General features: G+C 51.2%; 154 protein-coding genes, 1 pseudogene and 1 riboswitch (1 of these 156 running past the window's edge). Of the genes and pseudogenes, 130 read left to right on the top strand and 25 right to left on the bottom strand.

Going from position 1 to position 202,366, the window contains the following annotated elements:
• The first annotated feature begins 828 nt into the window (after positions 1 to 828).
• The 8 genes from AC3WT9_RS16535 (at position 829) to AC3WT9_RS16500 (ending at position 11,133) form a co-directional block, all read left to right on the top strand.
• Positions 829 to 2,580, top strand: coding sequence for a cache domain-containing sensor histidine kinase (locus AC3WT9_RS16535; RefSeq protein WP_341091031.1), 1,752 nt, complete (start codon positions 829 to 831; stop codon positions 2,578 to 2,580).
• On the top strand, positions 2,573 to 4,189 hold the full coding sequence (locus AC3WT9_RS16530) for a response regulator (protein ID WP_341377747.1): 1,617 nt from the start codon (positions 2,573 to 2,575) through the stop codon (positions 4,187 to 4,189). Before AC3WT9_RS16535 ends, AC3WT9_RS16530 begins: the two co-directional genes overlap by 8 nt.
• Positions 4,190 to 4,349: 160 nt before the next feature.
• Entirely contained in the window at positions 4,350 to 5,768 is a 1,419-nt protein-coding gene (locus AC3WT9_RS16525) for an ABC transporter substrate-binding protein (RefSeq protein ID WP_341377748.1), read from the top strand.
• A gap of 71 nt (positions 5,769 to 5,839) precedes the next feature.
• A complete protein-coding gene (locus AC3WT9_RS16520) occupies positions 5,840 to 6,739 on the top strand; it encodes a carbohydrate ABC transporter permease (protein ID WP_341091035.1) in 900 nt (299 codons plus the stop codon).
• A gap of 13 nt (positions 6,740 to 6,752) precedes the next feature.
• Positions 6,753 to 7,622 carry a carbohydrate ABC transporter permease gene (locus tag AC3WT9_RS16515; RefSeq protein WP_341091038.1) on the top strand — a complete coding sequence of 290 codons (870 nt, stop codon included), beginning with the start codon at positions 6,753 to 6,755 and terminating at the stop codon, positions 7,620 to 7,622.
• Between the two features lie 109 nt (positions 7,623 to 7,731).
• Positions 7,732 to 8,745, top strand: coding sequence for a glycoside hydrolase family 130 protein (locus AC3WT9_RS16510; RefSeq protein WP_341091040.1), 1,014 nt, complete (start codon positions 7,732 to 7,734; stop codon positions 8,743 to 8,745).
• A 28-nt stretch (positions 8,746 to 8,773) separates the two neighbouring features.
• On the top strand, positions 8,774 to 10,159 hold the full coding sequence (locus tag AC3WT9_RS16505; RefSeq protein ID WP_445935303.1) for an FAD-dependent oxidoreductase: 1,386 nt from the start codon (positions 8,774 to 8,776) through the stop codon (positions 10,157 to 10,159).
• The gene (locus AC3WT9_RS16500; RefSeq protein WP_341377750.1) at positions 10,156 to 11,133 is read left to right on the top strand and encodes an SGNH/GDSL hydrolase family protein; all 978 of its coding nucleotides are present in this window, start codon (positions 10,156 to 10,158) and stop codon (positions 11,131 to 11,133) included. The genes AC3WT9_RS16505 and AC3WT9_RS16500 overlap by 4 nt, the downstream gene beginning before the upstream one ends.
• A 428-nt stretch (positions 11,134 to 11,561) precedes the next feature.
• On the opposite strand, the gene AC3WT9_RS16495 is transcribed toward AC3WT9_RS16500, so the two are convergent.
• Positions 11,562 to 12,374, bottom strand: coding sequence for an ABC transporter permease subunit (locus AC3WT9_RS16495; protein WP_341091045.1), 813 nt, complete (start codon positions 12,372 to 12,374; stop codon positions 11,562 to 11,564).
• Positions 12,371 to 13,258, bottom strand: a complete 888-nt coding sequence (locus AC3WT9_RS16490; RefSeq protein WP_341091047.1) for an ABC transporter ATP-binding protein — start codon at positions 13,256 to 13,258, stop codon at positions 12,371 to 12,373. The genes AC3WT9_RS16495 and AC3WT9_RS16490 overlap by 4 nt, the downstream gene beginning before the upstream one ends.
• A gap of 162 nt (positions 13,259 to 13,420) precedes the next feature.
• Here AC3WT9_RS16490 and AC3WT9_RS16485 point away from each other — a divergent pair, with 162 nt between their 5' ends.
• Positions 13,421 to 14,026, top strand: coding sequence for a TetR/AcrR family transcriptional regulator (locus AC3WT9_RS16485; RefSeq protein WP_341091048.1), 606 nt, complete (start codon positions 13,421 to 13,423; stop codon positions 14,024 to 14,026).
• A 74-nt stretch (positions 14,027 to 14,100) separates the two neighbouring features.
• On the opposite strand, the gene AC3WT9_RS16480 is transcribed toward AC3WT9_RS16485, so the two are convergent.
• Positions 14,101 to 14,556, bottom strand: coding sequence for a CBS domain-containing protein (locus AC3WT9_RS16480; RefSeq protein WP_341091050.1), 456 nt, complete (start codon positions 14,554 to 14,556; stop codon positions 14,101 to 14,103).
• 174 nt (positions 14,557 to 14,730) lie between these two features.
• On the opposite strand from AC3WT9_RS16480, the gene AC3WT9_RS16475 reads away from it, so the two are divergent.
• The 6 genes from AC3WT9_RS16475 (at position 14,731) to tyrS (ending at position 19,987) form a co-directional block, all read left to right on the top strand.
• Positions 14,731 to 15,162, top strand: a complete 432-nt coding sequence (locus AC3WT9_RS16475; protein ID WP_492407751.1) for a MarR family winged helix-turn-helix transcriptional regulator — start codon at positions 14,731 to 14,733, stop codon at positions 15,160 to 15,162.
• Positions 15,163 to 15,193: 31 nt separating this feature from the next.
• Positions 15,194 to 15,706 carry a MarR family winged helix-turn-helix transcriptional regulator gene (locus AC3WT9_RS16470; RefSeq protein WP_341377751.1) on the top strand — a complete coding sequence of 171 codons (513 nt, stop codon included), beginning with the start codon at positions 15,194 to 15,196 and terminating at the stop codon, positions 15,704 to 15,706.
• Positions 15,707 to 15,863: 157 nt separating this feature from the next.
• On the top strand, positions 15,864 to 16,130 hold the full coding sequence (locus tag AC3WT9_RS16465) for an autorepressor SdpR family transcription factor (protein WP_341091055.1): 267 nt from the start codon (positions 15,864 to 15,866) through the stop codon (positions 16,128 to 16,130).
• A gap of 2 nt (positions 16,131 to 16,132) precedes the next feature.
• Positions 16,133 to 16,807 (top strand): SdpI family protein, encoded by a 675-nt coding sequence (locus AC3WT9_RS16460; RefSeq protein ID WP_341091056.1) that lies wholly within the window; start codon positions 16,133 to 16,135, stop codon positions 16,805 to 16,807.
• Between the two features lie 66 nt (positions 16,808 to 16,873).
• Positions 16,874 to 18,244, top strand: coding sequence for an FAD-dependent oxidoreductase (locus AC3WT9_RS16455; protein WP_341091057.1), 1,371 nt, complete (start codon positions 16,874 to 16,876; stop codon positions 18,242 to 18,244).
• A gap of 483 nt (positions 18,245 to 18,727) precedes the next feature.
• Positions 18,728 to 19,987: a tyrosine--tRNA ligase gene (gene tyrS / locus AC3WT9_RS16450; protein ID WP_341380339.1), complete on the top strand. Its 1,260-nt coding sequence runs from the start codon at positions 18,728 to 18,730 to the stop codon at positions 19,985 to 19,987.
• Positions 19,988 to 20,117: 130 nt separating this feature from the next.
• On the opposite strand, the gene AC3WT9_RS16445 is transcribed toward tyrS, so the two are convergent.
• Positions 20,118 to 20,411 carry a hypothetical protein gene (locus AC3WT9_RS16445; RefSeq protein ID WP_341377752.1) on the bottom strand — a complete coding sequence of 98 codons (294 nt, stop codon included), beginning with the start codon at positions 20,409 to 20,411 and terminating at the stop codon, positions 20,118 to 20,120.
• Positions 20,412 to 20,659: 248 nt separating this feature from the next.
• Here AC3WT9_RS16445 and AC3WT9_RS16440 point away from each other — a divergent pair, with 248 nt between their 5' ends.
• Positions 20,660 to 21,691, top strand: a complete 1,032-nt coding sequence (locus AC3WT9_RS16440) for an FIST signal transduction protein (protein WP_341377753.1) — start codon at positions 20,660 to 20,662, stop codon at positions 21,689 to 21,691.
• A 12-nt stretch (positions 21,692 to 21,703) separates the two neighbouring features.
• Positions 21,704 to 22,768: a methyl-accepting chemotaxis protein gene (locus tag AC3WT9_RS16435; protein WP_341091064.1), complete on the top strand. Its 1,065-nt coding sequence runs from the start codon at positions 21,704 to 21,706 to the stop codon at positions 22,766 to 22,768.
• Between the two features lie 155 nt (positions 22,769 to 22,923).
• Here AC3WT9_RS16435 and AC3WT9_RS16430 read toward each other — a convergent pair whose 3' ends face one another.
• Positions 22,924 to 23,103 carry a hypothetical protein gene (locus AC3WT9_RS16430; protein ID WP_038588023.1) on the bottom strand — a complete coding sequence of 60 codons (180 nt, stop codon included), beginning with the start codon at positions 23,101 to 23,103 and terminating at the stop codon, positions 22,924 to 22,926.
• Positions 23,104 to 23,338: 235 nt separating this feature from the next.
• On the opposite strand from AC3WT9_RS16430, the gene AC3WT9_RS16425 reads away from it, so the two are divergent.
• The 13 genes and pseudogenes from AC3WT9_RS16425 to AC3WT9_RS16365 all read left to right on the top strand — a co-directional run bounded on the left by AC3WT9_RS16425 (position 23,339) and on the right by AC3WT9_RS16365 (position 40,530).
• Positions 23,339 to 24,061, top strand: coding sequence for a GntR family transcriptional regulator (locus AC3WT9_RS16425; protein WP_038588026.1), 723 nt, complete (start codon positions 23,339 to 23,341; stop codon positions 24,059 to 24,061).
• A gap of 266 nt (positions 24,062 to 24,327) precedes the next feature.
• On the top strand, positions 24,328 to 26,712 hold the full coding sequence (locus tag AC3WT9_RS16420) for a phosphoketolase family protein (protein ID WP_341091067.1): 2,385 nt from the start codon (positions 24,328 to 24,330) through the stop codon (positions 26,710 to 26,712).
• Between the two features lie 179 nt (positions 26,713 to 26,891).
• Complete coding sequence (locus tag AC3WT9_RS16415) at positions 26,892 to 27,890, top strand: LacI family DNA-binding transcriptional regulator (RefSeq protein ID WP_341091068.1); 999 nt, start codon at positions 26,892 to 26,894, stop codon at positions 27,888 to 27,890.
• 121 nt (positions 27,891 to 28,011) lie between these two features.
• Positions 28,012 to 29,505 (top strand): glycoside hydrolase family 32 protein, encoded by a 1,494-nt coding sequence (locus tag AC3WT9_RS16410; RefSeq protein ID WP_341380340.1) that lies wholly within the window; start codon positions 28,012 to 28,014, stop codon positions 29,503 to 29,505.
• A gap of 4 nt (positions 29,506 to 29,509) precedes the next feature.
• Positions 29,510 to 31,531, top strand: coding sequence for a sucrose-specific PTS transporter subunit IIBC (locus AC3WT9_RS16405; protein ID WP_341377755.1), 2,022 nt, complete (start codon positions 29,510 to 29,512; stop codon positions 31,529 to 31,531).
• Positions 31,532 to 31,729: 198 nt separating this feature from the next.
• Entirely contained in the window at positions 31,730 to 33,346 is a 1,617-nt protein-coding gene (locus tag AC3WT9_RS16400; RefSeq protein WP_341377757.1) for an ABC transporter substrate-binding protein, read from the top strand.
• Positions 33,343 to 34,332, top strand: coding sequence for an ABC transporter permease (locus AC3WT9_RS16395; protein WP_341091075.1), 990 nt, complete (start codon positions 33,343 to 33,345; stop codon positions 34,330 to 34,332). The genes AC3WT9_RS16400 and AC3WT9_RS16395 overlap by 4 nt, the downstream gene beginning before the upstream one ends.
• Entirely contained in the window at positions 34,329 to 35,195 is an 867-nt protein-coding gene (locus AC3WT9_RS16390) for an ABC transporter permease (RefSeq protein ID WP_492407750.1), read from the top strand. Before AC3WT9_RS16395 ends, AC3WT9_RS16390 begins: the two co-directional genes overlap by 4 nt.
• Positions 35,192 to 35,959 (top strand): ABC transporter ATP-binding protein, encoded by a 768-nt coding sequence (locus AC3WT9_RS16385; protein ID WP_341091076.1) that lies wholly within the window; start codon positions 35,192 to 35,194, stop codon positions 35,957 to 35,959. Before AC3WT9_RS16390 ends, AC3WT9_RS16385 begins: the two co-directional genes overlap by 4 nt.
• Positions 35,960 to 36,039: 80 nt before the next feature.
• Positions 36,040 to 36,735 (top strand): annotated as a pseudogene (locus tag AC3WT9_RS16380) (ATP-binding cassette domain-containing protein); the annotation flags it as partial.
• Positions 36,719 to 37,789: an aminotransferase class V-fold PLP-dependent enzyme gene (locus AC3WT9_RS16375; protein ID WP_341377759.1), complete on the top strand. Its 1,071-nt coding sequence runs from the start codon at positions 36,719 to 36,721 to the stop codon at positions 37,787 to 37,789. The pseudogene AC3WT9_RS16380 and the gene AC3WT9_RS16375, both read left to right, overlap by 17 nt.
• Complete coding sequence (locus tag AC3WT9_RS16370; protein WP_341091080.1) at positions 37,779 to 38,939, top strand: amidohydrolase family protein; 1,161 nt, start codon at positions 37,779 to 37,781, stop codon at positions 38,937 to 38,939. Before AC3WT9_RS16375 ends, AC3WT9_RS16370 begins: the two co-directional genes overlap by 11 nt.
• Positions 38,940 to 39,144: 205 nt before the next feature.
• Positions 39,145 to 40,530 (top strand): MATE family efflux transporter, encoded by a 1,386-nt coding sequence (locus AC3WT9_RS16365; RefSeq protein ID WP_341097594.1) that lies wholly within the window; start codon positions 39,145 to 39,147, stop codon positions 40,528 to 40,530.
• A 235-nt stretch (positions 40,531 to 40,765) separates the two neighbouring features.
• Here AC3WT9_RS16365 and AC3WT9_RS16360 read toward each other — a convergent pair whose 3' ends face one another.
• The 4 genes from AC3WT9_RS16360 to AC3WT9_RS16345 all read right to left on the bottom strand — a co-directional run bounded on the left by AC3WT9_RS16360 (position 40,766) and on the right by AC3WT9_RS16345 (position 44,454).
• On the bottom strand, positions 40,766 to 41,086 hold the full coding sequence (locus AC3WT9_RS16360; RefSeq protein WP_341377760.1) for a DMT family transporter: 321 nt from the start codon (positions 41,084 to 41,086) through the stop codon (positions 40,766 to 40,768).
• Between the two features lie 2 nt (positions 41,087 to 41,088).
• Positions 41,089 to 41,664 (bottom strand): TetR/AcrR family transcriptional regulator, encoded by a 576-nt coding sequence (locus AC3WT9_RS16355; RefSeq protein WP_341091082.1) that lies wholly within the window; start codon positions 41,662 to 41,664, stop codon positions 41,089 to 41,091.
• 17 nt (positions 41,665 to 41,681) lie between these two features.
• Positions 41,682 to 42,107 (bottom strand): DUF5360 family protein, encoded by a 426-nt coding sequence (locus AC3WT9_RS16350; RefSeq protein ID WP_341091083.1) that lies wholly within the window; start codon positions 42,105 to 42,107, stop codon positions 41,682 to 41,684.
• A 361-nt stretch (positions 42,108 to 42,468) separates the two neighbouring features.
• Positions 42,469 to 44,454, bottom strand: coding sequence for an alpha-amylase family protein (locus tag AC3WT9_RS16345; protein WP_341377761.1), 1,986 nt, complete (start codon positions 44,452 to 44,454; stop codon positions 42,469 to 42,471).
• A gap of 132 nt (positions 44,455 to 44,586) precedes the next feature.
• Between AC3WT9_RS16345 and AC3WT9_RS16340 the strand changes: the two genes are divergently transcribed.
• Positions 44,587 to 45,498: an AraC family transcriptional regulator gene (locus tag AC3WT9_RS16340; RefSeq protein ID WP_341377762.1), complete on the top strand. Its 912-nt coding sequence runs from the start codon at positions 44,587 to 44,589 to the stop codon at positions 45,496 to 45,498.
• Positions 45,499 to 45,510: 12 nt separating this feature from the next.
• On the opposite strand, the gene AC3WT9_RS16335 is transcribed toward AC3WT9_RS16340, so the two are convergent.
• Positions 45,511 to 46,377: a helix-turn-helix domain-containing protein gene (locus tag AC3WT9_RS16335; protein ID WP_341091087.1), complete on the bottom strand. Its 867-nt coding sequence runs from the start codon at positions 46,375 to 46,377 to the stop codon at positions 45,511 to 45,513.
• A 130-nt stretch (positions 46,378 to 46,507) separates the two neighbouring features.
• Between AC3WT9_RS16335 and AC3WT9_RS16330 the strand changes: the two genes are divergently transcribed.
• From AC3WT9_RS16330 to AC3WT9_RS16315, 4 genes are all read left to right on the top strand, one after another.
• Complete coding sequence (locus tag AC3WT9_RS16330) at positions 46,508 to 47,239, top strand: GDSL-type esterase/lipase family protein (RefSeq protein ID WP_341377763.1); 732 nt, start codon at positions 46,508 to 46,510, stop codon at positions 47,237 to 47,239.
• A gap of 226 nt (positions 47,240 to 47,465) precedes the next feature.
• Positions 47,466 to 48,146, top strand: coding sequence for a hypothetical protein (locus AC3WT9_RS16325; protein WP_341091090.1), 681 nt, complete (start codon positions 47,466 to 47,468; stop codon positions 48,144 to 48,146).
• Complete coding sequence (locus AC3WT9_RS16320) at positions 48,139 to 52,320, top strand: glycoside hydrolase family 2 TIM barrel-domain containing protein (RefSeq protein ID WP_341377764.1); 4,182 nt, start codon at positions 48,139 to 48,141, stop codon at positions 52,318 to 52,320. Before AC3WT9_RS16325 ends, AC3WT9_RS16320 begins: the two co-directional genes overlap by 8 nt.
• Positions 52,321 to 52,360: 40 nt before the next feature.
• Complete coding sequence (locus tag AC3WT9_RS16315) at positions 52,361 to 54,829, top strand: GH36-type glycosyl hydrolase domain-containing protein (RefSeq protein ID WP_341377765.1); 2,469 nt, start codon at positions 52,361 to 52,363, stop codon at positions 54,827 to 54,829.
• Between the two features lie 461 nt (positions 54,830 to 55,290).
• On the opposite strand, the gene AC3WT9_RS16310 is transcribed toward AC3WT9_RS16315, so the two are convergent.
• On the bottom strand, positions 55,291 to 56,151 hold the full coding sequence (locus AC3WT9_RS16310; protein WP_341377766.1) for an AraC family transcriptional regulator: 861 nt from the start codon (positions 56,149 to 56,151) through the stop codon (positions 55,291 to 55,293).
• Between the two features lie 192 nt (positions 56,152 to 56,343).
• Positions 56,344 to 57,474 (bottom strand): glycoside hydrolase family 88 protein, encoded by a 1,131-nt coding sequence (locus AC3WT9_RS16305; protein ID WP_341377767.1) that lies wholly within the window; start codon positions 57,472 to 57,474, stop codon positions 56,344 to 56,346.
• Positions 57,475 to 57,734: 260 nt separating this feature from the next.
• Between AC3WT9_RS16305 and AC3WT9_RS16300 the strand changes: the two genes are divergently transcribed.
• The 23 genes from AC3WT9_RS16300 (at position 57,735) to AC3WT9_RS16190 (ending at position 95,368) form a co-directional block, all read left to right on the top strand.
• Positions 57,735 to 61,691, top strand: a complete 3,957-nt coding sequence (locus AC3WT9_RS16300) for an endo-1,4-beta-xylanase (RefSeq protein ID WP_341377768.1) — start codon at positions 57,735 to 57,737, stop codon at positions 61,689 to 61,691.
• 151 nt (positions 61,692 to 61,842) lie between these two features.
• Complete coding sequence (locus AC3WT9_RS16295; protein ID WP_492407749.1) at positions 61,843 to 63,471, top strand: S-layer homology domain-containing protein; 1,629 nt, start codon at positions 61,843 to 61,845, stop codon at positions 63,469 to 63,471.
• A 127-nt stretch (positions 63,472 to 63,598) separates the two neighbouring features.
• Positions 63,599 to 64,642 carry a LacI family DNA-binding transcriptional regulator gene (locus tag AC3WT9_RS16290; protein ID WP_341091102.1) on the top strand — a complete coding sequence of 348 codons (1,044 nt, stop codon included), beginning with the start codon at positions 63,599 to 63,601 and terminating at the stop codon, positions 64,640 to 64,642.
• A gap of 79 nt (positions 64,643 to 64,721) precedes the next feature.
• The gene (locus AC3WT9_RS16285; RefSeq protein WP_492407748.1) at positions 64,722 to 67,136 is read left to right on the top strand and encodes a hypothetical protein; all 2,415 of its coding nucleotides are present in this window, start codon (positions 64,722 to 64,724) and stop codon (positions 67,134 to 67,136) included.
• Between the two features lie 175 nt (positions 67,137 to 67,311).
• The gene (locus AC3WT9_RS16280) at positions 67,312 to 68,721 is read left to right on the top strand and encodes an extracellular solute-binding protein (RefSeq protein ID WP_341091106.1); all 1,410 of its coding nucleotides are present in this window, start codon (positions 67,312 to 67,314) and stop codon (positions 68,719 to 68,721) included.
• 34 nt (positions 68,722 to 68,755) lie between these two features.
• Positions 68,756 to 69,733, top strand: coding sequence for a carbohydrate ABC transporter permease (locus tag AC3WT9_RS16275; RefSeq protein ID WP_492407747.1), 978 nt, complete (start codon positions 68,756 to 68,758; stop codon positions 69,731 to 69,733).
• Positions 69,733 to 70,611 carry a carbohydrate ABC transporter permease gene (locus tag AC3WT9_RS16270; protein ID WP_492407746.1) on the top strand — a complete coding sequence of 293 codons (879 nt, stop codon included), beginning with the start codon at positions 69,733 to 69,735 and terminating at the stop codon, positions 70,609 to 70,611. Before AC3WT9_RS16275 ends, AC3WT9_RS16270 begins: the two co-directional genes overlap by 1 nt.
• A 20-nt stretch (positions 70,612 to 70,631) precedes the next feature.
• Complete coding sequence (locus AC3WT9_RS16265; RefSeq protein ID WP_492407745.1) at positions 70,632 to 77,045, top strand: S-layer homology domain-containing protein; 6,414 nt, start codon at positions 70,632 to 70,634, stop codon at positions 77,043 to 77,045.
• A gap of 544 nt (positions 77,046 to 77,589) precedes the next feature.
• Positions 77,590 to 77,868 carry a hypothetical protein gene (locus AC3WT9_RS16260; RefSeq protein WP_341091108.1) on the top strand — a complete coding sequence of 93 codons (279 nt, stop codon included), beginning with the start codon at positions 77,590 to 77,592 and terminating at the stop codon, positions 77,866 to 77,868.
• A 571-nt stretch (positions 77,869 to 78,439) separates the two neighbouring features.
• The gene (locus tag AC3WT9_RS16255) at positions 78,440 to 78,877 is read left to right on the top strand and encodes a GNAT family N-acetyltransferase (RefSeq protein WP_492407744.1); all 438 of its coding nucleotides are present in this window, start codon (positions 78,440 to 78,442) and stop codon (positions 78,875 to 78,877) included.
• 463 nt (positions 78,878 to 79,340) lie between these two features.
• The gene (alaS, locus tag AC3WT9_RS16250) at positions 79,341 to 81,974 is read left to right on the top strand and encodes an alanine--tRNA ligase (protein WP_341091113.1); all 2,634 of its coding nucleotides are present in this window, start codon (positions 79,341 to 79,343) and stop codon (positions 81,972 to 81,974) included.
• A gap of 394 nt (positions 81,975 to 82,368) precedes the next feature.
• Positions 82,369 to 82,644, top strand: coding sequence for an IreB family regulatory phosphoprotein (locus AC3WT9_RS16245; protein ID WP_036696603.1), 276 nt, complete (start codon positions 82,369 to 82,371; stop codon positions 82,642 to 82,644).
• Positions 82,641 to 83,057: a Holliday junction resolvase RuvX gene (gene ruvX / locus AC3WT9_RS16240; RefSeq protein ID WP_038588101.1), complete on the top strand. Its 417-nt coding sequence runs from the start codon at positions 82,641 to 82,643 to the stop codon at positions 83,055 to 83,057. The genes AC3WT9_RS16245 and ruvX overlap by 4 nt, the downstream gene beginning before the upstream one ends.
• A 13-nt stretch (positions 83,058 to 83,070) precedes the next feature.
• On the top strand, positions 83,071 to 83,379 hold the full coding sequence (locus AC3WT9_RS16235; protein ID WP_038588104.1) for a DUF1292 domain-containing protein: 309 nt from the start codon (positions 83,071 to 83,073) through the stop codon (positions 83,377 to 83,379).
• The gene (locus AC3WT9_RS16230) at positions 83,372 to 83,680 is read left to right on the top strand and encodes a DUF1292 domain-containing protein (RefSeq protein ID WP_341091115.1); all 309 of its coding nucleotides are present in this window, start codon (positions 83,372 to 83,374) and stop codon (positions 83,678 to 83,680) included. Before AC3WT9_RS16235 ends, AC3WT9_RS16230 begins: the two co-directional genes overlap by 8 nt.
• Before the next feature lie 172 nt (positions 83,681 to 83,852).
• A complete protein-coding gene (gene mltG / locus AC3WT9_RS16225) occupies positions 83,853 to 84,899 on the top strand; it encodes an endolytic transglycosylase MltG (protein ID WP_341091117.1) in 1,047 nt (348 codons plus the stop codon).
• Between the two features lie 75 nt (positions 84,900 to 84,974).
• Positions 84,975 to 85,907, top strand: a complete 933-nt coding sequence (locus AC3WT9_RS16220; RefSeq protein ID WP_341091118.1) for a peptidase U32 family protein — start codon at positions 84,975 to 84,977, stop codon at positions 85,905 to 85,907.
• Positions 85,908 to 86,176: 269 nt separating this feature from the next.
• Positions 86,177 to 87,508, top strand: coding sequence for a peptidase U32 family protein (locus AC3WT9_RS16215; protein WP_341377773.1), 1,332 nt, complete (start codon positions 86,177 to 86,179; stop codon positions 87,506 to 87,508).
• A 257-nt stretch (positions 87,509 to 87,765) separates the two neighbouring features.
• Positions 87,766 to 89,985: a methyl-accepting chemotaxis protein gene (locus AC3WT9_RS16210; protein ID WP_341091120.1), complete on the top strand. Its 2,220-nt coding sequence runs from the start codon at positions 87,766 to 87,768 to the stop codon at positions 89,983 to 89,985.
• Positions 89,986 to 90,234: 249 nt separating this feature from the next.
• A complete protein-coding gene (locus AC3WT9_RS16205) occupies positions 90,235 to 92,118 on the top strand; it encodes a sensor histidine kinase (protein ID WP_341091121.1) in 1,884 nt (627 codons plus the stop codon).
• Between the two features lie 16 nt (positions 92,119 to 92,134).
• Positions 92,135 to 93,442: an ABC transporter substrate-binding protein gene (locus AC3WT9_RS16200; RefSeq protein WP_492407743.1), complete on the top strand. Its 1,308-nt coding sequence runs from the start codon at positions 92,135 to 92,137 to the stop codon at positions 93,440 to 93,442.
• A gap of 46 nt (positions 93,443 to 93,488) precedes the next feature.
• Positions 93,489 to 94,553, top strand: coding sequence for a LacI family DNA-binding transcriptional regulator (locus AC3WT9_RS16195; protein WP_492407742.1), 1,065 nt, complete (start codon positions 93,489 to 93,491; stop codon positions 94,551 to 94,553).
• A gap of 29 nt (positions 94,554 to 94,582) precedes the next feature.
• Positions 94,583 to 95,368 (top strand): class I SAM-dependent methyltransferase, encoded by a 786-nt coding sequence (locus tag AC3WT9_RS16190; protein ID WP_341091124.1) that lies wholly within the window; start codon positions 94,583 to 94,585, stop codon positions 95,366 to 95,368.
• 483 nt (positions 95,369 to 95,851) lie between these two features.
• Here AC3WT9_RS16190 and AC3WT9_RS16185 read toward each other — a convergent pair whose 3' ends face one another.
• Genes AC3WT9_RS16185 through AC3WT9_RS16175 form a run of 3 tightly spaced genes read right to left on the bottom strand, consistent with a single transcriptional unit; the run spans position 95,852 to position 99,210 of the window.
• Complete coding sequence (locus AC3WT9_RS16185) at positions 95,852 to 97,024, bottom strand: glycoside hydrolase family 130 protein (protein WP_341091125.1); 1,173 nt, start codon at positions 97,022 to 97,024, stop codon at positions 95,852 to 95,854.
• The gene (locus AC3WT9_RS16180) at positions 97,024 to 98,238 is read right to left on the bottom strand and encodes an AGE family epimerase/isomerase (protein ID WP_342481380.1); all 1,215 of its coding nucleotides are present in this window, start codon (positions 98,236 to 98,238) and stop codon (positions 97,024 to 97,026) included. The genes AC3WT9_RS16185 and AC3WT9_RS16180 overlap by 1 nt, the downstream gene beginning before the upstream one ends.
• Positions 98,239 to 98,259: 21 nt before the next feature.
• Entirely contained in the window at positions 98,260 to 99,210 is a 951-nt protein-coding gene (locus tag AC3WT9_RS16175; RefSeq protein ID WP_342481381.1) for a glycoside hydrolase family 113, read from the bottom strand.
• A gap of 275 nt (positions 99,211 to 99,485) precedes the next feature.
• On the opposite strand from AC3WT9_RS16175, the gene AC3WT9_RS16170 reads away from it, so the two are divergent.
• The 8 genes from AC3WT9_RS16170 to AC3WT9_RS16135 all read left to right on the top strand — a co-directional run bounded on the left by AC3WT9_RS16170 (position 99,486) and on the right by AC3WT9_RS16135 (position 110,119).
• On the top strand, positions 99,486 to 100,259 hold the full coding sequence (locus AC3WT9_RS16170) for a response regulator transcription factor (RefSeq protein ID WP_341091129.1): 774 nt from the start codon (positions 99,486 to 99,488) through the stop codon (positions 100,257 to 100,259).
• A 332-nt stretch (positions 100,260 to 100,591) separates the two neighbouring features.
• Positions 100,592 to 101,962 carry an extracellular solute-binding protein gene (locus tag AC3WT9_RS16165; protein ID WP_341091130.1) on the top strand — a complete coding sequence of 457 codons (1,371 nt, stop codon included), beginning with the start codon at positions 100,592 to 100,594 and terminating at the stop codon, positions 101,960 to 101,962.
• Between the two features lie 157 nt (positions 101,963 to 102,119).
• On the top strand, positions 102,120 to 103,001 hold the full coding sequence (locus AC3WT9_RS16160; protein ID WP_341091131.1) for a carbohydrate ABC transporter permease: 882 nt from the start codon (positions 102,120 to 102,122) through the stop codon (positions 102,999 to 103,001).
• A gap of 5 nt (positions 103,002 to 103,006) precedes the next feature.
• Positions 103,007 to 103,840 (top strand): carbohydrate ABC transporter permease, encoded by an 834-nt coding sequence (locus AC3WT9_RS16155; RefSeq protein ID WP_341091132.1) that lies wholly within the window; start codon positions 103,007 to 103,009, stop codon positions 103,838 to 103,840.
• 75 nt (positions 103,841 to 103,915) lie between these two features.
• Positions 103,916 to 104,938 carry a glycoside hydrolase family 130 protein gene (locus AC3WT9_RS16150; protein WP_341091133.1) on the top strand — a complete coding sequence of 341 codons (1,023 nt, stop codon included), beginning with the start codon at positions 103,916 to 103,918 and terminating at the stop codon, positions 104,936 to 104,938.
• A gap of 123 nt (positions 104,939 to 105,061) precedes the next feature.
• The gene (locus AC3WT9_RS16145) at positions 105,062 to 106,024 is read left to right on the top strand and encodes an acetylxylan esterase (RefSeq protein ID WP_341091134.1); all 963 of its coding nucleotides are present in this window, start codon (positions 105,062 to 105,064) and stop codon (positions 106,022 to 106,024) included.
• Positions 106,025 to 106,071: 47 nt separating this feature from the next.
• Positions 106,072 to 108,141, top strand: a complete 2,070-nt coding sequence (locus AC3WT9_RS16140) for a methyl-accepting chemotaxis protein (RefSeq protein WP_341091136.1) — start codon at positions 106,072 to 106,074, stop codon at positions 108,139 to 108,141.
• Positions 108,142 to 108,313: 172 nt separating this feature from the next.
• On the top strand, positions 108,314 to 110,119 hold the full coding sequence (locus tag AC3WT9_RS16135) for a peptidoglycan D,D-transpeptidase FtsI family protein (protein WP_492407741.1): 1,806 nt from the start codon (positions 108,314 to 108,316) through the stop codon (positions 110,117 to 110,119).
• Here AC3WT9_RS16135 and AC3WT9_RS16130 read toward each other — a convergent pair.
• Positions 110,080 to 111,273, bottom strand: a complete 1,194-nt coding sequence (locus AC3WT9_RS16130; protein WP_492407740.1) for an AI-2E family transporter — start codon at positions 111,271 to 111,273, stop codon at positions 110,080 to 110,082. The two genes, AC3WT9_RS16135 and AC3WT9_RS16130, sit on opposite strands and share 40 nt — an antisense overlap.
• Before the next feature lie 256 nt (positions 111,274 to 111,529).
• Here AC3WT9_RS16130 and AC3WT9_RS16125 point away from each other — a divergent pair, with 256 nt between their 5' ends.
• Positions 111,530 to 112,909, top strand: a complete 1,380-nt coding sequence (locus tag AC3WT9_RS16125) for a polysaccharide deacetylase family protein (RefSeq protein WP_341091140.1) — start codon at positions 111,530 to 111,532, stop codon at positions 112,907 to 112,909.
• Between the two features lie 173 nt (positions 112,910 to 113,082).
• A complete protein-coding gene (locus AC3WT9_RS16120; protein ID WP_341377779.1) occupies positions 113,083 to 113,913 on the top strand; it encodes a methyltransferase domain-containing protein in 831 nt (276 codons plus the stop codon).
• A gap of 129 nt (positions 113,914 to 114,042) precedes the next feature.
• Here the strand turns inward: AC3WT9_RS16120 and AC3WT9_RS16115 are convergent, their stop codons facing one another.
• Positions 114,043 to 116,571 carry an Ig-like domain-containing protein gene (locus tag AC3WT9_RS16115; protein WP_341091142.1) on the bottom strand — a complete coding sequence of 843 codons (2,529 nt, stop codon included), beginning with the start codon at positions 116,569 to 116,571 and terminating at the stop codon, positions 114,043 to 114,045.
• A gap of 292 nt (positions 116,572 to 116,863) precedes the next feature.
• Between AC3WT9_RS16115 and AC3WT9_RS16110 the strand changes: the two genes are divergently transcribed.
• A complete protein-coding gene (locus AC3WT9_RS16110; protein WP_492407739.1) occupies positions 116,864 to 117,646 on the top strand; it encodes a helix-turn-helix domain-containing protein in 783 nt (260 codons plus the stop codon).
• 160 nt (positions 117,647 to 117,806) lie between these two features.
• Positions 117,807 to 118,190, top strand: a complete 384-nt coding sequence (locus tag AC3WT9_RS16105; protein ID WP_492407738.1) for a hypothetical protein — start codon at positions 117,807 to 117,809, stop codon at positions 118,188 to 118,190.
• A gap of 236 nt (positions 118,191 to 118,426) precedes the next feature.
• Here the strand turns inward: AC3WT9_RS16105 and ilvD are convergent, their stop codons facing one another.
• Entirely contained in the window at positions 118,427 to 120,112 is a 1,686-nt protein-coding gene (ilvD, locus tag AC3WT9_RS16100; protein WP_341091145.1) for a dihydroxy-acid dehydratase, read from the bottom strand.
• Positions 120,113 to 120,661: 549 nt separating this feature from the next.
• On the opposite strand from ilvD, the gene AC3WT9_RS16095 reads away from it, so the two are divergent.
• The 8 genes from AC3WT9_RS16095 to AC3WT9_RS16060 all read left to right on the top strand — a co-directional run bounded on the left by AC3WT9_RS16095 (position 120,662) and on the right by AC3WT9_RS16060 (position 131,746).
• Positions 120,662 to 121,615 (top strand): glycoside hydrolase family 43 protein, encoded by a 954-nt coding sequence (locus AC3WT9_RS16095; RefSeq protein ID WP_341091146.1) that lies wholly within the window; start codon positions 120,662 to 120,664, stop codon positions 121,613 to 121,615.
• Between the two features lie 444 nt (positions 121,616 to 122,059).
• A complete protein-coding gene (locus AC3WT9_RS16090; protein ID WP_341091147.1) occupies positions 122,060 to 123,805 on the top strand; it encodes an extracellular solute-binding protein in 1,746 nt (581 codons plus the stop codon).
• Between the two features lie 11 nt (positions 123,806 to 123,816).
• A complete protein-coding gene (locus AC3WT9_RS16085; protein WP_038588178.1) occupies positions 123,817 to 124,716 on the top strand; it encodes an ABC transporter permease in 900 nt (299 codons plus the stop codon).
• Positions 124,717 to 124,731: 15 nt separating this feature from the next.
• Complete coding sequence (locus AC3WT9_RS16080) at positions 124,732 to 125,667, top strand: carbohydrate ABC transporter permease (RefSeq protein WP_341377783.1); 936 nt, start codon at positions 124,732 to 124,734, stop codon at positions 125,665 to 125,667.
• Between the two features lie 55 nt (positions 125,668 to 125,722).
• A complete protein-coding gene (locus AC3WT9_RS16075) occupies positions 125,723 to 127,510 on the top strand; it encodes a glycoside hydrolase family 2 protein (RefSeq protein WP_341377784.1) in 1,788 nt (595 codons plus the stop codon).
• A 23-nt stretch (positions 127,511 to 127,533) separates the two neighbouring features.
• A complete protein-coding gene (locus tag AC3WT9_RS16070) occupies positions 127,534 to 129,282 on the top strand; it encodes a glycoside hydrolase family 2 protein (RefSeq protein ID WP_341377785.1) in 1,749 nt (582 codons plus the stop codon).
• Between the two features lie 37 nt (positions 129,283 to 129,319).
• Positions 129,320 to 130,717: a family 43 glycosylhydrolase gene (locus tag AC3WT9_RS16065; RefSeq protein WP_341377786.1), complete on the top strand. Its 1,398-nt coding sequence runs from the start codon at positions 129,320 to 129,322 to the stop codon at positions 130,715 to 130,717.
• An 81-nt stretch (positions 130,718 to 130,798) separates the two neighbouring features.
• Positions 130,799 to 131,746, top strand: a complete 948-nt coding sequence (locus tag AC3WT9_RS16060) for an ArsR/SmtB family transcription factor (protein WP_341377787.1) — start codon at positions 130,799 to 130,801, stop codon at positions 131,744 to 131,746.
• A 200-nt stretch (positions 131,747 to 131,946) separates the two neighbouring features.
• Here AC3WT9_RS16060 and AC3WT9_RS16055 read toward each other — a convergent pair whose 3' ends face one another.
• Positions 131,947 to 132,987, bottom strand: coding sequence for an acyltransferase family protein (locus tag AC3WT9_RS16055; RefSeq protein WP_341091153.1), 1,041 nt, complete (start codon positions 132,985 to 132,987; stop codon positions 131,947 to 131,949).
• A 193-nt stretch (positions 132,988 to 133,180) separates the two neighbouring features.
• On the opposite strand from AC3WT9_RS16055, the gene AC3WT9_RS16050 reads away from it, so the two are divergent.
• The 4 genes from AC3WT9_RS16050 (at position 133,181) to mgrA (ending at position 136,635) form a co-directional block, all read left to right on the top strand.
• The gene (locus tag AC3WT9_RS16050; protein ID WP_341091154.1) at positions 133,181 to 133,921 is read left to right on the top strand and encodes an alpha/beta fold hydrolase; all 741 of its coding nucleotides are present in this window, start codon (positions 133,181 to 133,183) and stop codon (positions 133,919 to 133,921) included.
• 41 nt (positions 133,922 to 133,962) lie between these two features.
• Positions 133,963 to 134,730 (top strand): HAD family hydrolase, encoded by a 768-nt coding sequence (locus AC3WT9_RS16045; RefSeq protein WP_341377788.1) that lies wholly within the window; start codon positions 133,963 to 133,965, stop codon positions 134,728 to 134,730.
• A 34-nt stretch (positions 134,731 to 134,764) separates the two neighbouring features.
• On the top strand, positions 134,765 to 135,502 hold the full coding sequence (locus AC3WT9_RS16040; RefSeq protein ID WP_341377790.1) for an NAD-dependent protein deacylase: 738 nt from the start codon (positions 134,765 to 134,767) through the stop codon (positions 135,500 to 135,502).
• A gap of 128 nt (positions 135,503 to 135,630) precedes the next feature.
• Positions 135,631 to 136,635: an L-glyceraldehyde 3-phosphate reductase gene (gene mgrA / locus AC3WT9_RS16035; RefSeq protein WP_341377791.1), complete on the top strand. Its 1,005-nt coding sequence runs from the start codon at positions 135,631 to 135,633 to the stop codon at positions 136,633 to 136,635.
• Positions 136,636 to 137,222: 587 nt separating this feature from the next.
• On the opposite strand, the gene AC3WT9_RS16030 is transcribed toward mgrA, so the two are convergent.
• Positions 137,223 to 138,089, bottom strand: a complete 867-nt coding sequence (locus AC3WT9_RS16030; protein ID WP_341377792.1) for an AraC family transcriptional regulator — start codon at positions 138,087 to 138,089, stop codon at positions 137,223 to 137,225.
• A 222-nt stretch (positions 138,090 to 138,311) separates the two neighbouring features.
• Between AC3WT9_RS16030 and AC3WT9_RS16025 the strand changes: the two genes are divergently transcribed.
• The 13 genes from AC3WT9_RS16025 to pulA all read left to right on the top strand — a co-directional run bounded on the left by AC3WT9_RS16025 (position 138,312) and on the right by pulA (position 156,369).
• On the top strand, positions 138,312 to 139,490 hold the full coding sequence (locus tag AC3WT9_RS16025) for a galactokinase (RefSeq protein WP_341091161.1): 1,179 nt from the start codon (positions 138,312 to 138,314) through the stop codon (positions 139,488 to 139,490).
• A gap of 1 nt (position 139,491) precedes the next feature.
• Positions 139,492 to 140,481, top strand: a complete 990-nt coding sequence (gene galE, locus AC3WT9_RS16020) for a UDP-glucose 4-epimerase GalE (RefSeq protein WP_076111435.1) — start codon at positions 139,492 to 139,494, stop codon at positions 140,479 to 140,481.
• A 98-nt stretch (positions 140,482 to 140,579) separates the two neighbouring features.
• Positions 140,580 to 142,160, top strand: coding sequence for a UDP-glucose--hexose-1-phosphate uridylyltransferase (locus tag AC3WT9_RS16015; protein WP_341091162.1), 1,581 nt, complete (start codon positions 140,580 to 140,582; stop codon positions 142,158 to 142,160).
• A 170-nt stretch (positions 142,161 to 142,330) separates the two neighbouring features.
• On the top strand, positions 142,331 to 143,494 hold the full coding sequence (locus AC3WT9_RS16010; protein WP_341377794.1) for an iron-containing alcohol dehydrogenase: 1,164 nt from the start codon (positions 142,331 to 142,333) through the stop codon (positions 143,492 to 143,494).
• Positions 143,495 to 143,725: 231 nt separating this feature from the next.
• On the top strand, positions 143,726 to 144,262 hold the full coding sequence (locus AC3WT9_RS16005) for an NfeD family membrane protein (protein ID WP_341091164.1): 537 nt from the start codon (positions 143,726 to 143,728) through the stop codon (positions 144,260 to 144,262).
• Complete coding sequence (floT, locus tag AC3WT9_RS16000; protein ID WP_341091165.1) at positions 144,262 to 145,821, top strand: flotillin lipid rafts scaffold protein FloT; 1,560 nt, start codon at positions 144,262 to 144,264, stop codon at positions 145,819 to 145,821. Before AC3WT9_RS16005 ends, floT begins: the two co-directional genes overlap by 1 nt.
• Positions 145,822 to 145,896: 75 nt before the next feature.
• A complete protein-coding gene (locus AC3WT9_RS15995; protein ID WP_341091167.1) occupies positions 145,897 to 146,607 on the top strand; it encodes an ABC transporter ATP-binding protein in 711 nt (236 codons plus the stop codon).
• Positions 146,600 to 148,213, top strand: a complete 1,614-nt coding sequence (locus tag AC3WT9_RS15990; RefSeq protein WP_341377796.1) for a hypothetical protein — start codon at positions 146,600 to 146,602, stop codon at positions 148,211 to 148,213. Before AC3WT9_RS15995 ends, AC3WT9_RS15990 begins: the two co-directional genes overlap by 8 nt.
• Before the next feature lie 124 nt (positions 148,214 to 148,337).
• Entirely contained in the window at positions 148,338 to 149,210 is an 873-nt protein-coding gene (gene glcT / locus AC3WT9_RS15985) for a glucose PTS transporter transcription antiterminator GlcT (RefSeq protein WP_340893829.1), read from the top strand.
• 249 nt (positions 149,211 to 149,459) lie between these two features.
• On the top strand, positions 149,460 to 151,520 hold the full coding sequence (gene ptsG / locus AC3WT9_RS15980; protein WP_341091169.1) for a glucose-specific PTS transporter subunit IIBC: 2,061 nt from the start codon (positions 149,460 to 149,462) through the stop codon (positions 151,518 to 151,520).
• Positions 151,521 to 151,617: 97 nt separating this feature from the next.
• A complete protein-coding gene (locus tag AC3WT9_RS15975) occupies positions 151,618 to 151,893 on the top strand; it encodes an HPr family phosphocarrier protein (RefSeq protein WP_038599075.1) in 276 nt (91 codons plus the stop codon).
• On the top strand, positions 151,886 to 153,598 hold the full coding sequence (gene ptsP / locus AC3WT9_RS15970; protein WP_341377798.1) for a phosphoenolpyruvate--protein phosphotransferase: 1,713 nt from the start codon (positions 151,886 to 151,888) through the stop codon (positions 153,596 to 153,598). The genes AC3WT9_RS15975 and ptsP overlap by 8 nt, the downstream gene beginning before the upstream one ends.
• A 377-nt stretch (positions 153,599 to 153,975) precedes the next feature.
• Complete coding sequence (gene pulA, locus AC3WT9_RS15965) at positions 153,976 to 156,369, top strand: type I pullulanase (protein WP_342481403.1); 2,394 nt, start codon at positions 153,976 to 153,978, stop codon at positions 156,367 to 156,369.
• A 108-nt stretch (positions 156,370 to 156,477) separates the two neighbouring features.
• On the opposite strand, the gene AC3WT9_RS15960 is transcribed toward pulA, so the two are convergent.
• On the bottom strand, positions 156,478 to 158,079 hold the full coding sequence (locus AC3WT9_RS15960; RefSeq protein WP_341377800.1) for a diguanylate cyclase domain-containing protein: 1,602 nt from the start codon (positions 158,077 to 158,079) through the stop codon (positions 156,478 to 156,480).
• 899 nt (positions 158,080 to 158,978) lie between these two features.
• On the opposite strand from AC3WT9_RS15960, the gene pheS reads away from it, so the two are divergent.
• The 3 genes from pheS (at position 158,979) to AC3WT9_RS15945 (ending at position 164,891) form a co-directional block, all read left to right on the top strand.
• Positions 158,979 to 160,013, top strand: a complete 1,035-nt coding sequence (pheS, locus tag AC3WT9_RS15955) for a phenylalanine--tRNA ligase subunit alpha (RefSeq protein ID WP_341091174.1) — start codon at positions 158,979 to 158,981, stop codon at positions 160,011 to 160,013.
• 60 nt (positions 160,014 to 160,073) lie between these two features.
• Entirely contained in the window at positions 160,074 to 162,518 is a 2,445-nt protein-coding gene (pheT, locus tag AC3WT9_RS15950) for a phenylalanine--tRNA ligase subunit beta (RefSeq protein WP_341377801.1), read from the top strand.
• Between the two features lie 207 nt (positions 162,519 to 162,725).
• Positions 162,726 to 164,891: a cell division protein ZapA gene (locus AC3WT9_RS15945; protein WP_445935381.1), complete on the top strand. Its 2,166-nt coding sequence runs from the start codon at positions 162,726 to 162,728 to the stop codon at positions 164,889 to 164,891.
• 96 nt (positions 164,892 to 164,987) lie between these two features.
• Here AC3WT9_RS15945 and AC3WT9_RS15940 read toward each other — a convergent pair whose 3' ends face one another.
• Entirely contained in the window at positions 164,988 to 165,380 is a 393-nt protein-coding gene (locus AC3WT9_RS15940; protein WP_341091178.1) for a cupredoxin domain-containing protein, read from the bottom strand.
• Positions 165,381 to 165,605: 225 nt separating this feature from the next.
• Here AC3WT9_RS15940 and AC3WT9_RS15935 point away from each other — a divergent pair, with 225 nt between their 5' ends.
• On the top strand, positions 165,606 to 166,748 hold the full coding sequence (locus AC3WT9_RS15935) for a GGDEF domain-containing protein (RefSeq protein WP_341377803.1): 1,143 nt from the start codon (positions 165,606 to 165,608) through the stop codon (positions 166,746 to 166,748).
• An 82-nt stretch (positions 166,749 to 166,830) separates the two neighbouring features.
• Here AC3WT9_RS15935 and AC3WT9_RS15930 read toward each other — a convergent pair whose 3' ends face one another.
• Entirely contained in the window at positions 166,831 to 167,178 is a 348-nt protein-coding gene (locus tag AC3WT9_RS15930) for a phage holin family protein (protein WP_341091181.1), read from the bottom strand.
• A gap of 140 nt (positions 167,179 to 167,318) precedes the next feature.
• Here AC3WT9_RS15930 and AC3WT9_RS15925 point away from each other — a divergent pair, with 140 nt between their 5' ends.
• From AC3WT9_RS15925 to AC3WT9_RS15870, 12 genes are all read left to right on the top strand, one after another.
• Complete coding sequence (locus tag AC3WT9_RS15925) at positions 167,319 to 169,688, top strand: endonuclease MutS2 (protein WP_341377804.1); 2,370 nt, start codon at positions 167,319 to 167,321, stop codon at positions 169,686 to 169,688.
• 30 nt (positions 169,689 to 169,718) lie between these two features.
• Positions 169,719 to 170,138 carry a DUF350 domain-containing protein gene (locus AC3WT9_RS15920; protein WP_038588259.1) on the top strand — a complete coding sequence of 140 codons (420 nt, stop codon included), beginning with the start codon at positions 169,719 to 169,721 and terminating at the stop codon, positions 170,136 to 170,138.
• A gap of 133 nt (positions 170,139 to 170,271) precedes the next feature.
• Positions 170,272 to 170,814 carry a hypothetical protein gene (locus AC3WT9_RS15915; protein ID WP_341091183.1) on the top strand — a complete coding sequence of 181 codons (543 nt, stop codon included), beginning with the start codon at positions 170,272 to 170,274 and terminating at the stop codon, positions 170,812 to 170,814.
• Between the two features lie 72 nt (positions 170,815 to 170,886).
• Entirely contained in the window at positions 170,887 to 172,095 is a 1,209-nt protein-coding gene (locus AC3WT9_RS15910; protein ID WP_341091184.1) for an MFS transporter, read from the top strand.
• Positions 172,096 to 172,132: 37 nt separating this feature from the next.
• On the top strand, positions 172,133 to 173,737 hold the full coding sequence (dcuS, locus tag AC3WT9_RS15905; protein WP_341377805.1) for a DcuS/MalK family sensor histidine kinase: 1,605 nt from the start codon (positions 172,133 to 172,135) through the stop codon (positions 173,735 to 173,737).
• 46 nt (positions 173,738 to 173,783) lie between these two features.
• Entirely contained in the window at positions 173,784 to 175,742 is a 1,959-nt protein-coding gene (locus tag AC3WT9_RS15900; RefSeq protein ID WP_341377806.1) for an AraC family transcriptional regulator, read from the top strand.
• A gap of 271 nt (positions 175,743 to 176,013) precedes the next feature.
• A complete protein-coding gene (locus AC3WT9_RS15895; protein WP_341377807.1) occupies positions 176,014 to 176,730 on the top strand; it encodes a response regulator in 717 nt (238 codons plus the stop codon).
• Positions 176,731 to 176,989: 259 nt separating this feature from the next.
• The gene (locus AC3WT9_RS15890; protein ID WP_492407734.1) at positions 176,990 to 178,582 is read left to right on the top strand and encodes a M14 family zinc carboxypeptidase; all 1,593 of its coding nucleotides are present in this window, start codon (positions 176,990 to 176,992) and stop codon (positions 178,580 to 178,582) included.
• Positions 178,583 to 178,802: 220 nt separating this feature from the next.
• Positions 178,803 to 180,323 carry a serine hydrolase domain-containing protein gene (locus AC3WT9_RS15885; protein WP_341377809.1) on the top strand — a complete coding sequence of 507 codons (1,521 nt, stop codon included), beginning with the start codon at positions 178,803 to 178,805 and terminating at the stop codon, positions 180,321 to 180,323.
• A gap of 473 nt (positions 180,324 to 180,796) precedes the next feature.
• Positions 180,797 to 181,354, top strand: coding sequence for an RNA polymerase sigma factor (locus AC3WT9_RS15880; RefSeq protein ID WP_341377810.1), 558 nt, complete (start codon positions 180,797 to 180,799; stop codon positions 181,352 to 181,354).
• Complete coding sequence (locus AC3WT9_RS15875; RefSeq protein ID WP_341377811.1) at positions 181,336 to 182,493, top strand: DUF4367 domain-containing protein; 1,158 nt, start codon at positions 181,336 to 181,338, stop codon at positions 182,491 to 182,493. Before AC3WT9_RS15880 ends, AC3WT9_RS15875 begins: the two co-directional genes overlap by 19 nt.
• 242 nt (positions 182,494 to 182,735) lie before the next feature.
• The gene (locus tag AC3WT9_RS15870) at positions 182,736 to 184,286 is read left to right on the top strand and encodes a flavocytochrome c (RefSeq protein WP_341091195.1); all 1,551 of its coding nucleotides are present in this window, start codon (positions 182,736 to 182,738) and stop codon (positions 184,284 to 184,286) included.
• 70 nt (positions 184,287 to 184,356) lie between these two features.
• Here AC3WT9_RS15870 and AC3WT9_RS15865 read toward each other — a convergent pair whose 3' ends face one another.
• Positions 184,357 to 185,595, bottom strand: coding sequence for an NAD(P)/FAD-dependent oxidoreductase (locus tag AC3WT9_RS15865; RefSeq protein ID WP_341091196.1), 1,239 nt, complete (start codon positions 185,593 to 185,595; stop codon positions 184,357 to 184,359).
• A gap of 182 nt (positions 185,596 to 185,777) precedes the next feature.
• Here AC3WT9_RS15865 and AC3WT9_RS15860 point away from each other — a divergent pair, with 182 nt between their 5' ends.
• The 13 genes from AC3WT9_RS15860 (at position 185,778) to AC3WT9_RS15800 (ending at position 195,899) form a co-directional block, all read left to right on the top strand.
• On the top strand, positions 185,778 to 186,011 hold the full coding sequence (locus tag AC3WT9_RS15860; protein WP_076111483.1) for a hypothetical protein: 234 nt from the start codon (positions 185,778 to 185,780) through the stop codon (positions 186,009 to 186,011).
• Positions 186,012 to 186,071: 60 nt separating this feature from the next.
• Positions 186,072 to 186,458 (top strand): spore coat protein, encoded by a 387-nt coding sequence (locus AC3WT9_RS15855; RefSeq protein WP_492407733.1) that lies wholly within the window; start codon positions 186,072 to 186,074, stop codon positions 186,456 to 186,458.
• Between the two features lie 274 nt (positions 186,459 to 186,732).
• Positions 186,733 to 187,233, top strand: a complete 501-nt coding sequence (locus AC3WT9_RS15850; protein ID WP_038588292.1) for an Lrp/AsnC family transcriptional regulator — start codon at positions 186,733 to 186,735, stop codon at positions 187,231 to 187,233.
• 13 nt (positions 187,234 to 187,246) lie between these two features.
• Positions 187,247 to 188,467, top strand: coding sequence for an aminotransferase class I/II-fold pyridoxal phosphate-dependent enzyme (locus AC3WT9_RS15845; RefSeq protein ID WP_341091198.1), 1,221 nt, complete (start codon positions 187,247 to 187,249; stop codon positions 188,465 to 188,467).
• Positions 188,468 to 188,498: 31 nt separating this feature from the next.
• The gene (locus tag AC3WT9_RS15840) at positions 188,499 to 188,750 is read left to right on the top strand and encodes an aspartyl-phosphate phosphatase Spo0E family protein (protein WP_341091199.1); all 252 of its coding nucleotides are present in this window, start codon (positions 188,499 to 188,501) and stop codon (positions 188,748 to 188,750) included.
• Between the two features lie 135 nt (positions 188,751 to 188,885).
• A complete protein-coding gene (locus AC3WT9_RS15835; RefSeq protein ID WP_341091201.1) occupies positions 188,886 to 189,512 on the top strand; it encodes a TetR/AcrR family transcriptional regulator in 627 nt (208 codons plus the stop codon).
• Between the two features lie 36 nt (positions 189,513 to 189,548).
• Positions 189,549 to 190,445: an alpha/beta fold hydrolase gene (locus AC3WT9_RS15830; protein WP_341091203.1), complete on the top strand. Its 897-nt coding sequence runs from the start codon at positions 189,549 to 189,551 to the stop codon at positions 190,443 to 190,445.
• Between the two features lie 174 nt (positions 190,446 to 190,619).
• Positions 190,620 to 191,183 carry a cob(I)yrinic acid a,c-diamide adenosyltransferase gene (locus AC3WT9_RS15825; protein WP_038588302.1) on the top strand — a complete coding sequence of 188 codons (564 nt, stop codon included), beginning with the start codon at positions 190,620 to 190,622 and terminating at the stop codon, positions 191,181 to 191,183.
• A gap of 1 nt (position 191,184) precedes the next feature.
• Positions 191,185 to 192,171, top strand: a complete 987-nt coding sequence (locus AC3WT9_RS15820) for an RluA family pseudouridine synthase (protein WP_341091205.1) — start codon at positions 191,185 to 191,187, stop codon at positions 192,169 to 192,171.
• A gap of 416 nt (positions 192,172 to 192,587) precedes the next feature.
• The gene (locus tag AC3WT9_RS15815; RefSeq protein ID WP_341091207.1) at positions 192,588 to 192,953 is read left to right on the top strand and encodes a Spx/MgsR family RNA polymerase-binding regulatory protein; all 366 of its coding nucleotides are present in this window, start codon (positions 192,588 to 192,590) and stop codon (positions 192,951 to 192,953) included.
• A 28-nt stretch (positions 192,954 to 192,981) separates the two neighbouring features.
• Positions 192,982 to 193,908: a 5'-3' exonuclease gene (locus AC3WT9_RS15810; protein WP_341377815.1), complete on the top strand. Its 927-nt coding sequence runs from the start codon at positions 192,982 to 192,984 to the stop codon at positions 193,906 to 193,908.
• Positions 193,909 to 194,114: 206 nt separating this feature from the next.
• Positions 194,115 to 195,611 carry an alpha-N-arabinofuranosidase gene (locus tag AC3WT9_RS15805; RefSeq protein WP_341091211.1) on the top strand — a complete coding sequence of 499 codons (1,497 nt, stop codon included), beginning with the start codon at positions 194,115 to 194,117 and terminating at the stop codon, positions 195,609 to 195,611.
• A 12-nt stretch (positions 195,612 to 195,623) separates the two neighbouring features.
• Complete coding sequence (locus AC3WT9_RS15800) at positions 195,624 to 195,899, top strand: DUF6171 family protein (protein ID WP_341091212.1); 276 nt, start codon at positions 195,624 to 195,626, stop codon at positions 195,897 to 195,899.
• 203 nt (positions 195,900 to 196,102) lie between these two features.
• On the opposite strand, the gene AC3WT9_RS15795 is transcribed toward AC3WT9_RS15800, so the two are convergent.
• Positions 196,103 to 197,080, bottom strand: a complete 978-nt coding sequence (locus AC3WT9_RS15795) for an ArsR/SmtB family transcription factor (protein WP_341091214.1) — start codon at positions 197,078 to 197,080, stop codon at positions 196,103 to 196,105.
• A 163-nt stretch (positions 197,081 to 197,243) separates the two neighbouring features.
• A riboswitch (cobalamin riboswitch) is annotated at positions 197,244 to 197,432 on the top strand.
• 263 nt (positions 197,433 to 197,695) lie between these two features.
• Here AC3WT9_RS15795 and AC3WT9_RS15790 point away from each other — a divergent pair.
• The 6 genes from AC3WT9_RS15790 to AC3WT9_RS15765 form a co-directional block, all read left to right on the top strand.
• Positions 197,696 to 198,460: an energy-coupling factor ABC transporter permease gene (locus AC3WT9_RS15790; RefSeq protein WP_492407732.1), complete on the top strand. Its 765-nt coding sequence runs from the start codon at positions 197,696 to 197,698 to the stop codon at positions 198,458 to 198,460.
• Positions 198,460 to 198,756 carry an energy-coupling factor ABC transporter substrate-binding protein gene (locus AC3WT9_RS15785; protein WP_038588318.1) on the top strand — a complete coding sequence of 99 codons (297 nt, stop codon included), beginning with the start codon at positions 198,460 to 198,462 and terminating at the stop codon, positions 198,754 to 198,756. Before AC3WT9_RS15790 ends, AC3WT9_RS15785 begins: the two co-directional genes overlap by 1 nt.
• Entirely contained in the window at positions 198,740 to 199,531 is a 792-nt protein-coding gene (gene cbiQ / locus AC3WT9_RS15780) for a cobalt ECF transporter T component CbiQ (protein ID WP_492407731.1), read from the top strand. The genes AC3WT9_RS15785 and cbiQ overlap by 17 nt, the downstream gene beginning before the upstream one ends.
• 69 nt (positions 199,532 to 199,600) lie before the next feature.
• Entirely contained in the window at positions 199,601 to 200,443 is an 843-nt protein-coding gene (locus AC3WT9_RS15775) for an energy-coupling factor ABC transporter ATP-binding protein (RefSeq protein ID WP_341091218.1), read from the top strand.
• Positions 200,444 to 200,569: 126 nt separating this feature from the next.
• On the top strand, positions 200,570 to 202,156 hold the full coding sequence (gene cobJ, locus AC3WT9_RS15770; protein ID WP_492407730.1) for a precorrin-3B C(17)-methyltransferase: 1,587 nt from the start codon (positions 200,570 to 200,572) through the stop codon (positions 202,154 to 202,156).
• Positions 202,153 to 202,366, top strand: partial view of a sirohydrochlorin chelatase gene (locus AC3WT9_RS15765; RefSeq protein ID WP_341091221.1) — the 5' portion only. The gene runs 1,097 nt beyond the window's last position; 214 of the gene's 1,311 nt are visible here — the first part of the coding sequence; its start codon is at positions 202,153 to 202,155; its stop codon lies off the right edge, out of view. The genes cobJ and AC3WT9_RS15765 overlap by 4 nt, the downstream gene beginning before the upstream one ends.

The raw sequence follows: 202,366 nt of genomic DNA, 5'->3' as shown, positions 1-202,366 counted from the left end.
CAACTGATTCAGCTGCAGCTTCCCCGGTGAAGGTAGACCAATTGATTCAGCTGTAGGTTCCCCGGTGAAGGTAGACCAACTGATTCAGCTGTAGCTCCCCCGGTGAAGGTAGACCAACTGATTCAGCTGCAGCTTCCCCGGTGAAGGTAGACCAATTGATTCAGCTGTAGGTTCCCCGGTGAAGGTAGACCAATTGATTCAGCTGTAGGTTCCCCTTAATCCTCTAATGATTTCTACTGCGACTACTTTAGTAATCTGATGAGGCCTGCGGGATCGCACCGAATTGGCTTTTGGCTCCTGACTTCTGGCCTCTGACGCCTGGTTCCCGGCGGTATAATAGGTAGTAAGAGCTAACGGGAAATACGCCCGCTGATTTTACGCCGATCACACAACGGGAGTAATTATAGGGAAATGCACCCGCTAAATCTGGCATTAGAAGAATAAAAGCTAATTCGCCAAAAATTAGAGGGATAATTTCCTCTTAATGGTATATTAGCACTGGATTAGAGTGATTTACCGGGTGTAATTCCCGCTGCTGAAATGTTGCTTACCAGACTTTCGCAGATGCAACACAGATGCAACACAGATGCAACACAGATGATCGCCTATAACCGCCTATAACAACAACACAGCCAGCAGGAAACCGCGTTTCACGCGTTCCTGCTGGCTTTTTGTGCACCTTTTTGCGAGGGCGGTCAACCTATTGTGGACAGGCGGTAAAGTCACTATTCTAACGGCCGGTCATTGTCGGATTAGGGCCCCGGGTGACATAATCAAAGCATACAGAAACAACTCTGGCAACGAATCTACAGGAAGGCGTGAGGACATTTGGAAGTTTTCCGCAAGCAATCATTCCGCAGCAAGCTCAAAACTGCATTTCTGGCTGTAATCCTGCTGTCGGTGCTGATGACCGGAGGGCTGTCCTATTCCATATCGGCGGCGATTCTGGAGAAAAATGCGCTTAAGCTTACCCAGGATACCGTGGTCAAGTCGGCGCAGATTGTCGACGAGAAGCTGAACAAGCTGATGCTCATTATGATGACGTTTATGATCAGCCAGCCTTTTCATGACATGATGAAGGATGTTGTGGCCGGGGACAGCAGCAGGTACTACACGCATTTGAATGATCTTGATAACGTTTTCTCGCAGGCGAGGATTGCTGAACCGCTGATCCAGTCGATCTTTGTCTCTACGCCGGTCGGCGATTTCTACCCGCTCTCGATGAACCGTAACCGGCTTACCGCTTTTCAGGACACCTTCCTCTATGAAAGCATCGAACAGGAGAAAAAGAACCTGTGGGTGGAGGGCCATGAGGACATGCTGTTCTCCGGCAAGGACCGTGTGCTGTCTCTGATTCTGGAGCCGATCTTTGATACACCGGTCAGCGGCGTCTATATTGTGGTCAATATCCGTGAGGACGGGTTCCGCAAGCTGGTCCGGGGGGATAGCGGGGGCGGTGCGGAGAGCTTCCTGCTGAACGCTGAGGGTCTGCCCGTATACTCCGTGAAGGACCCGCTGATCAAGAAGGCGGTGGAGAGCGGCCATCTGACGGAAATGCTGGAGCGCAGCACGGCTGATCATGATTCTTTTGAGATCGGAGGTGAATCCTATCTGCTCAATTATGCCCATTTGGGAATCACGGATTGGACGATGACTACGATCCAGTCCAAAGCCGCTGTGCTGAAGGATATGATCTATGTCAAATGGATGCTGGTCTTCGTTGCGCTGGCGGTGTTCACAGTAACGCTGTTTATCTCCGGCGCGTTTACACGGTATCTGCTGGGGCCGCTCCAGGGACTTATGAAGGTAATGAAAAAAGTGGAGAGCAACGACCTGTCTGCACGGTTTGAGAGCGGAAGCGGGGATGAGCTGGCCCAGGTCGGCTTCCGCTTCAACCGGATGCTGGAGCAGATCGTAGTGCTGATTCAGGAGGTAACCGAAGCCGAGGAGAACAAGCGGGCTGCGGAAATCAAAGCGTTGTCGGCGCAGATGGACCCGCATTTTCTGTACAATACGCTGAACACGATCTATTGGAAGCTGAATCTGAAGCAGGTGGAGCCCTCGCAGAAGATGGTGCTGGCCTTGTCCCGGCTGTTTCAGCTGGGGCTGAACAAGGGGCAGGAAATCACAACACTGTCCAAGGAGCTGGAGCATGTGCGGCAATATCTGGAGCTTCAATCGAGCTGCTACGAGGGCCAATTTTCATACGAGATTGATATCGGTGAACCAGCATTGACAGCGCTTCCGATACCGCGGATCATTTTGCAGCCGCTGGTGGAGAACAGCATCCTTCACGGTTTTCAGGATATGGAGAGCGGCGGAAGGATCGGAATTGCGGTCAGAGATGAGGGAGAGCGCTGGAGTCTTGAGGTGCGTGATAACGGAAGCGGGATGGAAGAGGCTGCGCTTCGTGCGCTCTTTTGGCGGGAATCGGAGAAGGGGTATGCCGTGTACAACCTGATCCGCCGGCTGCAGCTTTACTACGGCGGCAGCGCGCAGTTCAATGTGGAGAGCGCACCGGGGCGCGGGACGGCAGTGATCCTTTCATTGCCCAAGAAAGGGGAGCAAATAGATGTATAATCACGACAGTGTCAGCCTGTGTATTATTGACGATATCAAAAGCGTAGTGGATGGGCTTAAGGGGATGAACTGGGCGGAGCATGGCATTCGTATGGCCGGTGTAGCCTCCAATGGAGAGGATGGACTTCGGCTGATCTCCGGGGAGACGCCGGATCTTGTGATCACGGATATCCGCATGCCGCGGATGGACGGTCTGGCGATGCTGCGGGCAGTGCTTGAACAGAACCGGGACTGCAAAATGATTCTGATCAGCGGCTATGCCGATTTCGAATATGCGCAGCAGGCGGTGCAGCTTGGGGCTTTCGATTTTGTCGTCAAGCCATTTTCGGAGCAGGAGATCATGGCGGCCGTACTGCGGGCCAAGGCGGAAATATTGGAGCAGCGGTCCAAACTGCTGAACCTGCGGGAGATGGAGAACAAGCTGCGCGAGAGCCTGCCGATTCTGCGCCAGGAGTACTTCGCGCTGCTGGTCAGCCACCGTACCCCTTGGGAGCAGGCAGCAGAGCGCTGGGAATTCCTGGACATCAATCTGAATCCGCAGGGGTTCATTGTTATGCTGATTGAAATCGACCGGTTTCAGGAACAGGCTGCCGAAATGTCGATCCGCGAGGTGGAGCTGGTCCGGTTCTCCCTGCTTAATATTACGCAGGAGACGATTTCGGAGCATACCCCTTGTGTCGTATTCAGAGCCCGCCATAACCGGTACCTGGCCGTAATGGGGGACGCGGCGGCCGCCAGTCCGGTCGAAATTGCCGAGCAGTGCTGCCGCAATATTGAACGGTATACCAAGTTCACCGTCTCGGTCGGCGTTGGCGGCCGGGTGGAGCAGACCAGCGAGCTGCCGGAATCCTACCGTCAGGCGAACCGCGCGCTGGCCTATCATCTGTTCACGGAGGGCAATGCGGCGATTATGTATGACGATCTTCTTCAGGCAGGGAGCCAGGAGCCGCTGACGCTGGAGTATAAGGATGAGCTGCTGCTGGCGCTCCGTTCCGGCAATGCCGGGCGGACCTCGGTAATCCTCTCGGCGATCTCTGCCACGCTTGAGCGTCAGGGCTCCCGCCATAACCCTGATTATTTGCTTAGCCTCTACGACGAACTCGCAGCTTCTGCGATACGGACCTTTTATGAGCTTGTGCCGTTTGCCGACATTCAGCCGCTGGTGCTGAGATTCAAGGCTGTCCAGGGAACTGCGGGGCTGCCGCTGGCCTCCCTGCAGCGGCAGCTGCTGGCGCTCTGCATGGAGGGAGCGGAACTAGTGCGCCTAAACAGCCTGTCCGAAGGGCAGAAGGTTATCTATGAATCGCTGGATTATATCAAAAGCCGGCTGTCCGAGGATCTTACCGTCGGGGAATGTGCTGCCCATGTCCATCTCAGCGCCAGCTATTTCTCAAGTCTGTTCAAGAAGGTGACCGGAATGACCGTAACCCAGTTCATCACCGCTGAAAGAATCCAGAAGGCTAAGGCTTTATTGGTTGAAGGCATGCCTGTGCAGGAAGTGGCCTCAGCTGTCGGCTACGAGGAACGCCGGTATTTCAGCGATATGTTCAAGAAGATCACCGGCCAGACCCCGTCGGAGTTCCGGGCGAGCTATCATCCGGAGCTGTAAGCAGCTTGTTCCGGACGCTGCAGAGACAATTGTTCAGGACGTTGCAGAGACAATAGAATTCTATCCCTGGAGAGTAAGGCTGCCCCACTCCCATCTGGCAGGGCCGGATTTATAATCAATATGAGCTCACAATACATTATCAATTAAAGGGGTAGAAGGTATGCGTAAACAATGGATGGGTCTTGGCCTCAGCCTGGTGCTGGCGCTGGGTATCGCCGGCTGCGGAAATAACAGCGGCAACAACGGCAGCACGAACGGGGCTGCTGAACCCGATGCTCCGGCCGGAACAGCTGAAGCTGGCGGCAATACAGCAGCTAAAGGCGAAGCGGTACAGCTGAAGTACTGGACCGATGACCGGCATGATCAGGAATATATTAAAGGACTGATCAATACATTCAACGAGACCAACAAAGACAATATTCAGGTAGAGCTGACTGTTCTGTCCGAGAATTATGCGCAGAGCGTCGACATCGCGTTCTCCAGTAACCAGGCTCCGGATGTGCTCCGACTCAAGAGCGCCAACACCTCCGAGTTTGTAAAAAAAGGTTACCTGGCCCCGATTGATTCCTATCTGGATGAGGGCATGAACCAAAAGTTCGGCAGTCTGATGATCGACAACGTCAACCGGTTCGACGGCAAGGTCTATTCGCTGCCCAATACGGGGCTGACCATGCGCCTTGTCTATAATAAAGATATTTTCACCAAAGCAGGCATCCAGAATCCGCCGGTCTCGCTGCAGGAAATGGTGGACGATGCCAAAAAAATCACCGAAGCCGGCAAATCTGAAGGCATTTACGGCTTCGCGCTGAACTTCAAAAATCCGAAGCAGGCGTTTGACCGTTCCATCCGGGAAATTCTCTCTCTGAGCGGCTATCAAGGTCTTGGCTATGATCTTAAGACCGGCCAGTTCGATTTCGCTCCATATGCCCAGGTAATTGAATATTTCAAGCAAATGTATAAAGACGGCAGTATTCTTCCGGGTGCCGAGTCGCTGGATATCGACCCGCTGCGTGCCCAGTTTGCCGCAGGCAAGATCGGGATGTATCTTTCCTTCTCGACAGAGCCGGGAGTGTACAAGGATCAGTTCCCGACAGAGATCAACTGGGCGGGTGCCCTGGCACCAACACTTGATGGCCAGATTAAAGGAACCTCGGAAATCGTATCCGCCGGCACATGGCTCGGGATCAACGCCAAATCCGCCCATCAGGAAGCGGCCTGGAAGTTCATGCAATACATGTACGGCGACGACATTCTGAAGACCTATCACGAGAAAGGCTTCGGCATCGCTGTAGTTCCAAGCATTGTCGAGAAGGCGCAAAATCCGGACATTAAAGGAATGGAAGGGTTCCTTGTCGGTGAGCATGACTCACTCTGGCCGGCTGCGCCGGGTGTCACTCCGGAAGGGGCAACCTATGCCGACGCCTTCTTCAAATACATGCTGTCCGGCGGGGATGCCAAGGCGATTGCTGAGGATCTGAACAGCAGATATAACGCTGCTCTGACCAAGGCGGTTGAGAAGGGCGAGGTTATGGTTACACCGGACCCGGCGTTCAATCCAAGCAAGCCGCAAGGAGAATAACAGGCAAGGATGGGGCGTTTGCGGACTTCCAGCGAAACGCCCCTTTTCTTTCCCCGAAGGAGGAATGAATCATGAACTTTAAATGGAGACGGCTCGGGGAAAATTCCCTGTTTCTGCTGCCAAGCATCATCCTTACACTGACACTCGGCATCTATCCTTTGATTTGGATGCTGCGCTATATGTTCTACGATTACGCCGGATATGGAGAAGCAGTGTTCACCGGGCTTGAGAACTTCCGCAGGCTGGCGCGTGACAGCCTGTTCTGGGAATCGGTAGGCAATACGTTCATTTTTGCCGGGGGTAAACTGCTGCTGACGCTCCCGCTGTCTCTGCTGCTGGCGGTAATCCTGAACGGCAAGCTGCGGGGGAGTAACCTGCTGCGCGGGATTTATTTTATGCCGACGGTAATCAGTACCGCAGTCATTTCTGTCGTTTTCTATAACATCTTTAATTCCTATAACGGGATGGTTAACACAGTTCTGATGAAGCTGCATCTCGTTTCCCAGCCTATCGACTGGCTAGGTCCCAAGCATGCCATGCTGACCGTTATTCTGGTGGCGGTGTGGGGAGCGGTCGGCAACTACATGCTGCTGTTCCTGGCCGGACTGCAGAGCATTCCGCAGGACCTGTACGAGAGCGCGGCCATTGACGGCGCGAACGCCGGAAAACGGTTCTGGCATATTACGCTTCCGATGCTGGCCCCGGTTGCCCAGATGGTCATAATGCTGGCGATTATCGCCTCTCTGAAGGGGTATGAGAGCATCATGGTTATTACGGAGGGCGGGCCAATCGGCAAAACCGAAGTTATGTACCTCTATCTGTACAAACTGCTCTTCCCGGTATCTACCGGTTCTCCGGTGGCGCAGCAGCTCGGCTATGGCAGTGCCGTGGGTTTTGCGACCGCTGTGATTGTCGGGACGATTACGGGACTCTATTTCTTTTTCAGCCGAAAAATGAACAAGGTTTATTAGGAGGTCTATCAAGATGAACGAACATGCGGTATCCAAACAGCCTGCCGGCAACGCTGGCAGAATAGTGGCCCGGACGGTCATGTGGCTGTTTTTGCTGGCAACGGCGATCCTGACCTTGTTTCCACTGGCAATGACACTCTCCGGTTCGCTGAAGACCGGCGCCGAGATGATGACCGGCGGCAGCCTGCTGCCGGCCAAACTGCAGTTTGCCAACTATGCGGAAGCGTGGAAGCAAGCCAACTTTGCCCGCTATACGTGGAACAGTGCGTTTGTCTCCATCATGGTTACGGTAGGTACGCTGCTGGTGGCCTCGATGGCGGCCTATGTGGTCGACCGGCGTGATTTTCCCGGCAAATCGCTGTATGTGACGGTTCAGGCATCGATGATGTTTATCTCCGTCGGAGCGATTGTGCTGCGCCCTCAGTTCGATCTGATGGTCGCCCTGCACCTGAATACCACGCTGTGGGGAGTCATTCTGATCCTGATCAGCGCCCATTCCAGCACTTTTTTCATGCTTCAGGGTTTCTTCAAGGCGATTCCCCGGGAGCTGGATGAAGCGGCAATGGTCGACGGCTCCGGATTTATCCGTACCTTCTTCCGGATTATACTGCCGCTGCTGACCCCGGGATTGGGTGTGGCCGGACTGTTCGCCTTCCGCCATTCGTGGAACGAATACATTCTGCCGCTCGTCTTCACAATGACCAATCCGAAGCTGCAGACACTGACCGTCGGGCTGGCGAACCTCCGCTACGGCTCTTCTGCGGCGATGCAGATCCATCTGATGATGGCGGGCGCCTGCCTGTCGATACTGCCGATGCTGCTCGCTTATATTGTGGCGAACAAGACCTTTATCCAGGTTACGGCCGGTTCGGTGAAAGGTTAGCTGCCCGCGGCTGGAGCAGGCTGAGGCAAGGAATGAGTCTGCATCCGCCGTTTTTCCAGACTACAGCTTGTAAAGGAAGCAATACACACCCGTAAAGGAGATTACACATATGAGTGAATTTATAATAGGGCTGCTGAGCTCAAGCCCGTTGATTTCGCGCCATCCCTTGAACCCCATCCTGTCGCCCGGCGATGTGCCTTACGGCCCGGCCATGGTATTCAATGCGGGCGTTACCAAGTTTAAAGGCAAATACGTGATGGTGTTCCGCAATGACTACGGCGATGAAGCGAAGCAGCTTGTCGCTCCCCATCACACAACGAACCTGGGCCTGGCCTTCAGCGACGACGGGATCAAGTGGGGAGTGCAGCCGGAACCTTGCTGGTCGTGGCAGGATGAAGAAGTGACCCGGGTGTATGATCCCCGGTTAACGGTCATCGGGGAGCGCTGCTATATGTGCTTTGCCGTGGATACGAAGCACGGTCTGCGCGGCGGCATCGCCGTCACCGACGATTTCCGCTCCTTCGAGGTGCTCAGCCTGTCACTGCCGGATAACCGCAACATGGTGCTGTTCCCGGAGCAGATCGGCGGCAAATACATCCGGCTGGAGCGTCCGCTGCCAGTGTACAGCCGCGGTGGCATTGACCGCTTCGACATGTGGATGAGCGATTCACCGGATCTGAAGTACTGGGGGAACTCGCGGCTGCTGCTGGCGGTTGAAGATGTGGCATATGCCAATGACAAGGTCGGCCCGGGGGCGCCGCCTATCAAGACGGACAAAGGCTGGCTTACCACGTTCCATGCGGTGGATCTTGACCGCAGCCGGGGTAAAAACGGCTGGGAAGACAGCTGGAAGAAGCGTTACACCGCGGGCATTATGCTGCTGGACCTGCAGGACCCCGGGAAGATTATCGGCCGCGCTGCCGCCCCGCTGCTGTCACCGGAGGCCTCTTACGAAATCAGCGGGGGATTCCGCAACAACGTCATTTTCCCCGGCGGCATGATCCTGGAGGATAATGGCGAGGTCAAAATTTATTATGGTGCCGCCGATACGGTAGAATGCCTGGCAACCGCTCATGTGGATGATCTGCTCCGTCTTTGTCTCGAAGGGACGAAGACCCCATAAACTAGTGTACTTTCAAGGAGGATTCATGATGAACTACGACCATATTACACTGCCGTCTGCCGACATTCCGGTGTCACGTGAGGTGGATGTGCTGGTGATCGGCGGGGGCGCCTCCGGCATTGCCGCCGCGATTGCCGCCGCACAGGGTGGCGCGAGCACGCTGATCGTGGAGCAGCGGGGATTTCTCGGCGGAATGGGCACACTTGCGCTTGTCCCGGCCTTCTGTCCGTTTACCGACAAGGAGAAGCCAATTATCCGCGGCCTCGGGCTGAAGCTGATGGACCGGATGAAGGAAGCCTGCGATCCCGGCTACCGCGGGGAATACCGGGAGCTGCTGGACTGGGTGCCGATAGATCCCGAGGTGCTGAAGCGCGTCTATGACGATGCCATACTGGAAAGCGGGGTCATACCGCTTTTCCATACCTTTGTCTACGATGTTGTGCTGTCGCAGGACCGCAGGAAGGTCGAGGGCGTCATCATCGTCAACAAAACCGGCCGTTCCTTCATCCGCTGCCGTTATATCATTGACTGCACGGGTGACGGGGACATTGCTGCCTTGTCCGGCGTGCCGTTCCAGAAGGGCGGCGAAGCGGGCGAGCTGCAGCCAGGCAGCATGTGCTACTTGCTGGCCAATGTCGACCGTCCGAAGTTCAATGCTTTCCTTGCGGAGACGGGAGATACCGGGCAATTGCACCGGACGGTAGAGAAGGCGATGGCTGAAGGCGCGCTGCCGGAAGGCCGCAAGTCGATCTCTGGCCTAGCCTGGATCAGTGACTATCTGGTCGGCGTCAACTTTGGCCATGTGTTCGGCGTGGACGGGACGAAAGCCGAGGAATTGACGCGGGGCGCGATCGAAGGCCGCCGGACGGCGGAGCGCCAGCTGCAGTTCTTCCGTAGTTATGTGCCGGGCTTCGAGCATGCGCATCTGGTGGCCAGCGGCGAGCAGCTTGGCATCCGGGAGACGCGGCGGATTCAGGGGGACTACATGCTGACTGTGGATGATTTCATTGCTGCACGCAGCTTCCCGGATGACATTGCCCGCAATGCTTATTATATTGACATCCACCTTGCCACCAGCAAAAGCGACATGACCTTCAACCATCTGCCGCCAGGCGTATCCCACGGTGTGCCGTATCGGATCATGCTGCCTGTGGGCATCAATAATCTCTGGGTGGCCGGACGCTCCGTGTCCTCGGACCGGGCAGTTCAGGGCTCGCTGCGGGTGATGCCAAACTGCTTCTCGATGGGCCAGGCCTGCGGAACGGCAGCGGCGCTGGCACTGCGCGACGGGGGAGATTCGCGCAGCATCTCCATTCCCGAGCTGCAGCACCGGCTTCTGGCACAGGATGTGTGGCTGGGGGAGAATTTCACACCAGCGGATGATGCAAGTGTGATGGAGGGGGAGCGGCTGTGAAGCAGCTTCCCTTAATGGACGCTTGGTTTCACGGCGCGGTGTCGCTGGAGCACCGGCAGGAGGGGATTAAGCCCTGGCGGATTCCTTACGCCGACTACGCGCTGTACCCGCCGGACGGCATTGAGGGCAAGGCGGAAATTTGCGCCGGGGTCCGGCTGCGGCTGCACACCGACTCCTCCGCGCTGACCTTGTCGTTCACCCCGCTGCCCGAGCCAGCGGCAATGGATTGCCTCATAGACGGGCAGCTGTTCCTGTCGCTACGTCTCCCTGCAGGAGAGATATCCGTCGTCTTCGGCAATCTTCCCGCAGGGTGCGAGATACTGGAGATCTACCTGTCGCAGAACATAGGCCTGACAGTGACCGGCCTATGGATTGATGATGCCGCAGCCGCGCGTCCGCTGCCGGATACCCGGCCGAGGTGGGTCACCTACGGCAGCTCCATCACCCAGTGCGTGGCGGCCTCCAGCCCTTCGCGCACCTGGCCGGCCATCGCCGCAGCGCGCAGCGGCTACAACCTGACCTGCCTTGGCTTCTCCGGCAACTGCCAGCTGGAGCCGATGGCGGGACGGCTGATCGCCAGCCTTCCCGCCGACCTGATCACGCTCTGTGTCGGCGTGAACGTCTACGGCGCCGCCACGCTGAGCCCGCGTGTCTTCGCCCCGGCGCTCATCGGCATGCTGCTGTCGATTCGCGAACGGCATCCGCTCACTCCGCTGTTCGTGATCTCGCCGATCTACGGCTCGGAGCGCGAGACCGAGCCGAACAAGCTGGGCTTCACGCTCCCGAGGATGCGTGAAGAAATAGCCCGGACCGTCGAAGTGTTCCGGGCCCGGGGGGACAGCCGTATGCACTACCGCGACGGCCTGTCCTGGTTCGGCGCGTCCGACAGCGAACGCCTGCCGGACGGCCTGCATCCCGACGCCGAGGGCTATGAGCTGCTCGGCGCCCGGTTTGCGGAGCGGATTCTGCGGTAATCCGCATAGCAGCAAAGGGCATCCTTGCCGGCAGGATAATCTGCGGGGATGCCCTTTTTGCCGTCCTTTGCTAAGGACGGTAACTTCTTATTTGTATAGAGCTGATGCAATGTAAAAAATTGCAGCGCTCTCGCAAACTTGATGACACGAAGGTGCGGACTCTCACTGAGCGTGTACAAGTATCAGGAATCCGCACGCAAAAGTGCAGTTGATTTCACCATCCACGGTCTATTCGGTGGAATGAAGTGTAAAAGTACCTTTGAATTCCCCCATCCACGGTCTATTTGGTGGAATGAAGTGTAATAGTACCTTTGAATTCCCCATCCACGGTCTATTCGGTAGAATGAAGTGCAAAAGTGCCTTTGAATTCCCCCATCCACGGTCTATTTGGTGGAATGAAGTGTAAAAGTACCTTTGATCCCCCTGGCTTACAACGGCAGGTCGCGCTGCCGGAAAATCTGGATGCCTGCGGCGAAGGCCAGCAGCCCGGTCAGCAGCAGCCAGAAGGAAATCCAGGCGACATCCGTCGTGCCTTGCACGATATCGCCGGGGCGGTAGAAGCTGAACAACGTGAAGTAGCGCAGCACATCCAGCTTATCTGTGATTTTCGCGAGAATGTCGATTGTGAAGAAACCGAAGGTGATGCCTCCGGAAATCCCGAACGCTTTCTTCTCGTCATTACATATACAGGAGACCAGAAAGACAAGGCCGCCAATGGCAAAAAACAGCAGGAACGCAACGGTGTTAAGCTGGGTAAACCGGCCCATGCCGAATTCATATTCCGTACCAAGAAACCAGAGCTTGCCGGCGAATCCGGCCAGTGTGGTTACAGCCATAATAATGAACAGTGAAGTGATCAGCACGAGTGCCTGCGTAAAAGCGACCTTGCGGCGTGTGGTCGGCGTGGACAGCAGATAGGCCATCGAGCCGCGGTCCACTAACCTTGCTACCAGCTGGGTAGACATCTGCACACAAACGATGGACAGGATCAGCACCAGGATGAGCCCGTAATATTCTCCCGCAATGAAGGCTTCGGCATTGGCGAAGCCGTTGCTTAGTCCAAAGGCGTTGCTGACCCCCTCGGGCATGGCTTTTACAAGATCATCAATGGCTTTCGTATTGTCCGCAAGTCCCGGATACAGCCAGATCATAAACACGATATAAAAGGCGGAACCAAAGGCGTAATTCATAATGCCCTTCAAATTGACCCGCATCATTTCTTTATAGAGTGGAAGATTCATTGGACACCCGCCTCACGATCATAATAATTCATGAAAATATCTTCCAGGTTCTGCGTCGATACATCCAGACTCCGGATCCGGAAATTGGCGACCTCCCGGGTGAATTCATTGTAATTGCCCTGTACGGCAATCCGCACCAGGTTTCCTTCACGGGTAAGCACCTGCAGGCCGGAGGGGGCGAAACGCTCCGCTTCTTCGGCCGTTTCAAAAATGATGTCGAACAGCTTGCGCTGCATCGACTGCAGCTCATGAATATTTTTGACGGCGATGATCTTCCCGTCCTTGATAATTGCTGCCCGGTCACAGGTGCGTTCGATCTCCTGGAAGCTGTGGGAAGACATCAGGAAGGTGGCTCCCGCTGCTTTTTCCTCCAGCACGAGTTCAATAAATACCTTCTGCATCAGCGGGTCCAGGCCTGAGGTTGGTTCATCGAGAATAATAACGTCGGGGCTGTGCATGAAGGCGGCAACAATTCCAACCTTCTGCTTCATACCCTTTGACATCTTGCGGATTGGGGTAGCGGCATCAAATTGCAGCCGGTCGATCAGCTGTTCACGTTTGGCGGAGTTTTTCACACCCTGCATCGAAGCCATGAAATCAAGAAAACCTTTGCCGGTCATGCCGTCAATAAAGTTGATCTCACCGGGCAAATACCCGGTGTGCCTCTGCACCGTTCCCTGTCCCTTCCAGACATCCAGCCCGTTAATCGTGACAGAACCCCGGTCGGGCTTCATGAATCCCATAATATGCCGGATCGTTGTCGATTTCCCTGCTCCGTTAGGCCCCAGGAAACCGAACACCTCGCCTCTCGCTACCGTGAACGATACTTCTTCAATCCCTCTGCCGTTTGAAAACCGTTTGGTTAAGCCCTCTACCTTCAGCATGCTGCACCCCCGCCGTAATAATGAAATATTAGTGACTGTATATTTCATATGTTATAATAGTCCCAGGAATTACCTAAGTCAATATAAATATGAACTCATATGAAAATTATATTTCATTATTTTTCTGACTGTACACTAAATCGTCAAGTTAGGGTGAAGGACATGAACGGCTTCGAGAAGAGAAAGGCAATGATCAAGGGGAATATTATGAAGACAACCATGGTCATGCTGAGGACCTGGGAGCCGAAGCGGCTGCGGATTGCCGATATTGCCAAGGAGGCGGAAGTCTCGCAGGTCACGATTTATAATTATTTTGGCAGCAAGGAGGAGCTGCTTAAGGAGTCTTTCAAGGATTTTATTCAGCGGGCCATCCGTGAATTCGAGGAAGAAATGCTGAAGCAACAGTCGCTGAGGGAACTGATCAGCTACACGATTTTCAAGGAGAAAGAAACGTATTACAACCTGTCCCCGGCGCTGATCAAGGAGGTCCTGTTTGATGATCCCGAGATGTATGCGTTCATTCAGGAGCAGTATGATACCAACATACTTCCACTGATGGTCAAAATGTTGGAGGACGGAAAAGCGAGCGGTGAAATTTCGGATAAGGTCTCTGTAGAGGCGTTCCTGATGATAATTCAAGTCTACATGAAGAGTTCCGAGGAAATGCTTGGGGCGATGGAAAAACACAAGGATAAGACTGCTTTTCTGGATGAGCTGCTGCATCTTATATTTTATGGGCTTTGCGGGCAGGAGCTTCCCGAGGTATAAGCGGCTGTCCTGTCACCTGTTCGCAACTGGGGAGGACAGCCGGAAGATGTCTATCTTTTCGAAGCGATGCGCGGCTAGAGCAGGGATTTGAAGGAATGGCGGATGACGTCGCCGCGGCTGATAATGCCTACGAGCACACGTCCGCGTTCAACCGGAACCTTTTTGATCTGTTTTTTACCCAGAATGGCGGCGATCCGTTCGATGTCTTCGTCCCAGGAAACCGTGATGACTTTCTTTTTGGCGATTGCCATCACATTAAGATTCAGCAGCTTCCGGGTCCGTTCTTCGTACTCATCCTCATCGCCTTTAATCACATTCAATTGGAAAAAGGAATCAACGATGATATCATCATGTTTGCCGATATAGCGCATAATGTCTCCATCGCTTAAATAAGCGACGATTTCGTTTCTGTCGTTGATGACCGGCATGCCGCTGATCCGATGCTGAATACATTTCTCAATAAAGGTCCGAACGGTATCATATTCTTTGACCTTGTAGACCTGAGTGATCATAAATTCATGAGCTTTCATAAAGTTCCCCCAGTAACAATTCACTAGCTTTTATAAGAATAACTTGTATAATGAAAGTATATACTTGTATTATACAAGTTGCCATGGTGATGTCAATAATCATCCGTGTATTCCTATGAAAATTACTTGTATCACTATCATATGCTTGAGCTGAAAGAGAGGTCACAACCTGCCATGGAGAAACGTCCGATAGAAACCATAGAACTGGAAATGTCAATTCTCAGCCGCCGTTTGACATCAATGAGCACGTATAAAAAACTCGGCATGCTGGACTTCTCAGCTTATCTGCTGCTGCGTCAAATCGCCACGCACGGCTCGGCCGGTGTAAAGGCGCTGTCTGAGGAATTCCGGCTGGATATCTCTACGATCAGCAGACAGGCATCAACGCTGGAGCAGAAGGGTTATCTGTTCCGTGAACCAGACCCGCAGGACGGAAGGGCTTATACGCTGCAGATTTCTGAACTTGGACTTAACATGTTGAAACAGAATATGGATATCCGCCAGGACAAGGTCGGCAAAATGCTGGAGGACTGGAGCGAAGAGGAACGGGAGAATTTCGGGCAGCTGCTGCAGAAGCTGAACGACGCTATTTTTCGAGAAATGTAAGGGTGTGACCTACTATAACCGGAGGTGTCTTATGAATCCCCAGGATAGTCAAGAAGAAAAGCTGCTAATGGTTTTTGAGAACCTCAAACGCTTGACCACCCGCACCAAATGGAATGATTCGATTCCCCACGGGGAATTTCTTATGATGTCCGCCATCAATGTCATGATGAAGAAAGAGAGTAGAGAACCGGAGGCGCCGGAATGTCCGGGAGTCATGATCTCCAAATTAAGCGAGCTGCTGCAAATCAGCAGACCGACCGCCTCGCAGGTTGTCAGCTCTCTGGAAGAGAAGGGGTATATTGAACGCGCCATGTCTGTAACAGACCGCAGAGTGATCTACATCAGCCTTACGGAACAGGGACAGACAGAATTCAACAAGAAGATGGAGCGGTATTCCTGCGTCATGAACGAGATTATTGAGAAGGTGGGCCGGGAAGAAGTCAACCAGCTGATTGAAACTTGTGAACGCCTGCGGAATGTGGTGGATGAGGTGAGAGAGCAGCTGGTGTCCAGTCAGGGTATGTTTGAGGAAATAATAGTTTAGAAAATAGAAATAAAGGGCCTTGGATCATCTTCCAAGGCTTATTCTACGTTCATGGATAATCGGGAGCTCCCCAATTGTAATTTTAGTGAAAATGGAATATCCTACATATAGAAATATTTCGAAATGATTTTTATCTAATTGTTAACGGGAGGTGCGCATGGGAATTAAGGATACTTTCAAAGCTCTGTCGGATGAATACCGCAGAGAGATGCTCGAAATGCTGAAGGGCGGAAGGATGACTGCAGGAAGCATCGGCGAACGCTTTGAGATGACGCAGGCGACCGTGTCGCATCATCTGTCCATACTCCGGGAGGCCGATCTGGTCCGCACCGAGCGGGACGGGAAGTATATTTATTATGAACTGAACACCAGTGTATTTGATGATGTAATGAAGTGGATTCTAGCGTTCAAAGAGGAGGAATGAAGATGCTCAAATTCAAGATGACCAGCATCATTGCCCTGCTTGTTGCCTTAATTCCAATGGGTTTATATCTCTATCTGTACCCGCAAATGCCGGACATGGTGCCGATGCACTTCGACATTAAAGGGAATGCCGACCGCTTTGTGCCCAAATCCAGCCCGGAGGTACCCTTTCTGGCCGCTTTAGGCCTGATGGGGTTCATATTCTTTAAGCTGATCTTCTTTTTCATTATTCGAAGCGCCGCACAAAAAGGCGAAGACAACGCAAGATCCATCGCCAAAATATTGGATATTACCACCCTATGCAGCACCATGCTGTTTGCGGGAATATCGGTTCAGGCATTATTTGTGCAAGCAGACAGTATCGCCTTCTCGGGAATGGATCTTGTGCGGATTGCTGCAGGGATGCTCGGACTGATTATGCTGCTTACCGGCAACCGGATGCCTAAGCTGAGACGGAATTCCCTAGCAGGCCTGCGGACCAAAGAGACGATGAGAGATGAACAGGCATGGTTCAGGGCTCAGCGCTTCGCTGGAAAATGGTATGTCGCCGGGGGTGCGGCAATGGTATTGGGCTGCTTGCTGCCGGGCTGGTGGGCGCTATATGCGGCAATTGCGATTTTCGCAGTGGTGAATATAGTGCCAATCGTTTATGTGAAAGCAAAAATGAAACTAAAGTGAAAGTAAAGTAAAGCTTTATGGGGTTATATAATATTAGTGAAAGGATAGAACATAGGAGGGTTTGCAATGACTAAGATAATTCTGCCAGCCGATCAGATTGAGGTAAGCCGTGAAGTGGATGTACTTGTGGTGGGGGGCGGGCCAGCAGGGATCGCGGCGGCTTTGGCGGCGGCCAGAAACGGAGCTTCCACGCTGCTCGTAGAGCAAAGAGGCTATTTGGGCGGAATGGGAACAGCTGCGCTGGTTCCCGCTTTCTGCCCTTATACGGACCACGAAAAACCGGTCGTCCGGGGCATTGGGCTGGAGCTGCTGGAGAGCATGAAGCGCAGCTGCAGGCCAGGATTTATCGCTGAGTACGGCGACCGCCTGGACTGGGTGCCGATCGATGCGGAGGTATTGAAACGGGTTTATGAGCAAGCGGTAATTGAAAGCGGTACCGAAGTGTTATATCATACCTTTGTTCCTCAGGCTATTCTGGGCGATGACTCCGCAACTGTGGATGGAGTGGTCATTGTCAACAAAACGGGTCGCTCCTATATCAAATGCCGCTATATCATAGACGCTACAGGCGATGCGGATATTGCCGCTCTGGCGGGTGCAGAGTTTCAAAAGGGCGGAGAACAGGGTGAGCTTCAGCCAGGCACTATGTGCTATCTGCTCAGTGATGTGAACCGCTCCCGGTTCAAAGCATATTTACGCGAAAGCGGCGATACGGGGCAGATTTCCGCACTCGTCCAGAAGGCGCAGGCTGCCGGTGACCTTCCTCTTGGAAGAAAGGAAGTGTCGGGCTTTTCCTGGGTTTCCGATACCCGGGTCGGGGTGAATTTCGGGCATATTTTCGGCATTGACGGGACCAAGGCTGAGGATCTGACACGAGGCGCCATTGAGGGCCGTAAGGGCATCCAGGTGCAGGTCGAGTTTCTCCGCAATTATGTTCCGGGTTTCGAGAACGCGCATTTGGCCGCTTCCGGGGAGCAGATCGGCATTCGTGAAACACGCCGGATTGTTGGAGATTATGTTCTGGTCCAGGAGGACTTCTTGAATATGGCTTCTTTCCACGACGACATCGCCCGCAATTCGTACTTTATTGACATCCATCTGACCACCTCCAAGGATGCAATGGAGATCAAGCATTTGCCGAACGGCAGATCCCACGGTGTTCCGTATCGGGCGCTGCTGCCCAAAGGCATCAATAACCTGTGGGTGGCCGGACGCGCCGTATCCTCTGACCGTATCGTGCAGGGCTCGCTGCGCGTTATGCCAAACTGCTTCGCCATGGGCCAGGCGGCGGGCACAGCGGCGTATCTCGCAAGCTCAATGTCCGGCAGTTCGCGGGATGTTCCGGTAGACCGGCTGCAGGAGCTGCTGATCGGGCAGGGAGCCTGGCTTGGGGATGAAGCGGAGCGGAAGGAAGCAGTAAAGAGTTTGGCACAATAGGCTAATTATTATCAATCTCAATAGAGCAGCCGGTTTCAAATAGGTGCTGTAAATAAGGTATTAGACGCAGATCAGGTTTACACACAGCCGCTGCATTGACAACAAATTTGGAATTGGCTATACTTTCTGTAATCTTATAGTTGGTATACGTTGAACGAGACAGTAGCAGCCCTTGTCCCTGTCACAGAAAGCCGGGGGGGATGGAACCCGGCACACACATGGACTGCGAATTACACTCCGGAGTATCTTGGGTAACGCCAAGCGGAAGGAAGCGAACGATAACTCGCTGAAAGTGGTACGGACACAGCTGTTAAGTGTTCGTGCAATTTGGGTGGTAACACGGTTAATTATAGTCGTCCCTGAGTCTTCATAGACAAGGGGGCGATTTTTTTGTTGGCCAAATCCTCCGAAACCCAGCCGCTGTGCTTGCTTCAACGTAAATCCAAAGAATACGAATAATTACACAAAAGGGGCTGTATCATGTTGAACATTATTGATGAACTGGAATGGCGCGATGCGATTAATCAGCAGACGGATGCGGAAGGGTTGCGGGAACTAACGAATACGAAGGCGATTTCGCTCTATTGCGGCGTGGACCCTACAGGCGACAGCATGCATATCGGCCATTTGATTCCCTTTATGATGCTGAAGCGTTTCCAGCTCGCCGGACACCGTCCGGTAATTCTCATCGGCGGGGCAACCGGCACAATCGGCGATCCAAGCGGCCGCCAGAGTGAGCGTTCGCTGCAGACGATGGAGCAGGTGCAGGAGAATGTTGCAGCGCTGACTGCTCAAATGAAGCGATTGTTTGTTACTGACGGTGATAACCAGGTGCGTATGGTCAACAACTATGACTGGACAAAGAACATTAACGTGATCGAGTTCCTGCGGGACTACGGCAAAAACTTCAGCATCAATACGATGCTGGCCAAAGATGTCGTTTCCAGCCGGCTCGACAGCGGGATTTCGTTCACCGAATTCTCCTACCAGATTCTGCAGTCGATTGATTACCTGCATCTGTACCAGCATGAGGATGTGCAGCTGCAGATCGGCGGCTCTGACCAATGGGGCAATATCACGAGCGGACTGGATCTTATCCGTAAAAAAGAAGGCAGCGAAGCCAAGGTGTTTGGTCTTACCATCCCGCTGATGCTCAAATCGGATGGCACCAAATTCGGCAAAACCGCCGGGGGTGCCGTGTGGCTTGATCCTAAGAAAACGACGCCGTATGAGTTCTACCAGTTCTGGGCCAACACCGATGACCGCGATGTGGTGAAATACCTCAAATACTTCACGTTCCTGAGTAAGACGGAAATCGAAGCACTTGCCGAAAAAGTACAAACCGAACCGCATAAACGGGAAGCTCAGAAAGCACTGGCCGAAGAGATGACACGGTTTGTTCATGGCGAAGAGCTGCTGGAGCAGGCAAAACGCATCACCGCTGCCCTGTTCAGCGGGGATATCCGCTCCCTGACCGCAGACGAAATTGAGGAAGGCTTCAAGGAAATGCCGACCTATACTGCAGCCGCTGAATCAAAAAATATCGTGGATTGGCTGGTGGACTTAGGGGTTGAGCCGTCCAAACGCCAGGCGCGTGAGGATATCACCAAAGGAGCAATCTCCATTAACGGTGAGCGTGTGAGTGAGCTTGAAGTGGAGATTACAGCTGATCACGCTATCGGCGGAAGATTCATCATCATCCGCAAGGGCAAGAAAAATTACAGTCTGGTGAAACTGACCTAATAGCGTACTACGCGATGACCCGCATGCGGCAAAGCCGCCGAACCCTGAGAGGTTCGGCGGCTTTTTGTAAATATAAGTTTTACATGCTTCACGCTATAAATTATCCGTTTCCACTTGGCTGATCAGATATTCATTCATCCTCAAGCTTCGCAAGCTCATCCTCAAGTCCGGCGAGACTTGTGCGGATAGCTTCGGCTAAGGCTTGTTGTCTGGCTGCCTGCTCCAGCAGCTTCTCCTCCTCGGAGGCATCAGCCGCCGGGTCATACGCAGGAGAGGTTCTTAACCGGTTCAAATCTGCCTCACAAGCTTTTCTGGCATGTTCAGCTTGCTTCAATTCTTCCCCGGCAATGCCAATCTGGTACTCCAGATACGTGAAGTCAGATGAGGCTGCGCTGTGGGTTGAACGCTGTGAATAAGTCATCATGCACCTTCTTTCCTGTCCTTTCGGGTAACTGTACGTTCATCATACAGGCTTTCGGGCATGCGCTCAACTGACCTATAGGCGTATGCCTTTTCAGCCTTGGAATTGTGATTCTTCAAGCTGCCTGCGACATTGCTCACAGACAACAATCCCCATTCTTGTTTTACCATTAGAGAATTGAAAATAAAAGCTAAATTTTTCAATAACAGTTTACAAGGGAAGCTTCCCGCGAAAGAAGGTTGTTATACATAATGAAAGCTTTATCTTTTGACACATTGGACGAAGTCAAACGTTATCTGGGGGAAAAGCCAAGCAGCCGTGGTCTCGTGCTGTTCGCCTCCGCTGGTGCAGTCAGGGAACTGTCCCCGCACGCACCTGCAAATGCCGTGTTATGTTCGACCAAAGGTGAATATACCCCGAAGGGTTACCGGAACGGCGTGGTTTCGGGGTTTGAATACGATGCGGATATCGCCGATATTGTGGAGATTCTGCACCCGCCCGTGCTCAGCGGCGATAACCTCAAGGCCTCGTACCATAAAGTAAAAGACAATGTGGATGCGTTTCTGCTGCTGCTGTGCGACGGAAGGGCTGCAATGGAGGAGACGATTCTCTCCTCGCTTTATTTTATCGATCAAGAGTTCAAGGTGCTTGGCGGAAGCGCAGCGGATGATGAGAGCGGAGAGACCTATCTTTTTATCGGAAGCCGCCGGGTGCGCAACCTGGGAATCTTTTTCAACTTGACCGCCCGTACCGCATTGATCAAAGAAAACATATACGTTCCGACCGGAATGAAACTGCTGGTAACAGAAGCGGATGTGTTTCGACGAACGGTATATTCGTTTAACGGCCGCCCGGCGGCGGAAGAATATGCGCGTGTGCTGGATGTGAAGGAAGACCTGTTAGCCGGACATTTCCTGAGCAACCCGCTGGGCAAAAGATACGAAGACGATCTGATTATTGCATCTCCGATGGTCATCAATCCGGACAAGTCTATTACCTTCTACAGCCAATTGATGCCGAGCACTTATCTGGAGGTGCTTAGCGCGGCTGACCCGCTTGTGGTGCTGGAGCAGACGCTGCGTGAGATTCCGTTTAAGCCTGCTTTTGTACTCAACATCAATTGTACGCTGCGCGACAGGCTGTTCCTCCGGGATGGCTTGTGGGCAGGATTTGACGACAAGATGATCGGGTTCTGCGGGAACACCGCCGGCTTCATCAGCTACGGGGAGCAATATTACACAAAGCATGCCAACCAGACAATGGTATTACTGCTGGTCGGCTAAGGGGGACTCACTATGCAATGGATCAACAAGCTGCGTGCTTCATGGGGGAAAAGCAGCCGTGACGCGGATATAGAAACTCATGGCAGCGTCATCCAGACAGAAAAGGACAGTATGCCCGGCCAATCAAGCACCTGTAATGATTTGAATCCCGTCTCCAAGCCATTATCCTATGGCATTCATGCCTATTCCTTGGCGGAGCAGATCAGCCGCGAAACCGGGTTCATCCTCCAGGAAGAGGGACGGATGGTAGAGGATTTTGCAGCTCTGCGCGCGGGAAGCGGAGAGATGATCAGCCAGATCGGCGGAACTCAGCGGCTGCTGGAGCATTTGAAAGCCAACAGCGAGCAAACTGAAAGGCTTATCAATGAAATGTATGGCAGTCTCGCGTTTTCCTCAAACAAAATTGAATATGCGAAGGAAGCCAACGTACAGATATCTGCTGAAATGCAAAAAGCCTCGGCGATATTCACCCAGTTTGTGTCTTTAAATCAAGAGCTAAACCAGCATTTTCAGAGTATTGGGCAGCTGGCAGGCATTATTACGGAAATCGCTGAGCAGACCAATCTGCTGTCCCTGAACGCAGCCATCGAGGCGGCAAGGGCTGGTGAGCATGGACGGGGGTTCGCGGTCGTTTCTTCAGAAATCCGCAATCTTGCCGACCGGACCCGCAGCCATGTGGAAGAAATTATGGGTTCGCTGTCGGGGATGACAGGCGTGATAGAACAGCTGCACAACAAGTCCAGTGATGGAACACGGGCCATGGCAGAGACGAACGAGCGGATCGGCCAATCGACCGTTTATATGAACGAGATCGTCGAAGCGGAGGAAGAGGTATTCCAGCATCTGGAGAAAATACAGGTTTCCCAGGACAGCAGCCTTGAAAATGTGGAACGCATCAATGCCGATCTGCTGCATGTCATAGAGAAATCAGGACAGGATTCCGAACAGTTTGAGATGCTTGTCCTTACGATTCAGAAAAAAGCTGATCATTTTCAGCAGATGCTGAATCACTTGCATCAGATAGCGGAGCTAAGGCAGCTTGATGAAGAGGGAGATACAGCCGCCCGGCGTGAATAAGGCCCGTTTGTAAAGAGCGGTTTTAATGGTAAGTAAAAAGGTCCGCCGCGTGAAATAAGTCAATAAAACAACCCGCAGTAAGGATTATTCCCTTGCTGCGGGTTGCTTGCGTTCTTGTCTAAGTCAGTGTGTATGTAATATAGATAGACAGACGTTTAGTTTTTATCAATAAGTTCAAGTTTTTCAAGGATCTTTATTGTTGTTAAGGCGGATAACTGAACGGCCAATTCAACGCTTTCTTTCTGAATTCCATCCTTCTCAATAGCATCCTTGTTCTCTGAGAAGACTTCTTCAGTTACTTGGCTGATCAGACTTTTGACGATTTCAATATGCATAATAAACTCCCCCTCTCCGGAAAAATAGCCACATTCTTATATTTCGGCAGATCATCAGGTTTTTCTTTGAAATAAAACTTCCTCATTTAGCAGAAATCGGGTGGAGAAAAGTATAAACCATCTCATTATTATGATATAGTTAATATTGATTTTTAATCCATACCCTTTCGTTAGTACAGAAGAGGTTGTTTGAATACATATCAATTGTTACAGAAGACCTGAGAGGGAGTACTCCATGACACAATTTGTCTACAAGCAAATAATTGATGACCTTAAAATGAAAATCTTTGCTGGACAGTTTGCGGATATGCGATTACCCGATGAACGCAGTCTTAGCGAAACGTATCAGGTTAGCCGCAGCTCCATCAAGCGCGCATTAACCAAAATGGAAAGCGTCGGAATCATTTTCAAAAAACGAGGTTCAGGCACGTTTATTAACCCCTTATACATAAAAAACGAATCCATCTTCAATTACGAAGGTTCCAATCTGGGTGTCACCGACAATTTCCAGATGCATGGCAAGAAACCTAAAGTCAAAGTATTGAATTTCGAAGTCATTCCGCCAACCAAAGAATTGCAGCGGGATTTGTTCCTGGGGCCCCATGATTTTGTATACAAAATCGTCCGCTTGCGCCTGTTCGATGATGATCCCTTTATGATAGAGACGGGGTATATCCCGATAAAAATCGTCCAGGATTTAAACCAGACGATTATCGAGGGCTCCATTTTTAATTATCTGGAAGACTCGCGGAACCTGGCCGTAACCAAATCATTTTTATCTATTTTTGCCGAGCCGTCCTTGTCCACGGATCAGGAGCTGCTGCACTTGAAAGAAAATGAACCTGTTGGCATTATGGAGGGGATTTTCTTTTTGGACAATGGTACTCCCTTTGAATTTTCCCATATGCGGTTTCATTATCAATATTTGAAATTTAATACGTTTGTTTCTGTTCATTAAGGAGCAAAATAAGACCGGGAATTTTCCCGGTCTTATTTTTTTGTATCCTTTACTTTTTTGTGGATGTAACGTATTTACATAAATTTCAATATAACCGTGTTCTGACAGCCTTTTTCCTGAGTTTTTCATACTATGTTCAAATTTTCACAAAATTGGACCGTATCACTTGTCAAAAAGGTTGTATTTATTTTGAGCAGAGGTATGATGTATTTGTAGAGAAAAAGAATGGCAATAAGCAACAATATATATATATAGGAGTGGATGAAATGGGATTATCAACCATGAAAGTCGATTATTCGTCTAAAACGTATCTGGAAAAGCTTGACGCATATTGGCGTGCAACCAACTACATTTCGGTAGGTCAGCTGTATTTGAAAGACAATCCGTTGTTAAGAGAACCTTTAAAAGATGCTGACATTAAGATTAAACCTATCGGACACTGGGGTACTATTCCGGGCCAGAACTTTATTTATGCCCATTTGAATCGTGTAATTACTAAATATGATTTGAACATGTTCTATGTTGAAGGTCCGGGTCATGGCGGTCAGGTCATGGTTTCGAATTCCTATCTGGACGGAAGCTATACTGAGATTTATCCGGAAATTACGCAGGATATCCCGGGTCTCAAAAAACTGTTCAAACAATTCTCGTTCCCTGGCGGCGTTGCTTCCCATGCTGCACCAGAAACTCCTGGATCTATCCATGAAGGCGGCGAGCTGGGTTATTCTTTATCCCACGGCGCTGGCGCTATTCTGGATAACCCGGATTTGATTTCTGCTGTTGTTGTGGGAGATGGTGAGGCTGAAACCGGACCACTGGCCGCATCATGGTTCTCCAACCGCTTCATCAACCCTGTCACAGATGGCGCTGTTTTGCCGATTCTGCACTTGAACGGATTTAAAATCAGCAACCCGACGATTCTGTCCCGTCAATCGAAGGAAGAAATCACCGCTTACTTTACAGGCATGGGCTGGGAGCCGTTTTTTGTTGAAGGCGAAGACCCTGAACATATGCATCCGGAAATGGCGAAGGTACTCGATACCATCGTCGAAAGAATTGCAGCCATTCAAAAAAATGCGCGTGAAAATAACGACCTTACCCGCCCGGTATGGCCGATGCTCGTCTTCCGTTCCCCTAAAGGCTGGACTGGACCGGCAGCATGGGACGGTGTGCCGAATACCGGTTCGTTCCGTGCCCATCAGGTGCCAATTCCGGTTGACCAGAAAAATATGAAGCATGCTCCAGCTTTGCTTGAATGGATGAACAGCTACAGACCGGAAGAATTATTTGATGAGAACGGCCGCTTGAACGCAGAGCTTGCCGAAATCCTGCCGACAGGCGACAGACGTATGGGGATGAATCCTGTTACCAACGCTGGCAACCTTATCAAAGATTTGCGCCTGCCGGATTTCCGCGATTATGTGCTTGATAACTCCGTTCCAGGTAAAGTAGTAGCCCAGGATATGGCCGTTCTCGGAAAATACCTGAAAGAGGTTGTCCTGCTCAATGAAGATAACCGCAACTTCCGGATTTTTGGACCGGATGAAACGATGTCCAACCGTCTGGGACCTGTGTTTGAAGTGACCAAACGCCAATGGCTGGATCAAATTAATGAACCTAATGACGAATTCCTCGCCTCGTATGGCCGTGTGATTGATTCCCAATTATCGGAGCATCAGGCGGAAGGACTGCTGGAAGGTTATGTACTAACCGGACGACATGGCTTCTTTGCAAGTTATGAAGCTTTCCTGCGTGTTGTGGACTCGATGATTACCCAGCACTTCAAATGGCTGCGTAAAGCAACCGATCAAGGCTGGCGCGCTGATATCCCTTCACTCAATGTTGTCGCAACTTCAACTGTGTTCCAGCAGGACCATAATGGTTATACGCACCAGGATCCGGGTTTGCTGGGTCATCTGGCTGACAAAAAACCGGAATTCATCCGGGAATATTTGCCGGCTGATGCCAACTCCCTGCTGGCTGTATTTGACACCATCCTGAACGACCGTCAAAAGATCAACCTGATTGTGTCGTCCAAACATCCGCGTCCACAGTGGTTCTCGGCTCAAGAGGCGCAGGAATTGGTTGATAAAGGACTCAAGATCATTGACTGGGCCAGCACGGACGAAGGCGGAGAGCCTGATGTTGTATTCGCTTCTGCAGGTACCGAACCTACGATTGAAGCTTTGGCTGCCATCTCTATCCTGCATGAGAAATTGCCTGAGCTGAAAATCCGTTATATCAACGTGGTCGATCTGCTTAAGCTGAGAAGCCAGAAACTTGATCCGCGTGGTTTATCCGACGATGAGTTTGATCAATTTTTCACAAAGGATAAACCGGTCATCTTCGCTTTCCACGGTTATGAAGGCCTGATTAAAGACTTGTTCTTCGACCGCCACAATCATAACCTGCATGTGCATGGCTACCGTGAGAACGGCGACATCACGACTCCGTTCGATATGCGTGTACTGAATCAGATGGACCGTTTCGATCTGACGAAGGAAGCTGTTCTGAGCTTGCCTGCAGCTGACAAACACACTGCCATCGCGGATGAGATGGATGCTATGGTTAAGAAGCATTATGAGTATATCCGTGAAGAGGGCATTGACCTGCCGGAAGTGGAGAATTGGGTCTGGAAGAGTTTGAAATAAGTTTAAGAAATCTGCTTGTAAATGTATGATGAAGTTGAAGGTGCCTGTCCCGGTATGCATTAGGGGCAGGCACTTTTTTTGAATGGGGCTTAGGCTGGGATTTGTTCTATTAAGCTGACTGGTATCCATGTGGTAAAATAGAGGGATATGAAAGAAAAATTCAGCTAGGAGCCCTGAGAATGAAAACTATCATTGATATCGCCCGGGCGGCGGGTGTGGCTAAAAGTACGGTCTCAAGATATTTGAACGGTGGTTCTGTCAGCGATGCGACGAGAGAGAAAATCGAACGCATCATCAAACAGAACCAGTATGTGCCCAACACATTCGCCCAAAGCCTGAAGGCAAAGCGGACCAGCATTATCGGCACAATTGTTCCGCGCCTCGACTCCTATGCAGTCTCACAGACCTTAATGGGCATAGACGATGAGTTGCGGGGACGCCAGTATCAGCTGCTCATTGCCAACACCAATCAGGACTTGGAGCGGGAAATTGAATTCATTTATGAGATGGCGAGGCAAAAAGTTTCCGGTCTGCTGCTGCTGGCGGCGCAAGTAACGGAGCGGCACCTGAAGGCCGTCCGGGACTGCAAAATTCCGGTTATACTGATCGGGCAGCAGCATGCAGACCTGCATAGCGTGATTCATGATGATGTAATGGCCGGTTATCTGATGGGCAAGCATATTCTTGAAAAAGGACATCGCCACATCGCTTATCTTGGGGTTACGGAGCAGGACATCGCGGTAGGTGTAAGGCGGAAGCAAGGCTTCCAAAGGGCTCTTCGCGAATACGGAAATTGCGATGCAAGGTTTTATACCTCCGGATTCAGAATGAACGAGGCTGTGACGGCGGCCGATTTGCTGTTTGAGGACAGGGTGCCTACAGTCATCGTGTGCGCGACCGACAATATTGCACTCGGTGTGATGAAAGCAGCCTCGCTCAGACATATACTGATTCCTTCCGGAGTGTCGGTGACGGGATTCGGCGATTACGAGGTCACTGAGATTGTTCATCCGGCGTTGACGACTATAAGATTTTATTACAGAGAAGCGGGGCAATTGGCTGCGGAGAACATCATAGCCTTGGTGAATGGAGAAGAGGTCGCCAAAGTCTCCGTCTCCGGCTGCGAAATTATTCAGCGAGAAAGCGTTGACAATTTGACTGAACTCAGCATACAATAACATTGGAACCGGTTCCGGACCTTTTTTCACAGCGATGCTGGAAAGAGGTTTTCTTTTTCAGCTTGTTGGAACCGGTTCCGTTGAAGAGAACTAGACCAAATAGATAGTGGAGAGTCCTATGATGAAAATGGATAGAAAACAGCTGTACCGTCTTATCGAAGAAGCGGAGCCGGGTGAACGGGAAGCGCTTGAGCGGCTGGTCGCACGCAGCCCATGGAGACAACAATTTCATATCCAGCCGGAAGTGGGGTTATTGAATGATCCTAACGGCTTCTCCTACTACGGAGGCGAATACCACTTGTTTTACCAGTGGTTTCCTTTGGGGACACAGCATGGCATGAAATATTGGTATCATACTTCTTCTTCCGATCTGGTGCACTGGAAGAACCTTGGCATCGGCATTGCTCCGGGCGGGCAATACGATTCACACGGGGTGTTCTCGGGCAGTGCAATTGAGAAGGATGGCAAGCTGTTCCTGATGTATACGGGGAATACCCGTACCGAGGACTGGATCAGACTGCCCTATCAGTGCCTGGCTGTAATGGAACGGGACGGAACGGTTATAAAGCTCGAGCGTCCGGTTATATTCGATGTGCCGCCTGGCTATACAGATCATTACCGCGATCCGAAAGTGTGGAAGGCAGCGGAGGGCTACTACTGTATCATTGGTGCACAGCGTACAGATCATACAGGCTGCGTGGTGCTGTACAGCTCGCCGGATTTGCACAATTGGCATTTTGAAGGGGAGCTTGGCACCCGGCTGATGAAGTTTGGATATATGTGGGAATGCCCCGATTACTTTGAACTGGATGGAGCAGGGGTGCTGCTGTTTTCCCCGCAAGGTCTTGCGCCGGAGGGCGACAAATTCCCGAATATCTATCAGTCAGGATATCTCACTGGCGATCCGTTGCGCTTGCCGGACAGGGATTTCCGCCATGGTGAATTTAGAGAGCTTGACTATGGCTTTGATTTTTATGCGCCACAGACAACCCAGGCACCCGACGGCAGACGTTTGCTGGTCGGATGGATGGGGCTGCCGGAGATTGATTATCCTACGGATCAGCATGGCTGGGCGCATTGTCTGACTTTGCCCCGCGAGCTGACCTTGGAGAACGGCCGTCTGATCCAGCGTCCGGCCAGAGAACTGGTCAAACGCCGGGGGCGGATGACAGAGGCCCACGCGGTAATACACAGCGGGGCAGCTGAGATGAAGGAGCTTGGGGGCACTGTCTATGAGCTGCTGGCCCAGATCCGGGAGGATGGAGCAGAACACTTCGGCATTGAGTTCCGTGTCGGCCCCAATGAGAGAACAGTCATCTATTACGATACCGCAGCGGGGAAAGTGGTACTGGACCGTTCCGAGTCAGGTCAAGCTCTGGCCCTGGAGTTCGGGACGGAGCGGAGCTGCATGGCCGGTCTTCGGAATCGCATGCTAACCCTGCAAATGTTTGTGGATACATCATCGGTTGAAGTGTTTGTGAATGACGGAGAAACGCTATTTTCGGCGAGAATTTTTCCTGAACAGGTAAGCACAGGCATCCGCCTTTATGCCGAAGGCGGCAGCGCGGAGTTCCGGGTTGTCCAATGGGAGATTGAATACAACGGGGAGGAATAGCGTTATGAATGAAAATCAAATGATCGCCAAGCAGGTTGTGCAGGCTATAGGAGGAGAAGACAACATCATCTCCTTCGCGCACTGCGCTACCCGACTGCGTATTATGGTGCGGGACAAGGATAGCATTAACCAAGAGCAGGTCGAGGGCATCGACAAAGTCAAAGGGGCATTTTTTAACTCCGGACAGTATCAGATTATTTTCGGCACCGGCACCGTCAACCGTATTTTTGAGGAAGTAGAGAAGCTGGGCCTTCAGAGCACCTCCAAGGAAGATCTGAAAGACCAGGGCAAAAAGGCGGGGAATGTGTTCCAGCGGTCCATTCGCACTTTCGGGGACGTATTCGTTCCCATCATTCCGGTTCTGGTAGCCACCGGGTTGTTCATGGGGCTGCGCGGTTTGCTGACCCAGCCGCAGATTCTTTCTTTGTTCGGGCTCGTGCCCGAGGATATCTCAGCCAATTTTCTGCTGTTCACCCAAGTGCTCACGGATACCGCTTTTGCTTTCCTGCCTGCACTGGTAGCCTGGTCGGCCTTCCGGGTATTCGGCGGCAGTCCCATTCTAGGGATTGTGCTTGGGCTGATGCTTGTCAATCCGGCTTTGCCCAATGCCTATGCAGTTGCCGGAGGGACGGCGGAGCCGCTGATTATGTTCGGATTTATCCCGATTGTAGGTTATCAGGGGTCGGTACTGCCGGCATTTATTATGGGACTGATCGGGGCGAAGCTGGAAAAGGCATTACGTAAGCGAATTCCAGAAGCGCTTGATTTAATTTTGACGCCGTTCCTGACTCTGCTGCTCATGATCACGCTTGGTTTGTTCGCCATTGGTCCTCTGTTCCATTCCTTGGAGACGGGCGTACTGAATGCAACTACTTATGTGCTTGATTTGCCCTTGGGCATTGCAGGGCTATTGATCGGGGCGCTGCACCAGATTGTGGTCGTGACCGGCGTGCATCACATCTTTAATTTTCTGGAGATTCAGCTGGTGGAACGCACGGGCGTCAACCCGTTCAATGCGATTATTACCTGCGCAATGGCTGCTCAGGGCGCAGCTTGTCTCGCTGTGGGACTGAAGACGAAGAACACCAAGCTGAAGGCGCTGGCATTGCCGTCCTCACTGTCCGCTCTGCTCGGTATTACCGAACCGGCGATATTCGGGGTCAACCTCCGGTATATGAAACCTTTTGTAATGGGGCTCATCGGCGGTGCGGCAGGCGGTTTCCTGGCTTCGCTGTTCCAACTGGCCGGCAACGGCATGGCCATAACGGTGATTCCCGGAACCCTGCTGTATCTGAACGGCCAGCTTCCGATGTACATTTTGGTCAATCTGGTTGCGATGGCTGTAGCCTTCGTGCTTACCTGGCTGTTTGGCTATCGTGATGAGATGTCCGCAGGTCCGGCAGAGCAGACGGCAGGCTCAGGCGGAACAGCGTCAGCACCTCCTCGGTCTGAAGAGATGCGGCCTGAGAATACCACGGACGTGAATGTACGCACGGCCTCCCCGGTCTTCGCTCCGAATCTGGTTGAGGCGGCAGATGAGCCGGGAACCCTTACATTCCTGGTACCCCTTACAGGAACACTGGTGGCTCTGGATCAGGTGCCGGACCCCGGGTTTGCCGGCAAACAATTGGGAGAGGGCATCGCCATCGAACCCAGCGAAGGCAAGGTCTACGCGCCGTTCGACGGTACCGTGGCCCATGTGATCAAGAAAAGCAAACATGCCGTCATTCTGGAGCATGCCAGTGGAGCGCAAGTGCTTATTCATGTAGGTATTGACACAGTCTCCCTGAAGGGAGAAGGCTTTGTGCTTCATGTGGAGACCGGTGAGCAAGTGAAGGCCGGGCAATTGCTGATTGAATTCGATCTTGACGTGATCCGCGCTGCCGGGCTGTCTACGGTCACTCCGGTTATCGTTCCGGGGGGGATTGACAACGTGCTTGAGGTGAACCCCGCTTCGCCAGGAACAGTAACCGCCGGCATCGACAAGGCCATGCAAGTGAAAGTTGCGCTCCAGGAAATTATATGATTCCGGAATGTTTGACTTAGGCACGTTATCGCAATATAGTAAACGGGACGAAGCAGCGGATTTCCGGCTTCGTCCCGTTTTGTTTTAATCGAGGCTAGCTTTCCGTAACCATGATATTTTGTTTGACAGAGAAGGGGGTTTACGCCATAATACAATCCATACTAAACATATATGATTTATAAGAGGGGAGAGTCAGACATGTCACAGCTTAAAGCATTTAGAAAGTCATTTTGGATAGGAACCGTAGCACTTCTATTATTAGTGGTGGTTGCAGGATGCTCTGATTCCAAGAATAATTCTGAGTCAAATAAGAACGCCCAGCAGAACACGAATCAAGGGGCAAACCAGAGCGCAACTCCGGAGGAGCCTGCGGCGGGAGGAACCTTCGTCTATGGACGGCCTGCTTCCGTAACCTCACTTGATTTGCATAATCAGATTACATCGAATAACGCCTTTGCCATTGATAAAGTATTCGAATCTTTGGTTGCTTTTGACAGCAAGGGTGAAATTGTGGACTGGCTCGCCAAGTCCCATAGCATCAGTGAAGACGGCTTGACGTATACGTTTGTATTGCGTGACGGCTTGAAGTTTTCGAACGGTACTGAAGTTACTGCAGAGGATGCAGTATTCTCCTTACAGCGGCATTTGAAGGTTGGCGGACCGCTGGCGATAGCGGCAAAGGTTGATACCACTGTAGCGAAGGATAAACAGACGTTTGTTATTACGCTTAAAGAGCCTTACACACCGTTCATCTCTGAGCTGTCCAACTTCTCCAACGGAATAATTCCGAACAATTTCGGCGGGGTATCCGAAGAAGAGTTTTTCAAGAAACCGGTAGGTACAGGACCTTTCGTTGTTGAACAGTGGGATGCTGCTGGCGATCTGACGTTCACCAAGAACCCGAACTATTGGCAAGAAGGAAAACCTTATATTGATAAGCTTGTTTACAAGCTGATTGAAGATGACAGCCAGGCCATTAACCAGCTGAAGGCCGGTGAAGTGAATGCTATTGAATCTTTGGCGTTGCAAAATGCCGATGAAATAAAAAAAGGCCCAGACACTACAGTAGTAACTAATGGCAGCTGGGTGACAGAGCAATTGTTCTTCAATACGCTGGACAAGAATTTCTCTGATGTGCATGTCCGTCGTGCGCTGGCTCTGGCACTGGATCGTGAAGGCTTGACTAAGGCACTTACCTTTGGATATGCACAGACTGCAAATTCATTGCTGCCGACAACCATTCCATATAATGCGAATGAGACAATCAAGGCACTGAACTTCGATCTCGAGGACGCCAAGGCGGAGCTTGCCAAATCTGCCTTCCCTAATGGATTCAATACAAAATTGCTTGTAGCCTCCGGCAACAGCACAAGAGCACAAGAGGCGCAAATTATCCAGGCAGCAGGTAAATCGATCGGGATTAACATTGAGATTGAATCCATTGAACTGGCCACTTTCCGTGAGCGTTTCTTCGCCTATGATTTTGCGGCAATGCTCAACAGCGGTCAAGCCGATTCTCCCGAAGCGAACTCAATTATCGCTTTTCAGACCGACCCGGAAGGCTTCAGTAAATCGTACTGGACCCATTACACGAATGATGAAGTGACCAAGCTGCTATATGAAGGGCAAAAAACGCCGGATGGCAAGGAACGTGAGGCAACCTACACCAAGCTGCTGCAAACTCTTGCTGATGAAGTTCCGTACATTCCTCTATATTATCCGGATATCCTGAAAGGCGTAGGATCTTCAGTGGATGGTCTAGTAGTTTTACCTAACGGCAGCGTTCGATTTGAAGAAGTCCGTATCGGTAAATGATGAAGAGTAGCACGCCGTTAAGCCAATCGTCAGGAAGGAATACATCTTACAGCTGGCTTGTGACCGCTCTATTAAGAGCTTTGGCAGTGATCCTCTTTGTAGTGACCGCAGTCTTTTTCATCATCAGAATCGTGCCGGGAGATCCCGCAAAAATGATTCTGGGAGAATACAGCACACCTGAGGCCCTCGAGAGTATGCATCATACTCTCGGGCTGGATCTCCCTTTATGGGAACAATTCATCCGGTTTGTGAAGACGCTGTTCACACATGGTGATACCGGCAATTCTATAATTACCGGAACCTCTACAAGAGTGCTGATTGCCGAGCGGGCTCCCATTACTTTGCTGCTCATTGTGATGGCCTGTATCTTGGCAGTCATCATTGCCCTTCTGCTTGCTACGGTTGCAGCCACACACAAGGATAAGCTGCCGGATCATTTGATCCGTATTTTTCCTACAATAACTCTGGGTATGCCAATCTTTTGGGTTGGCATGCTTTTGATTCTGCTGTTTAGTGTCCGGCTTCATTGGTTTCCCGTTGGGGGTGTAGGCGAAGGGTGGTTAGGAACCTTGTACAGTCTTACACTTCCGGCGATTACCGTCGCCTTTTCGCAGATTCCTACGCTGGTACGTTCGTTAAGGGCACAGATGCTTGAAATATTGGAATCCGATTTTGTAGTCACACTGAAGGCGGCGGGATTGCCAAGCAGGGTGATCCTGTTTAAGCATGTGCTGCGCAACTCGGCGCTTCCGACGCTAATGCTGCTTGGCGTTAATATTTCTTATCTGATCGGCGGTACTCTGGTCGTTGAACAGGTGTTTGGCATCAAGGGAATTGGCAGCCTGCTGTTCACTTCAATTTCGAATCGGGATTTCCCGGTCATTCAAGGAATAGCGCTTTACTGTGCGATATCTGTTGTGATCATCAGCCTGCTGATTGAAGTCATTTCGTGGTGGCTCGATCCCAGAACGAAAGGAAAACAATGAAACGTATAATAACAGAACCTATGTTGCTTGAGGACGCCAGGAAGACAAACGTTCTCCATCGAATAAGGAATACGCCTTCTCTTCTGGTGGGGAGCATTATGTTTGCAGTGCTTATTATCTTAGCTGTATTCATACCGTTTCTGAGTCCTTATGACCCTTCAGCGCAAGATTTGAGCGCTTTTTTGCAGCCTCCGTCTGCCGGACATTGGCTGGGGACGGACCAATTGGGACGCGATTTGTTTACGAGGCTGATCTATGCGGCGCGAACCGATTTGAGCATCATGGTTCTGGCGGAAATTGTTCCATTCTGCACCGGTGTATTTTTAGGAATGGTTGCAGGATATTACGGAAAATGGGCCGATAAGGTCATTACGCTGCTCACGGATACGTTTATCGCTTTTCCTTTTTATCTGATCGTGATTATCGTGGCTTTTGCCAGCGGAGCAGGTGAGCGGGGCATTTATATCACCTTTATGCTTGTAGGCTGGATTGTGTTTGCCCGTGTAGTCAGAGGTATTAGCGCATCGTTTCGCGAGCAGGAATGGGTGGCGTCCGCTCAGACGTTAGGGCTGCCTGGAGTAAAAATTATCCTTCGTCATCTCCTGCCCAATGTACTGCCTCAAGCGGTTGTAGTCCTTATGACGGATATGGTCGGACTTCTGGTGGCCATTGTTACACTCGGTTATCTTGGCATCGGCATTGCACCGCCAACCCCGGATTGGGGAACCATGATTTCGGATGGACAATCCTTCATAACTACAGCCTGGTGGCTCTCGGCGGTTCCGGGATTCGCAGTGGTGTATACGGGAATTGCGTTGTCTCTTGTGGGAGATGGGTTGGCAGACTTATGGAGGAAAAAATGATTTCTACAAGTCCGGTTTTGGAAATAGAAGCCTTATCGCTGGGAACCAAGTCCAATGCTAAATTAGTAAGCAATGTAAGCTTCTCACTGGGCAAAGGGGAGAGTCTGGGATTAGTAGGCGAATCGGGTTCCGGAAAATCGCTGACCCTGCGTTCGATTCTGGGATTGCTTCCACGGGGTGTTGAACAGACAGGCGGAGTCATTAAGAGTGACGTTAGCAGCGCTATGGTATTTCAAGACCCGAGAGGGGCGCTGGACCCGCTCTGTCCGGTCGTTAAGCAGCTTGCGGAAGTCGTATATTATAGGCAAAAATTAAGCCGGAAGGCTTCACGCAGCGTGGCTGTGGAACTGCTCGAAATGCTTGGCCTGCCCGATTCTTTAAAGAGGGCGGACCGTTATCCGAGCCAGCTTTCGGGGGGGCAGTGCCAACGGGTAGTCATCGCCATTGCACTGGCATGCAAGCCGGGTATTCTTCTCTGCGATGAGCCAACAACGGCGCTGGATGTTACCGTTCAGCGGCAAATCATTGAAACGATCACCCGCCTGCAGAATGAGCTGGGCTTTGCTATGGTATTTGTTACGCATAATCTTGCGATTGCAGCCGCCCTGTGCTCCAAGCTGTGTGTGATGAAAGAGGGGCGGATTGTTGAGCAGGGAGATACCCTCAGTGTTTTGCAGAACCCGCAAAATCCTTATACCCAAATGCTGATTAACTCGGTGCTTCCTCTGCCGGAGCTTGAAGGGAGCGGACAACCATGGAGCTAGCCCTGCAAGTAAAAAATCTGGCGGTTCATTACGGCGGATTTACTGCGCTCGATCATATCCATCTGAATCTGCAGCAGCATACTACCCTTGGCCTTGTAGGAGAGTCCGGCTCGGGCAAATCCACGCTGGCGCGGGTCATTGCCGGGTTGATCACCCCGGATGAGGGACAGATTCTGCTGGGGGCACAAGAATTAACCAGTAAGAGAAGCCGGGAGCAGCGCAAGCGAATCCAGATGATCTTCCAAAATCCGGACGCTTCGCTGAATCCCAAGCATTCCATCAGGCAGATTCTATCTGAAGCACTTCTGTTTCATAAAATTGTCGGCCGCACGGAGGTCGAGCAGCGGTGTAAAGAGCTGTTGAGCCGTGTTCAGCTGGAAGCCAAGGCATTGGACCGGTATCCTCACGAATTCTCCGGCGGTCAGCGCCAGCGGATCGCGATTGCCCGCGCATTAAGCGTTGAGCCGAGTCTTCTGATTGCGGATGAACCGACCAGCGCCTTGGATGTATCTGTACAGCGGAGTGTGCTCGAACTGTTTAACACGCTCAAAGATGAGCTTAATCTTACCATGCTGTTCATCTCCCATGACTTGGGAGTTATCCATGCAATCAGCGATACGGTAGCGGTCATGCGGCAGGGAAAGCTGGTTGAGATCAGTCCCAAGGATCAATTCTTTGCCCGCCCTGAAACGGAATACAGCCGTGAGCTCTTGTCCGCCGTTCCGAAAATGCCGAAGTCGATCACATCAGGAGGTTTATATGAGCCGAGAACATAAAGGATTTATACCGCTGTCATTATCTGAGTTTGACACACTTACAAGTTTGCTCTCCCGGCTTTTGTCTACCGGTCATCCCCCGGTCATCATTCCCGGAGAGGCAATTCTGGGAATCGAGGCGGTAGCGGCGGGGATATCTGCGCCTGACCGTACGATTCTAAATATAGTGACAGGCCCCTATGGGAGTTTGTTTGGACAATGGCTTGAACGCGGCGGGGCAACGGTTGTTGAAGTAAAGGTCCCCTTTGATGAAGTAGTTACTGTTCAGGAAGTCGCTGCGGCGATTGAACGGTTTAAACCATGTGCACTTTCCTTTGTTCAGGCAGAAGTGGTGACAGGCGGATCGAATCCGGCCAAAGAAATAATTAAGCTTGCACGCGCCGCTAACCTTGTTACGGTGACAGACTCCGTTTCAGCGGTCGGGGGAGAAGCCCTCCCGGTGGATGAATGGGGCGTTGATTTTGCAGCTATAGGCGCGCAGAAAGCTTTGGCCGGGCCTAACGGCGTCAGCGCCGTAAGCATCTCACCGCGCGGCTGGGAATTCCTCGAATCTAATAGCAATGCTCCGCGCAATTCCATTCTGTCCTTACTGGATCTTAAACCCTCACAGAAGGGGACAACACCGTTACGTGTTCCTCCCAACATTCCAACGCTGGAGGCAAGAGCTTTGATCTCGGCATTGACAGCCATTGAGGAAGAAGGCTTGGAACAGGTCATCAAGCGCCATGAATCGGCTGCGGCCTCGGCCATTGCCGGTATCAAGGCCTTGGGTCTGGAGCCTTGGCAGAAGGATAGCCAACACTATTCTACACTGACTACGACGGTGCGGATTTCCGGGGAACCGGGCTTGCGTATTAATCAGCCTATCGGTATCGTAGCTCCCGGTGACGGAGAGCTATCCGGCCGGCTTCTGCGGATTAATCATTTCGGAACGAATGCTTCCCGTCAAAGCGTGGAAGAAGCCATTACGACGCTCGCCGGGCTGCTGAATCAGGGCACTGATCCAGCGCTCAAGGCAATCCGCCTAACTTGGGGGAATGAACATGATCAATAAACATCCTGAGGCGTTAGTCTTCAATCATATTTTTATAGCAGGCATCGAAGGAAAACGTTTTGATATTAACATTAAGGATGGCCGGTTCTCCTCTATAGCTGAAACGGAGCCGCCGAAGGATCGGCCCGCTCATTCAGGCCAAGATTTATGGATCGGTCCGGGGGTTATTGATCTTCATACGCATCTGGCTTGGACGGACTTTGACCATGAGGATCAATTGAAACGCGGCAGCCATGAGCTCGAAGTCATGCAGGCTGCGGCCTTCGAAGCCACTTTGCGGACCGGTGTAACAACGGCGCGTGATGCGGGCGGGATTCTGCCGAGCACCGTACGGCACCTCGTTCAGCACTATCAGCAGCCGCTAAGGGTGCAAACCAGCAGCGCTATGCTTGGAGCGGCGGATACCCGCGGACTTAAGTTTTTGGAGGGGCGGCTGGCCGGGATTTTTGATACAGGAGCAGGCTGGATTAAGATTATGGCAACAGGCGGCCTTGGTGCACCTACTGAAAAAGTGCTGGAGCCGATTTTTTCAGAGGAAGAATTCTCTTTCATTGTCCGCCATGCGCATACTCATCATAAAAAAGTCCTGGTTCATACCTGGGGCGGGGTAACGGTAGACTGGTCTATCGCTGCAGGTGTGGAATCCATAGAGCACGGGATGTTTCTGACCGGAGATCAGGCCGGAAGACTTGCTGAGTCCGGAACAGCTTTTGTGCCAACGACCTCAATTTATAGCATTGCTGCAGATCCGAAAGGCGTTCTGGCGCTGAACCCGGTCATTTGTGACCGGGCCGCCCGCGCTGCCGAAGCCCACTCCAAAGCCATTGGTTATGCCAAGAGGGAGGGGGTCCGCATAGGGTTCGGTACGGATTATGCTACGCCTGCACTTCACGGGTACAACCTTCAAGAACTGGATACGCTGATGGATTACGGCATGACCCGGGCGGAAGTGTGGCAGGCTGCCACACTAACTGCTGCTGAGATTCTGGGAAGCGGTAATGAGCTGGGGCGGATTTCCAGCGGATATCTTGCAGATGCTATTATTTTCAATGCTGATCCGTACCAGGCATCTAATGCAGAAGAACTGCGGAAGAGCATCGTTTCCGTCATTACCGGTGCAGAGGAATCTGAGCTGATTCAGGCTCAGTAACATTTGTGCAAGATCATAAATAATTAACCCGTTGGCATAAGCCTGCGGGTTATTTTTGTGCGTGCTGGGGAAAACATTAAAGACTTAAGATGGCATTTATAGTAAACTGAATGTAAAGTGCCCATAATTCAATGGGTATATTTTGTCGAAAAGCTCTTCGAATGAAGAGTTTTTTCAATTATATAGAAAATGATGTGATATGTTTATGCAGCTTCGCGCTAGTCTTCCGAAGAAAAAATTGCTGGAGAAATATCTTTCCGGCGAAGGTATGGATTATCGGCAAATTATAGCTTTATTTATTCCTATCCTGATTGACCAGGCCTTCATCATTGGGCTTAATCTGGTAAATACCGCAATGATCAGCTCGTCCGGGATGGCGGCGGTCAGTGCGGTGAATATGGTGGATTCGCTCAATATTTTTCTGATCAATGTGTTTGTTGCGGTTGCAACCGGGGGGACGGTAGTAGTCGCGCAGTATAAAGGCAGCGGAAATGACAAGATGGTGTCTCAGGCTACGGCCGGTTCGGTCACCTCGGTGTCGCTGATCGCCTTGGGAATCGGGCTTCTGATGATGGGCTTACATACTCCCATTTTGAACCTTCTGTTCGGAACCGCCTCGCCCGACGTGCTGGACAATGCCCGGATCTATCTCATCGGCAGCAGTATCTCTTATCTGGGCATCGCGGTGGTGCAGGCGGTATGCGGAGCTCTGCGGGGAGTGGGCAGGACACGGGCTTCTCTGATGCTGTCGCTCATCATGAACCTGCTGTATGTTATTCTGAACGTAGTCTTCATTAATCTGTTGCACATGGGCGTGCTGGGGATGACGCTTGCGGTAAATATCGCACGGTACACGGGGATGGTCTGTGCCTTGGTGTATCTGTTCAAGGTGGATACAGCCCTGCGTGTGCGTATTCGCGACCTGTTCCATATTCCGTTGACCATGCTGCGGAAAATCATGTTCATCGGCGTGCCGTTCGCAGCGGAGCAGATGTTCTTCAACGGGGGCAAACTGCTGACCCAGGTATTTATTGTCAGCCTTGGCACTTATGCCATTGCGACCAATGCGATCGCCGGCTCGCTGGCCATGGTGTTTCAAATCCCGGCCAGTGCGCTCTCACTGACCATTGTAACGGTAGTCGGCCAATGTATCGGGCGGGGGAATGTCGCCGATGCCAGAAAGTTCATCAAGTCCTTCCTTTGGATCGGGTCCGCTTCATTGGCATTGATCGCCTTGATCCTGATGCCGCTGTTCCACCCGCTGGTGTCGATCTTTTCTCCGCCTCCCGAGATCATTGACGATCTGTTTGTAGTGCTGCTGGTGAATTCCATTGCCCAGGTTCCGCTGTGGGCCGTTAGCTTTATTTTGCCGTCTGCGCTGCGGGCAGCGGGAGATTCCCGCTTCACCTCAATTACTTCGATGTTGACGATGTGGCTGTTTCGGGTGGTATTTGGCTATATCCTCGGGATCGTGCTGGGCTATGGCGTCATGGGAGTCTGGCTGGCGATGAACTGTGAGTGGGCCGTTCGCGGGAGTGTTTTTCTATGGCGCTTCCGGGGCAAGAAGTGGTTTGCGCATAAGCTGATTTAGATAAAGCCGAAAAGGCTGCCGGGAAATTTCCGACAGCCTTTTTAAATTTATACCCAGAATTTATATGCTTCACACTATAAATTATCCTTCTATTTCTCGCTGAAACGGATACCGTCCTCTTGAGGACAGCGAAGCCGTTTCCACTTGTACCCGTAAACCTGTATTATTTCTTGAAGCCTTACCGTGTGTGGGAATCCGTTCATTTATCGGATCATACTCCAGCAATATCATTCCCCTACGCCGATTTCAAATTAACCAATACAACCCCAGCAATGATCAGCAGTATGCCAAAAGCAGTCATAGCATTCGTCGCTTCTTTCCATATAACAATCCCTATGACGACGGTTAATGCAGTTCCAACACCTGACCATATGGCATAAGCGACCCCCAAGGGGATCTGTTGCAACGACAAAGATAAGGAGTAGAAGGCTACACCGAAACACAGGACCATCCCGATGCTTGGATAAACTCTCGTGAGTCCCTCTGAAGCTTTGAGCAGAGATGTCCCGAACAGCTCACTGACAACTGCAACAGCCAAAAACAAATATGCCTTCACACTCACTTCCCCCCGTGATCCATGTTGCCCTTACAAATACCCACCAGCAGCAGATCTACCATTTGCCCCAGCGCCCTCTCAAGCGACAACCCGTCCTGAACTTCATATTGGTGCTCCATCAAACGATAGAACGCCCCGATATACACTTGAATAAACAATTCAAAATCAAACTCACGGAGTTCCCCATTCCTGACTCCTTTTTCAACTAGTAACCTAATGTTATCCCAGCCATTATGGATGTAATGATCGACTTCCGCCCATTGAACAGGATAACGCTGCTTGAGTTCTTCAAGAAAATGTACGTTATGTAAAACAAGTCTGCTCGGCAATAACGCCAATGTCTTATGCAACTTGTCCATATTGGACAGAGAACTTTCGTTTATGATTAATTGCTCGGCATGTCTCATTTCTGACACAGATTGCTCGACAATATAACCTATGATCTGCTCCTTGGATTCTATATTTTGATATAAAGTCTTTGTGCTAATGCCGGCACGCTTTGCCACATCTCTTATGGAGAATTTCAACCCTCGTATCTTAATTTCAGCTACCGAGGCTTGTATAATTCTGTCCTTCATCTCTCTCACATCCAAACTTATTTATTGGGTTGTACCGCCGTCATTGACGCCGTATATCGCCCTTTCTTCATAATCGAAGGCAAAAAGAACAATGGGTACACTATGAGAAACAAATTCGGGACCCACCAGGACCAATCCAGATCTAACCGGATCGTCCAGAAAGCTATCGCCTGCAGCCCGGAGCAAAAGGTCAGACTGAGTGATAGGAGACATAGCGGCAGCCACTGTCCCTTATTCTTTTTAAAAAAGTACATACTCAAAAGACCGGTTAATGAGATCAAAAGATCCAGAGGCACAAACGATATATTCCAGGCCATCATGATTTCATTTTTGTAGTCTTTATACAGATATTCATCCGGCACCAGATGAAGCCATGTCACTAACCAGTAGATCAAGAACCCTACGTCTGTAATCAGCATGAGCAACTTTAGTGGTTTTGTCATCTTGTGAGGGATCACCTCCTTATATAATGGAAAACGCATAAAACAATTTGTTTTATGTGTTTTATTGTAAATCAAGTTATAACCTGAGGCAAGTGTGATTTGCCGCTTTACCTAAATATTATCACGTAATCCAGTGAGGAAATTGAAGCTATGATAACAAGGCCTTTACTTGGAGCGTTAACCCCGGCTGAGACCTACTCAGTGTTGATTTTGCAAAAGTTGAGTTAAGAAATATAAGTTCAGAATTTGAAAAAATACAAAACGGTGAAACCCTTGTAAGATCAAAGGTTTCACCGTTTGGGTGCCGAAGGATAACGCTAACATGTTCCCGCTGACCCAGCCTCTCGGCCGGTAATTCTACTCACGCCAGCTCTAGCACTACCATCTGGTGATTCTCCAGATAAGGAAGCGTGTAGCCGATTTCGCCGTCTTGGCCCACCGTAAACGGCAGCTCTGTCATTGATGGGGCCAGATAGACCCGCTGGACGGGAGCGGGTGACGGGAGGCGCAGGCTGACGGAAACGTCCCGCAGCGGCACGATATCCTCAATGACTTCTATGCGTCCCTTCAGCACGGGGGCGGCATAGAGCAGATGGTTGACATAGCGCCGTTCCGCCGGCTGGTATTGCAGGGTCGTTATCCCGCGGGCCGGCAACCGGGTGCGCAGAGCAGGCTCTGGCAACAGCCGGGATAGAGCATGGAGTACCATCTCCTTCAGGATGAGATGCCCGCCATCCGCGTAATCGCTGAACACATCCCAGGCGATATAGATGCCGTTTTCGCTCTCAACCATGCCCGGTCCATTATCTTCCTTGGCGCTGGGCGTATGCTGATGCGAACAAAAAGTGAAGACATCACGGTTGAAATACGGATTCTCCAGACAGCCCAGCGATTGCCCGCTGTTTAATTCCACAAGCTGGCCTTCGCCGTACATCACATAGGAGGCGGGCAGCAAGGCGCCGGGAATGAAGTCCGGGCGGAAATAAGCCGGCTTGTACGGATTAGTTCCTTTCCAGTTCAGACCCAAATTCAGGACAAAAGCATCACCAGCTGCGTTCAGGCCCGAACGCCCGGTGGCGAGCACTTTGCCGCCTCCTGCTGTAAATTCCGCTATTGCGCTGGCTAGTTCCGGCCATACCGGAACTTCGTCCGGCAGAATCAGCACTTTGTAAGCGCCAAAATCGCTTAACGTATCCACGATGTCGAACAGATAATGGCCTTCGGTCAGCATGCGCACCACACCGGCATCGGCCAGATTGCGCTGCCCCTTCAGCTCCTGCCCGTCCGGACAGGCCTCACGCGCGGCTTCAAGGGACAGAACAGCAATGTCCGCGACGGACTCTGTCCCGGCGCACCATAGCTCCTTTGACTCCACCTCGGCATAGGCGGCGCCGATCAGGGCATAGGTCGCCTCATCCATTAGGCCCGTGGGATGAAGCTGATCACCGATTGAGCATTTGGCACCATGGGCGAGACTGAGCGCTGCCTCAAAGCGCAGGGCGTTCGGATGCTTGTATCCGCCAAATTCGCCCCAGGAGGTATGGAATTTGCCGGTCATGCCGAGAAATTCCATGCCCAGCGTCTGGGCGTAGCGTGCCGACAGCGGGAAGTGATCATAGCCCCAGCCTCCGGTCGGGAGCGACTCCAGCTCGAGATGGCTGTTGACACGGGCGAGGTCACGGCGGCCCCGCCGCTGATGGCCGCTGTTGTGAAAGACCGGAAGACCGGGCTTCACGGCGTCGATGGTCTCCCGTACGCGGCGTGCATAGTTCAGGTAAGTCCGTTCGCCCAGGGCGGCGACGGCAGATTCGCTGCGCGGGTCTTGGCCGTCCGCGCGCAGCGCAGCTACACAGTACTGGCAGCGGCATTTGCGGATGCCCACGATATCGAGGAAGATGCCGTCCGCGTCATAACGGGAGACCACTTCATGGATTTGCGCCAGCAAGATGTCCAGAAAAGGCGTGTTGAAGCAAAACTCGTGATACCCCGGTGTCATGAAGTCCTTCACCCAGCGCGTCCGGTCCTCCGCGTCACGGATCAGCCATTCGGGATGGCGCCGTGCCAGCCTTTCGTCGAGACCGGCTGATAGATAAACCGGTGTGAGGACCCCAATTTCATGGGCTGCTGCGATCATTTCGCCGAGCAGGTCGAAGCTGAGGTGCGGATGCATTTCATTGGCTTCACTGGGATGATAGGCCCAGCCATGATGGCATTTGGAGAAAACGGTGATGGAATCGACATGCCCGGCACGCAGCATGGACTGAAACTGGGATTTGGAGAACTCGCTTCCGATGCCGGCAATGGCTTCAGAAGTATGAAAGTCGAGGTGTACCTGACGAAAACGCATGGATAAACAGCCCCTTATATGGTTGGATGAAAAGCGGATTCCCAGTCAATGTACCTCTTTTCGGCCGGAGTAACCAGTGATAATATAGACTTTGAATAGCACAAAATCGACTTATGACAGGAGAGGAATACTGTGCTGTGTCTGGAATTCGCCATCCCGCCGCTGCCGCAATTTGTGACAGTAGGACATGCCGTCTGGTCGCCGGGTGACCGGCATTTCGCCCGTACCTTCGGTGTGTACGATCTGCTGCTGGTGAAGCGGGGAACGCTGTATATGACAGAACAAGATAAGGAATATGCCGTGGGTCCGGGAAAGCTGCTGGTGCTGGAGGCGGGGCTGCCGCATGCCGGGCATCGGCCCTGCGGGGAGGATACGGAAATTTATTGGGTGCATTTCATTCATGGGTGTCCGACAGCGCATATCCGGCGGGAGGATATTCCCTGGTCGTCGCTGCTCGCCAAAGGGACGGTAGAGGATGTTGAGCCTTCTGCGCAGCAGCGTTTGTATATGCCCAAATTTGCTGCAGTCGATGTAGAAGCACTGGAGCCGATTTTGCGTGGGATGAACGAGATCCACAACCGGCTAAACGCAGAGAACGCAGTCCGGCTCCATCTGCTGCTGGCAGAGCTGTTGGCCGCGCTGCAGGCGGAATGCGCCCGGACTTCCGCGCCGGAGCCTTCGGTCCGGCTGGCCCGGGCAGCCGCAGCCTATCTGGACGGTCATTGGAGACAGCCGTTTGATCTTGCCGGACTCGAGGAGGAACTGCATTTCCAGGCGGATTATATTACAAGGTGCATGAAACAGCATATCGGCACAACACCGCTGCAGTACGTGCTGCGTCTGCGCCTGGAAGAAGCCAAAAAATTGCTGGGTGGTACAGTGCTCGGCATACCTGAAGTTGCCGAACGGGTGGGCATCCGCGATCCCAACTACATGACGCGGCTGTTTAGTACGAGATTTGGTCTGACGCCCGGGGCGTACCGGCGGCGGCTGCGGCAGAGGGATGAGGGAATGGCCGCCGGCAGGGATGAGGATAAGGAGTGACTGCAGATGCCGTTAGGAATCCCGCATTTTCTCGCGGTATTCACTTGGCGTGCAGTTGAATGCTTTGCGGAACTGGCGGGAGTAATAGTTCTGATCATGGAATCCGCTGTCCATAGCCACCTGTGAAATGGTGAGGCCGGGGCTGCGCAGCAGCGTGCAGGAATAGTCCAGCCGCTTGCGGATGACGTAATCCATGGGGGTGGTCTGGTAATTGCGGGTAAAGACTCTCAGAAACTGGCGGGTGGACAAATAGGCCATATCCGCCATGGATTGCAGAGAAATGGGCTGCAGAAAATGCTCCTCGATATAGGTCACGGTCTCGCCGATCCGCAGCGCCTTGTTGTCCTCGCTTCTGAGGCTGTTCTGATAATAGCGCGAAAGCATGCCCACCAGAGCGGTAAAATAAGTGCGGATCATCAGCCGGTATCCTTCCGGCTGCCGGTCATGCTCTTCGAGGATCACATCAAGCAGCCGCGTCGCTTCCCGCAGCTGCCCGGCGTCAAGGGTGAGCATGCCCTTGAAATACATTTCCTTGCGGTAGAAAGGCTCAATATAGAACAGCGCCTGAAAGCCCGGCAGCAGCCTGAGCTCGGGCAGCTGCAGCAGTTGTTCGGGCTGGAACATGACGTTCACATATTCGATGCCATCGACATTCTTATAACCATGGGAAACGTTGCTGTGGATTAGAAAAACCTGGCCGGCAGTAACCGGATACTCTCTCCCTTCGATAATATGCACAGCGCTTCCCGATAGAATAACGACCAGCTCGGAGAAATCATGGCTATGGACGTAGTAATCATGGGTCAGCGGGCATTTCTGGATCCTGAAGGTAAAGCCGGGCTCAAGTCCGATGTCCCGCGCAAAAAGTTTAGTTGTCATGGCCATATTATGCTAAAGAAGGTCGGAATCGTCAAGGCGAAAATGGGGAGGCAGCGTTATCATTAGGTTGCGGGCCAATCGCCGGACTTCGGCTAAGCCATGACCTGTGTTATTGTCAGGAGGGAAAACAATGTTGCATTTATTTGCTGATCCAATCACAAATGATCCGGTGAAGCCGGTGATTCTGTTTCTCGGGGACAGCATTACGGCGGATGGCCGATACATCCGTTATGCAGAGGAATGGCTGCGGAAGCACCGCCCGGATCAGGAAGTTGAACTGGTGGCACGCGGTATCCCCAGCGAGACGGCATCAGGCCTAAGTGAAGCAAGGCATCCATTTCCAAGGCCCTGTATCCACGACCGGCTGGCGGAAGAACTCGCCGCTGCCGCTCCCGGTGTGGTCGTCGCCTGCTACGGCATGAACGACGGGATTTACCATCCCTACTCGGACGAACGGTTCGCGGTCTATCAGGCGGGAATGCGTCAGCTGAGCGCACAGATCCGTGAAGCCGGGGCCAAAGTAGTGCTCATGACCCCGCCGCCGTTCGACGCCGCTTCAATGAACGGCCAGCTCTTGCCTGAAGAGGCGCCCGATTTCAGTTATTTGGCGCCCTACAGGAATTATGACCGCGTGCTGGAGCGTTATGCGGACTGGCTGCTCTCCGGCGGTTGTCCCGCCGATGGCGTGATCGACCTGCGCACTCCGCTGCTGGAGCATATCCGGTATGAGCGGAGGCTTGACGCCGGTTATAGCTATGGTGATGGTATCCATCCGGACGCATCAGGTCACCGCGTGATAGCGCGGGCGCTGCTGTCGGAGCTGTTCGGAGTTGTTTCTACCCCCATTCATTTCAATTTATGATTTAATTCGGGCCTGCAAAAGGAAGTGTTCCTTTTTTGCGGGCCTTTGCCATGCCGGGCTGGATTTCGAAGAACCTTCTTACGCCTATTCCCTCAGCGCAGTTGCGGTTTAAGGAGGTCTTGAGATCTGATGTCGCTATCATGCTAAATAAGGTCCCGATCGTCAAGGCGAAGAAGATTTGTATGCGGTAACATGATAGGGAAAACAAGTGAAAGGGAGGTTCGGCATGAAGCGCTGTTTATACAGGGCCGAGGGGCTCAGGGGCAAGGAACTTACTTCTTTTTTTCGGAGCCAAGAGGTCTCATCTTCGCTCGCCGAAGCGATGGAACATCTCAACGTGGTCAATCTGAGCCTGTTTGCCTGCAGCAGCCAGCTGTTTCTTTATTATGAATGCCTGGAAGAGGCGGTTCCGCCGGAAAGTTTGCTGCCCGAAGCCTCAGAACGGCTGGCAGTTTGGCCGGGAGGGGAACAGGGTCGCCGCTGGGCGCCGCTGGCGGATATTTTTCATTATCAGCAACCTGTTTCAGCGCAGCATTGGGAGCGCTCAAACGCTGCTGGCCAGCCTTACGGACGGCTTGCGCTGCTGAAGCCGGAAGAGGCCGCCAGCTATGTGTATTACCACTATCAATATCAGGAAGAACAGCCGGGTGACGGAGATAAATACGGAATTATCGGGCTCCATGAGAATCTGCTGTTTTTTTATGCGGAGCAGCCGGCCACGCGTGAGCCTGCCCCTTATGAAGGAAGGCTGAAAACAACACTTACTCCGGACAACTGGGCCGAAATTATGGAGCCGCATTTTATCAAATGGGAAGGGGCCCCTGCCGGCCAGGATATTTGGCGGAAGCTCGATCTAGTGCTTGAGGTGCGCTCCTTCACCGGAAAGTTGGGAATAAGAGATGCGTAATTTGCTATGTCTAAACGGGGAATGGGATTTCATGCCCCTGTACGATCAGCCGCAATGCCGCAGGCTGCCGGAAAAAATTGTTTATGAAGCGCGAAAGATCCAGGTTCCTTCCAGCTGGAGGCGGACTTATCCGCTCCCGGAAGGCAAACGATTCGGCAAATTCCAGGAGTATGACTACGCCCCGTTCGAGCTGTACGGTTATCCGGAGGAATGGGATGCTGCTGAAGCGGGAGTGCTGCATCGAAGCTTTCGGGTTCCAGGGAGCATGGCCGGTCAACGGATCGTGCTGCGGCTGGACGGCATTATGCAGAAGGCCGTCATTTATTTGGACCGGCAGGAGATTGGTGTCTGGGAAGACGGCTACTTGCCGCTGAGGCTCGACATTACTTCCCTGGTGGTGCAGGGGCGGGAGCATCATCTGCATGTCGTGTGCGGCGGATTCGACAGAGTGGTGCTTCCAAACGGCATGCAAAAAATAACCGGACTTTTGGGTTCCTGGTATGGAAGGATTTGCCGTGGACTTTGGCAGGATGTATATCTGGAAGGTTATCCGGCACTGTCGCTGGAGGATGTAACTATTCGTACTTCCGTTCGGGAAGGGCGGATAGAGGTGAATGCTGTTGCCTCCGCAGCGGGAAGTGCTGCGGCCCGCAGCCCGCTGCGCGTAAAGCTGAGCATTCGGGAGAAAGGAGTGCTGCGGCAGTCTGAGGAGGGCCGCAAAGCGCTGGAATCTTCAGATAGGACTAGCGCAGGATCTGAAGGGGCAGGAGCGGAGCAAGCTGGTACCGGCTTGCGGCCAGACAGACAGGAATGTTGCGGAGTTGATCTGGAATCTGCACCGGTCCTGTCTGCTGAATGCATAGCCCATCCAGTCGATGGCGCCGCTGTGGAGACGCTCAGGCTATGTGAAAACGAAGTGGCCGGGGCAGTATACTGTGCCTCATTCAATATGGACTGGAGCGGTGCCAGACTGTGGAGCCCGGATGAGCCGTTTCTATACAGTGCGGTGCTGGAACTGCTGCATGGAGAGGAGATCATCGACCGGCGTGTGGAAGATTTCGGCTTCCGCGAAATCTGGTGCGAAGGCCCGCAGTTTATACTGAACGGCATTCCGGTCAATTTGCGCGGCGATTCCTGGCATTTTCAAGGCGGGGAGCAGCAGACGGAAGCGTACATCCGCAACTGGTACCGTATATGCCGCTCCGTAGGTGTCAACAGTATCCGGCTGCACGCCGAGCCATATCCGGCTGATTATGTGCGGATCGCCGATGAAGAAGGCATGCTGATCGTTGATGAGACAGCGATTTATGGTTCGAGCAAATCCATGCTGGCCGACCATCCCGCTTTTGTAGAGAACTGCCGGCAGCATGTACGGCGGCTAGTGCAGCGCGACAAAAACCATCCGTCTGTTATTCTCTGGAGTCTGCAGAACGAAATGCGCTGGGTGGACGGACGGGACGGCTTCAAGCTGCATATGCCCGGCTTGATGGCTGCGATCCGCCAGCTTGATCCTACCCGTCCGATCATCGCCGAAGGAGACAACAGGCTGCTGCCCAAAGTGCATACGGAGGTGGAAAGCCGCCATTACAACATCGACGGCACGATCAGCCAGTGGGACCGCACAGTTCCGCTGACCTTCGGGGAACATGGCGGCTGGTGGTATATATGTCCGCAAAACAGCAGCATGTATGTTGGACTGCAGGCCTACCGCGGTACGGACGAAAGCACAGCGGGGCTGGCGCAGAAGGAGCGGCTGTTTGTGGAGTATGCAAGACGGCAGGGCGTGTCCGGTATTTCCACCTTCAATTTCGCCCATTATTTCATGCGGGCGATGCCGGAGCAGAACATTGTCCTGCCATCCTCCGAGCCGGGGATGTCCGGCGTGAAGCCAAAGTTTATTCCGGCCTATTCGCTTTCAATCAACAATGGCCTGCTGCCGGAGGATTATCCGCTGTACACGCCTAATCCAGCCTTTGGCATTATGGCTGAGGCCTTTAAGCCGGCTACGATTATCGCCGCCGAGTACAACCGCGGCTTCTATGACGATGCGCCGGTCAGCCGCAGCTTCGACGTATACAACGACACGCTCTCTACACAGGACGTCCGTGTGGAATTCGTTATCATGCAGGGGAAAAGCATCGTCCATGAGCAAAGTATCGGCTTTCGCCATAGTCCCGCCGAGCATAAGGTCATCGGGGTGAAATGGATGCCGCTCCGCGCCGCAGCCGGAGAGCAGGCGGTGTTGACGGCGGTGCTGTTTCACGGCGAGCGGCGGGTGCATGAGCTGCGCTTAAAATACAGGATCATGTCCGCAAGCCTGCTGAACCAACCCGTGAATGTACAGCGTCAGACCGTGTATTGGGGAGGGGATGAGGATTACGAACACATCCGCCGGCTTGTTCCGGGCTGCGAAAAGGTAGACTGTTCTGGACTGGCCAGGCTTGCTGCCGATCATTTACTCGTTATCGGCAGCAAGGCCGAGGATCTGGATGGCGGACTGGAGGCGCTGCTGAAGGCGTATGTCGCGCGGGGCGGCAAGCTGCTGCTGCTGGAGCAGACCCAGCTTTCGCTGGGCAGGCTGCCGCTCTCGCGCCGGCCCTTCCTCCGCGCCCATGCGGGCAATTACCAGCATCCGGTGCTGGAGGGACTTGGCGACGAGGATCTGATGTTCTGGCATGAGGAGCTGCGCGAGGAGGGTCCGCTGCCGATCGTCCATGCCGCCTTCGAGAAGCCGGCCGCAGGTGATTTCACCCTGCTGCTGGAATGCAGCGCGGGTGATTTTGGCGACGGCGGTGATCTGTGGTCGCCGCTGCTGGAATACCGCAGCGGGGAGGGCCTATTCCTGGCCAATCAGCTGGAGCTGATGGCGAACATTGGCCGCGTGCCGCAGGCCTGCCTGCTGCTGCGCAACCTGCTGGCCTACGCCGGGCGCGCCGGGGACAACGCCGGGGCTGAAGCCCGGCCGGTGGCCGCGCTGCTGCGCCCCGGCGGGAAAGCTGCAGCGTTCCTCGATAAGCTGCGGCTGCGGTATACGGCGCTGGATATGACAGCGCCGGCAATGGGCAACGCGCCGGGTGAAGCGGCGCCAGGAGACGGGCAGGACTTCGGCCTGATCGTGGCCGAAGCCTGCATGCTTGAGGCGCCGGGGGCACCCGAGGCGCTCCGGCGTCATGCCGAAGCCGGCGGACAGGTGCTTCTCCTGCCGGCGGAGGACCGCCAGCAGGCTGAGCTTGCCCGCCTGCTGGGCCGCCCCGTGCGCGTGGTGCCGCACGAGACATATCACTTGGCGGCGGACTATGCCCGCGCCGCCGTGCGCGGCTTCAGCCCGGTCGACCTGTTCGGCTTCGACAAGGTGTTTCTGTCGCCGCGCGAGGTCATGAACCGCGCGCTGGCCCTCAACAGCCTGGAGCTGCCGGACGCTTGTGCTCTTTGTACCAGTGTTGAAGGCACGCCATGGAAGGACTATTTCGTGCATGGCTACACGGCAGAATACAGCCGCCTGGCACTGGTGGAGCTAAACCGCAGAAACACACGTCCTGCTGGAACATTCCTTGCCGAAGTGAAGACAGGGGCAGGTTCCGTATTCTGCTCACAGCTGCTGACAGACCCCGGGAGTGACAAGGCGCTGCGCCTGTATACCCGCCTGCTCGCCAATCTGGGCGCGTCCTTTGACGACGGTTTACTGGATAGCGTGAAGGGTGACGGCGAGTGGGCTATGGAAGTGGCGATGGCGCTGCCTTGTCCGCCCCATGTCGATTACGGGGAGATGAAGGCTTACTACACCGATCCGGAGTTTTCTTTGAATAATCTGGGCGAAGGCCTTTATGGCTGGATGCAGAAGAAAGAGCGGCGTTCCGGCGACGGAACACTGCGGATTGCAGATGCGGGGCTTGATCCGTGGTTTCTGAGCTGCTTTGTGCGGGTGCCGGGACAACTTCGCCGCGGACACCTGCGCGTCAATACAGCCGTGCCTTATGAGATTTATTTGAACGGCGTGCTGGTGGCGGAGCCTGAACAGGAGCTTACCCTGCGGGGCGGCCTCAACGTGCTGATCGCGATACTGCATGGAACCGGTGGTGATCTGACCTTCGGTTTGAACTTTCTTAACACGGGCGGTACCTATATGAAGGACCTGGAATACCGCCTGACCCTGGACGAGGTCGAACCGAAATAAATAATCTATATCATAATCATCATAAAGGAGCTGGAGCCCAGTGAAAGCGGAACACTTCAAGCATGCTGAACCATCCGGGCAGCAGGAACATAAGGAGGACACAGGCGGCTTGCCGTCAAGCGGATTACGCACAAACCGCGCTGAGCCGAAGGATTACTATACCTTCTGTGACGAGGAGAAGGAAGTTGAATTTAAACGGCATGATATGCCTACGCCGTGGATGAACTACCTGTCGAACGGCACTTTCCACACAATGCTGTCGCATGCGGGGGGTGGTGTGGCCTTTTATAAGTCGCCCCAGATCTGGCGGATCACCCGTTACCGTTTCTTTCACCTGCCGATGGACCGTTCGGGTCCCTATATCTATGTGCAGGATGCAAAAACGGGCGGGTACTGGTGCCCGACCAGCGAGCCCGCCTCGGACAAACCTGAGGAGTGGAAAAGCGCCCACGGCATGGGTTATACCCGCTTCGAGGCAAAGCGGGCCGGTATCGCCGCCAGGACGGTGTATTTTGTCGGGCCATACGAGAACTCGCTGATCTGGAATCTGACCTTGTCCAACCAGGGCAGTGTAGCGAAAGAACTGAAGGTTTACGCCTACGCCGAGTTCGGCATGATGGAATTTATGCGCGAGCTGCAGTGGCAATGCTACAACAAACATCAGGTTTCGGTGCAATATCATCCAGCGGAAACGCTGGTGTACCGGTACGGGGTCGAAAATCAGCCCAAACCGGAAGAGACGCCGCTGGTCTATCTGGCTTCGGATACACCGCTAGCTGGCTATGACGGCGACCGCGAGGAATTTATCGGCTGTTACCGCAGCGAATCAAACCCGGCAGCGATTGAGAGCGGCGGCTGCACCGGATCGACGCTGATGGGCGGGGACCCCTGTGGTGCGCTGCAGTTCAATCTTACGCTGCAGCCGGGCGAGAGCCGCACCATCAATGTGTTTCTCGGCACCGCAGCGGATGAGCAGGAAGTTGAACGGGCCGTAGCCCACTCCCGGGAAGCCGGATTTGTTGAATCCTCCTTCCGGGCGCTGAAAGAGAATTGGGCTGGCTATCTGGGAGCGTGGGAGAGCCGGCTGCCGGACAAGGACGCCGAGCGGATGATCAACATCTGGAATCCGTACCAGGCGCACCGTAACTTTCTGTTTTCACGCAACATTTCCTTTTACGCCACCGGCACGTTCCGCGGAGTGGGCTACCGGGACACCTCACAGGATATTTTGGCAGTTGTGCCCTTCGACACGGAGCTTGCCTTTGACAAGCTGCGGCTTTTGCTCGGCCAACAGTACAAGGACGGTCATGTTAACCATTATTTCTTTCCGAACGAAGGCTGGGAGCCGGTAACGAGTATCCATTCCGACGACCATTTATGGACCGCACTTGCCGCATGGGATCTGCTTGCAGAAACCGGAGATGCCGCTTTTCTGGAGGCCAAACTGCCCTATTATGACGGCGGCGAAGGCACGGTATATGAGCATTTGAAGGCAGCGATTGACTTTACGGCGTCGAAGCTGGGGCCTAACGGCTTCCCGCTGATGCTGCACTCGGACTGGAACGACCAGCTGTTCCGCGTATGCCGTGAGGGGCGGGGCGAGAGTATCTGGACGGCGATGCAGCTTGGAACGGTGCTGCTGCGCATGGTTGATCTTGCGGCCGCCGCAGGCCATCCGGAGCATGCCGCACAATATGAAGCCATGTATGAGGCGCAGCGTAAACTCGTCAACAGCATCGGCTGGGACGGGCAATGGTTCCGGCGGGCTATTATGGACGACGGCCGGTTCCTCGGCAGCGATGAACACGACGAGGCCAAAATCTGGCTCAATGCCCAGACTTGGGCCACGATGTCCGGCATGGCGGATGGGGATAAGGGGCTGCGGGCGATGGACAGTGTCCGCGAAATGCTGGACACGGAGCTTGGCATCAAAAAAATCCATCCTTCCATCAGCAGCTTTCCTGATCCCGCCGACCCTTTGACCAATTACAACAAGGGGACGGGGGAGAACGGAGCGGTATTCTGCCACGCCAACACTTGGGCTATTATAGCTGAATGTATGCTGGGCCGGGGAGATTTGGCCTACAAATATTACCGCCAGCTGCTGCCGAATGTGGCCATGGACAAGGCAGGGTTATGGCGTTACAAAGCAGAGCCCTACGTCTATGCCTCCAACCTGTTCGGGCCGGAGTCTGACAAGTTCGGCCTCGCCAACGTGTCCTGGCTAACCGGAACGGCTGCATGGATGTATGTCGCCGCCACCCAGTATATTCTGGGGGTGAAGCCGGTGCTGGGCGGCCTGTCCATCGACCCTTGCATTCCAGCAGATTGGGAAGGGTTTACGGTGAAGCGGCGCTTCAGAGGCTGTGACTATGACATCACCGTTACGAACGCAAGCAAGGTCTGCAAAGGCGTCAAACAAATCACCGTTGACGGAGAACGGGTGGAGGGCAACATCCTCGCGCCGTACCCTGGACGCTCGTCCGTCAAGGTTGAAGTTTTCCTGTAGGATCCCGCTGATCTTCGCTGGCAGGCGAGGGATGGGATGCTACTGTGGTTGATCTTTTTGCTTTCAATCTAGGCGTTGTATTAGGGCGTGGACTGAGGAGACGTTATTTGTGGAAAAAAGACTGTGCGTACAGCGTCGCGGACTGGAAAGACGTTATTTGGCCGCACAAGCAGGAAGTAACGTGTGAAATGAGGTCATAACGTCACTGGTCCGTAAGCACCTGAAATGTGCCGAATATCTGCAAATAGCGGCTCTTGTATCCGAATCAGCTAGGGCAGCAGCGAAGGAAGAGAACGGGTACGTGCTGCCTCGCAATCCATCTGGAATGGTTAACTGACCCTGTTTGTCACTGCATGCACGAAAATCGCCCCTTTTTGAAATGGTTGCTCATTACTTCCATTTTACCAAGGGGCGATTTTTGTGATTATTATGAGATTGGTGATCCAGCCTATGATAGGGATTCAGCGGATGCTTTTTCTATATTTGTCCGGTGAAATTCCTTTGATCTTTTTGAACATCTGGCTGAAGTATGACGGGGAAAGATCGCCCACCTCCACAGCAATCTCCTGAATGGAATTACCGGTATTGGCCAACAGTATGCAAGCCTCTCTGACACGCCGCTGAATCAAGTATTCGGACAGGGTGATGCCGGCATATTGCTTGAACAAATGTGAAATGTGGTAAGGCGACAGATGCAAACTGGCAGCCAGCGTTTCGAGGCTGAAGGGCTGCTTGTAATGCTCGTCCAGCCAGTCGGTAATCCGTTCGACATGTGAGCCTCCACGCGACTGGATGGGATTGTCTTCGGTTTGGACATCGGACACTTGTTTTTGAAGCAAACGCATCAGCTGAAGCATCAGGAATCCGGTATCTTCTTCTTTGTTTGCGGCAGAATCATTTACGGAATGATGTAACTCCTCCAGCAAATCCAGAATCGGGGTATTATTCATGGCATAGAAAACCGGTCTCTGCAGAGTGCCCTTCCACATGTTCCGGAAAAACTTCTCCAGGAAAGGAAAAGCGGTAAGATAATGCTCCAGAAAACTGGGGTCAAAGGTCAGATTGGTCCGAATATAAGAACGGTTGGGGGCCGGAGGAACCATCACTTGGTGCAACTGATAGGGCTGGAACCAAACCAGCGTGTGATCCTGAATGGGGTAGGTCTGATTCTCCACCATGATTTCTCCATGACCGTTATATATGTACAGTATCTCAATTCCCCTATGCGCGTGAAACCAATGGGATTCCTCATCTTCATATTTATACTTGTACATCAGTAGACCGGGTTCAAGCCCTTTGGGCGTATGATCGTTCCTGTTCATGAAACGCTCCCTTGCAACCATTTTTAATTACAGTATAAATAGCATGCGATGAAAAATAAAATAGTTTAATAGAAACGTCAGCAATCCATACAGCACATCAAACCGGCAGAGCTCCGATGGGGAGCCTGCCGGTTTGCAATTTCATATACAGGTGTAAGGTTGATTCATCCTATACCCTTGCCCATATTCACTTTAACGTTCGTACCAATATCCCGGTATTCCTTGCTCCAGCCGCATCAGCGCTTCCAGGAAAAAATAGTCGCCCCAAATCATGAAATCATCGGGAGACGATTTTCCCCTGACGGAATAGGAACCATGCCTCAGAAAACCCTCCTCAGTCTGACTGCCGGCAGTGAAATAGCGGTTCACCAGGGAAGCTATAGATTTGTGGACCGCTTCGTCAAGGAATGCCCGCTCCGGATCATCTTCCGGCAAGTGTTCAAGCAGCTCAAGGATACCGCACACAAAGATAGCGGAAGCCGAGCTGTCGCGGGGTGTGTCCTGGTCTTGCGGAGCATCGAAATCCCAGTACGCAACATGATCCTCCGGGAGCTGCTCCAGAAAATAACGGGCAAGCCGTTTTGAGGTATCCAGGAAATAAGGTTCTTTGAGATGGCGGTAAGCTAAGGCAAAGCCATACACCCCCCACGCCTGTCCCCGCGTCCAAGTGGAACCGTCTTGGAAACCCTGTTCTGTTCCTCCGCGGATAGCATTTCCCGTTACCTGATCAAAATAAAAAGTATGGTAGGAAGAGTCATCTCCCCTCACCAGGAACCGGCGGCTTTTCTCAGCCTGCATGCTGGCACAGTCGGCATAGCTGCGGTCCCCGGTCTGTTGAGTAGCCCAATAGAGCAGGGGGAGATTCATCAGGCAGTCAATGATAATCCGGCCCCCATTGGCATCATCGCCTTCCGGTCCCCAGGCTTGAAACAGCTGCGGGGCAGACCGCCAGCGCTTCATCAGAATATCAGCAGCCTGCAGCGCCAGCAGACGGGAGTCTTCATCCTTATCGACAATCCAGCGGGCCTTCGCGGACAACGAATATAAAAAGCCGATGTCATGATGATCGAGTCCCTGTTCAGCCTCCAAGCGTTTTTTGAGAGAGTCCACACTTTTGATGGCTGCAGCATGAATCTCCGGGTCCTTGCTGTATTCGTAGCTCAGCCATAATATCCCGGACCAGAATCCTTCCGTCCAGCTGGTATGGTCAGTTAAATGATATTTGCCGTCCCCAAGACTTACGATGGGAAATTGGTCTCCGAAGCGCTTGATGTTAAGGCGGGTGGTGGCCAACGTTTGTTCAATCGCCGATTTCCAGTTCATAATAACCTCCATAGTATCGCTCAATTGTTCTTATGTTTATTATAAGCCAATCATTTTGTTGATTTGTTGTGCAAGTTCTTAGGTAAGTTGCGGATTAAGCGCAATTCAAATGATATATAAAAAGCACGGTACAATCTTTAATTTAGAGTAAGACGCACTTTTTGCATTATGCTACGATTTGGGGTGAGAAAGGGGGCGGCTTTCCATATTTGTAAGCGCTTAACTTGTCTAACCCAAATTCATACAGAGGAGTGTAACGCATGAGTAAAATGATTAAACAGGTCTTCTCGTTAGTACTGGCGGCGAGTCTGCTTATTCCGTTAGGCTGTCTTGCTCCGGTTGCGCAAGCTGCAACACCGAAACTGGAAGTCACGAAAACGGTTTATCACGAAACCTTTGCGGCTGGTGCAGGCAAAGCTGTTCAATCGGGAGGTGCCAGCCTGACGGCTGTCACCGGCAAGTCTTTTGCAGGCAATGCAGACGGAGCGGCATTATACGTAAGCAACAGAGTAAACAACTGGGACGCGGCTGATTTCAAATTCAGCGACCTCGGACTGGAAAACGGAAAAACCTACACGGTGACTTCAATTGTTTATGTGGATGCAAATGTGAATCTGCCCACCGGCGCTAATGCTGCACTTCAAACTGTGAACAGCTATGGAAATTATGCGGAAGTGAATTTTGAAGTGGGCAAAGCCGTTACTCTGACTAAGGAATTTACCGTCGATACAAGCACAGATCAGGCCTTGCGTATGAACTCCAACAAAGCAGGAGCCGAGGTTTCTTTCTATATCGGAGACCTTCTCATCACCGAGAAAGTCACTTCGGACGGTGGAGAAGGACCGCCCAGAGAACCGGCTTTACCGTTCACTGCCATCACCTTTGAGGATCAGACTACCGGCGGTTTTGGAGGCAGAGCCGGGACTGAGAAGCTGACTCTTACAGATACAGAGAATCATACCGGGGGTGGTTCCTTTGCCTTGAAAGTAGAGGGCAGAACAGCTACGTGGCATGGGCCGTCCTTGCGTGTGGAGAAGTATGTGGACCAGGGCAGCGAATATAACATTTCGGCCTGGGTCAAGCTGATCGAACCCGCAAGCTCGCAGCTGCAGCTGTCCACGCAGACCGGGAATGGGAGCAGCGCGAATTATGTAGCTCTTTCCCCAAAAACAATCAGTGCCAGCGACGGTTGGGTTAAATTTGAGGGAAGCTACCGCTATAACAGTGTGGGTGGCGAATATTTAACCATCTATGTCGAGAGCGCCAATAACGCAGCAGCATCTTTCTATATCGACGACATCCATTTTGAGAAAACAAGCACAGGTCCAATCGCCATACAAAAGGACCTGATTCCTGTAAAGACTGCCTATCAAAATGATTTTTTGATCGGCAACGCGATAACAGCCGAGGATCTGGAAGGTGTACGGCTGGAGCTGCTTAAAATGCATCACAATGCCGCTACCGCAGGAAACGCGATGAAACCGGATGCGCTGCAGCCGGCAAAGGGTAATTTTACCTTTGACGCTGCGGATTCCATGGTTGCTAAGGTACGGGCTGAAGGGATGTTGATGCATGGGCATGTGCTGGTATGGCATCAGCAATCTCCCGTGTGGATGAATACGACAAAGGATGCTGAAGGTAATAGCCTTCCCTTGGGGCGGGACGAAGCGCTCGCAAATCTGCAGACCCATATTAAAACGGTCGTGGAACATTTCGGTGATAAGGTGATCTCTTGGGATGTCGTGAACGAAGCGATGAGCGATAATCCGGGTAATCCGGCAGATTGGGAAACCTCGCTGCGTCACTCCCCTTGGAAGAGTGCCATTGGCGCAGATTATGTGGAGCAGGCCTTCCTGGCGGCAAGAGAAGTGCTGGACCAACATCCAGATTGGAATATCAAGCTGTACTACAACGATTACAACGAAGATAACCAGAATAAAGCGGCAGCCATTTATAACATGGTCAAAGCCATCAATGATAGGTATGCGCTTACACATCCGGGAAAACATCTCATCGACGGCGTCGGCATGCAGGGGCACTACAGTGTCAACACCAATCCTGAAAACGTAAAGCTGTCACTGGAGAAGTTTATTTCCTTAGGCGTAGAAGTAAGCATCACCGAGCTTGATATTCAGGCTGGGAGCAACAATCAGCTTTCCGGGAAGCTTGCGAATGCCCAGGGCTATTTATACGCGCAATTGATGGAGCTCTTCAAAACTCACGCCGCAAATATAAAGCGTGTTACCTTCTGGGGCTTGGACGACCATACGAGCTGGCGAGCTTCTGCTAATCCGTTATTATTCGATAAGAACCTGCAGGCCAAGCCGGCTTACTACGGGGTTATCAACCCCGGTAAATTTATGGAGGAGCATAAACCTGATTCTACCGGCGCAAACCAATCGACCGCTGTTTATGCTTCACCTGTAGTTGACGGGACGGTTGATGCTGTCTGGAGCAAGGCGGCGGAGTTGCCGGTGAATCGGTACCAGATCGCATGGCAGGGCGCGGCCGGAGTGGCCAAAACCCTCTGGGATGATCAAAATCTGTATGTTTTGATTCAGGTCAGCGACGCGCAGCTGGACAAGAGCAGTAAGAACGTATGGGAACAGGATTCCGTCGAAATCTTCCTGGATGAAAACAATGGGAAGACGACGTTCTATCAAGACGATGACGGACAGTTCAGAGTCAATTTTGATAACGGGACTTCCTTCAATCCGGCTGGGATCGCTGGCGGATTCGAATCATCGACCAAGGTTACCGGAACCAACTACACAGTTGAAGTAAAGATTCCGTTTAAAAAAATCTCAGCAAGCAACGACAAAAAGATCGGTTTCGACGTACAGATTAATGACGCCAAAGACGGGGCCCGGCAAAGTGTTGCCGCATGGAATGATACAACCGGCAATGGTTATCAGGACACCTCCGTTTACGGTGTGCTTACGCTTACGGGTAAACCCGGCCAATCGAACGAGGGCGGCAACAGCAACAATAACAACAGTAATAACAGTAACAGTAGCAACGGATCAATTCCGCAGGCAGGAAACGTTGAGAGCAAAGACGGCGTGGTGACGATCAAACCGGAAGTGAAGACCGAAAGCGGAGGGGCGAAGGCAGCGATTTCGGGCGATCACCTGAAAAAAGCCCTTGAGCAAGCTACTCCGGCAGCATATGGACGGAAACAGATCATAGTCGAAGTGCCGAAGCAAGCAAACGTCTCCTCATATGAAGTGCAGTTGCCTACTCAAAGCTTGAAGAGTCAGGAAAACTATGTACTTTTGATAAAAACAGACTTAGCAGCTATCGAGGTTCCGAGCAATATGCTGTCCAGTGCTACAGTAAATACTGACACCGTGTCCATCCGTGTAAATCAGGCCTCAATAAACAATTTGAATACGGTAGCCCGTGATAGGATTGGCAATCGTCCGGTAATGGAGCTGAACGTTATAGCTGGCGGCCAGGCAGTGGCATGGAACAACCCGAATGCGCCTGTAAAGGTAACCGTTCCTTACAAGCCGACAGTGGAAGAGCTGGGCCACACGGATTTGCTCGTCGTTTGGTACCGTGCAGCCAATGGCAGCATGATATCTATCCCGAACGGCCGTTATGACGCCGCAAGCGGAGCACTTGTGTTCCAAACGACTTATTTTGGCACCTACGCGGCTGCGTATAACCCTATGAGCTTCGAGGATATGGAGAACCTGTCTTGGGCAAAGCAGGCTGTTGCTGCCATGGCTGCCCGGGATATCGTCAAAGGAACCTCAAAGACCAGCTTCTCCCCAGAGACAGCGATGAATAGAGCAGACTTCACCGCGCTTCTTGTGCGAGCCCTTGAATTGAAGGGTACAGATCAGGATAGTACTGCCTTCAGCGATGTCCAGAAAGATGCTGATTATAGAAATGAACTTGCCATTGCGAAGCAATTAGGCATCGTTACTGGCTATGAAGGCAACATGTTCAAGCCATACAGTGAGCTTTCCCGCCAGGATATGATGGTGGTCGCTTACCGCGCACTGGCGGCAGCCGGCAAAAAGGCCAGTGGCAGCGCAACTTTGGAAACCTATCCGGATGCAGACCGGATTGCTGATTATGCCCGAGACAGCCTGGCGGCTCTGGTGAAATTGGGAATTGTCAGCGGCAAAGACGGCAAGCTTGCACCGGACGATACACTCACCCGCGCTGAAGCGGCAGTTATTGTGTATCGCATTTGGAATTTGTAATCTGTATTTACAGCTTTTAACCTAAACAGCCAGCCGCCGGGGAATTTCCGGTGACTGGCTGTTTTTTTGCTGTGATTTACCAGTATTTCATCAATGAATAAAGATTCTATCTTTGATACAATTCTAAAATTGAAGTCATAGGAGGAATCTCGTGAAGGCCATATTAGGTAGATTCATCATAGCCGCCGCCGCCGTCATTTGCTCGATAAGCATGTTTTGTCAGCATATATTGGCCGATGGACGGCTGCCTTTTGATGATATAAACACAAGCTATGCCCAAAAAGAGATCATAGATTTATATAATAAAAAGCTTATTACAGGAACCTCGTTGACGAGTTTCTCACCAGCAAAGTCTATGACCAGAGCAGAATTTATTACTGTGCTGGAACGTTTGCTAAAGCTTGATCCAGTGGCTAGTCCAGTAACCGCTTTTACAGATGTTGTAATGAATGAATGGTATTACGGTCCAATTCAGGCGGCTGTTCAGCTGAACCTGGCAAGTGGAACCTCGGAGACTACCTTTGCACCAAAGAGAGCAGTTACAAGACAAGAGGCAGCTGTTTGGATGGCTGGTGCATTGCAACAAACGAACAGCAAAACCGCTAATCTGACAGCATATAAGGATAGTGATCATATTGCTGCTTGGGCTGGTAATTCTGTTGCCGCCGTTAGTAAGCTAGGATTAATGAAGGGCGATGAAACAGGATATTTTCGTCCAGCGGATGCAATTACCAGGCAGGAAGCAACTGTACTTATTTATCGGGTGCTGCAAAATAAAAGCTGGGCCGCAGAGCTTGAGAACGAGCCGCAAAAACAGATTGTTATCGGCTGGCAGTATGGACAAACAACCGCAGAGTATAAGAGCACTATTCTGAAATCGAATGTGAACATCTTGTCTCCACGGTGGTATTTTGTAGGGGGAACTGGGATTGTAACGGATTCAACGGAAATCCCGCTTGTTTCGTGGGCAAAGACGAAGGACAAAGAAATTTGGGCGATGGTCGGTAACCGGTCCGATCAAGAAGCTACTCATCTAATGTTATCTAGCATAATAGCAAGGAATACTGCAATAACCCAATTAGCAGCGATAGTAAGTAAATATGGCCTTGATGGGCTAAATATAGATTTTGAGAATGTAAAGGCTACGGACCGGAAATATTTGACAGCTTTTATTACCTTATTAGCAGAAAGATTGCATGGCGTTAATGCTACGCTGACTATAGATGTATCGCCTGATCTTGGTACAGATTGGACGGAGGCATTTGACTACGCTGCGCTTGGCAAACAAGTGGATTATGTAGTAATGATGGGCTACGATGAGCATTACGGTGGAAGTGTCAATCCAGGCTCTAATGCTTCGCTTCCCTATATCACAAACGCACTCGAAACCTTGCTAAAGGTTGTATCAAATGACAAGGTCATATTGGCACTGCCATTTTATAACCGGGACTGGATGTTAAAGCAAAATGGAACAGTTTTATCCTCCGGATTCATTACGTTCACTGAGCAAAATCAGAGGATCAATACCTATTCGATGAAACCGCTATGGAATGAATCATTGGCTCAATATGTTGCCGGCTATACGAACAATGCTATGCAACACATGATTTGGATTGAGGACGGGCGCTCTTTAATTGCCAAATATCATTTTGCTGTTACTAAAAATTTAGCGGGAGTGGCCTACTGGTACATAGGCGGGGAAAGTCCAGATATTTGGACAAGCCTGAGTAATGCGGAGCAATATTACAGTTATTCCTTCTTAACCAATAAAACCCCTTGATTCATTAAGGGGTTTAGCTTGACGGAAAACTCTTGCCTACTGATAGTTTCTTATGGTATATTTTAGGTGTCACTTAACAATCTAAACGTTTAACAAGACGTTAGCGGCATAGAATAGGAGAATTACAATGAGTAAAACCAGTATTAAGCATATCGCTGCTAAAGCCAATGTTTCGATTGCTACAGTCTCCTATGTGCTTAATGGTACCCGCAATGTCCGTCCAGAAACGCGTCAGCGAGTCGTTGAAGCGATTGAGGAGCTGAATTACAAACCCAACGATATTGCCAAGAGTCTCAAGCTCAACCGTACGAATACGATCGGTGTTATCGCGGAGGATGTGACGGTGTTTAATGCACCCGAGATTATCGATGGTATCAATGATTTTGGCGATCGGCATGATCTGCATATTTTACTGGTTAACCTTCGTCTAAATAAACGTATCGGCCGTAATTTTGCTGATATAGAGGCATACCGGAAGTACGCTGCCAATGCTGTGTCCGAGCTGCTCAGCAAGCAGGTGGACGGGATTATCTATATCGGTGTACATACCCGTGACCTAACCGGACTAATCGATGCAGATGACAAACCTATTGTATATACCTACGGTTATACACGGGACGACATTTCCATACATTATAACGACGAACAGGCTTCTTATGAGGCCATGTCCCATCTGGTCGCGAAGGGTCACAGCAGAATCGCGGTCATTAGCGGGCTGATGGATTCCATTCCGTCCAGACAACGGCTGAACGGTTATTATCGGGCGATTACCGACTTTGAACTGCCCTTTGATCCTTTATTGATCAAGATGGGGGACTGGGAGCGGGAATCCGGATATGTCCTGACCGGCGAGCTGTTATCTCTGCCGGAGCCGCCGACGGCTATCCTCTCTATGAATGATGTTATGGTGGTAGGGGTATTACAGGCAGCCGATGAAAGAGGCGTTAAGGTTCCGGAGGACTTGTCGGTGATTGGCTTCGATAACCGGGAATTCAGTGATTATCTGCGCCCGCGGATTACGACGATGGAACTTCCGCTGCACGAGATGGGCTATCAGGCCATAGAGAGCTTGTACAATGTGATCAATGGGAACGAGTCGGCGCCACTGATTATGCCGGAATGCCGGTTAATCGAGCGTGACTCTGTAGCTGCTGTAAACGATGTGAGATAAAGCCGATGTCTCACATCCTATTTTTTTCATTTATCTAAACGTTTAGATTATGAGGCAGGACGCGAAAGAGGTGATGGCGATGACGTTTCTCAGCAATGCCAAATACAGAATGGAGCTTAGCGCCCGGGGAGCCATGCAGTCCCTGGTTATGCAGGAAGATCCCGCCGTAATGAACTGGGTGGTTGATCCCGTTTATCTGCAACAGGCAGGATATGAAGACGAGGATAAGTTGTTCGGGGAATGGACGCTCGAACTGAATGGGAAGATCATACGCAGTGTGGATCTTAAGCCGATTGTGATCCAGGAGGGAGAGCATCGTGCTGCTGTTGAGTTTGATGTTTTTCCGGTAACGATCCGCTTCGTGTATACACTGGAGGAGGAACGCTTCAGGTGGAGTATCGAATTGTCCAACCGCTCCGCACAAGCTGTACGGATTAACGGGCTGCATGTATGGTTCTCGCTGGCCTATATCATGTTCAGGGATGAGAACGTGCTGCGCAATATGGGTGAATCGTGTGCAGTGTTCACTCATCTGGGCGGAGACTTCACCAAGTTCGCCGCTATCAGGCGCAGCAATGAGGCGCCGCACTTGGGTATTTATCAGACTGGAGGCAGAACAGTCACGGCAGGCTCCTATTGCCGTTATAGTAACCGCTTTCTTGAGCAGGTATCACCTTCCTTGGACGGCTTGCTGTATCATCGGCTGTCGCTGGTGGAGGATGGAGCTTCAATGCCCGCCTCAGCAGCTGCGGATTGGATCTATGGTAACGCTTACCATGCACTGGATCTGGAGCCCGGGCAGACTTCCAGCTGGGAGTATGTATTCCTCCCTTGCCAGGATCAGGATGATTTCTACCGCCAGGGAGCTGCGTTTGGCCACCCGCACTGGAGCTATACGCCTGTGCTGACGCAGGGCGGAATCTTCCAGGCTGAGGTTGGGATAACGCAGGAACAGTCTATACGTGAAATCCGCCTATTCAGCGCTCCACCTGGAACGGAGGAGATCCGCCGCGAAGATATTACAGATCAGGCGATTCCGGTAAAAGGAGAGAATGGCAGGTTTACTCTTACGCTGCTTCGTCCGGCGCCTGGTGAGCACAAGCTTGAGCTGGTGTTTGAAGACGGACGCAGCGACATCCTGGTGTGGAACGTGCTGGAGCCGATCGACATTATGCTGGAGAAACGGGCAGAATGGCTGGTAGCCCATAGCTATGGAAGCGCAGATGGAGTCGGACGCCCCTACGCTTTCCGTCCCTTGTCCAATCAGGGAGAATCACTTGGCAAGCTGACCTTCCTTCTGATGAAGAACAGCATGTCGGCGGCAGTGCCGGAGCAGGTTGAGAAGGCCGAGGCTGCTGCAGTGCTGGATATGAAGCTCCATTGGTTCGAGGATGGCGATTTCACTCGGCCGCGCCCCTTGTATGGAGGGTTCTACCGGATTTATGATCTGGATTATATTGCGCATGTTTTCTACCTGCTGTCGAGAATGGATGCTGCGCTGCTGAGGCTGCATCCGCCACGGCTTTATCTGGAGTGGGCTGCCGAAGTGATATGCCTGCGTCTGAACCCGGACTGCCATTCCAGGCAGCGAGAGAAGGAAGAGGCGGGGCTGAACGGCATTTTCACCCTATATATTCAAGACTTGCTGCAGGCACTTGAGGAAGAGGGACTTGTGGAATGGCAGGAGCAATTACAGCAGTTATGGGAGCAGTTCGGCCGGAATCTGCAGACAGAAGTACAGCAATACGGCGGGGCAATTACGGAACACTTCTATGATAACGCAGGGTTTGGCCCTACCTGTGAAACGCTGTGCCATCTTGGGAATCTGGACGAAGCGGAACGCTACGGACAGCTGATTCTGGCGAACATCGGGTTCAGTAATGACTACAGGGTCCAGAACCCGGACCGCTGGTGGGAAGCCCTGTCTTCCATGATCCATTCCTTATGGGGGGGATTAGTATCCGGCTCGGCGCGGGTTGCCTACGAGCATTTGGGCAATCCCGAATATTTGGAGGCAGCTTACCGTTCTACAATGGCCGTGTTCAATTGTTATGACTGGAATGTGCGCTCCACTCCGCGCCGCTTGCAGCCGGGAGAGGCGGCCTCAACTTACAGTGTGGCTGCACCTAATCTGAATATGCCGGAGCTATCGAGGAACAGGTTCGGACAGTCGGTATTTGTAGCAAGCAGTGATCCGTTATTCGCCTCGCTGTTCTCCACTGTATCCGGAGATGATTGGGACATGGGTGAAGAGCTGGTTGCCTACTTATTGGGCTTTGGGACAACCGCCTACCTCTATAGAGACAGCAGCGGCAAGCTGCGTTGTGTTAACGGTTATGTTACCGAAGAGGCCGACGGCTGGACAATTACCAGCTATGCGGCGTACCCTTCCAGATACCTGCTGCTTGAAGACAAGGTGGGTTTCCGCTCCGGGCAAGGCCAACTGCAGCGCCAAGTAAGACTTCAAGGCGGCGTCTTCAGCGCTTGTCCATAATCGCCGGCAGAAGCGGCAGAATGGGACAGGCTACCTAACGGACAAACCCGTGAAGCTTTTAGATTAAACGTTTAACTTTGTATAATCGAAATAAATATAAGTGAACTTGGAAAATCGACATTAGGTCTCACAAGTTCATTCTATATAGATTTAAAAGAAAAGGGAGGCAACAAACATGAAGTTTGGTAAACGCACTCTGGTTCTATCACTGGCATTAACAATGGTCTTCGCTTCGCTGGCCGGCTGTTCGGGGAAAGGAGAGAAAAACACGGGCAACAATGCCGCCAAAGCCACAGAAAAAGCCGCGAATGATAAGGGAGGCACGTCCGGCAAGGATATTACGCTTGAACTATTGTATTGGGGCGATGACGCGCAGAAGAAGCTGGTGGAAGAGGCTGCAGAGAAATATACAGCAGACACCGGAGTTAAGATCAATGCGCAAGTGCTGCCGGCTGACGGAACCTTTGATACTTTCATTCAGACCCGCCTAGCCTCCGGTCAACTGCCGGATATCAGCTACATGGGCGAGGGGGATATTCAAAAATACAATGAAATGGGCATTCTCGAAGACATTAGTGATCTGCTTGCTGATGGTTCGATACCGGAGAAATTGGCAGCGATTACAATCCATTCTCCGGAGCAAAAAGTTATCGGTGTCGGCCTCTCTAACCAACTGGAGCTGCTGTACTACAGTAAAGCAAAGTTCGATGCTGCGGGCATCGCCTATCCGCCATCCAAGGTTGAGGATGCCTGGGATTGGGACACCTTCGTGAGCAATGCCAAGAAGCTGACCACTGATACCAAAGGCAAAACGGCCGCAGATGAGGGGTTCAACGCTTCATTGACAGAGAATTACGGCATCGGGTTTACCGCAGGACGTGAGTTCCATCACTTCTGGGCAGCCAATGCGAACGGAGGCGGTATTGTATCCCCGGACGGCAAGGAGTTTCTGTGGGATTCGCCCAAATCGGTTGAGGGTATCCAGAAGCTGGCCGATCTTATCAACAAGGACAAGGTAGCCTCGCCCTTCAATTATTCATGGACTACCGGCGCCGGTTCGGTCATTGATGCGCTGAGCGGCGGCTATGCGATGGCGGTCAGCGGCTCGTGGGATTTGGCTAACATCAAAGGCAACGATGATATCGGTGTCGGTGTGTTGCCAAAGATGGAGCAAGCCGTAACGATGAACGCAGGTGCTCCACTGGTAGTTTACAATACCTCCAAGCATATTGAGGAAGCCAAGAAATTCTACGCTTACATGGTGAACCCGGAGAATGCCCTGGATCTGCTCAAGAGCGGAGCATGGCTGCCTAACCAAGCCGACTGGTATACCGACCCTGCCCTCATTGAGAAATGGACTGCCGATCTTCCGGCAAGTGCCAAAGAAACGATTCTCAGTTATTCCACAACCAAGGATTCCATTGCACAGTGGCCTGCTTATTATGTTCCGGCTTATCTTAAGATGAATACGGAATACGAGAAATCCATCGACAAGGCGCTGACCGGTCAGAAGAGCGTCAAGGACATCTACGATGAGATTATGCCAACGATTAAGAAACTGTGGGAAAGCGGAAAGGTTTCGTAATTAAAGCTTATTTTCAAAGAGAGGGCTATGGCTTATGAATCCAGAGAGCAAGACCGGCACGGCACCCAACTATGTTAAAAAGCCTGCCAAAGGCGCCACCAAGGAAGCGGTCGCCGGATATTTATTTGCAGCACCCGCGATTATCGGCTTTTTGGTGCTGACCCTGTATCCGATGTTGGCCAGCTTGTTCTACAGCTTTCACAAAATCACGGTGATGAGCGGCGGGCAGGTGATGGAATGGATCGGGCTGGACAACTTCAGATATATTTTCAGCAATCCAAGCTCCGAGTTCAAAAAATCAATCACGGTCACCCTGATTTACGCCTTTATCAACGTAGCGCTTGTTATTGCCTTCTGTCTGCTGGTCGCGCTATTGCTGAACCGCAAGTTTCTCGGCAGAAATATGCTGCGGGCGGTCTTCTTCCTGCCCTCGGTCATTCCGATGCTGGCGACCACGATTGTCTGGCAGATGCTGCTGCAGAATCAGGCCAAGGGCGGTTTGGTCAACTGGCTGCTGCTGCAGCTGGGCATAGCGCCTTTAGACTTCCTGACAGACCCGGTGCGGATCTTCGAGACGTTGTTTATTATGAGCTTGTGGACATGCGGGGGCACGATTGTTGTCTTCATTGCTACCTTGCAGGACGTTCCCGGTGAACTGCTGGAGGCGATCGAGATGGACGGGGGCAATGCCTGGCACAAGTTCCAGAAGGTCACCTACCCGACGATCAAGCCAGTACTCTTTTTCCAATTGATTATGTGCATGATGACCTCTATCCAGATTTATACCCAAAGTGTGGTGTTGTCCAGAAATGGTGCACCGGACCGGATGACTTATTTCATCAACGTTATGATTTATGATCATTCCTTTGTGCAGGTGGGGATGCGCGGGCTGGCGTCTGCCGAGGCTTGGATCGTCTTCCTGATCACATTGGTCATTACAGTTATTCTGTTCTATTTCCAGGGCGCGCTCAAGAAGGATGATTCAATGGGCAAAAGAAAGAGGGTGAGATAATGGCCGTATCTGCGACTGTAAAATATTCAAGTCTTAAGCGAGCAAAGAACAAAACAAAAGCGGTGAACGTCATACTCATCCTACTCTCCTGCCTGCTCGCTTTGCTATTCGCCTTTCCGCTTTATTGGCTGCTGCGCGGCGCATTCGTTAACCATTCAGAGATTCTGGCGCGCCCGCCAGTATTTATCCCCAGTGAGCCGGGGTTTGATAATTTCCGGCTGGGGCTTGAGCGCATCCAGTTTCTGCGGCAGCTCTGGAACTCAGTCTCGATTGTGGTGCCTTATGTAATCGGAACAGTGCTGACCACGAGTTTTGCCGGTTATGCTTTTGCCAAGCTGCGGTTCCCGCTGCGCGGGATGTGGTTCGTGCTCGTAATCAGCACCATGATGCTGCCAAGCGCTGTAACCCTGCTGCCGCAATATTCCCTGTATACCTCCTTGGGACTGGCCGGCAAGCCGGCACTTATTATTCCCGCATTTTTCTGCGCAGGCGGCAATGCGTACTTTGTCTTTTTGCTCCGGCAATTTTTCACGACCATTCCGCTTGAACTCAGTGAAGCGGCGAAGATTGACGGTGCGGGTTATTTCCGCATTTACTCCCGCATCATGCTGCCGCTCATTCGTCCGGCCATGATTGTTGTGGCCCTGTTCAGCTTCATCAACTGTTGGAATGAATTTTTCTATACGATGATTTATTTGAAGACAGAAGCGGATTATACACTGCCGATGGGTCTGTATATTGTGAACGGAATGCGTATTCCGAACTATGAACAGGTTATGGCGCTCGCTCTGGTCGTTACGGCTCCCTGTCTGGTGTTCTTCCTGATTGGCAACAAATATTTTGTGGAAGGTATTGCGTTGACAGGAATCAAGGGATAAAAAGGAGGAGACAACAAGTTATGAGAAAGACTAAGCGGTCAGGGAAGGCTTGTGTGGCAGCGCTTTGCGCTGCCGTAGTCCTAAATGGCGGGATCGTCCCGGCATCAGCGAATTATACGACAGATTTCGATCATAAGGGTGTAGGAACCGATTACGGGAAACCGGAGTGGAAAGTGGGTAACATCACTACCCCGGAGGGAATTGATTTCAGCAAAGCTACCGTTGGGGAAATGATGCAGACGATTGAGAATTTTGACTTTGATGCCTTTAAGAAAGATAACGCCGACCTGCCCTGGCTGGATTCATTGCTCGTGAACGAAGGCGTGATTCCTGATGACAATGGGAATGATGATGCCAGCGCCAATACATTGTTCAGCCGGGGCAGCGCCCTGTACATGAAGACACAGGACAACTCGAAGCTGGGTTTTGCCGGGAGTGTGTACTATGCAGATACGTTGAACCAGGATGTTATGTATACGCTCTCTCTTTCGACGGGAGAGGTTACGGAGGATCAGTCTGCCCGTAAAAATTATCCCAGCCACGAGAACCAAACCTACCGTAGCGGGGAACTGGAGATTAACCAGCGCAAATTTATTTCGAATGATAACAGTGCAGTAACACTGCTGGAATTCAAGAATCCCACGGCAAGCGACATCCAGTTGACACTGAAGGTCAAATCTCCGTTTGTATCCAGGGCAGAGGGGGATGAGTTGATCGGTGACCGGGTAGCGGCTCCGCTGATGATCGGGAAGTCCGGCCAAAAAGTTGTGAAAGCGATGTCATATGTGGATGTTCATCTTAGCGGAACCGGACTTACTCCTGCCGGGAATGAGCTGGTCAGAGAGATTACGGTTCCTGCGGGTGGGACGCTTGACCAGAAGGTGGTTATGGGCTGGCTCGCGGATGAAATTCCCGGCTCCAAGATGCAGTATGAGGAATTCAAGTCTGCGGCCGGCAATAATGAGGCCTTTTCCACCCAGGTGAAGGAGTACAACGAGTGGTGGGCGGATAATATCCCGTATATTGATGTCCCTGATGAAAATGTGAAAAAAGTGCTCTATTACCGTTGGTGGTGTAACCGCTTTAATATCCTGGATGCCAACATTCCCGGCAATGACTGGCAGTTCCCGATGAATATGGAGGGTGTGCTTGGCTACAACAACGGTATCACAGTCAGCGTGCCGTGGGCGCTGCAGGATCTGAAATGGCTCCGCGATCCGTCCTATGCCTATGGGACCTGGCTGGCGCAGGGCGAATATTCCGAGAACAAGAATTACAAGAACAACCCCGGACGGCCCAATATCTGGACCTGGGACATGATGCAGAACAGCTCGCAGGTAGGCTGGGAAGCGTACAAAATCTATGGTGGCGGTTCGGAAATCCTGAAGAAATTCGCTGATTTCTCAGCCAATGACGTGACCGGCACACTGGCTCATTTCAAGGGCAATGATCCGAATCTCGTCTATTATAACCACGGCCCGATGACTGGAAATGACGGTGACACCGTCTCCATGCACTGGAACGGCAACGGCAACAATGCACGTCTGGACGGCTCTGCGACTACTTATGGCAATGCAGTGGCCACAGCCCAAATGTATAAGCAGCTGGGAGATACGGCGAATGAGACCCGGATGAATGAAACTGCCGGGAAGATTCAGAGTACAATTTTGAATGATATGTGGTTTGACGGTAAGGATTTTGACGGAGACGGCAAAGCGGATACGAACGGCGAAGGCAGCTTTTTGCATAAAAAGGTTGTCGGTAAAGAGGATGTGTTCAACCCGTGGCGCGATAACAACATGTTCGTCTTCAACTTCGGCGTTGTGCCGACAGAAGGACAGGAGGGCTTTCAGGCTAAATATTTGACCCAGCTGACCGATTACGCTGATCCTGATTATTATCCGATCTTTCCGTTCTTCACAGCGGATCAGAACAGCATTATGAAACGGGTGGAGGATTTCAAGAATGGCAAGACGGATGCCTTCGGCACCGACCAGTTCGCCTGGTGCAACTTCGGCAACTACATTAATACTGTCCGTGCTTCCCTGCGCCATTACCCTGTGGACAATATTAACAGTGATACTTACAAGACGTTGTTCGACTGGGGTGCATGGCTGCATACGGTGGAGACGGGCAATACGGATCACCTCGATTCCAATGAATTCTTCTGGCTGGAGGACTATTTCTTCGGAACACCGTGGACAAAGGAGAATCCTCCGAACCCGAGCGGCAAAATGGTGCGGGCTTGGATTCACCACGATACGCTGGGCATGATGAATTACACCGTACTGGAGGATATGGCAGGTCTTCAGCCGAGAACGGACGACAAGATTGAGCTGTGGCCGATCAATGTTGAATATGACCATTTTGCGGTAGACAATGTGCGGTATCATAATGCGGATCTGTCGATCGTCTGGCAGGACCCTAAGGTATATGTCGGGGACAAAAAATTGCCTTATCAAGACATTCCGTCCGGATTCTCGCTGTTCATTAACGGTGAGCTTGTGATGACCACGAATGAAATGTCACATCTTATTTATGACACGGCGACTGGCAAGGTGGAAATGCCTAAGGGTGATGTTACCGGAGCGGTTGGTGACAATTCTAAAACGGAAGTGTTGTTTGAAAAAGGCAGCGCTACCCCTCTAGCCAAGGCTGATGATACTTCATTGGCAACTAATGCAAAAACGGTGGATATGTTCAACAAGGCGGGCGTAGATATTGTCAATGGTGGCGAGAATCTGGCCGCTGCAGCCGGAACGACGATCGAATCGACGTATATCGAGAGCGGTTCAAGCATTAAAAGCTTGGCGGACGGCTCGACGATAGCTTCCATTGACCACACGTCCAACACGGCTCTGTTCGGCGGTTCGCCGAATCCTGCCGATACGGTCACGTTCAAGTTTGACGCCACCAAGCCCGTAGACAATGTGAAGGTCTATTTCTACAATAATCGTCTCCTGAATGGCTACGGTACACCGCAGACGTTCGGTGTCGAGTATCTGGAGGCGGACGGCATAACCTGGAAGCCGGTGAAAGGGCAATTCCGCTACCCGGATGTTGTGGCTTCCAACTATAACAATGTGGAGTTCGAGAAGGTGAATACGACAGCGATTCGTGTCAGTGTGACCCATGCACTCGAACTCGCAACAGGTATCAAAGAAATTCAAATCTACAATAACGGCCTGACGGTCACACCAGCAGTGAATCAGGCACCGAAGGTAACGGTAGATACTCCGGTAAGAGTTCAGCAGGATGAGCTTCTGGCTGTGGTTCCCCAAATTTACGATGACGGTCTGCCTGGAGGCAAGCTGACCTATCAATGGGAGAAAATATCCGGTGATGGCGAGGTCGAAGAGGGTGCGCTCGATCAGGCTGTTTTGAAAGCCACCTTCAAGACTGTAGGTGAATATAAGTATCAGTTGACCGTCAGCGATGGAGACAAGCAAACGGTCGTAGAAGTTCCTGTGTCCGTGTTCATAGCAACGGCTGAACTGGCCGATATGGTTGCGAAATTCGCAGACCGGGATTCGGCGCAAGGGAAAATTGTCCGGAATTCCGGCGACTTCACACCGGAATCCTGGCAGCAACTGCAGACCGCATTAACTGCGGCTAAAACATTACTGAGCAAAGGAAACTACACTCTGGATGAAGTGAAGGCTACTACCGACCAATTGCGTATAGCCTTTAGTACTCTCGGCTACAGAAATGCGGCGCTGCTGGCTGTGCCGAGCGCTTCATACACCTCGGCCTGGGAGTCGGTATATGCGGTTAACGATGGATATATTCCGCTTTTCTCTACTGGTTTAGGTGATAATACAATAGAAACACAGTACGGCAACTGGGGCGGATCAGGGGACAATCAATGGCTGCAATATACCTGGAAGCAGAAGGTAAGCCTCTCCGGCAGCTCGATATATTTCTTCGATGACGGCGGCGGCGTGCAGGTGCCAGCTGATTACAGCCTTGACTATTGGGATGAGGCAGCCGGTAAATTTGTCCCTGTCACCAACCTGAGTGAGAAGGGCAAGGAGAAGGATAAGTTTAACGATGTAACCTTTGATAAGGTGGAAACGGATAAGCTGCGGCTGACGCTGGTTAAACAATCTGCGAGTGTTTTCACGGGAGTCAAGGAATGGCGCGCGATCTCGGCCAAGCCGGAGGGAGAAACGCCCGATCCGGGCACATTCGGCAAAATTGTAAGCATAGAGCAGGTTGCCGTAAATACGACGATAGGGGTAGTTCCTGCACTGCCGTCCAAAGTATTGGTAACTTATGCGAATGGGAATAAGGGCATGGCAGATGTGCAGTGGGAGGACATTCCGCTTAACAAGCTTACGATTGCTACAGACTTCATGATTTCCGGCAAGGTAGCCGGAACAGAGCTATCAGCAAGCTGCCGTATATTTGTGAAGTATGACAAGACAAGATTGAAGACTGCTATTGATACGGCCGCAGATCCGGCGGTGAATGAAGAGAACTATACCGCTGCGCCGGGGCAGTGGGAGACGCTGCATGCTGCACTTGCAACGGCTCAAGCTGTGTACGAGAACGGGGCTTCGACCGAAGGTGACATTAATGCTGCTTATACAGCTTTAAAAGCGGCCTTTGAAGCGCTGCAGCCGGTGGAAGGCCGCAATGCGCTGATCAGCGGAATCACGATTCCCGGCGGCGTTGTCGATCAGGTAGCGAAAGAAATCATCGTGCCGGAGACGACTACGCTGACGGAATTGAAGGAAGGGCTGCAAGTTCCGGCAGGCGTAACCTTTGCCGTATATGGAAGTGACGGCATAACCGTTGCAACGGAGCTCCAGACCGGATACAAGGTGACCGTAACGGCTGCGGACAAAACGACGAACCGGACGTATACACTGACGTTGGCTTTCGTAACTCCGCCGGTGATCATGACCGGTCTGGAGGCGAAGCTGAAGGAAGTGCTGGAGCTGGAACAGGGGCTGTATACACCGGACAGCTGGACGGCGCTCCAGAAGGCTGTAGCCGCTGCGGCTGCGCTGCTGGAGAGCGGAACGGCTGACCAGGCGGGAATCGACGCCGCGTTAAGCAGGCTTGCGGCAGCGGTTGCCGGTCTGCAGCGGCTTCCGGCGGCAACGCCATCAGCATCGCCGCTGCCTTCGGCGACACCGACACCTACGCCGGGAATTCCGGCGTCCGGGTCCGAGACTTATATCCCGACGCCGAAGCCTTCGCCAAGCGCGGCGCCGACAGCAGCACCTGCTGCCGTAAGCATAGGCAGCATTGTGCTGCATCCGGTGGCTGGAGCTGACGGAACGGTCAAGGCAGTGCTGATAGCGGGGAATATTGAGGCTGCAGCCAAGGGAATAACAGACGGCAGGTTGACAGTATCCATTAAAGCGGCGGCAGGCATGAAGCAGCTGTCAGTTGAGCTTCCATTGCAAGCGCTCATGGCGGCACAAGGTGTGCACACAGTCAAGATTGAGACTGGAGTGGCGGACATTCTATTGAACGAGAGTTTCCTGAAAGTCTATGCCGACGGGAAGAGTAATAAGCTGGAGATTTCTGTCAGCGCTATAGATCCGGCAGGCTTACCGCTGCAGGCAAGCGCGCTGCTGGGAGTGAACATGCTCAGCAATTTCGGTCTGAGTGTTGACGGGACTGCTGTTCGGGCCTCCGTACTAAAGGCGAAGGGCGTCAAGCTCGCACTGCCGTACACGTTGAAGCCGGGTGAGAACCCTAACAAGGTAGTGGCCTATTATCTCAATGATAAGCGCGAGCTGGAAATTGTGAAGAGCGGTAAATACAACGCCGCTGCCGGGACACTGGAATTCAATCTCAACCGGAGCGGAAGTTACGCAACACACTACTCGAATGTTTCATTTAAGGATATTGCAACTGCAGCCTGGGCAGTGGACAGCATCGAAGCACTCGCGGCCAGAGGAGCGATCCAAGGAACAAATGCGGATAACTTTAATCCCTCAGGCAACGTCACCCGTGCAGAGTTCATCAAGATCCTGATGAATGCGTTCGACCTGGTTGATGAGTCAGTCGTAAGCACATTTACAGATGTGAAGCAGGGGGCCTGGTATGCCGGAGCGGTTGCCAGCGCCCAGAAGCTGGGTATTGTTAAGGGGAAGCCGGACGGCACCTTCGGTCTGAATGAGGAGATTACCCGTGAGGAAATGGCCGTCATGCTGCATCGTCTGACACAGCTTGCAAATGTTTCGTTGAGCGGTGCGGCGAATGCCGGTGTCAATGCTAATACCAGTAACAATGCTGCCCCTGTGTCATTTTCTGATCTTGATCAAGTATCATCCTACGCGGCTGATGCCGTGGAAGACATGAGCAAGAGCGGAGTGATTGGCGGAATGCCGGACGGCAAGTTTGCGCCGGACAGCCAGGCCACAAGAGCTGAAGCAGCAACGGTTATCTTCAGGCTGCTTGGGCAAGCTCAATAACGGGCATGGGGTTTAATCCATAACGTAGTTGCTAGAATACGAGGACTCAAGCATCCAATGAACTATGAACTAAAACTCGAAGTCGGGTAGTTTCCCCCTACCCATAATTTGGTAAAGCAAAGCAGCCAATGACAAAAAGACAGACCAGCGATTCTCCAGTAACGGGAGAATCGCTGGTCTGTTATCTTTTTATGGTCTCTTTTTAATAACAGGACTGTCCCGTTTCTCGAAAAACACTTATGCGACAGCCCGCTTTAGCCTATATGTATGGTCGAGACGACAGGATTTGAACTTGCGGCCTCTTGCTCCCGAAGTATGGAGTGGGGGTCTTTTGGTGTGTTATGGGGTCTTGTATAGTGTTAACCAGAGTAAAAATAAAGCATATATTGCTGCTGAGAACTAAGATGTGATATTCAGTATTATCGGCGTTACTACATATTTACTACATGTACTACATTGGGATTATCAGTCTTTTGCTATATCATGACGTTGTATCCGTGTATCCGAATTCAGGGTATAATATTGAACAAAGGAGTTGATGAGCATGTATCTGGAATTAAAGGATAAGAGCGGTAAAGTGTATCGTTCTTTTATGAATGACCGTCAGAAGCCTGTAATTGTAATCAATGACACAGAATATGAAGTGTTCGAATTAATCCAGTCTCAGGACAACTCAGATGCTCTTTCGGCTGCGCAAATTGCTGAGCTTGATGCTGATCCTGAAATTGCAGAAATGATCCAAGAGTCCAAACGGGATATTATGCATGGTTCAATAATTTCTTCTAAGCAAATGATCGATATGATAAGAAACAGAGAACTATGATGCAGGTAGTCTGGACTAAAAGTGCGGCACAGAGCTTTTCCAAGATCGAAAGCATCCACTTCTCCCCACAGGAAACAGCAGAGTATAAATTAAAGCTGTTCATGCGGATTGAAGAAAAGGTGATTTGGTCAGGAAAGTTGTTTCCGTCAAGAACTTATAAAGACACTTACTAGAGAGAATAGGAACCATTGACACCAACAGCAATACTTCAAGTGTAGTGCTATTTTACTATGGGCGCGAAAGGTTGCTTTCTTTGAGAATATTTTAGCGGGTACAATCAAGAAATTCTTACGACAACAGCGGCCGGAATTCCAAATATTCACCGTAGTTACGTCCTCGACCAAATGAGTGAATCTTACATTCGATCTATATATTAGAGAAATATATGGAGTGGATTAATTTGGGCATTTGTATAACATAGAAGTGTTAAATTAATATAGAGGTGATTTTTACATTGGCTAGGACTAATCAGTTAACCATACATACGCTCACTCAAGGCGATAGACGACTTGTATCTCAGCTTTTTAAATCTACAATTTCAGATGCCTTCGAAAAGGAGGGACTGGGGCATTTGCAGGAGGACATTCAACATGAAGTTGACAATAAAAAACAAATGGTTGATGCCTTTCTGAACCCGGCGAATACGGATATATACTTCCTTGTTGCCAAAATAGACGGGAAGGTTGTCGGCACGATTTCATTTGCACCCTGCGACGAGGATATTCGCTCATGCACCGGAAATCAACTTGATGATGTGGGAGAGCTAGGAAGCTTATACGTTTTGCCAAGCTATCAGGGTCTCGGTGTAGGCTCGTGGCTGATTAAGGAATTGATGGCATATCTAGGAAAACAAGGGATTGAGCAGTTTTGCCTGGACAGTGGCTACCAACGTGCGCAGGCAAAATGGCTGCAGAAATTTGGCAAGCCGTATAAGGTGGTTAAGGATTATTGGGGACCGGATTCGGTTCACATGGTTTGGTTATGCAAAGTCAGCGATTATACAACATAGAATTACCTTAAGCCGACGAGTGGGATTAATGATAATCATCGTCCAGAATCAGGACATTCATAATAGTGGCCATCAGTCGTTTGCCCTCCGAGATTGACAGATTTAGGGGCACTGGCTATACTTGAAATGTTAAAATGCAAATCGGATAAAACGTTGATGAAATGAAGTACGCCGGAGCATGGCTCCCTCAGAGAACGGATTCCGTTACGGATACAATCGTAATGGCTGCGAGAATCCGGAAGACAGACCGGCAGAAAGCTGATTTCGGAGTGCGGGGACAATCCCGCCGGGGGCGCCCGTTAACAGCCGCGACAAGGCGATCGCCAGCAGTTGTCCCATGCATATGGGCAGGGCGATAACCAGGGTGGTACCGCGATAATAATCGTCCCTGAATTCATTCAGGGGCGTTTTTGTGCATTCCGGCAGAAGTGCCGAATTAATGAGAAGACGGGAGCTGTATATGATGAAAGCAAGTGAAATCCGTTCCAAATGGCTGCAGTTTTTTGAGAGTAAAGGCCACAAAATCGAGCCCAGCGCATCGCTGGTGCCCCATAATGACCCTTCGCTGCTGTGGATTAATGCCGGTATGGCGCCGCTAAAGGCTTACTTCGACGGCCGGGAGATTCCTGAGAATCCCCGCCTGGCCAACTCGCAGAAATGTATCCGTACCAATGATATCGAGAATGTGGGCAAGACACGCCGCCACCACACGTTCTTTGAAATGCTGGGGAACTTCTCCATCGGCGACTACTTTAAAGAAGAAGCGATCACCTGGGCTTGGGAGTTTCTGACCGGCAAGGAATGGATCGGCTTTGATCCGGAGCGCATTTCCGTGACGGTGTACGCCGAGGATGAAGAAGCCTTCAAGCTGTGGAATGAAAAGGTAGGACTGCCAGCAGAACGCATCATTAAGCTGGGAGATGAGAACTTCTGGGATATCGGCGAAGGTCCTTGCGGACCTTGCTCAGAAATTTTCTATGACCGCGGTGAAGCTTACGGCAACGACATGAGTGATCCGGAAATGTATCCGGGCGGGGAAAATGAGCGTTGGCTCGAAGTGTGGAACCTGGTGTTCTCACAGTTCAACCATAACAAGGACGGCAGCTATACACCGCTTCCGAATAAGAATATTGATACCGGAGCGGGTCTGGAGCGTCTGGCTTCCATCCTGCAGGATGTCGATTCCAACTTCGACACGGACCTGTTCCAACCGGTGATCCAGAAGACGGCGAAGCTGGCCAAAGTTACCTATAAAGACAACTTGGAGCAGGATATTGCGCTTAAGGTAATTGCCGACCATATCCGTACGGTTACTTTTGCAGTAGGCGACGGAGTGCTTCCTTCCAATGAAGGACGCGGCTATATTATCCGCCGTTTGCTCCGCCGTGCGGTCCGTTACGGCAAGACGCTGGGTCTGGATCGTCCGTTCCTGTATGAGCTGACGGATACCGTTGGCGAGGTTATGGGTGTGTACTATCCATCCATTGTAGACAACCGGGAGTATATTGCCAAAATCATCCGTACGGAAGAGGAGCGTTTCCACGAAACCTTGTCCGACGGTCTGGCCATTCTTGGCGAGCTTACCGCCAAAGCAAAAACGGAAGGTCTTGCTGCCATTGCTGGAGCAGATGCCTTCAAGCTTTATGATACGTATGGCTTCCCGTTTGACCTAACGGAAGATTTTGCTTCCGAGCAAGGACTTACTGTTGACCGTGAAGGCTTTGATGCCGCGATGCAGGAACAGCGTGACCGGGCTAGAGCTGCCCGCCAGGATGGGGCCAGCATGAAGATTCAGGGCGGTGCACTTGCTGAGCTGACGGTTAAAAGTCAATTTGTTGGTTATAATGACTCCGTAACAGAGTCAAAAATACTCGCTATTATTGTCGGCGGTGAACTTGTCAATACAGCGGGTGAAGGTACCGACTGCCAGGTGATCTTGGAATCAACACCGTTCTACGCTGAAAGCGGCGGACAGGTCAGTGACACCGGCCTGCTTACCGGAGGCTCTGTCACTGCCAAGGTAACCGGATTGTTCAAAGCACCGCATGGCCAGCATGTTCACCTGGTTACTGTTGAAGCCGGGGAGTTGAAGGTAGGCGAAAGTATCCGCGCGGAAGTAAACCGCGAGCAGCGTGAGGATGTCGTGAAGAACCATACGGCAACCCACTTGCTGCATAAAGCGCTCAAGGAAGTATTGGGCGGTCATGTGAACCAAGCCGGGTCTTTAGTAGAAGGCGCACGTTTGCGTTTTGACTTCTCGCATTTCGGCGCAATTACGCCGGAGGAGCTGAGTGATATTGAGCATCGCGTAAATGCTCAAATCTGGCGCGGCTTGGATGTCGTGATCCAGAGCAAGCCGATTGAAGAAGCCAAAGCGATGGGGGCAATGGCCCTCTTCGGAGAGAAGTACGGCAATGTGGTACGTGTCGTTCAGGTGGGTGACTACAGTCTTGAACTGTGCGGCGGCTGCCATGTGTCCAACACCTCGCAGATTGGAATCTTCAAGCTGGTCAGCGAGAGCGGCATCGGCTCCGGCGTACGCCGGATTGAAGCTGTTACCGGCCGTTATGCTTATGAGTTCACGGAGAGCCAGCTTGATCTGCTGAAGCAGTCAGCAGGCTTGCTGAAATCCTCCCTGAATGATGTGCCGAAGCGAATTGACGCGCTGCATGCCCAGGTTCGTGAGCTTTCCCGTGAGAATGAGTCACTGCAATCCAAGCTGAGCGCTACCTTTGCGGCAGAGCTGACAAGCAGCGTGAAGACAGTGGGCGGCGGTACACAGCTGCTGGCTGTTGCTGTTCAAGCCGGCAATATGGATGCCCTGCGCTCCACGGCCGATGAACTGAAATCCAAGCTGCCTGATGCTGTACTTGTGCTGGGTGCAGCGATGGACGATAAGGTCAACTTTGTAGTCGCAGTACCTCAGGAGCTGGTGAAGAAAGGTTTCCATGCCGGCAAGCTGGTCAAAGAGGTTGCTGCGGTATGCGGCGGCGGCGGCGGCGGACGGCCGGATATGGCCCAAGCCGGCGGTAAAGATGCCTCCAAGCTTGGCGAAGCGCTCGTTAAGGCTGAAGAGCTGGTAGCTGCACTGGCGTAAACATTAGGCTGCCGGAATTCCCAGGGTAGCTGTCAACTAACACTAAGGCAGATTTAACCCTAAGCTAATCTGCTGCCTGCGAACAAGGTAAAAGCATGTGAGACAGAGAAGCAGCGGTACTGAGTGCTCCATATCAGTACCGCTGCTTTATTCAAAAAAATAAAAAGTTTTGAATTTTTGCGAATATTCGCCTTTCATGGTATTCTGCAATAGCTTAAAAGCCAAAAAAATCTATATTAATGTAGATAAAATGCCAAAAAAAGCGTTATTATTGTGGCAGGATTTCCTCGTTGGGGCATGAATATGTTATGATGAAGGCAGCAAGTAAGCTGTACAGCAGCAACTTTGCGAAGCTGCCCTTTTAGGGTGATTTTGCAGAAGGAAGGTGTCACAAATGGACTCCATGGACAAAACGGTTAAATTCAATGTGAAGGGCGATGAAAAGGAAGCTTCTCCCCAGGAAATCTTGCTCGCCGTATACGACGCGCTCGTGGAGAAAGAATATCATCCGATCAATCAGATCGTTGGATATCTTCTTTCCGGAGATCCGGCTTACATTCCGCGCCATAACAATGCGAGAAGTTTGGTCCGGAGGAAAGAACGTGATGAGCTGATTGAGGAACTGGTCCGTTTCTACCTTGCCAATCATCGGGTGGATCAGCCGAAATGAAGAAGCTGGGTCTGGATTACGGCGACCGTAGAATCGGAGTCGCCACAAGCGATATTTTCGGATGGACAGCCCAGGCTCTAGAGACGATTGAGCGCCGCGGAAACGGGAATGAGTTCGAACGGATCCGCGAACTGGTGAAAGAGCACGAAATTGGAGAAATTGTGGTTGGGCTTCCGAAAAATATGAATGGCTCAGTTGGACCGCGTGGTGAAATCTGTATAGAATTCGCCGGCCAGCTGCGGGAACAACTCGAATTACCCGTACACCTTTGGGATGAGCGTCTGACGACAGTATCCGCTGAGCGGGTGCTGATTGAAGGGGACGTCAGCCGGAAGAAACGCAAAGGGATTGTGGACAAAATGGCCGCAGCCTTGATTTTGCAAAATTTTTTGGATGCTAACAGTAAAAGGTGAGGGGTGCGCGGATATGACAAACGAGCAGATCGGCCAAGAAGAAGAACCGGAAATTATCTATATTCCCGATGAGGAAGGTAATGAAGAGGAATTTGAGGTCATCATGAAGTTTGAAGTCGACGGTTCGGATGCAAAGTATATGATGGTGGTTCCACTCGATTCCGAGGATGAAGAGAGCGATGAGGTGTATGCGTTCCGTTACGAGGAAGATGGTGACGACCTGCAGCTCTTCATGATCGAGAATGACGAAGAATGGGCCATTGTTGAAGAGACTTTCAATACTTTGGTAGACGAATTGGACGGAGGAGCCGAGAATGACTGATTTTTCCGCCCAACAAGCGGTATGGACATCTAAGCTCAAAGAAGTATACGGAGAAACAGTGGAACTGGAAGACGAGCAGGGTAAATCTTCCGTTTACGATATTATTGCCGAGTTTGAAGTCGGTGACCGCGCATATGCGGTGCTGACCGGTTCCGGAAAAGACGCGGAGCAGGAGATTCTGCGGATTGTAGTTTCGCCTGACGGTCTTCCGGAGCTGGAGAGCATCGTTGACGATGAAGAGTGGGAAGATATTTCCGAGCTGTACGATGAGCTGACTTTTCCCGCAGAGGACACGGAATAAGCATCTTTATCTGTATGCAACATTATGTTGAGCATGAAGAGGGCGGAATTTTCCGCGCTCTTTTTGCTTGATATACGACCATAAAAGGTTGATGCAGCGTTCTCATGAAATTTATATTGAATTTAAAACAATACAATTTTATACTTTATAGTCGGAAAGTGAGGAGTCACATTTGAAAGCAGCAATCCGCGCTGTGCTCATTATTATCCTTTTGCTGGCATTGGCAGGAGGGGGAGGAGCATGGTATATCTGGAATGGCATGCAGCCGGTAGAGCCTGCAGGGCCAGCCGTCACGTTTACGATAGAGAAGGGCATGGGGAGTGCGGAAATCGCCAGCCTGCTCGACGAAAACGGCATTATACGTAATGGAATGTTCTTTAGGGGATATCTGAAATGGGTCAAGGAAGGGTCAAGCTTCAAGGCAGGCACCTATACGGCAAGTCCAGGGGACACCTATGATGAGCTGATTGCCCGGCTGAATGCCGGGGATGTAGTGAAGGAAGATACGGTGGTGTTCACCATTCCCGAAGGATTCACGGCAAAGCAGATAGCTGAGAAGCTTGCAGAGGCTTGGAACCAGCCGGCCGATGTGTTTCTGAAAATGATGAACTCGGGGGCGGGGCTGACTGCGGTAAATACGCTGAAGATTCCCGAGGACGCTAGTTTACGGCACCGGCTTGAGGGCTATTTGTTCCCGGAAACGTATGAGCTGGCCAAGGACAGTACACCGCAAGAGGTTGTTGAAGCCATGCTGGAGCAGTTGACGAAGAAGCTGGACAGTATTCCGGACTGGCAGGCGCAGCTTGCGGAGCGCGGATTGTCGCTGCATGAACTGCTGACCGTAGCTTCTCTCGTGGAGCGGGAGGTAGTTGTGGACGAAGAACGTCCGCTTGTAGCCGGTGTTATTTATAACAGGCTGAAGAAAGGCCAGAACCTGGAGATCGACGCAACTGTCCAGTATCTGCTGGACAAGCAGAAGGAAAGACTGCTGAATAAGGACCTGAAGGTCGAAAGCCCGTATAATACGTACCGGAACCCGGGTCTACCACCTGGACCTATCGGAAGTCCGGGCCTTGCATCGATACAGGCTGCGCTTGCGCCGAAAGCCTCAGAGTACTATTTCTATGTGACCAAAAAAGACGGCACGCAGGGACATCTGTTCGGCAAGACCTACAAGGAACATTTAGCCAATATCAAAAAAAGTGAACAAAATCAGTAGGAAACCTGTAAAATGAAAACTGTTGCCGTTACTAAATGATGATGAGCTGGACGGATGAATTTAGGAGGAATCAACATGAATAACAAACCGGAGCTGCTGGCAACGGCGGCTTCCTTGGAAGAAGCGCGTGTATTGCTGGATGCCGGGGCAGATGCGCTCCTCATCGGGGATGACCGTTTCGGCATGCGACTTGCCGGACATTTCTCGCTGGAGGACACAGCGGCTGTCGTTAGTCTGGCTCACGGCAAAGGCTGCAAGGTGTATGCCGGTCTTGGCGGGCTGATGACGAACCGTCTGCTGGATGAGCTTCCTGCTTATGTGAAGGCGATCGGTGAGCTTGGCGTTGACGGCATTGAATTCGGAGATCCTGCCGTGCTGGCGGCTGTGAAGCATGAAGCGCCGGGCATGAAGCTGCACTGGAATGCGGAAATGACCTCGACCAATTATGCCACTGCGAACTATTGGGGCCGCAAGGGAGCTTCGCGTGTCGTTCTGGCCCGTGAATTGAATATGGATGAGATGACGGATATGGTACCGCTGCTGGAGATCGAAGCCCAGGTACAGGTCCACGGCATGACGAATATATACCATTCCAAACGCAAGCTGGTAGAGAGCTATATGTCGCATCAAGGCCGTCCGAGTGAAGGCGGAAGCCTTGGCAAGGAACGCGGCTTATTCCTGATTGAAGCAGAACGCCAGGATGAGAAGTTCCCGATTTATGAAGATGTCAACGGGACACATATTATGAGTTCCGATGATATATGCATTCTGGAGGACCTTCATCTGCTGCTGGGTGCCGGAGTACACAGCCTGAAGATTGAAGGGCTGCTTAAGCCAGCTGCCTACAATGCTGCTGTAGTTAAGGCTTACCGCCATGCGATAGACCTCTACACCGCTGATCCGGCAGGTTATGCGTTCCAGGAGGAATGGATGGACGGAATCCGGGCGCTGCAGGACCCTGAGCGTGAACTGACATTCGGCTTTTTCTACAAGGAACAGGTGTATTAAAATATAAATAAGCAATGACTCAGCTTTTTAAAATAGCTTGTTATTTAAGCAACATAAAGGTGTAGCAGTGGAGGGGAAGTTTGGAACTGTAGGAGCGATAGCGTACGCCTTTAGGTTTGGATTTCTACCGTGGCTAACGGCTCAAATCAGGAAATCCAAACCTAACAGCGGCCGGAAGTCCAAACATTCCCCGCAACTGCGTCCAGCACCAGAATGGAAGGTTTTTTAAGCTATTTTAACGGGTGAGGAATATGGAGGGGAGAACAGGAATGGGAACCATGACAAAGCCTCAGTTTAAGGGCAAACGTTACCGTCTGGACAAACCGGAGCTCCTTGCTCCGGCGGGTAATCTGGAGAAATTGAAATTCGCCGTGCATTATGGTGCGGATGCAGTATATATTGGAGGCCAGAAATACGGCCTGCGCTCCGGAGCGGATAACTTCAGCTTTGAAGAAATGCGCGAAGGCGTGGAATTCGCCAAGAAATACGGGGCCAAGGTATTTGTTGCTACCAATATCTATGCCCATAATGAAGATATCGCCGGGATTGAAGAATACCTGCGCAATCTATATGAAGCCGGGATTGCCGCCATTATTGTAGCAGATCCGGCCATCGTCGATACCGCGCGCCGCCTGGTGCCGGGCCTTGAGGTACATCTCAGTACCCAGCAGTCCACACTGAACTGGCAGGCTGTCTCTTTCTGGAAAGAGGAAGGTCTGCCGCGTGTTGTATTGGGCCGTGAGACCAGCCTTGAAGAGATTGCCGAGATCAAAGCACATGTGGATATCGAGATCGAGAGCTTTATCCACGGAGCCATGTGCTCCTCGTATTCCGGACGCTGCGTGCTGTCGAATCATTTCACGGACCGCGACTCCAACCGCGGCGGCTGCTGCCAGTCGTGCCGCTGGAAATATGACCTGTTCGAAGATGCCCGTCCGGAAGGTGCATGGGTATCTGAGGAAGAGCAGGCTGAAGTCCTTTCGTCCCCGCAGCGTCTTGAGCCCGGTGTAACCCAGCTTCCGCTGCATCAGCCGGAGGATAACCAGTTCTCGATGGGATCTAAGGATTTGTGCATGCTGGAGAGCATTCCCGATCTGATTGAGGCGGGCATTGACAGCTTCAAAATTGAAGGCCGGATGAAGTCGATTCACTATGTGGCGACTGTAGTCAACGCCTACCGCAAGGCCATTGATGCTTACATGGCTGATCCGGAAGGTTATGAGCTGAAGCCGGAGTGGCTGGAAGAGCTGCAAAAAGCGGCAAACCGTCCGCTGAACACCGGATTTTTCTACGACACCCCGGATCATGAGGATCATATCTATGAGCCGGAGGAAAAAGCGGCTCCTTATGATTTTGCCGGATTGGTGCTGGAGTATGATGCTGAAAGCGGCATGGCTCTAATTCAGCAGCGCAACAACTTCAAACCGGGGCAGGAAGTGGAGTTCTTCGGCCCGGACAACACCTTTTTCAAGCAGACCGTCGGAGAGCTGTGGGATGAAGAGGGCAACCGGCTTGACGTTGCCCGCCACCCGCTTCAGCGTGTCCGCATGAAGGTAGACCAGCCGGTAGCTTATTTCGATATGATGCGGAAGAGAAAATAATTTTATTATTTATTTACAAGGGATGCTCTTATTTTTTGAAGAGCATCTCTTTTTTTGCAATCCCGGCAAAATTCGGGATATTCTTAGGAAATATAAAAAAATCTCTGGGAATTTGTAAAGAAAACTAAGAAAAAAGACCCAATATGCCGATATATATTCCGTGAACGCTTACATACATCTTCTAATCTAATTGGTAGGTGATGGTAATGGGGGCTCCCGAGCGTGAAAAAAGAGGAGAACAGCAGAAAGGGAGAAGGATGAGAGTGGGGAAGAACAAGAAGAAACCGGTGACAGTACAAAAAGCAGAGACAAACCGCACAAGTGAAACACAGACAGCAAGCAAAAGTAAGGTCAAGAAAGTGCGCGACAAGGTAACCCTTAAGGGGGTACTACATACTTCGGTGCGTCAGGTGAAAAGGGTCAACCCGCTGAAATCAGTTGGTGTCAAGCTGTTTTTGATTTTCTTGTCTTCAATTGTTATTGTGGTACTGCTCTTGGGACTGTTGTCCTATAACAAGGCCAAGAATACGATTAAAGATAATGTATCAGAAGCTAACCGGCAGACCATTATCCAGACCTCTGATAAGCTTGATATTCTTATCAAACAGTATGAGAATCTGGCACTGCAACTGTATTTTGATACGAAAATGCAAAGTGATTTGACAGATTTGGCTTCCGCGAGTTCCAATTATGATAAATTTGTAGCTACCGATTCAATAAGCAAAAAGCTATCCAGCCAGACGACAACAGATTCGAACATTGTGGCTATTTCACTGATTCCGCAGTCAGCGGACTATAGTGTAATTACAAGCGGCAACTCCGGACTAAAGATGGATGGAATAAGAGATCAGGATTGGTATAACACGGTTGTAGGCCGTACTCAGGAATATGAATATTATTACTCCAAGGAAACCAAAGCATCCCAGAACTACTGGTTCTCGACGGCCATTGAAGGTGATAAAGGGAAAAATATCGCGATGGTAAGATCCCTCAAAAACATGGGTTCCAATTCAGGATATGTAATCATGCTTGAACTGAAAAATACACTGCTGGAGGAAGCCTTCAAAACTGTTTCCCTCGGAGACGGCTCACGGATTCAGCTTGTGGACCCGGATGGTATAGTAGTCGCTTCTAATGTACCTGCTGATGACGGGGTGGCTTCCGAGCTAGCCTTCATCAAGGAGAGCAAGAGCAACAACGCAAGTCAGGAAGCCAGCGATGCCGACGGCAAGGATGTGCTGGCAGTGTATAATCCCTTGACCAAGGCTGACTGGAAGCTGACCGGAGTGGTGCCAACCGGCGAGCTGGTGAAGGCAGCACGTCCGATTCTGTTCACGACTTATCTGGCGGCGCTTGCTGCAGCCGCGCTTGCGGTAGTGCTAGGGTTCTGGATGGTCCAGATGATCGCCAAACCGCTGGCACGCCTGAAGGATCTTATGGTTGAAGGTTCAAAGGGTGACCTGAGCGTGCGTACCGAATACGTATCTAAGGATGAGATCGGCGAGCTGTCGGCCTCCTTCAATACGATGATGGAACGGATTACAGAGCTGGTTGCACAGACAACGGACACAGCCCGCGAAGTGCTGGATACTGCTGGCGAGCTTGGTGAAGCTTCCCGCAAGACTGCCATTTCTGCGAAGGAAATTGCCGCTGCTACGGAAGAGATCGCCGGTGGTGCAGGAAGTTTGGCTTTGGAAGCTGAACGCGGCAATGAGCTGACGGATCTGATCGCTACACAAATGCAGAGCGTTATCGCTGCCAATGCCGAGATGGATGAGGCGGCCCGTGGTGTCGGTGAAGCCAGCGGACACGGAGCGAAGCAACTCGAAGAGCTGCTGAAGCAGACAGGCCGTACCGGAGAGATGACAACCGCGCTGGTGGATCGTGTCAACGATTTGAAAGAAACGGTATTCTCTGTAATCAAAGTGCTTGATGTTATGAAGAACATTACACAGCAGACAAACATTCTCTCATTGAATGCAACCATTGAAGCAGCAAGAGCGGGCGAAGCAGGCCGCGGATTTATGGTCGTGGCTGGGGAAGTCCGGCAGCTGGCGGATCAATCCAAGCAGTCCATTGCCCTTGTAGCCGGGATTACCGATAAAATCATGGCTGAAATGAACGAGACAGTAACTGTGCTGTCCGAAGTTGCACCGCTCTTCAAGCAGCAGATGAGTTCGGTGAAGAGCACAAGCGATATCTTCGTATCGGTTAAGGGACAGATGGAGGATTTCATTACAAGCCTCGAATCAGTGACCGGCGCCATTGGAAGCCTCAATCATTCCCAAGGTGTCCTGTCGGATGCCATGGGCAATGTAAGTGCGGTAGCGCAGCAATCCTCGGCCACTTCGGAAGAGGTAGCCTCACTCAGCAGCGAGCAGCAGAACGTGAGCGATCACCTCGTTTCGCTGTCAGGCAAGCTGGAGAGCGTTTCAACTCAGCTGAAGGATAAGCTGGCGCTGTTTACCATCAAATAAATCATTAGAGTTACGTAGGTTTTTGAGCCAATAAGGCCGTTTCTTCCACAGGAAGAAGCGGCCTTATTCCGCTTTTAACAGGTTCAATACTTCGGCAAAGGGTTATGGAAACAATCTTCGAAGTTACCTTGGAACTTTGCGTGCTATCTTCTTGTACAACCACACACTAACACGTATAATGATTTTGTTAGGGAAATTGTTATGAATATAAGAAAAGTTAGGTAAACGTCATTGAAGGAGAAGGGCCGTATGAAGGGTAAACGCAAATACAACTGGTGGTCCTTTATCGGGGATATGAGCATGGAACGCAAGCTGCTCCTCGTCTTTCTGATTATCATTACACTCCCGCTTTCTTTCATCAGTGTAATCAGCTTCAAGAGCTACTCCAAGTCTATCGAATATAATACCATCGCTTATTCAGAAAAGCTGATCGATCAAATGATGGACGGGATTGACGACTACATAGAGGATATGAAACGAATCTCATCCATGCCCGCATATGTAAACGATATCAAGCAGAACCTGCTGCGCTCGAACCGGTATTATGAGCAGAAGCAGGGCATGGCGGGCGAAATGGACAGTTCGTCGATTGCACCCGGTGATTTTGATCTTTTGCTGTCTATACAGCGGGGGATCGAAGGAAACATTTCCTTCATCAACAATATCAAACGGGGCACGAATTCCGTGTATATTTTTGACGGCTATGGCAACGGTTATTATTCGGCCAAAGACGGAGGCGTCCGGTTGGATCTGAAGCAAAGCTACAAGTTCTGGAGCGAGCAGGCCAAGTATTCCAGCGGGGAAGCACTGCTTTTCGGCACTCAGGCATACACAAGCAATCTGCAAAGCACCCGGTATGCGTTCACGGTTGTCCGTAAAATTGTCGACGGCCTGTGGAATCCAATCGGACTGATTGCGGTGGATGCCAATATCAGCAACATGGAAAATCAAGTCGCCGAACTGGATAAGGTTACGCACGGCAAGTCATTAATTGTGGATGAGAACGGAAAAGTTGTGTATGACAGCGATCAGAAGCTGCTGACGACGGATATTTCACACACATTGCTGTACCGCAAGGCGCAGGGCAGCGCCGGGAGCTTCTACGACACGGTGTCCGGCCGGGATAGGCTGAATATATATTCAAGCTCCTCCAAGACCAATTGGAAGGTGATTATCTCCATTCCGGTCGATGAGTTGACCCGCGATGTGAAGCTGACCCGCAATGTGACCTTTGCCGCAACGCTGATTATCATTGTGCTGGCGCTGATTATTTCGATTATTTTATCCTTTGCGTTGACCAAACCGTTGACTCAATTAATTCAGCTAATGAAAAAGGTGCAGAACGGCGATCTTGATGTCACCTTCCGAGTCAAACGCCGGGATGAAATTGGCCTGCTGGGTCACCAGTTCAACCGGATGCTTGCCCGGATCAGGCAGCTGATCGAGGATATCTACCGGATTGAAGAGCAGAAGAAGGAGGCGGAGCTGCAGGCGCTGCAGAGCCAGATCAATCCTCACTTCATCTATAATACACTGGAGTCTATCCGCATGACTGCAGAGCTTAATGACGATGTCGAAGCCGCCGACATGATCTCCATACTGGGTAAGCTGCTGCGTTACAGTACGAGTGAATTAACCGGCAAAACGACGATGAAGCAGGAACTGCTGTATGTGCGCAACTACGTAGAGCTGCTGGGCAGCCGTTATCCCGGACGTTTCCTGCTGGAGATCGATGTCCCGGAGGAGCTTAACGAATACTCCATCATTAAGCTGGTCTTCCAGCCGATCATAGAGAACGCTGCTTATCACGGATTGGATGACAGCAAGCCCCAGATGCATCTCAGCATTAAATGTGAGATTACAGAGCATAAGCTACTGTTTCATATAAGCGATGACGGCTGCGGTATGGATCAGGACACGCTGGACAAGCTCAATGACAGTCTGAAACGTGAGACACCCCGCAAGAAAAGCATCAATGGAGGAATCGGTATGAAAAATGTGCACCAGCGTGTACAGCTGCATTATGGTGCGGGTTACGGCATTGAAGTGTTCAGTGAGGCAGGGAAAGGGACGGATGTAATCTTATCCCTGCCACTGCTGGAGCCAAACGAACGAACGGATAGCGAGAGCTAGAGAGAGGGGGAACACCTTGAAGAGGACTAAAATACATTGGCCTGTGCGGACCGTGCTGCTGGTTCTGCTGCTGCTGTCAGCGGGTTGCGAGAATCGCGGCAACAGCCAGGAGCCTGCTGAATCAGCTGCCGTAGACGGGGGTTCGTCCAGTCTGTCAGGCACGATAGTCATGCTGACGAATCGAATTGATCTGATTGAGAATGGAACCTTCAAAGGGTATGCCGACCAGTTTAAAAAGAAGTATCCGGAAGCTAGTGTGGAATTCGAAGGTTTGCCCAATTATGCGAGCGACATTCTCGTCCGATTGTCGACCAAGGACGCCGGGGATGTTCTGCTGCTGCCCGTCAATTTGCCGGCGAAAGAGCTCGGGCTTTTTTTTGAGCCGCTGGATAATGAAATGTCCGCTCAGGAAAGATTCACCACATTCGCTACTTACGGTGGTAAGAGGTACGGATTATCTACAGGTACGACAACCAGCGGAATCGTCTATAACAAGCGGGCTTTCGAGCAGGCGGGCATTCCGCAAATTCCGCAGACCCTTGAACAATTCTACACTGCCTGCACCAAGCTGAAGGCGGCGGGAATTACCCCCGTTTATTTAAATTACGGAGCCGTCTGGCCGCTGCGGGAATGGGGAAATAATATGGTCAATTTTATGACCGGTGATCCCGAATACTTGAACAACATGGTTCATGAGGACAGCCCGTGGCAGATTGATAATGCATGGGGGCAATCTCTGTCCATCGCCAAAACGATAATTGGCAAGGGTTATGTGGAAGATGAGCTGTTCTCGAACAATTGGGAGATTTCCAAAACCAAGCTGGCGAAGGGGGAGGTCGGCATGTATTTGCTCGGAAACTGGACGATCCGCCAGGTGCTGGATGCCGGTGCCTCCGAGGAGGATATCGGATTCTTCCCGTTTCCATATGACAATGGCAGTGAACATTATGCTCCGCTCAATCCGGACTGGTTCATTGGTGTCAGCAAATTCAGCAAGCATAAGGAGCTTTCCATGGCCTGGGTGGAGTATTTCGTAAAAGAGACCTCCTATACAGCTGACTGGGGCTTCCTGCCTCCTGAGGGAGCAGCAGAGCCTTCTATGGAGCAGTTCCGCGAGTTTCTCTCCTACAATCCCCGGTTGGTTGAGGCAACAGTGCAAAGTGACGCCTTCATTGAAATGGCTAACAGGGCGAAGATGTCGTTCTGGTCAGGAGATTATATTCAGGAGTTGCTTGCCACGCCGGATTTACAGCAGTCTTTTGACATATTGAATGAGAAATGGAAGGAAGCGCGTCAGGGGCAGCAGGCTTCTCCGCAGCCATAAACGGGGAATTGTTTTTTAAATCAAGATTATTCTGGAGGGCTTTCATATGGCTAAAAAGGTTACCATGCAGAAAATTGCCGATCATCTCGGCGTATCCAAGTTTGTCGTCTCCAAATCGCTTTCAGGCAAGGGCGGCGTCAACGAAACAACCAGAGAGCGGGTAATCCAGGCTGCTTCACAGCTTGGCTATTTCACACAGAAGAATGCATACGTGCAAAATATAAAACGTTCCTCCCAGGGCTCAGGGAGCGACCGGAATAAGCAGTCGGTGTTGGTGCTGATGCCCAATATCCGTTCACAGACACAAGATTCCCTCTATTGGGGCAAAATTGTTGACGGCATTGCACTTGCGCTGGATCAGGAAGGCCTCGGGATGGTGATTGTTTCAGAGCACCGTGCAGATAATTTCGTCAACATTCTGAACCCGAACGGTATTCTCGGCCTGGTTGGAGTAGGACAGATTTCTACCTCGCTGCTGCTGGAGGTGCACCGCATCGGACTGCCGATGGTGCTGATTGATCATGAAGATCCGCTAATTCCGAGCGATACAGTATTCGCTAACAATACTGATTCCATGAACCGGCTGAGCAACCACCTGATGGCAACTGGCCATAAGCTGCTGCATTTTATCGGCAATATTCGCTACTCGCGCAGCTTCCGCGACCGCTGGATCGGCTTCCGCAGCGCGTTGGAAGAGAGTGAATTGAAGCCCCCTGCCGGTGATGACGAGATGCTTCAGCTGGAAGGCATGGATGACGCAATCATTCAAGAGCAGTTCAACCAATGGATGGCGAAGCGGAAAAAAGCCAAAATCATGCCGACAGCGCTAGTCTGCGCCAATGATTTCATCGCGCTCACAGTCAGCGAGGCGCTGAAGGAAGACGGCTTCTCCATACCGGGCGACATCTCAGTAACGGGATTTGACAACATCGAGGATGCAACAAGAGGTGTTCCGCCGCTTACTACCGTGCATGTACCCAAAGAGGCAATGGGCCGGGCGGCAGTGGAGAAGCTGCTGAACCGGATTCATAATCCGTCAGCACCGCTGGAGAAGATTCTGATCGCTGCCGATATCGTCCACCGGGATTCAGCGGCCGGACCGCAGAGCTAGGGAATGTGATGAAGACAGGAGGAGATGGAATGAACCAGACGTTAGCAGATCCGACAGAACACCCGGATTGGAGACTGCCGCATTCATTTGAATGGTATGCCGGACTGGGAGGGGAGACGGGGAAATATACGTACCCCTGGAATTCCACGATCACGGGGCCCGATGCGGAGGCGATGTTCGCCGAGGAGGTTGCAGGACTGGTGCCAGGGAAAAGAGTACTCGATATCGGCTGCGGTCATGGGGATTTTACGATTCGCTGGAGTCCTGTGGTGAAGCAAATTGTCGGGCTGGACGTCACTGCTGATTTTATCGAAACGGCCAGCAGCACAGCCCTTTCCAATGTTTCTTTTGTTACAGCCAATACCAAGCACAAGCTTCCCTTCGAAGACGGACAATTTGATTGTGCTTACAACCGTAAAGGCCCGACCTCCGCATACTCTGATCTTACGAGAATCCTCAATAAAGGCGGGAGGCTGCTTGCTCTCCATCCCGGCGACCGTTTGTCGCCAGAGCTGTCCCGGCTCTTTCCCGGGCTGTTTGCACCTCAGCCGGAAGGAACTCCGGTACTGGACAAGATCAATCAACGGCTCGAGGCAAGCGGATTTACAAGCGCTGAAATCGAGATTGTTACGAGTGTGCAGTATTTTCATGAGCCGCTGGATATTGTGCGGTTGCGCTGTTTTGGCCAGACACCTGCGGTTCACGAAATGGTGTTGCAATGTATGCCTGAGATCAGCCGGATTTTCACTCAGCACCAGTCATCCCAAGGGTTGCAGGCAACCTTGGATAATTACATCGTTCGCGCAGTGGTGTAAGTTGACGTTAAGTCCGCTCAATCCGTAATAATAGGAAAAAGTGCAAGGGTAGTTTCTCTTTTTGCGCTGTTCCCCCGCCTGTATAATTTGGCCTGAGACCAAGAGAGGGTATTGGGGCAATTTAGAAGGCATCATCAGCACCTGTAGCTTTAATTGCATTACCTGCAATTATTCAAGGTATAAGCAGACTTTTTCTAGAAATAACTGCATTTTATGCAGTTAAAAATAATAAATTCGCCCATTTGAGCTGAAATCCTCTAATATAAATGTACAGAATGCAACTATACACACGGTGGCAGTGGAAATTGCGTTTTTAAGTGTGCGAAGTACAATTAAGTCGCATTGGGAGTGGAGATCCGGCCAAAAAGCCATACGGTCAATCAGTTATTCGGCTGCTGGTCCTTACTTCAGCCCATGTAAATAAAAAAGAGTCTGCCAGGAACTCAACCCGGCTGACTCTTTTTACGTATGAAGTGTAGGCAATTATAGCTGTAAGTTACGGTCGATCAGTGCGATGCGCTGTTGTACGCAGGCATAGGAACGGAGCGGATCTTCCGGTGTATTCAGCACATAGTCGAGCATTTGGTCAACTGAAGTGGTAGCTACATGAATGCGGGTGTCGGAGGATGCGTAGTAAATATAGATTTCTCCGTTATCGCGGGCAATTACACCGTTGCAGAACACTACGTTGGATACGTCGCCGACACGTTCTTCACCGTCTGGAGCGATGAAATGGCCGCCTGGAGCATGGGTAACTTTGTTCGGCTCATTCAGGTCCGACAGGAAAGCATAAAGCACATACCGCAGTCCTGCTGCTGTATTGCGCACGCCATGGGCGATGTGCAGCCAGCCGCGCCGAGTTTTGATTGGAGCCGGGCCTTGGCCGTTCTTCACTTCTTTGATGGTGTGATAATAGCGCTGATCCATAATGGACTCGCTGGTAATTACGGCATTTTCGATTGTATCGGACAATCCCCAGCCGATGCCGCCGCCGGAACCGGCGTCGATGAAGCCATCCTGCGGACGGGTGTAGAAGGCATATTTGCCATCCACAAATTCAGGATGCAGCACGACATTGCGCTGCTGGGCGGAACCGGTCTTCAGGTCAGCCAGACGTTCCCAGGTCTTCAGATCCTTGGTGCGGGTGATGCCGCACTGGGCTACAGCACTGGAGAGGTCGCCGTGCGGAGCATCCGGATCTTTACGCTCGGTGCAGAACAAGCCATAGATCCAGCCATCGGCATGTTTAACCAGACGCATGTCGTAGACATTGATATCCGGGTCTTCTGTTTCAGGTAACACTACCGGATGGTCCCAGAAGCGGAAGCCGTCTACACCGCTGTCGCTTTCGGCTACAGCGAAGAAGGATTTGCGGTCATTGCCCTCAACACGGGCTACGATATAGAACTTGCCATCCAACTCAATGGCGCCCGGGTTGAAGATGCCGTTAACGCCGATTCTTTCAGCAAAATATGGATTGGTTGCCGGATTATAATCATAACGCCAGATCAGCGGGGCATGCTCTGCGGTGAGCAGCGGATACTGATAACGGTCATAAGTCCCGTTGCCGTAAGCCACCTTCTTATTTTTACGTCCGATCAGGGCCTCATAACGTGCTGTCAATTGTTCCTTGCGTTCTTCGAATAAAGTGGTCATTAGACATTCTCCTTTAAAGTTGTTTTAAGACGTTCGATCATCTCGAAGCAGGCTCTGCTGTTATGATAAGGGCATTTCCAGGCGCTGACCTTCGGCTCATGCGCGAGCGGCTGCAGCTTCTCGTCAACACCCCAGTACCATTCGCCATACTTGCGGTCCACTAAATAGCTGTCAATAAAGTTCCAGGCGCCTTCAGCGGCATTCAGGAACCGCTGATTCCCCGTCAGCTGATAGGCATTGTAAAAGCCGACAACTGCTTCAGCCTGCGGCCACCAGTCCTTATCCTTACTCAGCAGCCCGCTGCCGTCGGCCTCATTCCAGATGCCCCCGTCGCTGGCGATGCCTTCTTCAAGCGCAGCTTCTGCCATGCTCAGGGCAACTGTGCGCACGCGCTGGAGCAGCTTCTCATCGCCAAGCACCTCAGCGGCTTCTACCAGCAGCCAGCTGCCTTCGATATCATGGCCGTAGGAGACGAGCTCAGATTTCACATGCCACTCTTCATCCAGGAACAGGTGGAAATGCTTGCCTTCCGCGTCAATGATATGATCAAGCATCGTTTCGATCAGCCCGGCCAGCTTAAGCTTCAGCTCTTCGGATTTCCATACACGGTACAGGCCAGTATAACCCTCCAGCACATGCAGATGCGTATTCATCGACTTCTTCTCATTCATATCCTTGGCGCTTAGCGACAGATCATCCGTTACATGCCATTCACGCGACAGTGCTTCGATATATCCTTTATAAAGCGGATCGTAGCCGTGCTTTTCCAGGAGACGGAACAGCTCAACCGCTTGTTCCAAGGCTTGTGAATTTTCAGTAGCATGATGGAATTCGGCTAACGCGTAGATGGCAAAAGCCTGGCCGTATACTTGCTTTTTCGGCTGGGAAGGTGCACCTAAAGCATCTACCATCCAGTAAAATCCACCGTATTCCTTATCTGTGAAATGCTCCAGCAGGTAGCTGTAGGCACGTTCAGCCATGGACAGGTATTCAGCTTTGCGGTACATGCGGTAAGCACTCGCAAAGGTCCAGAGAATCCGAGCATTAAGCACAAGGCTTTTCTCTGCGCCTTCGACAACATTCAACTGGTTATCAATTTCGCCAACAAAGCCGCCGTATTGTTCATCCAGCGTGTGTTCCATCCAGAAGCCGAGAATATTGTCCTGCAATTCAGCCTCCAGCTTCTTCAGCCAATCTTCGGGTGAGTTCTTCATTTTTCCGGTCCACTCCCATCGTTAGTTATTGATTTTGGAGCCATAATACGCTTTGATGACACCTGCTGCCGACTTCCCGTACATGCAGTAATCATCATTGTCTGCCGCCTCTTCAAGCGGATAGAGCTGTGCAGGCCAATCCCATAACATGAAGCCCCGTACCCATTCACGGCTTTCGCAGCTGCCGAACATCGCCTGGTAGAACCGGTGTTGCTCTTCTTCGCTGGGTTCACCCTGTAACGTCCAGTCATTGGGGATAGCAGCGCTCCCGGTACGGCTGGGACAACCGGCTTCCATAAAGAAGAACGGTTTGTTGTGTAACTTCACCACGGCTTCAATCCGGTCAAGCTGGGCTTCCCAGTCCTGTTCCGGGTAATATCCGCTGGAAGAGATCACATCGAGGTCATCCCACCAGGTCACATTATCCTCCTGGTATTTGTCGCAATTGTAAGTAATGATCCCGTGGTAGACCTTGCGTACCTCAGCGATCAGGGCCCGCCATTCCGCTTCGCGCCGTTCGGTCTGGACCAGCTCACAGCCGATGCAGAACATTTCGCAACCGCTTTCTTCAGCGATCGCAGCATAATGCAGGATAAAGTCAGTATAAGAGCGGAACCACTCCGACCATTTGGGCTCGCAGGGAACATCCTTGTCGAAAAAGTTAATATGTGCGCGCCAAGTGCCGTCTGCACAATTGACAATCGGCTTCAGGCAGACCTTTAAAGTGAGCTCTTTGGCCTTGCGGATCGCCCAGACTACTTCTTCGTCGGTGACTGTCGGCTTCTCCCAGTACGGAATTTCCGTGGATTGCGGAGTGGCCTGAATGGCGCTGAAGGCAATTGCGGTCCAGTTCGCACCCGTAACCGATTTCATAAGCCCCATCGAAGCTTCGGCTGCTTCAGTAGTCCAGGTTCCGCGTCTGCCCATAAAGCCCCAGGTGACACCTCCGACATATTCATTAAGCAGTGACATTTGGAAACCTCGCTTTACTAGGAAGAATAGATAAAATAATGCTAACAAATAATAACTTTTCGTTGTTATGTTATTATAATATTGTTATTTATTGATAACAACAATACAATTTAGTTATATACCTTTTTGTGTTTGATTTCAAGGGGGAATTAATTAAAGTAAATTGAAGACTATAAAAGAGCAATACAACACATTTTCTAACCGGCTAATCAGGCATATAATTAGAATGGTAGCGCAATCATTCGCAGCGGATTACAATTGGAGGCGGTTTCGAATTGATCAAGGTCATGATTGCGGACGATGAGGAAGTAATACGACGCGGGCTGGAGAAGATTACTTCCCGCATGGACTTGGAAGTAGAAGTTATCGGTTCATACGGCAATGGACAGGAGGCTTGGGGGCATCTTTCCACGCTGGCTCCTGAGGATATTGATCTCCTGATTACGGACATCAAGATGCCGAGGATGGACGGCTTCAAGCTGATAGAAGAGGCCAGGGGCCATATGAAAAATTTATCGATTGCTGTGCTGAGCGGATTTAGCGAGTTTGATTATGCCCGGAGGGCTATGCGTCACGGCGTACTGGATTATCTGCTTAAGCCGATAGAGAAGGCTCAATTGTACGAGCTGCTGAAGCGGGTGGAGGAGAACAAGGAACTGAAGATTGCCGTACCTGAACAGGAGAATCCTCCAGCTCAGGCTGCCGAGGGTGGAGAGCATTATGTGGTTGAACAGACCAAAAGCATTCTGGAGAAGGAATATGGCCAAAACTTTGAGCTGGAGCGTCTGGCAGAGACCGTTGGTATGAACGCAAGTTACATCAGCCGCCTGTTTAAGTTCAAGACCGGCCAGACGATAACGGATTATCTTATCGGTATTCGTATCGCGAAAGCCAAGGAGCTGCTGATTGGACAGCCTGATCTCAAAAACTATGAGATTGCCGAAAGGGTCGGTTACAGCGATCCTGTATATTTTAACAAGCTGTTCAAGAAAATGTGCGGAATGACACCAAAGGATTACAAAAGCGGATGCAGGACTCCGAAAAGCTAGCATCCGGCACAAAGTAATCTGCTCTTTAATAGGAAATGATTCGTGAAAAGGGGGGCGAAAGCCCTCCTTTTCAGGTTGTTTAATATATGGTAGATAACAAATTTAAATTTAGAAAAACAAAAATAACAAATTGAAGACCAGAAAAAACAATTGAAACCATCGTTTTGGCTCTGGAAACGATTTATAATATATTTGTAAGCGATACCATCATTCTTTTCATAATGATTGTAGACAAAACACGAATTAACGGTGATTTATCTCAATCGCGACTGATATAGAGTGTTAGTATTTTGTTATTTAGAAACGTGAATAAAAGAGAGGGGTCAAAAGCAATGAAGAAAAGCAAAGTAATGGCTGGATTAATGGGACTTACGCTAATGGCTGGCTTGTTCACAGGCTGTTCATCGAACAACAACGCGGAGAATGAAACAGCGAACAATAAAGGGAATGCCGGAACCAGCACGGAGGCTACTGCTGCTCCTGAAGGTGATGCCGCTAAGGATATCAAAGGCGAAATCACCGTGATTACACAAAGAACGGATATTGTTGATACCGTATTCAAAGATTACGCAGCAAAATTCAATGAGAAATATCCGGACGTAAAAGTGAACTTTGAGGCACTTTCCAGCTATGAGGATCAAATCAAAATCCGCATGAGCACCGACGATTACGGCGACGTGCTGCTGCTGCCTACAAGTGTAGCGATTAAGGATCTGCCGGACTTTTTCGAGCCGCTGGGCCAAATGTCCGACCTTGAACAGAAATATACAGGGCTTGAGGAACGTTCGGTCGACGGAGTTTCCTATGGTGTTCCAATCACCGTTAACTTCTCCGGCGTGATTTACAACAAACAAGTATTTAAAGATGCGGGCATTACGGAAACACCGAGAACGATGGACCAGTTCATGACGGCTCTGCAGAGCATCAAAGATAAAACCGAAGCTGTTCCGCTGTACACGAACTATGCAGCCGGTTGGACATTGACTCAATGGGAATCGGATTTGGCTACCGTTGCCGGCAACCGCGACTATGTCAATATCGCTCAAGTGGCTTCCGATGACAACTTTGTTAAAGGACAACCTCACTATGACCTGTACAAAGTACTGTACGATGCAGCTAAGAACGGCTTGATTGAAGAAGATCCTACAACAACAGACTGGGAATCTTCTAAAGCTGATCTGGCTAACGGGAAAATCGGTACCATGATGCTCGGATCCTGGGCGATCGGCCAAATTAAAGGAGTGGCTACAAATCCTGACGATGTAGGCTTCATGCCATTCCCTACCAATGCTGAGAAGGTTCTGGTTCCGCTGTCCGATGACTACAACCTGGGTGTCAGCGTTCACAGTAAAAATAAAGAAGCAGCAAGAGCATGGTTGGACTGGTTCATTAATGAATCCGGCTATCCGACTACTGAAGGCGGCGGTATGAGCCCGGTTAAGGGTGCTGAGCTTCCTGAAATCCTCAAACAATTTGAAGGCACCGAAGTAACCTTTGATACACTGGCTCCTGCAAAAGCTGGAGAAGAAGGCTGGGTTGATGCCATCGACAAGGAAGCTCAAATCGGTCTCTGGCAGCCTGACTTCAAGAAAGTGATCATTGAAGCGGCTATCGGCAACCGCAAAGATTCCTATGACGATATCATGAAAGATCTGAACGATAAATGGAAAGAAGCAAGAGCAAAAGTTACCGCTGCAAAGTAATGCCGGTAATTGCCATATCATTTTAACTAGATAAAACGCAGAGTGAAGAAAGAATCAAGAGAACGGGAAGATGCTCAAAGAGGCATTTTCCCCTTCACTTTTGCGGCCTGGAGCTGGATTTGGAGTAAAAAGCATTTGTTCTTAGGAGGTGTGGAGAGTGCCCAAATTGTCTAACTTGAGTTATAAAAATCAGCGGATTTTGATTATTTTTCTATTTTCTTTGGTTCCGATTCTTTTGCTGTTAACCTTCTCGTATTTACCGGTGTTAAAGATGTTCCAGTACAGCTTCACGAGCTGGGATGGACTGAGCAAGAAGATGGAATATGTAGGGCTCGAAAACTACAAGACGATTTTCACCAAACCGGAGTATTTTGCCGTATTTAAAGTCAGTTTGTATTACTTCTTCGCTACCTTTGTCCAAATGGGGCTGGCACTGTATTTTGCCACCATTCTAAGCTTTAACGTCCGGATGAAGAATTGGTTCAAGGGAATTCTGTTCTTCCCGACACTGCTTAACGGTGTAGCTATCGGTTTTATCTTCCTGTTCTTCTTCAAGCCGGAGGGAACCCTCAATACGCTGCTTGATATGTTGGGACTTGGAGCCTGGCAGCAGAAATGGCTGCTCAACCCCCATTTGATTAACATTTCCCTCGCTTTTGCCTCTGTCTGGAGGTACATGGGAATGAACTTTATCATCTTCCTTGGAGCGATTTCCTCTATCGGAAGTGATATTTATGAAGCATCGGAAATTGACGGCGCCAACCGCTGGCACCAGTTCAGACATATGATCATTCCGAGCATCAAACGTATATTGCAGCTCAATCTGATCCTCGCCGTAAGCGGAGCGATCGGTGTCTTCGAAATTCCGTATGTCATGACCGGCGGGTCCAATGGCAGTAGCACGTTTGTCATCCAGACCGTCGATGTGGCCTTCAAATACAGCAAGCTTGGCCTTGCTTCCGCAATGGCCGTATTGCTTCTGGGTATAGTTATACTTGTTACCATTCTGCAGCGTGTTCTGATCAAGGAGGAGAAGTAAGAGCTATGCATACTTTTAAATATACCGCTGCTTCTTTCTTCAAATACCTCACCTTGTTGTTAGGAGCGCTCGTGGCACTTATTCCAATCGTTGTCGTCCTTTTCGCTTCACTAAAAACAAACGCTGAATATGCTTCGACCGGACCGCTGACACTGCCGGAGAATTGGCTGAATTTCTCGAACTACACCAAGGCTTTTGTCGACGGCAAAATGCTGCTCGGCTTCAAGAACACGATCATTATCGTGGTGATTTCCATCGCCGGTGCAACGCTGACCGGTTCGATGATGGCTTATATCCTGTCCCGCTTCAAATTCAGAGGCAGCAAGCTGATGATGGGCGCCTTCCTGCTGGCTACACTGATTCCGGGTGTGACGACTCAGGTGGCTACATTCCAGATCATCAACTCCCTGGAGCTGTTCAATACCCGCTGGGCGCCGATTTTGATGTACCTGGGTACAGATATTATTGCCGTTTACATCTTCATGCAGTTTCTGGATTCGATTTCAGAGTCGCTGGATGAGTCTGCGATGCTGGACGGGGCTTCGTATTGGACGATTTACTGGCGGATTATATTGCCGCTGCTGAGTCCGGCCATTGTAACAGTCGTAATCGTAAAGGGCGTAAATATCTACAATGACTTCTATACCCCATTCCTGTACATGCCAAAAAGTGACCTGCAGGTCGTCTCGACTGCGCTGTTTAAATTTAAAGGCCCGTACGGCTCGCAGTGGGAGGTTATCTGTGCCGCGATCATGATTGCGATTATCCCGACCCTAGTCGCCTTCGTTTCCTTGCAAAAATATATTTATAACGGGTTTGCGCAAGGTTCTGTAAAATAGTTACAGATTCTGATTCAACACATTACATTTAAGAACTGCAGCGGAGCTGCAGTACCTTTGGAGGGAGACTTAACAATGAAAGAAGTAAAGTTGATTGGAAATGATTTGCCGAATATCCCATGGCAGGACAGACCTGCAGGAAACGAAAACCCGGTCTGGAGACATAATGACAACCCGGTAATTAAACGCAATCCGGCTAAAGGGGTTGCACGGATTTTCAACAGTGCGGTTGTTGCTTATGATGGCAGCTTTCTCGGTGTATTCCGCGTAGAGGACAACACGACCCGTCCACATCTGCGGATGGGCTACAGTGTTGACGGTCTGGACTGGAAAATCGACGATCAGCCGATTCAATTCATTGATGAAGAAGGCAATCCGTACATGCCGCGTTATGCCTACGATCCTCGTCTGGTGAAAGTCGAAGATACCTATTACATCATCTGGTGTACAGATTTCTACGGCGCGGCTATCGGTGTAGCGAAAACCCAGGACTTCAAAACCTTCATCAGCCTGGAAAATCCGTTCCTGCCGTTCAACCGTAACGGCGTGCTGTTCCCTAAAAAAATCAACGGCAATTTCGTGATGCTCTCCCGTCCGAGCGATAGCGGACATACCCCGTTCGGGGATGTGTTCCTGAGCGAAAGCCCTGACTTCGTCTACTGGGGCAAACACCGCCATGTGATGACCAAAGGCGGTCAAGGCTGGTGGCAAAGCACCAAAATTGGCGGCGGCCCCGCTCCGATCGAAACTTCCGAAGGCTGGCTGATGTTCTACCATGGCGTAACCGGAACCTGCAACGGTCTGGTATACAGCATGGGCGCAGTTATTCTGGATAAAGATGAGCCGTCGAGAGTGAAATACCGCTCCAAGAACTTCGTCCTGACACCGGAAGAATGGTACGAAGAAAGAGGGTTCGTGAACAACGTGCTCTTCCCTTGCGCTACGCTGAATGATGCCGAAACCGGCCGCATTGCGATCTACTACGGCGCTGCAGATACTTATGTAGGCGTTGCTTATACGACTGTTCAGGAAATCGTTAATTATGTAATTGATACCCATGAGGAAGTCGGCGACGACGCGGGCTTGGGCAAGATCTAATACAGGGTGCAAAAAGAGAAGCAGGAGCCTCAGAGGCTCCTGCTTGATTGTTGATTAACGGGGTGAAGGCGCTCGCCGCCCCATTTCCCAAGATTTCACACCACCTTAAGGAGAAGATGATAAGTGACCAATGAACGATCCCTGTCCCAATTAAAAGCCTACGGGGGCAGCAGCCCGAAGCCGGAGGATTTCGATCTATTCTGGGAACGGGCGCTAAACGATCTTAACGCCCAGCCGCTTGATTATGAACTTGTACCAGCGGAATTTACCAGCGAGCTGGCGGAATGTTTCCATCTCTATTTTACCGGCGTAGGCGGGGCAAGAGTGCACTGCAAATATGTAAGACCGAAGAAGGCGGCGCAAGAGAAGGGGCCGGGTGTGGTCATGTTCCACGGCTACTCCTGCGACAGCGGGGACTGGATGGAGAAGGTCACTTATGCCGCTCACGGAATCAGCGTGCTGGCGATGGACTGCCGGGGACAGGGCGGACCGTCCGAAGACAATCTTACAGTACAGGGAACCACGATCCGCGGCCATATTATCCGCGGTATTGATGATCCCAATCCCGACAACCTTTATTACCGCAACGTATTTCTGGATACCGCCCAGACGGCGCGTATTCTGATGGCGATGCCTGAAGTTGACCCGGCGCGGGTTGGCGCTTTCGGCCTGTCGCAAGGCGGCGGACTTACTGTAGCCTGTGCATCGCTTGAACCGCGCATTGCCATAGCTGTGCCGGTCTATCCGTTCCTGTCCGATTACAAACGGGCCTGGGAAACGAATATCACAACCTCGGCGTATGAGGAGATCAACTACTATTTCCGCTTTTTTGATCCGCATCATTTGCGCGAGGACGAGATTTTCAACCGGCTGGGTTATATTGATATTCAGAATTTGGCGGACCGCATCCAGGCTAAAGTGCTGTGGGTGACCGGACTTGCGGATACGATCTGTCCTCCTTCAACACAATTTGCTGCATACAATAAAATCACAGCATCAAAAGACCTCATGGTTTATTATGAATACGGTCATGAGTATCTTCCATATCTTGCTGATCGGACGCTTCAGACGTTCATGACCTTGTAACGGGTGTAATCCCTGCAAGAAAACAGTAGATTTGGCGGTGAATTTTTTTGAGCAAGCAAGCAAAAGGCAGTAAAGGGTTCCTAACCCGGCTGCATCCCTCCAAGTCGCTGGGGATGCGGCTATTTCTCGTGTTCTTCATCGCCACGATGGGAATTGTCCTGTCCCTCGGATACACCTCGTATTCCGTAGCCAGACAAACGATCGAGAACAACGCGCTGTCCTCCAATGAGCAGACGGTCCTACAAACGGCAGAGAAGCTGGACGTAATATTGCTGCGGTTTGAAGACAGCCTGGGACAGCTTTTTTACAACAAGGATATTCAAAATGCTGTAACGCAAGGAAATCAGTCTCCTGCAAACCTCGGGCAACCTCAGGAGCAGTCTAAAGTGATCACCGGGGAACTGGAACTTTGGCTCTCTGCAGTAAGCGGGATTCAAGCCGTGTACCTTGTGCCGTTAAATCCCAGTCTCCCTATCTCTGCTACGGGAACGACTGACAACGCCTTTGTGGAGGAGATCCGCGCATCCTCCTGGTTTAAGCAGCTGCAGGAGAAACCTCAGAGCTTATGGATCACGCAGGCATTGAAGCAAGGAGACGACTCGGGAGTGCTGCATTTCGCCAAATCCATCGCGGGGGATGCCGGCAGCACCGGCTACATCGCTGTCTGCGATATCAAAACTACAGAACTGGAGAGCCATCTCAGCAAAGTCAATCTGGGAATGAACTCCTACATTCAATTGCTTACGGACAAAGACGAGCTGATTGCCTCTTCACAGCACCAGGAGGCAGATACGTATCTGCGGCTGGGCGGAACGCTGCTGAAAGGCGTTAATCAAACCTCAGGCTCGCTGCCGACCAAGGACGAGGAAGGCGAATCCATTCTTGCGGTTTACGGCACACTGGAGAGCTCAGGCTGGAAAGTACTCGGGGTGGTGCCTGCTGAGAATCTGATCAAGGATGCCGGCCGTATTCTTAACACTACGTACATAGCGGTTGGTGCTGCCGCGGTCATCGCCATTCTGATCGGCTTGTGGATGGTAAGGATGGTGTCGAGGCCGCTCTCAAGGCTGAGACACTTAATGTTTCAGGGAGCCGAAGGCGATCTGCGTGTGCGGACTAAGATCACTTCCCGCGATGAGATCGGCCAGTTGTCCAGCTCCTTCAATGCAATGATGGAGCGGATTACAGAGCTGGTTGTCCATACCAACGAGACCGCCCGCGAGGTGCTGGAGACCGCCGATGCACTAGGCAGCGCTTCACGCAAGACGGCTGCTGCGGCAATGGATATTGCTGCGGCGACCGAAGAGATTGCCGGTGGTGCAGGCAATCTGGCTCTGGAAGCAGACCGCGGAAACGAAATGACTGGTGTAATCTCCGGGCAGATGGATATGGTTTTTGCTGCTGCCCGTGAGATGGAAAGCACGGCGCATAGTGTAGGACAAGCTAGTGAAGAAGGCGTTGTGAAGTTAAAGGAATTGCTGGGCAGAACACAAACGACAGGCGAAATGACCCATCATCTCGTGGTGAAAGTCAATGAATTGAAGGAAACTGCTTCTTCGGTGATTAAAGTGCTTGAGGTTATGCAGAATATTACGCAGCAGACTAATATCCTGTCACTGAATGCTACGATTGAAGCGGCAAGAGCGGGGGAAGCCGGCCGGGGCTTTATGGTCGTGGCCGATGAAATCCGCCAATTGGCTGACCAATCCAAGCGTTCCATTACGGTTGTAGCTGAGATTACCGGCAAGATCATGAACGATATGAATGAGACTGTGGTTGCGTTGTCGGATGTAGCTCCGCTGTTCAATGAACAGGTGGCCTCTGTCCGCAATGCCAGCGACATCTTCGTATCCGTACAGGAACAGATGCATCATTTCATCGGCCGGCTGGAAACTGTCTCTTCATCGGTCGGCGGGCTTAACCAGTCACAACGAGTGCTGTCAGAGACGATTGGCAATGTCAGCTCCTTCGCCGAGGAATCTTCAGCTGCCTCCGAGGAGGTTGCTTCCTTAAGCGGTGAGCAGCAGAATGTGAGCGATTATCTGGTTGAACTTTCCGGCAAGCTGGAACATGCTTCAAGCATGCTTAAGGAAAGATTGTCCAAATTTAGTGTCTAACCATTTGCATGTAAAAAAGTAGTATCCCATTATACCGCTCCACCCTTTTACGGGTAGAGCGGTTTTTTGCCATACCTTGAACTGTTTCATGTAATAAATCAGCAAGGTGGGCATAATAGATCCAAGGAACAACACAATCGGCTATCCGCACATACATTCAGGAGGAATGGCATTGCATAAGGTAATCCATAAACGTATATTCTGGGGCCTGCTTATTTTGTCGGCACTGCTTGCAGTCCTCATTCTAAGGCTGGCATGGGTTCAACTGCTGCTTAAGAATCAGCCGGTCCCCGGTGCGGAATATTCTCTTGCCCAGATGGCCGAGATTCAGAGCGAGCGGGAGACTGTGCTGGACAGCGGGCGTGGCCGGCTCTATGACCGGAGCGGAAAGCCGCTTGCCGGTGAAACCGTTTGGGCGGCAGCCTTTTTTCCGCAGGAAGAACAACCTGCTGCTGTCATTAACCCGGGAGCGGAAGCGGGAACGGAACCTCAACGTCGTCTTGCCGCTATCCTCGGAGTCCCGTATGAGCAGCTTCAGAGCAGAATCTCCGGAGTGAAGGAGCCGTTTCTATGGCCCTCTGCCACAACCAAGACCCCACAGGCGCTGACACCACAACAGGCACAAGAAGTGGAGCATTTGGGTCTGGGCGGGGTCAGAGTCCTGCCGTTCTCCCGCAGATATGAGAATGAAGCGTCAGGACGGCAATGGCTGGGGTATATGTCGGAGGCCTCCAAGACGAAGGCAAAGGACTCGCCCACAGGACTTAGAACTCCACTGACCGGAACGGATGGGCTGGAGAAAACCCTGGAACCGCTGCTTCAAGGTGTTGGTCACACAGAGGCATATGCCCAGGTGGATGCGCGTGGCAACCGGCTTCCGGGCAGCCTTATAAAGGTGAAGGCGCCAGGGAATCCCTATTACCCCTTGTCGATCTATACGACGATTGATAAGCAGCTTCAAGCAGGAATTGAGCAGCTGGTTACGGAGGCGGGATTGAAAGAGGGAGCGGTGGTAGTGCTGGATACCAAAAATGGTGATATACAGGCAATGGTCTCTCTGCCCTTTTATAATCCAGGGCATATTTCGCCTGAAGGCGGGGAGTGGAATAACCGGGCACTGCAGGCAGACGCACCCGGCTCTATCTTTAAGATTGTAACAGCCGCAGCTGCGCTGGAGGCCGGGATCACCTCGCCCGACGAGAAGTTCTATTGCTCGGGGCATTATGACAAATACGGTTTGTCCTGCCAGAACGGCAAAGGACACGGTTCCCTCACGCTGGCGCAAGGGTTCGCCGTGTCCTGCAATACAGTATTTGCTTCCCTCGCCGAGCGGCTGAGCGGCGTGCAGCTTCAGGCCACCGCACTGGCGCTTGGCCTGGGAAGAAATGTAGGCTGGCAAGCGGAGAATACGCTTGGCCTGCCGCTGCTCCGGCCGCTTGCCGGGGAGCAGCCCGGAACGATCTTTACGACCCTGCTGCCTGATGACGGCGGAGCAAGGGTGCAGACAGCCATTGGCCAGCGGGATGTAAGAATGACGCCGCTGCAGGCGGCCAATCTCGTTGTCACGCTGCTGCATGGCGGCAAGGTCAGGGCGCCGCGCATTCTGCAGCGGGTCGCGTTCAGAAACGGCCAGACGCTTAAGGAGCTGCCGGGACACCTGGCTCCGGCTTCCGCCGGACAAATCTCGGAGTCGACGTCCAGGCTGCTGTTGTCCTGGATGCGGCTGGTCGTCACAGAGGGAACCGGCAGACGCCTGCAAGGCGCACATTGGCCGCTGGCCGGCAAATCGGGCACGGCCCAGACCCTAGTGAAGGGAGCACCACGCAACAATCAGTGGTTCATCGGCTACGGTCCGGTTGACCATCCCCGGTATGCCGTATCCATCGCTGTGGAGAATGTGTCCCCCGGCAGTGCCCATACAGCAACTAAGCTGTTTGGTCAGGTATTCGACTTGTTGGCCGCATCTTCGGGAGCTTGAGAGGGTTCTGTTTCACCAGTGACGGGTCCTCCGGTAGTCGAAGGTTCGGCTGCCGCAAACGGCGAAACAATAAATTCCTCCTGTGGCAGGTAGATCCAGCGCTGGAGATAACCCTGTTGAATCAGCTCCTTGATCAGAATAAGCAGGATCGGGGACAGGATCAGTCCGGCCACGCCAAAGGCGGACATAGAGAAGATTACGAAGGACAACATCAGAAACGCGGAGGATACGCCGATCGAATTGCCGGTAATCTTTGGCTCCAGCAGCTGGCGCACAATCAGCACAACCGCCAGCAGGACGAGCAGTCCGATCGCAAGCGAAGTATTGCCCACAATAAACAAATAAATGATCCAGGGAATTAGAATCGTGGATACCCCTAGCAGCGGCAGCACATCAAATACAGCGCATACCAGCGCCATGGTGATCTCATTTCCCGTTCTCAGTATGAACAAACCGGCCAACACAATAACGAAGGTGATGCTGATCAAGATCAGCTGGGCTTTGAGATAGGAACCGATGGCTTTAAAAACGTTCCCTTGGACGAAAGCGAAAGCCGTCTTAAAGGTCTTGGGCATTTTATCATGAGCGATCTTACGCCAGTCCTTGATCTCCATGCTGAGGAAAAAAGCGAGAATAATGGCGACGCCGAAATTCCCCATAAAGGAGGAGAAAGAGCCAAGCACACCGACCATATACTTAAAGAAGCTGACCATCCATTTGGAAAGAATGTTGGTGGCATTGGTGAAATAGCCATTTATTTTCGTTGTAAGATCAGACGGCAGCGCATCAATCTGATGCTGCAGATAAGTGGTGGTTTCTTTAAAATGCATTTGAAGCATCTTTGTGTATTGAGGTAAGCTATCCGAGAATTGAAGGGCCTTTGTCGCAATGAGCAGTCCTGCACCGAACAAGACGCCCAGCAGAATAATCAAAAACAGCAGTACGGAAATTGCGGAGGCGAACGGTTTGCCCAGCCCCTTGCGGTTCAGGAAGCGGGCCAACGGCTCGATCAGCAGGAATACAAAAAAAGACAGGAATACCGGTGCGGCCAGTTGATACAGCTTGCTGAAACCCAGCATTACGAGATACACCGTCAGCACCACCAAACCAATATCAAAGAAGGTGCGCCAATATTTTTTGTACAGCGGCAGCATAAGTAGAAACGACTCCTTTTTCAGATTACTTTTTTAGAAAATTTGACAATTGAGGCTCCAATTCATTGTACACGATTTTAATAAAAAAGCGTCTTTTTCTTTGGTACCTGTGTTAAAATAGGGGGTAACGTTTTTTCGTGGGATTCTGCTCACCTAAAAACCGCGAGGCATATTATACTCTACTTGGCCGTACCCGAATATCTGCTTGCAGACGTAAGACGAGCCAAAGTCAACTCTGGAAAAGCGGTGAATATACATGCAGACTTTGCTGCTCTGGTTATTTTACATCTCGACCTTTTATGCGTTCATTCCTGGAATGATCAGCCGGATCTTCGGTTACCGCGTATTCCGCAAGGGGATTGGGCGCTCTGAATTTGCCCTCACCTTTGATGATGGTCCCGACCCGCGTTATACACCACTTTTACTGGATTTGCTTAAACGTTATGATGCCAAGGCGACCTTCTTTGTAGTCGGGGCGCATGCCGAACAGAATCCGGAACTTATTAAGCGTATGCATGATGAGGGACATCTTATCGGCATTCATAATTATGTGCACAAGAGCAACTGGGTGATGCGTCCCGCTACTGTCAGGCGGCAGATTCAACGCACGGATGATATTATTTACAGTATTACCGGTGAGCGTAGCACCTATTACCGTCCGCCGTGGGGGATTGTCAATCTGTTCGACTTCTCCAAACGCCGCCAGGTTCAAATTGTACTCTGGTCGGCTATGTTCGGCGACTGGAAAGAAAAGCTCGGCGTAGAGCGGCTGACCGAGAAGCTGCTCGAGAAGCTGAATCCGGGCGAAGTGATGCTGCTCCATGATTGCGGGACAACACTCGGTGCAGATCCGAAAGCGCCAGAGCATATGCTGGTTGCCCTGGAACGGATGCTGGAGGAAGCGCGGCTCCGGGGCTTGCGCAGCATCCGGATCGACCAGATGATCAAGACTGTGCAGAACTCGCCGATTCAGCGGATCTCCTACGGCAAGCGGCTGATTGTCGGCCTGTGGCTGGCCTGGGAACAAGTCTTTCAGTTCCTCTTCGGCTTAAAGACGATCACACCGGCTGACCCGTTCCTCCATTACCGGCTGCGCAAATATCAAGGCGGCTCCGTGCGAATGGAAGGCGGCGAGGTCTTGAACAAAGGCGATAAGGTCATTGAGCTGCATATCGACAACCGGCAGCTGTTCGAGATTGGCCTGAATTCCCGCTCTTCGGCTCAGCTTGCGATCCGCATGATCCGCAGGATGGAAAAGGATCTGCCGGTGCTTGCGGAGCAAATAGCCGGCGATGTAGATCTGGCTGAGGCTAAGGCGCTGTATGGTGTCAGCATGCTCAACCGCGGGCCGGAAAAATTCGGCTTCATGGTCCTGGATCTGCCGAACGGCTGGTTTGCCCGTTCCTCCAAGTTTTATTTAAGTCTTCTGCTTAGTGTTATTCATCCCTCAGGCGGAGAGAGGCTGAAGGTCCGCAGCGAGGCTCTGATCCCTAAGATGATTCTGATGCCCATCTCACAGCTCTTGGATCAGATGAATCAGCAGCGTCCGCAGAAACAGGCGAACCCGTGTGAGCACAAACGCGAAGAAGAGCTGACCCTGGAAGCTGAACTGCCGGGAGCGACGGTTATGCATTGATTTGAGGGTTCCCGAACTTTTATATAATTCGATATAGCTGGCTTAAAATGCTCCGGCAGCCGTAATTGGCTGGGGGGCATTTTTTTGTTTTTGTATATGGATATATGCAATGTGATACAGGAAGGAATCACTTAAGGACTGTCGAATATTTTGTTTTATCACGGAGGTGACATATGAAGGCGCGTAATTCTACGTACAATATTGACAATGTTGCTCTAGGTTTTGAAGAAGAGGTTGAGCGGCTGAAAGTACAAACAATGATGGGGTGGGATAAAGAGTTTCGTAACTTACAATGGTATGGATTGCAGGATGGAATGAGCGTGTTAGAACTTGGAAGTGGTCCCAGTTTCGTTACCGAACAATTAGTCCATAGTTTGCCGGAAAGTGAGATTACAGCTTTGGAAATTGATCAAAAGCTGCTGGCTGAAGCTAAAAACCGGTTACATCATATCCCTTCGTCCAAACTGCGGTTTGTACATTCTTCTGTGTATGACACCGGACTCCCTGATCATTCCTATGATTTTGCTATTGCAAGGTTACTGTTTCTTCATTTACATAATCCGGTGGAGGCTGCAAGAGAAATTTATCGTGTACTAAGGCCTGGTGGGAAGCTTGTCATTATCGATATTGATGACGGGATTTTTGGAGCGGTTAGCCCGAATATGGAGTTACTGCCTTCTGTGATAAAGAAGCTGGCGGAGCATCAAGCTGCAAAAGGGGGCAATCGGTATATCGGCAGGAGGCTGCCACGACTCTTAGCACAGGCAGGTTATGTTGATTTAGATATGGATACTGTTATCCAGCATAGTGATCTTCATGGAATGGAAGGTTTTAAACGGCAGTTTGATATTAACCGGTTTAGGGTTTTTTACAATAAGGGAATTATCAATGAAGAAGAGTATGAACAATTACAACAAGCCTCTGAGAATTTTAATAATTCCCCTGAAGCCTATGCGATGATGACCTTTGTGATGGCATGTGGTAAAAAACCAGAGCACTGCTGAACGAACGGGTAACCTTATCCTAACAAACACACCAACACGGCAGCCGTTGTACCGGCTGCCGTGTTGGTGTAACATCTGTGCAGAAGTTCACACTATTTAGCGTTTATTCATAGCATCCTCGGATACAGCCTATTCGCCAATAGGAGTGAATTTATTCTCCACAGTAATATTGGAGAACTTTGCATAGTTCAGTTGCTCAATTACATTTGCAACATCATTGCTGTCAACGGCAAATCCGACATATACCGAACCTTGCATAACGATTGTCCGCTTGCCGATCAGCGTCCATTTTTTTCCGTCTATAGATCCATAAGCATAGAAAGTATCTCCTTGACGGCCAAGTTTAAGCCAATAACCTTGTTCCACACCATTAATCTTGAACGGAATATCCGGAAGTAGTTGAATCCCGGCTTTTTCGGCAGCAGAAGGGCTGTCTAAAGTTTCGGTCAATACATCAAAATCTCCGCCCTTAAGGTTTCTTCCCGTCAGATAAGATGACCAGGCGGTAGCTTTAAATAACTTCACCCAGGAGAGGCCGAGGGCCGTAGCAGCACTGTCTTCTTTCAAGTCATCGCGGATCATCAATCCTGTGAAGGCGTGGTTGTCAACGTCTCCAATCTTCTCCAGCTTCGCGGTAACCGCCATATCTCCATTCATCTCTTTATACACAAAGTGAAAGTCGTCTTTGGCCGCATTGTTTGCTTCTGATCGTTCAAGGCTGCCTTCGCTACTTCCAAGCTTTCCGTTTCCTTTAACAGTAATTACATCGCCTGTCATGCTTCCAGAACCTTTAATGTCCGGATTGCCGATATCTTTGGAGGTCCAGCCCTTGCCAGCCAAAGCAGAGGAGGAGGTATTGACATGGATATTAGCGGCAGTGGTTTGTGTCTCATTTCCTTTGGTATCCGTGACTCTTGCAGAGATATAGTAGGAAGCATCCTCTAGTCCCTTGATCGCATAGGTGTAAGTGTTGCCTTTCTTCACTGCATCTCCAAGATATTTAGATCCATTGTATACAGCAACCTTCTTTATTTTGTGTCCGAATTTGGAAGAAGCTTTGATTTTAACCCCGATCTCTTTCCCTAAGGCAAACTGGGCATTGTTCCCTGGTGCCAAGAGGCTGGCTTCAGGGTTTTCGGCAACATGGTCCATACCGGCAAGACCGTTTGTATAAAGTTCAAGCCATGTATAACCGCTTTCTGTAATTGTTTTATAGGCATCCTTGATGCCCCAGATATTATTCTTCTTTTCCCACTTGTCGTCTATGCCGTTTTGATTGGTGTCAAATTGATCCTCTCTCTGTTCTTCTACGACACCAAAGGCCGAGATGTATCCACCAACCTCATGTTCCGTGTTGATATATCTTCCCGAGCCTTGCTCTACTTCCGCAACAATTCTTGCATCGACAGCGCCGCGACGCGGATAGGTAGCTCCCGCTTGTTGCAGAATGCTTTTCAGTAACGGTTGGTTAGCAGGTTTTACACCGGAATTAACGTAATCATCAAATGCTTTATTGGTAGTACCGTGATTTACTCCCGTACTGTCCGCCGAAAGATACGGCTTGCTTACTAAGTTCGTCATTTGGTCACCGCTGTTGTCACCGGAAAATTTCACAGTATCAGAGGATTCATTCAGTAATCCAGTAAGCTCCCCGTTGATTCGGTTCCCGGCGATGTAGAAGCCGCCAAGCTTCTTGGATTCCCCGGCATCAATAACCCTCTGAGTCACGTTATCTCTTGTACCTGGACCGGCAATTTCGATATTATTCATAAAATTAGTAAAGGTAAAACCCCCGCCATAAGTTCCATTAAAGCCCCAATTATAAATTATATTGTTGGAGAACTGAACAACTGCGACATGCTCTGCATCCGCAGCACCTGCATAACCGCCGCCCAGCCTTGGATTTCGCGAGGTGTGGTTCGCGTACAGATTGTGATGGAACGTTGTTTTATCTCCGCCTGAAATACCGCCGTAGCCATGTCTTCCTTTGGTATGCCCGGACAGAGTCAGACTTTCCGAAATCATTGACCACTGGATTGTACCGTTTTCGCCTCTGTATAACGATAAGGTTTCATCCGTGTTCCAGCTGAAGGAGCAATGGTCAATAAGGAAGTAGTTGTTGTCCCTTCCCCAAAGCGCATCCATCGAATCGCTGCCGCTAAATACATTGGTGGCACCCGGACGGAAAGAGATATAGCGAAGAATGATGTTTTCCGAATTGCTGATATCAGTATCCCAGCCCGCAATTGTAATTCCGTTGCCTGGGGCGGTTTGCCCGGCGATGGACAGGTTTTTGATATTGTTGAGCTGCAGGGTGCTTTTCAATTCAATCGTTCCGGAAACATGAAAAACAATCGTACGCCCCTCTTTAGGCGTAGATACAATCCCATACCGAAGCGATCCTTCAATCGGTTTGTCATTGACAGCGTAATCTTTGAGGGTGGTTACGATATATACATCGCCCCCCCGGCCGCCGCTGGTATAGGCGCCGCCACCTTCTGCGCCCGGAAAGGCAATAATTGAGGCACCTGTAAAAATCTTGTCTCCGTCTGCCTGTCCTGAGGCATCAAGAGGCTGGATTCCTAGAAATGAAAACGCTACCGAAATACTCGTGAAAACGGCTAAAACCTTGTTGGATCTTTTACTCTTTCTGTTCATCTTTTGACGTATAACATGGATGCAGCCTTATCTTGAGGCAGTGCTCCTGTTATACTTCCTCCTTTCAGTCAAATGTTGTGGGTACTTACGTGATTTTTTGTTTCTTTTTACTGCAACAAGCAGACTACTGCTAATACTTTAAAACTTTTAGGCCGCATTTACCTGCCAAAAAGAAATTATTTTGTGCCAACTATTGCTCTTGGTTCTTGCGCAGAAGAGCAAATCCATATTATGTTCTTAGTATTGCAGAAATTTTCACTGCTTGGTATTCCGTGACGATAGGGAGGAAGACATGAATATTAAATATCAGCATCGTGACCAGGCGTTTCATTCCTTTATTTCAACCAATAACACCTATCCTCTTCATCTGCATAAAAATGTAGAGATCACGATGGTTTTGTCCGGCAAAATCAATATCAGCATCAATGGCCAAGATTATGTTTTGTCTGAGGGGGACATGGCGATCATTTTTTCCAATCAACCTCACAGCTACAAAACGATAGAGAAGAACCAGATCCTGCTGATCTTTTTCGATGCCACATTTCCGGGGGATTTCACGGGGGAGTTGTTTAATCATGTCCCGGATAACCCTGTAATCCCCAAGCATCAGATGCTTCCGGGCCTGCTGACAACCTTGTATACACTATATAAAGAACAATGTGACAATCGTTTGCTCAAGGCTTACACCTCTGTAGTACTTGGGCACGCTTTGCCATTATTGGTAATGAAAAAAGTAGACTACAAGAAAGAAATGGACCTCATTCCCAAAATTCTCGCTTATATCGACATTCACTTTTTAGAGCATATAGATCTGGATACGCTTTCAAAAGAGCTTGGCATCAGCAAGTTTATTATTTCCCGCATCTTTTCTGAACAGTTCCACATTTCTTTTCGGGATTATATCAATGGGCAGCGGGCAGCCTTTGCCCACATGTTGCTGTTATCGACTACCCATCCGGTCACTGATATCGCGTTTGATTCCGGATTCAACAGTTTGCGCTCATTCTATCGTGTTTTTAAAAAGGAATATGGAATAACCCCTAATGAATTCCGCCGAAAAGTATCCGGGGAGTGAAAATAAGATTGTAGTCTGGGTGTGGCCGAGGATAAGGTAAGGTAGAGGTTAACGTGGTGCTGGTGTAGAAGATAAGTTATGAAACCAATCTAGGAGTTGGAGGTATGGACAGAGAAGAATACGTGTTTCATAAATGATACTTTAGTAAAGGATAAAGCAAATGACAATAAACAAAAAAAGTTCGAAAAAAATTGTGGTTAAAGCAGAAAGCTATATTTGGACGATTTCACCAGACAGCGGATATGTCATTATGATACCGGAACATGAAGCTTTTAGAGGGAGACGATTTGAAGTTTATATTGCTTCAGATATTGATAGCTTTTGGGTAAACTTCCCTAATACAGAACATTTGAACATGAAAGTTGTTAGACCTAAAGATGTTGAGTTCTTTATCGGTCAGGCACTTGAACAAGGATGGATTCCAAATGAAAAACGTGCACCAATTGTCTTTGATTTCGATGGTAAACTTCTGAAGAGAAGGATGAACTATGCCGCATTTACGCTGCCTCGCATTCACGATACATCGTGGAATGAGAGGCAGTAGTGCACCTGAATCCGCCGCTTTTATGCTACACGGTGAAATGAGAGGTAGAAGTGCATTTGAATCCGCCACATTCACGCTATATGGCGGAATGAGAGGCAGAAGTGCACCTGAATCCGCCGGATGCGGATTACATACAGAAATGATCGAATGAGGTAAACAAAAGAGCAGTCCCACATACGTAGTGGGGACTGCTCCTTTTGTCGGAACTATAATTAGGCTGATGCCTTAAAGCTTGATTAGATCTTCAACACGCCGCCCTTGCTGGCGTTGGTAACAAGCTTGGAGTAGCGGGCCAGATAGCCTGTTTTGACTTTCGGCTCGAACTCTTTCCAGCCGCTGCGGCGGACTGCAAGGACTTCTTCCTCAACCAGCAGTTCGATCTTGCGGTTGTTGAGGTCCAGCTCGATGATGTCGCCATCTTCGACAAAAGCGATCGGACCGCCTTCAGCCGCCTCCGGAGAGATATGGCCGATGCTGATGCCGCGGGACGCGCCCGAGAAGCGGCCATCGGTGATCAGGCCGACCTTGGCGCCAAGACCCATGCCGACGATCTGCGAAGTCGGTGCAAGCATTTCAGGCATGCCGGGACCGCCCTTCGGTCCTTCATAACGGATAACCACGACATGGCCTTCCTTCACTTTGCCGTTCGCGATGCCTTCCAGCGCTTCTTCCTGAGAATCGAAGCAGATTGCCGGGCCTTTATGGTAGCCGCCTACAGAGGCGTCAACAGCACCGACCTTGATGATGGAACCTTCCGGTGCAAGGTTGCCGTAAAGCACGGACAGACCGCCAACTTCGGAGTAGGGGTTGTCCAGCGTATGAATAACCGTGGTATCTTGAATCTCATGTCCACGGACATTTTCAGCCAGCGTTTTGCCGGTAACGGTCATACAGTCACCGAAGATGGCGCCCGGTTTCTTCAGCAGCTCGTTCAGCACGGCGCTTACGCCGCCTGCCCGGTCTACATCCTCGATGAAGATATCGGAGGCCGGAGCCAGTTTGGCCAGATAAGGCACGCGGTTCGCTACTTCATTGATGCGTTCCAATGGATAGTCGATGCCTGCTTCCTGAGCCAGTGCCAGCGTATGCAGTACGGTGTTGGTGGAGCCGCCCATCGCCATGTCCAAAGCAAAAGCGTTGTCCAGAGATTCCTGGGTTACGATGTCGCGCGGTTTGAGATCCAGCTTGATCAGCTCCATGAGCTGGGTCGCCGATTTGCGGACAAAATCTCTGCGTTCTTCCGCTACAGCCAGGATTGTACCGTTGCCCGGCAGCGCCAGTCCCATCGCTTCCGCAAGGCAGTTCATCGAGTTGGCGGTGAACATGCCTGAACAGGAGCCGCAGGTCGGACAGCCGTATTGTTCAAGCTCCAGCAGCTCAGCATCATTGATCTTGCCGACCTGATGGGCGCCTACGCCTTCAAATACAGAGGTAAGGGATAACTTCTTGCCTTTGCTGTCTACGCCGGCCTTCATCGGGCCGCCGCTGACGAAGATAGTCGGGATGTTAACGCGCAGTGCGCCCATCATCATGCCCGGGGTGATTTTATCACAGTTAGGAATGCAGACCATGCCGTCGAACCAGTGGGCGGACACAACGGTTTCCAGCGAGTCGGCGATAATCTCGCGGCTTGGCAGCGAATAGCGCATACCGATATGGCCCATCGCAATTCCGTCATCTACACCGATCGTATTGAATTCGAAGGGAACGCCGCCAGCTTCACGAATGGCTTCCTTAACAATTTTGCCGAACTCCTGAAGATGCACATGACCCGGAACGATATCAATATAGGAATTGCAGACCGCGATAAACGGCTTGCCGAAATCCTCCTCTTTTACTCCGGCTGCCCGCAGGAGACTGCGGTGTGGAGCCCGGTCAAAGCCTTTTTTAATCATGTCTGAACGCATTTTCTTGGCTGCCATAATGAAATTTTCCCCCCTGAAAAGTTTGTTAGCTTCAGCTTCCGTGAATGTATCCAATCTCACTACGGAAGTTTTCGCCTGATGTCGTATAGTGTCGCATTAACGCATCACAATCCCAAAAGCTGCGTGTCTGCGGTTTATAGATAGAACGGGGTCCAGCTTCTTAAAAGAGAAGGAGGGCGAAGCCGTTTCTATAAAAAAATAAGACCGATTAAGCTTAAACGGTAAGCTGCCATGAATAGCAGCCAGCCATTGTTATTAGTGAGTCTATCACAAAAGGCCTCTTTTTTCTACCGGACAATGTGAAGTTTGTCAGATGACGCAATGGGCCGGGGGGCGCAGAAAAAGCCTATCCCCGGAGGGGGAGGTATTATTTGGAAGTGCATCCAGAGGGGATTGTAATCCGGAAGAAGCTGACGGACAAGCGGGATTGTATTTTCCTCCCACTCTAGACAACTTAAGGAGACCTCAGTAAGATGGTACTTAGCTTTTTATGGGAGGTGCTGGAAGATCCGGGATTATCCATCATATCACTGAGGAGGAAAGAAAATGTCACAGCGTACAACCTTTTTTAATCCGATTGCAGCAAGTTCAGCTGACCCGTGGGTATTCAAACATACCGATGGCTGCTACTATTTCATGTCTACCCGCTCCAAAGGTCTGGAACTCGCCAAATCCAGTACTTTGACCGGTCTTACGGAAGGCCGTAAGAAATTAATCTGGTCTCCCGAACCGGGAGGCAGCTACAGCTACAACCTGTGGGCGCCGGAGATTCATCACTTGGATAACAAATGGTATATCTACTACACTGCCAATGACGGCGGAGGCGATGAGTCGCGCCGGATCTGTGTGCTGGAGAACGAACAGCCTGATCCGCTGGAAGGGGAGTGGGTGTGGAAAGGCGCGCTGCAGACACCTGTTCCTGGCTTGGATGGTACGGTGATGAGACTGCGGAATGAGCTGTATTTCCTGTATGCGGGATATGGTCATTTCCCTGAGTACGGATCAGCTGTTTACATTATGCGGATGAGCGATCCCTGGACGGTCGCAGGAGAACATCGTCTGCTCACCGCTCCAACCTTGTCTTGGGAGAAACAAGGCGGTATGGCCATTAACGAAGGCCCGGTGATCCTGCAGCGCAACGGCCGCATTTTTCTGGTATATTCGGCGAGCACAACGTGGTCTGAGGATTATGCACTGGGTATGCTCACAATGAGCGAAGCTTCTAATCCTATGGAACCGCTATCATGGGAGAAATCCATGCTGCCTGTATTTTGCAAAAGTGTGGAGAACGGGATTTATGCTACCGGACATAACAGCTTTACCCGATCACCCGATGGCCGGGAGGATTGGATCGTCTATCATGCGCTTCCTGCCGCTGGAGCGGATGTATCTTTGCGAGCCACCCGAATCCAGAAATTCGGGTGGAAGCCGGATGGAACACCGGATTTCGGGGTTCCCTATAGCGATACTCATGCCTTGACCGTCCCGTCGGGTGAGTAAAGCCTAGGATTAAACAAATATATAATCAAGATAGAAAAGGCCATTTGTTACAAAAATAATGTAACAAATGGCCTTTTCATGCGAATTGAAGTGCAGAAAACATTTTGCTGTGACTAACCGACTAAACAGCCACTTATCGAGCTTTATCAGGTGTTCCATAGGCTGTTTAAACCTTTTTTCATTGAATAACAGTCTGGTAGGCCTGATTATTTGTTTAATTGAGATTTATAATATTACAAAAATATTGTTTGAAAGCGTTGACATAGAAGATTAACATCCTTATAATTCGACTTAAGATACAGAAAAGCTGTATCAATAATATGATTTTTATGTCTGATCATTTTACAGGTAAAGGGGCAATTGGCATGATGCAAAGGAGCGTGGTTTCAAACGTTGGGTTCGCCTAAGATATTGCGGAACTTATTTTATAGTGGGAGGTTAAGTATGAAGAACAATACAAAGCGTCTGTTAAGTCTTTTATTTGTATTAGTACTGATCATTTCGACTGTAACAGCATGCAGTGGCAATAAGGCAGAAGATGGGGCCGGAAGTAGCAGTAACTCCAACAAAGAGAACACATCCAATGCACAAGACCCGGTTGCTTTTAAAGATATCAGCGGAGACATACGCGGCAATAAAGCGCCCACACAGGAGCAAACCGACGAAGTGAATCATTCCTTGAATGATACATACCTCGGCGACGTTTATGATGAAGTGATTCCAAGCGATTATTCAGCTTATCCTGTTAAAGGAGACGTTGTTCTGGATGTCTGGATGCCTGCAAATTCCAATATCCCGGATATGAACAATCATGTGGTCCAAAAACAGGTGGAGCAATTAACAGGAATCAAGGTGAATTTCATCACGCCGCCAATCGGCCAGGAAGCCGACGCCTTTACTTTGATGATTTCTTCAGGTGATCTTCCAGACATTATCATTGAGCCGGGACGTTATCCCGGAGGCCTGGAAGCAGGTGTAAATGATGGCGCTTATATCGATCTGACAGATCTGATGGAAAAAAATGCACCAAACTATACGAAGTGGCGCAATTCCGATGAATCGAGAAGAAAAACTACAGTCACTGACGACGGCAAGCTGCTGGGCTTTTACGGGATCGCCCCGTATTCCGAATGGACCTGGTTTGGAACGCTGATTAAGCAGGAGGCGCTGGACAAAACAGGGCTTGAAATTCCGAATACGATTGATGAATGGCATACCTTTTTGACCAAAGCAAAGGAAGCCGGATACAAAGCCCCGCTTAATTACGGATCCTCTTACGGTCAAATCTTTACCGGCATCATTAATGGCGCATATGGAGTATGGGATTGGACCTTCCTCGATAAGGACGGCAAAGTGGCCTGGGGACCGGCACAGCCGAAAGCCAAAGAATACCTGTCGACCATGCAGCAATGGAACAAAGAAGGACTGCTTAACCCGGATTGGGCAACGGCCGACTTTAACCAAAGAATGGCAAGCGCTATTTCGGGGGACACCGCTGTGATGATGGATTCTCCGGATACCATGTGGAGCTACTGGAAAGAACAGAGCAATATCGACTTTGTGGGAGCACTGAATCCGGTTCTGAGCAAGGGGGATAAATCCGCCACCACATACAAGAATTTTAAAAGGGCAGGGACCGAAGCTGCGATCACTACCCAAAGCGAGAATGTGGAAGCGGCAATGGCCTGGCTCGATTTCAATTACAGCAAAAAGGGCTGGGAATTGATTAACTTTGGAGAATACGGAAAGGTACATCTGATAGATGAGACGGGAATGCCTTATTATCCCGAGGACAGTTATATCTTTAAGGACCCTGAAGGTCAGCCGGTATCGACTACTTTATATAAATACCGCATGCATAGCTGGCCGAATATCCGTGATGAGCATCATGCCAACCCGCTGATCGCCACCAAAGGAAGCTACTCCGGCGATATCCGGAAATTCTGGACTGAAAATATGGATACCAGCATGGCAATGCCGCCGATTTCCTTTACCAAAGATGAAGCCTCACGGGAAGCCGAGCTTGGCAACCAGCTGTCGACACTCCGTGGAGAGTATTTTGCAAAAATCATAATGGGTGAAATGCCGGTTGATGCCTATGATAAATTTTTGAAGGAAGCTCAGAGTATGGGACTGGACGAATTTTTAAGTATCCATCAGGCAGCCTTGGATCGATATAACAAACGATAGGTGGTTGTTTCATGATCCAGAAGGATTTGAAGAAGAACTGGTTTGTCTATCTGTTGGCTGTTCCTGTAGTTGCGTGGTTTCTGATCTTCTGCTACGGGCCCATGTGGGGAGTTCTGATCGCCTTCAAGGACTTCAAGCCCTTGCTGGGGTTTAGCGAGAGCGACTGGGTAGGGTTTAAGCATTTTATTGATTTTTTCCAAGGGCCGTATTTTTGGAGAGTCGTTAAGAATACCCTGCTTTTGAATGTTTGGGGGATCGCATTCGGATTTACCGCGCCGATTATTCTAGCTTTAATGCTGAATGAAATCCGCGGGGCCAAGTTTAAGAAAACCGTTCAAACCATTACCTATATGCCTCACTTTATTTCGCTGGTGGTTGTGTGCGGGATCATTCATATTTTTGCCGCAGATGAGGGGATCATTACACAAATCCTTCAATTTGTAACAGGAAAAGAGTACTCCTCACTGCTTGGCTATTCTTCTTTCTTCCGGCCGATTTATACGTTTTCCGGCATTTGGCAGAGCATCGGCTGGGACAGCATCATTTATCTCGCCGCGATGAGCTCCATTGATACTTCGTTATATGAGGCAGCTGAAATTGATGGCGTAGGACGGATAAAGAAAATGTGGCATATTACGCTGCCTCAGATCAGTCCGGTCATTATCATTCTTTTTATTTTTGCAATCGGCGGGTTAATGTCATCCGGTTACGAAAAAATTATCCTGCTGTACAATCCTCTGATCTACGATACTGCTGATGTCATTGCATCCTATGTTTACCGCCGCGGCTTAAGAGAAGCCAGTCTCAGTTATTCTACGGCCGTGGGATTAATCAGTTCGATCGTTAACTTCGGGCTGCTGTGGATGACCAATAGAATAGCCAAACGCAGATCCGAGGTCAGCTTATGGTAAGAAAGAGGGACAGCCATGAAAGATAACCTGCAGCCTAAAAAGAAAAAAATCAGGAAGCATAGATCCACAGGGGACAGAATATTCGATTTCGTCCTGTATGCCTTATTAACCGCATTAACGCTGGTGTGCTTTTATCCTATCCTGCATATCTTGTTTGCTTCCGTCAGCGACCCGGGCTCCTTAGTGGCTCATAAAGGAATTTTGCTGAGACCGCTGGGATTCACTTTGGACGGCTATAAGCTGGTGTTTAAAGACAACAGTCTGATCAACGGGTACAAAAACACGATTATCTATGTAGGGTTAGGCACGTTAGTCAATATGATCATGACCATACTGGGTGCCTATGTGTTATCCAGGAGAGATTTATACTTCAAAAACTTTATCATGATCCTGATTACGATCACCATGTTTTTTGGCGGAGGGCTGATTCCCTGGTTCTTATTAATGAAGGATATCGGCTTATACAATAATTTGTGGGCCATGATTTTGCCAAGCGCTTTAAGCACATGGAACATCATTATCTTACGGACCAGCTTTCAGGCCATTCCGCAGGAATTGGAAGAAGCGGCTACGATTGACGGGGCAAGCCAGGCCCATATTCTAACGAAAGTCATTCTGCCCTTGTCCAAAGCCACGCTGGCCGTAATCTTTTTATACTACCTTGTCGGGAATTGGAACTCCTGGTTTAATGCGATGGTGCTGCTGAAAGACAGAGAGCTGTTCCCGCTGCAGTTATTAATGAAGGAAATATTAGTAGCCAATGACGCAACCGCAACCTCGATCGGCAGCGCAGGTGGAGTAGTCATCGACAGTGCGCAGAGCCAAACGGCTTTCCGCGAACTCGTTAAATATTGTGCGATTGTCGTTTCTACGCTTCCTATATTAATGGTATATCCTTTCCTGCAAAAATACTTTGTTAAAGGGGTTTACGTAGGTTCGATCAAAGGATGAGGCAATAGACTATATAAAATGAAATGGAAATTAATAAACAGGAGTGAAGTACACCATGTTGACAGAGGCAAGCAATACACAAGTTCCGCGTCCGGAGTATCCAAGGCCCGAGTTTCTCCGCAAAGAGTGGCTGAGCTTGAACGGAGAATGGGATTTTGGTTTTGATGATGAACGGGTTGGTGAGGATGAACGATGGTACCTGGCCGATGCTCCCGCTTTATTTACAGAAACCATCCAAGTGCCCTTTGCGTTTCAGAGCAAGCTGAGCGGCATTGAAGATCCCTCTTTTCATGATGTGGTGTGGTATAGAAGAAGCTTTGAGGTCCCGGAGGCTTGGGAAGGCAAGCGGCTTGTCCTTCATTTCGGTGCAGTGGATTATTTGGCAAAGGTCTGGGTAAACGGGCAACTGGTGGCGTCACATGCAGGCGGTCATACGCCGTTTCAGGCAGATATCACACCGTCGCTGATTAAAGGAAGCAACACCATTGTGCTGCGGGCGGAAGACTTCAGCCGGGATGTAACCTTGCCGCGGGGCAAGCAATACTGGCTGGAACAGTCCGCTGCCATCTTCTATACCCGCACGACCGGAATCTGGCAGAGTGTCTGGATCGAGCCGTTGGCAGCGGTACATCTGAGCAAAACTAGGCTGACGCCTGACATTGACCGCAATGAAATCCGCATCCGGACGTTCCTCCAGGGGTTTAAGGCTGCAGATGAGCTTAAACTTCGCATAACGGTATCGTATAGCGGTGAAGTGGTTGCGGAAGATCAATACGCGATCAGGAATGCCGAGCAGCAACGGACCCTCGGACTGGGTGATTTTACGGATCATGGTCTTGGACGCCTATGGAGCCCCGAGCATCCGAATTTGTATGACATTCAATTCGAGCTGCTTCGGAATGGCGAGGTAGTCGATGAGGCTGTGAGTTATTTCGGCATGCGCAAGGTATCTATTGAGGACGGCAGGCTGTGCCTGAATAACCGCCCGTATTTCCAGAGACTGGTGCTGGACCAGGGATACTTCCCGGAGGGAATTCTAACCGCGCCTACGGACGAAGCCTTGAAGCGTGATGTAGAACTGGCGAAGGAAATGGGATTTAACGGAGTAAGAAAACACCAGAAGACAGAAGATCCCCGTTTCCTGTACTGGTGCGACAAGCTTGGCCTGCTCGTCTGGAGTGAAGCAGCCAATGCCTATGAATATTCTGAAGAGTATGTCCGGCGGTACACCAGCGAATGGCAGGAGATCATTGAGCGGGACTATAATCATCCAAGCATCGTGGCCTGGGTTCCGCTGAATGAGAGCTGGGGAGTTCCCAATGTCCAGATTGATACACGCCAGCAGCAGCATGGACTGGCAATGTATCATTTAACAAAATCTTTGGATGAGATGAGACCCGTTATCTATAACGATGGCTGGGAGCATATGACTACGGATCTGGTAACCATTCACGACTATGAGAGTCGCCAGGAAGTGCTGGAAGAAAGATATGCCACGGCAGAATCCGCCGTGAATGCGATGCCGGCGAACCGCAAGATATTTGTCGGTGGAGCTTCCTATCAAGGCCAGCCGATTCTCGTATCGGAGTTTGGCGGGATTGCCTTCAAGAAAAGCGACTGGGAGGGCTGGGGTTATTCGGGAGCAGAGAATGAGGAGGACTTCCTGATTAAGCTTAAGGCAGTGGTGGACCCGATGTTCACTTCACCGGTGATTCAAGGCTACTGCTATACCCAGCTGACAGATGTCGAACAGGAAATCAATGGGTTGCTCACTTATGACAGAACACCCAAAGCGCCGCTTGAAGCCATTCGCAATATTATGATGTTTATCCATAATAAATAATATTTCACAAAAGGAGCTACACAATGGCACATCTACCAACGATTCCTCGTCCTGAATATCCCCGTCCCGGCTTTGTCCGGCCCGAGTGGATCAATCTCAACGGTCAATGGCAATTTGAAATTGATCATGGCAAAAGCGGAAAAGAACGCGGTTACCATGACAAAGAACATGATCTCTCGGGAATGATAACGGTTCCCTTCTGTCCGGAAAGCAAGCTGTCCGGCGTAGAATATACAGATTTTATGGCAGCCGTATGGTATAAACGGGAGTTTGCCTTGCCGGTGAACTGGACCAATGGCAGAACACTGCTGCATTTTGGTGCAGTTGATTACATGGCGGAGGTATGGGTTAACGGAGTCTCTGTAGGCACGCACCGCGGCGGGTACACTCCGTTCAGCTTTGATATTACCTCCAATCTGTTGCCAGGCGGAAATGTCATCTCCGTCTATGCTGAAGACGATGTCCGTTCCGGACGCCAGCCGCGGGGCAAACAAAGTGAAGGGTTCCACTCGCATGGCTGCGATTACACACGTACCACGGGGATCTGGCAGACAGTTTGGCTTGAGCAGGTGCCCGACGCTTATTTATCGGACATGAAGGTTGTCCCCGATCCCGACAATGCTAGCGTGCATCTCGAAGTCAAGGTGCACGGAAATGTATCGGGAGGCACACTTACCGCTTCTGCTCTGTATGACGGCAGATCCGTCGGGGAGACCAGTATCCTTGTCTCCAGACACTCCGTAAAACTTACCCTCCCGCTCTCGGAGGTTCACCTGTGGGAGGTTGGCAACGCCAGACTATATGATCTGAAGCTGTCCCTGCATACACAGGGCCGGGAGAGCGATACGGTCGATTCTTATTTTGGCCTCAGAACCGTATTGCTGGATGGAATGAAATTCCTGATCAACGGAAAACCGGTGTTTCAGCGTCTTGTGCTGGATCAGGGATTTTATCCGGAGGGGATCTATACCGCTCCAGGCGATGAGGATCTGCGCAAAGACATCGAAATCTCCATGGGACTGGGCTTTAATGGTGCGAGACTTCATGAGAAGATTTTCGAGCCGCGTTTTCTGTATTGGGCTGACCAATTAGGGTATCTGGTATGGGGAGAGCATGCGAATTGGGGGCTGAATATCACTGGAGCGGAGAGCTTGGCCCAATTTCTTCCGGAATGGCTTGAGGGCATGCAGCGGGATTACAATCATCCTGCGCTGATCGGCTGGTGTCCTTTTAACGAGACCTGGGACAGAGACGGCACCAAGCAAAATAACGATGTGCTGCGGATTGTATATGAGGTTACGAAACGAATAGACCCGACGCGCCCTGTAATTGATACAAGCGGCAATTTCCATGTGGTGACGGATATTTTTGATCTGCATGATTATGATCAGAACCCGCAGACCTTCCGGGAAAGATATGAACCGATGAAGGATGGCGGAGAAGTGTTCAATACCTTCCCGGACCGGCAAACGTATGAAGGCCAGCCTTATTTCATCAGCGAGTACGGCGGGATTTGGTGGAATCCGCAGCAGAAGGACGAGAAGTCCTGGGGTTATGGGGACCGGCCGGCAACTGAAGAAGCGTTTATTGAACGCTACGAGGGACTGACCCAGGTTCTGCTGGATCATCCGATGATGTTCGGCTTCTGCTATACCCAGCTATATGACGTGGAGCAGGAAGTGAATGGCCTGTATACCTATGACCGGCAGCCGAAATTTGATCCCGAAGTGATTCGCCGCATTAATTCGCGCAAGGCAGCCATCGAAGAGTAGAGCCTTCTAACATCATCCGAAAGGAACGTGAAGGGTTATGAAGGGAAATGTCCGCAATAAGTGGCTGCTGGCCATAGGCGTACTCCTTATTCTTCCAATGGGTCAGGAGACATATGCCGTCCCCGGCCATAACAACTTCTACAACGTAGTCATGCAGGACGGAGCGGATCCGTGGGTTTATAAGCATACAGACGGGTTCTACTATTTCACCAAAACAACCGGCGGCAATGTTACCCTCTGGAAGTCCGCCCAGCTGACTACGATAGATGCTGCCCCCACTAAGGTTGTGAATACAGGCGGCAGCGGCATATGGGCACCTGAGCTGCATTATATTAACGGGGTTTGGTACATCTACTACGCGATGGATGACGGAGACAATGTGAACCACCGGATGTATGTCATGGAGAATACCTCCGCCGATCCGACAACGGGAACCTGGCAGTTTAAGGGCCGGATCACAGATGCGGCCGACAAATGGGCTATAGACGGCACTGTGCTGCAAGTGAATGGCGGGCTGTATTTTATCTGGTCGGGCTGGGAGGGCGATGTCAATGTGCGGCAAAATCTCTACATTGCCCATATGAGCAATCCTTGGACGATTGATTCCGGCCGCGTAGAGATTTCAAGACCCACCCATAGCTGGGAAACCAACCATTCCCCGCATGTAAATGAAGGACCGCAGGTAATCGAGCGCGGGGGTGTCATCAGCCTGGTCTTTTCGGCAAGCGGAAGCTGGACCAATGATTACTGTCTGGGGCTGATCACAGCAGACACATCCAGTGATCTAATGAATCCCGCATCATGGGTTAAACGCAGCCAGCCTATATTCAGTTCAGCAAACGGACTTTACGGGCCGGGGCATCATTCGTTTACTACATCTGTAGACGGCACGGAGGACTGGATCGTCTACCATGCCGCCAAATACAGGGGAGCCGGATGGAACCGCGAGGTTCGCACGCAGCCCTTCAACTGGAATGCCGACCAGACGCCTAATCTCGGTGCTCCCGCAGATCCTGACCGCCCGATTGCTTTGCCGTCCGGCGAAGCCCCTCATTTCCGTTATGAAGGGGAAGAGGGGATATTTGGTGGAGAGGCTTATGCCTCAGCCAGCCCCAAGGGCTCGGGAGGTCTTAAAGCGGGTCATCTGGATACAGCGGCGAGCTACGTGGAATTTTCAGTTCAGGCGGCATCTGCAGGCGAATATATTCTTTTGGCCCGGACGGCGAACGGAACGGCTGGCGGGAATTGGTCCAATCTTCAGCTTAGTGTCAATTCAGGACCTTTCAGCCCGTTTTACATCACCAATAAAGGCTGGGAGAACTGGGGGCTGTCGACAGCCCGGGTTCAATTGAAGGCAGGACAGAACAAGATCCGGTTTGCGAAAGGCGAAGGATACGGAGAGATTGATTTCATTGATATCAAACCTGTGAATTAGGGGATAGGTCATTTCAATTGTTTTTCAGTTCATTAAGAAGTAAGATAAATATAATGATTAGGAAATAAGGAGAGCTGAATTGTGCTGGAACTTAGCTTAAACGACCCGGACAAACTGGTCACGGTGACCCATGCCTTATCAACCCGTTCGAGGGTTGATATACTTCGGCTCTTAAACTCTAAAAACTTAAATATTATCGAAATAGCCGAGAAGCTGAAGCTTCCGGTTTCGACGGTAGCGAGCAATATCAAAGTATTGGAAGCGGCAGAGCTAATTCATACCGAACTAGTTCCCGCCTCCCGCGGGGCGATGAAAGTCTGCAGCAGGAATTACGATGATCTCCACATTGCCTTAAATCTGAAAGAGCCGATGCCGACGGGAGTAACCCATGTTTATGAAGTAGAGATGCCGATCGGCCATTACAGCGATTGTGAGGTTTCTCCTACATGCGGGATGGCTAATAGTGAGGGCCTTATTATTAAGGATGATGAACCGTCGAGCTTTTATCACCCCAAACATGTCAACGCACAGCTGATCTGGCTCCGCAAAGGATTCCTGGAATATTTGCTGCCTATGGATATCCCCTCTGGAGCGCGGATTGAATCGCTTGAGCTGTCTATGGAGATGTGTTCCGAAGCTCCAAATTATGATCAGAACTGGCCTTCAAACATATCCGTATGGGTGAATGGTTCGGAGATCGGCATGTGGACCAGTCCCGGTGATTTCGGTGACCGGCGGGGCAAACTGAATCCGAATTGGTGGTGGGATGGATCCACACAATACGGGTTTCTCAAGACCTGGCGTGTTGATCATGACAAGACGACGCTCGATATGGAGAAGGTGTCAGGTGTTACCTTAAATGATCTTCTGATTCACCGGAGTCCCAAATTGCGGCTGCGTATTGGAATCAACCCCGATGCTGTTCATCAGGGCGGGCTGAACCTGTTTGGCCGTCAATTCGGAGATTACGAGCAGCATATTATAATGCGGGTGAAATATACAATGGAGCAGGATGTAGCAAACCTGTAGCCTAACTACTCTCCACCATTAAGGGGGTGTCTCAAAAGCCGAATGAACTGGCTTTTAAGACACCCCCCTTTTATTGCTGCGAAAGATCATAGGTAAGAGCTTGAGTGGACGTTCCGCGAATGTTCACTATTCAATAAGGAAAATAACAGCTGTGCGCATCGTTAGAAGACGGAGCTTGCTGCCTCTATAGCGCGCTAGAGTCAGGGTGTGCGGCGCAGGGCGGTCCGCTGCAGGGTGATCATCCAGTCGACAGAAGGCTCGACAATCGGGTGGAGCAGACGTTTTACCCCCGGCTGGGCCAGCAGCACCGTAAAGAGGATTGCGCAGAGTAACAGAAGAGCTGTCCCGGCGGCATTGCCGATATAGGCATACACTCCGGAAATGGCGGCCAAACGCACGATAAAGCCATGCAGCAGAAAGACATAGAGTGTGCGGCGGCCCCAGTCAGTCATGCGGCTAACCTGGTAAGGCACCCAGCCCAGAAAAGCCAGGGAAGCGGTGAATTGCAGAGCGTAGACTGCCAGCCGGTATAGACCCGCATACCATTCGCCTGCCCCAAGCTGCATATAAGTCATGCTTCCGTACAGCCAGCCCATTGGAAACCCGGAGCCCAGTACTCCCAGGAGGGCGAAAATCAGGACAGAGAATGCGGCTGCGGCAATTTTGACATACTTCTGAACCCATTTGGCAAAGGTACTGAATGAAAAATGATAGCCGATTACGAAGAAGGGTAAATATACGAAGGTGCGGCTGATGCTGAACCAGACCCCGTCAAGCTGCAAATATCCTACGGCCACTCCCGCCGCTACGGCGAAGGCGATTTGTGCCGCCCGGGACCATTTACCCATCCCCAGCATCAGGAGACGCCAGCAGGCGTGACTGGCCAGGAACCATAGGAGCAGATAAGGGGCGAAGAAGGAGTGATGGATATTGGATACATGGAAGAGGGAAACGTCCAGTGCTGAGTATAGGCTTTGAAAAATAAGATATTGCATTGCGATCTGCAGCAGCACCTTGCGGCCTGCGGACCCGGTGAGGCTCTTTCTGGCGAAATAGCCGGTTACCAGCACGAAGAGCGGCATATGAAAGCTGAAGATCCACATATAAAGACTGTGCATTCCATCCATGCGGCTAATCAAAGGTTCAATGGCGTTGCCTACAAATACGGTAACAATAAGCATGAAACGCAGGTTAAGGAAAAAAGTTTCTCCGCGCGTTTCCAGCGTGTTTTCCCTGGTCATGACCTAACCTCCAAATTATGCACTGTGGAAATTACTTTAATTTTAAAATACAAGATTTTCGAAGAATAAATTGTGAAATACATCACAATGGTAAGCGCTATCATAAGACTCAATTGTGGCGATGTGTTGAAGGTTGTTTGATTTACTTGATTCCTCTATAATTTTTGTATGCAGTACCCGGGAGTGAACACTATTGAAAAAAAGAATCACCAGACGCAGCATCCTCATAGCACTGCTTTTGTTTTTAATTGTGGCGGGGTTTCTCTTGTGGAAATACTTAACCCCGTATACTCCGGCAGAGAAGGCCGAGTCTGCGCTAGTGTCCGCCGGAGGTGTGTCTGTTGAGCAGAACGACAACTGGATCTCTTTCGAGCCCGCGGTCATTCTGGGGACGGCAGTGATTTTTTACCCCGGTGCCTTGGTGGAAGCGGAGGCTTATGCCCCGCTGGCCAAACGGATTGCCGCTGCCGGGCATCCATTCTATATAGCCCGGATGCCGCTGAATCTCGCGGTCATCAAGGGCGATGCTGCAGATGAAATCATCCGCGTGCATCCCAAGCAGTCTTTTGTGCTCGGCGGTCATTCACTGGGCGGTGTGATGGCGTCCCGTTATGCGTCAGAGCATCCGGATCAGCTGAAGGGTGTTTTTTTTCTCGCCTCCTATCCAGATGAGAAAGGCAGTCTGAAGGACACTACCTTGTCCGTGTTATCCCTGCTCGGTACGGAGGATGAGGTTGTTGACAGGGACAAATACAACGAGGGACGTTCCTATCTGCCGGGCAATACGGTATATTTCTCAATTCTGGGCGGAAATCATGCCCAGTTTGGAAGTTATGGGCCGCAAAAAGGTGACGGTACAGCAACGATTACCGAGGATGATCAGCAGGCCCGCACAGCACGAACGATGCTGGACTGGATGGGAAATTTGCGGTAGCGGGATAGTCATCATGGCTATAGATAGATGAGAGGAGACGTATGATGCCACTGTTGCATGTAAAGGATCTCTCTGTGCCTTGCCAAGGCATATTGTTTGATAAGGATGGAACACTGCTTGACCTGCTCGCCACTTGGGGTAGCTGGGCGGAGGAGGTGCTGCTAGGTCTCGGCAATGAGCTTGCCCTTACCGGTACCGGATCGCATGTTGATCTGTCCAAGGTGCTTGGCACAACTCATAATGCTGAAGGGAAGGTAATAGGCTATGATCCTTCCGGACCTCTCTCTATGGCAACTACGGAAGAGAGTTATGGCATTCTCGCGTGGCAGCTGTACACTGCCGGAGTTCCCTGGAATGAGGCGCTGGTCCGTGTGAAGGCCATTGCCAAGGATGCGATGAATGGAATACGCAGACGCCGCACAATCGAGCCATTGCCGGACCTGCTGCCGTTCTTGCAGCAATGTGCCGATGCTTCCTTACAGCTGGGTGTGGTTACATCTGATGGTGACAAGACCACAGGTGAGCAGCTGGACTTACTTGGAATAACCGGTTACTTCCATACTATTGTCACGAGGGACCGGGTTTCGAATGGCAAGCCGGATCCGGAGATGGCCGAAACCGCTTGCCGGGAACTGGGCTTGCTGCCGGAGCAGACTGTTATTATCGGTGACAGCAATGCGGATATGCAGCTCGGCAAAGGTGCGGGCTTACGTCTATCGGTCGGCATCTCTCCTGCCGGAGCGGCTGGACATCTGCAGGATGCCGACATCGTCGTTTCCGGCTTTCATGAGCTCCGCATTACCTGTTAACAAATAACTTGTAGAAAGGGTGCGTGTGCAGACTATGGATTCATTGCAAACATTGGCTTCCTGGATCAAGGACAGCGGAAACATCGTTTTTTTCGGAGGAGCCGGAACATCCACGGAGAGCGGTATTCCGGACTTCCGCTCAGCGGCGGGTTTATACCAGACTGAGCATAACTCGCATTATCCGCCCGAGGTGATGCTAAGCCGCAGTTTTTTTATGTCCTCGCCGGACATTTTTTTTGATTTCTACCGCAGCAAAATGATTCACCCGGAGGCAGAGCCAAACGGTGCCCATTTATTGCTGGCAGAGCTGGAGCGGCAAGGCAAACTGAAAGCAGTCATTACGCAAAATATTGACGGGCTGCACCAGCTGGCCGGCAGCCGTGTGGTGCTGGAGCTGCATGGCTCTATCCACCGCAATCATTGCATGGGCTGCAACCGTTATTACGGTCTGGAGCAGGTGATTCAGTCTGTTGAACGGGCGCCCCTCTGCCCGGAATGCGGCGGCATCATCAAGCCGGATGTTGTGCTCTATGAGGAACAGCTGGATCATGATGTGCTGGTTGGGGCGGTCGCAGCAATTGCGGCTGCGGATTTGCTTATTATCGGCGGCACTTCGCTGACCGTTCAGCCAGCAGCCAGCCTCGTCACCTACTTCCGGGGGCGGCATACTGTGCTGCTGAACCGTGACCCGACACCGTATGACCATAGGGCAGATCTGATTATTACAGACCGGATCGGGAAAGTGATGGGAGCCGTTCAGGAACAGCTCTGAGAACTTATAGATGGTCACATCCTGTGTGTATCACTGCGGGTGATTTCAGATTACAAGATTACAATGGCCGCCAGTGGTTTAAAATAGGGTGATGTGACAACTGAGGATACGAGAGGCAGGGATAAGCAATGGTATATGTGGCTAGCGATGAACGGTATGAAGTTATGCAATACAACCGCTCTGGCAGATCGGGACTGAAGCTTCCGGCGATATCACTGGGACTCTGGCATAACTTTGGCGGGATCGACACTTATGAGAATGGCCGGGAGATGATTACCCGTTCGTTTGATCTCGGCATTACCCATTTTGATCTGGCTAATAATTATGGCCCGCCCGCAGGCTCGGCAGAGGAACTGTTCGGCAAGGTGCTCGCCCGTGACCTTTTCCCCTACCGTGATGAGATGGTGATTTCTACTAAGGCGGGATATTACATGTGGCCAGGACCCTATGGGGAATGGGGTTCACGCAAATATATGCTGTCCAGTCTGGATCAGAGCCTGAAACGGCTGGGACTGGACTATGTCGACATTTTCTATTCTCACCGTCCGGACCCGGAGACACCACTGGAAGAAACGATGGGCGCGCTGGATTATGCCGTCCGGTCAGGCAAAGCGCTATACATCGGATTATCTAACTACACGGCGGAGCAGACCGTGGAGGCGATCAGCATTCTGAAGGGTCTCGGCACTCCGCTCCTGATACATCAGCCGAGGTATTCGATGCTGGACCGCTGGATCGAAGGTGGATTACAGGATGTGCTGGAAGAGAACGGTGTCGGCAGCATTGCGTTTACTCCGCTGGCCCAGGGCCTGCTGACCAATAAATATTTGAATGGTATCCCTGAGGATTCAAGAGCGGCCGGTCCGTCCACCGCGCTGAATGAAAGCCGGATTACGCCAGAGGTGCAGCGCAAAATCCGCGCCCTTAACCAGATGGCTGTCACGCGCGGCCAAAGTCTGGCCCAGTTTGCGCTCCTCTGGACACTTCGCAGCGGCAAAGTGACCTCTGCACTGATTGGCGCAAGCCGGGTGAGCCAGATCGAAGAGAACATCGCCGCGTTGACCCATGCAGACTTTACCCAGGAGGAGTTGGATCGGATCGAGACCATCCTCAAAACAGAGAGTGATGTGTAAGCTTCGCATCCACTACATGTATGGCCTCCATATGCATCCCGTTTAGGGGCCTATTGCTGCACAGCCCGCTTCCTGACCGGAAGACGGGCTGTTGCTGTAGTTGGACAATAGGATTAGAGCATAATCTTGGAAAGGGATAGGACATAACCTAGGGAATAGAGGGGGGATGAAGTGGGGGGGTGAATCGGACTGAGGGGACGTTATTTCAGGGAGAAACATCCAAAACTTACACAAACGGACCGTATAGCCGTTATTTTATCTGAAAAGTGGCAGAACACGCCCGATATTGGGAAATAACGCCTCTGAGGTCTAAATTTACGTAAAAGACAGGTGGATCAGCGTAATGGTGGCTATGGAGTCCGTTTGCAGCATGTTATCTCCGGAGGGATACGGGGTTAACTAATCAGCTTGATACCATGTGCAGCGCATCGCACAATAAGGTGAGAGGGTTCAGCGCGTGCCACGGCAAGGTGCAGAGAATTCAGCAGGATTGCCGGGTGGACTGAGATCAACGCGGCTAGCGCGAGCCGCAGTGTCTTATTGGGTTCAGGATGGTGTACAGAATTCTGGCCCCAATAACACAGATCTCAAGGCTGCTGCTTCTCCCCGGGTCTGGACGTTGAGATGCGGTAAGCGGTTGGGGACTGGGCACAGAAGCGTTTGAATTGGCGGGAGAAATACAAGGCATCCGTCAGTCCAACGGATGCTGCAACCTGCTCTACGGATAATTCTGGACGTTCCCGCAGCAGCTGGCGCGATTTCTCGATGCGCAGCTTAAGCAGGTAGGTCACCGGCGAGAGACCGGTCTCCTGCTTGAAGATCCGCGACAGGTAAGCGCGGTTATAGCCGAGGCTGCCGCACATTTGCTCAATCGAGACCGGGTGAGCATATTGGGAAGCCATATAGTGGATCATCTGCTTCACGGTGCGCTTGACCTGTGATTCCGCCCCCGACAGCCTGGAGGAGGAGATATGCCGCTCAGCGGCTTCTCCGACGATCAGATACAGATAGCCGAGTGAAGTCAGGTGGGCGCTCTCCTTATTGGCGTAAAACGCCTGCATCATCCCGGCCATCGCGGCGGGGATGACACTGCCTTCGGCGGTGGAGAGCACCGGCTTCTGCGGTTTGAAGCCGGTCTGGAGCACAAGCGCGTCGGCTTCCGCGCCGGTGAAAGCGGCCCAGCGGTAGCGCCAGGGCTGCTTCTCGTCCGAGAGATAGCTGACCAGCTGGCCGGGATGGATCAGGAAGCAGTCGCCTTGTCCCAGCTCATATTTGCGCTGCTCGGTGCGGAAGGTCCCGGAGCCGGATTCAATGAAGTGAAGCAGGTAATAGTCATAGATTTTTGGACCGGCCTGGTGCAGCGGCAAGGTCTGGCTTTCGCCGGCAAACAGTACATGCAGATTTTGCTTATCATAATAGACGGGATTTGACCCTACGGAATAAGTATGTTCCACGAAGAAGCTTCCTTTCTGGAGTTAACGCTGTCACCGCTTTGGGAACGGGTAATCGCTGGAAATGCCCGTCCTCCGATTATAACACGGAAGTCACATTTATCCATGCATTGCACACATGATTGCATTATCAGGGCAAGTCTGATTTTATTATAATATAACCATGAAGACAGCAAGACTGATTCCAAGTTGAAGCAAGAGCAGCGAAAGGATGGAGTGGCACTAATGAGCATACAGGAACTTAACAGCAAATTTATTGAGAAGTATGGGGAGAGCACCGAAGAGGCACGCGTCTTCTACGCACCGGGCCGTGTCAATCTTATTGGAGAGCATCTGGATTACAATGGAGGTTATGTACTGCCGGCAGCGCTGGAGTTCGGAACTACACTGATTGTACGCCCGCGCAGCGACGGCAAGGTTCAATTCGCATCGACGAATCTTCCTTACGAAGCGTCCATGGACTACAGCGAAATCGGCAAGGCCAAAACAGGGGAATGGATCGATTATCCGGTTGGCGTCATGGTGGAATTGGCAAAGAAAGATCTTCCGGTTTCCGGCGGCTATGATCTCTTGTTTCACGGTGATATTCCGAACGGTTCGGGCCTTTCTTCCTCCGCTTCCATTGAGGTGGTTACCGGCTTCGCGTTCCTGACACTGCTGGGCGGGGATACGGATACAGTAGAAATTGCGCTGCTGTCCCAGCGTGCGGAGAACCAGTATGTCGGCGTAAACTCCGGAATTATGGACCAGTTTGCCGTAGCCAACGGCAAGCGTGATCACGCGATTCTGCTGATGTGCGATACGCTGGAGTATAACCTGATTCCATTTGTGACCGGCGCCTACAAGCTGGTGATCAGCAACACGAACAAGAAGAGAGGTCTCGTGGATTCCAAATACAATGAACGCCGCAGCCAGTGTGACGAAGCATTGTCCATTTTGAAGCAGGAGGTTCCTTCCCTGTCTTACCTTGCAGAGCTGAAACCTCAGCAATTCGAAATCCATCAGCACAAAATTACAGATGAAACCGTCAGACGCCGCGCCCGCCATGTAGTGGAAGAGAACCAGCGTGTGCTTGACTCGGTTGAAGTACTGAAGAACAATGACCTGAAGCAGTTTGGTCAATATATGAATGACTCCCATGTCTCGCTTCGCGATCTGTATGAAGTAAGCTGCGAGGAGCTGGACATTATGGTTGAGGAAGCGCAGCGGATTCCCGGAACCCTTGGCTCGCGGATGACCGGTGCGGGATTCGGCGGCTGTACGGTATCACTGGTGCATGAGGATGATGTCGAACGCTTTATCCGTGAAGTTGGTGAAGCCTATACGACCAGATCCGGTCTAGTCGGCGAGTTCTACGTATGCGGTATCGGTAATGGTGTGGAAGAATTGAAAGGAGTGAAGTAAGATGGCGATTTTGGTAACAGGTGGAGCGGGGTATATCGGTTCTCATACAGTAGCTGAGCTGCTGGAGCGGGGCGAGGAAGTTGTGGTTATCGACAATTTGCTGACAGGCCACCGTGAGGCGCTGCTGGGCGGCAAGCTATATGAAGGTGACCTCCGGGACAAGGCACTGCTGGCCAAGCTGTTTTCGGAGAACAAGATTGAAGCGGTGATCCATTTTGCCGCAAGCTCGCTGGTGGGCGAGAGCATGAAGGACCCGGTCAAATACTATGACAACAACGTATATGGTACACAATGTCTGCTGGAAGCGATGCAGCATGCAGGTGTGGACAAAATCGTCTTCTCCTCCACGGCCGCAACCTACGGCGAACCGGAAAAGGTGCCGATCGAGGAAACCGACCGCACAGAGCCGGCGAATGTGTACGGTGAAACCAAACTGACCATGGAACGCATGATGGCCTGGTTTGACAAGGTGCTCGGCATCAAATACGTGGCATTGCGCTACTTCAATGCTGCAGGGGCGCATGCCAGCGGCAAGATTGGCGAAGACCACCGTCCGGAGAGCCATCTGCTTCCGCTGGTGCTGCAAACCGCGCTGAAGCAGCGGGAGAGCATTGCTGTCTTCGGCGAAGACTATCCGACCGAAGACGGAACCTGCGTCCGCGACTATATCCATGTCAGCGATTTGGCTGACGCTCACGTCCGGGCGGTCAACTATCTGCGCAGCGGCAGTGCAAGCAATATCTTCAACCTTGGCAACGGCCTCGGCTTCTCGGTCAAACAAGTGATCGAAACTGCCAAGAAGGTGACCGGGCTGGACATTCCGGTTGTCATTCAAGAGCGCCGTGCCGGCGATCCCGCTGTGCTGGTAGCTTCTTCTGACAAAGCCCGCTCCATTCTCGGCTGGACTCCGCAGCATGCGGATCTTGAGGATATTATTCAGAGCGCCTGGAACTGGCATTCAGCGAATCCGCAAGGATACGGAGAAGAATAACTCCTGGCTGTCCGGGGTAGTCGGGCATTCTATTGAACCAGCTGCCCCCCAAAAAAAGGACGCAGACAACTCGCTACACCACATTAAGGAGAATTTAAATGCCTAACGATATTAATACCGCTCCGGCCGGAGAGAAGGCGCTGCATGCCATCGAACAGCTTGTGCTGTTTGCGCTGAACCAGGAACTGATCCAGCCTGCCGATGTTGACTATAGCCGCAATGAGCTGCTGGACCAGTTCGGCTTCAGTGAGCCGTATGCCCTTGAATTCAGTGAAACACCGCTTGAGAGCCCGCAGGAACCGCTGGACATTCTGATTGATTATGGCTTCGAAACCGGATTGATCCCGGAGAATACCGATACGTACCGTGATCTGCTGGATGCGAAGATTATGGGCTTGCTGATGGCACGGCCATCTGAAGTCAATGCCCAATTCTTTAGCCTCTCGGCAGAGAAGGGCATTGAGGCGGCAACCGACCGCTTTTACAAATTAAGCATTGATTCCAACTATATCCGCATGGACCGGATTTCGAAGAATGTGCTCTGGCTGCAGGAATCACCATACGGGGATATCGAAATGACGATTAACCTGTCCAAACCCGAGAAGAACCCGAAGGAAATCGCCATGGCCCGGCTGCTCCCTCCGCCGGTCTATCCGAAATGCCTGCTCTGCCGCGAAAATGTGGGTTATGCCGGACGTTTGAATCACCCGCCGCGCCAGAACCTGCGTGTAATTCCGCTGAAGCTGAACAATGAGAATTGGTTCTTACAATACTCGCCGTATGTGTACTATAACGAGCATTGCATCGTATTCCACCACGATCATGTGCCGATGAAGCTGACCAAGGAGTCGCTGAAGCGTCTGCTCAGCTTTGTGGAAGCTTTCCCGCATTATTTTATTGGCTCGAACGCCGATCTGCCGATTGTCGGCGGGTCGATTCTGACCCATGATCATTTCCAGGGCGGACGCCATACCTTCCCGATCCAGAAAGCACCGAAAGAGCAGACGTTCACCCATGCCTCCTACCCGGGCGTCAGCCTCAGCATCGTGAAGTGGCCGATGTCGGTCCTGCGTTTGCATGGAGCGGACCCAGCAGTGCTGCTGGAATGCGGCAACGATCTCTATGAAGCCTGGAAATCCTACAGCGATCCTGAGGCTGAGGTATTGGCTTTCAGTGAAGTTGACGGTGTGGAAACCCCTCATAATACCGTTACTCCAATCGTGCGGCGGGCGGAAGACGGCGGCTTCGAGCTGGATCTGGTGCTGCGCAACAACCGGACCAGCGGGGAATTCCCCGAAGGGATATTCCACCCGCACCGGGAGATGCACCATATCAAGAAGGAGAACATCGGCCTGATTGAGGTTATGGGTCTGGCTATTCTGCCGGGACGACTGAAGGAAGAACTGGATGCTGTCGCAGGCGTGCTTGCCGGAGATCTCCCGCTACTGGCTGCCGTGAAGAGTGAAGCTGATCACGCGCTTGCACAGCATGCCTCGTGGATACAAGAGCTGGCCGAACGCTTCGGCACAGGTCACAACCACGAAGAGGCTGTCAAAATCGTGCAGAATGAGGTCGGTATCAAGTTCACCCATATCCTGGAGCATGCCGGGGTCTACAAACGGACACCGGAAGGACAAGCCGCTTTCCGCCGGTTTGTGCAGAGCTTCGGAGCCCTATAAATAACTGAATGTTAGTATTATGTCCCCGGCCATGCAGGTTTGGGGGCTTTTCTTATACAGTTCGTTCAGCTTGGCGTGATACGGGGAGCCGCTGTGATTTGAATGACGCACGCCGGAGGTCTATAATATGAAATTGCATCACATTCATCAACTAATGGAGGTTTACCCATATGCGCAAGTTTGAATTTTATAATCCTACCAAGCTGATTTTTGGACAAGGAACATTGCAGGCTTTGAAGACCGAAGTCCCGAAATTCGGTAAGAACGTATTGCTGATGTACGGCGGCGGCAGCATCAAACGCAGCGGTTTGTACGATAATGTGCTGGCTGAGCTGAATTCCATCGGGGCTGTCGTGACCGAACTGGCCGGAGTCGAGCCGAACCCGCGTCTGTCCACTGTACATAAAGGTGTGGCATTGTGCCGGGAGCACAACATTGAGCTGATCCTTGCCGTAGGCGGGGGCAGCGTACTGGACTGTGCAAAGGCAGTTGCGGTAGGCGCGAAATATGAAGGGGATATGTGGGACTTTGTGGAACGCAAGGCTGCTCCGCAAGCCGCGTTGCCGCTGGGCACAGTGCTGACGATGGCGGCTACGGGTTCCGAGATGAACAACGGCTCTGTCATCAGCAACGAAGTCACCCAGGAAAAAATGGGTTGGGGCAGTGTGCATGCCTTCCCGGCATTTTCCATCCTTGATCCCGAGAACACCTTCACTTTGCCGCGTGACCAGACCGTTTACGGCATGGTAGATATTATGTCGCATGTTCTGGAGCATTATTTCCATACCGACGGTAACACGCCTGTACAGGACGGTTTCTGTGAGACGCTGCTGCGCACCGTTATTGAAACGGCACCGAAGCTGATCGGGGACCTGAACAATTACGAGCTGCGCGAAACGATTATGTACTGCGGCACAATGGCTCTGAACGGCATGGTCAGCATGGGCTTCGCCGGAGACTGGGCAACACACAACATCGAGCATGCCGTATCAGCAGTCTACGATATCCCGCATGGCGGCGGTTTGGCTATTCTCTTCCCGCAATGGATGAAGTACAACCTCAGTACGAACCCAGCCCGCTTCCGCCAGCTGGCCGTGAACGTATTCGGCATTGATCCGGCCGGCAAAAGCGATGAAGAAGCCGGTCTTGAAGGCATTGAAGCACTGCGCCGCTTCTGGGATTCCATCGGTGCGCCGAAGACCCTTGGCGACTATGATATCAATGACAGCGAAATCGGAAATATGGCTGACAAAGCGGTGCGTTTCGGACCGTTCGGTAATTTCTGCAAGCTGGAGCGTGAGGATGTTGTAGAAATTTATACAATGGCGCTGTAAGAACGCCATCATAAAGGAGCTGCAGAGCTGCAGCTCCGGGCAGGAAATCAAGCCGTTCCCGGTAATGGGGACGGCTTTTTTGCATAAACTGTTGGCATAGGCCGGCTTGGGTTCAAGGCTGCTTCCACGATACAATATTGAGATAATCATCCAAGTTTGTGAAACCAAGGACATGGTTTGAACGTTTATACTAGTATGACAGTCCGGAACTATAGACGGGAGGAGAAAATAATGCAAACGCTGTATTTGGGCTGTTTGGCGCTCGGCGTCATTTTTGCCGTAGTCAGCGTAATTGTGGGAGATCTGATCGGCAATGTTTTGGACGGGATATTTGATGTAGCTTCCTTTGATTTCCTGAACCCTGCTGTGCTGGCCGGGGGAGTCACCGTATTTGGCGGAGCAGGTATTCTGCTCACGCGTTACAGCAGGCTGGAAGATGGCGCTGTTCTTGCCTTGTCCTTGCTGATCGCAGCCTTTATGGGGGTGGTTCTTTACTTGGGAGTCGTCAAACCGATGGACAAAAGCGAGATGTCAAATGGATTCTCCATGAGCGAGCTGCCTGGCAAGATCGGAGAAATTACCGTTCCTATTCCGGCACAGGGCTATGGCGAAATCATGGTGAAGTTCGGCGCAGGCAACAGCCTGCATACGGCAGCCAGCTTTGAGCAGCTTTCCCTCCCGGCCGGGATTAAGGTTGTAGTGGTAGAGGTCCGGGAAGGTGTTGCGCTGGTAACTGAATTTGAAGAGAGAAAAGGAGTGGATTCTTAATGTTAGGGTTAGACATTCCAGATTATTTGTTTATTCCTATTGTGGTTGTAGCGGTTCTACTGGTGCTTGGGATTGCGTTCTGGGCGCGTTACAAGACGGTCGGACCCGATGAAGGAATGATTGTCACCGGTTCCTTTCTCGGCAGCAATCATATCTCAGATGATGGCTCGGGCCGTAAAATCAAGATAGTCCGCGGGGGCGGGGCGTTCATTCTGCCTGTCTTCCAGAAGGCCGAGTTCATGTCTCTGCTCTCGCATAAGCTCGATGTGACGACACCGGAGGTATACACTGAGCAAGGGGTGCCGGTTATCGCCGACGGTGTGGCTATTATCAAGGTAGGCAGTTCTACAGAAGATGTGGCAACGGCAGCCGAACAGTTCATGGGCAAGCCGATAGAAGGGCTGAAGAGCGAGGCGCAGGAAGTGCTTGAAGGGCATCTGCGGGCGATTCTCGGGTCAATGACCGTGGAAGAGGTTTACCGCAACCGTGACCGGTTTGCCCAGGAGGTTCAGGGCGTAGCAGCGCGCGATCTTAAGAAGATGGGACTGCAGATTGTCTCCTTCACCATCAAAGATGTGCGCGACAAGCATGGATACTTGGAAGCTCTAGGTAAACCGCGGATTGCTGCAGTGAAGCGGGATGCGGAAATCGCTGAAGCGGAAGCGCTGCGGGATGCGCGGATCCAGAAGGCAAACGCCGAGGAGCAAGGGCAGAAGGCTGAACTGCTGCGGGATACGAACATCGCCGAAGCCTCCAAGGACAATCAGCTGAAGGTTGCAGCCTTTAAACGGGATCAGGATACAGCCAAGGCGGAAGCCGATCAGGCTTATCACATCCAGGAGGCACGCGCCAAGCAGACGGTGGTGGAAGAGCAGATGAAGGTCGAACTGGTTCGCAAGGAACGCGAGATCGACCTGCAATCCAAAGAAATCCAGGTGCGCGAGAAGCAGTATGATGCGGAAGTGAAGAAGAAGGCGGAAGCCGACCGCTACGCAGTGGAACAGGCGGCGGAAGCCGATAAGGCCAAGCGGATGCGCGAAGCCGATGCCTTGCAGTACAGCATTGAGACCCAGGCGAAGGCAACATCCGAGCAGAAACGCCTGGAAGGCCAGGCAACAGCCGACGCAGAGCTGGCTAAAGGTAAAGCGGAGTCCGAAGTTATCCGCCTGCGCGGCCTCGCAGAAGCAGAAGCCAAAGAGAAGCTGGCCGAAGCGTTCCAGAAATTCGGCGAAGCTGCCGTGCTCGACATCATCGTGAAGATGCTGCCTGAACTGGCTGGTAAAATTGCCGAGCCGCTGGCATCCATCGACAAGCTCACTGTGGTGGATACGGGAAACGGTGAAGGAGCGGCCCGGGTCAGCAATTATGTGACCCAGCTGATGTCGACGGCACCGGAAATGCTGAAGAGTGTCTCGGGAATTGATGTAGAGGCGTTGATAAAAGGTTTGACTAAAGGGAAAACGGGAACTCCGGACCACAGACCGGCAGTATCGGTTGCACCTGCGGTACCGGTAGTACCTGCAGTGCCAGTGGTTCCAACTGATAAACTTGAAGGATAATGCGGGATAACTCAAGGTATGACAGGCGCAATTGCCTGTCATACCTTGAATTTTATGGAGAGAGGGGAACTTCGCATGGAGCTGCTCTTGGATAACATCCGTAAGAGCTTCGGAGATAAACAAGTACTCAAAGGCATTGACTACACTTTTGAAAAAGGCAAGATTTACGGTCTGCTGGGCCGCAACGGTGCCGGTAAAACCTCGCTGTTCAACTGCTTGAGCGGGGAGATCGGAATGGACAGCGGCGGGGCTTTTTTACGGGAAAACGACGTGAGCAGTCCGCTCCGCGAGGCGGATATCGGGTATGTATTTTCTTTGCCCATCCTGCCGGAATTTCTTACAGGCTATGAGTTTGTGAAATTCTATATGGATATCAACCGCGACAAGATTGAACCTGGCAAAAACATCGAAGACTACTTCGACATTATCCGGATTGAGCAGGAGGACCGCCACCGGCTGATCAAAGGGTATTCTCATGGCATGAAGAACAAGATCCAAATGCTCTGCTTTATCATTACACGTCCGCCCTTGATATTGCTGGACGAACCATTGACTTCTTTTGACGTTGTGGTGGCACTGGAGATCAAGAAGCTGCTGCGGGAGATGAAGCAGGATCATATCATTATTTTCTCCACCCATATTTTGCAGCTTGCAGCCGACTTGTGCGACGAGCTCGTTATCCTGAATAACGGGACACTCCAGGAGATTCCTGCCGACACCCTGCACAGTCCGGAATTCGAGGAGAGAATCATAACCTTGCTAAAGGATGAGGGCAGCAATGATTAAGACGCTGAACACCATACTGGATATCCGGGGCGCATCCGGGGCGAACCGGCTGATCTATTATCTCCAGCGGTTGCCGGTAATTGGGAAGATGGCTAAGAATGACTTGTATTCCCGGACAGGACTCAAAAAGACGCTGACTGTAATCGTGCTTATTCTGAAGATAATATGGGGCTTTCTGACCAAATTCGCTTACTTGGGAATTGTAGTCTATTGGCCGGTGATCACAATCGGCAAGGAACTGACGACTGCTGAACAGTATCAGCTCTATCTGCAAGTGCTGGTCATAATCAGTTGCGTCGTAGCGGCAGTTTCAAATGCGGTCATCCTGGAACCGAAGCGGGACAAATATATTTGTGTGAAGCTGATGCGGCTGCCTGCTGATCAGTACATGCACGCTACTCTGTCGCTTCGGACCTTCAGTTTCTTTGTTTACTATATACCGGCCATGTGCCTCTTCGCTTCATTGCTGCAGGCTCCGGTCTGGCAGGGAGTGCTGCTTGCCCTGCTGTTAACTGCCTGGCGCTTGGGCAGTGAGGCGCTGCATTTATGGCTTTTCGACCGTACAGACATTGTGCTTGTCAAAAAAACAGGGTGGGTGTGGACCGTCATAGGCATAGGATTTCCGCTTGCCTATGCTCTGCTGTATGCAAAAGTGTCCTTCGTGGACAGCGCTGCGTTGTTCAACCTGCCGGCGGGTTTAGCCATTGCGGCTATAGGAGTGGTTGCCGCCGTTTATATTGCACGTTATCCCCGTTACCGCAGCGCGGTTGATGCCGTGAGCAAAATAGACGATCCGCTGCTGGATATGGGGCGTATGATGAAGGAGTCGAGAGTGAAGGATGTCGAGACGAAAGAAAAGGACTTTTCAGCGGAACAGCTGAGTCCCGGCCAATTTCAGGGGAAAAGCGGCTATGCTTACCTGAATGCGATCTTTTTCTCCCGGCATAAACGTTTTTTAATACAGCCGATTCAGCGGCGTATGCTCATCATTGGCGTATTGTTCGCAGCCGGATTGCTGTCGATGATGGTCTCACCGGCAATGTTTACCAAGATGTCACATTTTTTAATCGGCAGCCTTTCTTATTTTGTATTTATTATGAATTTTACCTCGATCGGTGAGAAGGTCTGCAAAGCGATGTTTTACAACTGCGACCTTAGTCTGCTGCGGTATGGATTCTATCGGGAACGGACGGCGGTGCTGAGCAATTTCCGGATTCGGCTGCTGAGAATAACCGCTCTGAATTTGATTCCGGCCGGAGCTATTTGTATAGCTGTGAATCTGCTCATTCTACTTTCGGATGAAAACTGGGGGATTGCGGATGCAGCTGGTTTCTGCGGGGCTATCCTCGGCCTATCCCTGTTCTTCTCCGTGCATCACTTGTTCATGTATTATATTTTCCAGCCTTACAGCACAGAGCTGAATTTGAAGAACCCGTTCTTCACCATTGTCAACAGCATTGTCTTGGCTGCAACCATTGTGTGCCTCCGCTTGGAGAGCACTCCGGCTTATTTTGCAGGAATGGTACTGTTGACCACGGTAGCCTACATGACCATTGCCCTATTCCTGGTCTATAAATACTCGGGCAGAACCTTCCGGGTAAAATGATCCAGCCTCTTCCACATTCGAAATCTTGATGTTATGGCGGTAGCCAAGTATAATCTACACATGCTGTCAAGTTATGCAGCTGCCGCAGCGGCAAAGGTATTCAGAATTCAAAGAGGTGTAAGCAGTGAGCAGCATAACAGTGGCTAAGGTACTCAATAACAATGTGATTATTGCCGAGCATCCCCAATACGCCGAGGTTGTGGTGATCGGCAAGGGCATAGGCTTTAACCGGAAAATACGTGACCGGATCAGTCTGTCTTCTGTGGAGAAGATGTTTATTCTCCGCAGCCAGGAGGAACAGGAGCAATACAAGCAGCTCGTTCCGCAGGTGGACGAGAAGCTGATCGAGGTAGTTCAGGAGATTGTATTGCATATCATGCAGAGCAGCCGCCAACCGCTGAATGAACATATTCATATTGCACTCACTGACCATATTTCATTTGCCATCCGCCGTCATGAACAAGATATCGCCATACATAATCCGTTTCTGTACGAAACCAGGGAAATTTACCCTGAGGAATACAGTCTGGCCGAATATGCAGTCGGGCGGATCAATCAGGCGATGGGGGTAACGTTGCCTTTTGATGAGATCGGTTTTGTCGCTTTGCATATTGTAAGCGCATTGAGCAACCGTCATATCTCCGAGGTGAAGCAGCATTCCGTGCTGATCGGTGACCTCGTGGGGCTGGTGGAGGATAATCTGAGTTATCATGTTCCGCGGGATTCCCTGGATTATTCCCGGCTGGTCACTCACCTGCGTTTTGTTCTGGAAAGACTGCGCCGTGGTGAGAGTGTGCGGGAGACTTCTTCTCTGGACGGGTTAATGAAGCGCGAATATCCTGAAATGTACATGCTGGCCTGGAAGCTGACTAAGGTCATTGAGCAGCGGGTGCGTATTCCGGTATATCCGGCTGAAGTGAGCTATCTGACTATTCATCTGCAGCGTCTGGCCCAGAAGAAAGAGGATGAAGAGGATATGGAGCAGCATGAGGGTTGAAATGAACCCCTTACAAAAACATGCTTGCAACTTCAAAAAATCGGTGCTACAATGTTCCCTGTTCCAATAAAACAGAATACCTACGTGTAACTGATACGATCAGGCATGAGTGATTTACAGTATTTTGGTTGTCAGGCCCCAAGCTGGGGCAATCTAACCTTAGTGTTAGAAGACAAACCTAAATGCTGTGTTGCTCATGTCTTTTTTGGTTTCCTGTTTGTGAAATTTACTATTAAGGAAGTGGCCTAAATGTTCAAAAAGTTGTTTGGCGTTTTGCAAAGAGTCGGTAAAGCGCTTATGCTTCCTGTAGCCATCCTGCCTGCGGCGGGCTTGCTGCTCGGGATCGGCAACATGCTGGTTAACCCTGATTTCCTTCAATACGTACCGGCACTGGAAAACAGCGGGGTTCAGGCCGTTGCCAACGTTTTGATGAACTCGGGACAGATTGTTTTTGATAACCTGTCGCTCTTGTTTGCGGTCGGGGTAGCCATCGGTCTTGCCGGTGGTGAAGGGGTTGCCGGTCTTGCGGCAATCATCGGATTCCTTGTCATGAATGTAACCATGGGAACGGTACTGGGCATTAACGCTTATGTATTGACCTGGAAGGATTTCTCCTATTCCAGTGTCCTGGGGATACCGACGCTGCAGACAGGGGTTTTCGGCGGTATTCTGGTCGGGATACTGGCCGCGTCGATGTACAAGCGGTTCTTCCGCATAGAATTGCCGTCGTATCTCGGTTTCTTTGCGGGTAAACGGTTTGTGCCGATTATGACGGCAGTAACCTCCCTGATTCTTGGACTTGTATTGACGGCTGTATGGCCGCCGATCCAGCACGGCCTGAACTATGTGTCGCAAAGCATGATCAACACGAACTTGACGCTGTCGGCCTTTATCTTCGGTGTCATTGAGCGTTCACTGATTCCTTTCGGCTTGCATCACATTTTCTATTCACCGTTCTGGTATGAATTCGGAAGTTATGTCGATAAAGCCGGTGAACTGGTACGCGGGGATCAGCGGATCTTCATGCAGCAGCTGCGCGACGGGGTGGATTTCACAGCGGGTACATTTACAACAGGTAAATATCCGTTCATGATGTTCGGTCTGCCGGCAGCGGCGCTGGCGATCTACCATGAAGCCAAACCTGAGAACAAGAAGATTGTCGGCAGCTTGATGGTTTCTGCAGCCCTTACTTCTTTCCTGACAGGGATTACAGAGCCGCTGGAATTCTCATTCCTGTTCGTAGCTCCGCTTCTGTTCGCAGTGCATGCTGTCTTTGCAGGTCTTTCCTTTATGACTATGCAAATCCTTCATGTTAAGATCGGAATGACCTTCTCCGGCGGCTTTATCGACTATGTGCTGTTCGGTATTATCCCGAACCGTACTGCGTGGTGGCTGGTTATCCCGGTAGGTCTGGTTATTGCCGTGATTTACTACTTTGGATTCCGCTATGTCATCCGGAAGTTCAATCTGAAAACTCCGGGCCGTGAAGATGCATCCGATGATTCGGAAGACGTCAGCACGGGGAATGTATCTACAAGCGGTGATGATCTGCCGCGCAACATTTTGTCCGCACTGGGCGGCAAAGAAAACATCACCCATCTGGACGCCTGCATCACCCGCCTCCGCGTCGAGGTTAAGGATAAGGCAGGCGTAGATAAGAACCGGCTGAAGAAGCTGGGTGCTTCCGGTGTGCTTGAGGTTGGTAATAACGTTCAGGCGATCTTTGGTACACGTTCAGATACAATCAAGTCACAGATACAGGATGTCATGAACGGCAGAATTCCAGCTGCTTCAGCTGCTGCCGCACCGCAGCCTGAGCTTGAGAAGCAGGCCGGTGAAGAAGGCGCAGCAATTATTCCTGAGGACATCGTGTCCCCGGTAAATGGCGAGCTGCTTGATATTACGCAGGTTCCAGATGCTGTCTTCTCCCAGAAGATGACGGGTGACGGATTCGCCTTCCTGTCAGATGACGGCAAGATTGCTTCACCGGTATACGGTAAAGTGTTCAATGTATTCCCGAGCAAGCATGCCATCGGGATTATGTCCGACGGCGGCAAGGAAGTGCTCGTGCATATTGGTGTTAATACTGTAAAGCTTAAAGGCCAAGGCTTCACGATTCTTGTAGAAGAAGGCGACCTGGTAGCTGCAGGACAGCCGATTATGGAAGTGGATCTGGAATACGTGAAAGCCCATGCGCCTTCCGTTATTTCACCGGTCATCTTCTCTAATCTGCCTGAAGGGTCTACGGTTACCTTGAAGAAGCCGGGTAAGGTGGCTGTAGGCGATAAAGACATCATCAGCATTAAGTAACATGTGCATTGGCATAGCGCTTCCCTTATAATGAAGGGAGCGCGGCCTTCACATAAGACAAACATTCAAATTAACAGAAAGCGAGTTGGATATTATCATGCAAAAAACATTCAGAATTATTGACGAAGACGGAATTCACGCACGCCCAGCAACAGCGCTGGTAAATACAGCAACAAAGTTTAAAGGCACAGAAGCATTCGCGGAAGCCAAAGGTAAAAAAGTAACACTTAAATCCATTCTCGGCGTATTGTCATTGGGTCTTGAAGCCGGCGATACTTTGAGTCTGATTACTGAAGGCAGTGAAGAAGCGGAAGCACTGAGCGCACTGCAAGATGTGATGATTAAAGAAGGGCTGGGAGAGCTCCATGAATAAAATTTCAGGAATCGCGGCTTCAGCAGGTATTGCCGTAGCCCGTGCATTTATCCTGGAACATCCGGATTATACAATCACGAAGACTGCTGTAAGCGATGTGGAAGCCGAGATTGCCAAACTGGAGAGCGCCCTGGAGAAATCCAAGGGCGAGCTGCAGGGCATTAAGGAGCGCACGCTCGCTGAATTGGGCGAGAAGAAGGCGGAGATTTTCGAATCCCATCTGCTGATTCTTGAAGACCCCGAACTCATCAGTCCCGTAATGGATAAAATCCGCGAGGAATCAGTTAATGCGGACTATGCCCTAAATGAAGTCGCCACTCAGTTTATCGAAATGTTCGAAAATATGAAAAGTGCTTACCTGCAGGAACGTGCTGCTGATATGCGCGATGTAACCAAACGCATCCTGAACCACCTGCTGGGTATTCACTATGTAAGTCCTGCGGAAATCAATGAAGAGGTTATCGTCATTGCCCTGGATTTGACTCCATCCGACACGGCGCAGCTTAATCGTAAATACGTGAAGGGCTTCACGACGAATATCGGCGGACGCACCTCGCACTCGGCCATCATGGCCCGGTCCCTGGAAATTCCGGCGGTGGTCGGCACCAAGAATGTACTGTCTGAAGTCAAGGCGGGAGATCTGGTGATAGTCGACGGTTTGAGCGGAGATGTTCTAATCAACCCGAGCGATGCTGAAGTCGCCGAATATAAAGCTAAGCAGGAAGCCTATGATCTGCAAATCGCCGAGTGGAAAAAACTCCGCGATGAGCCGACCGTATCGGCTGACGGCAAACATGTAGAACTGGCTGCCAACATCGGCACACCTAATGATGTGAACGGTGTGATCGAGAACGGCGGCGAAGGTGTAGGTCTGTACCGCACCGAGTTCCTATACATGGGCCGCGACAAGCTGCCTTCCGAAGAAATTCAGTACAATGCGTACCGCGCCGTGCTTGAGAATATGAACGGCAAGCCGGTTGTTGTGCGCACACTGGATATCGGCGGCGACAAGGAGCTGCCTTACCTGGAGCTGCCGAAGGAAATGAACCCGTTCCTTGGGTTCCGTGCGATCCGCCTGTGTCTGGACCGTCAAGATATTTTCCGCACCCAGCTGCGCGCGTTGCTTAGAGCAAGTGCCCACGGTGACCTGCGCATAATGTTCCCGATGATCGCTACGCTCGGCGAATTCCGTGCAGCCCGCGATCTGCTGCTGGAAGAAAAGGCTAAGCTGCGCGAAGAAGGCAAGGAAGTGTCGGACAACATTCAGTTGGGCATCATGGTAGAAATTCCATCAACGGCGGTTCTGGCGGACCAGTTCGCCAAAGAAGTCGATTTCTTCAGTATTGGTACCAACGATCTTATTCAATATACGATGGCTGCCGACCGTATGAATGAACGGGTATCCTACCTGTACCAGCCTTACAATCCGGCGATCCTGCGTCTGGTCAAAATCGTTATCGATGCAGCCCATGCTGAAGGCAAATGGACCGGCATGTGCGGCGAAATGGCTGGCGACAGCACAGCGATTCCGTTGCTGCTCGGTCTGGGCCTTGATGAGTTCAGCATGAGCGCAACCTCCATCCTGCCTGCACGCAGCCAGATTTCCAAGCTGTCCGCTGCAGACATGAAGGAAATGGCTGCCAAAGCACTTCAGCTTGGCACCGCCGAGGAAGTTGCTGCACTTGTGCAGAGCAGCGTGAAGTAATTCGCAAAGCTATCTTGCATTATCCGTTTAGGCAATTCACTCTTCCAACTACTGCTGGCCTCCTCTATAGGAGGCCGTTTTTTTGTTGTCGGCAGCAGTACATCACCTGTTGTTCGTGCTTTCTTTTATAAGGACAAGCTCAAATGCATGGGCGCAGCAGCCGATAATAGAATGTGGGCACATAAAACAGGTGGAACCCAAACCTGTGAACATAGTGTTACATATTATATTATGATTCAAAAGAAAGACAGTACTCTATAGACTTTGCTTGCAGATCTGTGCAAGTATTAATTTCTTCCGTAGTGGAAATAGTTGGATTTAAGTGAAGTAAACCGTTATCCGGCAATATGGCGGAGAACAGGGGGATGGTGGAATACATGAACAGCAATTATATAAATACAGAGACAATAATAGAGACTTATGAAGGCAAAGACCTTGGACTAACCTACACTGTAGGCAGCAGCCAGTTTAAAGTATGGGCTCCAACGGCCTTTACGGTATCGGTTGTATTGTATGAGACCGGCGGGATCGGCGCATCTGTATCAGCCGTTTATTCCAAAGACAGTGGAGTGATTATCCCCATGCAGCGCCAGGACGGCGGTGTTTGGCAGGCGCAGCTTACCGGAGATCTGAAAGGCAAATATTATATGTACCGCACCGTATTTGCCGATGGCAGTATAAGGGAGGCCGCCGATCCCTATGCAACCGCTGTTTCGGCGAACGGGCTGAGGTCGGCGATTGTGGATCTGCGTGAGACCGATCCGCCCTCCTGGGCAGAGGACCGTTCCCCACAGTTGCCACATCCCGCAGATGCGGTAATTTATGAGCTGCATGTTCGTGATTTCTCCGCCCATGAGAGCTCTGGCATGTTGCACAAGGGCAAGTTCAAAGCATTTACGGAAACCGGATTACGTGATTCCGCAGGAAATGCACTGGGGATTGATCATTTGGCTGAACTGGGGATTACTCACGTGCATCTAATGCCGGTATTCGATTTCCAGACGGTAAACGAACTGAATGCAAGTGGTCCGGATACCGAAGCGGGATATTACTCCGAATATAACTGGGGGTATGATCCACAGCATTATAATGTACCCGAAGGGTCCTACAGTACGAACCCAGGTGAACCCGGGACCAGGATCCGTGAATTCAAAGAAATGGTGAAGGCACTGCACAGCCGAGGCATTTCGGTCATTATGGATGTGGTGTACAACCATACGTATTCTGTTGAGAAGGGGCCATTCGAGCCGCTGGTGCCGGAATATTACTACCGTCATGATTATTTGGGTAGACTGACTAACGGTTCGGGCGTCGGCAACGAAATTGCCACGGAACGGCCTATGGTGCGCAAATATATTAAGGACTCCTTGTTATACTGGGCTTCGGAGTATCATATCGACGGGTTCCGGTTTGATCTGATGGGCCTAATGGACAGCGTAACCATGCGTGAAATTACAGAGGAGCTGCGCCTTGCCATTAATCCGAATCTGCTGATCTACGGGGAGCCGTGGACAGGAGGGGACTCTCCACTGGCAGACAAAACCCTGAAGGGTGTACAGCGCGGCAAAGGTTATGCCGTGTTCAATGACAACTTCCGCGCGGCAATAAAAGGCGACAGCGATGGTTGGGGCAAAGGCTTCGCAACCGGAGAATACGGCAAAGAAGGCGCAGTGGCATCGGGAATAAAAGGAGCGATTCATGAATTTACCGACTCGCCTGTCGAAACGGTGAATTATGTAACCGCTCATGATAACTTGAATCTGTGGGATAAGGTGCTTGCTTCCCAAGGCCAGCGCCAGGCGGCGAACCTGCCTGAACTGGAGAACGGAAGATTGAGGGGCGGCGGAGAGGTCAAACGGGCGGTTGCTAAAGCAAATCCGTACTTCGCAATCGACCCGCAGGATGTTCTTGGAAATGAAACTGTGCGCCGATCTTTGCTGGCGAACGGGATCATTTTAACCTCCCAGGGCATTCCTTTTCTGCATGCCGGAGATGAAATGCTGCGCAGCAAATATGGGGATCACAACAGCTATCGTTCCCCTGATGTGATCAATGCGATCCGCTGGGATAATAAAGAGACATTTATGCCTGTCTTTCAATATTATAAAGGTCTTATTGAGCTGCGGCGCAAGCATCCGGCCTTCCGTCTGCATGGACGGCAGGAGATCGAGCGCTCACTGGAGTTCCTGCGCTGTGAAGACGGCGTCGTCGCTTATCAGCTGAAGGATAATGCAGGCGGTGATGTCTGGAACAACATCGTTGTTATTTTCAACGCCAACTGGGGGCCTGTTACTCAGCAGCTGCCTGAGACAGGAGGTTGCTGGAACATTGTGGTAGATCATTCCCGTGCCGGAACAGAAGCCTTCCGTATTGCCACAGATCACGCAGTAGAGCTTGAAGGACTGTCGATGATGGTATTGTATGATGTCTACGGCGAGCCTGCACCGCGGGCAAAGATCATTGAGGTACATTATGACCGCCCCGACGGCGATTACCGTGGCTGGAATCTTTGGGTTTGGGGTACAGGTATCCAGGATGGACAGTGCGATTTCCGGCAGCTGGAGGATGGACGTGCGGTAGCGCGGATCGAAGTGGTGCCGGGAACAGAGTCGGTTGGATATATTTTGCGGCTGAATGACTGGGAAGAGAAGGGTAGCGGAGACCGCTTTATTGACTGCTCCGGCAGTGAGGCGCTGCTTAAGGTAGTGGTGCAAGACCGCAGCAGTGCATGCAGCGGCGATGCAGATAATCCGCTACAGATAAGCAGCTGAAGTTAAGATATCGAAGAAACGGATAGCCACTCAGCTGATAAAGGCTGTTCCAGCATCGCCGCCGTTTGGGCAGTGATTCGGGAACAGCCTGTTTTGCTGCCAGTTTCTTTATTTATGCTTGTCTGAATATTCTTCATCCACAAGCTCATTGTATAGATTGGCTTCGTTGCCGCCGCTGTTTTTGGAGCGGTACATCGCAAGGTCGGCGGCGTGGAGCAACTCGTTGATACTGCCGCCATGCTGCGGATAAAGGGCTACGCCGATGCTGGCGGAAGTATGAAAGCTGGAGCCTTGGTTGACGGACCAGGATTTGTTGAACAGCTGAAGCAAACGGTCCAGCATTTCGTTCAGCATCTCTGGATTGGTAAAGCGGTGAAGTACCACGGCGAACTCATCGCCGCCGATGCGGAAAGCCTGACCGAATCCTTTGACCGTCTGCTGCAGCTCACGGGAGAGCAACTGCAGGAATTCATCTCCGGCCAAGTGGCCAAGGGTATCGTTAAGCTGCTTGAACCTGTCACAATCGAGCAGTGCAACTGCTATTTCCTGTCTGCGGTCCTCCGGCTGATTAATCAGGTTCTCCATGTACATTTTAAAATGGGCTCTATTGGGGATGGCTGTTAAATGGTCATAGAAGGCCAGCTTGTGGAGCCGTTCCTCATGTTGCTTACGCTGGGTAATCTCACGAGAGATAAGCATATACTGCGCGGGAAAAGCACGGCTGCCGGTGATCAGTGAGATTTTCGTTTCCAGCCACACCCAGTGGCCTTCTGCCGAACGCATGCGCAGCTCCGAAATCCGCGGAGTCCCCTGAACCACACTCTTCAGCTTAACCCAAGAGATTTCAGCTTCGCGGATATAGTTGAAGAGAGGAACACCTTTGTCCGGCACGTAGCCAAGCACGCTGCAATGGGAAGGTGAGGCGTACAGGATGATGCCGTTTGAATCGGTCAAAATAATGAAATCAGACATGGTCTCCCCGATCAGCTGGTATAGGGATTGATCTTCCTGCATTTCACTTTGCAGCGAAACTACTCTGCGGCAGAGATAGATAATAACGAGCATAAGCAGGAACAAGATCAGCGAGTAGACTGCGAACAGGGTGCTTTTTCTCTCACGGAACTCTTGGGTAATCTGCTGTCCATAGTTGTCGATCAGGTGCTCGGATTGATCCAGACTGCTGCGGACCTCACTCAGCCGGGTGTTGATCAGAGTTGCTGAGTACGTATCCGGATTCCAATTGCTTTCCATGCGCTGAGAGATCAGTTCCTGCCCGGTATTCTTCCAGTTTTCAAAAGCGTCTTCGAAGCTCAGCAGCTCGTTTCTCAGCCGGGAGAGCAGCCGATCGCTCTGTGCCATCCTCTTTTCCGGATGGTTCATAGCGTTGATGTTGTAGCTGGCCATGACCAGCCGCTGCTTCATCTGGGCATTATTGTCATGAAACTCCTGAGACATCAGCCTGCGCTGTTCACTGGTAATATTCCGGTTCATCACCGTGTGCAATGCAAGGGCAGACTGGTGGAGATCCCGGTCGGCATTCAGAATCAGCTCTGAATTTCGGTAGACATCGCTGTACAGTGAATCTGAAAGCCGGTTAATTGTGTGGTTCAGATACAGCAGTGAAGCGGTGCTGATGCCCGCCAGAATAACGGAGATAGCGGCAAATAAAAGGATTAATCTGCGTGTATTTTTGATTTTGTATAAAGCCACTGTCATCCTCTCCCCGCATAAAACTTTGAGAAATCTCTTTGATAGTAGATGATACCTATGCGGAACTAATCCCACTGCGGGTAATTGGCCGCAGGGACAACGAAGAGAGTGTTCTTTCAAATAGTCATAGAAACATAGTGTTTCCAGTACGATTAGGGATTCTTCTCATCAGTATGTAGGACGTCCTGCTTAGGGCATCCGGGCCGGAACATGGAATTTATGGGGTTGATCCGAGCCTGAAAATGCCCAAAATCCCCTGCCAGCCGACCTTTCGGGTCATCAAGCGATCCGGTAAGCCGGGGAGGAGATGGGGATATTGATCTTGAGTCCTATTACCCAAGTTTTCTACAAACGATACTCCCTTTCTGTGCTAAGCGCTAAAATATCATAGCTGCCGCTCCAGTCCCCTATATTAAAGGTTAACGTATTCGTTCCCGGCGAGTTTAAGGATTAATTCCTCTGAATTTGTCGGCTTGTCAAAACGACATTTTGTGCATATAATAGATAGACATATCTTCTGAGTAAGAAGATGCAGTTTCTTAGCAACATCATTATAAATGCAGTGATGGAGAAGAGTACGCAGTGCCTGGCTTACAGGGAGGAGACGCCGCAGATTGAGAGCGTTTCTAGGAGAGCAGAGCTGCCGAAGTTCACTCCGGAGCAGATCCCTGAATTTACTTCAAGATCTTTTTGAAGAAAGACAGTAGGGGAAACCGGCCGCAGACCGTTATTTCTGTTAAAGTGAGGCATGTCTTTACCGCACCGAAAGAGGGAATACAGCTCTTAAGGGAAGTGGTACGGCAGTCTAACAAGGGTGGTACCACGGTCTTTTCGTCCCTTACCGGGAGGAAAGGCCTTTTTTTGTTGACAATATGATGATTAAGGGGGCAGTACACGCCATGAAAGAAAAGCTGGAAGCATTGAAGGTTGAGGCATTGGCTAAGCTGCAGGAAGTAACCGATCCGCAGGTTCTAAATGACTTACGCGTGAAGTATCTGGGCAAAAAAGGCGAGTTAACCGAGGTTCTGCGGGGAATGGGAGGGCTTAGCGCGGAAGAGCGACCGGTAATCGGCCAGGTGGCGAATCTGGTGCGCAGCGCGATTGAGGATATTATCGGCTCCAAGCAGGAGGCATTCCAGCAGCAGGAAACACTGACCCGCCTGCAGGCAGAGAAAGTGGATGTTACGCTGCCGGGCCGCGGGTTGCCGCAAGGCGGAATTCATCCGCTTACCCGGGTGGTCCAGGAGATTGAAGATATCTTCATCGGCATGGGCTACCGGGTAGAAGAAGGCCCTGAAGTAGAGACGGATTACTATAATTTCGAGGCGCTTAATCTGCCGAAGAACCATCCGGCACGCGATATGCAGGATTCCTTCTATTTGACGGATGATCTCCTGATGCGTACGCAGACCTCTCCGGTGCAGATCCGCACCATGCAGGCAATGCAGGGCGAAACACCGGTCAAAATCATCTGTCCGGGCAAAGTGTTCCGCCGCGATGATGATGACGCCACCCACTCCTTCCAGTTCCAGCAGATCGAAGGTCTGGTCATTGGACGGGGAATCCGCATGAGTGACTTGAAGGGTACATTGCAGCAGTTCATGAAAGAAATGTTCGGCCCGAGTGCGGGGATCCGTCTTCGGCCGAGCTTCTTCCCATTCACCGAGCCAAGCGTTGAAGTTGACGTCAACTGCTTCAAATGCGGCGGAGACGGCTGCCGGCTGTGCAAACAGAGCGGCTGGCTGGAAATCCTCGGCGCTGGCATGGTGCATCCGAATGTACTCAGAATGGGCGGATACGACCCTGAGGAATATAGCGGCTTCGCCTTCGGCGTAGGTGCAGAGCGGATTGCCATGTTGAAATACGGCATCGACGACATCCGTTATTTCTATACCAATGATATGGGCTTCGTGAAGCAGTTCAAGGGCATTTAGATTTTTGACGGGTGAGCGGCTGTTAGATAAATACATCTGAAATAAAGGAAGTGAGCGGACATGAAAGTATCAACCGGATGGCTGGCTGATTATATATCGTTAGAGGGAGTAACCGCTGAAGAGCTGGCGGACAAAATCACCACTGCAGGCATCGAGATTGACGGTGTCGAGCGCCGCAACAAGGGGCTTTCCGGGATTGTAACCGGATATGTGAAATCGAAAGAAAAACATCCCGACGCTGATAAGCTGAACGTATGTATCGTGGATGCAGGACAGGGCGAGGATCTGCAGATCGTATGCGGAGCAAAGAATGTCGAAGCGGGGCAAAAGGTGCCTGTAGCCCTGGTGGGCGCGAAGCTTCCAGGTCTTGATATCAAAAAAGCCAAGCTGCGCGGCGTATTGTCGCAAGGCATGATTTGCTCAGCTAAGGAGCTTGGGCTCAATGACAAGCTGCTGCCGAAAGAACTGCAGGAAGGCATTCTTGTTCTGCCTGAGAATACTGAGATCGGCCAGGATATCCTGAAGGTGCTGAGCCTGAATGATGAAATTCTTGAATTCGATCTGACACCGAACCGGTCCGATTGCCTAAGCATGATTGGCGCGGCCTATGAGGTAAGCGCGATTCTTGGCCGGGACCTGAAGCTCCCTGATCCGGCAGCGGATCTGATAGAGACCGGGGGCAAGGCGCCCGACTCTATTTCCGTAAAAATCGAGAATGACGAATACTGTTCCCACTATGCAGTTCGCTATATTACCGGAGTGAAGCCTGCTGCGTCTCCGCTCTGGATTCAGAACCGGCTGATGGCTGCAGGAGTCCGTCCGATCAATAACATCGTGGATATCACCAACTACGTCATGCTGGAATACGGACAGCCGCTGCATGCCTTTGACAGTGACAAGGTGGAAGGCGGCGTGCTTGGCGTCCGCTTTGCGCAGGAGGGAGAGATTCTGACTACGCTCGACGGGCAAGAACGCAAGCTGGAGCCGCAAATGCTTGTGATCGCCGATGGGGCAAAAGCCGTAGCGCTTGCCGGAGTGATGGGCGGACTGGCAACGGAAGTAACTGGAGAAACAGTTAATCTGGTGCTGGAATCGGCCAAATTCGACGGTGGAACGGTCCGCAAGGCTTCACGCCAGTTCGGCCTCCGCTCCGAAGCATCATTGCGCTTCGAGAAGGAAGTGGATCCGAATGCTGTAATTCCGGCATTGAACCGGGCGGCAGCACTGATTGCGCGTTATGCCGGGGGTTCAGTGCATGAAGGCATTGTTCAGGCAGGAGGAGACTCTGCACAGGAGAAGGTTCTGAGCTTGTCTCTGGAGAAGCTGAACAACTATCTCGGCACGGAGCTGTCTCTGCTGGAAGTGAAGACATTATTTAGCCGTCTGCATTTCAAATGCGGCGATGCCTCCCAGGGAGTCGTTGAAGTTCAGGTGCCAACCAGACGCGGCGACATCAGCTATGATGTGGATCTCATTGAAGAGATTGCCCGTTTGTATGGCTATGACAATATCCCGACAACCCTGATGGAGGGCACTACCACTGCAGGAGCACTCACTAGACAGCAGTTCCTGCGCCGCGAGCTGCGCCGCCTGCTGTCCCTTGGCGGATATCAGGAGGTCATGGGTTATTCCTTCATCCAGCCGGAGCAGAGCAAATGGTTCCCTGCGTTTGCAGAAGGCCAACTTTCTGTGAAGCTGGCCATGCCGATGAGCGAGGAACGCAGCGTGCTGCGTACCAGCCTCATTCCGCAGCTGCTTGATATTGCCCTCTACAATATCAACCGCCGGCAAAGCGATCTGGCGCTGTTCGAAATCGGCAATGTCTTCTTCACCGATGAAGAGCAGCTCACCCGCCAGCCGCGTGAGCTGCCGGTGCTGGGACTGCTGCTGAGCGGAAGCCGCGCAGCCAAACAGTGGAATGTGACGGCAGAGCCTGTCGATTTCTTCGATCTTAAGGGCGCGCTGGAAACCGTGTTTGCGCATCTGGGACTTACCGGACGTGTAGTCTATGAGGCTGATGCCCCGCAAGACTATCATCCGGGCCGTTCCGCTTCGGTGTATCTGCTGGGAGATGAAGGGCGCGTGATGATCGGAACAATCGGCCAGCTTCATCCTGAACTGCAGCGCAAGCTTGACCTGGAGGATACCTATGTAGCTGAGATCCTGCTGCAGCCGCTCTATGAGTCCGCACGCGCTAACCTGCAGTACAGTGAACTGCAGCGCTACCCGGGAATGGAACGGGATATTGCAGTCGTTGTGGATTCGGAAGTTCCGGCAGGCCATCTGCTGGCTTCCATCCGTGAGAACGGAGGAACACTCCTGCAGAATGTGCAGGTGTTCGACGTGTACACCGGCGGCAAAATGGAAAGCGGGAAGAAGAGCGTAGCGATCTCGCTGCTCTACCGCCATACGGAACATACACTGACCGATGAGGAAGTCGGGGAAGTGCATGATAAGGTTGTTTCCGCACTTCAGCAAACTTTTGGTGCGGAATTAAGAAAGTAGCAGGAATTGTGCAAAGCCGCAGCGAATCCATTAAGAATCAGAGATTCGCTGCGGCTTTTTTCTAATAAGTCTAAGGTGCGGCGGATATAGACTAAATCAATATAATAAAGACGTTTTTTTGCCAAATGTTTAAGAAAAACGCTACAATAGAAGCAGGGATAGCAACTTAGAATCCGCACACATACAAAGGAGGGCACAACTGTGGCTATGGACCGGACTCGTGTCGCCGTGGAGATATATGGAACTTCCTATAAACTTGTCGGAAGCAGCACTGAATATATGAAGCAGGTTGCCCGTTATGTGGACGAGCACATGCGCGCAATTTCCAAATCACATTCCAGACTGGATACACCGCGGATTGCGGTGCTTGCAGCCGTACATATGGCAGAGCAGGCCATCCAGGTTCAGGACTTTAAGAACGAGCTGAATATGCTGACCGGCGAGCGCACGGAGCTGCGTGTGGAGGTGTCGCGTCTCCTCGAAGTACAGCGGGAGCGGCAGGAGGAATTCGAACGGCTGGATGCTGCGGCCAAAGAAGAGGCAGCACGGCTGATTGCCGCCGCTGAAGAGGAACGCAAACGGCATTTGGAGATACAGGAACAGGAGCGCAAGGTTCATGCCGAGCAGCTGCTTGAAGCAGGGAAGACGGCTGCTGCGGACCGGGATAAGCTGGCTGAAGAGCTGCAGGCCCGTGAGCTGGAACTGAAGGCGCTGCGGGATACGAATGAGAATGAGCAGGCTGCTGCCCGCGAGAGTCACCGGCAGGAGCTGGAAAGGCTTGAAGCTGCACGTCTGGAGCAGCTGGAAGAACTGAAAGCGGCGCATGCGCAGGAGCTGGAGCTTCTCCGGGAGACTTTGTCTAAGGAGAAAGCGGAAACGCTGTCGGCTCTCCAGCAGGAACTGGCTGAGACCCGGGAGACGCTGGGAAGCGAGGTTGTGGAGATCCGCACTTCGCTGAGCAAGGAACTGGCGGATACCAAATCCGCGCTGGATAAAGAACTCAGCACCGAAAGAGAAGCGCTGCAGAAGGAGCTCGCCAAGAATAAGGAGCTGCGGCAGTCGCAGGGTACCCAAGAGCACCGGCATAAGCAGCAGCTCGGAGAGCTGGAGAAGCAGCTTAGCGAGCTGCGCGGCGGAACCGGACAGCTTCAGTCCAGGCTGAGAGCGGCGGAAGCGGGGCTGAAGGGTGAACGTGATGCCCGTACGACGCTTCTGGCGCAATATGAAGCGGTTCTAAGCCGGGAGGAGCAGCTTTCTGAAGAGCTGCGCTCCGCTACGGAACTGGGAACACTCCTGAATGGGGAGCTGGAAGAGCTGCGCCAGCGTTATGAGCAGGTACAGCGCGAAGCCGTAGAACTTAGAGAATCGCTGCAGGCAACAACTGATACTTTAAACCACACCAAGGAGGAGCTGCGGTCTGCCGCCGAATTGGGAGAGCAGCTTAGCGATGAGCTGGAAGGACTGCGCCAGCGGTATGAGCTGGCACAGCAAGAATCCTCAGAGCTGCGCAAATCGCTGCAGGGAACCAAGGACAGTCTGCTGAACGTACAGGCGGAGCTTACCCGTACTGCAGAAGAAGCCGGGAATTGGCAGGAGCTGGCGGACAAGCATATGGAGGATATCAGCGAGCTGGAGATGAACCTTCTGGAAGCTGAAGAGAAGTCAGCAGGACTGCAGCGTGAGATTGATACGCTCCGCGGCCAGGCAGACGGAATGGTGCAGCAGCTCGACCGTGAGGCTCAACTGCGTGCAGAAGCGGAAATGGAGAGCGCAGCACAGCGCGAAGCTGAAGCGGAAGCCCGCAAGGAGCTTTCGGTGCTGCGCGGGCGTTATGAGGAACTCATTGCGCAGTATGATGATGTTCTGCAGGACGGAGAGCAGCTTCGCGAAAGATACGAGCTGCTGGAAGCCGAAAGCGAAGAGTCCACACGGCGTCTCGAAGAGCTTTACGAAGCCAGCCGTGAAGCTGCCGTAACCGCAGCAGAGCAGCAGGAAGTGCTGAAGGAAGCGCGGGAGTACGAGGCATCCTGGAAGTATAAGTATGAAGAACTTCAGCAGCGTCAGCAGCAGTGGAGCGAAGCGGAAGCCACTCTGCGCGAGGAAATCGAGATCTGGCAGCAGCAGGCCGGAGAAGCCGAAGCCGAGGCTGAATCCATGAACCGGGAGCGTAGCGAAGTGCAGTTGCAGCTCGCGGAAATCGGTGAGAGCTACGAGCTCGTGCAGGGACAGCTTCGTTTGGTACAGGCGCAGTTCGAACTGCGGCAAGGTGAGCTGGATAAGCTCTCTCAGGAGCATCGCAATCTCCAAGGGGAATATGCCAAGCTGCAAAGTGAATATAATGAATGGATTCAACTGATCGAACAGGATAGTTGAATGGCGGACGCAAGATAAAGACGGGGCCCGGGCAGTGAATTCTGCCTGGGCCCCGTCTTTATTTTTAGATATCAACCTGCGGATAACTGTATGTTATTATTCCACAATAATCTTAGCGCTCATCGAGCTGTGCCCGGAGCCGCACATGATTGCACAGGTCATTTCGAAGGTTCCAGCTTCCTCTGGAACAATGACGCGGGAAGAATCCTTGGCGGTTAATTGAAGCTCCAGCTCAGGAACAAGAATTCCGTGATTGCCGCTTTCGTTCTTAAAGGTGATCTCCACCGGCACGCCCTTTTTTAAATGATATTCCTCCTGGTCAAAGCTGTAATTCGTAGCAGAAATAACGAGTTCATCCTCTGGCTTGATGCCGGAAGCAGCAGTACCATTATTGCTGGTAGAGCCGGCTTGATTGCCGTTGCCGCCACTACAGGCCGATAGTATAAGAACAAATGCGATGGACACCAGCATGGCTGATCTTCGGATCATCTTTATCCTCCCATAACTATATTTTGATACCGTTCAGTGACAATAGCATAGCTTAGTTTTATTCGGAAGTCTTGGATAAACTTTTCAAAACCGTTGGAAAACAATCAGGCTCGGAATTTCGTCTAAAATATGTCCGAAGTTTGTCGAAAAATGCAAATAAATGATGCAAAAATAAATTAAATTTATTATAATGAAAGCTATTATATTAACGGTTAGAAGTAGGGGATGTACATCAATTTAGCTAATGATACGTTGAATGCAGAGATATGGCACCGGAGAATATTAAGCGGGTATTGGGTGCTGGTAATTTTCATGCTGGCTGCCCAGCTCATCTTTATGTTGTCAACCCATATGCCTGAAGTCAAGACAGTGCTGATTCCGAGCAAGGGGCACCTATTTATAGGATGTAATTTAATGATTGTGATCTCGATGATAATCGCCGAAATGTGGTTGCGCACTACCCTGCAATATCACAAGCAGGCTGTTGTTGTTTGCGGGTTTATTGTGTCCTATTTGATGTATTTCGTCTTAGAGCCGTTTGTTGACGGTGCACAAATGACCCTGATGATGCCAATTATGATTGCGCTTGTTTATTTTGATCAAAGACTGCTGCACGGATTGGGACTGATCAGCTTACTGTTTTATGCCGGTGTTTATTTGGGGCTGGAACGGCCGTTTCTGAATAAGCCGCTGCTGGAGTTTTTGATGGTAGAGTGTGTGTTTATTGTGTTCGTTGTGATGGCCCAGGCCGTAATTGTCCGGGGACGTGAAGTCCGTGAGCATCTGGAGCAGCTGACCAAATCCGAACAGGAACTTATGGTCGAGCGGGCAATTTCCGATAAGATGCTGAAGATTGATGCACTTACCGGCCTTTACAATCACAAGTCATTTCATGAATATCTGGACTCGCTGCTGGAGCAGTGTGAAAGCAACGGGCTGCGGCTGCAGCTGGCCCTATTTGATATTGATAACTTCAAGCAGGTGAATGATACTTATGGTCACTGGGTCGGAGACCTTGTTCTGAAGGAGGTTGCGGCCAAGATGGGCAGCCTGATCAGCTTAAATGATTTTGCGGCGAGGTATGGCGGTGAGGAATTCGCGGTGATCTTCACGGATAAAAGCGTTATAGATGCTTATGCCGCTGCAGAGAAGATGCGGATAAATATCGCCCAGATGGAGCATCCCTATGCTGGTGACAAGCCGATTACGGTCAGCATCGGGTTGTGTGATTACCAGCTCGGAGACGGCAAAGAGCGGCTGTTCCGCAAGACGGACCATGCCCTGTACGAAGCCAAGCGGAGCGGAAAGAATACTGTGGTTACCGCAACAGTAGCCCATGACGATGATCCGGTCATGTCCTATGCTTAGTTACTATAATAAACCCCCTAATTCCGTTATAATCCGGAAATAGGGGGTTTCGTTGTCTGCAGAGCCACTGCTGGGCGATATGTTATTTTCCCGCTTCAAACGGAGTGGATACCGGCAGAAACAGGTCGATAATCCCTATGACGAGGGCTGCCAGAAGCGCGCCAAGGATGGAGACGCTGACACCGCTCACGACAAACTGGGCGATCCAGATGACTAATGCACTGACGATAAAACCGACGATTCCGCGGCCGAAGGGCGTTGTTTTTTTGCCGAAGATGCCCTCAATAACCCAGCCAAGCAGAGCGATCACCAAGGCAAGGACAAGTGCACTCCAGAAACCGCCGATTGTAAACTGCGGGACAATCCAGCCGACAACCAGCAGCACGATGGCTGCAACGATGAAACGGACGACATGACCCAAAAATCTCACTGAACTAACCTCCTTTGCCTTCGTTTCAAGGATATGTGCAGTTGTTATTGTAGCCCGAATCGCTGATTCTATGCCTAAATAGCGCAAATGGGCCGAATTAGGTATAATGTAAACATCTATGAAGGGAGCTGTGACAGTAATTGGACGACAAGATTTTGCATACGCTTGAATATCGCAAGATTTTAAATAAATTGATGCAATATACGCAAACCCCGATGGGGCGGCTGGCGGCTGAAGACCTGAGGCCCTCCGGTGATTTTGAAGGGGTGAAGAAACTGCTGCAGGCTACGGATGAGGCGGCTAACGTTGACCGGTTGAAGGGAATACCTTCTTTCCGCGGGGTCAGCGATATTCGGCCTGCGTTGAAACGCGCCTCCATCGGCGGCATGCTGGGAACGACGGAGCTGCTGTCGGTTGGCAATACCATTGGCGGAGCCCGCCGGGTAAAGCGGTTTCTGGCGGCCATGCATGAGGATGAGAAGATCCATTCTTTGTTTGCCTTAAGCGATCTGCTCTCGGAGCAGAAGCATGTAGAGGATGACATCCGGGCCTGCATTGATGAGAATGCGGATGTGCTCGATTCGGCAAGCCATGAGCTTGCCACGATCCGCAGGGAGCTGCGCGGAGGGGAGACGAGAATCCGTGAAAAGCTGGATTCTATGATCCGTTCCTCCTCAGTGGCCAAGATGCTGCAGGATCAGCTGGTGACGATCCGCGGTGACCGGTTTGTCATTCCGGTCAAGGCCGAATACCGCGCCCATTTTGGCGGAATCGTGCATGACCAGTCCGGTTCGGGGGCAACGCTGTTCATTGAGCCTGAGTCTATTGTGGCGATGAACAATAAGCTGCGGGAGACCCGCCTGCGCGAGGAACGCGAGATTGAGATCATTCTCCACCGGCTAACCGCGCTGGTAGGCGACATTGCCGAAGAAATGACCTATGATGTCGATATCCTTGGCGAGCTTGATTTCATCTTTGCCAAGGCGCGTCTGGCGCGCGATATGAAAGCTACACAGCCACGGATGAATGATCGTGGCTACCTCAAGCTGCGCAAGGGGCGCCACCCGCTTATTCCGGCGGAACAAGTCGTTCCCTTGGATGTGGAGCTTGGCAATCAATACAACTCAATCATCGTTACCGGACCGAATACGGGCGGTAAGACGGTTACGCTGAAGACCATCGGCCTGTTGAGCCTGATGTCGATGTCCGGATTGTTCATTCCGGCAGAGGAAGGCAGCCAGATGTGTGTATTTGATGCGATTTATGCCGATATTGGGGATGAACAGAGCATTGAGCAGAGCCTCAGTACCTTTTCCAGCCATATGACCAATATTATTTCCATACTGAAGCGTATGACTCCGAAAAGCCTGATCCTGCTGGATGAGGTGGGAGCGGGAACAGATCCGGCCGAAGGCTCGGCGCTCGCCATTGCGATTCTGGAGCATATTCACCGGATAGAATGCCGGATGGTGGCCACCACGCATTACAGCGAACTGAAGGCTTATGCCTATGAACGCAAAGGAGTCATCAATGCCAGCATGGAATTTGATGTGCAAAGTCTCAGCCCAACCTATAGACTGCTGATTGGTGTGCCGGGCCGGAGCAATGCATTTGCCATTGCCGAACGCCTCGGACTGCAGAGTGACATTCTTGAGCATGCCCGCGGCGAGGTCAAGGAAGAGGATCTGCGCGTGGAGCATATGATTGCTTCACTTGAAGAGAACCGGCTGGGTGCAGAGAATGAACGCGAGCGTGCTGAAGTGGTCCGCCGTGAAGCGGAAGAATTCCGCAACCGGCAGCAGCTGGAGCTGGAGAAGCTGGAGAGCCAGCGCGACAAGCGGCTGGAAAAGGCGGAGAAAGATGCCAGCGCCATTCTGGACAAGGCGCGTAAGGAAGCGGAGGAAATCATCAGCGATCTGCGCAGGCTGGCGATGGAGGAAGGTGCCTCCGTCAAGGAGCATAAGCTGATTGAAGCACGCCGCCGCCTCGATGAAGCCGAGCCGGCACCGCGCAAGAAGGTGGTATCCCGCAGCAACAGCAGCAAAGCACCGCGGCAGATTCAGCCCGGAGATGAAGTCAAACTGCCGAGCGTGAATCAGAAAGGCTTCGTCGTGGAGCTGAGCGGAACGAAGGAAGCGCTGGTGCAATTCGGCATTATGAAGATGAAGGTTAATCTGAACGATCTGGAGTTCCTGGCTTCCGCCCCGGATGTCCCCGTTCCTGCTCTTCGCCGGGCTACTACAGTGAAACGTACCCGTGACGAGAACATCCGCAGTGAGCTGGACTTGCGCGGAACGAACCTCGAAGAGGCAATCATGGAGACCGACCGCTTTATTGATGAAGCCTTTCTCGGCAACCTGGGCCAGATTTCGATCATACACGGCAAAGGAACCGGCGTGCTGCGAACGGGTATTCAGGAGTACTTGCGCAAGCATAAGCATGTCAAAAGCTACCGGCTCGGGAATTATAATGAGGGCGGCGCGGGCGTAACCGTGGCTGAACTGCAATAGCGGCGGAGCCTGGCGGAAAGAGGGGGAAAGATGCAAGAAACTATTGATCTTATGCTGGGCCATCCGCTGGGCGCACTGATCGGTTACTTCACCGTGGCGATTTTGGGGCTGGTGGTGTTTCTGTCCTTTTTTGAAATGGTGACCAAATATAACTGCTGGGAAGAAATCCGCAAAGGGAATTTGGCGGTAGCCATGGCGACAGGCGGCAAAATCTTCGGCATTTGCAATATCCTGCGCTTCAGCATACAGGCAGGGGCTTCGATTTACGAGACGATGAAATGGTCGGTTGTAGGATTTCTGCTGCTCTTGCTGGCTTATTTTTTGTTCGAGTTTTTAACCCCTGTTTTTTCAATTGATGATGAAATTGCCGCAGATAACCGTGCTGTCGGATTGACGGCCATGCTGATCTCGGTTTCACTGTCTTATGTAATTGGCGCCGCTATATTCTAAACTCGGGGAGTAGGAAAATCATGAAGATGCTGATCCGGATTCTGTTTTTTTCTGCCCTGGCTTTTATAGCGGCCGGTATTATTTATTTAATGGTGAATTGAATTAAATGTGAGGTAAGAAGGAGATTTTAGTGATGGAAACAACCGTATGCCCTTGGTGTCATACCGAAATCGTGTGGGACGAGGAATTTGGACCCGAAGAGACTTGCCCCCACTGCAACAATGAGCTTAGCGGCTACCGTACAGTCACTCTGGGCAGTGACGATCTGGAAGAAGACGGGCCGGAGACTGAGGACGAACCGGAGTCAGAGGAAATCAGCGATGAGGACTTGTGGGACGACAGCGACAAGGAGAGCGTAGTGCCAATCTTCAATACCGCCAGCCAATTCAGCGACGATTATGATATGAAGCGTTATGAGCATAGCGTTTCTGCCATTCTTGCTGCACAGCTTGAAGCACCCGAGTGCCCGCAATGTCATGAACTGATGGTGCTTGCCGGTACACAGAAGGTAGACAGCTTTGAGCCGTCAGCTCCCGAAGCACTGGGCGGAGCTGTAATGAAAGCACCGTTTGCGCTTAATCTCTATGTATGCCCTTCATGTTTTCATGTTCAGCACAATCTGGCGCAGAAAGACCGTATTCAGTTTGTGCGTAACCTGAGCACCTCTGCGGAATAAATGCCGATTCATGTCAGCCCTGCTTTCTGGACATATTAAAGCTAGGAATGTCCAAAAGGCAGGAGGTTAATTATGAAAAGCTTATTGCGTAATCAGGCGGTTCTGCTGCTTGCCGTGGCCGGGCTGTATATGTTGGCGAGTGTGCTGGCAGGCACTTTTCTGAACGTCTATCTGTGGAAAAGCCGCCAAAATTTTGCCATGATCGGCTGGTTTACGGTTGCTCAGCAGGTGGCTGTTGGCCTCAGCTTCTGGGTGGGCGGCAAATGGGTGAAGGAGCATAATAAGATGAATGCCCTGCGGCTGGGAATCGCCGTTTCGGGCTTTTTTTATTTGCTGGTGCTGTGGCTGGGCGGACAAGCAGTGCATTATATCTGGCCGCTCGGCCTGATCCTGGGGCTCTCGATAGGCTTCTTTTGGCTGGCATTCAACATCGTGTTTTTCGAAATTACCGAAGCGGTGAACCGCGATTTCTTCAATGGGTGGATGGGGTTGCTCGGTTCATTTACCGGCATCGTCGGACCGTGGATTTCCGGTTGGCTGATCTCGTTGTGGCCAGGGGATCGCGGGTACCGCGTCGTATTTATCATCTCGCTCTGCACTTATGGCATTTCAGCCGTACTCAGCTTTCTGCTGCAGAAGCGTAAGAGCGAAGGGACCTACCTGTGGCTGGAGCCATGGAAAGAGCTCCAGCGTGCCGGCAGCCCATGGAGACCGGCAGCGGCTGCGCTGCTGTTTCAAGGTATGCGTGATGGCGTTTTTTCATTTCTGATCGGCTTATTGGTGTACATAGCGGCTAGAGAAGAGAGCAAGCTGGGGCAGTTTGCACTAATTACTTCAGCTGTATCTCTAATCAGTTATTTTGTTGCCGGTAAGTGGTTCAAGCCCAAATTCCGCTCCGCAGGCATGTTGGCCGGTGGCCTGCTGCTGGTGGCTGTGATTACGCCGCTGCTCTGGAAAGTCAGCTACGGGACGCTGCTGATCATGGGCATAGGGACCTCGCTCAGTATTCCGCTGTATATGCTGCCTATGGTTTCGACCAGCTTTGACTTGATGGGCCTGTCTGCGGAGGCTGCCGGCAAACGGGTAGAGCTTGTTGTGCTGAGGGAGCTGAGCCTCATGAGCGGACGGCTGCTAGGGGTGTTCGTATTCATTGCGGTGCTGTCTGTGAACGACTCACCACAGGTTATCACGCTGCTGATGCTGCTGCTGGGTGCATCTCCGCTGGGCAGCTGGCTGGTTTTGCGCCGTCTGCTGAGAAGCGGCAAATATCATCCGTCCTGAAGAGGGCGAGATGACCGGATAGGGGGAAGGTTAAGTTTTGGCCAAGAAAAAAGGTTATGGCCTAAGGACGAAGGTTGCAGTTATGGTATCCGCTGTGGTGATGTTGGTCATGCTGATGCTCTACATTATTTTCCGGAATCAGATTATCCCGCAGACCCGCCATGCCCTGGAGGATAAAGCCATTACGATTGCCCGCACCCTTGCCTTGATGCCGCTGGTGTCGGAAGGGCTAGTGGAGGGCCGCAGCAAGGAGATTCAGGCCTATACCTCCAAAATCACCCGCCGCAATGATATTATGTTTGTAGTCGTAATTGATATGAACAGTATCCGCTATTCCCATCCTGATGCCTCAATGATTGGAAAGCACTTTGTGGGTGGAGGACAGAAGATGGCGCTGCGCGGGGAAGAGAGCATCTCCGAAGGCGAGGGGCTGCTGGGCAAGTCACTGCGCGCCTTTGTGCCAGTGTATAACAACAGAGGTTCGCAGGTAGGAGTAGTCGTAGTCGGACTTTCGCTGGAACGTGTGCACCGTCTGGTACGGCAGAATGAATGGACCATCATCGCAATTCTGCTGTCCGGTGCCGTGCTTGGAGCCGGAGGGGCGATCGTGCTGGCCCGGAAAATTAAACAGATGATGTTCGGCATGGAGCCTTCAGATATTTCCAAGCTGCTGGAAGAGCGCAGCGCCATGCTGCAGTCTGCACGCGAAGGTATTATTGCGGTAGATGATAAAGCCCGGATCACAATGATCAATGTAGAAGCAGAGCGGCTTCTGGGAACGGTGGGCATTACTGGCAATGCGATGACCCGGCATATCGCAGATTATTGGCCTGAGCTGCGTCTTGAGTCCGTGCTGGCCACGGGGGAAGCGAAGGTGGATCAGGATCTTGAGCTGAACGGCATCACTTTGCTCGTCAACAGTGTTCCGATCCGGGTGAATGGCCAGATTGCCGGAGCCATCGCGACATTCCGGGATAAGACCGAGCTTGCCGTGCTGGTCGAACGGCTGTCCGGCATTTCCGTATATGCGGACGCCTTGCGGGCCGGGACGCATGAGTTCATGAACAAGCTGCATGTCATTATGGGAATGACACATATGGGCCTGTACGATGAGCTGCAGCAGTACATCTCGGGCATGGTGGGCAACTACCAGAAGGAAATCGGCTCTATTACGAGACAGATTAAGGACCCTGTGATGGCAGGCTTCCTGCTGGGGAAATTGAGCCGGGCCCGCGAAGCAGGAATTGATCTGCAGCTGACCGGGGACAGCTATTTGCCGGAATCGGCAGACCCGCAGTGCATTCATGAACTGATCACGATTGCCGGCAATCTGCTTGACAACGCTATGGAGGTACTGAAGGAGCATAACGTCAAGGAGATAGAGCTTGCTTTTTGTTATGACCGGGGACGCCTGATTTGCACCGTGCGGGACAGCGGACCGGGCGTTCCAGAGGTGCTGCGGGAGCAGGTATTTGTTCAAGGCTTCTCCACCAAGGGAGAGCAACGGGGAATCGGTCTGTACCTGGTCCGGAAAAGCGTGGAGAAGCTGCAGGGTAAGCTTCAGATTGTAGATGACGGGAAGCCGGGAACAACGTTTATGGCCGATGTGCCATATGCTGTTAAGGGTGATGAAGCAGTATGACCATTAAGGCGCTGTCCAGCCTGGAAGATAAAGGGGAATATTGATTATGGACAACGATCATCACCTGCAGCTTTGGGATCAGGTGCTTCTAAGAGTGCTGGATATACGGCTGCGGCGGGTAGAAGCAGGTGAGTTTCATCTGCCTTATGTCCTGCCTGCAAGCTCTTTTATATTTTGTACGAACGGCAGCGGCGAGCTTTGGCTGGATGAAGAGATCTGGCTGGCTGATGGATTTTACCTGCTGCACGCAGGCAAAGGCAGGAGGCTTAAAGTAAATACGGAGAAGGGTTTGGAGCTGTATTTCATTTTCTATAAAGCTGTTTTGCCGCAGAACTCCTTGCGTGAATTTCATATCCTGATGCAAACGGACAGCCCCTTCGATCATATGTGGGGAATTTCTCCAGCAGAGCCGCTGGAACTGCTCAGTCTTGCCCAGCAGATGCTGGAGGTCTGGCATTCTGACAAAAGCCCTATAGGTAAGCTGCTGATAAAGGGAATGTTTATGCAATTCCTCCATCACGCTTTAAAGGATAAGCAGGACTGGAAAGCAGCCAAGCCATCAGTAGCGGAGCAGGTTGTGCGGTATTTGTCACAGCATTATCGTGGTCAGGTATCCATTGAACGCCTAGCACAGCAGCTTAATTACAGTCCTCAATATATTTCACGAAAATTCAAAGAGCAGACCTGCTACAGCCCGCTTGACTATGTCATCAAACTTCGCATGTATAAAGCACAGGAAATGCTGCTTGCTACCAATGCTTCTTTGCAGGAAATCGCTGCGTATATTGGCTATACTGACGTTGTATATTTCAACCGTATATTTAAAAAAAACATGGGTGTTGCTCCCGGATTGTTTAGAGCACAATTAGAAGCCGGGCAAAGGGGTGTTTCGGATCATGCTATAAAGAAGTTAAATCCGTCTCTTGTTATGAAACTTATCCAACGATATCATATTGATGATAATGAAAATCATTATCAATATACGGAGGATGGAGAGTTTGATATGCTTAACCATTACAAGAAAATGACTACAATGTTCAGCTTATGTGTCATGCTGCTGCTTGTTGCATGCGGAACATCTAAGGGCGGATCACAAGCTGCGGGGAGCAGCCAGGCGCCAAATGAACAACAGAATAAAGCGGTATCGACTCCGTCCATTCAGCCGGACGAATTGCCGCAGGAAACCAAAAGTGTCTCTACGAAATTTGGTGAAGTGGAGATTCCCGTCCATCCTCAACGGGTGGCTGCTATTTCCTATTTGGGTACTGTGCTTGCACTTGATGTTAAGCCCGTTGCGGCAGAGGAGTTTTTAATGTCAAGTCCTTACCTTGAAGGAATGCTTGACGGTGTGGTGGATGTGGGCACCTCGCTGGAAAAGCTGCTTGAGGTGGAACCTGATCTGATTATTAGTCATGTAACGGATCAAGAAACCTATGATAAGTATAAACAGATTGCTCCTACTGTTGTGATGCCGTACAATGCATTTGAATCCGTTGAAGCTGAAATGGACTATTTCGGCAAGGTGCTAGGCAAGGAGGAAGAAAGCCTGAAATGGAAGGAACAATTCCAGGAGCAGATAGCCAGTGCAAAGCAACAGGTACAGGAAGCTGTCTCAGAGAATGAAACAGTATCTGTTATGCAAGAGTTTGATGGTCTTGTATATTTGTTTGGCAGCAAGTCCGGCAGAGGCGGACGTATTATGTACGAGCAGTTGGAGATGAACCCTCCCGCAGCAGTACCCGAAAAAATGCTCCAGGAATCCTATGCTGAATTTTCATTGGAGCTATTGCCGGAGTATATGGGAGATTATCTTGTGCTAACCTCTGAATCCTCATTGGAGCAGCTACAGGCTGATCCCATCTGGGGAATTCTTCCTCCAGTCAAGGAAGGACGCGTATATTTGTGGAATGAATCGAGTTCCTGGTACCGCGATCCCATTGCAATGCTTAATCAAATCAATGATTTAGCCGATTGGCTGGCTGCTGCAGCGAAAGCTAACCTATAAACCGTAAATGCTGTGGAGACTCGTCTGAGGATAGAGTCTCCTTTTGGTGCTCTATGTTATTTTCCGAGATCAGATTATCCGGCAGCAGGGAGATTCAGGCCTTTACCTCCAAAATTATCTGCCGTAATGATATTATGTTTGTAGTCGCATTCAACTGTGCGGCAGAATGAATGGAGAAGTTACTGATCCAGCTTCAGATTGTAGATGATAGGAAGCCGGTAACAATGTTTATGGCCGATGTGCCATATGCTGTAAAGGGTGATGAAACTGTATGACCATTAAGGTGCTGATTGTTGAGGATGATCCGATGGTGGCGAAATTCAACCGCCATTATCTGGAGCAGGTGCAGGGTTTTGAGTTCGCAGGCTGGGCCTCTTCGGGCGATGAGGCTGCAAAAATGCTTGCGGATCGTGAAGTAGACCTGATTCTGCTCGATATTTATATGCCGCATACCAACGGGCTGCAATTGCTGTCCTCCCTGCGGGAGCAGGGAAGCATGGTTGACGTTATTGTGATTTCCGCAGCCAGCGATAATGGGAGCATCCGTAAAGCGCTTCAGTACGGGGCTGTTGACTATTTGATCAAGCCCTTTGAATTCGCCCGTTTTCAGGCGGCGCTGTCTGCATACCGGGAGGATCATCTGCTGATGAAGCATAGGGAGCATCTCAGCCAGGAGCAGCTTGATAAGCTGCTGCGGCATTCCCTGGGAACCGAGGATGACAAAGCGGGGACTCTGCCCAAGGGACTTGCGGAAGGGACGCTGGAGAGCATTTGGAATACCATACAGCGGCTGGAAAGACCGGTATTCTCCACCGAAGATATTACGGCAAGTGCCCCGCTTTCGCGGATCTCTGTCCGCAAATATTTGGCTTTTCTCACGGAGGCCGGTGTGCTGGAGATGGAGATCAGCTATGGAGCGGTGGGCAGGCCGGTATATATGTACACAGTATCTGCTACGGGCCATGAAATTATAGCTAAATATATATAAGCGGCAGCTGCCACTCAAGAGGGACCTTCGGGTCCCTTTTTACTGTACAGGACAATCGTTGAACTAGACGTGGTTACTCGCTTATTCGCTATGGATTAGGGATTTCATCACTCCTCTATGAATTTAAGAAGCAAATACTAGGCATATGGGTCCTTCTCTAAATAATATGTCGAATCTACTTGACAATGCTAGGTCTTTTTGACTAGTGTTAACTCAAATATTGGTAGAGAGGATCATGCTCAGGATGGTAGGGTTGTCGATGAAATCATTGTTTTACAAGTTTTGTATGGTACTATGTTTGTTAATTCTGGGTCTTACAATTTTTCCGCGTCCGTCGCTAGGTTCGGCTAATATTGTGAACCCTGGCCAGGTCTACTCCTATTCCACTATGGAAAGAGATATCAAGAGTCTGGCCGCCAAATATCCTGGATTGATCACTTACAAATCGCTGGGCCGGACGATATACGGACGCGAGTTGTGGGCGGTTCAGCTAGGGCGCGGGGAAGCGGTGCTGTCTCTGAATGGCTCACACCATGCCCGGGAATGGATGACGACTTCACTGCTCATGAAAATGGCAGACTCGTATGCTGAGGCCTATGTCCAGGATCAGAAGCTGGGAAACTACAACGTGAGAGATTTGTTGAACAATGTCAGTATCTGGATCGTGCCAATGGTGAATCCGGATGGTGTCACGCTAGCTCAGCAGGGCACAGCGGGTCTGTCTAGGAGTCTAGCTTCCACACTGGTAGGCTATAACGGAGGAAGCAGTAATTTCAAACGGTGGAAAGCGAATATGCAAGGAATTGACCTGAACCGCCAGTATCCTGCAAGCTGGAACACGATCAGGAATGCTTCACCTTATCCGTCGTACCAGAACTACAAGGGTGTGAAACCGGCGCAAGCGCCGGAGATCCGGCTTATGATGGATTTCACTTATACGCTGGATCCGGAAATGACCATTTCCTATCACAGCTCCGGCGAGATTGTTTTCTGGAACTTCAACACGCTGGCAGCCAATCTGGGACGGGACAAAAAAATCGCCGCCGATGTCGGACTCTTTACCGGCTATTCTCTTGTGAAGCCGGAGAAGAATCCATCCGGTGGAGGCTATAAGGATTGGTTCATCCAGGAGTTTAAACGGCCTGGCCTTACGATTGAAATCGGCTCGTACGCCGGTGAAGGGCCACTGCCGCTCAGCGCTTTTAATAACATCTGGGCGAAGAATAAGAAAGTCGGAGTGTATGCAGCTGCGGTCTCCTATGATCTTTGGCTCAAGAAGCAGACGCTGGAGCAGGTTGGGCTACCCATGAATCTGTTCACCCAATCGGCAGTATTCTCCGGTACCGGCAATTCGCCAGCCATAGGCACGCAGCAGCCGCAGGAAGTATATGTAATCGCACGTAAGGGAAACTGGTTCCAGATCAAGTACGGCAGCGGTGTGGGTTGGATTTGTCCTGCACCTGGGACATTGGTTGTCGTAGAGGCAGTAGAAGCCACTGCTCAATTGAATGCACAAACAAAGCTGTATAAGTATCCTGATCTTCTGGCTCCTAAGGCGGGCATCCTTCCGCCACAGGAGGTACAGGTCAAAGGTAAATACACCAATTGGCTGCTGGTCTCGAGCTTGAACGGGACGTGGTGGATTGACGGAACTTCGCTTACTCTGGTAGAGGCTGCGCACCCTACGGCAGTGCCGCAGGGTGCAGAGGAAGTAAATAATAGCGCCGAAACTGAAAGCAATAGCATTAATGAAGGAGGAGCACCCACCGGAGAGAACAGTAACGCAGCGGAAAGCAGCGGCGTCTCTGAAGAAAGCAGCTCTGCAGAAGGCAGTGGAAATGTTGGACGGTGAGTGTTGCGGAAGTGACCGTTAAATCATAGCATCATGCGAAAACGGCAGACCCGAAATTTCAGGTCTGCCGTTTTCATTTTCAGCCATGTATAAGCATCTGCACCAGGCTATTTAAGATTAACTTAAGATTCTCGAAATATAGCCGAAAGGTTGAAAGGATATTCTTGATCCATATGTCTAACAAGAGAAGGGACAGAATCAGGAGAAGAGGTAAAGAGAGATGAAAACAATACAGTGGACTATAATGCAAACATTAATGATCATATTGGTTATGGTCACAGGCAGCGTGCTGCCCTTACTGCAACAGGGGGTGGCGCATGCGGAAGCGGCTCCACTTGCTGTAGATACGGCCCAAATTGACAAGTTTGTGGAAACGATGCGCGAGAAGCTGGATATTCCGGGTGTGGCTGTCGGCATTGTGCAGGGAGACCAGACCGTCTACACCAAGGGATATGGAATTTCCGGCCCCGATGGCCAGCCCGTTACAGCGCAAACCCCTTTTATTCTAGGCTCGGTCTCCAAATCGTTTACGGCGCTGGCCATCATGCAATTGGTTGAACAAGGGAAGATTGACCTGGATGCGCCGGTACAGCGCTATTTGCCGGACTTCGAGCTTGCCGACAAGGAAGCGTCCAAAACCATTATGGTCCGGCATTTACTGAATCAGAACAGCGGACTGTCCACTTTACATGGGCGGTCAGCTTTTACCAACACGATGCCAACTATAGATGCACTTATACACAATCTGAAAGACACACCATTAACCGGGGCCGTCGGCAACAAGTTTCAATATTCCAATTTCAATTACGATATACTGGGGGGAATTATTCAGGCCGTTTCCGGCAAGTCTTATGCTGAATATATTCAGGATCATGTGTATGCTCCTCTGGATATGCAGAACAGTTTTACTTCTACACCCGAAGCGAAACTACAGGGATTGGCCACAGGCTACAAATCCGTCTTTGGTTTCATGGTTCCTTTTGAGCAGCCGGACAACCAATCTATGCTTGCGTCCGCCTATCTGATCTCAAGCGCAGAAGATATGAACCATTATTTAATTGCGCAAAACAATGGCGGAAGGTTCCATAATCATAGCGTGGCAACTGCGGAAAGTGTTGCGGAAATGCATCAGCCGGCCATAAAAGACCCTACCACCGACGGCAGTGAATACGGTATGGGCTGGGAGATCATTAATGGTATTGTTCAGCATGCGGGTGATGTTGAGAGCTTTCACGCCGATATGAAGCTGGACGGGGACGTAGGTGTTGTGGTATTGATCAATGCCCATGATTATTTGGTCCGCGGCTACAAATTAAGCATGGTGGCTGATGGAATTCTTGACATTATACATGGCCGCGAGCCAGTCGAGGATGTGGGCAGCAATGCCGGTACCCATTTTTTCATTGATCTGGCTTGTTTAGCAGTGGCAATTATGCTGGGAGTGTCGGTTGTCAACCTGTTTAAACGCAAGAAAAGCTTTCGATTTACCCCGTTGCGGACCAGCGTATTCGTATTTTGCCTGCTTTTGTTTAATGTAGTGCTGCCGATTACGGTTTTATACGGTCCTAGTCATATTTTTGCCCCATGGAGAGTGGTGGTCTCCTTTCTGCCTGGGGTTGGACATCTCGTCTTTGTCCTGAGTATCCTATCTCTCGGGATCGGTGCTGCCAAGCTGATTGTATGGGTTCATAATCTGCGTCTGCACAGAATGAAGGGAAGCGGGAAAACGATCGCCAGCTAGAATTGAATAGAGGAACCGGGGCCGACCGCCCCAGCAGGAAGATTCAGTTACTTTAATTGCATTTTGCTTCTGTAGAGGCGGGGCCGCTTACAGAGGTTGGTATTCTACATCGTGGAGTGCCCTGCCTTTATTTGCGAGTCGTTCCTGAAGACCGGCTATGATGACCCGGATGTAATTCTGATTTAAGGTCCATACCGAAGCAGCCGAATACTTGAAAAGCGGCAACCTGGCCGAGAAGGTGATGTACATGTTCAAGCGGTCACCAACCAGGATACCGAGAGCTTAACCTCAACCAGACCGTCGAGTTAGAGTAGAGCAGTCGGTTTCGGAAGCAGGCTCTACACCAGGGAGATTAACAGGATTTATCTGTTGGTCTCTTTTGCTGTGGAGACCGGCATAATTAAATGTCACGCTTAAGGCTGCTCAAGTGTTATATCTATAGTAACAGCACAAATAGAAGAAAGGAGACCAACGTGGATTCTATAGAAGAGAAGATTAAGAGGATACAGGCCGGTGAGGCCCGCCTGTTCTCAGATGTGATCAGGCTGTACCAGCAGCGGATATACCTCTACTGCTTCCGGCTGCTGAACAGCAAGGAAGAGGCGGAGGATGCGGTGCAGGATGTCCTGATTAAGGCCTATCAGAATATCGGGCAATACAAGCCGCAGGCGGATTTCGTATCATGGCTCTACAAGATCGCTTACCACCATTGTCTGAATCAGTTGCGGCGGCAGAAATTTCAGCTTCAACTGCGCAAGCTGCTCCGGCAGGAGGTTGCGGTGAACAGCGCCGAACAAATGGTCGAGAACCGCCTGTTCAGCGAGCCGGTCTCGGCCGCCCTGGGGAAGCTTGATGTGGAAGACCGGAACTTGTTGATTCTGCGAATATATGAAGATAAATCGTTTGCGGAAATCGGCGAAATTCTGGGCGTCAGTACGGCTACCGCACGCAAAAGATATGAACGGACCAGAGGCAAACTTAAAAAAGCGATTGAGAGAAAGGAGAAACAATTATGGGCAAGAGTGAATTGACTTCGGAGGAGCAGTTTCTGAAGGATGGAGACCGTTCGGCCAATTTGATCCCCGTTGATGTTCATGGACCGGTAATGAAAGCGCTCGGGCTTGGCGGGACCTTACCTGCTGCAGAAGAGCAGACAGCGCTGCAGACACTTCCGCCAAACGAAGGGGCTTCTAACGTGATGCGCAGGCTGGAGACAGAAGCTGCGGCTGGGCGGGGCCGGAGGAGATTCCTGCGGATTCCGGTGCAGGGCTGGGTGGCGGCACTCCTTGTATTGGTCTTGCTGGGCGGCGGCTATACCCAGTATTCCGGTGAAGTCCGGCAGGGGGCTGGAGCTCAGTATAAGGTGCTGCCGTATAAGCCGCTTCCGGCGACGACATCAGGTGGTATGATAGAGAAGGCGATAGAACCCTTGATTCCCTTACCTCCCGGGGTACAGCCGAGTACAGAGGATGAAATCTACAAAGAGAATAAACTCTACAACATGAAATATTCAAAGGGCTACAATGACATTGAGACGCTGCTGCTTCCTGGAGAGTATGCCACCTATGTTATCACACGTGAAGACCGGAAAGAAGAATCTCATCTTGGCTTGTACTGCCCGCCGATCATAGTCAAGGACTATTCCACTTATAAGACCAGTGTCGAGAAGCACAACGCTCCGATAGTGAAGCAGCCGGGGTATATGCCGGAAGGGTATGCCTTGGACGAGGCGGCCATCAGGCCTTCTTTCATAAAAGTTCCAGATGAGGAGCAGCTTGAAGGCGGAAGCGTGAGAGACCTGGGAGACAACTTCCGGCTGACCTGGAGAGTGGAGAAGGCGGAGAACATTGCCTATCGTTCTTCTTCACTGGTGTACAAGAAGGGGAAGGTTCAGGTGAGAATCGGTGCCTCGCGTGTTGATGACAAAGACAAACCGGCATATCCGCTGTCGTGGACCAAAACGACAAAGGTGGAGAATATTGAGATTGGCGGCAAGCAGCTCATTTATCTCGAAAACTCCAGCAACAAGGAGATCGATATGGGGTATACGTATAACCTGGTCTGGTCTGACCCCGAAGCGCAGATCGTCTATAATGTGTCGGTTCGCCAGGAGAAATCTGAGTTGACCAAGGATGAGGTCATCCGCATTGCTGCCAGTATGATGCATTAAACGAACGCAGATATTACGCTCAGGGCTGTTTCGCTATCTATGATAGCGGGACAGCCCTCGAGCGTTTTTTGCATGTGCGAAGGACTGCATATTCCATCTTCCGTAAGCGTTCCGCTGCCCCAGCAGCAAAATCCGGTTACTTTAGTTACTAAATGTTTTTTTTAATTACGTAAGCTTCCAAGAACAGCATCTTTGCCGCTATGATTATTGTGAAAATATGCACAAGGGGGCAAAGATTACACATGAAAAAGAAAACAGCAGCTGCTCTTCTTCTCATTCTCTCCGTCATGCTTGTTATCGCTGGATGCGGTAACGGAAACAGCAACAACAATACCAGCAGCAAAGCAAATGAGAACAAGAGCAAGAACAGCGCGACAAACGCGCCAAAAGAAACTGAAGCCGTTTCGGGGGCATCCGAAGCAAGCTATACACCGTTCGATCAATTAAAAGATAAATATGATATTATCATTGTCGGTGCAGGCGGGGCTGGAATGTCTGCTGCACTTGAGGCAAAAGAAAAGGGCATGAATCCGGTTATTTTGGAAAAAATGCCGGTTGCCGGCGGGAATACAACAAAGTCATCTTCCGGAATGAACGCTTCGCAAACGAAATTCCAAAAAGAGCAGGGCATTGAAGACAGCAATGATTTATTTTATGAAGAGACATTAAAAGGCGGTCATGATACCAACGATAAAGAAATGCTCCGTTTCTTCGTTGACAATTCAGCAAGCGCTATTGATTGGTTGGATTCCATCGGAATTCGCTTGAACAACATCACGATTACTGGCGGGATGAAGGAAAAACGTACACACCGTCCTGAAGATGGTTCAGCGGTTGGACAATACCTTGTCAAAGGTTTGGTGAAAAACGTACAAGAAAAAGGCATCCCGCTTTTTGTGAACGCGGATGTCAAGGAGATAACTGAAAAAGACGGCAAGGCAAACGGCGTTAAAGTCCTCTTTAACCAAAAGGATGAAAAAACAATTACAGCAGCTGCTGTAATTGTGACGACCGGCGGTTTCGGCGCAAATATGGATATGATTTCTAAAGTGAGACCTGACTTGGAAGGATATGTGACTACAAACCAGATCGGCAGCACCGGTGACGGCATCCAGATGATTGAGAAGCTCGGCGGCACTACAGTCGATATGGATCAAATTCAGGTTCACCCGACGGTGCAGCAGGAGAAATCCTATCTCATTGGGGAAGCTGTCCGCGGTGAAGGCGCTCTGCTTGTCTCAAGTGAAGGCAGACGGTTCACCAATGAACTGGACACCCGGGACAAAGTCACAGCTGCAATCAATACACTTCCTGAGAAATCAGCTTTCCTTGTATTTGATTCCGGCGTAAAGACCCGTGTTAAAGCGATTGAACAGTACGAAAAGATGGGCTTTGTGATCCAAGGAGATTCTATCGAGGCATTGGCCAAAGAAATGAATGTCCCGGCAGATCAGCTGCAAAAGACACTGGATACCTGGAACAGCTCAGTGAAGAATAAAAAGGATGCTGAATTTGGCAGAACTACAGGAATGGACAATGACTTGTCCGGTTCGCCATACTATGCAATTAAAATCGGCCCCGGGATTCATTACACGATGGGCGGCGTAAAAATTAACACGAACACAGAAGTGCTGAATAAAGACGGCAAACCTATTACAGGACTATTTGCGGCTGGGGAAGTTGTGGGCGGACTGCACGGACAAAACCGGATTGGCGGCAACTCTGTAGCGGAAATCATTATTTTCGGCCGTCAAGCAGGTATTAAATCTGCTGAATTTGTAAAAGCACAATAAGTAATCAATACCTCTTCTACTAGGCAAAACAAAAGCTTGGGCTCAACAGAGTCCAAGCTTTTTGCTGCTTTTATGCCTGTACGGCGGGAGAAGGAGACGGCTTCGTTGTCCGGGTCAGCGAGAACAGCTCAAGTTCCTGCCGGTAATTGCCGGCAAGGGTGTCGGCCATAAGCTCGGCAGCGATCATGCTGTAGACCGTGCCGTTTCCGCCATAGCCTTCAATGAAATAGCAATGCGGAAATTCTGGATGAGGGCCTATATAGGGCAGTCCGTCCCGGGTAGAGCCGAAGACGCCTCCCCATGAATATTCTGTTTCAATCCCCCGGATTTCCGGGAAAAGGGCTTCCAGCTCTTCAAGCAGCCGCTGGCCCTGGGAGAGCACGCGGATATCCCGGCGCTCCGGATCGGTCAACGGCTCATCTTTGCCTCCCGCAATAATGCGGTTATCCGGCGTAGTACGGAAATAGAGGTACGGGCGGGCAGTTTCCCAGATCAGGCTCCGCTCATACCACTTAGGCAAATGTTTAAGCGGTTTTGTCATAATGGCGTAGGTATTAATGAGCTTAGCGCCACGGTCTTTTTTCATCTCCTGGGTTTCGTAGCCCAAGGCAAAAATCACCTTCTTGGCGAAGATCCGTCCGTTCCCGGTAATGCAGGTTACACCCTCGGTGCTGTATTCATAATGCCTTGCCCGGGTATGCTCATAGACGCGGACTCCGTTGTCACGGGCCTTGTCAATCAGGCTGTGAACAGTACGGAAAGGATTAGTCTCCGCATCGCCCTTGGAATACAGCGCGGCTGGTTTGGAGAAGGCGTAATGTGAGCTGACCTTGTCCTGCTCCCAGAATTCCGAATCAAAGCCGTGCGATACCAGATTCTCATGCTCCAGCTCCAGAGCTGGTACATCCTCCGGTGTGCTTGCATACAGCAGGCTGCTGCGGGGAATAATGTGCGGATCAATGTTTAAATTGTCAGACAGCTCCAGAATTCTCTGTGTAGCCTGCTGGCATAGCTTATAGAACAGCACACCGTTTGCTTCCCCAAACGTATTCATGCACGCAGTCAGCGATTTGTCATTGGCTATCTGCAGCAGGCCGGTATTGGCATGGGAGCTTCCGCCTCCAATTGCTCTTTTATCAATGAGAACTATATCTGCTCCGCTTAAAGATAAGCGGTAGGAGGACATGGCTCCGCCCATGCCTCCGCCAACAATCAGGCAATCGCATGTAATATCCCCTTCAAGCGCAGGATATGATGGAGGATTTGGAAAAGAGCTGCCCCAAGGCAGCTGCCCGCTGTTTAGTTTCATTTGTTGATCTCTCCTTTATGAGATACCGATAGGGTAGTTTCGCCGGCTTTACCCGCTCTTATGCACGGGTTTAACCGGCATTCATCCGGGAGCACGCATAACATCCATGCACACATAATGTGCCTGGGTACGCGGCATAATAACGACTGCTTGAACCATTTAGAAGGAGGGAAATACACACTATGCAATCGAACCAAATGCAGGCGCTTAGCGGTAAAGAAGTGGAATACATCGCTGACTCCATCTCTAATGAGGATCTGTTGATCAAGCAGCTGGCTGCAACCGCCGGAACGACTCAGAACGCCACGGTGCACCAAATCTGCGTTCAACAAATCCAAAGCCATACTGGTCATATGAATACACTTGTACAGCTGTTGGAGCAGCATCAGCAATACGCACCGACACAGCCGCAATAAAGCGGCCGGGTGTTGGTATGGAAAGCAATTTCAACACTAAACTATTGAGGGGGTAATATTGTGTACGCACAAAACGGAGCGGCATTTATGTCAGATGAGGATTTACTCAACACAGTGCTTGCAGATTTGAAACGGACGGTACGCGAATATACGACCGCTGCTACGGAGTCGAATTGTCCGACGGTACGCCGGGCGTTCAACGACCTGACCTTGGATACTTTACGCCTGCAGGGGGAACTGTACACTAAGATGTCCCAAATGAACATGTACACTACGCCAGGCAAGGCACTGCGCCAAGATATTGACAAGCAGATTCAGACCGCTCACCAGACCCAGCAGAAATGCCAGCAGTTCGTGCAGCAAAAAACAGGTGCAGCCGGAGCAAACGTACATTATGGAAATGTTCCCCAGCACCAGCCGAACGTACAGAGCTCCTACTATATGTAACCTTCCTGCCGGGGGGTGAAGCAACGAAGGGCCAGACCTGTTCGTGCGTAAAAACCTCTGCAGCTAAAGCCGTCCGCTATCCGCCGGATTTCCTCCGGAGGGGTGGACGGTTTTTTCTGTTGGCGGCCTTTATTTCGAGTACTGCCCCGTCTTTCCCGCGGGTTATTTTGTTTGCAGAACTGTCATTTTCGTGTCATATTAGTATTAAACTCTTTTCGCAGGACGAAGCGTGATCTTTACGCAGTTGCCGGTGCGAACTATCCGGAGGGAAGGCATGAAGGAAATGAATGAATTGAAGCGGAAAGTGCTGGAACTGCTCAAGGAGGACGCCCGAAGCTCTACGGCGCTGATGGCGACGTTGCTCGGAGCGGAAGAAGATGATGTTAAGACGGTTATTGAGCAAATGGAGAAAGATCATGTCATTGTAAAATATGCTACTGTCGTGAATTGGGATAAAGTGGATGACGAACGGGTGACCGCACTGATCGAGGTGCAGATCACGCCTGAACGGGGCCGCGGATTTGAAGGCATTGCCGAACGGATCTATCTGTACCCGCAGGTCAAATCGGTCTATTTGATGTCCGGCGCCTACGATCTATTAGTGGAAGTGGAAGGACGCAACCTGCGCGAAGTCGCCAATTTTGTCTCCGAGAAGCTGTCTCCGATTGATTCGGTGCTCTCTACTAAAACCAACTTTACTCTCAAAAAATACAAACAGGACGGTATCATCTTTGAAGAGCATGAAGAGGACAAGCGTCTGATGATATCTCCGTAAAGGAAGTAATGATATGATCACCAATGAATCCAAACCAACCGGAGATACAGGTAAATCAATGAATTCATATTTGGCACCGCTGGTTCAGCAAATCCAGCCCTCAGGCATCCGCAAGTTTTTTGACATGGCGGCAGGCAGCAAGGATATCATTTCCCTCGGGGTCGGGGAGCCGGACTTCAAGACCCCATGGCATGTCCGCGAAGCCTGTGTCTATTCGCTTGAGAGAGGTTTTACCGGATATACCTCCAATGCAGGGATGCCGGAGCTGCGCGAAGGCATTGCCAATTATCTTCAATCTCGTTTCGCTGTTGAGTATAATCCCGCTAATCAGATTATCGCCACGGTAGGCGGAAGTGAAGCCATTGATTTGGCACTCCGCGCATTGATCGCACCGGGAGATGAAATTCTTATTCCTGAACCCTGCTATATTTCGTATTCGCCGATCACTGCAATTGGAGGCGGCATTCCGGTCGGGATCGAGACCTTTGGAGAAAATAACTTCAAACTTACGGCAGAGGCGCTTGAAGCCAAAATTACACCGCGCTCGAAAATATTGATCCTCTGTTACCCGAGCAATCCGACGGGGGCGATCATGAGCCGGGAAGACTGGGAACCGATTGCCAAAGTCGTCGAGAAACATGATCTCATTGTGATTTCAGATGAAATTTATGCCGAATTGACCTATGGAAGCAATCATGTGAGCTTCCCATCACTGCCGGGGATGATCGACCGGACCATTCTGGTCAGCGGCTTCTCCAAAGCGTTTGCGATGACCGGATGGCGGATGGGTTATGCCTGCGGCCACCCCGATTTGATCTCGGCCATGCTGAAGATTCATCAGTATACCGTAATGTGCGCCCCTTCCATGGGGCAGGTAGCTGCGCTGGAGGCTTTGACCAACGGTATGGAAGAGAAAGACCGGATGACGGATTCCTACAACCAGCGGCGGCGCCTGATCGTCAAAGGCCTGCGCGATGCGGGATTGGACTGCCATGAGCCGCAAGGCGCGTTCTACGCTTTTCCAAGCATACGCCGCACCGGACTGACCTCGGATCAATTTGCCCAACGTCTCTTGCTGGAGTACAAGGTAGCTGCTGTTCCTGGCAGTGTATTCGGCTTAGGCGGTGAAGGTTATCTGCGTTGTTCCTATGCCACATCGGTATCCCAGCTGAACGAGGCGATAGAGCGGATAGGTGAATTCGTCTTACAGCTGGAACGTGAACGGACTGAATAAGGCAGTGAGATGAAGTTTAGGAGGGATGATTGTGCTCTGTGCCGATTGTTACTTGCCTTCCTATAGCGGGGAATGTTATCCGGGAAACGGAAAACGGTCCTGCAAGGCGGATGCTTCAACTCGCAAACTCTCTCTGGAAGATGAAATTCAGGCACTTCGCAGCAGAATGGAGCAGCTATTTATGCAGGAAAAATCGTTCACCTCGGATATTGTGATTGAAATCAGCAGTTTGCTGGACCTGAAGATTAATGAATATATGAGAGGACGTATGCGCAGGGATTGACTGCACATACATCCATTTGGAGATGGGGGGCCTTAGGGCCCTCTTTTTGTGTGCCGAAAATAGATGTATCCTATTACTAGTAAATTCCTTATAATGGGTTATGAATGAACGATCATTCATTTCATGGAGGTGTCTATGAGCATTCAAAGCAAAATGCTGGAGCAGAGATTTATCGACGGCTTTGAGCAACTCGCTCCAGATCAGGCAACGCGCCAAATTATAACTCACGCGCTCGAGGTTTTTTCGAGGAAAGGATTTGCCGGGACCAAAATCAAGGATATTGCGGCCAGTGCAGGATTCAGCCAGGGGTATGTATATATGTATTTCAAATCGAAGGAGGAGATCTTCACCAAGATTGTCGAACTGGCGTCGGAAGGGGCAGGACGATCCGTGCTATATGCAGCGGAGCTGGAAGGGACGGCTATGGAGAGAATCAGTTGGCTGACCGAGGCGTTTCTGTCCCCGGGCAGTCTTGCGATGCAGCATTGGCGGCTGATTCTTTTGCAGACAGCAACCTCCGAAGCTATCCCGGAAGAAGCGAAGCGGATCTCGAGGGACAAGATAAGAGAGCCTTTTGAGCATCTGATTCCGCTTATTATGGAAGGCCAGCAGGACCTGGAGATTGTGGAAGGCGATCCGCTGGAGCTGGCGATTGCTTATTTTTCATTCATCCAGGGGCTGGGAATCGCAAGAGCTCAGGCCACGGAGCAGACGTCTTTTCCTACTACAGAGCTGGTGCTGCGCTTTTTGAAGAGAAGCTAACAGAAGCGGACATTGAACCTAAGGGAGAGAACAGGCATGGTCAAGGTATTTAAACGTGAAGCAGGCAAGGAGAGGGTGCTGCATTCCTATAATGAGCTGCTGGGCCGCTGGGCGACGGAATTCCGCGAGCTGGATATTGAAACGGAATACGGATCAACGCATTGTATAACGGCAGGAAATGAAGGCAATCCGCCCTTACTGCTGCTTCACGGGGTGGGTGATAATTCTGCAGTGATGTGGATGCTCAATATGCAGGAATTATCCCGGCATTTCTATTGCATCGCGGTAGATACGATAGGCGGACCCGGCAAAAGTATTCCTAACGCCAATTTCAGCAAGCGGATGTTCTCACAGGTGGATTGGATTACTGCCGTAGCGGATGGGCTGGGGATCGGGGAATTCCATCTGGCGGGTGTATCGAATGGTGCCTACATGGCTTTTAATTATGCGACCTGCCTGCCTGAAAGAGTATTCGGGGTGGTGTGCATGGAAGGCGGGATGATTACTGCTCCGATGAAGGCGATGATCCAGACGCTGATGATGATGTTCCCGGAAATTCTTGTTCCGACCCGCAATAACCTGCTTAAGGTCACCCGAAAGCTAAGCTCGCCAAACTCCGGACTTTTTGACAAGCATCCTGAAGTGGCCGAGCATCTGGTGCTGTTAATGAAGAACCATAATCAGCAGGCCATGTTTGTTCATCAGCTTCAGCCTTATGATAAAGAGAAGGCGGTTGCGATCAGAGACAAGCTTTACTTTCTGGTGGGGGATTACAAGCTGGGCCACAAGAAGGATTTCCTGGAGATTTTGAAGGATGGGGATTTCCGCTATAAAGTGATCGAGGATGCAGGGCATGGGGTTAATCATGAGCAGCCGGAGATCATCAACAGGGAGGTTATCAGCTTCCTGCAGGAACAGAAGGCGCAGGTGTGATTGAAGAGGTTATACAAAAACGCGAAAACCGTAATTTGACTGAACTTGCCATGGATTGCCCGGACTCAGGCAGTTATTAACATGGCAGAAATACTGATCTTCATTTGCCAACCTTACATCCTACCGATTAAACTATGAATATGTGATGTTGAGAGTGAAGGGGGCAGAAAAGAGATGGCGATTTATACGCGTACGGGGGATAAGGGAGAAACATCGGTCATCGGCGGACGGGTAGGCAAGGATGATGTCCGCGTCGAGGCTTACGGAACGATTGATGAGCTGAACTGCTTTGTGGGTCAGGCCCGCAGTCTGATGGAGGACGAGAGGTTCGCCGATGTCCGGGAACAACTGCTGGAGATCCAGCATGAGCTGTTCGATTGCGGTTCGGATCTGGCTTTTGTGAAAATCAGCGAGAGCAAATATAAGGTCAAGAGCGAGATGGCGGTTCGCCTGGAGGGCTGGATCGACGAATTGCAGGCGGAGAATCCGGTGCTGGAGCGCTTCATTCTGCCAGGCGGCAGCCAGCTGTCCTCAGTGCTGCATGTCTGCCGCACCGTCTGCCGCCGTGCAGAGCGGCGGGCGGTTACGCTGGGCCGCAGCGCAGATATTAATCCGGAAGCTGTGATTTATTTGAACCGTCTTTCGGACTATTTCTTTGCGTTGGCCCGCACAGCGAATACACGGCTGGAGATTGCTGATGTAGAGTATGTGCGCAGCAAAAAGGTGTTCCGCAAATAATATGACAAGCTATTATTCACCGATCTCCTATATTGTGCCGCCGTCCGAGGACGGCTGGCTGCTGAAGACCATCCTGCAGAAGCGGATGGATGTGTCCCGCAAGCTGCTCTCCCGCCTGAAGATGACAGAGCAGGGGATTATGCTGAACGGCGAGCGAGTCTATATCAGCGTCCGGGTCAGCGCCGGAGACACCGTGGACATCCGGATGGAGCAGGAAACGTCGGAGGATATTTTGCCGCAGGATATTCCGTTTGATATCCTGTATGAGGACGGGCATCTGCTGGTCGTGAACAAGGCAGCCGGAATCATTGTCCATCCGACCCATGGCCATTATACGGACACACTGGCAAATGGAGTCGTCCATTATTGGGCGCAAAAGGGAGAACAGTACCGTTTCCGCCCGGTTCACCGGCTGGACCAGGAGACGTCGGGCGTACTGGTAATCGCGAAAAATCCTTATAGTCACCAGCATATTTCCGAGCAGATGATTGCCGGAACCGTGGACAAACGATATGCGGCCTTTGTTCACGGAATTCCTGCGGTGCTGCGCGGTGATATCGACGGTCCCATTGACCGTGACCCGGCAGAACCGCACCGGCGCATCGTGACGCCGGACGGCTATCCTTCCCTGACCCGGTATGAGGTCAAGGCAGCCTACCCGGGCCGTGCGGCGAGGGTGGAGCTGAAGCTGGAAAGCGGCCGCACCCATCAGATCCGGGTGCATATGAGCTCCATCGGCTGCCCGCTGATCGGTGACGGCATGTACCGCCACCTGCTGTATGGCAAGGAGGAGCTGACTTCGGAGGAAGCGGCATGGCTTGCGGGCATTGCGGAGCTGGATGCCTCAATTCCGCGGCAGGCGCTGCATGCGGTGCGGTTGTCGTTCAAGCACCCGGTCGGGCTTGCGGAGCTGGTCTTCGAAGCGCCGCTGCCGCCGGATATGGCGCTGCTTGAGCAGAAGCTGGAAAAGGAGACGGCTGGGGAGTAGCGGTACTGCACCTGCACTGCACCTGCACAAGCATATGCCGCCGCAACACCTGGACCTCGTGATTAATGGGAAAAGGTCCCTGTAATTATCGCTTTTGGAAGTAGCGGAGTGAATAGCGGGATTTACTACCTGTAATTTTATCGATAGTGTGTTATAGCGTGATTTCTACAATTATAGAGGGAGTAATTCCCGCTATCCTTTTATAATTGATGGTTCGGCTGGAACTAGCGGGCATATTTCCCTCTAGTAACGCCCGTATTACTGATCTAATGCACTGTAAAACGAAAAGATAGGCCGGAATTACAATTCTATCTGTGAATGATACATGACAGCCCCACGGGTCATCTCCTTAGCTGCAGTTGGGCTGCAATTGAATTCACTATAAATTTTAAAAGGGAACTGCCAAAGGAGCTGCTATGAGTCAACTGAAAGTATATCAATATCCAAAATGCGGAACCTGCCGCAGCGCTGTCAAATGGCTGAAGGAGCAGGGGCATGAGCTGGAGCTTCAGCATATCGCCGAGCAGCCGCCCACTGTGGCAGAGCTGCGTTTGCTGGTCGCGAACAGCGGGCTTCCGTTGAAGAAGTTTTTTAATACGAGCGGTGAGGTGTACAAAGCACTGGGCTTGAAGGACAAGCTGTCCAGCCTTAGTGAAGAAGAGCAGCTTGAACTGCTGTCCAGCAACGGGATGCTGATCAAACGCCCGGTAGTCACTGACGGCAAGAAAGTCACTGTAGGCTATAAAGAAGAGCAATACGGCGAAGCCTGGAGCAACGCCTAATAAGATGGAATATAAGGAGAGGTTACACATGAGTTCAGTAACAACAGGCCGGGTAATGATCGTCGATGGAATGGCTCTGCTGTTCCGGGCCTTTTATGCGACCTCTTATGGAGGATATATCCGCAAGACGAAGGCCGGACTGCCGACCAATGCGGTGTACGGATTTTTGCAGTATTTTTTCGATGCGGTCAGCACATTTGAGCCTTCCCATGTGGTCTGCTGCTGGGATATGGGCAAAGGGACTTTCCGCACAGAGAAGTATGACGGTTACAAATCGAACCGGATAGATGCGCCGCTGGAGCTGATTCCACAGTTTGATCTGGTCAAGGAAGTCGTGGCTGAACTAGGCGTACCGAATATTGGACTGGTGGGCTATGAAGCGGATGACTGTATCGGCACGCTTGCTTCATGCTACAGCGGGGAATCCGAGGTGTACATTCTCACCGGCGATCACGATATGCTGCAACTGGTCAACGATACCGTCAAAGTCGTCATTATGAAAAAAGGCCGCTCGAACTATAAAGTTTACGATCCGGCGGAATTGCTGGAGGAAAAGGGCCTCACCCCTGCCCAAGTGATCGATCTGAAGGGCTTCATGGGCGATACCAGCGATAACTACCCCGGTGTAAAAGGCATTGGCGAGAAAACGGCGCTGAAGCTGCTGACCGAATACGGTACGGTGGAAGGGGTAATCGAAAATCTTCACTTGCTTCCCAAAGGCGTGCGTGCCAAAATTGAGGCCGATCTTGATATGCTTCACCTGTCCCGTGAGCTGGCAGAAATCCGCTGTGATGTTCCGGTAGTCTGCACGCTGGCTGAATGCCTGTGGGGGCTGCAGCGCGAGACGGCAGCCCGCAAGTTCCAAGAGCTGGAATTCGGCAGCCTGATGCATCTGATCGGCAGTGTGCAGGATGAGCGGGGTATTGTGCAGATCGAGCTTGGCGATCTGGGCTGACCTTCGCCAGCCGCTGATACAGGTTGAATATTTTTTTGCAAAAAAAGCACTCTTGAATCTATATAGGTTCCAGAGTGCTTTTTTTGCGAAGGGGTGGAGCATGCCATATATAAAGATTGACGAAGGGGTTTAGCAGTGTTTATAATATTAATATAATCATTAAGTAGTTAATATATATATTAATTATTGAGAGGTGGATTATTAAAATGGCTCAGCGTGCAGTATTAAATGCGGATATCCGCAAGGGAACAATCAACCGGAATATTTATGGACATTTCTCCGAGCATTTGGGACGTTGTATTTATGAAGGTATCTGGGTAGGCGAGGATTCGCCGATCCCGAACACGAACGGCATCCGTAACGATGTTGTGGAAGCGCTTAAAGAAATCAAGATTCCGGTACTCCGCTGGCCGGGCGGCTGCTTCGCCGATGAATATCACTGGAAAGACGGCATCGGTCCGCGCGAAGGCCGCAAACGGATGATCAACACGCATTGGGGCGGCACGGTGGAGAACAACCATTTTGGCACCCATGAATTTATGGAGTTATGCGCCATGCTGGATTGTGAGCCTTATATCAACGGCAACGTCGGCAGTGGCACGGTCCAGGAAATGTCGGAGTGGGTGGAGTATTTGACGTTCAACGGGGTTTCGCCAATGGCGGAGCTGCGTCAGGAGAACGGCCGGCAGGAGCCGTGGGCAGTAAAATATTTTGGCGTGGGCAATGAGAACTGGGGCTGCGGCGGAAATATGCGTCCTGAATATTATGCCGATCTGTACCGCCGGTATCAGACCTATGTGCGCAATTATGGAGACAATAAGATCCATCGCATTGCCTGCGGTCCGAACGTCGATGATTATCACTGGATGGAGGTACTGATGCGTGAAGCCACCCGCTATATGGATTCCATCACACTTCATTATTACACCATTCCGGGTCCTGCCTGGGAACAGAAGGGGGCAGCTACCGGATTTGAAACCGGCGAATGGTTCTCTACGCTGGAGAAGGCACTACGCATGGATGAGCTGGTAACCCGTCATAGCGTGATTATGGACAAATATGATCCGGAGAAACGTGTGGGCCTCATTGTCGATGAATGGGGAACCTGGTATGATGTTGAGCCTGGAACCAATCCCGGCTTCCTCTATCAGCAGAACACCATCCGTGATGCGCTGGTTGCCGGTGTGACCCTCGACATTTTCCATAAGCACAGCGGCCGCGTTCGTATGGCGAATATTGCCCAGACGATCAACGTGCTGCAGGCTGTAATTCTTACGGAAGGCGAGAAAATGCTGCTGACTCCTACGTACCACGTATTCAACATGTACAAGGTGCATCAGGATGCGGAGCTGCTTGATCTTTCGCTGGAGAGTGGCACCTATAGCTTTGAAGGCCGCGAGATTCCGGAAGTCTCGGCCTCAGCTTCCATTACGGCGGAGGGTGTAATTCATGTCAGCCTGTGCAACCTGAATCATGCTGCAGCAGCATCGCTTCCGCTGGAGCTGCGCGGGCTTGCCGGGGAAGAGGTTGAAATTACAGGAACGACGCTGGCCGGAACAGCAATTGATGCCCACAATACATTTAGCCAGCCGGAGGCAGTGACGCCACAGCCGTTTACCGGCTTTAAGCTGGAAGGCGACAAGCTAAACGTTGAGCTGCCTCCGATGTCGGTGACCGTGCTGGAAATTACCCCGAAGGCTTAAGGAGCATACGATATGAGTACTTTATCGACCTGCAAGGGCTGCCGGGAAGAGTACAAGGTGACGGATGCCCAGATTGCCCGGATTCTGGCTTCATCAATGTTCACCCCGGACAACACTGCTCCAGATGAAGTATACAGGCAGCGGGTTGCCCTTTGCTCAGCCTGCCCGAAGCTCCAGGATGGCGTAACATGCACGGCCTGCGGTTGTATCATTCCGGTCGTGGCCAAGTTGAAGGAGCGTGGCTGTCCGTTGCCGGGCGGCGGTTTGTGGAGTCCGGTCACGGAGTAGCGTTCCGCCAAGCCGTTAGAGAACCTTTATCACAGAGGAAGCGTCCATTGGCTGTGATACCGGAAAGAAGCCCATGGATTCCTAGGCATACTGAAATTTTAAACGCCCTCATCACTCGTGGATGCAATACCGCGAGGGATGGGGGCGTTTATGTGAGAAGAGAAGAATATATGTGCGGACTTTACAGTGAAGGCTTCGCTTGATTAGGAAACTGTTCCATTCCCATTGTCAGTCCTTGCTGCTGTATCCGTTTTATCCGCGTCAGCACTATTGAATCCATCGGTATAGAACAGCTCTACGACCAAATCCTCGTTGTAATTGCCGAAGCCTTTGCCGAATAAGGTGAGCCCGCCGATATGTTCGGCATCCTCTTCCACCGAGAGCCTGAAGGTCCACTGCTTGTTGCGGATTGCTACCTGTTCCAGCGTAATGTCGGAGAGTTTTAAGCCGTCCATATAGGTTCCTTTTGGAGTAATGCGCAGCTGCTTGAGCAGGCCGTATTGATTGGTGTACGCGGGCCACCAGGCAGGGGTATATTTCCCCGGGCTGTCTCCGTAATCGCCTGGGCTAGTCCAATACCCTAGCTTCTGGCCATTCAGCGTGAATGCAATATCCGAAGGCCAGTTATTATTGGTTGACGGTGCTTCGGAGGCTATCTCCATCGTAATGATGAGCTCCTCCGGCTGTTGGCTGGATAACAGGAAGTTGGGTATTTTGTATTCGACATACCCTTTGCCAAACCAGAGAATTCCGGCATTCATCCGCTCCATATCCCAGAAATAACGCGGATCGTCGAAGCTGCCGATGATATGCTCGGTAGTGGCCAGCCCGCAGGTGGGCTCTATCTCAAAGTCGGAATAATGTCCGACCGGTATTTCTTTCCGGTGACCCTTGCGCTCTGCTTTGGCCTGGAGTGGGAAGATAATCTCCACCCCTTCAGCGGCAAGAGAACAAATCTTCTGCAGTCCGCTTCGTCCGGGGGCCATATGGGTGCGGATCAGTCCGGCCGTTTCCAGCTTGCGCACATGCATTGTCATAATGGCACTGCTCAGCTTGACCGCTCCCGCCAATTCCTTTACGTTCATGGGCTGAACAGCGAGCAGCTGCAGCATTCGCAGACGTACAGCGCTTGAGAGCGCCTCGTACACCGGCAGGGAATCTTCGGTAAGATCAAGTTTCATTTTCTGGGTACGCCTCCGGATTCAAGTTATATAGTTAATGATTATATTACTTAAATGAATTTCTTACAACCCGTAGGGTCCACCGGATGGTGTGCTGGAGAACTTTGCCGCTCCACTTTTATCACAGACACCCCCCGGTGAAGTCCACTATAATGTACAGGATAAATTAGCGATAAGACAAGGTGCCCTTGTAACTACAAGGGGTAACAGGGAATCGGGTGCAAATCCCGAGCGGTCCCGCCACTGTAAGGAAGAGCTGAACTTCAGCATGTCACTCGGCAAACAGCCGGGGAAGACGAAGGAAGGCGTTATGATCCCGAGCCAGGAGACCTACCTTGTTTGCGCGCACCACGACTCTACGCGGATAGGAGCGGTGTACGAATTGGTTAAAGAGATGAAGGCATGCAGTTTTGGAGACGGTGGATGTTGAAGATTTGGTGCAGAGCAAGTGCCAGCTTCAGCTACCCCAAATTACAATTCTGCGAATTCTTCGCGCTGTTGCAGCGGGACCACCATCTCTTACATATCTGATGACGTACATAGCACTCCCACCCCCCGGGGCGGGAGTTTTTGATTTGATGCGGCACAAAATGACGAATCCATGGAGGGAAAAGCATGAACAAACGCAAGTTTTGGAGTTTTGCTGCACTCATTGCCGGATTTACCGTTTATTTTTTGCTGAATGAGCCGGGCACGGCCAACGCGATGCATATTATGGAGGGTTTTCTGCCGGTAGGCTGGGCCGTATTCTGGTGGGGGGCATTTCTGCCGTTTTTTGCCCTTGGAGTCCTTAAACTGAAGAAAATGACCAAGGACAACCCGGAGCTGAAGCTGCTGCTTGGGCTGGCGGGTGCATTTACCTTTGTATTGTCAGCACTCAAAATGCCTTCCGTAACCGGAAGCAGCTCCCATCCTACAGGAACGGGACTTGGTGCTGTAATGCTGGGGCCGCTGCCGATGAGCGTAATCGGGTCTGTTGTGCTGCTGTTTCAGGCGCTGCTGCTGGCACACGGGGGGATAACGACACTTGGAGCGAATGCATTTTCGATGGCGGTGGCCGGTCCTTTTGCCGGGTATGCGGTCTATAAGCTGCTGATGAAGGTGAATGGACGTGAAAAGGTGGCTGTCTTTATGGCGGCGGCAGTGGCCGATCTCATGACGTATGTGGTGACCTCGGTTCAGCTTGCAGTGGCTTTTCCGGCGGCAGACGGAGGTGTGCTGGCTTCTCTGATTAAGTTCGGCGGTATTTTTGCCGTGACGCAGATTCCGCTCGCCATCAGCGAGGGGCTGCTGACCGTGCTGCTCTGGAACTGGCTGAAATCCTACAGTCCGAATGAGCTGTCGCTGCTGAAACGGCAAACCAAGGGAGGAAGTCTGTGATGAGCAATAAGTGGAAAAATGGGTTGATGCTACTGGCGGTGATTTTGCTGGTGGTGCTGCCTCTGCTGCTGGTGAACGGGGAATTCGGCGGGGCTGACGATGCCGCAGAGGGTGTAATTACAGAGATTGATCCCGGTTATGAGCCCTGGTTCAAACCGCTGACGGAGCTGCCGGGCGAAACGGAAAGCATGCTGTTTGCGCTGCAGGCGGCGATCGGGGCCGGAGTGATTGGCTATTCCATCGGCCTGCTGAAAGGCAGACAGGACCGGCGCAAGCTTAATGATCAGAAGAATTGATGAGTTATCCTACAGCAATGCGCTGAGGCAGCTGCCCGCGATGTGGAAAAGCCTGTTCGCAGCAGTCATGTTCATCCTTTCCTATGCGCTTCATCCGGCCTTGCAGCTTGTGATTACGGGCTGGATGAGTGTGTGGTGCGTCCTGTACGCCAAAATCCCGCTGCGTGCCTACGGCCTGCTGTTTGGTACGGCACTTTTGTTCTTTTGTCTGAGCCTGCCGGCCCTGTTGCTTGAAATTGGCCTTCCAACTGCCGGTGAGACGGTAATGTCCTTGCAGCTCCCGGCTTCGACTCTTTCGCTATACATTACGGCGGAGGGGCTGCACCGGGCAGGGTTGCTGCTGGCGCGTGTGTTGGCCTGCCTGACCTGCTGCTTTTTTATCATATTTACAACACCGTTCGGAGAATTGCTGCAGGTACTCCGCAGGCTGCGCATGCCGCAGATCGTACTGGAGCTCATGCTGATTATGTACCGTTTTCTGTTCCTGCTGAGCGATACAGCACATGGAATGATGCTGGCCCGGCGGCTGCGCGGCGGCAGAAGAGGACGGGTGGCCAAACTGCGGGAAGTTGCGGGAATGGCGGGCTCGCTGTTTGCCAATACGATGCACCGCTACTATGGGCTGTCGCAGGGGCTAATAACCCGGGGGTACATGGGTGAGATTATTTTGCCGCCTTACGTGTCACGCCCGGTGCCGCGCAGATTCGCGGTTCAGGCCTGCGTTGGTATTTCCCTGTTGCTGCTCGCTCAGTTATGGATCTTGCGGAGCAGGTGATTACCTGATGCAGGAATCAGCCAACGGCAGGAGTAGAAGTGGAGACTGAACAAGAGTAAGGAGATTGCAATGAATAACGAATATAGCCTGGTCTTTGAGGGGGTCGCCTACAGTTATCCGGACACGGCGGAACCTGCGCTGCGGGAGCTGACTGTCTCCATCCCCAAAGGACGAAAAACAGCAGTGCTCGGCCACAACGGCTCCGGCAAATCAACCTTGTTTCTGCATGCGGTTGGCGTACTGCGTCCGCAGAAAGGCAGGGTGCTGCAGGGCGGCACCCCATTGGCCTATTCCAAAAAAGAGCTGGCCGCCCTGCGCCGCCGCGTGGGCCTCGTCTTTCAGGACCCCGAGCAACAGCTGATTCTTAGTACGCCTATCGAGGATATCTCTTTCGGGCTGCGGGGGACAGGCATGGATGAGGCCGCTATTCAGAAGCGCTGCCTGGAAGTGCTGGAGCAGCTGAATCTGCTGGCTCTGCAAGATAAGCCGGTTCATCAGCTCAGTCTGGGCCAAAAAAAGCGCACGGCGCTCGCAGGGGTTATGGCGATGGAGCCGGAGCTGATTTTGCTGGATGAGCCGACCTCCTATCTGGACCCGCTCTCCGAGAGACAGCTGCTTGCGGGACTTGAAAGCATTTCTGCCAAGGGCACCACGGTGGTCATGGCGACGCATGATATGAATCTGGCCTACCGCTGGGCGGACTGGATCATTGTGCTGGATAAAGGAATCTGCCGGGCAGCCGGATCGCCGGAGGATATTCTTGCAGACGGGGAAGACCTGCGGGCGCTCGGTCTTGACCTGCCGCTGCTCGCTGATTTATGGCATAGCCTGCCCGGCCGTTTGACTGCCGGGCAGGCTGCTCCCCGGAATGCAGAAGAGTTCAAAGCCATTTTGAAGCGGGAAATTAAATAGAATGTTTACGACTATGACAGATGTGAATGTACCTGATTTGGCAGAAGCATCTGCTAGATATAGAGTCTTGTAGCAAGCAGCAGGGGAAGCATGAAATCAGGTTATTTTGTGGACGGGGGAAAAAGGATGGAAAAACAAGGAAAGCTGCTGATTATCGGCTTTGGCCCCGGTGCCCTGGAGCATATTACAGGCCGCGCACTGGCTGCGCTTGAGGAAAGTGAAGCTGTTATCGGCTATAACACCTATGTAGAGCTGATCAAGCCGCTGCTGAAGCATCAGGAAATTGTCGGCACCGGTATGACGGAAGAGGTTAGCCGCGCCCAGGAAGCGGTGCGCAGGGCGGAAGCGGGACAGAGCATTGCGGTCATTTCCAGTGGGGATGCAGGTGTGTACGGGATGGCAGGACTGGTGTACGAGGTGCTGATCGAACGGGGCTGGAAGCGTGCGGGCGGTGTGGAAGTGGAGGTGATTCCCGGAATATCAGCGATCCAGTCCTGCTCCTCACTGCTGGGAGCGCCGATTATGCATGATGCCTGCACGATCAGCCTGAGCGATCATCTAACGCCGTGGGAGAGCATCGCGGCGCGTGTCGATGCGGCGGGTGCGGCGGATTTTGTAATTGCCTTCTATAATCCGCGTAGCGGCAAACGGAAGCGGCAGATTGAGGAAGCCCGCAGCATTTTGCTTCGCTACCGCGATCCGTCCACGCCGGTTGGCATTGTCAAAAGTGCCTACCGTGACCGCCAGCAGACGGTTGTAACTACGCTGCAGGATATGCTGGAGCATGAGATCGGCATGCTCTCCACAGTTGTGGTCGGCAACTCCGCGACTACCGTCTATGAAGGTCTGATGGTGACGCCGCGCGGCTATGAGCGCAAGTACAGTCTTGGCGCCGAGACGCAGGCGCTGAAGCCGCATGAGCGGCTGCGGACAGCTGCAGAGCCGTGGTCGCTGGCTGCGGCAGCGGTTGCCGCAGAGGCCGCAGCAGAGGCCGCAGCAGAGGTGAATAACGCTGCTGGCCCTATGGGCAGCGCGGCTGCTGCGGAGAGCGGAGCTGCTTCTGCAGCGGCCCGGACGGAGCTGCCTAAGGCTTTTGCTTCCGCCGTTTCGCCGGCGGCGCAATTCGAAGCCTCCGAACTGGAGGTTTCGCCGGCACTTGGCAGCCGCAGATATAGCGGCGCACAGATGGCGCTGCTTGCGGAGCTTGCAGGTGATGAAGGTCAGCTGGTGTGTACGCGGGACGGACATTTTCTGCTGCGCAGCAGTGGGGCTGAGCAGGAGGATAAGGCTTACCGGCTGGCAAAGGCCGGGCTGAATGTGAGCCTGCCGGGGGATTTTGTGCGAGTGAAAACGTGCGGCTTCTGTGAATTGAGAAAGGAAGACGGACTTAATGCAGCTATCCGCCTTCATAAGCTGCTCCACGGACGGCCGGTGCCGCGGGAGCTTCAGATCGGTGTAGCCGGTTGCGGCATGGCCTGCAGCTCAGCTGTGCTGGAGGATATCGGTATAGTGTACTCCAAGGGCAGCTTCGAGCTGTACCTTGGCGGGAAGAGGTCGGGACGAGGCGCACATGCAGGCAGCCTGGTCCGTGAAGGAATGAATGAAGATGAGCTCATAGCCGCAGTTACAGCGATTGCCCTGCGATACGGTTCGCAGGGCAAAATCAATGAACGGTTTTATACATTTTTTCAGCAGGGGGGGCACAACGAATGAAAACAGTATTGCTCGTAGGACACGGCAGCCGGGTAACGGAGGGCAACGATGAGCTGCGGAAATTCACAAGTGAGCTTGCCGCCCGCAAGCCGGAGCTGACCTTTGTAACCTGCTTTATAGAACTGGCTTCGCCTTCGATTGCTGAGGGCATAGCGCTTTGTGTAAAGGGAGGCGCTTCGACAGTTTACGTGGTGCCGATTATTTTGTTCG

Source organism: Paenibacillus sp. EB106-06-01-XG199 (genome assembly GCF_058791575.1).
The sequence above is the reverse complement of the archived record's forward strand: the minus strand, read 5'-3'. Positions and strand labels throughout refer to the sequence as shown.

What these genes read in the sequence shown, in the direction of transcription:
- AC3WT9_RS16525 (WP_341377748.1), top strand. Translation starts at nt 4,350, where the DNA reads ATGCGTAAACAATGGATGGGTCTTGGCCTCAGCCTGGTGCTGGCGCTG.
- AC3WT9_RS16285 (WP_492407748.1), top strand. Translation starts at nt 64,722, where the DNA reads ATGACGTTTCTCAGCAATGCCAAATACAGAATGGAGCTTAGCGCCCGG.
- AC3WT9_RS15830 (WP_341091203.1), top strand. Translation starts at nt 189,549, where the DNA reads ATGGTCAAGGTATTTAAACGTGAAGCAGGCAAGGAGAGGGTGCTGCAT.
- AC3WT9_RS15805 (WP_341091211.1), top strand. Translation starts at nt 194,115, where the DNA reads ATGGCTCAGCGTGCAGTATTAAATGCGGATATCCGCAAGGGAACAATC.
- AC3WT9_RS16300 (WP_341377768.1), top strand. Translation starts at nt 57,735, where the DNA reads ATGAGTAAAATGATTAAACAGGTCTTCTCGTTAGTACTGGCGGCGAGT.
- AC3WT9_RS15890 (WP_492407734.1), top strand. Translation starts at nt 176,990, where the DNA reads ATGAAATCATTGTTTTACAAGTTTTGTATGGTACTATGTTTGTTAATT.
- AC3WT9_RS16090 (WP_341091147.1), top strand. Translation starts at nt 122,060, where the DNA reads ATGAAGAACAATACAAAGCGTCTGTTAAGTCTTTTATTTGTATTAGTA.
- AC3WT9_RS16150 (WP_341091133.1), top strand. Translation starts at nt 103,916, where the DNA reads ATGAAAGAAGTAAAGTTGATTGGAAATGATTTGCCGAATATCCCATGG.
- AC3WT9_RS16330 (WP_341377763.1), top strand. Translation starts at nt 46,508, where the DNA reads ATGTTGCATTTATTTGCTGATCCAATCACAAATGATCCGGTGAAGCCG.
- AC3WT9_RS15900 (WP_341377806.1), top strand. Translation starts at nt 173,784, where the DNA reads ATGGACAACGATCATCACCTGCAGCTTTGGGATCAGGTGCTTCTAAGA.
- AC3WT9_RS16085 (WP_038588178.1), top strand. Translation starts at nt 123,817, where the DNA reads ATGATCCAGAAGGATTTGAAGAAGAACTGGTTTGTCTATCTGTTGGCT.
- AC3WT9_RS16335 (WP_341091087.1), bottom strand. Translation starts at nt 46,377, where the DNA reads ATGACAACTAAACTTTTTGCGCGGGACATCGGACTTGAGCCCGGCTTT.
- AC3WT9_RS16195 (WP_492407742.1), top strand. Translation starts at nt 93,489, where the DNA reads ATGGCTAAAAAGGTTACCATGCAGAAAATTGCCGATCATCTCGGCGTA.
- AC3WT9_RS16120 (WP_341377779.1), top strand. Translation starts at nt 113,083, where the DNA reads ATGAAGGCGCGTAATTCTACGTACAATATTGACAATGTTGCTCTAGGT.
- alaS (WP_341091113.1), top strand. Translation starts at nt 79,341, where the DNA reads ATGAAAGCAAGTGAAATCCGTTCCAAATGGCTGCAGTTTTTTGAGAGT.
- AC3WT9_RS16505 (WP_445935303.1), top strand. Translation starts at nt 8,774, where the DNA reads ATGAACTACGACCATATTACACTGCCGTCTGCCGACATTCCGGTGTCA.
- AC3WT9_RS16480 (WP_341091050.1), bottom strand. Translation starts at nt 14,556, where the DNA reads ATGAAAGCTCATGAATTTATGATCACTCAGGTCTACAAGGTCAAAGAA.
- AC3WT9_RS15875 (WP_341377811.1), top strand. Translation starts at nt 181,336, where the DNA reads ATGGGCAAGAGTGAATTGACTTCGGAGGAGCAGTTTCTGAAGGATGGA.
- AC3WT9_RS16045 (WP_341377788.1), top strand. Translation starts at nt 133,963, where the DNA reads ATGATGCCACTGTTGCATGTAAAGGATCTCTCTGTGCCTTGCCAAGGC.
- AC3WT9_RS16470 (WP_341377751.1), top strand. Translation starts at nt 15,194, where the DNA reads ATGAATCCCCAGGATAGTCAAGAAGAAAAGCTGCTAATGGTTTTTGAG.
- AC3WT9_RS16515 (WP_341091038.1), top strand. Translation starts at nt 6,753, where the DNA reads ATGAACGAACATGCGGTATCCAAACAGCCTGCCGGCAACGCTGGCAGA.
- AC3WT9_RS15990 (WP_341377796.1), top strand. Translation starts at nt 146,600, where the DNA reads ATGATTAAGACGCTGAACACCATACTGGATATCCGGGGCGCATCCGGG.
- AC3WT9_RS15850 (WP_038588292.1), top strand. Translation starts at nt 186,733, where the DNA reads ATGAAGGAAATGAATGAATTGAAGCGGAAAGTGCTGGAACTGCTCAAG.
- AC3WT9_RS15895 (WP_341377807.1), top strand. Translation starts at nt 176,014, where the DNA reads ATGACCATTAAGGTGCTGATTGTTGAGGATGATCCGATGGTGGCGAAA.
- AC3WT9_RS16215 (WP_341377773.1), top strand. Translation starts at nt 86,177, where the DNA reads ATGGGAACCATGACAAAGCCTCAGTTTAAGGGCAAACGTTACCGTCTG.
- AC3WT9_RS16155 (WP_341091132.1), top strand. Translation starts at nt 103,007, where the DNA reads ATGCATACTTTTAAATATACCGCTGCTTCTTTCTTCAAATACCTCACC.
- AC3WT9_RS16235 (WP_038588104.1), top strand. Translation starts at nt 83,071, where the DNA reads ATGACAAACGAGCAGATCGGCCAAGAAGAAGAACCGGAAATTATCTAT.
- AC3WT9_RS16270 (WP_492407746.1), top strand. Translation starts at nt 69,733, where the DNA reads ATGGCCGTATCTGCGACTGTAAAATATTCAAGTCTTAAGCGAGCAAAG.
- AC3WT9_RS15975 (WP_038599075.1), top strand. Translation starts at nt 151,618, where the DNA reads ATGCAAAAAACATTCAGAATTATTGACGAAGACGGAATTCACGCACGC.
- AC3WT9_RS16260 (WP_341091108.1), top strand. Translation starts at nt 77,590, where the DNA reads ATGTATCTGGAATTAAAGGATAAGAGCGGTAAAGTGTATCGTTCTTTT.
- AC3WT9_RS16485 (WP_341091048.1), top strand. Translation starts at nt 13,421, where the DNA reads ATGAACGGCTTCGAGAAGAGAAAGGCAATGATCAAGGGGAATATTATG.
- AC3WT9_RS16510 (WP_341091040.1), top strand. Translation starts at nt 7,732, where the DNA reads ATGAGTGAATTTATAATAGGGCTGCTGAGCTCAAGCCCGTTGATTTCG.
- AC3WT9_RS16405 (WP_341377755.1), top strand. Translation starts at nt 29,510, where the DNA reads ATGAATGAAAATCAAATGATCGCCAAGCAGGTTGTGCAGGCTATAGGA.
- AC3WT9_RS16055 (WP_341091153.1), bottom strand. Translation starts at nt 132,987, where the DNA reads ATGACCAGGGAAAACACGCTGGAAACGCGCGGAGAAACTTTTTTCCTT.
- pheS (WP_341091174.1), top strand. Translation starts at nt 158,979, where the DNA reads ATGAAAGAAAAGCTGGAAGCATTGAAGGTTGAGGCATTGGCTAAGCTG.
- AC3WT9_RS15915 (WP_341091183.1), top strand. Translation starts at nt 170,272, where the DNA reads ATGGAAACAACCGTATGCCCTTGGTGTCATACCGAAATCGTGTGGGAC.
- AC3WT9_RS16185 (WP_341091125.1), bottom strand. Translation starts at nt 97,024, where the DNA reads ATGACCACTTTATTCGAAGAACGCAAGGAACAATTGACAGCACGTTAT.
- AC3WT9_RS16410 (WP_341380340.1), top strand. Translation starts at nt 28,012, where the DNA reads ATGAAAATGGATAGAAAACAGCTGTACCGTCTTATCGAAGAAGCGGAG.
- AC3WT9_RS15865 (WP_341091196.1), bottom strand. Translation starts at nt 185,595, where the DNA reads ATGAAACTAAACAGCGGGCAGCTGCCTTGGGGCAGCTCTTTTCCAAAT.
- AC3WT9_RS15825 (WP_038588302.1), top strand. Translation starts at nt 190,620, where the DNA reads ATGGCGATTTATACGCGTACGGGGGATAAGGGAGAAACATCGGTCATC.
- AC3WT9_RS16350 (WP_341091083.1), bottom strand. Translation starts at nt 42,107, where the DNA reads ATGACAAAACCACTAAAGTTGCTCATGCTGATTACAGACGTAGGGTTC.
- galE (WP_076111435.1), top strand. Translation starts at nt 139,492, where the DNA reads ATGGCGATTTTGGTAACAGGTGGAGCGGGGTATATCGGTTCTCATACA.
- AC3WT9_RS16280 (WP_341091106.1), top strand. Translation starts at nt 67,312, where the DNA reads ATGAAGTTTGGTAAACGCACTCTGGTTCTATCACTGGCATTAACAATG.
- AC3WT9_RS16105 (WP_492407738.1), top strand. Translation starts at nt 117,807, where the DNA reads ATGACAATAAACAAAAAAAGTTCGAAAAAAATTGTGGTTAAAGCAGAA.
- AC3WT9_RS16125 (WP_341091140.1), top strand. Translation starts at nt 111,530, where the DNA reads ATGCAGACTTTGCTGCTCTGGTTATTTTACATCTCGACCTTTTATGCG.
- ptsP (WP_341377798.1), top strand. Translation starts at nt 151,886, where the DNA reads ATGAATAAAATTTCAGGAATCGCGGCTTCAGCAGGTATTGCCGTAGCC.
- ilvD (WP_341091145.1), bottom strand. Translation starts at nt 120,112, where the DNA reads ATGGCAGCCAAGAAAATGCGTTCAGACATGATTAAAAAAGGCTTTGAC.
- AC3WT9_RS16430 (WP_038588023.1), bottom strand. Translation starts at nt 23,103, where the DNA reads ATGCATATTGAAATCGTCAAAAGTCTGATCAGCCAAGTAACTGAAGAA.
- AC3WT9_RS16305 (WP_341377767.1), bottom strand. Translation starts at nt 57,474, where the DNA reads ATGAACTGGAAATCGGCGATTGAACAAACGTTGGCCACCACCCGCCTT.
- AC3WT9_RS16445 (WP_341377752.1), bottom strand. Translation starts at nt 20,411, where the DNA reads ATGATGACTTATTCACAGCGTTCAACCCACAGCGCAGCCTCATCTGAC.
- AC3WT9_RS15790 (WP_492407732.1), top strand. Translation starts at nt 197,696, where the DNA reads ATGAACAAACGCAAGTTTTGGAGTTTTGCTGCACTCATTGCCGGATTT.
- AC3WT9_RS16070 (WP_341377785.1), top strand. Translation starts at nt 127,534, where the DNA reads ATGGCACATCTACCAACGATTCCTCGTCCTGAATATCCCCGTCCCGGC.
- AC3WT9_RS15815 (WP_341091207.1), top strand. Translation starts at nt 192,588, where the DNA reads ATGAGTCAACTGAAAGTATATCAATATCCAAAATGCGGAACCTGCCGC.
- AC3WT9_RS16490 (WP_341091047.1), bottom strand. Translation starts at nt 13,258, where the DNA reads ATGCTGAAGGTAGAGGGCTTAACCAAACGGTTTTCAAACGGCAGAGGG.
- AC3WT9_RS15940 (WP_341091178.1), bottom strand. Translation starts at nt 165,380, where the DNA reads ATGATCCGAAGATCAGCCATGCTGGTGTCCATCGCATTTGTTCTTATA.
- AC3WT9_RS16080 (WP_341377783.1), top strand. Translation starts at nt 124,732, where the DNA reads ATGAAAGATAACCTGCAGCCTAAAAAGAAAAAAATCAGGAAGCATAGA.
- AC3WT9_RS16110 (WP_492407739.1), top strand. Translation starts at nt 116,864, where the DNA reads ATGAATATTAAATATCAGCATCGTGACCAGGCGTTTCATTCCTTTATT.
- AC3WT9_RS16275 (WP_492407747.1), top strand. Translation starts at nt 68,756, where the DNA reads ATGAATCCAGAGAGCAAGACCGGCACGGCACCCAACTATGTTAAAAAG.
- AC3WT9_RS15835 (WP_341091201.1), top strand. Translation starts at nt 188,886, where the DNA reads ATGAGCATTCAAAGCAAAATGCTGGAGCAGAGATTTATCGACGGCTTT.
- AC3WT9_RS16345 (WP_341377761.1), bottom strand. Translation starts at nt 44,454, where the DNA reads ATGCGTTTTCGTCAGGTACACCTCGACTTTCATACTTCTGAAGCCATT.
- AC3WT9_RS16265 (WP_492407745.1), top strand. Translation starts at nt 70,632, where the DNA reads ATGAGAAAGACTAAGCGGTCAGGGAAGGCTTGTGTGGCAGCGCTTTGC.
- AC3WT9_RS16190 (WP_341091124.1), top strand. Translation starts at nt 94,583, where the DNA reads ATGAACCAGACGTTAGCAGATCCGACAGAACACCCGGATTGGAGACTG.
- AC3WT9_RS16130 (WP_492407740.1), bottom strand. Translation starts at nt 111,273, where the DNA reads ATGCTGCCGCTGTACAAAAAATATTGGCGCACCTTCTTTGATATTGGT.
- AC3WT9_RS16180 (WP_342481380.1), bottom strand. Translation starts at nt 98,238, where the DNA reads ATGAAGAACTCACCCGAAGATTGGCTGAAGAAGCTGGAGGCTGAATTG.
- AC3WT9_RS16065 (WP_341377786.1), top strand. Translation starts at nt 129,320, where the DNA reads ATGAAGGGAAATGTCCGCAATAAGTGGCTGCTGGCCATAGGCGTACTC.
- AC3WT9_RS16495 (WP_341091045.1), bottom strand. Translation starts at nt 12,374, where the DNA reads ATGAATCTTCCACTCTATAAAGAAATGATGCGGGTCAATTTGAAGGGC.
- AC3WT9_RS16415 (WP_341091068.1), top strand. Translation starts at nt 26,892, where the DNA reads ATGAAAACTATCATTGATATCGCCCGGGCGGCGGGTGTGGCTAAAAGT.
- AC3WT9_RS16010 (WP_341377794.1), top strand. Translation starts at nt 142,331, where the DNA reads ATGCGCAAGTTTGAATTTTATAATCCTACCAAGCTGATTTTTGGACAA.
- cobJ (WP_492407730.1), top strand. Translation starts at nt 200,570, where the DNA reads ATGGAAAAACAAGGAAAGCTGCTGATTATCGGCTTTGGCCCCGGTGCC.
- AC3WT9_RS16425 (WP_038588026.1), top strand. Translation starts at nt 23,339, where the DNA reads ATGACACAATTTGTCTACAAGCAAATAATTGATGACCTTAAAATGAAA.
- AC3WT9_RS15870 (WP_341091195.1), top strand. Translation starts at nt 182,736, where the DNA reads ATGAAAAAGAAAACAGCAGCTGCTCTTCTTCTCATTCTCTCCGTCATG.
- AC3WT9_RS16245 (WP_036696603.1), top strand. Translation starts at nt 82,369, where the DNA reads ATGGACTCCATGGACAAAACGGTTAAATTCAATGTGAAGGGCGATGAA.
- AC3WT9_RS16005 (WP_341091164.1), top strand. Translation starts at nt 143,726, where the DNA reads ATGCAAACGCTGTATTTGGGCTGTTTGGCGCTCGGCGTCATTTTTGCC.
- AC3WT9_RS16370 (WP_341091080.1), top strand. Translation starts at nt 37,779, where the DNA reads ATGATCAATAAACATCCTGAGGCGTTAGTCTTCAATCATATTTTTATA.
- AC3WT9_RS16375 (WP_341377759.1), top strand. Translation starts at nt 36,719, where the DNA reads ATGAGCCGAGAACATAAAGGATTTATACCGCTGTCATTATCTGAGTTT.
- AC3WT9_RS16210 (WP_341091120.1), top strand. Translation starts at nt 87,766, where the DNA reads ATGAGAGTGGGGAAGAACAAGAAGAAACCGGTGACAGTACAAAAAGCA.
- AC3WT9_RS15885 (WP_341377809.1), top strand. Translation starts at nt 178,803, where the DNA reads ATGAAAACAATACAGTGGACTATAATGCAAACATTAATGATCATATTG.
- AC3WT9_RS16355 (WP_341091082.1), bottom strand. Translation starts at nt 41,664, where the DNA reads ATGAAGGACAGAATTATACAAGCCTCGGTAGCTGAAATTAAGATACGA.
- AC3WT9_RS16420 (WP_341091067.1), top strand. Translation starts at nt 24,328, where the DNA reads ATGGGATTATCAACCATGAAAGTCGATTATTCGTCTAAAACGTATCTG.
- AC3WT9_RS15845 (WP_341091198.1), top strand. Translation starts at nt 187,247, where the DNA reads ATGATCACCAATGAATCCAAACCAACCGGAGATACAGGTAAATCAATG.
- floT (WP_341091165.1), top strand. Translation starts at nt 144,262, where the DNA reads ATGTTAGGGTTAGACATTCCAGATTATTTGTTTATTCCTATTGTGGTT.
- AC3WT9_RS16230 (WP_341091115.1), top strand. Translation starts at nt 83,372, where the DNA reads ATGACTGATTTTTCCGCCCAACAAGCGGTATGGACATCTAAGCTCAAA.
- AC3WT9_RS15860 (WP_076111483.1), top strand. Translation starts at nt 185,778, where the DNA reads ATGCAATCGAACCAAATGCAGGCGCTTAGCGGTAAAGAAGTGGAATAC.
- pulA (WP_342481403.1), top strand. Translation starts at nt 153,976, where the DNA reads ATGAACAGCAATTATATAAATACAGAGACAATAATAGAGACTTATGAA.
- pheT (WP_341377801.1), top strand. Translation starts at nt 160,074, where the DNA reads ATGAAAGTATCAACCGGATGGCTGGCTGATTATATATCGTTAGAGGGA.
- AC3WT9_RS16460 (WP_341091056.1), top strand. Translation starts at nt 16,133, where the DNA reads ATGCTCAAATTCAAGATGACCAGCATCATTGCCCTGCTTGTTGCCTTA.
- AC3WT9_RS16220 (WP_341091118.1), top strand. Translation starts at nt 84,975, where the DNA reads ATGAATAACAAACCGGAGCTGCTGGCAACGGCGGCTTCCTTGGAAGAA.
- mgrA (WP_341377791.1), top strand. Translation starts at nt 135,631, where the DNA reads ATGGTATATGTGGCTAGCGATGAACGGTATGAAGTTATGCAATACAAC.
- AC3WT9_RS15945 (WP_445935381.1), top strand. Translation starts at nt 162,726, where the DNA reads ATGGACCGGACTCGTGTCGCCGTGGAGATATATGGAACTTCCTATAAA.
- AC3WT9_RS15920 (WP_038588259.1), top strand. Translation starts at nt 169,719, where the DNA reads ATGCAAGAAACTATTGATCTTATGCTGGGCCATCCGCTGGGCGCACTG.
- AC3WT9_RS15785 (WP_038588318.1), top strand. Translation starts at nt 198,460, where the DNA reads ATGAGCAATAAGTGGAAAAATGGGTTGATGCTACTGGCGGTGATTTTG.
- AC3WT9_RS16290 (WP_341091102.1), top strand. Translation starts at nt 63,599, where the DNA reads ATGAGTAAAACCAGTATTAAGCATATCGCTGCTAAAGCCAATGTTTCG.
- AC3WT9_RS16475 (WP_492407751.1), top strand. Translation starts at nt 14,731, where the DNA reads ATGGAGAAACGTCCGATAGAAACCATAGAACTGGAAATGTCAATTCTC.
- AC3WT9_RS15935 (WP_341377803.1), top strand. Translation starts at nt 165,606, where the DNA reads ATGTACATCAATTTAGCTAATGATACGTTGAATGCAGAGATATGGCAC.
- AC3WT9_RS16385 (WP_341091076.1), top strand. Translation starts at nt 35,192, where the DNA reads ATGATTTCTACAAGTCCGGTTTTGGAAATAGAAGCCTTATCGCTGGGA.
- AC3WT9_RS16435 (WP_341091064.1), top strand. Translation starts at nt 21,704, where the DNA reads ATGCAATGGATCAACAAGCTGCGTGCTTCATGGGGGAAAAGCAGCCGT.
- ptsG (WP_341091169.1), top strand. Translation starts at nt 149,460, where the DNA reads ATGTTCAAAAAGTTGTTTGGCGTTTTGCAAAGAGTCGGTAAAGCGCTT.
- AC3WT9_RS15820 (WP_341091205.1), top strand. Translation starts at nt 191,185, where the DNA reads ATGACAAGCTATTATTCACCGATCTCCTATATTGTGCCGCCGTCCGAG.
- AC3WT9_RS15800 (WP_341091212.1), top strand. Translation starts at nt 195,624, where the DNA reads ATGAGTACTTTATCGACCTGCAAGGGCTGCCGGGAAGAGTACAAGGTG.
- AC3WT9_RS16520 (WP_341091035.1), top strand. Translation starts at nt 5,840, where the DNA reads ATGAACTTTAAATGGAGACGGCTCGGGGAAAATTCCCTGTTTCTGCTG.
- AC3WT9_RS15810 (WP_341377815.1), top strand. Translation starts at nt 192,982, where the DNA reads ATGAGTTCAGTAACAACAGGCCGGGTAATGATCGTCGATGGAATGGCT.
- AC3WT9_RS15995 (WP_341091167.1), top strand. Translation starts at nt 145,897, where the DNA reads ATGGAGCTGCTCTTGGATAACATCCGTAAGAGCTTCGGAGATAAACAA.
- AC3WT9_RS16395 (WP_341091075.1), top strand. Translation starts at nt 33,343, where the DNA reads ATGATGAAGAGTAGCACGCCGTTAAGCCAATCGTCAGGAAGGAATACA.
- AC3WT9_RS15910 (WP_341091184.1), top strand. Translation starts at nt 170,887, where the DNA reads ATGAAAAGCTTATTGCGTAATCAGGCGGTTCTGCTGCTTGCCGTGGCC.
- AC3WT9_RS16440 (WP_341377753.1), top strand. Translation starts at nt 20,660, where the DNA reads ATGAAAGCTTTATCTTTTGACACATTGGACGAAGTCAAACGTTATCTG.
- AC3WT9_RS16175 (WP_342481381.1), bottom strand. Translation starts at nt 99,210, where the DNA reads ATGTCACTGCTTAATGAATATGTCGGAGGTGTCACCTGGGGCTTTATG.
- AC3WT9_RS16530 (WP_341377747.1), top strand. Translation starts at nt 2,573, where the DNA reads ATGTATAATCACGACAGTGTCAGCCTGTGTATTATTGACGATATCAAA.
- AC3WT9_RS15795 (WP_341091214.1), bottom strand. Translation starts at nt 197,080, where the DNA reads ATGAAACTTGATCTTACCGAAGATTCCCTGCCGGTGTACGAGGCGCTC.
- AC3WT9_RS15775 (WP_341091218.1), top strand. Translation starts at nt 199,601, where the DNA reads ATGAATAACGAATATAGCCTGGTCTTTGAGGGGGTCGCCTACAGTTAT.
- AC3WT9_RS16025 (WP_341091161.1), top strand. Translation starts at nt 138,312, where the DNA reads ATGAGCATACAGGAACTTAACAGCAAATTTATTGAGAAGTATGGGGAG.
- AC3WT9_RS16205 (WP_341091121.1), top strand. Translation starts at nt 90,235, where the DNA reads ATGAAGGGTAAACGCAAATACAACTGGTGGTCCTTTATCGGGGATATG.
- AC3WT9_RS16320 (WP_341377764.1), top strand. Translation starts at nt 48,139, where the DNA reads ATGCGTAATTTGCTATGTCTAAACGGGGAATGGGATTTCATGCCCCTG.
- AC3WT9_RS16115 (WP_341091142.1), bottom strand. Translation starts at nt 116,571, where the DNA reads ATGAACAGAAAGAGTAAAAGATCCAACAAGGTTTTAGCCGTTTTCACG.
- AC3WT9_RS16095 (WP_341091146.1), top strand. Translation starts at nt 120,662, where the DNA reads ATGTCACAGCGTACAACCTTTTTTAATCCGATTGCAGCAAGTTCAGCT.
- AC3WT9_RS16165 (WP_341091130.1), top strand. Translation starts at nt 100,592, where the DNA reads ATGAAGAAAAGCAAAGTAATGGCTGGATTAATGGGACTTACGCTAATG.
- AC3WT9_RS16040 (WP_341377790.1), top strand. Translation starts at nt 134,765, where the DNA reads ATGGATTCATTGCAAACATTGGCTTCCTGGATCAAGGACAGCGGAAAC.
- AC3WT9_RS16465 (WP_341091055.1), top strand. Translation starts at nt 15,864, where the DNA reads ATGGGAATTAAGGATACTTTCAAAGCTCTGTCGGATGAATACCGCAGA.
- AC3WT9_RS16390 (WP_492407750.1), top strand. Translation starts at nt 34,329, where the DNA reads ATGAAACGTATAATAACAGAACCTATGTTGCTTGAGGACGCCAGGAAG.
- AC3WT9_RS16455 (WP_341091057.1), top strand. Translation starts at nt 16,874, where the DNA reads ATGACTAAGATAATTCTGCCAGCCGATCAGATTGAGGTAAGCCGTGAA.
- AC3WT9_RS16325 (WP_341091090.1), top strand. Translation starts at nt 47,466, where the DNA reads ATGAAGCGCTGTTTATACAGGGCCGAGGGGCTCAGGGGCAAGGAACTT.
- AC3WT9_RS16400 (WP_341377757.1), top strand. Translation starts at nt 31,730, where the DNA reads ATGTCACAGCTTAAAGCATTTAGAAAGTCATTTTGGATAGGAACCGTA.
- AC3WT9_RS16075 (WP_341377784.1), top strand. Translation starts at nt 125,723, where the DNA reads ATGTTGACAGAGGCAAGCAATACACAAGTTCCGCGTCCGGAGTATCCA.
- cbiQ (WP_492407731.1), top strand. Translation starts at nt 198,740, where the DNA reads ATGATCAGAAGAATTGATGAGTTATCCTACAGCAATGCGCTGAGGCAG.
- ruvX (WP_038588101.1), top strand. Translation starts at nt 82,641, where the DNA reads ATGAAGAAGCTGGGTCTGGATTACGGCGACCGTAGAATCGGAGTCGCC.
- AC3WT9_RS16310 (WP_341377766.1), bottom strand. Translation starts at nt 56,151, where the DNA reads ATGAACAGGAACGATCATACGCCCAAAGGGCTTGAACCCGGTCTACTG.
- AC3WT9_RS16365 (WP_341097594.1), top strand. Translation starts at nt 39,145, where the DNA reads ATGCAGCTTCGCGCTAGTCTTCCGAAGAAAAAATTGCTGGAGAAATAT.
- AC3WT9_RS16015 (WP_341091162.1), top strand. Translation starts at nt 140,580, where the DNA reads ATGCCTAACGATATTAATACCGCTCCGGCCGGAGAGAAGGCGCTGCAT.